The sequence below is a fragment of the Janthinobacterium sp. GW821-FHT03A03 genome (assembly GCF_059421435.1).
The window spans coordinates 56,584-281,651 of the sequence record NZ_JBWKUZ010000002.1; the positions used below are offsets into that span (position 1 = coordinate 56,584).

Genomic DNA, 225,068 nt, shown 5'->3' on the forward strand with positions numbered 1-225,068 from the left:
CCATCGCCTGGCCGCCTTCGGCGTCCAGGTCCGCTATTTCCAGCCGCGCGCCGTTGCGGCGAGCGCCGTGCCGCGTGCGGACTCGCTGCTGGCCCTGGCCCAGGAAAGCGACTACCTGTTCGTCTGCGCGCCGGGCACGCCGGCCACGCGCCAGATCATCGGCCGCGCGGTGCTCGACGCGCTCGGGCCGCAAGGCACGCTGGTCAATATCGCCCGCGGCGCCCTGATCGACGAGGAAGCCTTGATCGCCGCCTTGCGCGATGGCCGCCTGGGCGCGGCCGGCCTCGACGTCTTCGCCGATGAACCGCGCGTACCAAACGCCCTGCGCGCCTTGCCCAACGTGGTGCTCACGCCCCACGTGGGCAGCCTGACCGTGGAAACGCGCCACGCCATGGGGCAGCTGGTGGTGGATAATCTGCAGGCGCACTTCGCCGGCCTGCCGCTGTTGACACCGGTAAAGTTGTAAACGGCCGGCCGGGCCGGCCTTGCCGCCCGCTCTCATGGCGGCGCGTCGCGGCGCCGCATACATCGCCCGGGCGTCCGCATCCTGCCAGCACGCCCGGGTTTCAATGTTTTACCAGTATGAATGAAAGATATTTATGGAATTGACAAAATCGCTGCTGCGCAAGCGCGGCGGGCAGGACAGCGGCAAGGTGGGCATGATCGAGCTGTTCTTCGACCTCGTGTTCGTGTTTGCGGTAACGCAACTGTCGCACGGCCTGCTGGCGCACCTGAGCGCCATGGGCTGGCTGCAGACGGGCTTGCTCCTGATGGCCGTCTGGTGGGTGTGGATTTTCACGTCGTGGATCACCAACTGGCTCGATCCCGAGCGCATTCCCGTGCGTATCAGCCTGTTTGCGCTGATGTTGGGCGGCCTCATCATGTCGGCCTCGATACCCGAAGCGTTCGGCACGCGGGGCCTGGCGTTCGCGCTCGCCTACGTGGCCATGCAGGTGGGGCGTCCCCTGTTTGCCTGGTGGGCCGTGCGCCATGACGCCGTGTCGCGTCGCCGCAATTTCCAGCGCATCAGCCTGTGGGCCGTGTTTTCCGGCCTGTTCTGGATCGCCGGCGGCGCTGCGTCGCCCGAGCAGCGCATCTTCTGGTGGGGCCTGGCCCTGGCCATCGACCTGGCCGGCCCGTGGCTGCGCTTCGGCGTGCCGGGCCTGGGCAGCTCGTCGACGGCCGACTGGGACGTCGATGGCGGCCACATGGCCGAACGCTGCGCGCTGTTCGTCATCATCGCCCTCGGCGAATCCCTGCTGGTGACGGGCGCCACGTTCGCCGGCCTGGAGTGGACGGCCGGCAACTGGCTCGGTTTCCTGTCGGCATTGGTTGGCAGCATCGCCATGTGGTGGATTTATTTTGATACGGGCGCCGAGGCGGGCCACCACCGCATCGCCCACGCGAAAGACCCGGGCAGCATCGCGCGCAAGGCTTACACGTATATCCACGTGCTGATCGTGGGCGGCGTGATCGTGTCCGCCGTGGCCGACGAGCTGGCCCTCGTGCATCCCGATGAAGCGAGCTTTGCCGGCATCAGCGCCTTGCTGGGCGGGCCAATCCTGTATCTGCTGGGCAATGCGCTGTTCAAATGGGTCAGCAGCGACCGCGCCGCGCCGCCGCTGTCGCACCTGCTGGGCATATTGATCATCCTGGCGCTGATCCCGATGGCGTACGGCCGCCTGTATTCGCCGCTGACCCTGGCCTGCATCACCAGCTGCGTGCTGGTACTGGTGGCCGTGTGGGAACACCTGGCCCTGCGCCGTCCGCCGCCGGAACTGGACCCTTGAATGACAGCTGGACCAACCTGCCGGGCTACGGTTTGTCCCGGCCTCGAACTAGCGGTTCAAGGACAGCGCTGTTATTTTTAGTTGGGCAATAAACGCGCGCGCGGCGGGCGCCGCTTCGTGGCGGCGAAACGCTGCCGCGATTTCCGAGCTGATCTGCGGCCCCGCCAGCTCGCGAAACACCACGCCGGGCAGGCTGACGCTGGCCATCACGGAATGGGGCACGATGGCGCATCCCGCGCCCAGCGACACTTCCGTCAGCACGGCCACCAGGCTGCCCGGCCGCGACACGACCTGCGCCGCAAAGCCGCCGCGCCGGCTCACTTCCAATGTTCCCAGTTCCTGTTCCGGCACGATGAACGCCTGCTGCGCCATGGCCGCCGGCGCGACCTGCGCATGCCGCGCCAGCGCGCTGTCGGCCTGCACGGCCAGCACGAAGCGGTCGCGCAGCAGCACCACGCTGTCGAGTCCGTCTGGCAGGTGCAGGGGCGGGCGCACGAAGGCCAGGTCCAGCCGGCCCTGGTCCAGCAAGCCGGGCAGGGCATCCATCGCATACTCGCGCGCGCCGATATGGATGCCGGGGTGGCTGGCGCGAAAGCGGGCAAACTGGCCCTGCAGCACGCCGGCATAGGCGGCCGAGGCCACGTAGCCGATTTCCAGCCGTCCCAGCTCGCCCCGTCCGGCGCGCCGCGCCGTTTCCTGCGCCTGCGCCAGCTGCTCTAGCGCCCGCCGCGCCTCAATGACGAACAGTTCGCCGGCCGCCGTCAGGGCCACGGCGCGCTTGCTGCGCTGGAACAGCCGCGTGCCCAGCAGGCTTTCCGTTTCCTGCACCTGCTTGGTCAGCGCGGGAGGGGAAATGCCCAGTTCGGCCGCCGCCCGCGCGAAGTGCAGGCTGTGCGCGACGGCCAGCACGCAGCGAAAGTGCCGCAATTCCATGTCTTTTTCTGTATTCACCATGGGTAAATTATAAGGCGCTTGTCTTATAACAGGAAATAATACGGAACTGCTTACAATCGGGGCATGAAGAATACCAACTGGACCCTCTATACGTGCTCGGGCGTGTGCGCGCTGATCATGCTCGACACCAACGTCGTCGCCGTCTCGCTGCCGTCGATCGCGCGCAGCCTGAACGCCAGCTTCGTCGACGTGGAATGGGTGGTCAGCGCCTACATGCTGGCGTTCGCCTCGTTTTTGTTGCCGGCTGGCAGCATCGCCGACCGCCTGGGCCGCCGCAGGGTCATGCTCTATGGCCTGGCCGTGTTCGCGCTGGCCTCGCTGCTGTGCGGGCTGGCGTGGACGCCGTTCGTGCTCAACGTGGCGCGCGCCGTCAAGGGCCTGGGTGCCGCGCTGCTGCTCACGTCCGCGCTGGCCGTCATCGGCCACACCTTTCACGCGGAAAAGGAGCGGGCGCGGGCCTGGTCCGTGTGGGGCGCGGCCATGGGCGTGGCCATGACGGTGGCGCCGTTGCTGGGCGGCCTCGTCACGAGCGCCATCAACTGGCGCTGGATTTTCTACCTGAACCTGCCCGTCGTCGCCATCCTGATGTGGCTGGTAGGCAAGCACGTGGACGAGTCGAAGGACGCGTCGAACGCCAGCTTCGACCCGCTGGGGGCGGCGCTGTTCTCCGCCGGCCTGTTCTGCATCATCTGGGGCCTGATCGACGCCAGCGTGGCGGGCTGGTCCAGCCGCGCCACCATGCTGCGCTTTGCGGCCGGCGCGGCGCTGCTGCTGGTGTTCGTGCTGGCGGAACGGCGCCAGCGCGCGCCGATGGTCGATTTATCGCTGTTTGGCCGGCGCGTGTTCGTCGGCGCCGTGCTGGGCATGTTCGGCTACGCCATCGCGGCGCAGGTAATGATGACGTTCTTGCCGCTGTACCTGCAGAACGGCTTCGGCTTTTCCGCCGTGCTGGCCGGCTGCGCCATGCTGCCGTTTGCCGTCGCCATGGTGACGCTGTCGCGGCTGGCGCCCCGTGCCATGCGCGTGCTGGACGACCGCGGCATATTGGTGACAGGCTTGCTGATCGTCGCCGTGGGCAATATCGCCACGGCCCTTGCCGCCGGCAGCCTGTCGTATGGCCTGGTGGCGGCCGGCATGGTCGTCACGGGCGCGGGGGCGGGATTGCTGAACGGCACGACGCAAAAAGCCATTCTCGCCTGCATTCCGCGCGAGCGCACGGGCATGGGTTCCGGCATCAGCACCACCACGCGCTTCGTCGGCATCGTGCTGGCCGTGGGCGCGCTGGGCGCCGTGCTGGCCATGCGCACGGCCGCGTCGTTCGAGCAACTGGCGTGGCTGCACGGCTTGAAGGCCTCGCCCGAGATGATAGGGCGCATCGTGGCCGGCAACGCGGCCGAGGCCTTCGGCCAGCTGCCGCCCGCGCTGCAGGCCGTGGCGCAGGAAGCGGCCCGGCACGCCTTCATCGACGGCTTTGCCAGCGTGCTGTACCTGGCGGGCGGGCTGGCGGCCGTGGTGGCGGCGCTGGTGTTCGTGCTGGCCAGGCCGCTGGAAAAAGTGTAACTGTTCAGCAATATTCAAGTAAACGGACTCTGCTTGTAATATGATGCCATCGAGCAATACATGGCAATCATATAACACGACCAATCAAGAGCGCCGAACAGAACCGTAGCGAGCGGCAGTGAGTTGTGGCTGAGAAGCGGAGCTGTGCGAAGCACGGGGCCGCCGGGGCAGCGAGCATCGCAAGCCGCAAAACGCGACGCGCAGCAGTTTATGTTCGGTGCGGAGAATCGCATGCGCAGAAAACGTATTATCGTGACCAGCGTGCTGGTGGCCGTCATCGGCGTGGCCGCTCCCCTGAGCCTGGCCTTCTACCTGTCGTCCGTGCGGGCCCTGCAGGGCGAGCAGGATCGCCTGCGCCTGCTGGCCGGCTATGCGCTGGAACGGGCGCACCGCTCGATCGCCTCGGCCGGCGTCGCCCTGCGCAGCGCCGACGCGCTGGAGCTGGCGCCGTGTTCGGAAGCGCATATCCAGCAGCTGCGCCGCATCACAATCACCACGCGCAGCATCGACGATATCGGCTACCTGGAAAATGGCGTGCTCAAGTGCACGTCCACGGGCGTCGAAGAGACGCGCATCGCCGTCGCGCCCGCCGATTTCACCCTGGCCAACGGCATGGGCATCGATTTCAACCTGCGTCCCGTCGTCAGCGGCGGCAAGCGCATGGTGGGGCTGACCTACCGCGCGCACAAGGTGCTGATCGATCCCGTGCGCTTTTCCGACGTCATCGTCGACAGCGACATCCAGATGGCCGTGGCCATCGGCAAGCGGGGCGTGCTCGACACCCTCCATCATCCCGACCCGGCCATGGTGCAGGCCCTGCTCGACGGCAAACCGGCGGCGGGCGGCGCCGCCCACGACGGCAGCATCCATGCGATGCTGTACCGCGACGGCCTGACGGCCGTCATGATCGAGCCGCGCAGCAAGCTCCACGACAGGCTGCGCCGCGAACAGCTGCTGCTCCTGCCCATGGGCATGTTGATGGCCGCCTTCATCGTCGGCATCGTCGTGTGGCTGTCGCGCCGGCGCTTGTCGCTGCGCGGCGAACTGGAAACGGCCGTCGAGCGGCGCGAATTCTTTGTCCATTATCAACCCATCATCGCGCTCGACACGGGCGTGTGCGTGGGCGCCGAGGCGCTGATACGCTGGCGCCGTCCCGACGGCAGCATGATACGGCCCGACCTGTTCATCCCCGTGGCCGAGGAAAGCGAGTTGATCCTGCCCATCACGGACCAGGTCATCGCCTGCGTCATCGCCGACATGCGCGCCGCGCTGGTGGCCGACCGCGCGCTGCACATCGCCATCAACCTGTGCGCCAGCGACATCGAGACGGGCAGGGCGCTCGACGTGCTCGAACGCTTGCTGGACGGCACTGGCATCGAAGCGCAGCAGATCTGGCTGGAAGCGACGGAGCGGGGCTTCATCAACGTGGAAGCGGCCCGCGCCACCATCGAAAAAGCCCGTGCCCGGGGCCATGCGGTGGCCATCGACGACTTCGGCACGGGCTATTCCAGCCTGTCCAGCCTGCAAAACCTGCCGCTCGACGCCCTGAAAATCGACAAATCCTTCGTCGACACCATCGGCACGGACGCGGCCACGAGCAGCGTCACGCCGCACATCATCGACATGGCGCGCACCCTGAACATGCTGATCGTGGCCGAAGGCATCGAAACGCAGGGCCAGGCCGATTACTTGCGCCAACGCAAGGTCGAATTCGGCCAGGGCTGGCTGTTTGCCAAGGCGCTGCCGGCCTTGGACTTCCTGGCCTTTTACGCAGGCCGCCGCCTGCCGTCGTCCACATGAAACAGCCACGCTTTCCCTATCCTTTGCAGCCGCTGCGCGTGCCGGGCGGCTGGCACATCACCGTCAACACCCTGTTCGAGGTGGAACCGGGCCCCGATACCATGCAATGGTTCAGCAGCGCATTGCTGCTGTGGGGCCATAGCCGCGACAGCGGTCACGCCTTCAATTCCCACTTCGCGCCGGAAGACGATCCGCAGGGCGAATTCGTGCTGGAAATGTCAAAAGTGCAATATGACCGCCACGGCAAGGCGCTCAAGGGCAGCGAGACCTTCCTGGGCGAATTTCGCACGCGCAGCAAGGCCGCGTTTGTCGAGCGGGTGGAGCAGTTCATGCGCGAGTCCTGAAGCGTCACTTTACTGCTTGCGCGGCAGGATCACGTCCTGCCCGCCCTGGCTGAGCACGGCGCCGGCGATCTTGCCCGCCGCGTCGCGCGTCAACGCCAGTTCGGCCTCGATGGCGCGGAAAAAGAACCGGTCCCTGGCGCTGGCGAACAGGGGCGCCGAGCCGACGCCCGTGCCGGCCGCTTCCAGGCCATGCTTGCCCAGACTCAGCGTCAACGTGAAATCCTTGTCCAGCGCATACTCGCCCACGTACTCGGTCAGCGCGCTGCGCGGCATGGCGATGGCGACCGGCGGCTTTTTCAGCGGCGGCAAGGGCGTGCCGGGCAGCAGGGCGGCCAAACCGAGGGCGTCGACGGTGCGCGCCGTGTTCGTCAGCACCACCACGCCCCGCTTGCTGTCCGTCGTGAACGCCGCATAGCTGGCGTAGCCGCCCGTCTGGCCGCTGTGCCAGGCGTAGCTGTGTCCCTGTTGCTGCTGCAGCAGCCAGGCCAGGCCGATTTTCGCTGCGCTGTCCGCCGCCAGGGCCCGCTGCGGCTGGAGCGCCAGCGCATACGGCCGCAGCGGGCGCAGCATGTAGGCTTGCAAATAGGCAACCATGTCGCGCGCGCTCGAATACACGCCGCCGGCCGGCGCCACCACGTTCAGCTCCCAGGCCGGCGTTGCCTCGCCCGACAGCAGATGGCCGGGCGCCAGGCGTGCCAGCATGCCGTGCGAGGGCGTGTTCGACGTCGAGCGCATGCCCAGCGGCGCGGCGATGCGCTTTTGCAGCAGTGCTTCATAGCTGGTGCCGGCCTGCGCGGCCAGGGCCGTGCCCAGCACGGCGTAGCCGATGTTCGAGTAGTCAAATGCCGTGCCCGGCGCGTGCGGCAGGCGATACGCGGCGAGAAATTGCCGTTGCTTCGCTTCCGTGTAGTCGGCGTAGGGGTTGGCCGGCTCTTTCGGCGTGAAGTTGTCGGGCAGGCGCGGCAGCGCAGAATAATGCGTGGCCAGATCGAGCAGGCTGATCTGCTTGCCGTCAAAGGCGGGCACGGCATACCCCGGCAATAGCTGCGCCACCGGCCCGTCGAGCGTGACCTTGCCTTCGACGACGGCGTCGGCCAGCAGCAGGGCCGTCATGGTCTTGGTGACGGAACCGATCTGGTAGACCGTGTCGGCGCCCGGTTTGGCGTTCTTGCCGGCATGCACGCTGCCAAAGCCGTAGACGGCGCTGTCCTTGCCGTCGATCACGGCGATGACGATGCTGGCGTGCATGCCGGCGCGCGTCAGCTCTTCCGCGCGTTGGCGCACGGCGTCGTCGAGGGCGGGCGCGGCCAGGGCGGCGCTGCCGATGAGGCACAGGGGGAGGAGGGTGAGGCGTGCAGTCATGGGAACCTGTCAAGTGATCGATGGAAAAGGCAAGTTCACGCCAGCCCCCCGGATAAAGTGGCTGGGATGAATGCCGAGCATAGGCCGCTTACATGAAGGTTGCCTGAGGTTTATGTCATTATTGCCATATCATAAAGTTCCCGGCCGCAGCCGTGTCCAGCAAAGCGGCCAGCTGCGCGCGCATGTCGGCGGCCATGCCTTGCAGCAATTCGCCGCGCCGGCGCGCATCGGCGCGCTTCTTGGACGGCACCGCAGCCAGGTCCGGCACCCGGTAGGGCGCGCAGGGCAGGTGGTAATTACCGTCGCGCATGCGCAAGGCATGCAATTGCTGCCACGCCAGGTCGTAATCGGCGGCAATATGGCGCCGGCGCCGGGCATTGAGGGCGATGCGGTTGTCATTGCTGATCAAGAACAGGCTGTTGCAGGCAAAAAAATCGCCGAAATCGCGCAGGGCCGTGACCATCAGGTTTTTCGGGCGGCAGCCGTGCAGGGCCCGCGTGGCTTCCTTGACGGCCAGCTTGCCCGCCTCGGAACGCAAGCCTTGCAGCGCGCCCAGCTGCAAGGACACGCCATCGGCGCGCGGCAGGAACAGAAAGCTGGCCAGGTACAGGGGCAGGCCGTTGCGCGTCAGGCGCAGGCACAATTCGCCTTCGCGGTAGCTGTCATGGATGGCCGTCAGCTGCAGGCGGTACAGCGCCCCATCCTTGCCGTCGAAGGCGGCCAGCAGCACGGGCTGGCGCGCCGCCCGTTCGACCAGCGGGCGCGCGCCGGCTTGCCACAGGAAGCGGTAATGGCCTTCCAGCAAGGCCAGGCGCGCCGCGCAGCCGAGCTGGCGCGAAGCGTAAGGGCGGTAGATCTTGAAGCGCAGGCAGGGATGCAGCCGCGCCAGCTCGCCCAAGCCGGGCAGGCTGCCAAGAAAGGCCAGCCAGCGCGTGCGCTGGCGCGGGAAGAAGATGGCGCCCAGCGCCGCTTTCAGCCGGTGTCCACTGGCGGGAGGCGGCAGGGCGGCGTTATTGCTCCAGGTTAAAGCGATGTCGTTCATGATTGGGCCGGTAAGGGCAGGCGCTGCACGATGAGAGCCTTGCCTGGATGAATGCTACGCGGGCAAGGTGAATTTCATATTAAGAAGCTATCTTCACGCGCATTTAGAGGATGACAACTAAACATTTGCTTTGTGGCAATGTAGACGGGTATGCTCGCTGCACCCTGACCCGATGAAATGACCACGCCCCATGAAACACCGCCATTTGCTTGCCCTTCCCATGCTCGTTGCCGCACTGGCTGTCCAGGCGCAGGACCGCACGGCCGATCCCCTGGGGCCGTTGGCGCAATGCATCAACCGCAGCCAGTTCCAGTTCAAAACGCAGGACCGCTTGCCGGCCAGCGCGACGACGCGCATCGTCAAGATGAAGGCGGAAGAGCGCCGGGTATCGACGGCCGACGGCTATCGGCTGATGTTGTTCCGCAAGAGCAGCTTGCCCTTCGTGAATCTGAAGATCGAACGCAGCGCCGACGGCCGGTTTGCCGCCGACCGCGACACCATCGTGGCGCAGATGCAGGAGATGTCGGCCGGCAGCAGGCTGCCGCATCAGGTGCCGCTGGAAACGGACGCGCGCCAGGGCGTGGAAGTGCTAGGATCGAACAACGCCAGCATCGCGCAGGCGCAAGGCATCATCAGCCTGTACACGCTGCTGCACGCCGCCAGCGGCACGGTGGCCACCGCCTACCTGCTGAACCAGCCGGCCGACCCGCGCGACTTTGCGACGGATGCCCAATACCAGGCCTTGCGCGACCAGTTCCTTGCCTCGCTGGTCAGCTGCATGGCCGATCCCGCGCAGTAAGGCAAGCGCACAGGAAGGAGACGTGAACCATGGAAAAACCAGCAGCGGGCACGCCGCCCGGGGATGACGGGGCAGGCACCGCATCGGCCGCCAGCCTGATCGACGCGAAAATCGCCGCGCTGGCCGACTGGCGCGGCAAAACCCTGGCCGCCGTGCGGGCGCTGATCCACGCGGCGGACCCGGACGTGGTCGAGGAAGTCAAATGGCGCGGCGTGCCCGTCTGGTCGCACGCGGGCATGATATGCACGGGTGAAACGTATAAGTTGGCTGTAAAACTCACCTTCGCCAAGGGCGCCGCCTTGCCCGACCCGGCCGGCCTGTTCAATGCCAGCCTGGACGGCAACACGCGCCGGGCCATCGACCTGCACGAAGGCGCGCACCTCGATGCCGCGGCGTTCAAGGCGCTGATACGCGCCGCCGTGGCCGCAAATACGGCGCCCAAACCGAAACGGACGAATACTTGAGACATTATCTGTATATCTGGCACGACCCGGCCGAGCGCATGATGGTTGCTTCCGGCATCGAATTCAAGGATGTGATTCCCGCGCTGCTGGACGCGGACGGCATCGTGCTGCGCAAGGGCGGCGCCGGGACGGCCAGGAAACCGGCCGCCTGGCAGTCGGTGACGCGGCAGCAGCTGCCGGCCCTGGCCCCGGAAGGCCTGTACGCCTGCGGCAGCCATGCCTGGGCCGATTACCATGGCGCGCCGCCGGCCTCGGGCGACGCGGACGTGGCCGCGATGCTCGGCCACCGTGGCCCGCCCGGGCCGTTACCCGCCTTGCGCGGCCGCTTTCTCGCCTTTGCCCACGACGACGGCTGGTATCTGAAACTGTTTTATGCCGACTGGGGCGACGTGGCGGCCCTGCTCGCCGCCGCCGTCGCGCCGGCGCTGGGCGCGCTCGACATGGACGCGCTGCAGCGGGGAGGCGACGGCTACTGGCTGCAGGACGGCGCGGTCCAGGCCGAGCTGAAAACCCACGATATCGACAGCGTGCTGAACCGGCGCCTGTGAACCATGAAAACGCCACAAGAAAAGAAGCGCCTCAGTTACGCCAAAGACCGCCGCAACACTTATGGCGAAAACAGTAAATCCTCGCGCAAGGCGATTCACGCGGCCAAGGCACGGGCGAATCGCATGGAGAGACATACGCAAGAGCAACTATTGGCGTCTACTCTGAAAGCGGACGACACCGAGCAGTTGGCAGCGGTCGAGAACCGCGTGCGTGCCACGCCGCCCAGGCGATGGCGCAAATTTCCCGATACGGCACTCGGCCTGGTGCTGGCGCGCCGCCGGCCTGCTTGACACTGCCGGCTCGGTTTGGTCTCGGCGGCATCCAGGAAAAGCTGTAAAAAGTGGCGCGCAGCGCGGCTTTGCCGCAGCAGCGGCTCCAGGGCCGCCTGGATGGCGTCCTCGAGCGCATCCTGGCGGACGTCGATGCACGGAGTCCGCGACGGCTGTCCAGTGCGACGGTGCCCGTTTGGCATTGCAGCTCCCGGCGGCGGAAGATGTCTCACTGCCCAGTTGCCAGCGCCAGCAGCGTCACCTTGATTGGCGTCAAGGTGAAATGCTGTGCATACTCGTCCCCGCCGGCCGTCATCTGGCAGGCGAAATAACGGGGCAAGCCTTGAACGCCGGCCAGGCCCGTCCCGCGACCGTCATAGAGATCCCAGGCCATGTAGACCGGTTCAAACAGCGCGTTTCTCCTGGCTGTCCATGAGCAGGGCCAGCCTGGCCGCCATGCCGGCACTGTCGCGCAACAAGCCGTCGCGTTCCTGCGCCAATGCTTCCATTTTCTGCTGCGATATCTTCCCATTTTCCACCAGCATGTCGAGCTGGCGGTCTTGCGCGGCCAGCGCCACCCTGGCGTCGTTCAGCGCCAGCAAGGCCGTATCGAGCTTGGCCAGCAGGGCGTCGGCGGACGCGGCCGCCTGCAGGTATTGAAACTCGAACTGGTCGCGCTCGGGACGCACGGCGGCCAGCGCTTCGCGGTCGGCGGCCGCTTCGCTGGCCAGGCGCGTTTGCTCCGCCTGCAGCTGCGCCAGCCGCATGTCCTGCTGCACCAGGGTCGCCTGCTGGCCTTGCAGGCGCTGCAACTGCTGGGCGTTATCCTGTTCCAGCCGGCTGATCCGTTGCTGCGCCTGCGCCCGTTCCTCGCTGCGCTGCGCGGCTGATGCCTCCTGGTAATGGTCGAACTGCGAGCGCACCTGCGCCAGCTGGCGGTTCAGGGCTGCGATTTCCTCGCCCCGGTCGGCCAGGCGCTGCGTCAGGCCCGCGTTGTCGCTGTGCAGGGTTGCCAGCGTGACGGCGCGGAAATGGTGTTCTTCCTTCAATTGCGCCAGCGCATGCTGGGTGGCGCGCAATTCCTGGGTGAGGGCGGCGCGCGCCTCCGTCAGCTTCAGGCGCTCGCTTTCCGTCTTCTTGAGTTTTTCCAGCGCGGCGTCGCGTTCGGCGCGGTGTTGCTGCATGCCCGTTTCCAGCTGCTGCGCCACGTCGCGCTGCTGCTTTTCATAGACGCCGCGCATCGCTTCCATGAGTTCGGCCGGCAAGCCTGCCTCCGTTTTGACGGCGCCCGCGCCCTGGAACTCTTCCTTCCAGCGCTTGAGCAGGGGCGCGATGGTGCTCTTGCTGCCCGTGCTGCCCAGCGCTTCGCGCACGCTGTCGACCGTGGGATTGCGTCCATCGGCAGCGACGATTTGGGCTGCTTTCATAACATCAGAGTACAGAATGCCGGTGCGGGCCATGAAATCACCTATGAGCGAAATTTAGTAACGTATTACATGATACGTAATATGGCATAATATTACGATAAAATTTTCATCTTTTTTGAAAAATATAGACCGCGATAAGATCGCTTATCGCGTGTTATGGGGGCGCTTGGCGTGCTATTCTGTGTGTCTCCCAGTACAACACCCCGATTTCGCCGCCGCCATGCCCGATTTGCCCCTGACTAAACGCCGTGTCGCCGCGCCAAAAAGCGCCGCCCTGGTTCCTGCGCCGTTACATGGCGCCCTGGTCGACGCCGAGCTGGCAGCGCGCCACCAGGCGTTTCTCGCCGCCGCCACATCCGACAACACGCGCCGCGCCTACCGCTGCGCCATCCGCCACTTCCAGGCCTGGGGCGGGGCGCTGCCTGCCGACGAGTCCTGCGTCATCCGCTATCTGCTGGCGTATGCGGACAGCCTGAACGCGCGCACCCTGGCCCTGCGCCTGACGGCCATGTCGCAATGGCATGTGTACCAGGGCTTTGCCGACCCCGCGTCCACGCCCACCGTGCGCAAGACCCTGGCCGGCATCGCGCGCCTGCACGGCAAGCCGAAAAAGAAGGCGAGGGCGCTGCCGCTGGAAGACCTGGAACTGATCGTCGCCAGGCTGGCCGCCCTGGGCACCAACAAGGCCTTGCGCGACAGCGCCTTGCTGCAGCTGGGGTTTTTCGGCGGCTTCCGCCGCAGCGAACTGGTGGGATTGAAGCTGGAAGACATCCGCTGGGAGCCGCAGGGCCTGGTGATCACCTTGCCCCGCTCGAAAACGGATCAACTGGGGGAGGGCATCGTCAAGGCGATCCCGTTCGGCGACGGCGTCTGCTGCCCGGCCACGGCCCTGCGCGCCTGGCTGGGCGTGGCGGGCATCGCCGCCGGACCGCTCTTGCGCACCGTCAACCAGTGGGGCCATGTGGGCGGAAAGGGATTGCACGCGAGCAGCATCAACACGATACTGGAAGGCTGCGCCAGGCTGGCCGGGCTCGATTACGTGCCGGAACTGTCGAGCCACAGCCTGCGCCGCGGCATGGCCACCAGCGCCCACCGCGCCGGCGCCGATTTCCAGGCCATCAAGCGCCAGGGCGGCTGGCGCCACGACGGCACCGTGCATGGTTATATAGAAGAGGCGGGCCGCTTCGAGGAAAATGCGGCGGGGAGTTTGTTAAAGGGGAAGAAGAAGGCGGCGGGCTGAGGGTGCAATAACACCTTGCTCGCATCGGCCTGGCAGCGAACAGGACGCCGAGCCTAACGCCCGCAGCATGGCTTAATATGCCTGCCCCTCCAAAAAAAATTAACCTGAAGTCGCCCTGCTATCCAAGGCCATGCGTGATGGTCATCTATTGACACCCTATGAATTCGGCTCGGACGGCTGCTTTTGGCCACCTTCAGCCTGCCAGGCGCCCATATGCGTCGCCCGAACCATTCCAGTCAATCTTACTCCATCCCTTCGAAGGGACAAATATCTCCACGCCACCTGCAGCGAGGGCTTCTGCCAAAATGGAAATGTCTACCGGTATGCTTACCTGGCTGCTACCCTCAAGTACACGCGGTCCCAGAATTACCCAATATGGGTGAGGAAAGCGATCGTCATCAGAACAACAGACTTTGACGGAGGCATTTGCCGCGTAGCCAATGAAATAGCGATTCTCAGGTGGATAATTGGAACTTTCTCGTTCTTCAAATACGTCAAGTCTCAGAATCTGAAAAATTGCTAACGCAGCTACTTGAAGCGCAGGCAGCGGACTGAGGACAAACACAACTTCGTGCATGGATTGTTTCCGTTAATGCTGCATCAAATCGAATGTCAGCGGCCGCTTGCCGTCGTTGCCAGGTTCTGTCTCTCAGGAGACAGCCGGGGAACTGATGCGTTTGTCCAGCGGCCTCGCGTTGAGCGCATCGGCGGCCCGGTCCACGAACTGCCTGACGTCTCCCACCTCGGCAAACAAGCCGTCATAGGCCGCCCGTATCAGCACCGTGCACTGCTCGAATTTCGCCAGTTGTGACAAGCCTTCATCGGTGGGCATAAATAGTCGTCGCCGGGCATCATGGTCGTCGTCCCGATACCGTATGAGGCCCAGGCGGAGCAGCTTTGGTATCTTTTGCATGACCAGTTGGTGCGAATGTCCGAGTTCGCGCGCCAGATCCGAGGCGCAGGCCGAACCGAGCGTTGCCAGAACAGTCATCAGCGAACACGAACGGACCGGGATGACGATCCCCATCGTATCGAAGACCGTCTTGGATTGCTCGGCGATCAGGACGCTCAGCCGCTCGACGGCGCGGCCTAGAAACACGGCGTCATCGATCGCGGCCGGGTGAAGTGTCTCTTTAGTCAAGGCGCTTGTACCTCTGGATGCTGCCATCCTTGTTCACGCGCTCCAGCTCAGTCACTTTCCCGTGTGAAACATTCAAGCGGTATCGAAAATCCGACACGCCTTCCACCGCGAACAGGTCGGGACCGATCGGCTCAAGCGCGACCCGAAACCGTTCGCGCCAGAGATAATAGAGCGTGCCATTGTCCAGGATGATCTGGCGGCCTTCATATTTTCCGGCCGCTTTCGCCAGCATCCGGGCATCGGCGTGCGGGCGTTCGATCGCTGCCGTCAGGCTGGGGAGCAGCCAGGCCAATTCGGTTCGCCTGGCTGCATCGGTCTTGGCCAGATTTTCAAGCGCCAGCTTGTGCGCCAGCGGCAGCGCGCGAATCGAGGGGCTGGCGATATCGGGTTGCACGCCGGCTCCTTCGAAATCGCCATGGTCCACGGGATCCTGGATCTGGCCGATCGGCACTTGCACGAAAAAATCGTCGTTGAGCGGCTTGCGCGCAACCGGATGCGCACCGCCGGCGGTCCGCTCGCCGATCAGCGTTGCGCGCCCGAGCTTCTTCATCGCATAGGAAAACCATTCTGCGGAGGAAAACGACGTGGAGCCGGTCAGGATATAGACGGGCTTGTCCAGCATACGCTTGCCCGGCAAGCCCGGCAGTACCCATTGCCCGCGCTGGATACGCTTGCCATCCTCATTATAATAATAGTCAAAGAGCAGCTGGTCTTTCTCGCTGGAGAAGAAATAGCTCGCCAAAAATTGCGCCATTTCCAGATGTCCGCCATTGTTATAGCGCAAATCAATGATAACGGCATCCGTATTGCCGACGAAGCGCATGACGGAGGCGGCCGTATCATAGGCAAGCTCGGGATCGGCAAAATAGCTGAACCGTATATAGCCGACATTTCCCTTCAGGCGGGCGACCTCGTCGAAACCGAAATTGGTTTCCTCCAGCCGGCTCGATTCTTCTTTTCGTATACTGGCCTTGAGCGCCGGATCGGCCTTCGCCTTGAATTCGGCGATCCACTTCGCGTCGGCACCCACGAAAAAATGCAGGTCGCCGCTGACTTTGAGGAGATCGTCGGTCAGCTTGCTCGCAAACTCAGCCTTCGTGGTCGCCGCGTCATACGCTCCCTTTTTCAGACGCTCCTGAAGCACCGGCGCAATTTTTCTTGCGATGTCCGGAAACGGGTAGTTCGCATTCAAGGCGCTATCGAGGGAGGCGATGACCGCGCCCTTTTCGTCTCGCGAGATGCCCGGTGCCTCGGCAAAAGCGCCCGATGCGCAAACGATGGACAGTGCCGACAGCGTTTGAAGCAGACATAGGTGATAGCGCATTCTAATATTCCCCCACGGTGAGAGCCGATCATACAATATATTGCGCAATATGTTGTACAAACTATGCGAGGTTCGCCCGGAGGAGGCTGGCGTTCGTCAAGCTCTGCTTTTGGCGGCTTGTGCCCATTGCTGCCGCCCGCAGTTAAATTGACAGTGAAATTTGCTTCAACTTTGCTTCGATCTGATTCAACGCATTGAGCCTTTCTTCGCGATGAGACCAGTTCCCAGCGGCCAGCGCCCGGGCTCTTTGCTGCCCAATACAGTCCAATGCCAGTTGTCGCGCCTGCTGGTCGCATGCCGCTCTTAGCTTGATATCGGCAAATGCGAGCGCAATCGCCGCTTCGCAGCGAACATCCTCGTCCATGGCGTTGATGCCGGAGTATCCCCACTGTCTTGCCAGTTTCTCAAGGAATCGAATTGGCATGACGGTCTTGTGCGTCTTGTGCCAATCGCGATAGCTCTCCAGAAGATCGGCTCCAGTATCATTGCCGTTCGGCGAGAAATCATCCGCGCAGCTCCAAAAAAATGGATCATCCAGAATTTCGCGTGCTTTGGGATGAAAGTCCTCCCAATCAATTCCCAACTTCTCCCAGGGTGACATTCCATCACGCTTGGCTCGTGCTGCTGCCTCCAGCCCGGACGCAAGGAGTTGCAGAGCTTCCCCCGAATGGGGGATGCGTTTCTTGGCAGCTTCACAGTGGTCTAGAAATCTCTCCAGGCTGAAATCATCCGTGCGCTTCAATCGCGTTCGCAATAGCCCGAGTGCATTGATGACTTCATCAACGCCTGCCTTAAAAAGTGGCAAAGACAATGTTGCAGAGCGCGTCCAGTCCCGACCTTCCATCAATTCGCTGGCGATATCGATCTCGACCTTGCCCTTTGCTCTGCGATAAGTGATCTTAGGTAGCGTTGAGCGGAAATTATTGTGCTTCTCCAGCAGAGCTTCCAACGTCTTCTTTGCCGGACCAGCGTCTCTAAAGTGAAGCGTGACTGCAATTTCCTTGATCGCGTCTCCAAAGCTGCCGCCTCCCGCCAGAAGAAAATCCCCAATCGGAGATAACGTCGTGTGACCGCCGTAGCAATTATAGGATTTAGCGCTTACATGGAAATCCATTAGATGCTGCCTTTCATGCAAAATTCCAGTCTTTCTGAATGTCGATACAGCCAAAAACTGCACAGACTAGTGCCGGGCCATATCACGCGGCCGCTTGTTCCCGGGGGCGGATGATCATGCAGGTGGCCGTCGCGTGCGCGTAGACTTTACCGGCTTCGTCGCGGATCGTGCCTTCGGAAATGACCAGGTTGCGGCCCGCATTGATGACTTTGCCTTCCGCAAAGACCGTCACGTTGAAGGGCAGGGGGCGGCACATTTTGATGTTCAGGTCCGTCGTGCCGTAGCTTTCGCCGGCCGGCAAGACCGTGTGCGTAGCGCAACCCGTGACCGTGTCGAGCACGGTGGCGGCGAAACCGCCGTGCACGCCGCCCATGGGATTCGTGTGGTTTTCATTCGCCGTGGCCGTGAAGATGACTCTGCCATGCTCGATCGTGTGCGCATCCATGGGCATGGTCTTGGAAATGCCGGGCCGGGGAAACAGGCCTTGCGCGAACGCTTGCATCAGTTGCAAGCCGGTCATGTCTTTCGGGTGCATGGGTAACTCCTGTGGTGGTGATGTGGGGATGAATCAGACGTCCTGCGTAAAACGCAGGCGCGAGGCGTGCAGCAGGAAGCGGGCGACGACGGCCAGTTCTTCCTCGCTGAAACCGGCTTTCAGTTGTTCATTCAGGCTGTCGAGCAGGGGCAGGGCGTGGGCCAGTACCTCGCCCCCCTTGGCCGACATGTGCAGGGCGCCGGCGCGCGCGTCGAGCGCCGACTGGCCGCGCACGATCAGGCCGTTTTCTTCCATGCGCGCCACCAGGCCCGTCACGGCCGAGTTTTTCAGCTGCAGCGCCCGCCCCAGATCCTTCAATTGGCAGCCTTCCTCGCCCTTCAGGGCAAACAGGGCGACCACTTGCGTGCCGGAAAAGCCCAGTTCGCTGGTGAAAACGGCATCGGCCGAGCGGAACAGATTCTGGCGCGCCAGGTTGAGCAGGTTGAACAGGCGCGGCGAACGCTCGCCCAGCGGGCAGGCGGGAGCATCGGCGAGGTCGGATTGGGGCGAGGTATTGGTACGCATGCGAAGTATACTACTACGTATGCGTAATAAATCAAGCGACTATTGCCAGTCGCGCCGGTGGCGTCCGATGTAGCGGGCACGGGGCCGTATCAGGGCCGCGCTGGCGGCTTGCTCGGCGGCATGCGCGATCCAGCCGGCCGAGCGGGCCAGCGCAAACACGCTCCATCCCGCGCCCTCGGGCCAGCCGAACGCCAGTTCCATCGCGGCCAGCGCCAGGTCGGCGTTTGGGCGGACATCGAGCAGCTCGCTTGCCGTGGCGCAGACGGCCAGGATGGCGGCCAGATGGGGGTGCCCGCGCGACAGCGCCGACAGGCGTTCCAGCAGATACGCGGCGCGCGGGTCGCCGTCTGGATACAGCGGGTGGCCAAAACCGGCGAATTCCGGCGCGACGGTCTTGTAATAGGCGACGATGGCGGCCCCGGCGTCCGGCGCGGCCAGCGCCTGCGTCAACATGCGCCGGGCCGCCGCGCCGCCGCCGCCATGCTTGTCGCCGGACAAGGCCGCCAGCCCGGCCATCAGCGCGGCGGGCAGGCTGGCGCCCGTCGAAGCGACGCAGCGCACGGCAAACGTCGAGGCATTCAATTCATGGTCGGCCAGCAATACGAGCGCGGCGCGGATCAATTCAGCCTGCTCCGCACCGGCTTGCCACGCCCGGGCCAGTTGCCGGTGCAGCGGCAAGGCGGACGGCGCCGTCTGCAGCAAGGCGGCGGCCAGCAGGCGCATCAGGGCGGGGCCGGACTGCAGCATGCTTGCAGGCATCGTCGCGGGAACGGACGCCAGGCTGGCCATGGCGAACATGGCGCGCGCCAGCGGCGGCCCGTCCGGCGCGCCGGCCAGCGCCTGCGGCACGGCAGGCGCGTCCTGCGGAAAATGATCGATGGCGCCATCGTCCCACAGCAGGCCGGCGATTGCTTCCAGCGTCGCGGACTCGGCCAATGCCGTCGCATCGCAGCCGCGGTACAGCAATCGTCCATCGACAATATGGGAAATCCGCGTTTCCAGCACCGGCAAGCCCCAGTGCATGGCGGCCACGGCCGTCTGGCCGCCCCGTTTGGCGTCGTTCTTGCGCGCCGCCAGGCGCAGCACGTCTTCCTGCGGATAGCGCTTGCGGCGCGATGTGCCGTTGCTGACGGAGGTCAGCAAGCCCCGGCTGACATAGGCATACAGGGTAGGCAGGCTGACGCCCAGCAGGCGTGCCGCGTCAGGAGCGGACAGATGGTTGTTCATGGCGGCCATTGTAGCGGCTGCCACTTTATATTGATTGATGGAATCAAGATTGACGGGCCGGGCGGCGCGTCACTAGACTCATGCCTTTCCAGGAGTCTCCATGAGCACACACACGATTCGCACCCTGCGCGCCGGCGACGCCGCGCCCTTGCTGGCTTTCGAACAAGCCAACCGGGCCTGGTTCGAGCGCCATATCGACCGGCGTCCCGACGATTTTTACAGCCACGACGGCGTGCAGGCGCACGTCGCGCAATTCCTGGACCAGCACGCACAGGGACGCCTGCACCCCTGCGTCATCGTTGACGAACACGGGCAACTGATCGGGCGCGCCAACCTCAAGGACATCGACCAGCAACTGGGAACGGCTGAAGTCGGCTACCGCATCGGCCAGCAGCAGGCGGGCAGGGGCCTGGCCACGGCCGCGCTGCGTCACCTGATTGATCTGGCGCAAAACGAATGGCAGCTGGCCAGCCTGTGCGCCTACGCCATCGACGGCAATGCGGCGTCGATCCGCGTGCTGGTGCGCTGCGGCTTCGTGCAGGGCGTGGCCGTGCCCGCTATCGCCATCGTGGAAGGCAAGGTTGTCGACGGCCATGCTTATGCGCTGGATTTGCGCTCGGCTGGGATAGACCCTGCCAGGTGATAGATAAGCAACGTTGGCAGATATGAATCATGATGAGCCAGAACGCGCAGAACGCATTGGCATCGTCGGCGCAACTCACGCCTTGCGGCCGCGGCCCGGGCGCTCGGCGCCACGGTCCGCACGCATACCGTTAATGCGACAGCACCGAATCGCGCGCCCTGTGCCCGAGGTAAGGCAGCAAGCTGATTAATCCAAGCAGTGCCAGCGCGACGCCGACCCACAGCGGGGAGCGCAGGCCGTAGCCGGCGGCAATGCCGAGGCCGCCGAGCCATGAGCCGGCGCCCAGGCCGATATTGATGACGGAGGTATGGACGGTGTTGACCAGCGGCCCGGGATGGGCGGTTTTCATCACGCGGGCGATGATGGCGGGATTCATCGACATGCCCACCAGGCCTGTGACGACCAGCAAGGCGACGCTGATGGCCTTGTCCTGCGCAAAGACCGCGAACAGCGCCAGGCTGATGCTCAGGATGACCATGCCCCAGACCATGATGGGCGTGGTGTAGCGGTCCGCATAACGGCCGACCACGCCATTGCCCACCACGTTGGCGACGCCATAGACGCCCAGCAGCCAGGGGATAGCGGATGCGGGAAAGCCGGTAATTTCCGTCAGGATGGCCGCGAAATAGCTGAACGCCGCGAAAATCGCACCGATGATGAGGCCGCTGCTGGCATACGCTGCCCACAGATGGCGGTTGCGGAACTCCCCCAGTTCCTTGCCGAGGCTGACGACTTCGGACGGCTTGACGCGCGGCACCAGCACAGTAATGAGCGCCAGACACAAGAGCGCCAGCAGTACCACCAGCCAGAAGCTGGCGCGCCATCCCAGGTGCTGGTCGATGAGCGTGGCGACCGGCACGCCGACCACCGAAGCGAGCATGAGGCCGCCGATCACGACGGCGGCGGCGCGTCCGCGCGCGTCGGGAGCGACGATGTCGGCACAAATGGCCAGCGACAAGCCAAAGCAGGTGGAGGCCGCCACGCCCGTGACCACGCGTGCGATGGCCAGGATGTCATAGCTGGTGGCCGACGCGGCGACGGATTGGGCAAGGATATAAAAGCCCAGCAGCCACAGCAATCCCTGCTTGTTCGGCACGCGCAGTTTGAGCAAGGCAATGGTACTCAGCGGCCCGCCGATGACCATGCCCATGGCATAGAGCGAAATCAGGTAGCCGATCCGCGTGACCGGTTCGTCCATGGCCAGGGCCAGCGACGGCATCATGCCCGCCACCATGAATTCGGATGTCGTTAACGAAAAGATCGTCAACCCCAGAATGTAAACAAGCAGCGGCATAGCAATATCCTTCGAGATTAGTAGCTAAAACACTAGCCGGGGGTGGCGCGCGCCCGGGCCGCATGCGGCTCTTGCGCGCGCCACGGCCTGGTCACATGTTGCAAGACGTAAAGACGCTGTCCGGAATGCCGCCGACTTGCAGGTTGGGGAAGTCGCGTACCGAAAGGTGCTGCGGGTCGTTGCCCGTGACCATGCGCAGCAGGCGGTTGCCGCCGGCCTCCAGGTAAAAGACCGATGGCGGCTTGCCCATCCGCTCGACTATCCACGCGTCGGCCTCCTGGCCCAGCACGGTGTGGCGGCCGTCGTGACGCGCGCCGGCGTCCGGCAGCACGGCTTGCGGCAGGAACAGGTCATGGAACGGCGTCACCTCATCGGCCAGCGCCATGCCCTGCAGCTGCGCGCCAGTTGCCTGCGCTTGCCTTGCGTAGGCAACTTTCTGCTTGCGGCTTTGTTTGCGCCTGGCATCGCCGATTTCCGACATCCACAGCAGGTGCCCGTGTTCCTTTTCCGACCAGGGATTGAACAGGCCATCGATGCGGCAGATGTTGCGCGCATAGTCGAACCAGCAATAACCGGACGTGACCTGATCGTCCTCCTGCATCGGTGTCCAGTAGGAGATATAGGCGCTGCTCCATTGCAGCGGCAGCAGCGGCGGGGCGAGGTGTGCCGGCATGGCAGCTCCCTAGCGGCCCAGCGCGTAGCCAAGGCTGGCCATCAGCGCTTCCTGCAGCGACGGCAAGTCCTTGCGGCGCGCGTCGAAGCTGGCGGTCAGCTCTTCATTGCTCAGTCCGATACGCTCGCCCACGCTTTCAAACCACAGGCGGCTGCTGTTGGCGTGGTCCTTGAACAATTGCATCAGGGGCACGGCGCGGGCATTGAAGCTGTCCAGGGCGGCCACCGCGCCGGCTTCGGTATTGAGAACCTTGACCAGCAGCAGGGCAGCCACCACGGCCATGGTGGTGCCATGGCCGATGGAAAAATGCCCCGATTGCAGCGCATCGCCGAGCAGCACGAACTTGCCGTCGCAGGCCCGGTCGTGGCTGAGCGTCATGAAGTTGCGCCAGCCCTGGCCCGGTTGGCTGAGGAGACCATGCTCACCGAGTTCGGCCTTGAATGTTTTGGCGATGTACGCGGCGGCGTCGCGCTCGGACAGCGCCTCCAGCCCCGCCTTGGCGTAGGTCTCTTCGCTGCATTCGACGATGAAGGTGCTCATCGTGTCGGAGTATTTATAGGCATGGCCGATGAAAATGCCTTGCTCATTGCTGCGGAACACCAGATTCATCTGGTCGAACAGCTGGGTGGTGCCGTACCAGATGTATTTGTTGCGGCCGAAATCGATGTGCGGCGCCAGCGCGGGCGGCAAGTCCAGCGATTTGTAATTGACGCCGTTCGACACCACCACCAGGTCGTGCTCGGCTTCCAGCTGCGCCTGGTCCGCCGGCGGCGTTTCATAGCGGATGGCGATGCCGGCCGCCACGCACTTGGCGCGCAGGGCCTGCACCAGGGCCTGGCGTCCGACGCCGCACAGGGTGACGCCGGTGCTCATCAGCTTGGGCTGGTCGTGATGCACGAGCTTGAATTCTTCCAGGAACTGCGGATTGAGCCGTTCCGGCTGCTCCAGATAGGAGAGCGGGTTGGCGGGATGGCGCGGCGGCCGCCCCGGCAGCACCACGCCCCAGCCCAGCACTTCTTCCGGGGTATTTTTTTCCGTAATGCTGATCTTCCAGCCGGGCTGGGCCTGTTTCATCTGACTGGCGAAGAGCAGGCCTGCGGGGCCGGCGCCGATGACGAGAATGTTCATTAATTTACCCTTCCAAGTTTGTACCAAACGTTTTGTTTCTTCTGGATCTGCTGCAGTTCATCGTAAGGAACCGATGTGAAGTACAGTTTCTCCGCCATGTCGGGCGGATAAACACGGGGGAATTTCTTGTGCATGTAGCGCGTGTAGCGCGTCTGCAGGAAGAAAATCAGATTCGGATTGCTCAGCGCTTCATAGTTGGCGATCGCCATGTCCTGCATGGCGTCTGCCTGCACCTTGCGCTGCTGCGTGAACTCGGACAGGGCGGGCCCCAGGGCATTGCCATGTTTTTCCAGCAGGGAAACGAAGACGTGGACGTCTTCCAGCGCCATGTTCATGCCTTGTCCGAGGAAGGGGGCGGTGGCATGCGCCGCATCGCCGATCAGCAGGATATTGGCCTTGTAATGGAAGGTGCTGGAGCGGACATTGATGAGGTCGTTGCTGGGCAGCGCCATGAACTGGTCCAGCATCTCCTGGCGGCGCTCCGGCGGCAGGGTGCCGAAGTAGCGGCTGAAGAAATCGGCCATGGCTTCGCGGTTCAGCGTGCCCAGGCTGGGCGTGCCGGTGTAGGGCAGGCACAGGGCGAAGCTGATGCTGCCGTCCGGAATGGTGGCCGCGCGGCCGGCAAACAGTCCCTTGGAATCCATGCCGAAGAAGTACAGCAAATCCTTCCTGAAACCCAGGTCCGCCGCGTTCGGCAACACCAGCGTCTTGTAGCCATGGCGGAAGTAACTCTGCCTGAACTCGAAGCGGCGCACGCCGCTTTGCATGGCGCGCCGCACGGCGGAGTGGGCGCCGTCGGCGCCAATGACCAGGTCGCCATACAACTGCTGCACGGTGCCGTCCGGACCCTGGATCAGCACGATCTTTCTTTCCAGGTCGACATCCAGGCATTTATGCTCAAAGTAATATTTCACCTCGTGCTTGACGGCATGCCGGTTCAGCAGGCGCTGGAAGGCCGTGCGGTCCAGCGACAGGGGAAACAGGCCTTCGAGCGGGGTCAGTTCGCGTATCCGGTGCCGGCCGCCCACGCAAAATGCCATGCCGACGATGGGCTCGCCGCACTGGTCGAGCTCCTGTTTGCTGATGCCGGCACCGAGGACGGCCTTGATGCCGCGCACCGTCATGCTTACGCCGATGGCGCGCGCGTTGACCGGGTCGGCGTTGGCGGCATTTTCCAGCAGCGGATCGCCGCGTTTTTCGACGACGTGGACATCGTGTCCCCGTTGCGCCAGATAAATGGCGCTGAGGCTACCTGCCAGGCCCCCGCCGACGATAATGATTTTATGCATTTCAGGCCTCTCTTGACATCTTTCCCCGAGATAAATCGGTAAGTTGCTGATTAAAAAACTCCAACATTTCGATCGGCGCCATGCCGATGACATCGCTCTCAAGGCCGCGCGCATACTGCGCCAGCGCCAGGCATTTCTGCGCCAGCATGTCGCAGCCCAGGCTGTAGTCGCTGCTGACCCGGTTGCCGACCGGCTCGGGCACGGGCGGTCCCGCATGGCGGCCGGGCACGCCGGACGGCATGTTCATCAGGGCGGCCGACAGGGGGCGCAACAGGCCGGTCATGATGTCGATCGAGGCGTTCATCAGGCGCGAACGGCGCAGGCTGCCCAGCGGCTGCTGCGCGAAATGGTGCGCCATCAGCAGGAAGGTCAGTTCGTAGCAGCCCTGATACAGCTGCATCAGCGCGCGCGCCTGCTGGTCAGTCACCACGCTGCAGTCCGCGCGCGCTTCGAGCACGGGATTCTTCAGCGCCGGCAGGGCCGGCTCGAACGGCTTGTCGCAGCCTGAAAACCTGCCGGCGACGGCTCGCAGGCGCTGGAAGTGCGAGGAAGCGAAATGCGGCGAATCGACGGCCACGCCTTCCCCCTGCTCGGTGACGAAGTCGATGGCGAACAGCGCGCTGTCGCGGTCGGACACTTCCAGCTGGTAGCCGGGATAGGCGCGGTTGGTCAGTTCCTTCAGGAACAGATGGTGTTCGCCGCCGCGCTTGCCGCCGTTCTCGAACAGGCCAGGCAAACCGGCCAGGGCCTGGCGGATCGCCGTATAGAAGGTGGCAATCGATTTGCCCGGCGTGGGAATATAGTCGGGCCATTCGAAACGCACGAAGCGGGCCAGCACGTGTTCGGAAAATGGCTCAAGTGCGAATTCCGTGTCCAGGCCGAAACGCTGGCGCGCCTGCTGGCCCAGCACGGGGGCGCCGCCATAAAACGGTTCGCCAAGCGCCATCAACACATTGTTGACTAATAAGTAGTGAATCATTTCTTCGTGGGCGATTTCCAGCAACATGCCGCGCGTCCCGCTGTTGCGGCGCCGGTCTTCGCCGCCGCAGGCCAGTTCCAGCTCGGCCGGCAGCCAGCGGCCGGCCCGCACCAGCGCCGCCCCTTGCGCATAATTGGGAATCGAATACGCGGCATACAGGTATTGCAGCATGAGCGACAGTTCCAGGTCGATGGCTTTTTTCAGTTCCTCGATCAGCTCCGCCTTGCTGCCGATGGCATGCGGCGCAGCCGGTGCCGGCACCGCCGCCCTGGCCTTTGCCTCGACCTGCGTCAGGTATTTCAGGAACAGGCGCGACTTTGGCAGCGACAGTTCGCGGGTGCTGGGCATGTAGTAGCTCTTGTCGCGGTTTTGCGGATCGCACATCTGCCACATCAGGCGCGAATACGTTTCGCACTTGCACTGGTCCGCCAGGCTGAAGACCTTGTCCGACATGAAGGGGTACACGAGCTCGTAGTAGCTCATCACATGCCGGTAGAGGAAGGCGTAGTCGACCTGTTCGGCCGGCACGTCGTCGAGATCCCAGTCGTCGGGCAGCACGCGCACGCCGAGGTACTGTTTATCCTTGCCGGTCCCCAGCACGATCCTGGTCGCGCCCGGCTGGCGGCCCGTCAGGGCCAGCGCCGTGTAGCCGGTCCCAAGCGGCGAGGGCTGCCGCGCCACAGCCAGCAGCGCGCCGTCCTCGGCCTGCGCCGGCAGGGACGCGGGCGCCGCCAGCTCGCCGCGGAAGCGGCTTTGTATGGTGATGCTCTGCGGAAATGTTTCATGCTTTTTCCCGTTCGGCGCTTCCAGGTACAGCTGGTTGCTGTCCGATTGCAGCACCCAGTCGGCTTCTTCCCACTGCGCCTGCGCGCCGCCCAGGCTGAGCGAACCCGAGGCGGGGATTTGTTGCAGCGGCACGTCGAAGACGCCGTGATGGCGCCAGTGGTCACGGTACAGCTGCTCGGGAATCCGCGCCAGCAAGGTGCCGGCGCCGTCATGCAGCAGCAGGTCGCCCAGCGCCTGCTTGCCGCCCAGGGCATGCGTGGGATGCTGTTCCGAGACGGCGCCCGTGCCGCGCGTGGTGAAAGGAATGGCGGTCGGCATGTTGAACGCGACGCGGTCCGCGTGCACTTTGACCAGCACCGGCCCCAGGCTGCCCTGGCGCGGCTGCAGCAGGCGGCCGGCCGGATAGGTGGCCAGCTCGTCGCGCCGCCACAGGCCGATGCTGCCGGCCAGGTCGTAGAACACGGGCGAGTCGGGTTTTTGCGGCGTCGACATATTGAACAGGCAATACTGCACCGTCAGGCCCAGCACCGCGTCGTCGGCCAGTGCCTGCTGCAAGGCATGCATGCTGGCCGGCAGCGCGAGGTCCGCGTTGAACAGGAAATGCGGGTCGTGCTTGGACACGGAAAACTGGAACAGCCTGGAGCGGCCGAATTCCTCGTCCAGGAAATGCCCGCTGCGCTCGGTGATATGGCCGCTGCCGAGCCAGCGCACCGAATGCGCCTGCGCGATGTCGGCGGTGAACAAGGTGGGCGTGCTGGGCGTGGCCTGCTTGTCGCTGACGGTGAACTGGCCGGCGTAGATCAGCGTCGTGTCCGGCTTGGCAGGGTTGTTGTCGACCCACCTGGCGCGGTTGAACGTGGTGCGCAGGTACTCGTTGTAGTGGCCCCACAGGGCCAGCTTGGCGCCCACCAGCGCGTCTTGCGTATCGACCTCGCCATCGCGCAGCTGGACGCCCGTGATCCTCGCGTTTTCCCACGAGAAATGATTGTTGCCGCAAAAATTGTAGCCTGCCGCCTGGCTGAAGATACCGTCCGGATCCGGCTTGCCCGCCGCATTGAAACGGGGGGCAAGCTGTTTCAGGTGCGCATGGAATTCGGCCGGCGGCCGGCTCAGGTCGACAGCTTCTCCCGCCATCGATACCGTATTCGTGGCGATATCGATGTTGCCGTGCGTATTGCGATTTCCGGTCGGCACATTGGCGCGGGCAAAACCCCGAAAATGCAGGCGGGGGAAGTCAAGTAGGCTCATGCGCGCTCAGTCGAGGAAGTGATGAAGGTATCGTTGGCGGCGTCCTCCAGTTGATCGAGCCGTTGCAGCAACAGGCCGCTGGCTTGCTTGGCGCTGATCAGGCTGCCTTCCATCCAGCCGCAATGCGCGGTATAGGCATCCGAGCAGGAAATGATGCCGTCCCGGTGCAGCAGGACGGCCGGGTGCTCGGCTTCCGGCTCCACGCAAAACTCGACGCCATGCGGCCAGAACTTGTGGAAGTGCGCCTTGATCTGCGGCAGCGGCTGGCCATCGAGCGGCAGAACTTCTTCCAGATGGCTGCGGACACGCTCCAGGTACACGTCTTCACCGAGCTCCAGGCTGTCCCGCCAGTAGGTGGCGCTTTTGCTGTCGGTATAGAACAGCACATACTTGTCGCTCTTGAAGTAAATTTTGCGCAGGGGATTTGCCGCCATCAGCACCTTGTCGGTCAGCCCGAGCGCGTCCCACCAGGCCGTGTCGAACGTGAAGAAACCCTTGAACAGGGGCAGCGAGTCATACTGGAACGGACTCCAGGCGTGCGGGAAATCCAGGTTCAGGCGCGGCATGGCGGATGGCGGGATGGCCATCACCAGATGGCGCGCGCGGTGCATCTGCGTGTCGCCCTGGTGGCTGAAGGCGAGCACATGCTCGGCGCCGGATTTCTCTACGGACAGCAAACGGTGTTCGAGCCGGAATTCCACCCCGGCGGCCTGGGCCTGGTGCTGCAACTGGCACAGCAGCGCGTGGTAGCCGTCGGTGGCATAGCGCCACTGGTTGGCGGCGTTTTCCGTAAAGTGCTGCGTTTCCGGGTGCTTCTTGATGATGTCGTAGGCCATGACCGCCGACACCATCGGCAGCAGCAGGGCGTCATAGCCGGTCGCCTTGATGATGTGGCTGGCCTTGTCGGCGCCCAGGTAATGGCTGACGAACTCGAGGAAGGAGTCGTTCGGATGCTCGTTCAGCATCGGGCTCAGGCCATCGAGCGTTGCCTTCAGCTCTTCCAGCACGCTGTCGTGGGAAATGACCTCGGTGAACGGGTAGACCGCATGCGGCAGTCCGCTGCCCTGCATCAATTGCTGGAAATGCGGATGCAGTTGAGGCGAGTAGCGGGCGGCGCCGAGTTCGGCGATTTCCTTGCCGTCGATTTTCCGCGACTGGATGCGGCCGCCCACCGTGGCGTTCAGGTCGAATACCCGGATGTGCAGCTTCCTTTTGGCGGCGGCGTCGATCAGGCGGTTGGCGCAAGTCAAGCCGCCTATGCCGGCGCCGACGATGCAAATGTCAGAATACGTGCTCATACGAAATTCCTTTTTAACGTTCATTAATCGAAAAGCTGCAAAATCGCCGGCAAAAGTGTCCCCGGCACATGCAGGCAAGGGAGGGGGCGCAGCGTGTTACCGCACTTGGCAAGCGTTTTCGGCTGGGGAATGAAGAGCCTGGCGAGAACTGGCGTTGTGTCTGGAATGGTCGATTCTTGGCAGCAGAGTTTCTGTTTCAAATCAAAGATGGCACCGACGATAGCTCGGGTATCGGGCTGTCAGTTTGATAAATATCAATGTAGTTGCCCTTTGCGTGGCGCGCGCTGATCAAGCGGTAATGTCGCTACGCTCGTCAAAAACGGGAGGCGCCATGTCCGAATTCATGGACTGATTGCAATGCTCCGCCATGGCCACTACGCTGCTGATGGCGTGGCTGGTGGGTTCGCGCACGGTTGCGCGGCGCCTTGCCGGGTTCTAGATATCGTCATCGTGGAAGGCAAGGTTGTCGATGGCCATGCCTATGCGCTGGAGTTGCGGCGCCTGTGGTAGACTCGGTATTGTGATAAATAAGCAAAGTTGTCAACTATGAATCAAAGTGTTCCAGAACGCGTCGTCGTCATCGGCGCCGGCATCGTCGGCGCGTCGCTCGCCTACCACCTGGCCAGCAAGGGCGCACAAGTCACCGTGGTCGAGGCGGGCGCCGTCGCGTCCGGCGTGACGGGCACTTCGTTTGCGTGGATTAACGCCTCCTGCGCGGGGATTGATCCCATCGCGGCCCTGCGCGGCGGCGCCATCGCAGCCTACCGGAAGCTGGAATCGCAGGTGCCGGGCTTGACGGTGCGCTGGCACGGCGCCTTGTCGTATGGCACGCAGGATGGGCGTGTGTCGCCCGAATCCATCTTGATTGACCGCTCGCGCATCGCCCAGCTTGAACCTCAGCTGCGGCAGCCGCCGCAACAGGCCGTCCACGAGCCGGAGCAGGGCGCGCTCGACGCCGTTGCCGCCACGCATGCCTTGCTGGCGGCGGCCCAGGCGCTCGGTGTAACGGTCCGCACGCACACGCCCGTGCTGGGTTTTACCGTCCGGGACGCGCAGGTGACGGGCGTGGAGACGGCCGCGGGCCTCATCGGGGCCGATATTGTCGTGCTGGCGGCGGGCACGGGCACGGCCAGCCTGGCCGCGCAGCTGGGAGTTGACTTGCCGATTCACGCCTCGCCCGCCATCTTCCTGCGCTACCAGGCGCCGCGCGGCCTCGTGCGCGGCATCATTTCCAATCATGCAATGGAAGTGCGGCAAGCCGAGGACGGGACCATGCTGGCAGCGGAAGACTATCTGGACGACGCGCCGGAAAACCAGCCCGCCGCCATCGCGCTGCGCACGGCCAGCGCGATCCGGGACGAACTGGAGGGGGCGGAGGCCATCGCGCCGGCATTCGCCGGCATCGGCCTGCGCCCCATGCCGCTTGACGGCGTGCCCGTCATCGGCTATCTGCCAAATATCAAAGGGGTGTATGTCTGCGCCATGCATTCGGGCGTCGTGCTGGCGGCCATCGTGGGGCAGCTGGCCAGCGGGGAAATCGTCGATGGCCAGCCGGCTGCGGCCCTGGAGGCTTGCCGGCCCGCGCGTTTTCAGGCGCGCTGACTCCTAGGGCACAGGCGCCACGAACACGGGCAGCACGAACGGCGCCGGCTCCTGCTCATCGCCGTCCTCCGACGGGGCCTGCATGAAATCCTCGTTGCGCCAGTCGCCGTTCACCACGCGCTCGGCGATCAGCGCCGGATCCCGCGTTTCGCGCAGCGCGCAGCGAAACGGCAGCCGCCCATGCGAGCGCGACACCAGGCTGAAACGCAACTGGCGGCATTGCGCGTCGTGCCAGCAATAGAACAGCATGTCCTCGCCCTTGACCGCGCTGCGGCGCGCCGCGATCACCTCGCCGATGAAGGCGACGATATCGGCCGCATGGATCTGCGGCGTCTCCTCGTCCGTGGGCGAAAAGCGCCACATATTGGTTCGGGCTTCGTGGTTGATGTCGTCGGGATCGATTTCCACGGCATCGTCTTTGGCCATGGCGAACCAGTTGCTTACGACGGTTGAGTGAATCATGTAAAGCTTTCAATGCTTATCAATATTTGTTTATTTACGCATCACCGGCTTGATTATGTCGGCGCATCCATTCATCTGCGACATCGCCCATGTTTTTGACGGCGCCATCGCCGATCCAGGCCATGAATTCACGGTCAAGCTTGAACTTTGGCCCGCACTGGGCAAGCAGGAAGCGCCTGACGTTCTGGGTGTTCCTGTAGTTGGCGTCAATGACCGTGTGCCGGGTGATGGTATCGCCATGCCAATCGAAATCCATGCTGCATCCTTCCTGACATATTAAGGCTGGGTAGAGAACGACCTGTAGGTGAGCTTGCTCGTGAACTCAGGCCTTGGAAATACATCAATGCTCAGCTCAGCCTCATCCGACAGCAGATTCCGCATATACTATGCTAAAACCATGATGCTGAGATTGCAGTTTAATACATAATCCTTGATGAAAATTCTCCTGAGTCAAGTCATTCACAATGCAATATAAGTTAAATCCTGGTGGCCGAACGATCAATGTCAGTTGATAACTTAGAATTTCTTCATTTTTCTCGGAATAATATGTTTTCATCGCTTGTTTTTTTACATATACTCCGGATTTTCTCAAGGCCTCATTAGTCAGATATATTATATTATCATCGAGCGTCACATCTAAATTGTCATGGCCATTATATTCGCATAGTATTGAAATCGGAAATTCCACCGCAATTTCAACTTCTCTTGCATAGTCGCAGGTTATTTTCATAATTTCAGGCTCTGCTGGTAATTTTATTTAAAATGAATTGGGCTGATATCAATCGTTCGAATGAAGTTCTACAATTCAAAGGCTGGCGCCGACTCAAGATGCTGTGCCGCAGGGAATGCATGTACCCGGCATGTACCCGGTAACGCACTGGATAGCAATCGACTTTCTGCATCAAACTATCGCTGATGGCCAGTGCATCATTCCATGCCAGCATCTTGGTGGGGCTTTCGCCACCGGCGTCGTCAAGCTCCACCATGGCCACTTTTCAGCCCCGCGGCCCATCCGCCAGCAACTCCGCCAGCCTGGTCGTCAGCCACAAGCTCGTCTCGCTGAGTTTCTTGCCGTGAATCGACAAGCGCCGCACCGGCAGCCTGGATAAAGCCAGCGCAGGGCAGGGTACTTCCTGCAAATAGCCCTTGTAGTTGTCGTAATTGGCGATGTTCAGGGGCAGAATCGCCCAGCCCAGCCCGTCGGCGACCATTTCCGCGATGCTGTAAAAACTGTCGGAAAACCAGACGGCGGGGCTGAACGCGTGTTCGCGGTTCAGTTCGGAATCCATGATCAGCTGGCGGTAGCGGGTCAGCTCGTTGCGGCTTACTTCCTGGCCATGGGCCATGGGGTGGCCTTTGGCCACGAACACGCCTTGGGCCACGCTGCCGATGTGCTGCTGTTCCAGCACGGGCGAGATCGGGCCGCGGTCAAAATGAAAAGCCACGTCGGCTTGCTGCTGCTCGACGTATTGCGCCACCTCGGACGCGGTGGCGTTGAGCATCACCAGTTCCAGCGCCGGGTAGCGCGCCGCCAGCTCTTTCACCAAAGTGCCGATGGCCAGGTAGGGCAGGGCTTCGTCCAGGGCCAGGGTCAGCTGCGCCTCGGGTGCCTCGCTCAGCAGCTGGGCGCGCAGCTGCAAGCGCTCGGCCTGGCGCAGCAGTTCGCACGCTTCCAGGTGCATCACCTTGCCCGCTTCCGTCAGCACGGCGCTGCGGCGCGAACGGTCGAACAGTTCCACGCCGAACTCCGCTTCCAGCAGCCCGATCGAGGTGCTGACCACCGATTGCGCGCGGCCCAGCCGGCGCGCCGCGCCCGAGAAAGAACCGGCCGCGACAGCCGCTTCAAAGTAACGCATTTGTTCCAAAGTCCATTGCATGGCATCAACCTATCTGTTTTACAGATGGATTTTAACTTGAATGCCATTCCAGGGCGACATAAAATGCTTTTACATTTTCAATAACACGAGATCCGCCATGAAAAACGCCCAAGCCAATTCCCCCGCCATCAGCTTTGCCTGGTGTCACGACGCCAGCGCCGAAGATACCTTGTGCAAGTTATATCTTGACAACGTCAGCGCCGACTACATCTCCCATTCGGAGCTGCAGGGCGAACGGGCCGATGCGCCCGGCAACTGGCGCGCGGACTTGCCTGAAGTGATACGCGGCGAAATCCGCGCCGCCCTGTCGCACGACTGGGCGCATGGCGATTCGACCCTGCTGGCCGTCGCCACGTCCGGCGACGCCATCGTCGGCATGGCTTTGGTTTCCATCGATACGCGCCAGCGCGCCTCGAAATCGTTCGCCGCGCTGGACGACCTGGTCTTGCTGCCTGCCGTGCGCGGCAGCGGCATCGGCAGCTTGCTGGTGGAGTGGCTGGCCGGCGAGCTGCGCAGCCACGGCATCGCCCGTCTGTTCCTCGAATGCGGCGCGCACAACCTGACGGCGCAACAATTCTTCCGGGGCCGCGGCTTCAAGCAGGTGTCCGTCGTCATGCTGCGCGAACTCGACGCAGCCACAGCGAGCGCCGCCGTGGATGACCAGGATGGCGACCGTGGCTGACGCCCGCCGCCCCCGACAAGGCCAGGCCCGTGGCAGCCTGGAACGTAAATATTTGCGCAGCACCCGTTTCATCCACACCGATAGTTGTTAAAAGTTACACTAAAATCCATGAGTTGTTTATGCATCCAATGAAAAAATGGCTGACGCTGGCCATCGTCTCCAGCGCCCTGTTCCTGATCGTGGTCGACATGACCGTGCTCTACACCGCCTTGCCCGCGCTGACGCGCGACTTGCAGGCCACTTCCTCGCAAAAACTGTGGATCATCAACGTCTACGCGCTGGTCGTCTCGGGCCTGTTGCCCGGCCTCGGCACCCTCGGCGACCGTCTGAGCCACAAACCCGTTTTCCTCGCCGGCCTGGCCGTGTTTGGCGTCGCCTCGCTGTGCGCCGCGTTTTCGCCCGCGCCGGAACTGTTGATTCTTTCGCGCATCCTGCTGGCCATCGGCGCCGCCTTGATGATGCCGGCCACCCTGTCCATCATCCGCCTGACGTTTACCGATAACCGCGAGCGCTCGTTCGCCATCGGTGTGTGGGCGGCAATTGCCTCCGGCGGCGCCGCCTTCGGCCCCGTGCTCGGTGGTTTCCTGATGGAACATTACTGGTGGGGTTCCGTGTTCCTGATCAACGTGCCCATCGTGCTGCTGACCCTGGTATTGGCCACCGTCGTCCTGCCGAAACGGGCCGGTAACCGCGACAAGCCGTGGGACTTGAAAGGTTCGCTGCAAATCATGATGGGCCTGCTTGGCGGCGTGTATGCGATCAAGGAGCTGGGCAAGCCGCAGCCTTCGTATGCGCTGGCCGCTGCCGCATTCGCCGTGGGCGCCTTCTTCATGCTCAAATTCGTGCGCCGCCAGAAGCGCCAGTCCAAGCCGCTGATCGACTTCGCGCTGTTCCGCGAACTGCCGTTTTCCAGCGCCGTGGCCGCCGCCATGGTGGCGTCCGCCGCCCTGATCGGCATGGAACTGGCGCTGAGCCAGCACATGCAGCTGGTGCGGGAATTGTCGCCGCTGGAAGCGGGCTTGCTGCTGCTGCCGCTGCCGCTGGCGTCCGTGTTTGCCGGTCCGCTGACGGGTTTCATGCTGCCGCGCGCCGACAAGGCCAAGGTCCTGTGGGGCTCGCTGCTGCTGTCCGGTATCGGCATGGCAGCGTACTTGCTGCTGCATGACGCCGCCGTCTCGGCGCAAGTGGCCAGCCTGGTGATACTGGGCCTGGGCCTGGGCGCCGTCATGACGGCCGCATCGAGCGCCGTGATGCTCAACGTGGCTCCCCAGCAAGCCGGCATGGCTGCCTCGATCGAGGAAGTGTCATACGAGCTGGGCGCCGTGATCGGCGTGACGGTGCTGGGCACCATCATGTCAGCCGTCTACAGCGCCACCCTGGTGATTCCGGAAAGCGCGGGCCTGCTGCCGAACGCCCATGACACCCTCGATGCGGCGCTGCTGGCCGCAGAACAGTTGCCGGTCGAACTGGGCCTGCAAGTGTCGGAACTGGCCCGCTCGGCCTTCGACAAGGCATTTATTGTCGTTCTGGCAACGGCTTCCGCCATCCTGATGGCGGCGGCCGCCACCATCCGCCACCTGCATCTGCGGGCCCGCCGCGCGGTGTGATGGACGGGGCCTTGCGCCCCGACAATATTGAACTGGATACTGGCTCGCCGCGCAAACGGCGGGCCAGTTGCATTTTCCTTCCTTGGGTCCGCATCGCGGCATCCCCCGTGGCACGCGGGGATGCCATTTTCCAGTATTCACTTCTCGGTGGCCGGGGGGCAAGACATGCCGGGTCGCCGCCAGGACGACCTCCGGCGACGTCAGCGCTACTTGGCGGCTGCCGCTACATGGCCCGGAACAGGTGGACAAAGGCGCGGCTCACGGGCAGCTCACCCGCATGGCCGCGCATGCGCAGGAACAAACGGCTCGCTTCGTCGCGGCGCGTGCCATCCAGCCAGGCCAGGTTGATCAGGGTGGAGCGGTGTACTTGCCAGAATTGTTCCGGATCCAGCTGGGCGGCCAGTTCCGTGATGGGTGCGCGGATCAGGAACTCGCCATCCACGCTGGCGACCACCGTGTACTTGTCGTCGGCATGAAAAAAGCGCACCTTGGCCACGTCGAGGTGGTGCGCGCGCTCGCCCTGGGACGCGAGGATGTAGCGCAGCCGGGGGCGGGCCGGACCGGGCGCGGCCGCCAGTTGCCGCAGGGCCTGCGCCATGGCCGCGCTGGCGGCCGGCAGGGGCGGCACCGACCGCAGGCGCGCCACGGTACGGGCCAGCCTTTCGGTGGTGACAGGCTTCAACACGTAATCGAGCGCCGCATGCTCGAATGCCTGCAAGGCAAATTCGTCGTAGGCCGTGACGAATACCACGCGGGTAGGGCCTTCGATGCCTTGCGCGACCTCCAGTCCGGTCAGGCCAGGCATCTGGATGTCGAGAAAGGCGATATCGGGTTCCAGCTCGGCGATGCGGGCGGCGGCCTCGACGCCGTTGCGCGCCATCTGGATGATCTGCAAGTCTGGCCACAGGGCCAGCAGCTGGTCGCGCAGGTAGCGCGCCACTTGCGGTTCGTCGTCCGCGATCAGGGCGCGCGTCATGCGGCCGCCTGCACTGCGGGGGCGGCGCCGCGCCGGTACGGCAGATCCAGCACGGCTTCCGCGCCAGGCTCGCGTTCGTGCAGGCGCAGGCTGGCGGCGTCACCGAACTCGGCTCGCAGGCGCGAACGCAGGTTGGCCAGCGCCATGCCGCTGCCCGGGCGTGCCGGCTTGCCGGGCGCCGCCAGGCCCGCGCCATCGTCCAGCACGCGGATTTCCAGGCGGCCCGCGCGCACCGCGGCATGCACGACGATGCTGCCGCCGTCCAGCCTGGGCGCCAGTCCGTGCAGGACGGCATTCTCGACCAGCGGCTGCAGCATCAGCGCGGGCATGCGGGCCAGGCGCGCTTGTGCGCTGGCGTCGATGCGGAAACGCAGGCGCTCCTCCATGCGTATTTGCAACAGAGAAAGATATTGGCTGGCCATGTCGAGTTCCGCGTCGACGGTGCTGTCGCCCTGGCGCAGCTGGGCCAGGCTGGCGCGCAGGTAGCCGGAAAATGTTTCCAGCATGCGTTTCGCGCGCGGCGGATCGTAGTCCATCAGGCTCTGGATATTCGCCAGGGTGTTGAACAGCAGGTGCGGCTCGATCTGGCCCTGCAGCAGGCGCAGGCGCGCATCCGTCACCTCGGTTTGCAGCTGTTGCTGGCGCAGGCGCGAACGCCACCACGCGCGGTTGGCCGCCATCACAAACAGGATGAACACGGCAAACTTGGTCAGCGCGGCAGGCAGGGAGACGAACATGCCCCATACGTTGAAACCCACCAGTACGGGGACGATGGTAAAGCCGATGGTCATGCCGACGATGATGCCGCCCAGCGCCAGCGCGCCCAGGCCCAGGCCGGCGCGCAGGTCGCGCACGTCCGACATGCGCTCGACGAGCGGCGCCGGCAGCCAGCGTTCGGCCAGACGCAGCACGCCAAACAGGGCATGCACGATGCACAGGCAGATGCCGATGTTCGGCAGCAGCGACGCCCACCACCAGTGCGGCCGGTCGACCCGGCCGAAGATGGCGACGATGGCCATCAGGACCAATGCCAGGGCGACACCGATCAGGGAAACGGCCAGCAGGCGGATCACGGGGGATACATCGTGCCGGGGGCGCAGTTCCCACAGGGAGCGCCAGCCCTGCAGCAAGCTTGTTTTTTGGATCATGGGCATAGTGTAGCGGCCCCTTGCCTGATTGACCAGAACACGGCTTGCCATTCGTCGGCTGTACTGTCGATTCGTCGCATGGACAGGGCGAGGGGCCGGCCCCGCTGTCAATCTGTATTCTCATCCACACATCACCAGGAACCACATGAAGCACAGCATGCTTATCCTTGCCTGCGCCGTCTTTTGCAGCGCCCAGGCCGCTAGCGCCCCCATCCTCCCGCCCATGGCCAGCATTCCCGCCGGCGTATTTACCATGGGCAGCACGGAGCCGCCCATCGGCGACGGCAGCCACAATCCGGCCGAGGGGCCACCCCGCGAGGTGCGCGTGGCCCCATTCCGCCTGGCAAAATACGAGACGACGGTGGCGCAGTTCCGGCAATTCGTCGCCGCCACCGGCTATCGGGCGGCAAGCGAATGCTGGGAATTCGACCGCAGCGACGGCATCGCGCTCACGAAATCGGGCTGGAACGCCCCCGCGCATGCGCCAACGGACTACCACCCCGTCATGTGCGTCAGCTGGGACGACGCGACGGCCTATGTACAATGGCTGGCGCGGGAAACGGGCCGCTCCTTCCGCCTGCCCAGCGAGGCGGAGTGGGAATACGCAGCGCGCGCCGGCACGGCCACGAAATACGCGTCCGGCGATACTCCTGAGCAATTGTGTAACTACGCCAACATGAAAGACCGGCGTTTCATGGCTGCGGCCCGGCGCGACTTCGGCCTCGAGATGCTCGTCACCGATTGCGACGACGGCGCCGAGTACACGGCCGTCGTGGGCATGTATGCACCCAACGGCTACGGCTTGCACGACATGATGGGCAACGTGGCCGAGTGGGTGGCCGATTGCCAGCACTCCGATTACCGGGGCGCGCCCGCCGATGGCGCGGCCTGGAGCCAGGGCTGCGAGGCGGAGGGCGACTATTTCATCACGCGGGGCGGCAGCTATTCTGCCTCGCGCCAGGTGCTGCGCAGCGCCGCGCGCGGGCATGGCGGGCGCGGCAATGCAAGCAGCCTGGGCGAAGGCTTCCGGATCGCCGAGGACACGGGCGGCTGCACGGCCAGCGCCTGCACTGCGGGCGACGCCGCCTTTGCCGGCGCGCTGGCGGCGGCGCGGCAGGCGCAACGCGATGCCGGGGCGCGCCCGCCTGAATGATGATTCGAACAATCATCGCCCGCCGCATTCCTTACGCCGTGACGATGATTTTCCCGTTCATCTCCTCGTGGCCGCTGCCGCAAAAATTGTCGCATAAAAAGGCGTATTCACCGGCCTTGCCCGGCGTCAGCCGCACTTCGGTGACCTGGCCCGGCTTCAGGTCGGCGCGGATGTGCATGTCCGGGATGAAAAAACCATGGATGAAATCGACGGCCGTGAACGCCAGCACGACGGTTTCATCCTTTTTCAAAGTGATTTCATGCGGCGTGTAGACGAATTTCCTGGCCTCGATGGCGATAACCCTTTCCTTTGTGGCAATTTTCCTGAGCCCCTGGGCGTCGATGGCGGCTATCGTCAGCAGCGCACCGAAGCCGCAGGCCAGCCTGGTACAAAGGTGTCTTCTGGCGCGGTCCATGGCTTACGTCCTCGTGACGGGAAATTCCGTGAGCGCGTATGCCTTGTTCGCGGATTCCGCTTCCACCTCGCGGAAACCGAGGCCCTTGTACGGCGCGGCCGGGTCCCACGGCAGGGGCGTGCGCTTTTCCTGCGAACCGGGCGCCGGCAGGGGGAAAATCAGCGACTTGGCGGCATGGTGCGCGATTTGCCCCGTCATGTGGTGATGTTCCTGGTGAATATGGCCATAGAACACAGTCACATTGCTGTAAGGCATTAACAGCGCGATCGCCTTGTCGCCGTCGCGCGTGGCCCAGTCCCACTTCGGGACCAGGTCGAACAGGGGCCGGTGCGTGAAGACGACGATGCGCGCGTCCTTTGCCTGCTGGTCGAGGTCGTTCTTGAGCCATTCCAGCTGGGCGTCGCCGATGCGCGCGCCGGGGTCGGAGACGTTATCGAGGGCGATGAAGTGCACGCCCTTGTGCTCGAACGCGTAATTGGACGGGCCGAAGTTCTCCTGGAAGGCGGCGCCGCTGTCGAGCGAGGCGTCATGCTCGCCGGGGATGAAGCGCACGCTTTTCACCTTCAATCCCGCCGCGATCTCCTTGAATTCGGCCATGCGCTGGCGGCGCTCCTTCGGGTCGTCCGTCGTGTGGGTCAGGTCGCCCGTGAAGACGATGAAGTCGGGCTGCACCTCCAGCGCATTCACCGTGGCGACGGCCTTGCGGAAGGTATTGATAGCGTCGGGATTGGCGGCGCCGCTGTAGCCCCAGTGTATGTCGGACAGCTGGACGAAGTAAAAATCGTCGTAGGCGGCGGCCATCTTGCCGGCCGCCGCTGCCGGCGCGTGTCCGTAGAGTCCGGACATGAACACGGCGCCGCCGCCGATGGCGGTCAGTTTCATGAAACTTCTGCGGTCCATCATGATATCTCTCCTTGTTTCCTTGACATGCATGGCCTGGCTGGCAGGCGGTATTAAAGCAAGCGCTATTTGGCGGCCGTGGCCGGGCTGGCCCGCGCGCCTTCCTGCTGCAGATACGCGATCAGGTCGGCGCGGTCTTGCGCGGACGGCACCATATAGCCCATTTTCTGACCGGGAATCAGTTTTTCCGGGTTCGTCAGCCATAGATCGAGGGTTTTCTCGCTCCATACGATGGCGGACGATTTCACGGCAGGCGAATAGCCGTAGCCGGCGGCGCTGCCGGCTTTCCTGCCGAACACGCCCTTGTGCGCTGGCCCCACGCCGTTGTAGTCGATCGAGTGGCAGGACATGCACATGGTTTTGTACAGCGCCTGGCCGTGGATGGCGTCGCCGGCGCTGGCCGCGCCGCTGGCAGCCATCAGCACGGCCGCAGCCGGGCCAGCGATAAAGTACGGGTATGTCATGGCGGACTCCCTTCAATTTGCAGCTATCTGGCATGGACCCCACGCAATCGGGGCCTGCAAATGCTATAACTCCAAAGGCGGAGAAAATATTCCCGTCCATGCCGTCTATTTTTGTCGCTGCATCGGGAATAAACGGCAGGCAAAGCGAGTCTTATGCAATGAGACGGTCGACAGGCCTACGGGTGTTGATTTGAATGACATCGATAAAACCAGGTTGTTTGAAAAAATTGCCATGCCTCATCTGGACTCTGCCTACAACCTGGCCCGATGGCTCACGCGCAATGACCAGGATGCCCAGGACCTGGTGCAGACGGCGCTCCTGCGCGCCTACCGCTTCATGGACGGCTACCATGGTGATGCCGGCGGCGCGCGCGCCTGGCTGCTGACCATCGTGCGCAACACCTATTACACGTCGCTGCGCGACAGGCGGGCGCAGCGCGACGACATCGGCTTTGACGAAGAGCTGCACGGCCAGGATGAGGACGGATGCGGCATCGCGCCGGATGCGGCAGGCGGCAACCCGGAAGACATATTGGCCCGGTCCGACGTGAAGGAAGGCGTCAACCGCGCCCTGGAAACGCTGCCGCGGCCTTACAGGGAAGTGCTGGTGCTGAAGGAGCTCGACGATTTGTCCTACAAGGAGATTGCGGACATCGTCGGCATCCCGATCGGCACGGTGATGTCGCGCCTGGCGCGGGGGCGCAAGCTGCTGTTGATATACCTGAAACAACATACTGATGAGAAATGAAATGGAGTGCACCGAATCACGCGACAGGATGTCCGCTTTTGCCGATGGCGAACTCGACGCATTGGCGGCGCGGCAATTGACGCGGCACCTGGCCCATTGCCCCGACTGCGCGCAGGCTTGCGCACAGCTGCTGGCCTTGCGCGCGGCGGTGCGCCAGCATGGCACCCGCCATGCGGCGCCGGCGTCCCTGCACCAGCAAATACGCCAGGCGCTGCTGGGAGAGGGGAGCGCGGCGAAGGAAGTTCCGCGTCGCCGCAAATGGGCGCAACTGCCGTGGGCATGGATCAATCTTGGCGTGGCCGGCGCCAGCACGGCGGCGTTTGCCGTCACCCTGGCGCTGTATCTGTCCGTGCCGTCGGACGCGGAACGGCTGGACCAGGAGATCGTGGCCAGCCATTTCCGTTCGCTGATGCCCGAACACCTGGCCGACGTGGCCTCGTCCGACCAGCACACGGTCAAACCCTGGTTCAGCGGCAGGCTGGACTTTTCACCGCCCGTGGTTGACCTGGCGCAGGCGGGCTTTCCCCTGATCGGCGGGCGCCTCGACTATATCAAACAGCGCCCCGTGGCCGCGCTCGCGTACCGGCGGCACCAGCATGTGCTGAACCTGTATGTGTGGCCCGACCAGGCGCAGCGCGATGCGTCGCCGCGCCTGACCGTCAGGCAGGGCTATCACTTGATACGCTGGAGCCGCTCCGGCATGCAGTATCGGCTCATTTCCGACCTCAATGTGCCGGAACTGATGGACTTCGAGCGCCGGCTGACGGCGCAAATCGACCAGGACGGCTTGCCGTGAATGCGCCGGCAATATGTTGCGGAAACTACAGCGTGCAATCCTGCGCCGCCTTGCCGGCAATAAAGCGGGTAGTGGCTTGCTCGAAACAGGCGGGCGCCGTCCACAGGATGAAATGCGGGGCGTTGTGCACGCTGGACAGCGACACCTTGCCGGCCTTGCGCTGCGTCAAGGCCTGCACTTGCGCCTGCGCGCCAGCGTACGGCGTCTTCGGATCCAGGGTTCCCTGCAGCACCAGGGTCGGCGGCACTTTTGCCGGCAAGGCGCCGAAATAGGCGTCGCGCGGGTAGGTGGGCAAGCCGCCGCCCAGCAGGATGCGGGGCAGGGGACTGGTCAACAGCAAGTCCGCCTCTTCGCGGTCGAGGTCGGCGGCCGTCCAGTTGGGGCGCAAGGAGGGCTGCAGATTGTTTTCCGAGTTGCTGATGATGCTGACCAGCGGAATCGACAACGGCGACTGGGGATAGCTGCCCAACCCGGCCGCCGCATCCGTCAACGTGGCGCGCACGGCAGCCAGTTCCGCCTCGCCGCCCCGGTCCAGGTCGTGCAGCAGATAGGGGATGCGGGCCCGGGCGGCCGGCACGTCGAGCATGCCGCCGAGGAAGTTTTTCAGGTTCTTGCCGGGGATCTTCGCCAGCAGGGCGGGATCCGCCTGCGCCTTGTCCAGCACGCGGCGGTACAAGGCTTCGGCCGGCTCGCCCAATGCCGCATGGCAAGCCGCATCCGCGTCGCAGCGGGCCAGCACCTGCATGCCGACCTGGTTGACCACGTGCGAGCGCTGGCTCAAGTCCCAGCGCGCATCCGTTTGCGGCGGCACCAGCGAATCAAAAATGACGCCCTGGACGGGCAGCGGCCCCAGCTGCAAGGTGCGCAAGACCAGCTGCGTGCCGTACGATACACTGTATACATACACGGGCGGCTGCTTGCGCTTGCTCCGCTCGCCCTCGATCAAGGCTTTCAAGTCGCGCGCGGCCGTGGTGATGGAAAATTGCGCCGCGTATTCCGGCGTCAAGTTGATGCCCTTGAAGCAGCTGGCCCATTCGGCGCCAGCCAAGGCGCGGCCGCCGGGACTTTGCTCCGATTCTTCCACCTTGCACAGGCGCGAGGAATGGCCCGTGCCGCGATGGTCGGGGATCAGGAATTCAAAGCTGGGAAAGCTGCGGCGCAGGGTGGGCAGCAGGCTGTAGAACGAAGCGCCCGATTCGCCGGGGCCGCCCGCCACCAGCCACACGGTGCCCTTGGCGGGCTTGCCGGCAGGCACGTCGGCGGCAATCTTGCGCACGAAGACGTGCATGGCGTCCGCCTCGCCGACGGCGCGTCCCTGGACATCGTAGCTTTCCGGTACGTTCAAGCCCGAACACAGGCTGCCGGGCACGGCCATGTCGGAGCAGGGGGTGAAGAACATCGGTTCGGCGTGCAGGGAGGCGCCAGCCAGCAGGGTGGCCAGCAGGGTCAAACGGGGCAGTAAGGTCATCGGCTACTTTGGCGGTGGTGGGGAACAGCCGCCAAAGTAGCGTTTTTCACAGCAATTGTCCAGATTGAAATATTTCTGACAGGATTTAGTTGCTCTTGCTGCCACGCAGCAAGCGGAGACCGTTCGCCACCACCAGCAGGCTGGCGCCCACGTCGGCGAACACGGCCATCCACAGGGTCGCCATGCCGGCCAGCGCCAGGCCGAAGAACACGGCCTTGATGCCGATGGCAAAGCTGATGTTTTGCACGAGGATGCTGCGCGTGCGCTGGCTCAGGCTGATGAATTCAGGCAACTTGCCCAATTCATCGTCCATCAGGGCCACGTCCGCCGTTTCGATGGCCGTATCGCTGCCGGCCGCGCCCATGGCGAAGCCGATATCGGCCTGCGCCAGGGCCGGGGCGTCGTTGACGCCGTCGCCGAGCATGGCGACCACGCCGAACTGCTGCTGCAAGGCCTTGATTTCATCCAGTTTATTCTCCGGCAGCAATTCCGCCTTGACCAGGCTGACACCGACTTCATCGCCGATGCGCTGGGCCGTCAGCAAATTGTCTCCCGTCAGCATCACGGTGGTCACGCCCAGCGCATTCAATCTGGCAATGGCGGACGCCGCCGTCGGGCGCAGCACGTCGGCCACGGCGATCACGCCCAGCGCGCCGGACGGGCTGGCCAGCACCATGGCCGTGTAGGCTTGCTGTTCCAGCCGCAACAGGACGGCTTGCAGTGCCGGCGTCAAGAGCTTCAATTCCGTCATCAGGCGCGCATTGCCCAAGTAATATGTCTGGCCATCGATATTGCCTTGCACGCCGCGTCCATGCAGGGCGGCGAACTGGGTGACGGGCAGGTGGCTGCCGGCGGGCGGCCCCGCCTTGACGATGGCGGCGGCCAGCGGGTGGGCCGAATTGGCGTCCAGGCTGGCGGCCAGCAGCAGGATGGCGTCGCGGTCGCTGCCGTCGAGCGCCACGACATCGGTCACGGCCGGCTTGCCCATGGTCAGGGTGCCCGTCTTGTCGACGGCGATAGCCTTGATGCGGTAGCCCGTTTCCAGGAATTGCCCGCCCTTCACCAGAATGCCGCGCCGCGCGGCCGCCGTCAGGCCGCTGACGACCGTGACCGGCGTGGAAATGACGAGCGCGCACGGGCAGGCGATCACCAGCATCACCAGCGCCTTATACACCCAGGCCATGAAAGGCTGGCCCAGCAGCAAGGGCGGCAGCACGGCCACGAGGATGGCGAACACGACGACGGCCGGCGTGTAATAGCGGGCGAACTGGTCGACGAAGCGCTGCGTGGGCGCCTGCTTGCCCTGCGTATCCTCGATCACCTTGACGATCCTGGCCAGGGTGCTGTTGCCGCTGTTGGCTGTGACTGTGACGTCGAGCAAGCCCCGTTCATTGATGGTGCCCGCATACACGACATCGCCCACGGTCTTGTCCACCGGCATGCTCTCGCCCGTGATCGGCGCCTGGTTGACGGACGACTCGCCGCTGGCCACCACGCCGTCGAGGGCGATGCGCTCGCCCGGTTTCACGCGCATGAGCGTGCCGATGGCCACCGTGGCCACGTTCTCCTGGCTCCAGGCGCCGCCCGCGCCAGCGACGGTGGCCGTGTCGGGCGCCAGCTGCATCAGGCTGTGCACGGCGTTGCGCGCGCGGTTCAGCGACAAGCCTTCGATCAGCTCGGCGATGGCGAACAGGAAGATGACCATGGCCGCTTCCGGCCACTGGCCGATGGCGACGGCGCCGAAAACAGCCAGGCTCATCAGGAAATTGATGTTCAGGGTGAAAGTTTTCAGGGCGATCCAGCCCTTTTTCAGGGTCGGCCAGCCGCCCGTGGCGATCGACAGCAGGGCCAGGGCGATGACGAGGGGTGAACCGTCTTCATGCGTGGTCCACGCCAGCGCTTCGGCAGCAAACGCGGCCAGGCCGGAAACGACCAGCAAGCCCTTTTGCATGCCGGACAGCTTGCCTTCGTTCGGGTCGCGCGCGACAGCAGCGTCCGCCTGCATGGGAATCGCCTGCATGCCGATGCCGTGCAGGGCCGCTTCCACCGTGGCCAGCGAGGCCAGGGTATGGTGCACGTCGAGCACGCGGTTCATCAAGTTGAAATCGAGGCCCACGACGCCCGCCATATTGGCCAGCTTGTTGCGGATCAGGCGTTCCTCCGTGGGGCAATCCATGTTGGCGATGCGGTATTTGGCCGTGTGGGCGCCGGCGATGGGGGCGCTGGGCAGGGCTGGCGCAGCAATGGCCGCAGGCGTGGACGAGCACGCATGCTGGCTGGAGCAGCAGCTGGTCGCCTTGGGCGCATGCTCATGGTCTTGCTTGTGCTCGTGGGTATGATCGTGGCTATCGTGCGGCATCGCATTCATCCTTCCGGTTTCGTGTATGCTTTCATTAGAAACCCTGTAGCCGCTACAGGGTCAAGAGAATTTGCACGAAAGAATGAAAAGGGGATGCCATGCGTATCGGAGAACTGGCCAAACGGACAGATTGTGACGTGGAAACCGTGCGTTACTATGAAAAGGCGGGCTTGCTGCAGGAACCGGGCCGCAACAGCGCCGGCTACCGCGAATACCGGGAAGAACACCAGGAGCGGCTGCAATTCATCCGCCATTGCCGCTCCTTGCAGATCGGCCTGACCGATATCCGCGCCTTGCTGGAATTTAAGAACAATCCGGCCGAGGGTTGCCAGAGAGTCAATGAATTGCTTGATCACCATATCCTGCGCATCGCCGGGCAGATGGCGAATCTGCAAACCCTGCAGCAGCAGCTGGTGACCCTGCGCCACCAGTGCGACCAGCCGCAGCCGTCGCAAGACTGCGCCATCCTGCAAAACCTGTCCGAGGCGGCCAGCGGCCACGACTGCGCCTGCCATACCGAACTTCATTGATACGATTGCTACATGCTGAAACTGTTGCCTGCAAGAACTTTATTCACCTTGTCCCTGCTGTCGCCGCTGTGCCATGCGGCCGATGCGCCGGCCGCCGCCGGCCATTACCTGACCCTGTACGCCGCCCCCGGCGTGCCGCAAGACGATGACCCGTACACCTGGAGCACGGCGGGCGGCAAGCAGCTGACAAAGGGCGTGACCAAGGCGGACGGCCGCGCCTATGTCAAAGGGGAAGAGGGCGAGGAAAACTATATGTTGAAAACCGTCAGCATGCGCTGGCAGCTGAAGGTGCCGGCCCGGTGCTGGCAGGGCGCGCCGGAGGCTTTCCTGGACTGCGTCAAGCTGGCCAAGACCAGCAGCCGCTACGACGAGGAGCAAGAGGCGCTCAAGCTGGCGGAGCAGCAGAAAGAAGTGAAAATGCAGGCCAGAATCGCCGCCTATGCGGTGGAAGCCCGGGCCAACGACGATGCGCTGGCCTGGCTGGGCCGCCTGCCTTCGAGCTGGACCCTGGACGGCTATGGCAAGCGCCTGCTGGGCATCGGCGACAAGGTCACCAGGTACATCGCCGACGAGTTCAGTGAGGACGGGCCAGACGCGCGCCAGTTCGTCTGCCGCGCGCCCGCCTACTATGGCTCCGTGCCGGACCAGGCTGCCGTCGAGGCCTGGCTGGGATCGCCTGACGAGGTACGCAAGCTACGCGCCGGCCCCGCCTGGAATGCGCTGGTGGCGGCAGGCGAAAAGGGCAACTGGATGGCCAGGCTGGAACTGTATTACGCCTTGTCCGGCGCCAATGTCAGCGAACTGAGCCTGCTGGAACAGTACCGCATCGTGCAATTGATGGAATGGCTGCACAAGAAGAAGATTAGCGGCCTGTACAGTTATTTCATCGGCGCCATGCCCGTCGCTCCCGGCAGCAACTACAGTGCCGTCTGGCGCCGGCGGGATCAGGTTTTCCTGTATGCCGCCATGCTCGGCGATTACCATCAACAATTCCGCATGGGCAATGTCTTGCGGCGGGAAACCGACCCCGCGCTGGTCGAGACAGGCAAGGCCATGCAAGCCTGTTCCCGGGCCGCCATGCCGCAGCGGTACTAGCGCGACTAACGGGGCAGCAGCGGCGGGCCGCCGTCGCCCAGGCGGAAAGCATCGACGACGCGCAATAAATCATGCGCCTGGTCCTGCATGCTTTGCGCGGCGGCGGCCGATTGCTCGACGAGGGCGGCATTGCGCTGGGTCAATTCGTCCATTTCCGTGATGGCATTGTTGACTTCCTCGATGCCCTTGCTCTGGCGCTGGCTGGCCGCCGTGATGTCGTTCATGATTTCCGTCACCTGCTGCACGGAGGCGACGATGTCGCCCATGGTGCGCCCGGCGCTGTCGGCCAGTTCGCTGCCCGTTTCTATGCGGGCCACGGAATCCTCGATCAGTTGCTTGATTTCGCGCGCCGCCGTGGCCGAGCGCTGCGCCAGGCCCCGCACTTCCGTGGCGACGACGGCAAAGCCGCGTCCCTGTTCGCCCGCGCGCGCCGCTTCCACGGCCGCGTTCAGGGCGAGGATATTGGTCTGGAAGGCAATGCCGTCGATGACGGCGATGATGTCGACGATGCGCCCGGAACTGGCCTTGATCGAGCCCATCGTCTCGACCACCTGGCCCACGACGCGGCCGCCCTCCAGCGCCACGTTCGACGTCGACAGCACCATCTGGTTGGCCTGGTGCGCATGGCTGGCGTTTTCGCGCACGGTGTCCGTCAGGGCGTGCATGGACGACGCCGTTTCCTGAAGGGAGTGGGCTTGCGCCTCCGTGCGGGCCGACAAGTCCGCATTGCCGAGCGCGATTTCGCTCGCCTCCACCGTGATGGTGGAACCGGCCTGGCGTATGTCGCCCAAGACGGTGTTCCAGTTCTTCAGCACGGTGGCCAGGGCGCGCGACAGCTTGCCCACCTCGTCCTCGCCCCGGGCGTCGATGCGCGTGGTCAGGTCGCCGGCGGCCAGCGACTCGGCGGCGCGGCAGGCGTCGTCGATGGGGCGCACGACGGAACGCGCCACCCAGGTGGCGATCAGGGCCAGCAAGGCAAAACCGATGGCCATGGTGCCCAGCGACAGCCAGCCGGCGCGCTGGCCCGCATTTTTTGTTTCCTGCAGCGCGTCGACGGTGCGGCGATCGAGGTTGAGCAGGACCTGGCGCAGCTGGACGCGCACTTGCTGATAGTGCGTGGCGGCATTTTGCATTGCGGCCACGCCCGTATTCGGGTCCATCGAGGCCAGGTCCAGCGCCTGCGCCACGCTGGCCCGGTAGCGCTCGATGGCCGGCAATGCCTGGGCCGCCTCCGTGGCGGCGCCGGAAAACTTCTTGAGTTCCGTCAAGCCTTGCGCAATGGCGTTCAGCTGGCCATCCGTCTGCGCGCCGAATTGCTTGAATTGCTCATCCGACAGGCTGGCGGCGATGGCGATCTTCGCAAACGCATCGGCATGCACCTGGCCCAGGGCGATGGCTTGCTGGTTGGCCAGCCGCTCCGCCGCCAGGGTGACGTCTTTCAGGTCGCGCATGCGGCTTTCGTTTTGCTGCATGGCGAAATAGGACAAGGCTCCCATGGCCAGCAGGCAAGCCAGCGCGACCACCGGAACGATCAACATCTTGTGTGCGATTTTCATCGTAGCCCATATCGTCAAAAGAGCGGAAAACCATCCCGGTGCTGGCGGCGCGGCGGCAGGCTACAGGTAGATGCCGCCGCAGACGACGGTGTCGGCCAGTTTTTCGCAGTACATGGCCTTCGGTTCGATCTTCTTGTTTTCGGGATTCGTGAATTTGTATTCCTGCCAGAAGGTGCCCTTGCTCTTGGCCAGCTCGACTCTCTCCTTGACGAAGGCCTTGCCGTCGATATCCTTGAGTTCAATCAAATTCTTGCCCACCATTTTCTGGTTGGCGCCATGGGCAACCACCGTGCCGTCGAGCTTGTAGACGACCAGGTACAAATCATGCAGGATGAATTGCGGCGACTTGGCCGTGATTTCGCCATACGCCTTGGCGTCGCCGGCGCTCTTGATGTAGGCCACGCCTTTCTTGACCATGGCTTCGGCGTCGGCGCGCGTGGCGCCGCCTTCGGCAGCGCCGGCGGCACAGGGCAGCGCAGCTGCGGCAACGATGAGCGACAGGCAAAGGGCGGGGGCGAACTTGGGCATGACAGTCTCCTTCAAATTGCGGCATGGGAAGCCGGTGGTGAACCGGTGCGGCGAGACGGCGTCTGGCGCAGTGCCGTCGGTGCATGGTAGCGCGATGCCAGCGAGCATGCGCTGGTGCAACAGATTTTTTTTGAGTGGGGCGTTTTTGCAACGCTGCGTGCGCATGGCCGCAATCGCGTTTACAGAGTGAAAAGCAGGGGCCAGGCTATCGTGGCGATAGTGTGGCGCGCGCGCCGCGCTACCAGTCGGACGGGTCTTCCGCCGCCGCGCGCGCCAGGTCCTCGCGCCAGTCCTGCTGCACCAGCCGGTAGATATCGGCGAAAAAGGCGCGCGGGTCGTCCATTTCATCCCATCGGGCGGGCAGGGCGTGCGTACTCTCGGGGTCATGTTCGAGGATGGCCTGGAAGTCATAGTGAGGGTCTAGCAGCGCCTGCGCCAGCACGGCCACCAGCGCATGGCGATGGCGGTAGCTGAGCTCCTTGTACTGCGAGCTGATGTCGCGCCGTATCAGCGCAGCGCGCTGGAGCGGGTCGTTCATGTCCCAGCTATCCAGTTCCACGCCCAGGGTTTCTTCGCGGTCATACACGTCGAACGGGCCGAGGAAATAGTGGAGCGTGGGCAGATAGGGAGCGTCGCTCCAGGGGCCTCGCAGCATGGGAATCTTTCGTTTGATTGCTAAATATTTACGCACATGCGGGCAAGGTCCAGCCTTCGTCGCCCATGTCCGTCGGGTAAATGGCGCGGGTCTGGTTCTGGCCCCAGCGGGCATGGTCGAGGATGCCGTCCTCATGCATGTCCAGCACCCATTCAGTGCTTTCCAGCAAGGTGCCATCCTTGTGGTAAACACGGAAAAAGGTGGACGTGCTGAGCGCGCGCACGATGTTCTGCGGCACGCCGTCGCCGTAGTGGGGCACGTAGGTCTTGATCACGCACGTGCCTTGTTCGTTCCATTGCTGGGCGTACACGGTGGCGTTGCGGGCCGCCGCCACCTTGATGAACAGCCAGCCTGCCAGCATGATGGCGAACAGGAGGGCGGCGGCGATCAGGCTGGTTTTCTTGAGTAGCTGCATGAGGTCATGGCGGAGCCGGAAACGGAGTGAGCCGCATTGTATGTCAAGATCGGAAACACTTGCCGTACAGCACGTACAGCATGCATTGCCCCTTTTATTGCTGCGTATGGCCGTTTATTTCGCCAGTGCCGCCTGCAAGGCCTGGGCCATTTCCAGGTGGTGTTGCAGCGCTGGCAAGGTCTTCGCGGCAAAAGCCTTGATGTCGGGATCGCTGGCCTTCTGGCTGGCGTCGGTAAACAGTTTGACGGCATCCTTGTGCGCGGCCACGCCGATGCTTGCCGCGTATTCCTTGTCGAAGAGCTGGCCTTCCAGGCGGCCCAGCTTGTCGATCTGCGCCTGGTGCTTCTTGCCGGGCTGGTCGCTGACCTCGATGTGCTTGCTGCTGGCCAGCTGTTTCAGCTCGTCTGCCACTGCCGTGTGGTCCCTGACCATGGCATCGGCGAACTTCTTCACGTCCCCATTGCTGCTTTTGCTTTGCGCCAATTTACTGGCGGCAATTTCCGTGCTGCCCGCATCGGCCGCCTTGCCGAGGAATTGCTTGTCGTATGCGCCGGGCGCGGCGGCGGCGATGCTGTTGATGGCGATGCCGCTCAGCAAGGCCACGGCGGCGGCTATGGCCACGCTTTTCAGGGAGGATGTGTGGGAACTCGTGGTGGAAATACGCATGGGAATTCCTTTCATGTCATGAGTGAATTTTTATGCAAGCTGATGACAATATTAAGCCGGCAGCCCGCGCACACCCATAGGACACTTTCGATTCCGCCAGTAGGACTAGTCCTGTTCCTTGGCGCACAGTTCGACTTGTTTGAGCGCAAATAAGGCGGCGATGCCGGCATCGCGGCGCCAGGCGGGCATGCCGATGTCGAGCCATTCCGCCATCGCGTCGAGGTGCGAGGGTTCCGAGACGCTGTGTTCGAGTTCATCGAGCACCGTGTCGCGGTCGATGTACAGGCTGTCCAGCCAGGCGTCGAACGAGGGCGCCAGCGCCATCAAGCCGTGGGCGCGCTTGCCGGTCCAGCCCGGCAACTCCTGCACATAGGCCAGCACGCGGCCGCCGCCTTCCTCCGTCAGGTCCAGATAGACCATGGAATTGCCGCCATCGCGGGCGAAGGGCAGGATTTTCACGGGCATGCCCGCATGCTGGCGCGCGGCGCGGATTTCGCCGACGAAAGTTTCATCGCAAAAATCGCCTTCGTCGGCGCTGAAAAAGGTATTGAAACCCATTTTTTCCACGCCGCCGTTGCCGTCCGGTACATCCGTCGTGTAGTCGAACCAGGCGCCGTTGGCCACTTGCAGGAAAGCCAGGAAAGCGGGCGGCAACGGTGCTTCCAGCAGAGTTTCGATGGCGGCGATCTGCTGCGCCGTGGGGGCAGGCTTGGCGCCCTCGAGCGCCAGGTGGCGGTACTGCGTGTAATAAGTCATGGATTATCCTTGTAGTGTCTTGCGGCCGCGACGCCATCGTCGCAGCCCGTCTCCACCTTGGCCAGCGCATCGACGAGTCCGGCGCGCAGCACGGCCATCGAGCGGGCCTTGTCGTCGATCTGGGCGATTTTCGTTTCCAGCATGGCCCGCTTGGTGGCCGCATCGAGCGCATTTTCCTGCCAGACGGCAATGACTTCGGCGATTTCCTTCAAGGTAAAGCCCAGGGCCTTGGCGTGGCCGATCAGCTCGATCCGGCGCAAGGCCTGCGCCGAGTATTCCTTGTAGTTGTTCGTCATGCCCGGCTGCGGCGCTTCATCCAGCAGCCCCTGGCGCTCGTAGAAGCGCACCGTGTCCTTGCTGACGCCCGTCAGGCGGGTGATTTCTCCGATGCGCATGATTTTTCTGTTGACCGTGGACTAAAGACCACAGTTTACAGTGAAAACCTCATTCACTCCACACCGCTGCCATGACCGCTTTCAATTACACCAACCAGACCGTGCTGATCACGGGCGCCTCGTCCGGCATCGGCCGCGTCTTTGCGGAAACCCTGGCCGCGCGCGGCGCGCATTTGCTGCTGCTGGCCCGCTCCGGCGCCGTGCTCGAGACGCTGGCCGCCGACCTTGCCAAGCGCCACGGCATCCGCGCCCACGCGCTGGTGGCCGACCTGAGCCTGCCCGGCGCGGCCCAGAACGCCCATGCGCAGGCGTGCGCGCTGGGCATGCCGCCCGACGTACTGATCAATAATGCGGGTTTCGCCACGCATGGCAGGTTCGAGACCATCCCTCTCGCGCGCCAGGCGGCCGAAGTGACCGTCAATTGCACGGCCCTGATGGAACTGACGCACTGCGCCTTGCCGCACATGCTGGCGCTGGGGCGCGGCGCCATCATCAACGTGGCGTCCACGGCGGCCCTGCAGCCCGATCCCTACATGGCCGTCTACGGCGCCAGCAAGGCTTTCGTGCTGTCGTTTTCGGAAGCGCTGTGGGCGGAAAACCGCCAGCGCGGCGTGCGCGTGCTGGCGCTGTGCCCGGGCGCCACGGAGACGGCCTTCTTCGACGTCGTGGCCGCGCCCGAGGCGGCCGTGGGCAAGCGCATGGCGCCGCAAGCCGTCGTCGACGAAGCGCTGCGCGCGCTGGACCGGGGCCGCAGCAGCCATGTGGCGGGCCGGCCCAACCGGCTGCTGGCCTGGCTGCCGCGCTTGCTGCCCCGTCAGGCCGTGCTGGGCATCGTGCAAGCCATGCTCAAGCCGAAGGGGCAGGGCGGCGTAACGCTCGCTCGCTGAAACAGGGGAGAACAGGGAGGTGCAAGGCGGGCGTGACTGTTTGCCCCCCGGAATTGCTTCTGCGCTTCCGTCTGATGCGCCGCAAGACAGTATGGTTTATTGAAAGAGACACTGGAAGCCCGCTGGCCAAGGACATTGATGTCAGAACCGCGGCAGTCGACACGGCGCCAGCTGAAAAATTGCGCCGGGCGACCTCACAAGAAAGGTCTCGGACATGGCATACAGCCGACCAGCCCGCATGCGCATGGGGCTCTGCTGCTGCCTGCTGCTCGCGGGCTGCTCTTCGCCCATGCAGCGGTATGGCGGACACGACCCGGCCATGGCCTATGTCCCTGTCGCGCGTGCCGGCATCAGCGATGCCAGGGCGCCGTTCCGGGCGCTGTTTTGCGCAGTGCTGGCAGGTTCGTCGCCAGCATCCCGACAGCCGTGCGACTTCTGGCTGCGCCGCCTCGACGACGAATTGCCCGCGCCCGCCAGCGTCTTGCTGCAAGCGGAAAAAGGTCCGCAACAAGGTCCGCGGCCATTCGATCTGCTGATCGTGAGCGGCGTCTTTTCCGAATGCCTGCCCCGCGTGCGCGCATTTGCGGACGCAGTCGGGCGCTTCCGCCAATTGGGGTATGCGGTGGATTATGTTCCCGTGAAGGGACGCGCGAGCGCTATATTCAATGCGGACATCATCTACACAACCGTCAATGCACTTCGTAGCAGCCAAAAAAACAGGAAATTCGTGGTGCTGGCCTACTCCAAAGGGGCGATCGACACGCTCACCGCGTTGGAGCGTCACCCGGAACTGGCGGCGGACATCGCTGCCGTCATCAGTTTTGCCGGTGCCGTGAACGGATCGCCGCTGGCTGATCAATATCGCGGCCTGTATGAACGTCTGTTCGCCGCCATTCCCGATCAGGCATGTCCAGTGACTGATGGCGGCGAGATCGCAGACCTCACCCGTGAGTACCGGCTCAACTGGCTGGTTTCACATCCGGTGCCGCGCCAACCCGCGCTGTTTTCCATCGTCGCGACACCGACGCCGGATCGGGTTTCCAGGGTGCTGCTGCCGATGCATGCACCCCTGTCGCGTATCGATCCACGCAACGATGGCCAGATTCTGCACTTTGATGCGCTACTGCCCGGCGCCACGCTGCTCGGCTATGTGAACGCCGACCACTTCGCCATCGCCTTGCCGTTTGTGCAACACATGCCGCTACTGGCTCATACCTTGATCGACATGAATGATTTTCCGCGCGGGCCGCTGGCCGAAGCGGCCGTTTTATACGTTGAAGAAACACTGCTGCCACCGGCAAAGAGTCCGGCAAACGGTCAATAAGCATGGCAGAGGAACTCATTTAATATTCCGGCATCAAACCTGGCATGGCGTCAGCCATGGATCTGTGCATTTCCCATGCGATTTCCCACCTGTAGACACACTTTCTCACCTGGCATTGCCTGGCTATCCATGCGCGACCCTGCCAGATGACTTTAATGATGCGTTCTGTCAAAAAGGGATGTCATGAAAATCTTAACAGTAATCGCTCTCTTTTTCTCAATGGCAAACGCCGGGGCTTTCGAACAGTGGGAGCACAAGAGAATGGGCGACCTGGCCTACTATCTGGCCATGGAGATTCATTGTTTTGCAAAAAACTCTCCGCCGCTGGAGTGTCGGACCATCAACCGTGAAACCCCCGACGAAAACATGCGCGAAAAAGAACTGGGGAGGCAATGTGCGACACAGGAATTAAAAAGAACATGCGAACTGTTCGATGACATAGCCGCCGAGATAGAGAAAAATGACACAGACAAGGAAAATTTGAATCGATTGCATGAAGCGCTGCGTAAGGAGTGCGCGAAAGAAAAAAAGGCGAATTATTGCAAGAAGAGGAATGAATTGCAGATCGTTCGCTGGAAAAGTACTTTCTTCTTTGATCCAATTTATTCCGGCGACCAGGATGACCGCAAAAAAAAGTATACTGACGAGAAAATCAGCTACGGGGATGTTGTCGGTTGCGTCGACTATTTCCTGACGCCGGAAAAAATGATGGCGGGCAGTGAAAGCAGCTTGTTCAAGTCGCTGAACAAATTGAAGAAGTATCCGGAGCCGAAGCGTGCAATTCACCTTTATCCACAACAAAGAGTCGATCTGGACTTGTCGGTGGCCAATCGTTGCTTCAAAGCGCTGTGGAACTTCGAAGGTAACCGTGCCGCGCATATGAACCATACGCATTTCCAGTCTGAACTGATTTTATCTCAACGCAATATGCATCTTCTGGCCCTGAGTTTACGGGTTTCTGAAAAAAATATCTTTGGCGCGCTGACTGCGAACGCCATATCCGATCACTATCTTCACGACAGCTTCGCTCCGGGCCACATTACCGCATGGCGCAGCAGGCTGACCGATGTCGCGGCAAATGCTTTTCACGACAAGAGAAATAGATTGGGCGCGCGGGCATCGATCGATGAAAAATTCTTCGCGAAGATGAACGCCATCACAATAGACGGGTTGGCAACGACAATTACAGATAAGCTGCTGGAAAGAGCGGATGAAAAAAACAATCCATATCTGGCGCGGAGCGTCAGGAATTACTTCCTGCTGGCCGAGCAAAAAGATCGGCAGGAGACTTGCTGTACGTCGATGTCTCCAGCCGAGCAGCTGCTGTATCTGCGAAATATCGCGGAATCCCTGGTCCAGGCGAAGGAGATAACACTCAAGGGAGATGATTTTTTATGGGATGACATGCAAAAAGAACAGCGGCTGCTGCTGCTGGTTACCGAAGTACGCTCCATATTGGATATCCTTGAAAGCAGCATGCTGCAGGAGCCTGATAAAAATGGCGAAGCCAGGGTGAAAATCGTGGACTCCTTTAAAAACAACAACTGGTTCTGGTTTGAAAAGGATAAGACAGCGGGGCAGGTGGTCGCTTTCATCGGACCGTCACAATTAACCGCGACGATCGGCCCTGTAAAATATGAAGTGGAAAATATTCCAAAAATATACGGTTATGAAAGAAATGATCCCATTTACGGGGTCAGTATCGGCTTTGATGACATGCTGTTCGGCGACCAGCACAACAGATCCACGATCCTGTTCGAGCGTCTTATTTTTGGGAATGCGAACGAGAAACGGGATTCATTGAATCTGGCCCTGCTTGGCGGTGTTCACGCTTCCCACTCCCCGTTTGGCAACGATGCAGGTTTTTCGCTGCGCGGCGCCGTCATCCTGCCTCAGACGGAAACCATCCTCAGCATTCCTTTCCGCTATGTCCGGATGCATGAAGCTTCACATAAGACATGGAAGCCGACTATCGGCCTGCGCTTAGATCAAGGTTTCAGCAGTTTTGCAACGTTTTATCTTGAAATTACCCATGACAGCGCCACGCAAAGAGATGGCGGCATCCAGTCGGGATTATCGATCGGCGCTGGGCTGGGGTTCGCTGCTCCTCAGTGCCGAACTCCCGGCATCAGCTCGCTGATGGCTTGCCGGTGACATGTCGTCAGCAAGGCAGGAAGTCAAAACGCCATGGTGGCGAACATGGCCAGCACGGCCGTCGCCATGACGATGGTAGCCAGCCAGCCCAGCGCCCGCAGGCGGCGCGAAATGGTCAAGGTGCCCATGATGGCGGGGCGCGAGGCCATCACCATCATCAGGGCCATGATGGGCACGGAAATGACGCCGTTGATGACGGCGCTCCAGTACAGGGCCTTGATGGGGTCGAGCGGCGAAAAGCACAGGGCGGCGCCGATTACGGTGGCCGTGACGATGATGCCGTAAAACTTCTTGGCGGCCCGGGGCGCCAGTTCCAGGCTGTTTTTCCAGTGAAAGGCGCCCGCCATGGCGTAGGCGGCCGAACCGGCCAGCACGGGAATGGCCAGCAAGCCCGTGCCGATGATGCCCAGGCTGAACAGGGCGAAGGCGAATTCGCCGGCAATCGGGCGCAGGGCGGACGCGGCCTGGGCCGACGTGTCGATATGCGTGATGCCTTGCGCGCCCAGGGTCACGGCCGTCGTCAGCATGATGAAGAAGGCCACCAGGTTGGAAAAGCCCATGCCGATGGCCGTATCCATCTTGATGCGCTGGAATTGCCGTGGCGCCTGTTCCGGGGCGCGGCGCAAGGCTTGCGCGCTGGAATCGGCCTGCAGGTCTTCCACCTCCTGCGAGGCTTGCCAAAAGAATAAATAGGGGCTGATCGTCGTGCCGAACACGGCCACGATCATGGTCACCGAGGCGGCCGACCAGGCGAACTGGGGCCAGACGGTGCGCAGCGCCACGTCGCCCCACGGAATATGCACGGTGAGCACGGTGGCCACATAGGCCAGCAAGCCCAGGGTCAGCCATTTCAGGATGCGCACGTACTGCTGATAGGGAATGAACACTTGCAGCAGCAGCGAGAGCAAGCCGAAGCCCGCGGCGTACAGATGCGTGGGGCCGCCGATGATCAGCGTCAGGGCGTCGCCCATGGCGGCCACGTCGGCGGCAATATTGATGACATTGGCCAGCAGCAACAAGCCGACGATGGCGTACAGCAGGGAGCGGGGATAGTGGCGGCGGATATTCGTCGCCAGCCCATGGCCGCTGACCCGGCCGATCTTGGCGCTGATGACCTGGATGCCCAACATCAAAGGAAACGTCAGGCAGACGGTCCACAGCATGCCGAAGCCGAACTGGGCGCCGGCCTGCGAATACGTGGCGATGCCGCTGGGGTCGTCGTCGGCCGCGCCCGTGATCAGGCCCGGCCCCAGCTTGCCCAGCCAGGTGTCGGAAGGGGCTGCCTGCTTGCGGACGGCGTCCGCGTGGCCGCTGTCGCTGTGCATGCGTCACTCCTGTGTAATGTAGGCAGCAGCGTACCACAGGCGGGCGGCGTCCAGAAGGGGCGCCGCCCGGCAAATTCACGCCTCAGTAGCGCGCATCGCTGGGCTTGCCGCCCTTGGGCCAGTCCTTGACCTTGTCGGGGAAGTCGGGACGGGGCATGTGGGTAAAATATTCGGCCACGTCGACGGCGTCCTGGTCGGACAGGTTGCCCTGTCCCAGCGGGAATTTCTGGCCGTGGCCCATCACCATGTTCGCCTTGACGAAACCGGCCGCCGTGTAGGTGCGGGCCATGCCGGCGCCGATATTGAAGGAACGCTCGCCCCACAGCGGCGGGAAGGCCGCGACGCCGTTGGCGCCACGGATGCCTTCGCCATTCGCGCCATGGCAGACGGCGCATTGCTCGGCATACACTTTTTTGCCGTGCACGGGATCGGGCAGCAGAGCGCGGTCGATCTTCGCCACGCCCCGTCCCGCCACCTTGTCGCCCGCCTGCGTGGCGCCCTTCATCCAGTCGATGTAGGCGACCATGGCCTGCAGGTCGGGGCCGTCCACGGGCAGCGGCTTGCCGTGCATGGAGCGGCGGAAGCAGCCGTTGATGCGCTCACCCAGGCTGATGACCTTGCCGGCGCGCGGCGCTTCGGACGGGAAGAAGGCGGAAATGCCGAGGAAGGGCGAACCGCCGGCCACCGTGCCGCCATTCAGGTGGCAGCTGCTGCAATTGAGGTCGTTGCCCACGTTTTGCGGCAGCCGGGCGCGCGTTTCCGTCATCAGCTGCATGCCGTGGATCAATTGATTGGCGTTCGGATCGGCCGTCAGGGCGGCGAAGCGGGGCGTGACGAAGCCGCCCGCGTCCGGCGCCTTGAGCTTGAGCTCCTTGCGCACCCTGGCGATCTGCGTCGGGGTCACTGGTGCGCCCTGGTTGCCCCACTTGCCGCGCACAAAGGTGAGGATTTCCGCCAGCTCCGTGTCCGACAGGCGGTCATACGCGGGCATGCCGAAGGAGCGGGGCGAGTGCTGCGTGACGGCCGACTGCCAGCCCGTCAGCGCGATATGGATGACGGAAGTGGCGTCCTTCGACTGCACCGAGTCGTTCTGCGCCAGCGGCGGGAAGATGTTGTCCACCCCGCGTCCGTCGCGGCGGTGGCAGGTGGCGCAGAATTGCAGGTAGCCCAGGCCGCCGCGCGTGTTGTACAGCGCATCGCTGCTGGCAGCCGCGAGGGCCGCCGTCTTTTTGGGTGGCGCGGCCGCCCCGTCCCGGGCGGGCAAGCCGTGCAGATAGTGCGCCAGCGCGTCGAGGTCGCCGTCCGTGAAGTACTGCGTGCTGTGGGTGATGACTTCCGTCATGCTGCCGGCCGCCGTGCCGAAGCTGTTGCGGCCGGTTTTCAGCAATTGCACGATGTCGCCCGGCGTCCACAGATGGCGCAGGTTCACCGCATGCCAGCCGTCAAAGGTAAATCCGGACAGGTAGAGCTTGCCATTGCCGCCGTCCTGGCCCATGGTCTTTTCCTGGAACGCCAGGCCGCGCGGCGTATGGCAGGAGCCGCAATGGCCGAGGCCCTGGGCCAGGTAGCTGCCCCGGTTCCACTGGGCCGACTTGGCGCTGTCGGGCTTGAACGGCGCGTCATCGAGGAAGACGGCATTCCACAGCGACAAGCCCCAGCGCATGCTGAACGGCCATTTCATGTCCGTTTCGCGGTTTTGCTGGGCCACGGGCGCCACGCCCCGCTGCAGATAGGCGTACAGGGCCTGCATGTCCTCGGGCGTGATCTTCGCGTAGGAAGGGTAGGGCATGGCCGGATACAGGTTGTGGCCGTCCGCCGCCACGCCCTTGCGCATGGCGCGGTCGAACTGGGCAAACGTGTACGTGCCCAGGCCGGTCTTCGCGTCCGGCGTGATATTCGTGCTGTAGATGGTGCCGAACGGCGTTTTCAGTTCCAGGCCGCCGGCCATGGCGGCGCCGTTCGGACGCGTGTGGCAGGCCACGCAGTCGCCGAGGCGGGCGACATACTCGCCGCGCTTGATCAGCCCGGCCGCCGCCGCGGGCATGCTGGCGGACGCGGCGGCGGTTGCCGCCGTTGCGCTGGCGCAGAAGGCCAGCATGGCCAGCAGCAGCATTGCCGCCAGCCAGGAAGTCATCGAAAAGGAAAATACGGGAGAGCGGCGCGGGCCGCGGCGGGGGATGGAATTGGCGTTCATGGTGACCCTTTATTATTACGCGCAAGCTTACGCATTCGTCACCACGGCGAAAATTGGGAGTTTCTTTCGATTAACTAGGTAATCTTCCCTAGTGTTTTAGGCCGGAAAATCATGTAGCCATGTAACTCACAGCGAAGCCATGATGCGATCGCGCAGCCAGCGGTGCGCCGGGTCCAGGTGCATGCGCTCGTGCCAGACCATGGCCATCTCGTAGTCGGGCAGGGTCACGGGCGGTTCCCATGTGCGCAGGCCGCCCAGCGCGTTCTTGAGCAGGCGCGACGGCAGCAGGGCGACCATGTCGGACTCTGCCAGCAAGGGCGGCACGATCAGGAAATGCGGCACGGACAGCACCACCTTGCGCGTGCGCCCCAGCTTTTCCAGTGCCGTATCGACGTTGCTGCGGAAACCGCCGCCGTTGGGCGAGACGACGATGAATTCCAGCGCGCAGAACTGGTCGAGGTCGGGCGGCGATTGCAGCAGCGGGTGGTCGTGGCGGCCCGCCAGCACGTAGTGCTCGGTAAACAAGGTACGGTGGCGCAAGCCGGGCGGCGCTTCTTCCTGCGCCAGGAAACCCAGGTCGACCTGGCCCGTTTCCAGCTCGTGCGCCATGCGCGCCGGCACGGCTTCGAACACGGCCATGCGCGACAGGGGCGCCTGCGCGCGCAGGCCGGGCAGCATGGGCAGCAGGATCGCATATTCGGCGGCGTCGGCCGCCGCCAGGTTCCAGCGCACCTGGGCCGTGGCCGGATCGAAGGCCGCTTCGGGCTGCAAGACTTGCTCGAGCTGGCCGAGCACGGCTTGCAAGGGCGCCAGCAGGGCCAGCGCCCGCGCCGTGGGCAGCATGCCGCGCGGACCAGGCAAGAGCAGCGGATCGTCGAAGGCCGCGCGCAGCTTGCCCAGTTGCACGCTGACGGAAGGCTGGCTCAGGTGCAGCCGCGCCGCCGCCCGCGTGACGTTGCGCTCGATCAGCAGGGCGTTCAGGGTCAGCAGCAGGTTCAGGTCAAGCTTGCGTAAATTGTCCATGACTATACCTTGTATATCAAGTATTCATTTCCGCTATGATAGCGCAAGCCCTACAGTTGTTCCTGTGACTTTCACTCTTCATCTTTTACAGGAGCTAACTGATGCAACTCCATGAATATACTGGCTTTGATGGTCTGGGACTGGCCCAGCTGCTGCGCCAGGGCGCCGTTTCCGCCGCCGAATTGCACGACGCCGCCATGCGCGCCTGCGCCGCCGTCAATCCGCAGATCAATGCCGTCGTCGAGCTGTGGCCGGCCGATCTGACTGCCAGCGACAGCGCAGAGAACACTGCGCCGTTCGCCGGCGTACCGTTTCTGATCAAGGACGTGGCCGTCAGCATGGCGGGCCAGCGCAGCGAAGCGGGCAGCCGCCTGGGCGCCGGCCATGTCGCGTCCGTCGACTCCCACCTGATGATGCAGTTTCGCCAGGCAGGCCTGGTCACCTTTGGGCGCACCAGCACGCCGGAAATGGCGTTTGCCACCACCACGGAACCCGTTTTATACGGCGCGACGCGCAATCCCTGGAACGTCAGCTTGAGCGCGGGCGGCTCCAGCGGCGGTGCGGCGGCGGCCGTGGCGGCCGGCATCGTGCCGCTGGCCCATGCGACGGACGCGGCCGGTTCCATCCGCGTGCCGGCCGCCTCGACAGGCTTGTTCGGCTTCAAGCCCAGCCGTGGACGCGTGTCGAACGGCCCCGCCATGGACGAAATCTTCAGCGGCCTGGGCGTGCAGCTGGGCGTGAGCCGCACCGTGCGCGACAGCGCCGCCTTGCTCGACTGCGTGCAGGGAATCATGCCGGGCGAGCCGTACCTGACGAATGCACCCGACTACTCCTGGCTGTCGCAGGTGAGCGTGGCGCCGGGCAAGCTGCGCATCGCCGTGCAGCGCGTGGCCAGCAATGGCGCCCGTCCCGCGCCGGCCGTAGCTGCCGCGCTGGACGCCGCCGTGCGCCTGCTGGCTAGCCTGGACCACCATGTGGAAGAAGTGCAACCGGCGCTGGGCGTGTCGTGGCAAGCCTTCGTGCACGCCAATGCCGGCATCTGGTGCGCCAACCTGGTGCCGTGGATAGACGGCCTGGCGCAGGAAAGCGCTCGTGCTGTCTCGCTCGATACGCTGGAACCGGCAACGCTGGCCTGCTACCGGTACGGGCAGACGGTGTCGGCCGTCGATGTCGTCGCGGCCCTCGACGTGCGCAATACCGTCACGCGCCAGGCCGGCGCCCTGTTTGGCCAGTACGACGTGCTGCTCACGCCCACCATGCCGGACCTGCCGTGGCCGCTGGGGCGCTACGGAGAAAGGGAAGAACAGCTCGATGGGCTGGGCTGGACGGCGCGCCTGTTTGAACATTCGCCGTACACGCCGCTGGCCAACGTGGCGGGCTTGCCGGCCATGTCCGTGCCGCTGGCCATGTCGGATGACGGTTTGCCGATCGGCATGCAGTTCATGGCGGGATATGGAAAAGACGGTACCTTGCTGCGCCTGGCCGGCCAGCTGGAACAGGCGGCGCCGTGGGGGCAGCGGCGGCCGCCCGTGTGGGCGGGCAAGGTGTAGCATGCCTTGCAGACGGCTGAAGCCGGCCGCCATAGCGGCTTTGGCCAGCGACAAGAAGCCGGGGTCGTGCCCGGCGGGTCCGACCCCAGTCCTTGTTTCTGCGGGAAACTTTTACAGGGCGGCGAGACGCGCCGCGCCGCGGCTTTCCATGCGCGACCGAACGCGCTCCCACAGCCGGTCGTGGAAGGGCAGCACGATCACGTTGCAGATCGGTTCCACCACGGCCAGCAAGCCGCCGAAGGCCATGGAACCAGTGGCCCAGTACATGACGCCGAAAGCGACACCCATGTGCAAGGCCGTCTGGCTCAGCTTTTCGCCGGCCAGGGCGGCAAAGCCCAGGCGGCTTGCGGCGTGGCGGCGGCGGATCGCGTGCCAGGCTTTTTCATGCCAGGGCAGCAGGCCCACGTTGATGACGGGTTCGATGATTGCGGCCAAGCCACCGAGCGCCAGCGAGCCTGTCAGCAAATACGCGAGGCCGAAGGCGATCGACATGTGCGTGCACACCTGGCTGAATGTTTTGATGGCTGTGAACAAGGGACGCTCCTTTCTGTTGAATTCGCTTATCCTTGATTTGGATAGTAACGATTCTCATTTACAAAAGGAAGTAAAATATTTCAACCGAATCAATAGATGCAGACTATTAATAGCCTGCATTCCATTGCCCTATCCTCGATGATGCGCACCTCAGCCGTGCGCCGGCCGCGGCGCCAGCCCGCGCAGCAAGAGCCACAGGCCGGTCAGCGGGTACACCAGGCCCAGCGGAACCAGCAAGGCGTGCATGACATCCAGGCCAAACAGTTCGCGCGCGACGGCGGTCCACTGCAGCACGCCGGCCAGCATGCCGGCCAGGGCCAGCAGGGGCGGGATTGCCCGGGCGCGGTACAGCAGCAGATACATGAGGGTCACGCCGATTCCGCCCAACAGCTTGTCCGGAAAGTGCAGGCCGTTGCGCAGTCCCGCCAGCAGCGCGCGCGCCGGCTCATAGGCATTGCCGTCGGCGCCGGAGGCGAGGAAGGCGACGCTCAGGCTGCGCATGGCCAGCACCAGCGCGCCCTCGAACAGGCTGGTCGCCAGCGCCGCCGCCACCAGCGCCACGTAGCAGCGGCTCAGCAGGGGCTGCTGTTCGCCGTACAGGCCGCGCAGGGCGGCCGCGACGGCCAGCCCGGTCAAGGCCGTGAGCAGACCGAGCATGACGATCAGCCCCACCTGCAGCGGCATGCCGCCCGCCCGCGACAGAAAGCCCGGCGCGGCAAATACTTGCTCCTGCAGCCAGAAATTCGACCAGATGCCCAGGCTGAAAATGCACAGCAGGCCCAGTCCCAGCCAGCGTCCCTGCAGGACGGCGCGGCCAGCCTGCAGCGGCGAGGCGAACAGGGGAGGGGGTTGCCGCGTGGTGGCGCAGATAGTCTGCTTCATCGATATACCTTTGTCGGAGTGGGTTCAAGCCTGTCCAGGCAGGACCGGCCAGCGCAGTGTCGGCACAGGGACGCGCCGCGGCAAGGCCGATCCGACGCGTCACGCGCCCGGGGGGCCGAAGTACGCCAGTACCCGATGAGTGACGCGGGCCTGCCGCGCCCGGCGGCTATTCCGCCTTGAACAGGTGGAGGAAGGTGCGGCTGACCGGCAGCACGTCGGGCCGGTGCTTCAAGCTCACTTCGGCCGTCTCGTGCGCGCCGCGCACGACCTGTCGGACGGCATGCAGATTGACGACCACGGCGCGGTGGATTTGCTGGAACTGTTCCGGATCAAGCTGCACCAGCAATTCCTTGAGGGATTGGCGCAGCAGCGCTTCGGCGGGCTTGCCCCCGTCGCGCCAGGCCACCAGCGTGTACTTGTCGTCGGACTTCAGATAATCGACGTCATCGACGGGGATCAGCCGCACGGCCGCCCCCACGCTGGCGCGCAGCCAGCGCAGCGGCGCCTGGACCGGGACCGGCGCCGCTGCGGGGCCGGTCTGCAGATAGGCCGCCAGTTGCCGCAACAGCGGCTCGCTGGCCGCGCCGGGCTCGATGGCCGCCAGGCGTTCGCGCAAGCGCGTCACCGTGCCGGCCAGGCGGGCCAGCTGCACCGGCTTGACGAGGTAGTCGAGCACGCCGTGCTCGAAGGCGCGCAGCGCATACTGGTCGTAGGCGGTGACAAAGACCAGGTGGGCGCGGCGGCCGATCTGGCTGGCCACGTCGACGCCGGACAGGCCCGGCATGTGCACGTCGAGGAAGCAGACCGCGGGCCGGTGCCGCTCGAACAGCTCGAGCGCCTCCGGCCCGTTGCGCGCTTCGGCCACGACATGCAGCTCCGGCCAGCACTCGGCCAGCTGGCGCCGCAGGCTGGCCCGCAGCAAGGGTTCATCGTCGGCAATCAGGGCGGTCGGGTTCATGGCCATGCGGGACAGTCTATGGAAACACGGAAACCGTGGGGTGCCAGTTCGCTGATGCGCAAGGCCGCCGCGCCGCCAAACATCAGCGCCAGGCGCTCGCGCAGGCTGCCCAGCCCCGTGCCGAGGCCGGGGCTGCCCGCTTGCAGGCCCACGCCCGTATCGCTGACCTCGATATGGCAACGGCCATGCGCCTCGGTGATGAACACGTCGATGCGCCCGCCATCGAGGCAGGGATCGATGCCATGGCGCACGGCGTTTTCGACCAGCGTCATCAGGGTCATGGGCGGGCACTGCAGTTTTTCGCAGCCGGGCGCGACCTCCATGCCGAACTGCAGGCGGTCGGGCATGCGCAGCTGCATCAGCACCAGGTAGGCGCGCACCATCTCCAGTTCCTGTTCCAGGCGGGTGGCCGCTTCGCTCAGGCGCGGCACGGCGGCCCGCAGATACGTGACCAGGTGCGCCAGGACGGGCGCAGCATGGCTGGAGCCCGTATCGAGCAGGGCTTGCAGGCTGGCCAGCGTATTGAACAGGAAATGCGGCTGGACCTGGGCCTGCAGCAGCCGCACGCGCGCATCCTGCGCCAGGCGTTCCAGCTCGCCGCGCCTGCGCTCGGCCTCGCGCACGCGGGCATCGCGCTGGCGCAGCAGGGCCGCCATCGCCGTCCATGGCCCCAGCAGCAGGCCGAGGAAGCTGAGCGCCACATAACTCTGCAACCGTTCCGGCACCTGCCAGAACGGCGGCGCACCGGCCCCGGTATTGAGCAGATACAGGCTGGCCAGAGTCAGCACGATCGCCAGTGCCACGCCCAGCACCTGCAACACCCAGTGGGGCAGCCAGCCCGGCAACCGGCGCGGCCAGCGCTCGAACACGCCATACGCCAGCAAGGCCGCCAGCGCCGGCAGGAAAACCGCCATGGCCAGATACGATAGCGGATCTTCCCAGGACAGTGCAAACAGGCTGAATTCGCATAGCGCAGCCAGCCCGGCAGCGCACAATCGTCGCGCGGACAGGCAGGTTCGCAGGCCATCGATGGCACAGCGCAGTGTAAGCATGAAGATGACGGCCCCAGGAATTGCCAGAAGAGCAGCAGAATAGGGCAAAGCCTCGCGGGCCGCAATAGCGGCCGGTGCGAAGCACGCTTTCCCGGGCGCCAGCGACGCCCTGCGGGGCCGGGCCACGATGGCCCGGACCACCGATCGTTGCCGCGGCCATCGCCGTCGCCCGGCCACGGCATCGCGGCGCGCTAGTCCGGCCAGGCCCGCGGCGTCTTGCCGCAGTTCAACAAGTCAGCGTATAGCCGTCGCCTGCGACCAGACGGCTTGCCAGCGTCCATCGCGCCACTCATAGCTATCCATATGCCAGTAGCGGGCGCGCGGCACGGCGTGGCCGCCGAAGACGATTTCCAGTTGCGCCGAGTAGCGCAGGATGGCGGCCGTGCCGTACAGGCGCACGCTGATCGCGTCCGGCTCCCAGCTCAGGTAGCGCATGTGGCCGGAGGCGATGGCCCCCAGGTAGTGTTCCCGTGACAGCATGCTGCCGATGGGCGTGATCAGCTGGAAGTCGTCGGCGTGCAGGGCGCGCGCCGCCTGCGTATCGGCGGCCACGAGGGCGCGCAAACGGCGGCGTTCCGTATGGCGCAGCAGGTCCATCTGCTGTTCTTCAGTCAGTGCGGCATTGAAATCGTGCATGGCAGTCCTGTTCGGGTGGTTGACACTTTGACGGTTTTTGTCCAGAAGTCATGTTGACACTATATACTCAAAGTGTCAATATGACCGCATGACGACCGATACCCTGAAAAGCCAGCACATCCTCGATGCGGCGCTGGCCGTGTTTTGCCGCTACGGCTACCGCAAGACGTCGATGCTCGACATCGCGCAGGCGGCCGGCATGTCGCGCGCGGCGCTGTATTTGCACTTCAAGAACAAGGAAGACGTGTTCCGCGCCGGCTCCGAACGGGCCCATGCCACCGTCATGGCGCAGGTAACTGCGGCGCTCGCCGTATCCGGCCCCGTCTTTGCGCGCATCGAAACGGCGCTGCTGGCGTTCCAGCAAGGCTTGATGGCGGAAATCTCCGCCAGCGCCCACGGGCAGGAGTTGTTCGACGCTAACATGACCCTGGCGGCCGACGCCACCTTGACGGCGCGGGCGACCTTGGCGGCGTCGCTGGCCGGCGCGCTGGAACAGGCCGAAGCGGCAGGCGATATCGCGCTGCGCCGGGTAGACGCGGATGCCGCGCAAGTGGCCGCCTTGCTGGTGGCCACCATGGATGGCATCAAGCACACGCAGGGGGGAGGGGAAGCGTTGCGCCACGGCATTGCGCTGCAGATGCGCGTGCTGGGCGCGGCGCTGCTGCGCATGTGAGCTTGTTGCCCCCATGCGCAGTCGGCCAAGGCGCTTACGGCAAGGTCTTGAGCACGGCTTTCGTCGGCGCGGAGAAGTTATAGCCGTCGTGGCGGTCCCAGTTGATCGACCAGGTCATCACGCCGCGGAAGTCCGGATACGCCTGCAGCGGCTTGATGGTGCCGCAGTTGAGCAGGCGCGTCAGGCAATTGAGGGCGTTGCTGACGTCGGCATTCGTCGTGAAGCCTGATCCGGCCGAGCTGCGGCCCGACGGCACGCCGAAGCCCACCTGGTCCGGACGCAGGCCGGCGAAGGTGTTGCCGCCATAATTAAAACCCTCGATCAGCATGCGCGCCGTGGCCACCAGCTGGTCGGCCGAACCGGCCTTGATGGCGCCCGTGGCGTAGGGCGTGTAGATGTCGCCATTGTTGTAGTACTGCGGGTGCAGCACCGTCAGCTCGCTGCGCAGGGCGTTGATGATGGGAATGTAGGCGCCCCAGATGCTGCCGTAGCTCGTATATCCCCCTTCCACGTACACCCATTCGGGCGCCATCGACAGGTAGAAGCTGCTGCCGACCCTGGCTTTCAGGTTTTTCACGGCGATCGGCAGATAAGTCTGGATGGCCGCGCCTTGCGCCACGCCGTTTTCCAGGTCCAGGTCGATGCCGTCGAAGCCATATTTGGTGATGATGGCGTACAGGCTGTTGGTGAAATTCGTCGCTTCGGCCGTGTTGCCGACGGAAACGGAACCGTTTTGCCCGCCCAGCGACAGGATGACTTTCTTGCCTTTCGCCCGCTTGGCGGCCACGTCGGCGATGAATTGCGCTTCCGTGCCCGCGCCCGGATCGATGGTCAGGCTGACATTGCCGCCGCCCGCGTTGTCGCCGAACGAGACGACGATCACATCCCAGTCGTCGCTGACCTGGCTGATCGGATACGTGGCGCCGCTGGGGTTGGTGAAGTTGTGCCAGTAGCCGATCAGCGCATGTTTCGCCAGGCCGGTCGGCGTCGGTGTCGGCGTCGGTGTCGGCGTTGGTGTCGGTGTCGGGGTAGGCGTCGGGGTGGGTGTTGGCGTAGGAGTTGGAGTCGGCGTCGGCGTGCCGCAGTCTCCCGCCGCCGTCCATGGCTGGCCGCTGCCGGCGCCGCCGCTGCTGGTCGAGGGGTTATTCCCCTGTGTCCACCAGTTGGCCGTGTAATTGATGTTGTTATAACTGGCCTTGCCGCCGCCGTTGTAGGCCGTGCCGCTGTTCCACGGCGCGTAGCAGGCGGCCGCTTCGGTGGCGCCGGCCAGCAGCACGCTGGCGCCTGCGCCGGCTCCATCGCCGCCACCGCCGCAGGCGGCCAGCGTGCCGCCGAAAAGGGTAATGATGAGGCTATTCATGACTGTCCGGTTCATTGCATCTCCTTGTGTGTTTTTATCATGGCCGGGCGGCTGGACACCGTCCGCTGTTTCAGGGTGCAAGCAATGCAGGTGGTAGTCAACTGGTTTTGTTCTTTGCGCCAGATCACAAGACCAGTTGCAGCCTTGCCCCAGACAATGGGCGATGCGGGCCATACCAGTGCCTGTTTTCCGGTGCGCTGGTATGGTCTGCGCAATGGCGTCCGGGGCGCTGTTGTCCTGTCCCGTGGAGACGCGCAGGGCAAAACCGGCGCCGGGAGCAGGGCGGGGAAGGGAGGCGGATGCCGGGCAAGGTCTTGCGGCGGCTACGGCGCGGTTTCCTTGCGCAAATCGGCGTACGGCACGCGCGACAGGTCCAGCAGCATCTGCGTCAAGGCCACGGTTTCGCGCTGCATCAGCCGGTAATCCACCCGGGTCACGGTGCCGATGCCATAGTTGAACTGGCAGGCCGGCGCCTTGATGTAATGCATCGTGGGAATCGGCTGCACGCCAGGGAAAGTCTGTCCGGCATCAGGCCAGGCGGCATTCCTGGCACGGCCGCCGCCAGAATTATTGTGTGGCAATACGAACCCGGGCGCCGCTCCGGCTTGCCTGAGCATGGCGTAGGACGCCTCCATCAGGGCCGGCGTGCGCGGCGTAAACAGCACGGCCGGCTCGAAGCTGCCCGTGGGCCGCAGATAACCGTTGGTGAAAGCAGGCTCTTCCAGCGCGCCCAGGTGCCCGATGGTGAGCATCGCCGCCATGCGCTGCGTCAAGCCGTCGTCCTTGTGCCGATCCATAAACTGCTCGACGCCCGCGCCGCCCGCGAAATGGCCGCCCGTCAGCAGCAGCATGACGCTGCGCGGCAAGCTGTCCTGCGGCAGGCGCGCCAGGTATCGGGCCATGTCGACGATGGCGTTCGGCCCATTGTCTTCCAGCCCGTTCGCGCCATCCGTGTGACTAGCCAGCACCATCAATTCCCCGGACTTGCCGGGGATGATGCCGACCAGGTTGCGCGTCTGCACCTGCCGCACGGTGGCCGCCATGGTCAGCCGCAGGACGGGCGCCGTGCCCGCCAACACGCGGTCACGCAGGCGCTGGCCCCGGTCATGGTCGATAAACACGCCGGGCAGCTGGCGCACCACGCCATCGAGGGGCGCATACAGGCCGTCCGACGACAAGGCCGGCGTATCCAGGATGACGATCACGCCCGCCGCACCGGCCGCCTGCAGGCTGTCCAGCAGGGCGATGAACGGCCCCAGCATCTGGAACGGGCGCGCATACGGCGTATCCGGCCCCATGGCCTTCCGCGGGTCGTGGACGTGCACGGCCGCCTGGTGGAACACCTCGCCCGTCCACGCCACCGTCGGCATCTCGACAAGCACCAGTTTGCCCGCCAGGCTGGCGTCGGGCCGGCTGCCGGGCGCCAGGTAGACGATGCGTCCCGCAATGCCGGACGGCGGCGTGACGCCCGAATACGCAATGTAGCCGGCCGAACGCAGCACGCCAGGCCGCTCGCCATCAAGCACTTCCAGGCCCCAGTTTTCCGGGGCCACCGACCATTGCCGCAAGCTGACCGGTTCAAAGCGCAGTTGTTTGACACCGGCGCGCGCCAGGCGTTCATGCAATGCGTCGATATATCCCTCGTGCCGGGGCGAGCCCGTGGCGCGCAAAAGGCGCTCGTCCAGGTCGTATTGCCAGTCCACCAGCTGTTTTCTGGACAGGAATTGCGTGGCGTCTACCGTCACGGCAGCCGCGGGCGGCAGGGCGCGTGCCGGCCAGGGACCGGGCTTGCTGGCACAGGCGGACAGAGCTGCCACAACGGCCAGCGCGGCGCCCGCGTGCAGCAGACAGCGCGAACGGTGACGGGACGACAGCAAGGCAGCGCGCGCCGGCGCCACGCAAGCACCTTGAGACTTTGCCTGCACAATCGCCTGTAAATTATTGATTCTATTGTTATGTTTCGCTGCAAATGTCATCGAGGAAGTCAAGCATGTCCGGCAAAACAGAAAGGCGGGCAATCTTACACGAGCAAATCCCGGTCCTTATGGATTTGCAATCCTATCGTGCGCGGCATGCCAACGGGCCATTCCGCGCGCGTCAGGCATGGCAAGGGCCAGCAGATCGACAACCTTTGCTATAAAACAACAACACAAAACGATTTACTTGATAAAATAAGTTTTCTTTTCTGCATGGTTAGGAATGAAATGACTCCATACCAAACTGACGTCGCTATTTGTGTCGCTCTGATAGTCATCGGTGTCGCGCTGTCTGCCTGGTGCTTCCGGGCTGAAATTATCAATAATAAGCGTGAGCGCTGCAAGTGTTGCGGGCGCCCCCTGTAAAACCCGTTACAGCGCAATCTGCACGTAGTCGTCGAGCCGCGAATCTCTGATTTTGCGGCTTTTTTTTGCCCGCGCGCTGCCGCGCATGACGCCCAGGCACGGCCCGAGCGCCGCCATATCCATCGGACGGCCGCCGTCAGCTTGCGCCATCTGTGGCGCAGGGGCACGGCTTCCGAAGCCCGGCAGGCAGGCCCGATTACCGTACCGCCGAGCCAGCCATGCACGGCGCGCGCTTCGCGGCGCAGGACTCGGGCCAGATAGGCCCGGGAGTGTGCGTGGCGTGGTGAAAAACAAGCTTGCCGCATCGCAGGCTTGGGCATCGCATTGCTTATCTGAGACTGTGAAGGAGCGAAGGCCGTAAATCGGTATTGCGATTCCATATCGGGCAGTACGGGGATTTTTTCAGATCCACCTAATTCTTCGCATAATTTATATTATGTCAAATTGAAGATGGAGGGTACCAGGCAGATCCTCCTGCCCGCCGTACTTTGAAGTAAATGTGCTACTGCTTCTGAAGTGAATTTGCTACTAGTACGCCGACAGCATTGTGAGTACTCCCGCGACAGCATTCTGAGTACTTTGGGGTTTCAGACCGAAAAAGATCAACTTAGTGTCGTGGAGATCTGAGGATGAAAAAGATCAACTTGCTGTCGCACAGTGTCTCGAACAATCACCTATCCCACTCGTCAATTGTTGACGTGCCGCGAGCCTGCACAGATCGCATCGGTCTAAAACGCACTCCGCTCGCCAGAAAAAAGGATGTAGAATATTTTGTACACCACAAGAACGGTAACTCATGCACCTCTACGAAGTCGGCAAAGCAGTCCGCGTCCGTCGCTTGGACCTTGGGTTGACGCAGCTTCGCCTGGCGCGGTTGGCAGGTCTGTCGCGCCAGACGGTGCAGCAATTGGAAGTTGGAACCATCACCGACTTGAGTTTTGGACGCGTGGTGAAACTGCTGGGTGTACTTGGACTCAGTTTTGCCCTGCCGACGGTCAAGGCCAGGGAGAAAAAGCGCGGTTTGTGGATGGCGGCAAAAAACGCGAGTGTCAGCTACAAGGGCGAAATTAGCAGCGAGCAACTGCGGCAGGCCTTGACTACCGGTCAAGTGCCGAGTAACAATCAATCGCAATTGCTACACTTTCTAGACGAAACGCCCCTGCAGATAGTCGTGATGGCGGTCGAGGAAACTGCGCATCTGGGAGCTGTCCCACCAGCGCACATTTGGGCATGCGTTGGCCAATTGGCCCGGCAACTAGGTAGTGTACGCAGTAATCTCTGGCTATAATCGTTATATTCGTAAGGTACGGCAGATGCTGCAGATTCAGCATGTCATCCGAGGTGACGATGACTTCGTCACCTCGTCGTCAGCTAGCCTGTCTCAAGTTTTATTCGCCGCTTCGAGCGAGCCAACGCCATCCCACACTGGGTAAGGCAAAATATTTGCTAACTTGTCCTCAACTACAAACGCTAGGCTGTAGCGAGCCCTGGTAACCGCGACATAAAACTTGTTCCGCGACTCTTCCGTTTTATCCTTTTCGAAAACTGTAAGATCGCCGCCAAGAAATTTCAGGTGCTTATCCGGTGGAATTACCAGTACGCGGTCAAAGCCGAGACCTTTGCAAGACCCGAACGTATAACATAGGAGGTTATCTGGCAGATATTTACGGCCAGTTGTCGACGACCAGCGGAGTACTTGGGGTTGAAAGGCAGTCAGATACCCAGTTACTTGGGACTGCTTTACTATAAACGCACCACAGTGATGGGCGATATCTTCAGGAATTTTCTCAACTCCGGATATCGTCTTGTCATACAGTCCAGCATGTATCGTATCGGATAGGTCACAGATTTCCTGGACGCATCTACGATTTTTAGGCATCGATTTTTTTTCAAACTTCAGCTTGACGACAAGGTAATCAACCTTCTCCTGAAGCGTCTGCGGAGCCTTATGGCCAAACGTTGTAGTGTAAATCGTCTGCCGAAAGTCCCCGACACAACAGATCGAGTTGGGCATCACCTTGTTGATAGATTTGATCACATCGTAATCCCAACCGACCAAATCCTGCACTTCATCAAAAAAAATCCTCTCATAAACTTCATTCAGCCGCCTAGCTGCTGCATCTTTGGATTGCTTCGCAATATGAGTCGCAAGCTTTGCTAACAATCCAGAGTAGGCCTTGGTTTTGCAAGGTGTAAGGTAATGCAGTGGATTGATCGTTCCGTCAGCCCTCTTTTCACCTCTTCCTTTAATATGAAAAGTTGTACCCGGCATCAAGTGAGGATTGGATTCAGTGAATGAGATGGTCGTGATTCGATCGGGAAATACCACGCGTTGATAGGGGCGCACCATATCTTCGAGATAAAACGTGAAAAGCCCTTTGACAATAAAGTGTTCGCTACTGGCGCCGTACAGTTCGACAAAGCGTGCACGCAGTTCTGCTTGGTTGTTGGTGGTATAGGTGATTACCAATACCCTCCCCCCACCATTGATGACTTCAATCGCGTCAGTGATGATTTTATGCGTTTTACCCGATCCGGCGCCCGCGATCCAAAGTTCATTAGGCAAAATTAAGTACCTCATCCAAGAATTCTGGGTATTTGAAATTTAACTCACCATCAAAGAGCCTGATGGCTGAATCGACCTTGCGAGCACCTTTGCCATTGCCTTTTATGCTCTTAAACCATTGAATCAAATTCTCCCTTCTGTCTTGTAAAGTGAGATTCGCATCATAGAGTTTGTAGGTCGGAGCCGATAGCACCTCTTTTGCAAACGCATCAAGTGTTTCGATATCGATCGCATTGGCATAGATCATCGCTGGCTCAAGCGAAAATTCATTGTCGTTAATTGATGAAAACAGTTTGACATTGGGAAATTTAGCGTATTCCAGACGTCCTTGCACAACGTTACCTTGATAGTCTCCGTCATTATCCCTTAGTACATGGATTTTGGTACCAATCTGTTTTCCCACCTCAATGAACGTCTTGAAGCCAACCCCGCGCACTACAATGATATCAATCCCATCCTGCTCAGGCAGTCGATTATGTTTTCGCTGGTAGATCTTCTTGAGCACCAGTTCATCCGACGGTCCCTCAACCAAAATCACCTTGCTCGATAGTGCTACTCGTAGGGTATCGTAGCCAGGAAGACGCTTAAGTGTCTTCACAACTTGAGCGTCAAGTGTATGCAACCTTTTGTACCCTGACTGTACTAAGCAAATCTTGTCGATGCTGAGCTTGTTCAGCACATAAGAGCTATGGGTAGTCAGGAAAAGTTGCTTGTCTGCCCTCTGGTTCTCAACGTAGTGCACAAGCTTGTTTAAATTAGTGTGGGATAAATGGTTTTCGGGCTCTTCCATCATCACTAAATCGATATCGTGGGATTTGTTCTGTATAGCAAGCTTGATTTGCACATTGCTTTGCTCCCCCTTGCCGATGAAATGAAATGGCACATCATCCACCTTTAGTTGCAGGCCCGTCTGGATGGCCCCCGCTGGTAAGGTACTTGCTGCAATGGTGAGCCTGCGATCCGTGATGAGGTGAGCCGTGTCAAGGTTGGCATTAACCGTCATGACCTCTCCGGAGTTGTTAAATACCTGTAGGTTTTCACGATAATTGAGGGTTAGTTTTACCAGTTCTTCTTTCTCGAGCGCAGTGTTGAGAATGCTAGAGATATACTGATTCTTCCCTATGGTGGGGTGGATTCGTGTCGGATCAATGTAAAGAGCTTTGAACTTCTTTGCTATCGGCCTAATCGGGTTCCAGCCAAAATCGAGCCATTCCAACTTATAAAACTCGATCGGAATACTAGTGATACTAGGATTGGTCAGCAGGTATTTCTCATACACGTCCTCTAATAACACATCGAAACAGGCTTGTACTACGACTCCTTGGGCATCTGCCTTGAGGCTATTATTCGTGCCACGGTACTCAGGCACACCTTCAATATAGGCTTCGATGGTCAGAACGGGTAGGTACTTCGACGTCTTGTCGGAGGCGAGGAAGAGGTTGACCGCATCTTGATTGAAAAGATCGGGCGAAAATTCGCCATTGAAGGGCCGTCCACGATGGTTGTAATTTAGCACAATTTCTAATGCTTCTAAAATCGTACTTTTTCCGGCATTGTTATCGCCTACGAAAATATTGACATCGTCATTGAACTCAAGAAGCTCGTCACGAAATTTTTTGAAGTTGATCAGCTTAATCGATTTAACGTGCACTTTAAACCCTTCTAAATATTACTCCATGATGGTGCATTGCCATGAAAACAAACGATACCTCTGAAGTGACGTTTTGTCTACATGGCAATGAGCTAGGAACGCAAAGGGCTAGACTAGGTTTAAATCGCCCTTTCTGTCGTTGAACTCAGTTCAATCAAGTTTGGGATTGCGGCCACGCAGATCACTAATGATTTCCTGTTGTGAAGCGAGCGTAATTTGCGCTGCAATTAATGCAGATTCCAGCGTTTTTGCTTGGGTTGATAGCATCTCTGTTTGCGCCGCTGTCTGGACCAACTGTTCTCCGAGTGTCTCTATCAAACGCTCGTTGCCGGCAACTTGCGCCAACATCACTTCGACCTGTCGTGCCGTACTTTGGCTGGTCGCAAGCTGTTCGCTGAGTTGGCGCCCTCGAGCCTGCTCGTCATAAAGGGACTTCTCAGCGTGCGAAAGTGCAGCAACGAGCCGAGCACCTTCCTGGTTTAAACGTGTCGATTCTTCCTGCTTTTTCACTACAGCCTGCTGTTGCTGCCGTAACTCCGCCTGTAGTTGTTGAAGCTGTTGCTCGTGGCGACGCAGCTCCTGCTCACGCTGCTCTTTGACGGATTGCCTATAGTGTTCTAGCGAGTTATGCGCATGGGTATGTTTTTCTTCCAGCGATCGTCGGTATGCCTCGTTTTCATCTAGGCGCTCCTGAAGATCAACCACCTGCTGTTGGGCAGTGTGACGGGAGATGCATTCTTCTTGCAGGCGCATACTTGTGTCGTTATGTGCCCGCCCTATTTCTTCGACGTAAGCCTTGGCTTGACGTAGTTGCTCTTGCAACGAAGCCATCTCCTGTTGCAAGCCAGTTACGATCCCGGAATGGTCGCGTTCCCGCTTAGCAAGGTCTACCTCGATCAAGGCAATACGTTCACTCGCTTCCTCGTGCAACCGCGTCGCCAACCGCGCCACGATATCCTGCAACGCATCGCTGATCGGCGCCTTGCGGCCGTCGTGGCTGCCCTCCTCCGCTTCCAGTTCTTTCAGATATTTATGGATGGTGGTTTTGGAGCCTGTGTTGCCCAGGGCAACGCGCACTGCGTCGACAGATGGGTGCCGGCCTTGCGCAAGCAACGCATCACGTGCTTTTTTGACATCGGAATAATAGAGTCCAGCACGTGCCATGGTGCGTCCACGAAATAAGATAAGATATTACATACCATGTAATTACATACCATTTTTGGCGAAAATCAAGGCGAGATTCTGCTTGAAATTGAGGCCGGATAATGTATTCTTATCCTGTGTCAGGCTAGGTTTTATTAAGTTTTGACAGTGCACCTGCACATTTAGCCTGAACGTCAGACAAACGCGGCACCCCTCCTTTTGCCAACGACCACATCACTGCCCTTGCCCACCTTCCTTCAGCGTTGCTTGCCATGTCTGATATCGATCGCTTCCTGCAGGCCGCCACACGCGAAAATACCCGGCAGAGTTATCAAAGCGCTATCCGCGACTTCGAGGTGGAATGGGGCGGTTTTTTGCCGGCCACCCCAGACAGCATTGCGCGCTACCTGGCCAATCGCGCCGACAAACATTCCGTCAATACCCTTCGTCAGCGGTTGGCTGCATTGGCCAAGTGGCATCTCGATCAAGGCTTTCCAGATCCGACCAAAGAACCAGTGGTACGCCAGGTCTTGCGTGGCATCCAGACCTTATACCCAGTCCAGGAAAAGCGGGCAAAACCCTTTCAGATCGATCAACTCAAACTAGTCGATCATTGGTTGACGGCCGGCGCTGACGCGGCACAAGCGCAGGGAGCACTGGGGGACGAGTTGCGCTACCGTCGCAACAAGGCACTGTTTCTGCTCGGATTCTGGCGCGGGTTTCGCGGCGATGAGATAACCCACCTGCAAATAGAGCACGTTCACATCACTCCAGGCGAAGGGATGACATGCTTCCTGCCGCGAACAAAAGGGGACCGCCAGTTTAAAGGCAGCAGCTTCAAGGTGCCACTTCTATCGCGCCTGTGCCCGGTCACCGCTTACGAGAAGTGGGTCACTGCAGCGGCATTGCCGGACGGTCCAGTGTTCCGCGCAATTGATCGCTGGGGTAACATCCGCCCTACCGGTCTCAATATCGACAGCTTGGTACCACTCCTGCGCACTATCCTGCACGACGCCGGCGTGGACGCGCCTGATCTGTACAGCGCGCACTCATTGCGGCGCGGCTTTGCCAGCTGGGCGACAGCCAATGGATGGGATTTAAGCACCCTCATGGCACACGTTGGGTGGAAAAACGTGCAGTCCGCCATGCGTTACATTGACAGGGAAGATTCCTTTAACCGTCGCCGCATCGAACATGCCCTGCGCCCTACTGATTGCAAGTGATAATGCACAATGACATTGCCTTAATTCATGCAAAAAGTGAAACGCATTGCGTTATAGCACCACGTATAGCTACGCGTATCCGATACAATGAACTGGTCGTCATATTCGTAAGACGGAATCATGGGGTTAAAATGAGATGATGGGATTTCCCCTCCTCTTCTTCTAACAATTCGACAGGTATTGCGATATAGCGATCACAGCAAAGCATGACTTCATGACCGCTGGCTGCTGCATCGACGAGGTTGTCTTCCTGATAATCACTGCCATCCAAATAATCCTGAAGTTTAATTTTTTCTTTAACGGTATCATAAAATAATAAATCTTTTCGCTGAGGAGACCAGCAATAAGTATATTCGCCGATTGGAATTATTCGGACCACATTAGAAGGATCAGACGCATAACCTTGAGCAATAAACCTTGAGCCGGTTAGAAAGAGTGCTTGGCTCCTATATTTTATGCCAAATTTTTTTAAAAACCAAGCATCAGCCTCATTATGAAGTGGCAATGAGAAGTTGCGAGGTTTTCGATCTTTGCGTACGGCCTTTATGAAAGGCTCGACTAATTTATTAGATCCGCTCAGACCTCGATAAAAGGCCAAGTTTTCAAATGATTTGATCATTATTCAATATATTTCTTTCGTGCACGTTTTGGTGACTTGCTCTCATCACTGTAACTCGCGGATTGCATCGATTTGGAGATTTCAGTTAGTGAATCAATTACTCCTAGCAAGCGCTCATACTCGGACATCGGTTTTGTTGCGGTGCTGTCTTGGAAAAGACCTGATTGTTTGTTATTTGAATGGGAGAAACGAAAACTCGCCGGAACGCAAGGAGCAATCTCAACTTCAATTTCATTTGAATGGCTCAATTTTCGAACTAAATTCTCTACACCGAACTTTGCTACGATTCTGAGCTCTGGCAGAGAAATATCTGAAGTTGGCCGATCCTTGAGTTCCTCACGTCTCGCAATATCCCTTGCAACGCGACTTCCCAATCCACCGCTAAAGCCTAACTCCCCCCTTGCACGTTGAAGTGCCGCCATGAATGTGTACCACAACGCCAATCTCCTATCTTGAAATGGAAGCAAGAGCTGAAGATGGTCGAACGTGCGAGGCGAAATTTGTGTGGCTAGGAAAGCACATGCGGCACGTAAGTCTTCTGACTCTACGCGCGTTGCAACGTTCAGTAGTGATTGGAAATAACTTCCTCGCTCTTCCCTGGTTGATTCCGCTATTTGACGAATGGATGGCTGACCAGGAACATCACGAACCATGTTTTTCCAAGCTTTTTCAAGTGCAGAGTGGTCCTCTTCGACCAAAGCTTTGCAAAGCAACATAACGTCATTCTTGCTGTCGATATCGAGGTAGAGCTGAGCAGCAAGATGGAGAATTGGCAAGCAATCCGAAATTGTGGATTGCATCATATCAATACGTTCATTGTTCCCTGAAAGGCTTAAGGCCTCCAACCATAGATCAGGTAAGAAATCTAGATAGTCAACGTTGGTGTTGTTGGTCAGAGCTCTCGCCCAAGTATAAGAAAACGTTCGTTTGCATATCGCTGGTGATAGGTCAGACACAATTAATTTACCTGACGCATGGTAAATCGATTCAATAAATGAAAGTGAAAGTACGGCTTCAATTATTGGAGTTTTTTTATAATGATCTACGGAATCAAAATGATTAAAACTCATTGCATCCTCCAATGAAAGCACCCGAGAGAATGCTGAGAATGGAGTTGGAGTTGAACTAGAGGAGTTTACTGCCGCAAAGAACTCATTAATCTCTGCACTGCGCATAATTACCAGCGAGGGCAAAGTTGCGCGGTTAACACGCGCCGGGTCTTCATCCCAGAATGCCAGCAATGTTTTTGGTGCCGCCGGAAAATTATAAATTGCCTGAGAGATACTGCCTTCCATGGAAAAAGTGCGCTGCACGAATTGACTCATTTCAAGGAGTTCACGCCGCTTAATAATTGTATGCCACATTATTTATCCTTGCCGAATATGTTTGCCCTTGTGATTGCCTTTTTTTCTGGATTTAGCAATCTAATCGCCGATTCTAAATATCCTGGAACCGATTTCTCATAATAAAGGCTAAGTGCCGTCTTGGCCCGCGTAACACCGGTAAAAGCAAGCCGACGCTGCACCCCTCGCATACGACTCAAGAAATCCAGTCCGGCTAAATGAACGGCTCGGAATTCGAGTCCCTTTGCCGAGGCGATCGTGCTAACCCATATCCTCCGCTCCGCATCAAATCCCTTACTGCCACACAGTGTAACTTGATCCGCGAGCAAAGTCGAACTCAGATGTTTGTGAATAAAATTAACTTCCTCTTTTCTTGGACACAAAACGCCAATCAATTCATCTGGATATGCAAGACGTTGGTCCCGAATCTGCTCGGCTATTGCGATGGCCTGATCCTCAATAGCTAAACCGAATTTTGGTGTTACACGTGATGGATAGTTTAATTCATCATATCGAGAATGGGTTACCATCGGAATATGTTCTGCTTTTCCCTTCATGATTCCATCAGCGAGCTTGCAAATGGCAGTGCCATTCCTATAATGATGTTTTAATTCATAGAGTTCACCAATTTCCATAAGTTCCGCATTTGAATCTTCAGCAATTTCGTAAACCCGTTGCCTCGAGTCAGCGGTTGCGACGACAATATCAGCGATAGCACGGAAAATTCGAATCTCGTCGATCAGATAGTCCTGCGCTTCATCAAGTAAAAGTGCGTTATAGACCTTACCAAGTTGCCTATCTTTAATCAATTGCAAAAGCGCTGAGGCTTTGACTTTCCGGGCGTCCATGAGGTCCATCCCGTCAGTGTCGAGCTTAACCCCATGCTCATTCAATATCTGATTGAATAGCGCAGCATGGGTCACCACCTTATCCTGAGGAAATTTATATTGGCCGCCACCGGTTTTGATAAAATTCCTCAATACCGAACCAAAAACAACAATATATAGATGCGAATAGTCGCCCAGAAAAAGATGATTTGCCCGTAAAAGAAGCAGGTTCGTTTTCCCGCTTCCGGGTGGACCCTTAATTACGAGATTATCTTCCAAAGGAAGGTCAAGAATATCATTCTGTTCCTCAAGTAAATCACTCGGGTCTTTCCACCACAAGCTAGACATAGCTAGTTCTCCTACCTATTTGAGTTCAGCGTAATCGACGGGATTTTCGCCGTATGTTTCAAAAAACTCATACATCTTTTCCAGTTTATCTAAGAAGTAATCATTAATTATCGTAGAGCAAGAAAAATCTTCAAGCGTACCTACAAAAAGCTTTTCTGCACAGTTAATATGTTCTACCGACAGTTCATCATCTGAAATAGCGGCACCGGTTAAGATACAATAGATAGGCCTTCCGTTATTTTCATCATGATGGGCGATACTTAGTTGTACCAAAAGATGTGTGTGAATTCCCAGATTCTCATTTTTCTCAAAAACAATTGTTAATTTTGACGAAAGCTCGGTATTTTCTGGCTCGGATATCGTTTTTCTTAGTGGAAAGTAAGGCGACGAGTTTAAAATGTTTCCAGTTTCTGCTGTTACCGTGTTGCAGAAATCCGAGAAAACACGTTTTCTTATTCTAGCTATCTCACTATTAAATACCTTTTCGCTATTGGCTTGCCTGAAATATTTTTGTCGCGACGCTATTTTTGACTTCAAATCTTCGACTAGTTGCAGCTTATCGGTCTTCTCGAAGAAGCGCGACCAACTAACCAATTCAAGCCGTGTTTCAGGGTTCTTTATAAGGCAATGCATAGCCAGTCTTACAAGCTCGACATCCTCACCGTGAATCTCCGGATCCTTCTCGAGAACCGCTTTTACGAGGACCGCAAATGGGTTAGAATCGTCCGAAAATATTTCTTTCCGCATAATCAAATCATGAAGCACTGCGCCAATTTGATATATTGTCACCGCACGCCAACCGTCTTCAGAGTCTACCTCGTTTCGCTGCAAAAACTCGGGTGAGCTATATCTCAAGGTTCCAATAAATGCCCGCTGATCGATATCGGTTAGATCGCCGTCGGCGAATGGCCTTAGGACACCTAGATCAAAAAGAACTATCTCTTGGAAGTTGTCGCTAATGCCAATATTCTCCGGTTTTATATCCCTGTGCGCCAAGCCGCGTTCCTCTAAGAAGATCGCGGCATTGGCAATTTGCGCAATAATTGGTCGCATATTTTCTTTGGGGATATTCTCGAGTACTTGACGCAGATTTTTGAATGCCAAGTATTCCATGACGACATACAGACAACCTGAATTGGAGCATTTCCCTCCGTCGAGTATCTCAACAATGTTGGGATGTTGAACGCCAATTAGGCTCTTCTCGCGATCAATTCGTGCAAGCTGGATGGCCTCGCCATATCGTTCAACCAATTCCGGATGAAACACTTTAAGTGCGCCGATTCTGCCACTTTTCGTCGCATGTAGAACGACGGCTGACTTACCAGCGCCTAGTTTTTTACCAGCAAGCCATCCACCAATAGTCTGACCTTTCAGACTGGCCGCGAAAATTTCTGCCTGCGCAGAATCCATACGATCCCCTTCATGATCACTGACAGTTCCCACCGAAATAGTTATTCACAAACACATTCTTTGTGAATTAGGCAATTTACACTGTTTTATGAATCGTGAGAAATTTTTTTCTAATTTTGGTGAACCAGCCCTGAAGATGAGCTTCACCAGTTGATTGAAAAGTAAGCGCCCGCCCAGCGACGTCTTGAGTGCGGTGGTGATTTGATCGATGATGACGTCACACCGCTGGGAAGCGGTTTAATCGCGGAGAGCCACTGGTAAGTTGCAGGTTCAAGGCAAGAATTCATCAATCTGGTTGACGGGATTATCGGCGATATGCGTCAGCACATGACGTAACCAAGCTTGCGAGTCGACAGCGGCGTCGCTCGCGAGGCATGTAGATTGTGGAATTTGCGCCGCGCTTGCGCCCAGCATGCCGCTTCGTGGATCATGCCGTCTTCGAGCAAGGCGTTGAAGCCGGCGTATGCACCGGCTTGGCGAACATCCGCTACTCTCACAGGCGTCTACTTTGCGCCCGCCACCATACCGGCTATAGGGGCGCGAGTCTGCTTTGGGGTGCAAGCGGAGCTTCGCATCGCTTACGCCCTGATACTATTAGATGTCCGGGTAGAAGAGTAAGTATCCGGTTTGACCGGCCATTGGGTGTCCGGCTTGACGTAAGAATCGCTGTCCGGATTGATAAGAATACTCACAGACCGAGAAGTATCTTTTTCACCTTTCCAAATGGGACATCCAAGTTAAAAAAACACTCAACACGCCGTATGCCGCCAAACTGCCGACTGCGTTGAATATCCGCATCGCCAACCCGAAAGCAATCATCATCGTTGGCCGCGATCAAATTGGTGGGGAAAGGTGACTGGCAGCCGCCTGGTGGATTTTGAGGTTATCAAGAGGAAATACGCGAACATGATGGACATTATTACCTACGACGACTTGCAGCGACGTCTCAACCACTCAATTAAGACCCTTGGTCGATGATTAACTTGCCATGAGATTTCAGCGGCAAATTTGACTCAGTTGAGCGGCATGCCACTGACGATGTGCTTTACTGACATGTTCGGGTGAATATCCTCGAAGTAAACCATGAGAAGGTGTAAATATGATTGGGGTACCACCCCTAGAATCGGCACGCGCAAGAACCCAGTGGGTGACGGCCTGTACCGCGGACGACTGCGCTTCCCATACCATTGGTGTGCCTTCCGCTACAGTTACTTCGCTTTCGAGTGCGCTGTAGCTCGCTAAGCAAACGCTAGCAAAGATATGCGCAAGCATCCATTCCTTTCGCGCAATTGGCCATTCGTCCGGATATGGTGCAGGGCGAGCCTGCAGCCATCCCAATATCCCGTAGTATTCCTTACGCTTTGTAGCGTCGAGATATCTCGGCGTGCCGCATCCTTCCCAAAGCATGCGCCAACGAATGTACGCTGCCGCGCTCGGGCAAAAACTTGCCGTAGTAGCACCTCGCATGTCCCACCAGATATGCCGGCATGCAGCAACAACGCAATGACGATGGCCGCCGAGTTTGTGTTTCATTCGCCGTTTTACGGCCTGATAGACTTGCAGAACAACGCGCATCTCTTCGCTAGTCTGAAACCTATCCGGCGTTGTATTCCGCCCAAATCGCTCAAACAGCCGGTCCTCGCTGGCAGAACCATACCCACAACCGGCCTTTGATAAAGGAGTCAGGGGCAGACAGTACTGGCCGTGATTGCTCGCCATCTCGTCGAGAACCTGCCCAACAAAAGTGATGTATCCAGTCGATTGGTGTTCGCGTTTGCCATGCAGGCCTAGGTCACCGCATTGGCCCGTGACCATCGGCACGGTCCCCGAAACAGCCTGAAGGTGGTCTATTTCGGTCACATACTTGTGCATCAAGCTAATTCTAGCGATGTGTTCCGACCGCACTTCCGGAACCCAACTGCGCGCCGCCATGATCCTGGGTCCCAGTTCCTCTGAACACCGTGGGCATTTGAAAGGGTTGTCAAAAACAGCAGCACAGAGTTTATAGGGAATGGTTTCATTACATCGCCTGCAGCGGGAAATGAGAGGCTGGTTGTGGATTGGACATTGACTGACAGCGTTCATTTGAGTAAGGGGTAGATGCAAACCCCAAGCCATGCACTGCTCGCACCATTTTAAATTTTCGGAAGACGCACTATGGCCAGGGAACTGGCTGAAGAGAAATGCGTCGGCGAGTTTGGCCGGGCTGGCACTCATCGCAGCACCAATGGCGGATAAGTCGAAAACAGCGTCGTCACGTAGATCGATATTAACAGTTCGTAGCAGCACAGTTCGGCGCTTGCACGTCCTGCTCACGAATACGGTCGCAATCTCCTTTGCTGTTAGCGCATTAAGATATGCAAATTTCATGAGCAGGCCAAACGCTGAATCGTATCCAGTAGACCATTCAGGCCTCCAACACCACTGCGGGGTCTTGCGTGCGAATGTATCCAGAAGAATCTTCACCGCTACACCCATTTGGGCAGCGGGAGACCAAGCCTGATCTCTTCGCAAGCAAGCACATAGGTAGAGTCCAGCACTGCCGAATCCCAAATTACTGACGAGAAGCTGAAGTCGTCGCTATCATATTCATGATACTCCGAGAGAGCACATTCAACGGCCCTCGCAAAGTAGGCCATTGGAATTTCGATTGGCCCACTAAAACCAGCTCCTAGATGAGCTCGCTCGAACGCGGACCAAACCGCATCGGCCTGATCCGCGAGCCGCAACCCAGCCGCGTAGGCTCGCGGGTAAAAGAAGCGGGTAAATTGCCAGGCACTATCGGCTGGGAAGCAGGACTGATCATACGCGAGAAGACATGTGGCTACTTCCTCTGCCGATCTTATACCGCCGAATCTCATCTCGGTGACCATGAACCGCAAGACAATCTGGGTGTCAAGTGATTGGCGTAACGCTGATTTTTGATCGAGAATCTGCGGTTGACCGACCAAGATTGTGATCATCCGAATACCTTTGAGTTCAAGCTGATCGTGCACATCTCGCAACCACTCGTATTCCAATACTTGCAGCTTCTGCGCTTCATCGGCAAAAAACACGATCCAGTCCTTACCCGCGCGGTCTGCGAGCTCGCAGATTTGTTCGATCAAACGCATGCGCTTACGTGAGACGCGGCCGGCTAAGGGTTCAGTATGTCCGGCAGCAGCCAGCAGCGCAGAGAGAAACGCATCTTCCGAACCTGATTTGTGTGTTTCACACCGGAAATTGATACAAACTGCATCCGGAAAAATTTCCATCAAATAACGAATGATGTATCTGATGGCTGAGGTTTTCCCAAACCGGGGATAACCGTACAGGATCGCACCAGGACTGCGAAGGCGGATTTGCTTGACAACGCGCTTTGTGACTTCGTCAATGGTCGGTGTCGGTACGAGGTAGCGTTTGCCGATAATCGGGTGATCATCAATACTGATAGGCCGCTGATATGTCATATCCATACTGCCTCCTAGAATGTGAACGTCTTGCGCAGCGTAAGACTGAGAGGCACCGCTTTGTCCTTAGGCAATGCTTCGCCAGTCTTCGCCGCTTTTCTCGTACTGTCGGTGGGCGGACGTTCGCCAAGCGGCGCCGGTCGCAAGGATATGTAGGGTTCCGTTTGATCGGCATCGGCAGGACTCAACTTTTCATTAGCATCCTCAAGTCTTTGTTGTTTAGCTAGTTGGCCGGCAACCAGCTTACGATCGCGCTGCCCCATTCGGAGGCGAACCCACGCTTCGACGGGGTTGTCGCCTTCGCGGATTTCAAGTTTGCGTTCGGCGAGCAGGCGGAAAATTTCCTGTCGCACTTTAAGCGAGTGTGGTGGGATGCCCCACGGCCGCGCGGCAGTAAGAATGCCAAGTTCGGTACCGTCCTCGAAAAACACTTTCACTGTACGGATATCGCGAGGATCGAAGTACATTCGCAACTTTTTCCCGATCAATGCCGGACTACTCGCTAAAATAGGATTGGTATAGCGAACATTGCAAAAATTTATATGTGGCCGTAAGCCTTTGAGAGGCGTGCCTTTCACCGTGACCAGCTTTGCTTCTTGTAACAAGCATAGGTTTGTACGTGCGACGTTTGGCATCACACGTATTCGGTCTTTGTTTCGTGCCACCGAGATAGCCATGGCCTCAAGCGGTGTGTGTCCGTCTAGGCCGGGATGGGGCTCGCCGTTATAGTCGGCTAAAAGCACCTCGATCATGTCTTCGAGTTCGTCGAGCGTAACTAGCAAGCGAGTATTGCCTTTCGGGTCACTGAGCTCTCGTTCAATAGCTTGGGGATTGCTACCTAGATTGCCTGGCAACTTGTGCGCGAAATGGCGCGAAACCAAATGAAAGAAACGTTCGATATGGGGACGGTCATTCGGCTGGCCTGGTGGGCCAAAGTGAGGCCAGCAGCCAATAGTACGAGTTAATCGACTGATGGTGTCGGCCGCAAGATGCGACTTCGCATTATCGCATCTGAACCAGTCCCAGCAAGCAAATTGCGCTTCTTCGATCACTGCAGACGGGAATCCGCCGCCCTCGCGTATCGCAAGCGTTGGGATGCCATATTGCCGCGGCCTAAAAGGTGTGAGGGCCGCTTGAAGTGCGCAAGCAACATCATGCTTGGAGTATTCTCGACTGAGCGCCAGGTGGTAGCCGACGACGCACCGTGTCGCGATGTCAAGAATTACCAGGATCCAAATCCGGTGCATTTCCACAAGCTGCTCGATTCCCGTACTGCCACGCAGCTTCACAGTCAGGCGGAGATCGATCTTGTGGCCATCGAATTCCACAACCTCAAACGCACGAGTCGCTGCCGGCACATGCGGCGTGAGGGTGGGAACAGCGCGAGCGGACGAACCGCCAGAGTGTTTAACTGACATCTCAAATGACTCCTTTGCGAGGGAATCAAAGTAGGCGTACAAGGATCGAATGCCCAGCCTTGCCTCGGTAAACGGGTATTCGTTCGCTTTAACCCCCGCCTCTCGACAGTGCTTCCGGAATGCCATGTGGATTGACCTCATGGACTTACGTATCTCACGTTCCGTGGTAATCTGACGACCTCGCTCCAGGAACGCACGCTTGAGCGAGGCTTCGATACTAGGGTAACGCTGCAGCAACTGCCTGAACGCGCCTGCCTTGCCCCGGCCGTTAAAGCTAACCGGAGCGTACCGCTCGTATTCCTTTATTCGCGCGTAGCGCAATGCGCCGCGGTATCCATATATTCTGCCGTCCTCGTGCATGGACGTGCAACGACGAAAGATGCGGAGCAGCGTTGCACGGTCTATGCCTGTTTCCGAGCTGATCGCTGCGACCGACTTTTCGGGCACAGTAAGGTAGAGAGTGAGCGCTTTTACCCGCCGATCGAACACCTGGCGCTGGTCTTCGGAGAGCGCGGAGACGTCAACGCTCGGCCATGCCTCCATAAGGCGAAAAGTATCTGGGATCGAAGCTCGATCAAATCGGTTACAACCGAATTCCAGTTCAATCTTCATATCACCACAAATGGCAAGGCCGATGAAAAGGGCTGTGAGGCCAAGCTTGGACACGTGGCCACCCCCTTATGGAGCAAGCTGAACAACGCGACTTTCAACAATAGCGGGTCGACTGACGGGAACAGCAGTTCAAGTTGCGTTAGGGTGTGAGGTACGGTGAGCTCGTGGCGGATCGCATCGACCAGTTGGGCAGGAACATATCTGCCGAAAGCTGCCAAGTCACGTAGAAGCTGAGCCCAATTTTCAGTGGCCCAAGGATCGCCAAAAGTCGCTTGGGGGCTGACGGTTTTGATCGCTATTTCGCTCTGCCGGCACCAGTTCACAAAGCCTGGCCCGAAAGCGTCATCGACAGGCATATCTTGCGTCTCCGCTTCGGTGAGGACAAACAGTACTTCCTCCTCTCCATTTCGGATTGCATAAAAGTCGATGAGCCGCTTGAATGGTGCATCGTTGATTTGTAGAGGCCGTTCGCAATAATAGGTAACGGCCGGATCACACTCCAACCCGATCCACGCGTTAACAGTGTTACGGTGAAACAGGGTCAGGGGACGGCCGATCTTGAGACCGAAAACGTCGAAGCGCTGTGACTTGCCAGTGGGGCGACGAGTTTCCATCGGGAGGTCGAACCGGATTTGCATTCCGTACCGCCTTTCGTTTTCACAATCTAACCAATAGAAAATAGTTCAAGTTATCGTGATGTCAAGGAGGAAATGTCCGATCAGTGCATCCCAGGTTTTTTTAGGACAAAGGGAATGGTTGGAGTACCTACGGGAAGTTCTAGATTTATTGCAAATCTTCGGCATGTATCACTTTTACTTCAAGAATTTATGAACTAAAAATGCAGCTCTCCGCGCTCAACACGGTGATTTTGGCAGGAAAATCGTATGAAAGGGAAGTTGCAGATTTACTTCAACGGACGCCCGCCCACAGCCGACTGCCAGCCTGAGAAAAGTCCCCTGACTCAGGCACGATATCTATTCTGATACGTCTTCAGTAAAGTCGTTAGCTTGTCGCGTCAGACGCGGTCGGCCAATCGGCGCCCGGCATGGTGCCACTGTCGGCCGCCGTGGATTTCTGACGCGGCGGCAGTCAGGCGCCGCCCGGGCCGGGCCGCGCTCGCCCTTTGCGGCGGCCCGGCCCGGCGGGCATGCGCCGGCTTCGGCGCGCGTCTTTACTTCTTGGCTACCATGCCCATGCTTTCCATCACCCTCGCCGCATTGTCCTTGCAATCCACATCCTCGGGTTTGGCGTTGATCAGTTGAATCAAGGACAGCAGATGCGCCTTGTTCTGGGCCAGTCGCACTTCCAGCGATTCGATATCGGCAATCTTCTTCCTGAGCGCCACCATCAGCTCCTCATGTTTCCAGGATGAGCTATCCTCCGGCAAGACTTGCTTGATTTCGTCCAGGGAAAAGCCCGCCTGCTGGGCGTCGCTGATAATGGACAGGACCGCCACCGCTTCCAGCGGATAGTCGCGGTAGCCGTTCGATTGCCTGTCCACGGCTTTCAACAGGCCCTTGGCTTCGTAAAAGCGTATCGTGGACGCCGCCAGGCCGCTGCGCTTGGCCAGTTCACCAATTTTCATCGTTCTGTTATTTTCATCGTTCTATTGCTGCTCAATTGTCGTGGCTTGCCGTTGCGGCGTGAGCGCGGGGCCGTGCGTCACTATAAGCTTGAAGCCGGCTTGAGTGTCAAGCGGGGCTGGCCGGCATTTACGCGACGCCGTGGCGCGAACGGCACACATGCAAAAAAATCTCCTTCAGGGCTTGACCTTCAAGTTAGCTTAAAGCTTATCGTGAGCCCATCGCAACCCTGGAGATCTCCATGCAACCCTTTACCGCACTGACGCTGCCCAATGGGGCCGTCATCCCGAACCGCCTCGCCAAAGCCGCCATGGAAGAGAACATGGCTGACAAGGACCACGCGCCCTCAAAGGAGCTGATCCGCCTGTACCAGTCCTGGGCCGACGGCGGCGTTGGCCTGATGATCACAGGAAATGTGATGATCGACCGCCGCGCCATGACAGGACCGGGCGGCGTCGTGCTCGATTCTGAGCAATTTGGCGCCCGCTTCGAGCAGTGGTCGCGGACCGCCCGTTCCCGCGGGGCGCACATCTGGATGCAGATCAACCATCCGGGACGCCAGATGCCGGCCGCCATGGGGCAGGAAACCATGGCGCCATCGGCCGTGCCCATGGACCTGGGCAACTTTTCCAAGCAGTTTTCCGCGCCGCGGCAGATGACGGAAGCCGACATTGCCGACGTGCAGCAGCGCTTTGTCAACAGCGCCCGGCTGGCGGAACGCTTCGGCTTTACGGGCGTGCAAATCCATGCGGCGCACGGCTACCTGCTGAGCCAGTTCCTCTCCCCTGTCACGAACCAGCGCACGGACCGCTGGGGCGGCTCGCTCGAGAACCGGGCGCGGCTGCTGGTCGACGTCGTCAAGGCGGTGCGGCAAGCCGTGGGGCAAGACTTTGCCGTCGCGGTGAAACTCAATTCGGCCGATTTCCAGAAAGGCGGATTCACTCCGGAGGACGCCAGGCAAGTCGTTTCCATGCTCAACACCCTGGGCGTGGACCTGATTGAGTTGTCCGGCGGCAGCTATGAAGCCCCTGCCATGCATGGCCAGACCCGCGACGGCCGCACCCTGGCCCGCGAGGCATATTTCCTGGAATTTGCCAGGGATATCGCCACGGCGGCAAGCATGCCCATCATGGTGACGGGAGGCATACGCCGCTATCCGGTGGTCGAGCAGGTGCTGGACAGCGGCATCGCCATGGCGGGCATGGGCACGGCGCTGGCCATCGATCCGCAGCTGCCCAGGGCCTGGCTGGCGGACCGGTCGGCAAGCCCCGCGCTGCGGGCCATCACCTGGAAAAACAAGGTGCTGTCGTCCATCGCCTATATGGCAATGGTGAAGTACCAGCTGCGCCGCCTGAGCCAGGGCAGAAAAACCAGGCCCGATGTGGCGCCCGCCCTGGCGCTGCTGCTGCAGCAACTGGAAACCAAAGTCAGGAATTGGCAGTACCGCCGCATGATGCGTGGCGGCGTATGAATCACATTGTTCCCGATCAAACGTGGAAGGGGCTCGACATGCATAGGAAAATCGCCGCGGCAGCAGTGTCCGGATGCATTCTCGGTACGACAGCCGCACCGTCCCGGGCTGACGCGGCGGCCGCCAGCACGCCGCTGATCATCGATATCGCCGGCCATGAGGTGCCGGTGGCCGCCGGCGGCCTGTATGCGCGCTTTCGCTCGAATCCGCCTTTATCGGTGATTGCGGCGGAAGCGCCGGAACTGGACCTGAGCTGGTTCAAGGGCATCAGGAAGGACAAGGTCGACATCGGCTTTGCGTCGTATTCGCCGAATTTTTATTACAAGAACAGCAAAATAACGGCAGTATTCACGGCCGACCTGGCGCGGCTGAAGGAACTGATGCCGGCCGACATACTGCAGCAGGTCCAGCCGCTGCAAGTGTGGCCGGGCCGGGGCGCCGTGGCGTTGACGGCCTACGCCTATGCATACTGCGACAACGACAGCTATAACGAGATCTCCCTGGCGATCGTGACCAGCAAGCCCGGCACGGCCAGTCTTGGTCCTTTCACCTTGCTGGGCCAATCGCTGTCACGGGACTTCTGGGGCTATGTGCTCAAGCTTCCCGTCAACGCGGAACTGGCCCGGGTGCGCGGCGTGGTCGGCTACAATCTGCCGAAATGGCTGACCGGCATCGAGCACAAGGAAACGGAAGGCAGCGTGGCCTTCGAGGTCATGGACAGCGAAACGGGCAAGCTGGACTTTGTTTTTACAGGCAAACGACTGGGCCAGCTGTCGCACGAGGCCGAACTGGTGCGCAACAGCTTCACCAACCGCGATGGCGCCGGAGCGCTCACGTATGGCTATGCCGTCTCCCGCCAGCTCAGCCACGCGTCGAGCACGAGCGCCGATGCCGTCGACCTGCAGCTGGGCGACGGCAGCTTTTCCCGCTATATCAAGTCCTTGAAGCTGGGGAAGATGATGAAATATGAGTACGTACCGGAATTCCAGAACGCCCTGTACGCGCCGAAGCCGTTAAACAGCCTCGATGCCGAAAAGTGATCGGGGCATGGCGGCGTCATCGGGGGTGGCGGCCCGTGCAGGCAGGAGCGGCACCCGCCGTCAAGGCCGCCAGTTGCGCTGCAACGCCTGGCGCTCGGCGGCCGCATCGAGGGGCTGGCCGGCGATGCGTTCGTCTATCGCCTGCAAAATGGCCGGCTCGGCGCTGCCCGCCATGCGGTAAGTCGCCGGTGCCGCCGTGTCCGCGCGTGTTTCCACCAGCACGGGTATGAGCCAGCCGTCGCCGCCCGCCGGCGCCCGGCATGCAAGGCCGGCCAGGGCCGACGCTTCGGGCGGCCCGTCGCGCAGCGTGAAGCTGCGGCAGAACTGACCGTCGGCCGTGCGGAACGTGATGCCGATGCTGACAGCCTGCCCCCGGCGTGGCGCGCTGGCCAGCTGCTGCGACAGCGCGCGCGCCAGTGCGCCGCCAGCCGCGAGGCGGCCGTCGACGGTGGCGACGGTGGCGGCGGCAGCGCTCTTGCCGCCGGCCGCTGCAAACAGGGGCACGGCCATTTTGCCGATGAGCACGCCGACGACCAGGGTCGCGGCCAAGGCGCCCCACACGGGCAGCGACCAGCGGCTGTGGTTGGCCGCCGGCCCGCGCGCGTATGCGGGCGCCGGGCTGGCGGGCGCCGCTTGCGCCTGGCGCAGCGCGTCGCGCAAGCGCTGCGGCACGGCCTCGTCGAGGACGGGGGCGAAGCTGGCGTGGACGTCGTCGCGCATGGCGCGGTGCCGGGCCACGCGCCCCGCCATCGCGGCGTCGCCCGCCATTGCGGCCCGGACCTGCGCGCTGGTGGCCGGGTCGAGCTCGCCATCGGCATAGGCCATCAAGGTTTCATCATCGAAATGCATCATCGTATCCTCGCCGTATCGGACAACTGCGCCTGCAGCGCCTCGCGCGCGCGCGCCAGGCGGCTCGTCAGCGTGCCGACCGGAATGTCCAGCACGTGCGCCGCCTCTTTATAGGGCAAGCCATCGACCAGCACCAGGGCCACCACCATGCGCTGGTCCTCGCTCAGCCGGCTGATCGCTTGCTGTACCGCAAGGCGATGCACCTGCCGCTCGGATGCATCGTCGCCGACGTATTGCCCTTCCTCCTCGGCCGCGAACAGCCGGTCGCGCCGTACCCTTACCCTCACCTCGTCTATCCACGCATTCTTCATGATCCGGAACAGCCAGCTGTCGAGGCGGGAACCCGCTTCCCACTGGCCGGCATGCCGGAGCGCCCGTTCGATGGCGACCTGCACGAGATCGTCGGCATCCTCGTGGTTGCGCGTCACGGCCCGGCCAAAGCGCCGCAGCCGCGGCAGCAAGGCGGCAATGTCGGCGTGCAGGGATGCGGCAGGTGGCGTCATTGCTATCTGGTAAACGATGGAGTGAGGGATTTTAGTCCATCCCTCGGCCATTTAGGCTTAATATGATGAAACATCCTGTATCACTGAACGGCCCGGATACCACGCCATGCCCGCCTGCCCGCCCTTGTCGCTCCCTCCCGCCCGGCGCTTGCTGGCGCTGCTGCCCCTGCTGTTCGCCTGCGCCGCCGTGCAGGCCCAGGGCCACCGTCCCGCAATGCAAAGCCCGATGAATCCGTCCATGCAGCGCGGCATAGGCATCGGGAACGGCAACGGCCTGGGCTTGCAGCGGGACCCGCCGGGCTTGCTCAAACAGCAAAACTGGCTCGAACCCGGCAATGCCGCCCGGGCCGCCGGCGCGGACCATCCCGGCGATCCGGGCGACGTGGCCGGCTTGCAGCAGTCGCGCGCGCGCATGGTCAAAAACCTGCTGCGCCAGTATCGCGACGTGATCGAAGCCGATCCCCGCGGCGAACCGGTGTTGCGGCGGCAACTGCTGGCATGGTCGCCGCCGCCCGCCGTGCTGGACGCGGCGCGCGCCGATGGCTTTATCGTGCTCGGCCGACGCGTGCTGGACGGGCTGGGCGAGACGCTGGTGATGCTCGGCGTGCCGGAGCGCTACAGCACGCCAGAGGCGCTGGACCGGCTGCAGGCGCTCGATCCCGAGGGCAGCCACGATTTCAACCATCTTTATATGCGCGGCGGCCAGGCCGGCGCGCCGCCGGCGCCCGCCCACAAACAGGGCGCCGACGGGGCCGCACGCCCCGCCGCCCCCGGCCAGGTGCGCGTGGGACTGGTCGACGGCGGCGTCGACGGCGCGCACCCGGCGTTGCAGGACGCGGCCATCCGGCGCTGGGGCTGCGACGGCCGCGTCATCGCCAGTGCGCACGGCACGGCGGTGGCCTCGCTGCTGGTGGGCAGCGCCGAACGCTTCCACGGCGTGTCGCCGGGCGCCCGCCTGTATGCGGCCGACGCCTATTGCGGCAGCGAAACGGGCGGCGCCGTCGACCAGATCATCGGGGCACTGGCCTGGCTGGCGCAGGAACAAGTTCCGGTGGTCAACGTCAGTCTCGTGGGACCGCCCAATCAGATGCTGGAGCGGGCCGTGCAAGCCATGCTCAGGCGCGGCCACCTGCTGATCGCCGCCGTGGGCAATGACGGCCCGGCCGCGCCGCCCCTGTATCCTGCCAGTTATCCCGGCGTGATCGGCGTGAGCGGCGCCGACGCGCAGCGGCGCATCCTGCCGGAAGCGGCGCGCGGCCCGCAGGTGATGTTCGCCGCGCCCGGCAGCCAGATGCTGGCCGCCGCCATCGGCCCGGCGCCGTATGGCGTGGTGCGCGGCACGTCGTTTGCCGCGCCTATCGTGGCGGCCCTGCTGGCGCAAGGAATGCGCCGGCCCGATCCTGCCGCGGGCCGCGCCGCCGTCGCCGATCTGGCCGCGCATGCGCAGCGCCTGGGCAGCGGGGAACGCTCGCCGGAAGCCGGGTACGGCCTGGTGGGCGAATCGTTCCGCATCGCGCCCGACGCCGGGCCCTGAGCCGGGCGGCAAAAAAATTGCCGGCGACGGAAGAAAACGGCTGCGCCCGTCGTTCTACCTTTACCTGCCGCATTTTTCCGCGGCCATTTCAAGGAGACCGAACATGAAATCCCAGCAACTTGCCATCCAGGCCGCCCTTCGGGGTGAGCACACCATGACCCGGATTGCGCGCCACTGCGGCATGGCCGGCGCCGTCGCCGTCGCCGCCCTGCTGTCGGCCTGCGGCGGCGGCGGTGGCTCCGCCGGCGAGGCGAGCGTGAACGGCACGCTGGGCGTCGCCATCACCGATGCGCCGGCGTGCGGCTTTGACGCCGTCAACGTGACGGTAAACAAGGTCCGCGTGCACCAGAGCGCCACGGCGAGCGACACCGATGCGGGCTGGACCGATATTACGCTCAGCCCGGCGCGCAAGATCAATCTCTTGAACCTGACCAATGGCGCGCTGGAAAACCTGGGACAGACGCCGCTGGCGCCGGGCCACTACACACAGCTGCGCCTGGTCCTCGATGCGAATGCCGGCTCGGCCATGGCCAATTCGGTGATTCCGAGCGGCAGCGTCAACGAAATTTCCCTCGATACGCCCAGCGCGGTACAGAGCGGTATCAAGCTGATCAGCCAGTTCGACGTGGCTGCGGGGCAAAGAGTCGACCTCGTGCTCGACTTCGACGCCTGCAAATCGGTCGTCAGGAAAGGCAATGCCGGCTATGCGCTCAAGCCTGTCGTCAAAGTGGTGCCGACGGTACTGAACGGCATCGACGGCTTCATCGCCCCTGCCCTGCTGTCGCAACACGTGATGGTAACGGCCCAGCAGGGCGGCGCCATCGTGGCCGCCACCGCGCCGAACGCCACGACGGGCGAATTTTTCCTCGCGCGCCTGGTTCCCGGCAACTACGATGTCGTCATTACGGCCGACAACAGCGCCACTGCCGTCATCGCCGCCGTGCCGGTGGCCAGCACGACCAGCACCACAGTACTGAGCAGCAGCAGCGCGCCGCTCGCCCTGGCGGCCGCGGCCACCGCTCCGGGCGTCATCAGCGGCGCCGTCGTCCTGGCCCCGGCTAGCAGCACCGAAGCCGCGACCGTCAGCGCAAAGCAGAGTTTCGCGGCCGGCCCAAGCGTGACCGTCAAGTATCAGGGCGTCGATATCGCCACGGGCGCCTATGCGCTGACCTTGCCCACGGTTGCGCCCCAGCTGGCGGCGTATAGCGCCACCCTGCCCCTGGTGTTCGCGGCGCAGGCCAACACGCTGCCGGGCACCGGCAAGTACAAGGTGGAAGCGGCGGCCACCGGGTATGCGACCCAGTCCCTGCCATCGGTGGATATTTCCACGGCAAACCAGTCTGGCGTCAACTTTACCCTGACGCCTTGATACGCGGGCCGTTCCTGCCCGCGCTGCACGGCGATGCGTCCACGGACGCGTCACCGTGCAGGCCGCCAATGCCGCTTCCTCCCCCGCTTCTTCCCCGCATCCGGCAACTGCCTGCGCAGGGCTAGGCTCTCAGCCCGTATACATTGATGTAGATCAATCAATTTTCCTGTCGTGTGCAGCAGAATATGATCATTCGCAAGGCTCTGTCGAACAGACCATGGCAGAGCGCTTGCGCCACTGCACTACGCATGACCAACTACATAAGGAATGACATGATCCCCACTACCATGAAAGCCGCCGTTGTCGAGCAACTGGGCCAGCCGCTGGTGCTGCGCGAGGTTCCCGTGCCGGTTGCCGGCCCCGGCCAGATCCTCGTCAGGACGGAAGCGTGCGGCGTCTGCCACACCGACCTGCATGCGGCGCGCGGCGACTGGCCCGTCAAGCCGACGCCGCCGTTCATTCCCGGCCACGAAGGCATCGGCCTGGTGGTGGCCGTGGGCGCGGGCGTGACCGAGGTGCAGCTGGGCGACCGGGTCGGCGTGCCCTGGCTGTACTCGGCTTGCGGCCATTGCGAGCATTGCCTGGCAGCCTGGGAAACCGTGTGCGCCGAGGCGCAGTTCGGCGGCTACACGAAGAATGGCGGCTTTGCCGAATACATCCTGGCCGACCCCCGCTATGTCGCGCACATTCCGGCAGGTCTTTCCGCTGTGCAAGCGGCGCCCATCATCTGCGCCGGCGTCACCAGCTACAAGGGCATCAAGGAAACGGGCGCGCGTCCGGGCGAATGGCTGGCCGTGTCCGGCATCGGCGGCCTCGGCCACCTGGCCATCGAATATGCGCTGGCCATGGGCTTGCGCGTGGCGGCCGTCGACATCGATGAAGGCAAGCTCGAGCACGCCCGCGCCCTCGGCGCCGAAGTGACGATCAACGCCCGCCAGGGCGACCCCGTGGCCGCGCTGCGCGAAGCGACGGGCGGCGGCGCGCACGGCGTGCTGATCACGGCGCCGTCGCTCGACGCCTTCCAGCAAGGCGTGGCCATGACGCGCAAGCGCGGCACCTGCGTGCTGGTGGGTTTGCCGCCGGGCGACTTCCCCACGCCGCTGTTCGACGTCGTCGCCAACTGCGTGACGATACGCGGCTCTTTCGTGGGCACGCGCCAGGACATGGCCGAGGCGCTCGCGTTCGCCGCGAATGGCAAGGTCAAGGCCGACGTGGAATTGCAGCCGCTGTCGGCCATCAACGAGGTCTTCAGCCGCCTCGAGCATGGCAAGGTCGCCGCCCGCGTCGTGCTCGATTTCAGCGGCAATTGAGTCGCGGCTGAGCCGCGCGCCTGGCGCGAAGGGGGTGTCCTATTGTGCGACAGCAATGAAATTTCCGTTGCTATAATTGCATATCATAAAGGACACCCCCATGAAAACTGCGCGCTTTTCCTTCCGCTCCGGCATGCTGGCCGCCGCCCTCCTCTTCTGCGCTTCCGCCGGCGCGGCCGACCAGGCCGCGTCCTCCCTGCCCGGGCATTACTACCTGCAAGGCGTCATGGAAGTGGGTTCCGAACTGCTGCTGAAAAAGGATGGCAAGTTCGAATGGATGCTCAGTTACGGCAATACCGACGAGCAAGCCAGCGGCGAGTGGCGCGTTGCCGGCGACCTGGTGACCCTGGTGGCGGGCAACGGCGGCCAGGAGCCGCAGTTCCGCCTGTTCGAGGAAGACGAAATGCGCATCCAGAAACCCGCCGAAGCGGGCGTGTGGGTGGCCATCGTCGGCTTCCCCCAGCTGGGCCCGATGGCCGGCGTGGAAGTGAAGTTCGAGGCGCACAGCGGCAAGACGGCCACGGCCGTCAGCGTGGCGAACGGCGACGCCATCGTGCAGATGCCGGCGTCGGAGCGCTGGGTGCGCGCCGGCCTGCGCCGCCAGGGCTCGAAGGCCGACTATCAATGGCTGGCCGTACCGCCCGAGCGCGCGCAGCAACGCCTCGCCGCCTTCGCCGTTACCGATGCCAGGTGGCTCCAGGGCCAGGCTTTCGAGAAGCTGGCCTTGCGCGTCGTCAAGGGCGGCCTGAAAGTGGACGGCGTGGACAGCGCCGTGGCCAGGGGCCTGTACACCAAGCAGTAGCCTGAACCGGCAATCCCGGCCAGTCCGCCACGGCAACGGGCCGCACCCCTTCCACGACGACACTCGTCCTCCCCTCCCCGCCGCCGGCACCCGGCCGGCGCGCCGCAAGGCCTGAATCAAGCATTTCCGCTCGCAATACGGTCCGCGCGCTGCCGTGCTGCCGTTGACACCCCGCACGGTCTGTCCTATAGTCGCCGGGTTAACAAGAAATGAGAATGAGAATCATGTTCATTAAAATACGGAAATGGCTCGCGTGCTATCCCCTGCTGGCCGCAGCCCTGCTGCTGGGCGCAAACGCACAGGCGCAGGCGACGGACCCCGGCGCCGGCGCCAAGCAATTGTGGCAATTGATTGATTATGTGGCCGTCGATTACAGCGGCGCCGTCGAGCACGGCAAAGTGGTCAGCGAGGCGGAATACGCGGAAATGCTCGATTTTACCGACAACGCGACGACGCAGATCGCCGCCCTGCCCGCCCACGCTTCGCAGGCGGCCATCGCCGCCGCCATCGCCGACCTGCGCAAAGCCGTCGTCGCCAAGGCCGACGGCGCAGAAGTCAAGCGCCTGGCGCACCACGCGAACGGCTTGCTGATCGCCGCCTACCCGATCCCCGTGGCGCCGAAAGTGCTGCCGGACCTGGCGCGCGGCGCGGCCCTGTATGCGGCCCAGTGCGCCTCCTGCCACGGCGCGGCCGGCGGCGGCGACGGTCCGCTGGCGGCCAGCCTGGAACCGAAGCCGATCGCCTTCACGGATGGCGAACGCGCGCAGTCGCGCAGCGTGATGGCGCTGTACCAGGTCATCTCGCAGGGCGTGGCCGGCACTTCGATGGCCAGTTTCGGCCAGCTGTCCGAGAACGAGCGCTGGGACCTGGCCTTCTTTGTCGGCGGCATGTCGCACGACGCGGCGGCGTGCAGCCACGGCGAAAAGCTGTGGCAGGATGATCCGCGCAGTAAAAAGCTGTACGCGGACCTGGCCGCCGTGACGACCGTGACGCAGGAAGCGGCGGCCGCCACACTGGGCGCGGACGAGGCGCTGGCCCTGACGGCGTACCTGCGCAGCCATCCGGACAAGGCCGAGGCGCACAAACCCGCGGGCCTGGCCTTGTCGCGCCTGCGCCTGGCCGAAAGCCTGGCCGCCATGCACGCGGGCGACCGCGCCGGCGCCACGCGCCTGGGCCTGTCTGCTTACCTGGACGGCTTCGAGCCGATCGAACCGATGGTCGGCGCGCGCAACAAGTCGCTGCTGCTGGCCGTGGAAAACGCCATGCTGGCCTACCGTTCCGCCGTTGCCAAGGGCACGGTGGCCGACGCCGAGGCGGCGGGCGACAAGCTGCAGCAGCTGTTCAGCCATGTGGAAGCGGAGCTGGGCGACGCCAAGGCCGAGCCGATGACGACCTTTATCGGCGCGCTGACGATTTTGCTGCGCGAAGGCGTGGAAGCGCTGCTGATCGTCATCGGCATCATCGCCTTCCTGCGCAAGGCCAAGCGCAATGACGTGCTGCCCTACGTGCATGCGGGCTGGGCCAGCGCGCTGGTGGCCGGCGGCCTGACGTGGGTGGCGGCGACGTACCTGGTGACCATCAGCGGCGCCAGCCGCGAGGTGAGCGAAGGCCTCGGTTCCGTCTTCGCCGCGCTGGTCCTGCTCAGCGTGGGCCTGTGGATGCACCAGAAGAGCAGCGCCGGACGCTGGCAGGAATATCTGCACGAGAAACTCACGGCGGCCATGACGCGGCGCTCCGCCTGGGGCCTGTTCGCCCTGGCCTTCATCGCCGTCTACCGCGAAGTGTTTGAAACCGTGCTGTTCTATTCCGCCCTGGCGGCGGACGGCAACGGCGGCGCCCTGCTGGGCGGCTTCCTGGTGGCCATCGTGCTGCTGGTCGTGATCGCCTGGGCCTTGCTGCGCACCAGCGCGCGCATGCCGATCGGCAAGTTCTTCTCGTGGACGTCCGCCTTCGTGGCCGTACTGGCCGTGATATTGATGGGCAAAGGCGTGGCCGCGCTGCAGGAAGCGGGCTGGGTCGGCGTGACCCCCGTCGACTTCCCGCGCATAGACCTGCTGGGCATCCTGCCCACGGCGGAGACCCTGCTGGCGCAGGCGGCCATCCTGGCCATCATCGTTGGCGGCTACGGCTGGAACCGTTACTCGGCAGGCAGGCTCAAGGCGGCCTGAGCTTGAAATTCCATCCCTGAAACGCGCCGGCAAGGGCGTTTCCGCCAGCCCCCGATCGCAGCAGGCAGCGATCGGGGGCTGTTGCATTGCGGCAGCTTGCCGCGTCAGCCGGAAGCGCCAGCCTTACTTTTTCGAACTCAGGCGGCTCCAGGAGAACGCACCCTGTCCCTTGAAATGCCGGCGTATCTGATTGGATATCTTGCTGCGCCTGTTGACCGGACTTGACCGCATGTCCGAAAAATGTGCCTGGATCTGCTGCAATTTCTCGCCATCACCCTTGTAGGCCCAATGGACCAGTCCGTGCGGATTGACATTCAAGCCCTGTTCTTGTTGTTTTAGCCCCGAAACCAGCGTAATGAGCAACTGCGCCGCGGCGTTCTTTTTCCAGCTGCCATATACCTCGCTTTGCTCTTCCTGTGTCGAGGAAGTCATGTCGACCATCCATACCTTGGCGTTGGATTCATTCAAAGTCCGCACGACGCCCTCGACCTTCGAACCTTGCCCCTGCGCATCCGTGCCGGGCTGCGCCCTGTTCGGATTCAAGTCCGCGACGATCAGATCCGCCGTCGTATAGCCGGCCAGTGAGAAATTCTTCTTTGCATGGTCAAAGTCTTCGTAATACAGGCCAGGCTGCATCCGGCTTTTTACCCGCTCGGTCTTCGTCACGGCTTCATCACCCAGCATTTGGCTCAGCGAGGCCATGCCCGATGGCACCACTGCCTTGCCTCCCGAAACTGTCTGCCCGGATTCGCCGTCGCTGTCCTCTAACTCGCTGTCGCTGGCCTCTTCATCCCATCTGTCCAAGCCGGCATCTTCTTCCATGCGTTCATCGCTGCATTTCATGGCCCGTGCGACCGATTGGAACAAGGCCAGGCGCTGGCCGGCCACCTCATCGCCCGCCACATTCGTCTCGATGGCATTCAATGCATCCGCCGGCAACAGGTCGGGGGCGCCTAGCGTCAGCTTTTTGCCCTTGAGCGCTGCGTTTAACTTATCCGGCCGATGCAATGTCAATATCTCGGTCGCCCATTCCAGCAGGGATTTCTCCTGGCCAGCCAGGGCGAGTATATTCTTATGGTTTCTCTCGAACATGCGTCCGATGAGCGTGTTTCCCTTGGTCCCGCGTTCGACCTGGGTAAATAACAGGTGGTTTAACTTCGTTTTTTTTGTGTTATAGGATTCCAGCAGCACATCCTGCGTGGGTCCCTTTTTTCCAGGCTTCCAATACTCATAGATTTTGCTATGCTCATTCAGCGTGTCGAGGCTATGTACCGACTTGTCATTCATTAAGTCACTCAACTCTTCATGCAATTTCTGTAATCCGAGTTTCACCGGATCGACGATGCTGCGATCGATTCCAGGACTCAGGCGTATCGTCATATTCGTTCCCAGATCCCCCAGGGTCGGCGTCTGGAAACCAAAACTGCTTTTTTCCACAAGTTTCAGGCTGGCGTCCGCAATACCTGAATTACACAGGAACATCAACCGTCCCATCAGGAATTTCGTCATGCCTTTTCCCTGCCCCGCCCCGACGACCGCTTTTTTCTTGCTGCTGATTTCCTGCTTATTCCTGATATACGATTCGAGTGCCGGAAAATGAATATTCAGCGCAGGGTAATTACCATCGAAAATCAAGGTCATCAGCGGCGGTTCATTTTCTTGCGGTTCGGGAAACGTTGTCATGTGAATTTCCCCGGAAATCGACCTTTGCTTCCGTATATGCTCGTCGATATCTTTACTTTTTCCTATCGACAATTGCGCATCTGGATTCAGTGCCTCCATGACTGCCAGCCACTCATTCGGCGTGATATTCTGATAGACATCGGGAATCTCTCCCCTCTTGTTTTTTTCCTGCGGCAGTTTCTGGACCGTCATTTTAATCACGGCATTCCTGTCGCTGCGAATATAGCGCGGGTTGGCGCCGCGGCCCATCGCATTAAATATCCCATGGCGTGACAGCATTAATATCAATGCAATTTTTTTCACCGCTATTTTTTTCAGGGTTGCATGCGTCGTGACCAGTATTTTCGCTTCCTTCTCCCACAATGCGTTCGCCCTGGCCGCGCGCACTTTCACCGGCCGTAGCGGCGCCTCCTGCCTCTTCTGCTCGTCCTCTTCGTCCTCGTCTTCGTCGTCTTCGTCTTCTTCGTCGTCATCGTCTTCGTCGTCTTCCTCTTCGTCTTCTTCCTCCTCTTCGTCATCCTCGTCGGCCGCGTACTCCTCGTCGTCTTCCTCTTCTGCCTCGGCTTCCTCCACGTAATCCTCGTCGGCCGCGTCGTCGTCTTCTTCCTCCTCCTCTTCATACTCCTCTTCGTACTCCTCTTCCTCTTCGTGAGTCGCGTCCCCTTCCATGCCCTCCTCGTCGTCCTGCATCCCGTCGCTGTCTTCCTGCCCTTTTTCCTCTTCCCGCACCACTTCGCCACGCTGCGGGCGCAGGTGTTCATTGATCAGCGCCATCCACTGTGACAGCTCGCTGCTTTCCGGATTGCCATTTGTTTTCAGCCATGCCGTTGCGATTTCACCAGCTTCTTCATGCGGACCGGGATGGCGCATGCGCGCAAGTACATTCTGGCGGGAAAGCGCCTGGATGGCCGCCCGCTCCCCGGCCTTGATGACGCGCTGGACGGCGGGCAACGATCCCGGCGGCTGGAGGCTGCCCGCTTCATTGCCATGGGCCTGCCCGCCATGCAGCAAGGCACGCGCCCCCATCACGTCCGCTTCGCTTTCGAGGCCCGCATCGTCATTCACGGGCGTGCGCCCGTGCAACTGCCTGGTCGGCGCGACCCGGCCCTGCATTTGTTGCACGATATGCCAGGCTTCGTGCGGCAAATGCCTTTCCTGTCCCGGCCCCACATGAATGTCACTGCCTTGCGCATAGGCATGCGCCTGCAACTGCGCCGGCTGCTGCGAGTTGTAATGCACCCGCACATGGTCCATGCTCATGCCGGACAGGGCCTCTATGCCTGACTTCAAGCGCTCGGGCAGTCCGGCCCTGTCGGCTTCCCCCCCGCGCTGCACGTTGTCCACGGCCTGCTTCAATTGCAGCGTCCGTGGCGCCAGGTTCGCCATCTGCTGGAAATGCCGCAGCTTCGATGCCGCCGGGCCGCCCGCCAGTTCCTCCGCCTGCCGCTTCAGTTGCAGCGCCCGCGGCGCAGTGTTCGCCATCTGCCGGAGGCCCTGCGACGCCAGGGCGGCGGCGCCCCCTGCCGTCGCGGGGACGGGGTCCTGCTGCCGCTGCGCCGGGCATCCGGCCTCCACACGCTGGCGTTGCACGCTCGCCGTGCCGTCCATAAGCTTGGTATAGGTTTTCATCGTCCCGTTCTGTACTTTCCTGCGCCAGATGGCATCCGGCGCGACGGTCGCGGCTGTATTGCCCATCTGCATGCCGGGCCATGTTAACGGGATTGGCAGCGTAAAAATACGCGGATTATCACAAGATCCTCAGCGTACGGCGCGGCGCGCGGCCCTCACGGCGGCGCGGCGCGCGCATCCACGTAGGCCCAGGCCTGCATGCCCGACGCGAGCGTCACCCGCTCGCGCCGGTAGTCGGCCACCTCGTAGCCGTCCGCCTGGAGCAACTCCCCGGGCGAGACGGCCAGCACGGCGCCCGGCACGCCATCCGTCGCTGCGCCGCGCGTGGCGATCGGGTGATGCGTCTTGCCGCTGGTCGCCACCACCTGCGCGTCGTCGATGGCGAGCAGCCCCAGGCGATAGCCGGGCAAGCGGTCGGGCCGGCTGTCGAGCAGGCGCCCGAAGGTGGCCAGCTGCACCTCGGGCTGCTGCAAGGTGCCGTAGGAAAACAGGTGTTCCGTCATTTCTGCTGAAAAAGCTGCCATTGCCGCTCCCTGTCGAGGTAATGAACCGCACGCGCCTAGTGTAGATCACGTTGGCCACATCCGGTGAAGCCGGCGGTGGCTCGCTCCGCGCCGCCGCAGGACAGGCTTTGCCACGCCGTGATTATGTGTGAGTTTTTGGTAGGCAATTTCGGCCATACTCGATTGCATCGATATTCCTATTGATATTAATCAACCTCCATAAAGGTAGCTGATGCGCGTTTTTCCGGAATGCTGCTGGCTGGCGCTTACCTTGTGGGCGGGCATCGCTCATGCCGCCGAGCCGGGCGTGAGCGATACGCAAGTCCGGCTGGGCATGGTCAATGCCCAGACCGGCGCGGCCTCGGGGCTGGGCCGGGCCATGCTCGATGGCGCGACGGCCGTGTTCCAGGAAGCGAACCGGGGCGGCGGCATCCACGGCCGCAGCATCGAGCTGGTGGTGGCCGACGACGGCTACGATCCGGACCGCGCCATCAGCGAAACGCTCAGGCTGGTCGAGGAAAAACCGGTGTTCGCCCTGTTCGGCAACGTGGGCACGCCCACCACCAACGCCGTCATCCCGATTGTCCAGGAAATGAAAGTGCCGCTGGTGGGGGCGTTTACGGGCGCCATGACCTTGCGCCGCCCCGTGGTGCATGAAATCATCAACTTCCGCGCCAGTTATGACGATGAGTCCGATGCCCTGGTGCAGTATTTCACCAGCCGGGGCGTCAAGCGCTTCGGCGTGCTGTACCAGGACGACGGTTTCGGCAATGCCGTGCTCGACGGCACGGTGCGGGCGCTGCAGCGGCGCGGCATGGCGCTCGTCGCCAAGGGCTCGTTCCAGCGCGGCACGACGGCCGTCAAGGCGGGGCTGGCGGCCCTCATCGGCCACGACCTGCAGGCCGTGGTCATGGCCGGCCCCTACACGCCGGTGGCCGCGTTCGTGCGCGAAGCGGGCCAGGCCGGGCTGAAGGCGGACCTGGCCACCGTGTCCTTCGTCGGCACGGACAGCCTGCTGCAGCTGCTGGGCAAGGACGGCAACAACATTGTGATTTCGCAAGTGGTGCCGCTGCCGGAAGACCGCGCGCTGCCGATCGCCGCCGACTGCGCCGCGCTGCTGGCCCGGCACGTGCCGGCGGCCAGGCTGTCTTTCGTCAGTTTCGAGGGCTGCATTTCGGCCACGCTGATGGTGGCGGCCCTGCGCCGCGCGGGCGCCGACCTCACGCGCGAGCGCCTGATCCAGAGCTTTGAAACGTTCGACCGGCTCGATCTCGGCGGCTTGCAGGTGACGCTGGGACCAGGCAACCACCAGGCGTCGACGGCCGTCTTCCTGACCCGCATCGTCGACGGCAGGATCGTCCCGCTGGACCCGGGGCCTGGCGCCAAGTGATGCGCGCCCCGTCTTGCCTGCCAGCCGTTTTCCGTTGGAGCGTAGCGTGAAAATCAGGACCAAGCTCATCATCAGTACCACCGTCCTGCTGGCCGGCGTGGCGGCCATGGCGGCGGCCAGCCTGCTGCTGGTGAAAGGCATCGAAACCCATGTGCACGGCCTGACCGACCAGACGGTGCCGCTGTACGCGGACGTGCTGCGCCTGCGCTATACGGTGCAGGACATGGCGTCGGACTTTTTCGAGCTGGGCAAGGCGGAAGACCTGGCGCAGCTGGAACAGGTGTCGGGCAAGATCATCGCCAGTATCCGGACCGCCGAGGGCATCAGCAATGACCTGCGGCGCCATGGCGCACTGCAGGCGCCCCGCTACCACGCGGCCTTCGAGCGGGAATTCGAGCGCATGCGCGTGGCCGTGCGCAAGCGCCTGGAAAACGAGGCCTATTACAAGGCGCAGGCAACGGAGATACGCCAAGTGCTGGCGCAGATCAAGGCCGCCGCCAAGGGCGCGCGGAGCAAGATCCGCCTGGTCGACAGCCAGGCCCAGGCGACGGCCGCCGAAGTGCAGCAGCAAAGCCAGCGCCTGAACGAGAACGCCCGCTACCTGACGGATTTGCGCAAGAGCATACACGACATGCAGATCGCGCTGGCCGAAACGGAGGCCGTGAAGAGCCGTTTCCGCATCGCCCCCCTGCGCGAGCGCCTGGCGGCGGCGATGGCGCACCTGGCGGGAACCAGCGAACGCGACATCAGCCCGTCCCAGCTGGCCCTGCGGGCGAAACTGCTGGCCACGGCGCGCCAGCTGCTCGATCCCGCCGCCGGACTGCTGGCCCTGCGCGCCGGCCTGCTGGCCGAGGGCGGCGCCGGCGCGGCGCAGCAAAGCGCATATCTTGCGCTGAAGGAACAAATCAGCGCCGCGCTGGCCACCGCCCACCTGCGCCTGGCCGAGGAACTCGATCCCATCGAACTGCAACTGGCCATCGGGCGCGACCGGCTGGCCGAAGCGGGCCGCTACATGCACACCTCGGCCCGCATCGAGGACGCCAGCGGCGAAATCAACCTGGCCGTCGACGCCATCAGCATCGACGTGGGCGAAGTCATGCTCGCCACGGCCGCCGCCGACGTCACGCGCCTGGGCCGCGACATCACGCAGCGCATCGGCGCCCTGCACCGCGACATGGCGACCATGCAGACCTTGCTGCAAGGCATAGGCCAGCTGGGCCTGCTGGCCGAGACGCGCACCGTCAACACCTACCTGGACGCGGTGGAGCGCTCGGGACAGCGGCTGGTGCAGGCCAAGGGCAGCGTGCTGGAAAGCCAGGCGGCGCTGGGCGAGGTGATCGCCCACGTGCGCGCCTTCGAGCGCGAACAGGCCGCGTATTCCGCGCAGCAGGTGGCGCGCATCACCGAGCAGCAGCAGGATGCGGTGGACAAGGTGCGCTATGGCGTGCGCCATGCGTTCGTGCTGATCCTCGGCATCGCGCTGGTGCTGCTGCTGGCCTGCGTGGCGATTACCGGATTGATCAGCGCTTCCATCGCCAGGCCGCTGGCGCGCCTGTCCTACGCCATCGCGCATATCCGCGACGGCAAGGCGCTGTCCGTGCGCGTGCCCCAGCACGGCAGCGATGAGCTGGGGCAACTGATCACGGGCTTTAACGGCATGCTCGAACACGTCGAACAGCGCGACCTGGCGCTCAAGCAGGCCAAGGCCGAGGCCGACGCCGCCAACCGGGCGAAATCGGAATTCCTGGCCAAGATGAGCCATGAGATCCGCACGCCGATGAATGGCGTGCTGGGCATGACGGAATTGCTGCAGCGCACGGAACTGAGCCCCAAACAGCAGCGTTTCGTGCACACGGTCCACCGCTCGGGCGAAAGCCTGCTGAGCATCATCGACGACATCCTGGACTTTTCCAAGATCGAGGCAGGCAAGCTGGTGCTCGAACACATCCCTTTCGACCTGCGCCAGATGATAGACGACGTGGTGGCGCTGTTTGCCAACGGCATCCAGCGCAAGGCCATCGAATTTACCTGCCGCATCGCGCCCGACGTGCCGCAGCATGTGCGCGGCGACCCCGTGCGCCTGCGCCAGATCCTCACCAACCTGCTCAACAACGCCACCAAGTTCACGGAACGGGGCGAGATTTCCGTCGACGTCAGCTGCCCCGCCACCGGCCGGCTCCGGCTGGAAGTGAGCGACACGGGCATCGGCATGGCGCCGGCAGCGGCGGCGGCCGTCTTCCAGCCGTTCCGCCAGGCCGACAGCACCACCTCGCGCAAATACGGCGGCACGGGACTGGGCCTGGCCATCATCAAGCAGCTGGCGGAGATGATGGGCGGCAACATCGTGCTCAAATCCGTGGCGGGCCAGGGTTCCAGCTTTGCCGTGACTGTCGGCGTGGGCGAAGTGGCGCAGGCGGAAGCGCCGCCGGCGCCCCCGCCGCGCGCCGCGCTCGACGCCTTGAGCGTGCTGATCGTCGACGACAACGCCACCAACCGCAATATCCTGCTGCAGCACGCGATCGAATGGCGGATGGCCGCCGCCAGCGCCGCCGACGGCGCGGAAGCGCTGCGCCTGCTGCAAGCGGCGCTGCGCGGCGCGCACCCGTTCGACCTGGCCATCATCGACCTGCGCATGCCGGTCATGGACGGCCTCGAACTGCTGCGCGCGATCAAGGCAGACGCCGCCATGGCGGCGCTGAAAATCATCATGCTCAGCTCACTGGACGCCTCGGCCGACCTGCGCCAGGTGACGGCGCTGGGGGTCGAATACTGCCTGACCAAGCCCGTGCGGGCGCTGGAGTTGCGCCACTGCATAGAAGCGGTCGGCGGCGTCGGCACGCCGCCGGCGCCTGCCGCAGGCGTGCCGCCCGGCCTGCCACCGGCGCCGGAGGCGGTTGCCGCTGGCCAGGCGCCGCTGCGCATGCTGCTGGTGGAAGACAATGCGATCAACCAGGAAATCGCCCTGGCCATGCTGGAAGAAACCGGCTATCTGGCCACGCCGGCCGACAACGGGCGGCGCGCGCTGGCCCTGTGGCAGCATCAGCCCTTCGACGTGATCCTGATGGATTGCCAGATGCCGGAAATGGATGGCTTCGAGGCAACCCGGCGCTTGCGCCGCATGGAAAGCGAGCAAGGCCGCAGCCGCACGCCCATCATCGCCCTGACGGCCAATGCCATCCTGGGCGACCGCGAACTGTGCCTGGACGCGGGCATGGACGACTACCTTGCCAAACCGTACACGCGCGCCGCCCTGCTGGCCGTGCTGGCGCGCTGGCGCCCGGCGTCCGCCGCGCCGCCGGCCGTGACGGCGCAGGCGACCCCGCCCGCGGCGCCCGGCGCCATCCTCGACGCCGGCGCCCTGCAAAACCTGCGCGCCATGCGCCGTCCCGGCCGTCCCGACGTGCTGGGCCGCATCATCGACCTGTTCCACAGCGATGCCCCGCGCCTGCTGGGCCAGCTGGAAGTGGCGGCCGGGGCCAGCGACGCCGGGGCGCTGCAGCTGGCCGCGCACACCTTCAAGTCCAGCTGCGCCAACGTGGGCGCGCTGGGCCTGTCGGCCACCTGCCGTGAAATCGAAGAATATGCGCGCGCCAATGACGTCGGCAGCGCGCTGCGCCATATCCGCGGCATCCAGCAAGAACTCGACCGTGTCCTCGCCGCCCTGGCCATTGAAAAGGAAGCCATATGAATCCCGCCCTCCCCCCGCAAGCAATGATCCTGGTGGTCGATGACGACACCATGACGCGCATCCTGGTGACCGAAGCGCTGGAGCCGGAAGGCTTCCGCATCGAGGAGGCGGCCAGCGGCCAGGAAGCGCTGGCCGCCTTCCAGCGCGTGGTGCCGGACCTGGTCCTGCTCGACGTGGCCATGCCCGGCATGAGCGGCTTCGAGTGCTGCGCACAGCTGCGCCGCCTGCCCGGCGGCGCGCACGTGCCCATCGTCGTGCTTACCGGCAACGACGACGACGCCTCCATCAAGCAGGCGCTGGAAGCGGGCGCCAGCGACTTTATCTCCAAGCCGATGCAGTGGCGGCTGCTGGCGCACCGGCTGCGCTACCTGCTGCGGGCCAGCCGCGCCTTGAGCGACTTGAGCCGTATCCAGGAAAGCCTCAGCCACGCGCAAGCGCTGGCCCGCCTCGGCAACTGGGAGTACCGGGTCGCCGACGGCGACGGCTACTGGTCGCCCGAGCTGCTGCGCATCCTGGGCCTGGAAAGCGACACGGGCCCCACCAGCTTCGAGCGCCTGCTGCAGTGCCTGCCGGAAGACCAGCGCCCCCTGCTGCTCGACGCCTTCATGGCGCTGCACGCCAGCGGCGCCGGCTACAGCCTGGAGCACAAGGTGCGGCAGCCGGGCGGCGCCGAGCGCATCGTCTTCCACCAGGCCGAGGCCGTGCGCGAAGGCCGCCAGGTGCTGCTGATGCGCGGCACCGTGCAGGACATCACCGATCGCAAGCTGCAGGAAATGCGCATCGAATACCTGGCCAACCACGATGCGCTGACGGACTTGCCCAACCGCCAGCTGCTCAACGATCGCACCGGCCAGGCCATCGCCCACGCCCGCCGCACGCGCCTGCACCTGGCCACCCTGATGCTGGACCTCGACCGTTTCAAGTTTGTCAACGACAGCTATGGCCACCCGGTGGGCGACGCCCTGCTGCAGGAAGTGGCGCGGCGTCTGCAGCACGCGGTGCGCGAGGGCGACACCGTGGCCCGCCAGGGCGGCGATGAATTCGTCATCCTGCTGACGGACTTGCCCGACAGCGGCACGGCCGAGGAGATCGCCAAAAAGGTGCTGGCCGTGTTCGCCGAGCCCTTTGTGCTGGGCGAACACACCCTGCACGTGAGCACCAGTATCGGCGCCAGCCTGTATCCGTCCGACGGCGACAGCGCCGACATGCTGCTCAAGACGGCAGACGCGGCCCTCTACAGCGCCAAGGACAAGGGCCGCAACGGCTACCAGTTCTACAACCACAAGATGGGCGTGCTGGTGGAAGAGCGGGCCGAGATCGAGCACGCCTTGCACCAGGCGCTGGCGCAAGGCGAGCTGGAATTGCATTATCAGCCCAAGGTCGATCTCACCAGCGGCAAGGTGTACGGCATGGAAGCGCTGCTGCGCTGGCGCCGGCCCGGCATCGGCCTGGTGCCGCCGGAGCGCTTCATTGCCCTGGCCGAGGAAACGGGCATGATCGTGCCCATCGGCGAATGGGTGCTGCGCACGGCCTGCGCGCAGCTGGGCGTCTGGCACGCCTACGGCTTTGCGCACCTGACGATGGCCGTCAACGTGTCGGCGCGCCAGTTCCGCCAGGTCGACATCCCGCAACTGGTGCGCGAAGTGCTGGCCGACAGCGGCCTGGCGGGCGGCAGCCTGGAACTGGAGCTGACGGAAAGCGTGCTGATGCAAAACCGCGACCTGGTGGTGCTGGCGCTGGAGCAGCTGAAGGAACTGGGCGTCACCCTGTCGCTGGACGACTTCGGCACCGGCTATTCCAGCCTGTCCTACCTCAAGCAGTTCCCCATCGACGTGGTGAAGATCGACCAGTCCTTCATCCGCGACGTGACCGACAGCGTGGACGGCGCTTCGCTGACCCGCTCCATCATCGCCATGGCCAAGTCGCTGCACCTGACCACGGTGGCCGAGGGCGTGGAAACGGAGGGGCAATTGGAATTTCTCAATACCAACCGCTGCGACGCCATGCAAGGCTATTATTTCAGCCGCCCGCTGCCGGGCGCCGAGATGGACAAGCTGCTGTATGCGGGCACCCATTTGCCGCCAGAAAGTTGCCACCCAGAGACTGCGCAGCGCGTGCTGCTGCTGGTCGACGACGAGGAGCATATCCTGTCCGCCCTGCGCCGCTCGCTGCGCAAGGAAGGCTACCAGATCCTCAGCACCACCAAGCCGCAGGAAGCGCTGGAACTGGTGGCCGCGCATGCGGTCGGCGTGATCCTCACGGATGCGCGCATGCCGGGCATGTCCGGCAACGAACTCTTGCGCCGCATCAAGGGCGTCTACCCGGAAATGGTGCGCGTGATGCTGTCCGGCTATCCGGAACTGCATTCCGTCACGGCGGCCATCAACGAAGGTTCCGTGTACAAGTTCATCACCAAGCCCTGGGATGAAACCCTGCTGCGCGACCATTTGCGCGAGGCCTTCCTGCGCTTCGAATCGGGCGTGCAGCGCCCGCCGCTCGGCCCCCATGGCATCGAGGCCGGCAACCGCGCCGCCTGACCGGGGCCGGGCCAAGCCGTGGGCGTAAGCGCGGCGGCGACGCCTGGCGTGCGCGCGGTAGTATATGATGGCGCCTGGAGCAGAGACGATGGAAAGGTTGGCGGCGCACCATGACAACAATAGGCGGGCGATTGCGGCAATGCGGGATCGATGGGGCGCAGGCGGATGCCCTGGAGCACGATAGTGCGAACAAGAAATACGACCGCTTGCTGCGGCAGTTGCTGCTGCGGGGCCTGTGGGCCGACGTCGTCGATGAAGACTTGCCGCAGCCCCGGTGGATCGCACGCTGGCGTGAACTGGGCGGGTCCGACTTTCCCTTCATCAACTCGCCTGCCCTGCAGCGCCTGCTGGACGCGGGCGTCGACGTGCACGACCTGACGGACGTCGTGCGTTCCGCGCAAGTGTTGACGATCTACAATATCGCCCAGCTGATCGACGAGCCCTGCCGCGACCTCGGCTACGACCTGGAGGCGACGCCGGACGTGCAACTGGCGTACATGGCGGACGCCGGCGCGCCGCACCGGCCCGGCAGCCTGCACGACGGGCTGGAGGAAGCGGACCCGGCGGGCCGCCACGGCCAGCCCCGCACGCTGGAACTGCGCCAGTTCGGCGGCTTGCCGGACGACCTGCGGGCGCAGCTCAGCGACTTGCTGGCAAAACAGGCGTGGTCGCAGGCGGCCGTGCTGTGGAAGCGCGCCGTGGGCGGCGAGCTGGCGCACTGCCTGGCGGCCATGCGGCAGCTGGCGCGCCAGCTGTAGCGCATAGTATTACCAGTAGCCGAGCACCTTCCACCACGCGGTGCCGACGACGGCAAAGATCAGCAGTTCCACCACGCACATGATGAAGCCGACCCGCCACCAATTGCCCATCGTCACGAAGCCGCTGCCGAAGATGATGGGCGAGGTGCCCGTCGCATAGTGGGTCAGGGTCATCATGATGGCCGAGCCGGCCGTCATCATCAGCATGAAGGGCACGTGGTACTCGGCCGGGATCAGGTGCAGGCCCACCGTCAGGAAGGCCAGCAGCATGGCGCTGATGTGGGCCGTCGTGCTGGCAAAGAAATAATGCGAAAAGACAAACACCAGCACGAGCACGCCGGCGATCGGCAGCCAGTCCATGCCGCTGGCGACGATGGCGCCCTTCATGCCGGCCGAGAACCAGGCGATCACGCCCGTTTTATTGAGCTGTTCAGCCATCATGACGAGGGCGCCGAACCACACGAGGGTATCCCAGGCGCTCTTTTCCGACAGCACGTCGTCCCAGTCGATGGTGCCGGTGATGATCAGCACGAACAGGCCGACGAAGGCGACCACGGTCGCGTCGAGCGAAAACGCGGGGCCGAACAGCATGGCGGGTACGTTAGCCCACAGCAAGAGCAGCAGGCCGAAGGTGCCCAGCATGACTTTTTCCGGCGGCGACAGCGGGCCCATGCTTTTCAGCTGGGCCTTGGCGTAGGTGACGGCGTCCGGCGTGGCCTTCAGCTGCGGCGGCGACAGCCAATAGATAATCAAAGGCATCAGCAGCAGGCAGACCAGGCCCGGCAGCAGCATGCACAGGGCCCAGGTGGTCCACGTCAGGTGGAAACTCTGGCCGCTGGCCTTGGCCACGAAGTCGACCACCAGCGGGTTGGGCGCCGTGGCCGTCAGGAACATCGCCGAGGTGATCGGATTGGCGTGGTAGTTGACGAGAGCCAGATAGGTGCCCACCTTGCCTTCCGTGCCCTTGGCCGGGTCCGAATCGAAGGCGTTGGCAATCGATTTCATGACGGGATGGACGATGCCGCCGCCGCGTGCGGTGTTACTGGGCGTAAATGGCGCCAGCACCAGTTCGCAGATGGCCAGGCCATAGCCGATGCCCATGGTGCGCTTGCCCAGCAGCGAGATGAACAGCAGGCCGATGCGGCTGCCCAGCCCCGTTTTCTTGAGGCCGCGCGATATCAAAATTGCCACGACGATCAGCCAGATCAGGGGATTGGCAAAGCTGCTCAGGGCATCCGTGATGGCGCCCTTGGACGAGCTTGCCGTCACTTGCGACAAGGAAACAATCACGATGGCCATCATGGCCATCACGCCGATGGGCATCACTTTTAATATGATCGCCAGTATCGTGGTGAGGAAAATCGCCAGCAAGCCCCAGGCCTTGGGCGTCAGGCCGTCCGGCGCCGGCAGCAATAGCATGCTCACCAGCAAGACCGTGCAGATCAGGGCCGGCACGAGCCGGAATGGCACGGCTTCCTTGAAATGCAGGAACATTTCGCGCACTGTTTTATACATCTTCATTACCTTTCGCTGTGGGTCGGGCATCGCGGCGGCCGGAATCGTGCACGCAGATTCATGGGCTGCGGGCACGACAAACCGCGCCCGCAAGATGACAGATGCCCAACAATTCTGTTCGGCAATATCATACACGGCGGGCGGCCCCGCCCCCCGCCCCATTCGGCGCGTCCGTGCCGCCGATTGCAAAATCGTTGACCTGCGCGCGGCATCGCTCACATAATCGCCCTCATGCCGCCTTACCAAAGAGGAAACCATTGCAAGCACGCAACCATCATATCGACGCCCTGCGCGGCGCCGCCATCCTGTGCGTGCTGCTGCTGCACTTCGCGCTGGCCTATGGCTTGAAGAACAGCCCGCTGTCGGCCTTGCCGGGCTGGCTGTTGAAAGCCGCCTACCAGGGCAATTACGGCGTCACCATGTTCTTCGTCATTTCCGGCTACCTGATCACCGCGACCTCGCTGCGCCGCTGGGGCGACCTGGCGCGCATCGACCTGGCCGCGTTCTATGCCTACCGTATCGCCCGCCTGGTGCCCGCGCTGCTGCTGGCCCTGTCCCTGATCGTGCTGCTCGGCGTGCTGGACGTGCCCTTCTTTGCCAATTCGGACGGCGGCAAGGACTTGCCAGCCAGCTATTTCGTCATCGCCGTCGCTTCCGTGCTGACCTTCTGGCACAACGTGCTGATGCAAAGCGCCGGCTATTTCAATTACTGCCTGAACGTCTACTGGTCGCTGTCCGTCGAGGAAATGTTTTATCTGCTGCTGCCCCTGTCGTGCCGCCTGCTGCGCCGACGCCTGGCGATCATGCTGCTGTGCGGCGCCGCCATCGTCGCCGGCCCCGTCTACCGCAGCCTGCACGCGGACAACGAGATTTACTTCATGTACGGCTACCTTGCCTGTTTCGACGCCATCGCCATCGGCTGCCTGACAGCCCTGCTGACCCAGCACCGTCAGCCCGGTGCGCGGGCCGGGAAAATCCTGCGCCGGGCGGCCGGCCTGGCCCTGGCGGCCGTGTACGCGCGCGGCATCGGCGGCCATGAAGTCTTTGGCTTTTGCGCCATCGCGCTGGCCAGCGCCGCCTTCATCGCGGGCGCCACGGCGGTCCCGGCGGCCGCCCAGGGCCGTCCCGGGCCGCTGCAATGGCTGGGACGCCACAGCTATGAACTGTACCTGTTCCATATCATCGTGCTGGCCGGCATGCGCAACGTTATCGACAAGGCGGGCCTGGGCTACGCGGAACGGCTGCCGTGGCTGGCGCTCTTCCTGGCGGCGACGGCGCTGGCGGCCGCCCTCGTGGCCCGCTACGTGTCCGAGCCCGCGAATGCCGCCCTGCGCCGGCGCTGGCGCGGCGGCGCCACGGCCGCGCCGGCACGCGCCGGCGGCAGCCATGGCGCGGCGCCCTGAAAAAGTGAGCCAGGTCAAGAGTCCGCATGCCGGCCGTGCGTTTCAGGGGGAATTCCAGCCCGATCTTGCCAACCGCACTATAATGTCGGCACCGCGTGCGGCAGCAATGGCGGCGATAGACGGTAACAATTTCGTGTGGACGCCAGTACAATAGCGGCTGGGCCTACACAGGGTTTCACTTTTGCCAGCAGTTGCCAGCAACTAACCATTTTTTTGACCAGCCAACAAATACTATGAGTTCGATGAATGAAGAGCGCGTTTTAAGCGTGCACCACTGGACGGATACCCTGTTCTCCTTTACCACCACGCGCGACCCGTCGCTGCGTTTCTCGAATGGCCATTTCACGATGATCGGCCTGCGCGTGGACGGCAAGCCCCTGCTGCGCGCCTACAGCATCGCCAGCGCCAACTATGAAGACCACCTGGAATTTTTCAGCATCAAGGTGCCGGGCGGCCCCCTGACGTCGCGCTTGCAGCACTTGCAGGTGGGCGACACCGTCATCGTCGGCCGCAAGCCGACGGGCACCCTGGTATCCGATTACTTGCTGCCAGGCAAACGCCTGTACATGCTGTCGACGGGCACGGGCCTGGCGCCCTTCCTCAGCATCGTGCGCGATCCGGACATCTACGAGCGCTTCGACCAGCTGATCCTCGTGCACGGCGTGCGCCAGGTCGATGAACTGGCCTACCGCGAGCTGCTGGAAGAGCACCTGCCGCAGCATGAGTTCCTGGGCGAGATGGTCAGCGACAAGCTGCGCTACTACCCGACCGTGACGCGCGAGGATTTCCGCAACATGGGCCGCATCACGCAACTGATCGAGAACGGCAAGCTGGCCGAAGACCTGGGCTTGCCGGCGCTGAACCCGGCTGAAGACCGCGTCATGATCTGCGGCAGCTCGGACATGCTGCGCGACCTGAAGGACATGCTGGAAGAGCGTGGCTTCAAGGAAGGCAACACCTCGACGCCAGGCGACTTCGTCGTCGAGCGCGCGTTCGCCGAGAAGTAATCCGCACCGCTCCGGGGGCCCGGTCCCGCCGCACCTTGCGGCGGCGCCGGGCCCTCTGCGTTTCAGCGCGCCAGCGCCGGCGCGCCGCGCTGGTACTGCAAGCCGTTCATGAAGCGCTGCACGGGCGCAAAAGTGCTGCTGAGGATATCGTCATGCGGCGCGTAGTAGCGCGTCTCGATCTTCAGCAGGCCCAGCACGGTCGCGTCGAGCTTGTCCGTCTGGTAGGGCCGGCTTTCCAGCGCCGCGCGCGCCGCCTGCGAGGCGCCCAGCGGCCGGTTACTCCAGATCAACATCGGAATTTCATAGCCGCTCTTGTCGGAAGCGGAATGGCCGGCGTGGTTGCGGCTGTAGCCCACCTCCTGGCCATGGTCGGAAACGAACAGCAGCGAGGCGGCGCGGTCCGTCTTGGCTTGCTCGGCCAGGCTGATCAGCTTGCCCAGCACATAGTCGCCGTAGCGGATGGCGTTGTCGTACGCGTCGCGCTGGCGGCGTATCCACGCGGACCTGCCCTGGCTGGCCATCTGCGCGCTGACGGCGTCGCGCGCCTGGCCGAAATGGGCAAAGCGGCTCGGGTAGCGCATGCCATAGCTGGGATGGGCGCCCAGCAGGTGCACGACGATCAGCTTTTTGGGCGCCGCATCGCACAGCGCCTGCTCAAACGGCTGGAACAGGTTGCCGTCAAAATTGTTTTCGCCGCGCCCAGTGCCGTAGTTGATGAAATCGCTTTCATCGGCCTCGCCCGCCAGCAAGCCGATCCAGCCGTCGTTGCGCGCCTGGTTCGACACCCAGAAGGTCTTGTAGCCGGCCGCCTCGGCCAGCATCAGCAGGTTCGGCTTGGCCATCCACGCGTGGGGATTGCCGAGATCGGCCGGCGTGAGCATCGTCATCATCGATTCCACCGTGCTGGACGCCGGTGAAATCACGTCATTAAAGACCAGCAGCTTCGAACGCATGGCGTCGAGCCGGGGCGTGGTCGCGCGCGCATAGCCGTACAGCGACATCGAGGCGCGGTTGGTGCTCTCGCCGATCACCAGGATCACCGTGCGCGCCCGCTCGCCCGCATAGCGCACCTGCCAGTCCAGCGGTGAGCTCATCTTTGTTGCCAGTGCCTGCTGCATCGCTTGCATGGCGGCCAGCTGTTCGCTGTACTGCTGGTAGCGCAGCGGCCAGAACAGGAGCGGATTCTCGCGCCGCATGGTGGTATTGACATGCAGCATCAGCAGGAACGCGGCCATGAAGGCGGCGGCGCCCTTCTGCCAGCGGCCCGGCGCGGCATGCGACGGCGCCAGCCGGCGCCGCAGCAGGCGGTCGGCCAGCAGCACGGCCGCCGTCACTCCCACGAACCAGCACGCCGCCTGCGCCAGGGCTGCGCCGTTATGCACGAAAAACTCGGCCGTCTCCGCTTGATCTGTCGCAAACATCGCCTGTAAAACGGCAGCGGCATTGGGCCGCATGCCAAAATAGGCGCGCAAGAAGCCCTTTACGGCGGCGTCCAGGTAAAACACGGGCGCGACGATGCGCAGCAGCCAGGCGGCCGCGCCGTCCGGCAAGCGCCACGCGTGCAGCACGCCGCCTATGCCCAGAAGGAAGGCGGCCAGCAGCACGCCCAGCTTGAGCAGTTCGTTGGCGCTCAACTGGCCGGAACAGTAGAAAACCAGCAGGCCGGCAATGCTGGTCAGGACGCGGTAAAACAGGATCGGCATGGAGGCGGCAGAGAATCTGGTGGGCGTTGTAGGGGATGGCATGGCGTGGCCCGCGCGGACGCGGCCCGCGATTGTAGCCCAAGTCCCTGGCCACTTGCATCATCATTTCATGCTGGCAAAATGCATTTGCAGGCGCCGGGCCTGCATGCTCCTGACAGAAACTGTCAGTGCCTTTTATTATAATTTCGCCATGCGGAGGCAGCCGGCCCCCGCCACACCGACCAACCCGAGACAGGACTTGCCATGACACGTGCCATCACCATACTTACCGAGAACTTCGCCGACTGGGAAACCGCCCTGTTCAACTCCACCGCCCGCCTGTACTACGGCTTCTACACGCAGTTCGCCACGCCGGGCGGCCAGCCCGTGACCTCGTCCGGCGGCATGCTGGTGACGCCGCAGCTGGCGCTGGAAGAGATTGCGCTCGATGAACTCGACTTGCTCATGGTGTGCGGCGGCAGCAGCTGGCAAAGCGGCAAGGCGCCCGATGTGAGCGCCCTGCTGCGCGCCGCGCGTGCGCGCAATATCGTGCTGGCCGGCATTTGCGACGGCACCCGCGTGCTGGCGCAGGCGGGCGTGCTCGACACTGTCCGCCACACCTCGAACGGCGCCGCCAACCTGGCCGATACCGGCTATGCGGGCGCCGCCCTGTACCAGGACGTGCCCTGGGCCGTGGCCGACCAGGGCGTCATCACGGCGCCCGGCACGGCCCCCGTCAGCTTTACGCGCGAAGTGCTGCGCAGCCTGGGCATCACCGACGACAACCTGCACGCCTACCTGGCCATGCACGGCGCCGAGCACGGCCAGCCCGGCTAAGGGAGTCCGCCCGGCACGCCAGCGTCGATTTCCAGGACGTCGAACGGCCGATGGTATGAACGATGGGCCGCCGGATCGATGAAGCGGCCCGCAAAGCCGCCGGCGCCGGCGGCGTCGCAGTCGAAGCGCCTGTCCGCCGTATCGAGCATGCGTTGCCAGAAGGCATTCCTGCGCGCGATATTCGGCACGGACGCGGGATAGAAAGCGCCGTGCGCCATCTGCCTGACCTGCCGTCCCGCCGCATCGACCTGGCGCACCGTCGCGTCCTTGCTGCTCAAGCCGCCCGTCAGCCGCATGGGCAGCAGGCCGGCGGCGTCCAGCGCCCGGTGGATGCGCGACCAGATCATGGTGCCGATGCCGCACTGCGTCAAGGCTGGCGGCAGCTGGAAGTCGATGATGCGCAAGACCATGCCCTGACTCTGCGTATGGCCGAAGCTGTCACTGTAGTCATGGCTGGCGCGCGCCTGCGACGGCTGCGCCGCGTCCGGGTCCGTATACGCGACAGTCACGCCGACCTTGCCGCACGTAGTCGTGCGGTTCCCGCCCACGCATTCCCAGTCGAGCCTGACGCGGATCTCCACGGGCGCCCGGCCCTGCGCAAACACCAGCCGGCAGGCGGACACGCTGGACGACCTGACGAAAGCGCTCATCGTGCATTGCCCCTCATGCTTACTTCTGCAAGGTTTGCAGGCGCGCCACGGCATGCGCATTGCCGGGGTCCAGTTCCAGCGCACGGCGGTAGTGCGCGATGGCCGGCGCCGTGGCGCCGTCGGCTTCATACGCTTCGGCCAGACTGTCGTGGCCGTTCGCGCTGTCCGGATACAGCTGCACGGCCAGTCCGAGCACGGCGACGGCCTGCCGCGCCTGCTGGCGCGCCAGCAGGCGGTAGCCCCAGGCATTCAAGTCGTTTTCGGATGGAGACGGCAAGCCGTGCTGGCGCCGGATGGCGGCCAGTTTCGGCGCCAGGTCCGCATACGGGCCGTCGCCGAGGGCGTGGCGCAGCAGCTGCACCGCATGCGCGCCGCCATGCCGCAGGCGCAGCGCGGGGATATAAAAGCCGGCCACCGCGTCGATCAGCTGTTCCGGCTGGCCCCCGGCCAGGTTGCTCAGGATAATGACGGCCAGATCGTCGTCCGGATACACGTAGAAGGCGGAACGGCCGCCGCCGATGCCGGCCACGGCGCGGTGGCCGTCGCGGCGGATGGCGGGCCAGCCCAGCGCCCACGGCGCCGGCTTGCCGTCATTCAGGCGGGTCGTTTGCCACAGCCGCGCCACGCCGGCGGGCGCCAGCAAGCGTCCCGCTTGCAGCGCGGCAAGCCAGCTGGCCAGCTCGCCCGTATTGCTGTTGATGCCGGCCCCGGCGCGCATGAAGACGGGAAAATCCTCGATGACGTTGCGGTAGCCCTTGCCGCCGGCGCCCAGCACATAGGAGCTGGCCTTGTTGGCGACCACGTCCTTCGCGTCGCCGAAGCCGCTGTGCCGCATGCCGGCCGGGTCGAATTGCCCGCGCTGGATGAAATCGACGTAGGACTGGCCGCTCTGGCGCTCGATCAATTGCGCCAGCAGCACATAATTGCTCTGGTTGTAGCGGTAGCGCTGGCCTGGCGGGGCTTCCACCGGCAGCGCCTGCACGGCCGTCCAGGCCGCCTGGCCGTCGTCCGGGTCCGGCCCCACCAGCTTGCCGCGGCGCTGGTCCAGCACGTCGGGCAAGCCGGACGTGTGGTTGAGCAGCTGCGTCACCGTCACGGCTTGCCACGCCGGCGGCAAGTCCGGCAGGTAGGCGGCAATCGGCGCGCCCAGGTCGACCTTGCCCTGCTGCACCAGCTGCATCACGGCCACGCCCGTAAACGCCTTGGTGGCCGAATTGATGGAAAACAGGCTCGCATCCGTCACCGGCACGCCGTACTGCAGGCTGGCCACGCCGAAATTGCGCGACAGCACCACCTTGCCATGCCGGATGACGGCGATTTGCAGGCCCGGTATCCGGCGTTCGCGCATTTCATCGTGGACGAAGGCGGCGATGTCGCGCTCCACGCGGCCGGCCTGCTGTCCACTGGCGGGCGCGGCAGTGGCGGCCAGGGCCTGCGGCGCAAGGACCGCGCCAAGCGCCAGGATGAGCAAGGCCGACGGGAAACGGGTGTGCAAGATGACTCTCTCTGATGGACCGGGTGGGACTGCAGCATCCCATATCTTTTTACCAAGGTCAACGAGAATCTTGCCAATTAGAAACTTATTCCTGCAGCCACACATCCTCGTAGCCTTCGCGGTCGACGATGAACCTGGCGCCGCTGGGCAAGGCCAGGTAGTCGAGCACTTGCGGCAGCATCTCGCGCAGGTGCGCCGCATGCAGGGGCTGGTAAAAGTCCAGGGCGTCGCTGTGCTCGCCGCAATGGATGAACCAGCTGATGGTGCCGTTTTCCGGCAGCGCGATGCGCGTGCCGTAGATGGGCGACTGTTCGAGGCTGCCGATGGCCAGGGCCACCATGGCTTCCGGCGCCTGCGCAGGCAAGCCGTATTTGTCGCAGATGCGCCGCTGGTTTTCGTTGATCTGTTTGTTCATCCGCTCGTGCATGGCGTCCTCAGGATCCGATGTATTTGTAAGTCAGCCGCAGCGCGCCGTCGTGGCTGGCCACTTCCAGGTGCACGATCGCTTCGTCCGGCCTGCCGTCGGCCAGCAGCACGCATTCCATGCCCAGCGGGCCGGCGTCGGTGGCGTACACGTCGACGGGTGGACGGCCGCCCTTGCCCGGCGCGAAGGCGTGCGCCAGCGGCGCCAGCGACAGGCGCTGCTGCGGGGCAAAATAACTGTCCACCATGTCGCAGATTTCGCCGGCCAGCGCCGGCGACATGGCCCACTCGCGTTGCAGCGCAACAGGATCGCGCAGGTCGAGCGTGTGTACGAAGGCCGCGGCCAGCGCATGCGCCTGCCGCCGCAGGCTGTCGCTAACGGCTGTCTCCATGGAATGTTTCCTTGCTGAAAAAGCGCCATTATAGTGCGCCGCCTGCCGCATGCGCGTCCTTCTTGCCGATAATATGCGTCCAGATCTATCGTCATACTGCGGCGCAATAATTACGCGCCGCCAGCCATTCAAATACACGCCGCCATTATTAATCAAATATTAATAATAATCACAAGCCGTTATATTTGGTGAGAATTGCGCAAATGCCGGCATACCTGCGCTGCATTTTCAAGTTGACGCCTATTTATTCCGGCGCTAATATCGAATGGCCATATACCATGGCATACAGCGCAAGCAGTACTTAACCATCACAAGAGGATAGTACAATGCAAAAACAGAACCAACCCAAATTGTTCGCGTTTAAACTGGCTGAAAAACAGGTAGAAAAACCAGCGGCGCCCGCCAGCGCCTGGAAAGTGCGCGACGGCGTCGCCGTGGCCGGCTGCACGGCGGTCGGCACCCATGACCAGTACCGCGATTCCTCGCGCTTCCAGCCGAACGACGGCGGCCAGTACTGCTGACCTTCCCGGCGCCATCATCCCCGCCCGGCGCGGGGTTTTCATTCAATTCCGCATATTCAAACCGGCGCCAATTGCGGCGCGGCTTTTCCGCGCGCCCGCAATAACGTCATCATTGCCATTCAAGCGGATATATATTTTTTAAAATACGTGTTTATTCGCAAAACCCGGTGCATAACGATTACTGAAGGATATTCCCATGGATAATCAAAAAGAAACAAAACTGTTCGCATTCAAGCTGGCGGAAAAGAAGGAACAGGAAAAACCTGTCCATCCCGCGCCCTGGAAGGTGCGCGACGGTGTCGCCGTGGCCGGCTGCACAGCCGTCGACAGCGAAGAACAATACCGCTATTCGCGTATCGGTTCGAGTGACGGCGGAGAGTTCTGCTGATACTTGAGCCAGCTGAAAGCCTTGCCGTGGCAAGGCTTTTCATTTTCTTTCGCCGCAGGGCCCAGCATGCATAAACAGATTTTAATTGTCAGCCATAGCGGCGATCTGCACGCCGACCTGGTGGCAGCCATCCTCGCCGCCCGCGGCCATGCGCCATGGCGCATCGATCTCGACGCCTTTCCCCGCGATTACCAGCTGAGCCAGAGCCTGCAACACGGCCAGGCCGGCGCGCGCCTGCGCCGCCTGCCCGACGGCGCCTGGCTGGACCTGCGGCAAGTGGGCGCCGTCTGGCTGCGCAAGCGGGCCGACTACGCCTATGCCAGCGCCGACCTGACGCCGCAGGAGCGCGCCTATGCCCAGCTGGAAACGGAACAGGCCATCTTCAGCGTGCTGTACGCGCTCGATTGCTACTGGCTCAGCCATCCGCTGGCCCTGCGCGGCGCCCAATGGAAGGGCGAACAGCTGGAACGGGCGGCGCGCATGGGCTTTCGCGTGCCCGCCACGCTGATCAGCAACGTGCCCGACGACGTGCGCGCCTTCCGCGCCGCCGTTGGCGGAGCCATCATTTTCAAGAGCATGTCCACGCCCAGCCTGGCCGCCGAAGCCGTCGGGGACGGGGACAGGGTCAGCGCCGGCATCGGCACCACCGTCGTCGACGACGCCATGCTCGACAGCCTGGACGCCGTCAGCGAGCTGAGCTGCCAGTTCCAGGAATATATTGCCAAGCAATACGAACTGCGCGTCACCATCATCGGCCAGCACCTGTTTGCCGCGCGCCTGTATACGCAGGACGATGCCCGCACGGCCGTCGATTCGCGCGACATGTCCGCGCCCATCCGCTACGAGGCGGCAACCTTGCCGGACGACATACACCGGCGCTGCCTCGACTTCGTGCACAGCTACGGCCTCGCATATGGGGCGCTGGACCTGATCGTCACGCCCGAGGGCGAATATGTTTTCCTGGAAAACAATCCAGTCGGGCAATTTTTATATGTGCAGCAACTGGTACCCACCCTGCCCCTGCTCGACAGCGTGGCCGACACCCTGATCAAAGGAGCGCTATGCCACAGCCAGACCTGAACGCGATTGCGCTCCAGCTGCGCCAGCTGGAACAGGCGCGCGACAGCCGGGCCATCGTCCTGGCCGCCTCACACCTGGACATGGAACTGCTGCCCGCCCTCTACGAACTGTGCCAGGGCATCGGCCGCGTGGCGCGGCTCGACGTGGTGCTGCACGGACGGGGCGGCATCGTCAACGCGGCGCGCCGCATTGCCCTGCTGCTGCGCCAGCATGCGCGCCACCTGAGCTTTATCGTGCCCTTCCACTGCCAGTCGGCCGCCACCTTGCTGGCCCTGGGCGCCGACGAGATCATCGCGGGCGACCTGGCCCTGTTCTCGCCGATCGACCCGCAGCTCGACGGCGTGGACGGCGGCGCCTTTTCCAGCCTCGACATCAAGGTCTTCGGCGACATGGCGCAGCAATGGTTCGGCGTCGACGCGGGCGAAGCGCGCCAGCAATCCTTGTCCCTGCTGTGCGGCAGCGTCTTCCCGCCTTCCCTGACGGCCTTCTACCGCACCACCCTGGAACTGGCGCAGATCGGCGAGGAATTGCTGGCCTGGCAATTGCCCGACGCCACACAAGAGGCGCGGCGCGCCATCGTCGCGCGGCTGGTGACCGGTTATCACTCGCACAACTATGCGCTGACGCGCGAAGAGCTGGCCGGCCTGGGCCTGAACATGGCGCGCGATGCCCAGGCTGAACGGCTGGGCTGGGCCATCTCGACGCAGTTGCAGGCCAGCATAGGCGGCGCCCTGCGCAGCGCCCCCGACGAAGCGTGGCAGGACGCGCTGCTGGCCACGCGCGACGGCGTGCAGCTGCGGCGCCAGCGTCCGGGCGGCTTCGCGCCGCAGTGGAGCACGCCAGCGGGGCCGGCATGCTGACGGCACTGCTATCTGATACTGCGCGCTGCTGCATCGCCTTTGTGCTGCTGGCCGCCGCCGTGGGCAAGCTGCGCGGCTACACGGCCTTCCGCGACAACCTGGCGACCTCGTTCGGCCTGCCGCTCCGGGCCGCCGCCTGGGCCGCGCCAGGCCTGCTGGCGGCCGAACTGCTGCTGGCCGGCTGGATACTGGCCGGCGGCACGCATCTGCCGATGCGGCTGTCGCTATTGCTGCTCGGCACGCTCACCGCCGTCCTCGTGCACCGCTACTTCACGCGCAGCGTCGTGCGCTGCAACTGCTTCGGCGAAGCGGCGCGGCCCGTGTCGCCCTACGACCTGTTGCGCAACGCCCTGCTGGTCGGCATCAATGGCGCGTACTTTGCGCTGGCGCAAGACGCGGCCTTGCCCTTCGCCGCCACTGTATTGGCAGGCGGCCTGGCGGCTATCGTCTGCGTGGCCATCCTTTCCCTGCACGACATCGCCACTCTGGCAAGGGCGCACTGATGGATGACACGACCTTGCAACTGGTGCTGGCGGCGCTGGCGTTTGCCATCGCGGGCAATATCTGGCTGAGCCTGGCCGTGCTGCGCGCCGGCCGCCGCGAAAGGCTGGCGCCCGCGGCCCTCGAAGCGGGCCAGCCCCTGCCCGCCGTGCAAGCGCGCGCGCTGGCGGGCGGCGCCCGTTTCCAGCCGGGCGCCCCCGGCCAGGCCACCGTGCTGCTGTTCCTCGCCAGCCGCTGCCCGAAATGCGCGGAAAAGCTGGCCGGCGTCGAACGGCTGCTGCCGCTGGCGCGGGATGCGGGCCTGGCCCTGTGGCTGCTCAGCGAGGAAGCACCGCGCCGGCTGCGCGCCTTCCTGCCCGGCGACGCCTTGCGGGCTGTCACGGCACGGCTGGCGCTGCGCGACTACCGGCGCGTCAATCCCCTAATGAGCTCGCCATCCTATGTGTTTGTCAATGACCAGGGACTGGTGGAAGCGGCCGGCCTGATCGGCGACGAAGACTGGCTGGCCCTGGTCGGACAATTGAACGCCGAACCGTCGCAGGAGCGCGCCGCATGAGCAATATCAACTTCGGTCCGCATTTTGAACGCCTGCGCCTGCTGTACCCCGTGCGCTGGCGCATCGCCGCCGGCCTGCTGTGCATGGCCCTCACCGTGGGCGCGCAGCTGGCCTTTCCGCAAGCCATCGCGTATTTCATCGACAACGTCGCCGCCCTCACCCGGCGCGGCGTCACGCCGGGCATGGCCGCCGCCATGCTGGCCTTGAGCCTGCTGTATGCGCTGACCTCGGCCGCCCGCTTCTACCTGCTGCAGTCGGGCGGCCACATGATCGTCATGGGCGTGCGCCGGCGCCTGTTCGACGTGGTGATCAACCAGCCCATCGCCTTCTTCGACAAGCACCATGGCGGCGAGCTGAACAGCCGGCTCACGTCCGACGTGTCGGCCCTGCATGAAAGCCTGACCATCGGCGCGGCCCATGCCCTGCGCTCGCTGTGCGTGTTTTTGGGCGGCATCGCCATGCTGCTGCAATTGTCACCGATTCTGAGCCTGCCTTTGGCCCTGTTCATCCCCATCAGCCTGTATCTCGGAAAGTTATCTGGCAGCAATTACCGGCTGCGCGCGCGGGCCATTTCCGCCAGCCTGGCCGCCAGCGGCAAGGTGGCGCAGGAATATTTCGCCCATGCACGGCTGGTGCAGGCCTTCAACCAGCAAGGCGGCGCCATGGCCCGCTATGCGCAAGCGATGCGGCACTTGCTGGACGTGTCGCTGGCCGGCACGCGGCTGCTGGCCGTGTTCCAGGGCGCGCAGGGGCTGCTCGCTTTTGTTGCCCTGCTGACCACCCTGTGCTTCGGCGCCCACCTGATCGGCCAGGGGCAGCTGACGGTGGGCCAGCTGACGGCCTTCGTCATCTATGCCAGCATGGTGACGGACACGGCCGGCTCCATCAGCGAGTTCTGGAACACCTGGATGCGCACCATGGGCTCGACGGACCGCATCTTCGAACTGCTGCGCAGCCACCGTGCCGTGCCCGAAGCGCCGCCGCAGCCGCCGCTGGCCGGCCACATCGCCCTGCGCGGCGTGCGCTTTTCCTACCCGGAACGGATGCAGGCGACGGCCCTCGACGGCGTCAGCCTGTCGATACGGGCCGGGGAAAAGATCGCGCTGGTGGGCGCCTCGGGCGCGGGCAAGTCCACCATCGCCAGCCTGGTCCTCGGCCATTACCAGCCCGGCGCGGGCAGCCTGCTGTTCGACGGCGTCGACGCGCGCGTCTATGGCGTGGCGCAGCTGCGCAGGCAGATGGCCGTGGTGGAACAGGAACCGGCACTGTTTTCCGGCAGCATCGCCGACAATATCGGCTTTGCCGTGCCGGACCGCCAGGTAACGCGCGACGAAATGCTGGCGGCGGCGCGCCTGGCGCACGCCCACGATTTCATTGCGGCGTTTCCCGACGGCTACGATACCGTGGTGGGCGAACGGGGCGTGCAACTGTCCGGCGGACAGAAGCAGCGCATCGCGATCGCCCGCGCCATCCTGCGCGCGCCGAAGATCCTGATTCTCGACGAAGCGACGAGCGCCCTCGACGCGGCCAGCGAACAGCTGGTGCAGCGCGCCCTCGACACCCTGATGCAGGGGCGCACCACCATCATCATCGCGCACCGCTTTTCCACCATCGTCAAGGCCGACCGCATCATCGTCATGGAAGACGGCCGGATCGGCCAGCAAGGCACGCATGCCGAGCTGCTGCGCGCCGGCGGCCAGTATGCGCGGCTGATGCAGCAGCAGCTGTCGCAGTTCCAGCAGTTGCATGACAGTACGGCAACCCTGTAGAGTGGGCCACGATGAAAAAAACCTACCATGGCAGCTGCCACTGCGGCGCCGTCCGTTTCGCGGCCAGGATCGACCTGGCCGTCCCCGGCCTGCGCTGCAACTGTTCCTATTGCCTGAAAATCCGCTGCTGGGCCTGCCAAGTGCCGCCCGCCGACTTCCAGCTGCTGGCCGGCGCGGACGCGCTGAGCGAATACCGCTTCGGCGCGCGGCGGGAACAGCATTATTTCTGCCGCCACTGCGGCGTGCGCCCGTTCGGCCGCGGCGATTCCACGCGCAGCGGCCCCTTCGTCGGCATCGGCGTCAACTGCCTCGATGATGCCTCCACGGCCGAACTGGCCGCCGCGCCCGTCCGTTACGTCGATGGCCGGCATGATGAATGGGCAGCGCCGCCCTCGCAGACGCGGCACCTATAGGCAGCCGCACGCAGTTGCAAGATTGCTATCGAGAAATGGTTGCCTGCCGCGCCGGAGTTTTCCTACGCGCAGGCAAGTAGTGTCCCTATGGCTAGGTCCGACTTGCCCAAGCAGAATGGCGTCAACGGTGCGGTGCGCGCGGTACCGGAGATCCCATTCATGGCAAGTCTTCAGACAGAGGAGAACATCATGGCTTCAAGCAGCAACGACAAATCCGGCAGCCAGTCGGGCAAGCAGCAATCGGGCAGCCAGCAGTCGGACAAGCAGTCGGGCAGCCGCCAGTCGTCGGGCGGCACCCAGGGCGGCACGCATGAGCAGCACGTGGAAGCGGGCCGGCAAAGCCACAAGAATGACGACAAATCCTGATTCCCGGCGGCGTTCCGCCGCCACGGCCCCGTAAGTCCGGGGCTGGGCGGGCCGGCACGGCATTGCCCTGCCGGCCCGCCCGTGCCGCCGTTGCGCGGCCGGGCAGATATCCGTCCGTCCCCGTTGTCTGGATCGGCATTCTGGGCGATAATGTCGCCCATGAACGATACCACTACCTTACCCCCATTGCCCGATCGCCTGTCGATCGACCCGAGCAGCCCTTACCACGTTGCCGCCGTGTTCGAAAACGACGTCGGCATCCGCTTCAACGACAAGGAACGCCTTGACGTGGAAGAATATTGCATCAGCGAACGCTGGATCAAGGTCGCTTCCACCAAGTCCCTGGACCGCCGCGGCCGTCCGCTGCAGATCAAGCTGAAGGGCAAAGTCGAAGCGTTTTACCGCTAAGCAACACCTGCAGTTATCCCTGCAGTTGTCATCGAGGCCGATTTGCATCGGCCTTTTTTGCGTCCGCAGCTTTCCGCTCAGTCATCGCTGCAGAGCAGCCCCGCCGCGGCCGCCAACGGCAGCCACAGCATGGCGTCGGCCAGCACCTCGTCCGGCGTCCGGCCGCTCGATAGCGCCGCCTGCTGCGCGCATTGCGCCAGCGGCGCGCCGTCGGCCAGCGCCTGCAGCCAGCAGAACTGCCATGGCTGCAGTTCGTGCATGGCAATGCGGTAATGCATGCGCGAAATGGCGACAAAGGCGGGACTGGCATCCGGCTGGGCCGGCACGGCGGCGTCCGGCGCGGCCTGCACCTGTTGCCAAAATACACACAAGGGAAAGGACAGGGCCAGCAGCCGCACGCACGGCGCCAGGCGCCAGGCCGGTGCATTTCCCAACAACAAGTCCAGGCCGGAAGGCAGGATGGGCGGCGCCCGCTTTTCCAGGCCCGGCGCCCTGCCCGCCTCGCTGCGCGCCCGCTCCAGCCGCGCCAGTTCGACGGGAAAGCGCAAGGCTGCCCCCTGCGCTCCCGCGGCGCCCTGGCTGGCGGCGAGAAAATCGGCAAAGCCGCCGCCCAGGTCGTACAGGGTGGGCGAAGCGGACGGGTGGCGCCAGACATAGGCGCGGGCAAAGAACGCGAACAGCGCGTCGCCCATGACCTTGCGCAAGACGGGATAATCGGCCTGCAGGCATTCGAGCAGGCGCTGCATGTAGCCGTCCGCATGGATGTGCAGCGGCGCCGGCCCGCCCCGCGCCCGCTTCAACACCTGTTCCTGCCTCAGGCCATGGCGCTCGCTGGCCAGCTGCACGCCCCGCGCCGCGCCGCCCGGCGCCGTCATGGCCGTCAAAAACCACGCCTGCAGCTGCGCCAGCGGGGCGTCCGCGGCCTCGTCTCCGCCGGCGCTACGGCGCATGGGCGGCCTCCGGGTGCAGGTCCGCCGTCCCGGCATCCGCCTGCGCGTCGGCGAATTCCCCCCGTTCGGCTGCGCGCGCCTTGTCCAGTTCAAGCAGCAGCTGCGGGTACGGCGGGATGTCCGCATCCCATTCCAGCAGGGCCGACACGCCGCCCGTCAGCCGCTGCGCCAGCGCGTACAGGCGCCAGACGGCGGCCGGCACGGGTGCGTCGTGCGTGTCGATCAGCACGTCGCCGCTGACGGTGGGCCCGGCCACGTGGAGCTGCACGATGTGGTCGTGCGGCAACTGGCGGATGTAGGCGGCCGCGTCATAGCCGTGGTTATGCGCGGAAACGTGGACATTGTTGACGTCAAGCAAGAGCCCGCAGCCCGTGTCCTCGGCCAGGCGGCCCAGGAATTCCCATTCCGGCATGCTGGACCGGGCAAACTCCACATAGGTGCTGGGGTTTTCCAGGATCAGCGGCCGGCCCAGGAATTCCTGCACCTGGCGCACGCGCGCGCCCACGTGGCGCAGGCTGGCCTCGTCCAGCGGCAAGGGCAGCAGGTCGTGGCTGTTGAGCGAGGCGGTGCCCGTCCAGCACAGGTGGTCGGAAATCCATGCGGGGCGGATCTCGGCGGCCAGCTGACGCAGCTTGCGCAGGTAGGCCAGGCTCAGGGGAGCGCTGCTGCCGATCGACAGCGACACGCCGTGCATGACGATGGGCAGCTGCGCCGCCACCTGCTCGAGCACATGGCGCGCATAGCCGTGGTTATCGATGAAATTCTCGCTGATGATCTCGAACCAGTCGACCTGCGGCCCGTGTTCCAGGATGTGCGCATAGTGCGGCGGGCGCAGCCCCACGCCCAGGCCCAGGTGCGGCAGCCCCAGGCGCGGCCGCGCCTCGCGCAGGATGCCACGCATCAGGTCGACGGCGGCAAGGCCAGGCGCAGGTCGGTGGGCGCCGGCGGCGCTCCCACCGGCGTGCCGCGCGCCGCCATCACCTTGCCGTAGGCTTCCCACGCCTTGTCGTAGACATTGTCGCCGAGCGCAAAATGCATGGTCTGACCCAGCGGTATGCTGCGGTGGTCGGGCGCGGGACCGAAATCGTACAGGGCCATGGTGGCGGGCTCGGGCGGTTCCTTGCCCGTGGTGTTCGGATACAGCTGCGAGGCCGAAATCGGCACGGCGCAGCCGCCGAAGCTCGCGCATTTGTTGTCGCCGGGCGCGCTGTAGATTTTATCTTGCTGCGGCACGGGCGGCACGTGGCATGGCGTGCCCGGCGCCGCGGGGGCTTTCGCCGAGTGGCCGCAGGACGAGCCGCCCGTGTCCGGCTGGGCAAAGCCGCAGCCGCCCTGGGCGTGGCAGCCGTTGGAGCCGCGGCAGGTGTGGTAGACGGCCAGCGCGGCGCAGGTGGACGACGCCTCGCCCTCCAGATGCATGCCCTGGCAGGCGTGGTACAGCACATTCTTCTCGGCCAGCGGCACGCCCGTCGCCAGGTTCGGCGCCTGGCCCAGCACGGCCCAGCAGATGGCCATGCGGTCGCCCGCGCCCACCATCGACGGATACGGAAAGTCCAGGTCCTGGTCCAGCCAGTACTGGTCCAGCACGGAAGTGATGCCGTAGATGGCGCCCGTGGCCACCGTACTGAGCATTTCCAGGCTGCCGCTGCTGTCCTTCAGGCGGTTCAGGGCGCCCGCCACGGCAGCGGGCGCGGGGATGTTCTTCGGCGCGGTGGCCGGGTTGTAGCGCTCGTTGACCAGCATGGCCTCGCTCCAGCGCCCGCCGTCCCTGTGCCAGCCGGCCCAGGTCTGCACGGGCAGCATGGCCTTGACCTGGCCAAAACGCTCGTAGTGGTCGAACGGGGCGCTGTCGTGGCGCGCTTGCGCATCGCGCGATTCGGCTGCCTTGCCATTGTTCGCGTAGGACGGATAATCGCACTTCAGGGCGTCCAGGTCTTCGCGGTAGTCTGGCTGCACGGCCATCAGGCGCATGGCCGCGTCGCGCCGGTAGCGCCGGATGGCCGTGTCGCTGCCCTCGCCCTGGTCCGTGATGGCCGCCATCATGTCGATGGCCTTGTTGAACGAGCCCGTCTGGCCGCCATCCTGGTCCTGCGGCCCGAAACAGGTATCGAAACGGGGAAATTCCGCCCGTGCATGGCCCTGGACCTGGCTGTTGAACATGTCCTGCTGCACCGAGTTGTTGACGAACAGCTTGTGCCACAGGGTCTGGCCGTCCGTGTATTCGATGCTGATATAGCGCGCATAGCATTCATACATGTAGCCGATGGTGCCGAACAGGGGCAGGTCGTGCACATGCTTGCCCGGCGTCCAGCCCGCCAGCGGCACTTCCGGGAAGTATTTCGTGTGGTCCCGGCTGTCGAAGGCGGCCAGCTGCGCCCGGGCCTGCTGCTCCGGCTGCTCAATGGCGAGGAACAGGTCGCACTGGTTGGCGTTCAATGCCTCCAGGTTGACGCGCACGTGGCGGTAGTCGGCCGTGTCCTGCAGGTCGACGATGTGCGGGATCAGCGTGCAGTGCTTGCCATAGCAGGTCCAGCCGTGGTCCTGCGACTGCAGTTCCGAGCCCGTGAAGCATGGCGCCGTGCCGATGGCCGTGGCCAGGTTGGCCGCCATCTGCAGGTGCAGCATTTCCTGGATGAAGACGCTGAAGATGACATTGAAGGCCTTCTGCTCCGCCAGGTCGGGGCGGGCCGTGGTGCCCATGCCCGGCCACTGGCGGCCTTCGTAATAGCTGATGCCTTGCGAGTTGATCTGGTGCGTGCCCTGGATCGAATACATGGTGGCCATGTACAGGGGGATGGTGAACAGTTCCACGCTGACGGCCGCCTGGGCGATGGCGCGCACGGCGGCCGTGTCGGTGGCCAGCATGTCGAGCGGACGGTTGCTGATGGCCGGCTGGGTGCTTCCTAAAACGGGCATTTTCATTCTGTCTCTCCACAGGAAGGATGCGTTTCGGATCTCGGGCCGGCCCGCGCCATCTGCGTGCGCCGATCACGGCACAAGAATCATACCCCTGAGAAAGATATTTTTGCGGCAAGATTTACATGCTTGAGCAGGAATTGATCTGCCTCAATCCACATGGGCTTTCACCGCGCAAATCAGCGTTTTACCCCGCCATTCGATGACAATTGAATAGAATCGGCAAAACGCGCGCGTGTATAAGGGATGCGCCGTCCAACGCCGGCGCGCGGCTTGCATGATGCAAGTCAGGCGGCGGGCGGCGGCTGGAAGGCGCAAAAACCGGGCCACTGCTCGCGGCTGTCGCACACTTTCAGGCAGCCCTGATTGTCCTTGAAGGTGGCGACGACCTTGATGGGAAAGCCATATTTTGGCGTGGCGGCCAGGAAGGCGGACGGGCAGCTTTGCTCATTGCTGAAGCGGAAAGTGATTTCTTCGCGGCGGCCCTTGCGCGCAAAGCTCAGCATGAAGGTTTCATTGCTGTTCCATTGCGCCTTGCCCGGCACGCGGAAGCGGTAGCGCGGGCTGCCCGGCTGCTGGCCGTCAAGTTTCTGGCCAAAGACGCGGCTGCTGGCCGTGGCCGTCTCGACCTTGGCGACCGGATACACGACGGCAAACATATACGTGCCCGCAAAACCCTGGTCGAAGCCCAGGCCCTTCTGGTAGAACGGCACGACGATATGCGGCGCGCCCGCGTATTCCACGCTGTTGCGGGACGTGGTGCGCGACGTCAGCTTGTCGTCGGGCGCTTGCCCGAAGACCACGTCCACTTCCACCAAGGCCTGGTTCTTGTCGATATCTTGCGCCAGATAATCCCTGGGGGCGATTTCGCTGTGCACGCAGCCGGCCAGCAGGACCGCGGCGAGGCAGCCGGCGATGAGTCGAGGGTAGCTCATGGCTGTTTTCCTTCCGGCGGCGCGGAAGCAAGGCCCAGGCCCGTCACTTGCCAGCCGCCCTTGCCTTGTTTCCATTGAAATTGCTGGCCGAACCAGGCCAGTTCCAGCTCGCGCCGGATGCGGTTTGAATCCGTGCGGCCCTGGCGCGCCTTGATGGCGGCGCCCGCCTGCGCGGAAGCGGCCTGCGACAAGGGCTTCAGCCACCGTTGATACGTGTCTGGCGGCAAGGCCAGCACGCCGGCCACGCCGTCGTCGCGCGTGGCGACGATGATTCCCACCTTCGTCAGCGCATTTGTCAGATAGGCGCCGCGCCGCCCGTCGGGCGAGACGGACACCAGCATGGCGGGCGCGTAATCGCCCGTGACGCCGCCAGCGACGTCAAACCACAGCAATTCGCCCGTGCGCGTGTCGAGCGCGCGGCCGTCGCGGGCAAACAGCAGCACCTCGGGACGGTCCGGCTGCGGCACGCCCCATTCGGGATCGCGTTCCGTGCGCACCATGTCGTCGCGCCGCAAAGGACTGACGGGGCGCATCAGCGGCTCGCCATTCTGCACGCCAATAAGAATGGTTCCCTGGCCTGTGTAACCCTTGGTAAACGCCAGCAGCATGGGCTGGCCCTCGCGCGTGGCCGCCAGGGGCCGCACTTCCACCACTTCGCGCGCGCCGCCGGGCCAGTAGCCGTGCTGGCGGAAAGTCAAGGTGACGAGGGCGTCGTGACGATTGTTGGTGACGACGAAGTCGCCGTACTGCTTGGTCACAGGCACATACGGCGCTTGCGCCTGCGCGGCGGGCACGATGGCGGCGGCCAGGGCGGCGGCGGCCGCCAGGCGGTGTAAAGGAAAGAACAGCATGGCATCCTGTCAAGGTCGCACCGGGCGAAGGAACGCCATCATAAACGATTCATCGCCAGCAACACTGTCCGATAGCCAACATCAGCGGCGCTGGATCTCGATCAGCTCGATCTCGAACAGCTTGGGCCACAGTTTGCCCGTGACAAACAGGCGCTTGCCCCGTGCGTCCCAGGCGATGCCGTTGAGCACGGCGTCGGGGTTGGCCGTGCCCCGCTGTTCGGGCGGCAGCAAGCCCGCCAGGTCGATCCAGCCGACGACCTTGCCGCTGGCCGGATCGATGCGGGCGATCACGTCGGCGCCCCACACATTGGCGAACAGTTGCCCGTCGACCATTTCCAGCTCGTTCAGGCGGTCGATGGGCCGCCCTTCGGCTTTCACTTCGAAGCGGCGCACTTCCTTCAGGGTTTTCGGATTGAGCACGCGGATGGCGGAGGTGCCGTCGCTCATGTAGACAAACTGGCTGTCGCTGGCCAGGCCCCAGCCTTCGCCCTGGTAGCTGAACGTGCGTTTCAGTTTGAAGGTCTTCCGGTCGAAGACATAGCCGGTCTGCGAAATCCACGTCAGGCCGAGGATTTCGTCGCCCACGTCCGTGATGCCTTCGCCAAACACATTCTTGTCCAGCATACTTTTCTGCAAGACCTTGCCCGTTGTCAACTCCACCTTGCGCAGCGAGGACTGGCCGTTCTGGCCCGTGCTTTCATACAGATGGCCATCCTTGAACAGCAAGCCCTGGGTAAAGGCCTGGGGGTCGTGCGGATAGGTGTTCTTGACGAAATAGCCATACACGGGCAAGGCGGCCTGGGCGTAGCCCATTTCGCTCATCAGGCCTACCGTGCATAACAATCCCAGCAGCAATGAGCCGGCCGTGCGTTTGAGTCTGGTCTTGACGTTGATGTTCATCGGGTCGGGCGGAAGTTGGGATTCGCCTATTGTAAACGTGCCGCGTCCGCCATGTGCGCCCTGACGAGCTCCAGCCAGGCGCGCGCCGCAAACGACAGCCGTCCGCCCCGGCGCCAGGCCAGCATCAGATTCCATTCCACGGGCGGGCCGTCCAGGGGAATCACGTCAAACTGCGCCGGCTCCAAGGTGTCGCAATACATCTTCGGCAGCAGGCAGATGCCCACGCCCAGCCGTACCAGCGAGGCAATGAAGTCCCACTGGCCGCTGCGGCCCGTGATGCGCGGTGCAAAACCGGCGCGCTGGCAGGCGTCCAGCACGATGTCGTTCAGGGCGAACGCGGCGCCGTAGAAGATGAAGGGGCTGTCGGCCAGCTCGGCCAGGGCAACCGAGGCGCGTCCCTGCCACGGCGAACCGGGCGCGGCCAGCAGGCACAGCGGCGAGCGCACGAGGGGCAAGGCTTCGAAATCCTGCCAGGTGGCGGCATTGCCCGGATAGTCGAGCATGGTGCCCAGTTCCACCGTGCCGGTGCGCAAGTCGCGCTCGATCGCCTGCGTGCCGCTTTCGTACATTTTGAGTTCGATGCCCGGATAGCGCTGGTGGTATTCGGCCAGCCACGGCGCCAGGGTCGAGTGCGTCTGCGGCGACACGCCGACCCGCAGTTCTCCACGCTCCAGCTGCTGCAGGTCGCGCAATTCCACCTTCAGTTCCGCGTGCAGGGCCAGCAGTTCATGCGCGCGCGACAACACCACCTTGCCCGCGTCCGTCAGGGTGAAACGCTTGCCCGCGCGGTCCAGCAGGGCCAGGTCCAGCGACTGTTCCAGCTGGGCAATCATCTTGCTGACGGTGGGCTGCGTCACATGCAGCCTGGCGGCCGCCCGCGTAAAACTGTTCTGTTCGACCACTTCGACGAAGTAGCGCAGGGAGCGGATATCCATGATGCATTCCAAATTCGAATGATGATCATGAGTTTAAGTCATTTTATCTTTTGATGTGGGCTCACTACAATGAAACCTTCCTCCTGCCGCTTGAAAGCCCGCCGTGAAAGCCTTGCCCTGTTCCACCGCCGCCCTGCCCTCCGCCCCAGTCTGGCGCCAGCCCGCGCAGACCGCGTGGCAAGTGGGCATCCTGATTGCCGCCTGGTGGCTGGCCGACTCGGCCGCGTCCGCCCTGCATTTGCCGTTTTCCGGCGGCGTCGTGGGCCTGTTCGCGCTGGTGGCCCTGTTGCTGGCGGGCTGGGTGCGGCCCGTCGCCATCGAACTGGGCGCGAACTGGCTGCTGGCCAACATGCTGCTGTTTTTTATTCCGCTGGTCGTGTCCGTGGTGCAATTTACGCAACTGTTGAAATCGCAGGGCCTGATGCTGTTCGTAAATATCGGCCTGGGCTTTGCCAGCGTGATGCTGGCCACGGCCTTCACCGTGGAAGGTGTGTGCCGCTATGAACGCAAGTTGCGTCTAAATAAGCTGCTGCGCCAGCGCAGAGCGAGGGCGGCGGCATGAGCACCGTGCTGCTGTCGCTGCTGTTTTTGCTGCTGACCCTGGTGCTGTTCTATGCCAACCAGGCCGTGCACCGCCGCCATCCGCATTTTCTGCTGACGCCGGCCATCTGCACCTCGGCCATACTGATCGTCATCGTGCAAGCCACGTCCACCCCGTTCGCCACGTATTTCGGCGAGACGCGCTGGCTGCCGTGGCTGCTGGGGCCAGCGACGGTGGCGTTTGCGCTGCCCATCTTCCAGGAGCGCAAGCTGATCCGCAAGCACTGGCTGGCCCTGTCGCTGGGCAGCTGCGCCGGCATCGTGGCATCGGTCGCCGCCACCCTGCTGCTGGACCGGGTATTTGGCGTGCACGGCGACATGGCGCGCAGCCTGCTGGCGCGCTCCGTGTCCACGCCGTTCGCGCTGGAAGCGTCGCGCCACATGGGCGGCTCGGCCCAGCTGACGGGCATTTTCGTGGTGATGACGGGCTTGTTCGGCCTGATGCTGGGCAAGCCGCTGCTGAAACTGCTGCCCCTGCGCATGCGCATCGCCCGCGGCGCCCCGTATGGCGCGGCCGCGCACGGTTTTGGCCTGTCCGTGGCGCGCAGGGTCGGCACGGAAGAAGGCGCCGTGGCCAGCCTGACGATGATCTTCTCGGGCGTCGTGACGGTGCTGCTGGCGCCGCTGCTGGGCAGATTATTGGCTTAACGGTCCATTAAGGGGCCATTAAGGGTCGATTAAGGGTCGATTAAGGGGCCACGGCGCAGGCGTTTATCGGGGATAATACGCCTTTCCCCATTCCCGACAGCCGCGCCACGATGAAATACCCCGCAGTCCTGCCCTTCAGCGACATCCTGCCACGCCTGCAGGAATTCGACGCCATCATCGACGTGCGCAGCCCGTCCGAGTTCGCGGAAGACCACTTGCCGGGCGCCATCAACCTGCCCGTGCTCGACGACGAGCAGCGCGTGCGCATCGGCACCTTGTATAAACAGACGAGCGCCTTCGAGGCGAAGAAGCTGGGCGCGGCGCTGGTGGCGAAGAATATCGCGCGGCATATCGAAGACGGTTTCCTCGGCCACGCGCACGAATGGAAGCCGCTCGTCTACTGCTGGCGCGGCGGCAACCGCAGCGGCGCCATGGCGCACATCCTGGCGCGCATCGGCTGGCCCGTCACCCAGCTCGACGGCGGCTACAAGGATTACCGCCGCCACGTAAACGCCGAGCTGGCCACCCTGCCCCAGCGTTTCGACTTCATCAACGTGCTGTGCGGCCCCACGGGCAGCGGCAAGAGCCGTTTGCTGCAGGTGCTGGACCGCCAGGGCGCGCAGGTGATCGACCTGGAAGACCTGGCGGCGCACCGCGGCTCCGTGCTGGGCGGCCTGCCCGAGGAAGAGCAGCCGTCGCAAAAGGCGTTTGAAAGCCGCTTGTGGCAGCAGCTGCGCCAGTTTGACCCGGCATTGCCCGTCTTCATCGAATCGGAAAGCAAGAAAGTAGGCCGGCTGCGCGTGCCCGACGCCCTGATGGACAAGATGCGCGCTTCCGACTGCACCGACGTGCGGCTCGATACGGCCCAGCGCGTGCAATTGCTGATGGAAGATTATGCCCACTTTGTCGGCGCCCCCGCGCAGCTGAACGTGCAGCTGGCCCTGTTGACGCAGCTGCATGGCAAGGAGAAAATTGCACATTGGCAGCAACTGGCCACGGCGGGCCGCATGGCCGAGCTGGTGGAAGAGTTGCTGGTCCAGCATTACGACCCCGTCTACCTGCAATCGATACGGCGCAACTTCAGCCGCTACGGGCAGGCGACGCCGCTGGTCTTGCCCGATATTTCAGAACATGCCTTTGAGCAAGCCGCGCGCGCCTTGTGTGGTATTGTCGGCACTGAATCCCCCTGAAGACGCAAGGTCTGGGGTAAAAATGATCATCGTTGTACACAACATCAGCAGGAATTTCCATGTCAGATAGCGCAGCAACATCCCATACACCCATCCGATTGACCGAATTTGCCCATGGCGGCGGCTGCGGCTGCAAAATCGCGCCCGGCGTGCTGGCCGACATCTTAAAAGGCAGCGGCGGCTTTCCCCTGCCGAAGGAATTGCTGGTCGGCATAGAAACTTCCGATGACGCGGCCGTCTACCAGCTCAACGACGAGCAGGCGCTGATCGCCACGACGGATTTCTTCATGCCCATCGTCGACGACCCGTTCGACTTCGGCCGCATCGCCGCCACCAACGCCATTTCCGACGTGTACGCCATGGGCGGCACGCCCATCATGGCCCTGGCCCTGGTCGGCATGCCGATCAACAAGCTGCCGGTGGAAACTATCGGCCTCATCTTGAAAGGCGGCGAAACCGTCTGCGCCCAGGCCGGCATCCCCATCGCGGGCGGCCACACCATCGATTCCGTCGAGCCGATCTATGGCCTCGTCGTGCTGGGCCTCGTGCACCCGTCGCAGGTGAAACGCAATGCGGGCGCGCGCGCCGGCGACAAACTGGTGCTGGGCAAGCCGATCGGCGTGGGCATCCTGTCGGCCGCGCTGAAAAAGAATGCGCTGGACGGCGACGGCTACGCCTCGCTGATCGCCAACACCACCAAATTGAATACCCCGGGCAAGAAACTGGCCCTGCTCGACGGCGTGCATGCGCTGACGGACGTGACGGGCTTCGGCCTGCTGGGCCACACGCTGGAACTGGCGCGCGGCGCCAAGTTGCAGGCGCGCATAGCCATGGCCGACGTGCCGCTGCTGCCGCAAGTGCAGCAGCTGGCGCAAAATGGCAACATCACGGGCGCATCCAACCGCAACTGGCAGGGCTATGGCGCGCAAGTGGCGCTGGCCGACAGCCTCAGCGCCATCGACAAGGCGATCCTGACGGACCCGCAGACGGCAGGCCCCCTGCTGGTGGCCTGCGCGCCGGAAGCCGTCGAGCAAGTGCTGGCGATTTTCCGCGCCGAAGGCTTTGCCGACGCGACGGTAATAGGCGAGATGCAGGATGGCAGTACCGGGGTTTCCGTATATTAATGAACATTTTTTCAAAGGCAGTCCCATGACCACGTTCTCCAACAAGTTCCCCGCCATCCTGGCCACCGTCGCCGCCACCCTGGCCATCCACAGCGGCCTGGCGCAGGCGCAGCAAGTGCTGCGCGTGTCCGCCATTCCCGACGAAGCGCCGACGGAGTTGCAGCGCAAGTTCAAGCCGCTGGGCAGTTACCTGGAGAAAAAGCTGGGCATGAAGGTGGAATTTACGCCCGTTACCGATTACGCGGCGTCCGTGGAAGGCTTGATCAATCACAAGCTGGACATGGTCTGGTTCGGCGGTTTTACGTTTGTGCAAGCGAACGTGCGCAGCGGCGGCAAGATCGTGCCGCTGGTGCAGCGCGAAGAAGACACGAAATTCCGCTCCGTGTTCGTGACCACCAGCAAGGACATCAATCAGTTGTCCGACCTGAAAGGCAAGAACTTCACGTTCGGCTCGGAATCGTCGACCTCGGGCCACTTGATGCCCCGTTACTACTTGCTGGCCGCCAAGATCAATCCGGACACGGACATGAAGCGCATCGCGTTCTCGGGCGCGCATGACGCCACCGTGGCCGCTGTCGCCGGCGGCAAGGTCGATGCGGGCACCTTGAACATTTCCGTGTGGGAAAAGCTGGTCGAAGCGAAAAAGGTCGATCCAGCCAAGGTGCGCGTGTTCTATACGACACCGGGCTACTACGACTACAACTGGAGCGTGCGCGCCGACATGAATCCCGTCGTGCGCAAGAAGCTGACGGACGCCTTCCTGGCGCTCGATGCTTCCACGCCGGAAGGCAAGGAAATCCTCGAGCTGCAGCGCGCCACGAAGTTCATCCCGACCAAGGCCGAGAACTACAAGGATATCGAAGCGGCCGCGCGCGATGCCAAGTTGTTGAAGTAATTGCTGAAACCTGCCGGATGACGTCCTGCGGACGCATCCGGCACACTCCCTCCCACACCGAACATCGCATGACATTCCAACTTCACCAGGTCTGCGTCCACCACGCGGGCGCCGCCGGCAATGCGCTGGCCCTGCGCGAGCTGGACCTGGACGTGGCCCAGGGCGAACAGATCGCCCTGATCGGCCCTTCCGGCGCCGGCAAGACCAGTCTGCTGCACACCTTGGCCTGCGCGCTGCGCCCCGAATCCGGCAGCTTGCGCATACTCGGCAGTTCTCCCTGGCAACTTGCCAGCGGCGAACGCCACGCCTTGCGCGCTCGATTATTCCTCGCGCCGCAGACGCCGCCCTTGCCGCCGCGCCAGCGCGTCGTCAACGCCGTGCTGGCCGGCCGCTTGCCGCAATGGAGCTTGTGGACGGCGATGCGTTCGCTGCTCGCGCCCGTCGACCCGCGCGCCGCGTGGGAAGCGCTCGGCAAATTCAATCTGCAGGATAAACTGTATGCGCGCGTCGACCGCCTGTCCGGCGGCGAACGCCAGCGCTGCGGCATGGCGCGCGCGCTCGTGTCGGATGCACAAGTTTTCCTCGTCGACGAACCGCTGTCCGCGCTCGACCCCACGCTGGCCTTGCAGACCATCGCTGTGCTGCAGGCCGAAGCGACGGCGCGCAAGGCCACGCTGATCTGCAGCCTGCACCAGGTGGAGATCGCGCGCGCCTGCTTTGCGCGCATCGTCGCCCTGCGCGACGGCCGGATCGTCTTCGACTTGCCTGCCAGCGAGGTCAGCGACGCCATGATCGCCGCGCTGTACCGCAACAAGGCCGATCCGGCGCCCCGGTTCGAATCGGTGGCGGCGAACCTGGACGCCGCGAGGCCCCTTTGCTGAAGAGTACCGCCCTGCCGCGCGACCCCGCCTGGCGCGGCCGCCTGAGCGGGGCTGCCATCGTGCTGCTCGTGCTGTGGCCGATGCTGGTGCAGGCCGAATTCAAGCCGTGGCTACTGTGGGATGCGCAAAGCCTGGCCGCCACCTGGCAGTTCATCGCCAGCTTCGTGCCGCCCGCCCACTCGCCGGAATTTTTGCAGCTGGTGGCCACGTCCGCCTGGGAAACCATCGCCATGGCCACGGCCGGCATGGCGCTGGCCATGCTCGGCGCCATCCCCTTGACTTTGCTGGTGACGGAGCGCTTGTCGATCTCGCGCATCGGCAGTGGCCAGGTGTCGCCGCTGGCCGCCAGCGTGCGCCACGCAGTCCGCGCGCTGCTGGTGCTGCTGCGCAGTGTGCCGGAACTGGTGTGGGCATTGCTATTGGTGCGCATCGTGGGCCTGGGGCCGACTGCCGGCGTGATCGCCATCGCCCTCACGTATTGCGGCATGCTGGGCAAGGTGTATGCGGAAATCCTCGAATCGTCGGATGCGTCCGCCTGCAACGCCTTATTGCACAACGGCAGCGGCAGATTAAAGGCCTTGCTGTACGGCGCCCTGCCCGAATCGGCCGCCGAACTCGTGTCGTACACGATCTACCGCTGGGAATGCGCGATCCGCGGCTCCGTCGTCATGGGTTTTGTCGGTGCGGGCGGCCTGGGCCAGCGCATGGATGAATCGATGAAGATGATGGCAGGCAATGAACTGGCCACCATGCTGATGGTGTTCGTGCTGCTGGTGGCGGGCGCCGACGCCGTCTCCGCCATGCTGCGCCGGAGGCTGGCATGAAGACGGAACCGATGTTGCCCGCTCCAGCGCCCGTGCGCTGGTCGACCTGGGCCTTGCTGGCCGGTTTATTGATGCTGGTCATCGCCAGCTTCGCCACCCTGCCCCTGAAATGGGGAGAATTCTTCAGCGCCGACGCCGTGCGCACCACGGCCGACTTCCTGCACGGCTTCGCCCCGCCCGAACTGGCTCCCCCCTTCCTCATGAAGGTAGGCGTGGCCACGTTCGAGACCCTGGCCATGTCGGCCATCGGCACGGTCATCGCCGCCCTCCTGGGCGCCCTGCTGGCCCTGCCCGCCAGCGGCCGTTTCGGCGGCCTGGCGCGCAACGCGACGCGTGGCGTGTTGAATGTGCTGCGCTCGATCCCCGAACTCGTGTGGGCCTCGATCCTGCTGATCGCCGCCGGCCTCGGTCCGTTCGCGGGCACCCTGGCGCTGGCCCTGCACACGGTGGGCGTGCTGGGCCGCTTGTTTGCCGACGCGTTTGAAAATTGCCCGCCCTTGCCGGCCGCCACCTTGCGCATCAACGGCGCGCGGCCCGCCGTGGCCTTTTTGTATGCCACCTTGCCGCAGTGCGGCCCGCAGATGATGTCCTACACCCTATACCGCTGGGAAAACAATATCCGCGCCGCCGCCATCCTCGGCGTCGTCGGCGCGGGCGGCCTGGGACAGATGCTGAAATACCATCTGTCGCTGTTCCAGATGCCCAGCGCCGCCACCGTCATCGTCGCCATGCTGCTGATGGTGGCGGCCGTCGATGGCCTCAGCTATGTGCTGCGCCGCGCCATGACCCGTTAATTGTCACTTTTCACAAGGAATGCCCATGTCAGGCTGGTGGACGATTATCTCGACGGAAACCCCGGAACAACTGGCCGACATGACGCAAGTCAGCAAGCAAGCGTTTCTCGCCAGCTGGGAAGCGGGCCTGTCCGGCGCCGGCTGGATCGCGCAACTGTGTACGCAAGGCAAGGCGACCCAGCTGACGTTCAACGGCTTTCCCAACCGCTACACGGCCCCGGCCGACGTCATCGTGCCCCTGCTGCTGGCGGGCATCGCCGAGGCGCAGGACGGTGAGTTTCCCCAAGACCAGCTCACGGGCTGGCCCGGCAGCATCACCGTCCATGCGGAACGCATCGCCGCCTGTGAGCCGGGGCAGCTGCTGACCGTCGAAGTGTGGGACCAGTCCTGACGCGGCAGGCTGGCTGGACAGCGGTCCAGCCGGCCAGTTCCAGGCATGGGCATGCAATAGTTTGTTGCCAATAGGAAATATGGCTTATCATGCAGGTTTTCATGCAAAGAATAAAGTCATGCGTTTGATACCAAGGCACTTGATCGCCATTGCTTCACTGCTCACCTTGCCATTGCACGGCGTGGCCGCCAAGGAGCCGCTGCCATTTGAAGAATTCCGGGCCGGCCTCATCGAAACGGTCATGAACAGCTGCATGCGCTCCCAGACGGAACCGGCGATCCAGGTCTACATGGACAAGGCCAATACCCAGGGCGCCAATTTCGCCGACCATGCGCAAACCCTCGCGCATCTGGAAAAGATGCCGGAATGGACCCAGGGCATAATCCCCAAGATGAAAAACCTGTGCGCCTGCGCCTTGGGACCGAGCATCGAGGAAATGCGCGCTACCACGTCGCTGGACGACCTCGAAGCCGTGCTGCGTGCCACCAAGGCCGCAGGCAACAAGCGCGGCGCCGATAGCGCGTACATGAGCAGCTGCCTGCAGGCACAAAAGTCCTTGCGGGACGCGGGCTAGACCCGCCCCCCGCCGGCGCCATCCCGACACCCATTCCCGCACAAACGGCCATGCACATCCGCCCCACCAACGCCAGCGACTGGCCCGCGCTGAAAGCCACCCGCCTGGCCGCCCTGCTCGACGCCCCTGCCGCCTTCGGCGCCAGCCACGCCAGCGCCGCCCGTTTTTCCGACGCCGACTGGCAAGAGCGCGCCGTCAGCACGCCGCAGCGCACTTTTTTCCTTGCCTTTGACGCAGAACAAGCCATCGGCCTGGCCGCGCAAGTGGTGGCCGGCAATGGCGAGTGCCACCTGATCGCCATGTGGGTGCAAGCCGAATATCGCGGCCTTGCCGTGGCGCAAGGCCTGGTCGAGGCCGTGAAACAGTGCGCGGTGAACAATGGCCACGCGCGACTGGTGCTCGACGTGGCGCCGGAAAATGCGCGCGCGGCCGCGTTTTACCAGAAACAGGGCTTTGTTTTTTTACCGGAATGGGAAGCGCTGGAAAGCCATCCGCATATCCAGGTGCAGAAGATGGAGTGGCGGGCGCCGGCGTGAAGGCTTTTCCGGAAATGCTCGCACATGGCGGCTTTTCGGCGAAACGGTGCTTGTTCAAGAACTGCAGCGCATTGGCTTTGAGCGGCCGCTTCGTGGGCTGCGCGCACCTGCAGTAATCGGCCAGAAGCGGCCCTGCCTGGTTTTTCATTATCATTAGGAATCGAATTACTATGCCGAAACACAAAGCACTTTCTGATGGGCTTGCACTGATTTTTCAAGGTATCGCCCATCTCAATTCAACATTTCCAAACCGGAAATTTACTGTTGATGGCCGGCTTGTAGGTGATATCGGGGAAATCATTGCAGAGCTTGAATATGACATCATTCTGGATGAAGTATCCCAACCCGCCTACGACGGCGTTACCAGCGACGGGAAGAAGCGCGTGCAAATCAAGGCGACTTTCAAGGATAGCTTGACCTTCAAGGGCACACCCGATTACTTTCTCGGCTTTAAGCTCTTCCCCGATGGGCGTCACGAGGAAATCTATAATGGTCCGGGCAGCATCATTTATGACCGATACGCGCATCGGCGCGGCATAGGCAGCACCTTGCTTTCTTTCCCCAATGCAGTTTTAAAAGAACTTTCAAGTGCCGTGGCGCCCGATTCAAAAGTCCAAAAACGCGGCATATGAACAAATGGACAGCATCATGACTATCTGCGCATACCCGGTCGCGCAATACCACAGGAAATTTGTAATTCCTGCAGCGTCCGAATGGTATTTAGTCACGCAATTCCGACAAGAGTGCAGTCCACCTTGAAGCACTTCATGCTGGAAAACAGCATTTTCCAGCATTCCATTCATCCCAATTGACATTCTGTCTTAAAAACCTGCCCCTGGCTGTCTCTTTTTCTATACTCGCGTTTTCATTGACGAGTAGAAAGATCAGGTATGCGTGCCATTAAAAAAGCGGGGCTTTTGCTGTGTTTATGCGGCGCCGCGGCCCAGGCTTGCGCTGATACGGAGCAAGCCGTGGAACAGGCCGGCCAGGATGCGGCCGCGTCCGTCAATGTCAAAGGCATCCGCGACCCGGACTGGAAGCCCTACAGCGCCATGCTCAAGGGCGCCCTACGCTTCGAGGAAAAGCATGCGCTGGCACCCGGCGCGGAGTTGAAATTCATCCTGGAACCGCGCCGCGCCGACGTCGACATGCATGGCATCGCGCTGCGGCTGGAAAGCGACGAGGCGGGCATGGCCATCCCGTTGGCAGAGCGCAATATCTTCAGTTTGCCCGCCGGGCAGGGGCCGCTGTACGAGAAGGCCGAGCTGACAGTGAACCGCAAGGCGGGCTCGGTCCGGTGGATACCCTACGTCAGGAGCGCGGCGACCAGCGACACGCTGCGCCGCTTGGGCGACCTGCGGCTGGCGTGCGAAGTCCACTGGGCCATCGACAAGGAAACCTTGCCTTTCGCCATGCGCACGGCGATGGGCGCACTGGGCGGCCCGTGCAATTTCGTGTCGCAAAAAGGCACCTACAGCTTTACGGAAGCACGGCGCATCACGGCCGCGACGATCAGCTACAACGGCAAAAGCGCGCCCGTGCCCTTCAGCGGCACATCGTTCACGCCGCCGTTGCGGGAGCAGGACTGGAGCGATGACAGCGTGCTCGAATTGACGTTCGACAATGATTAGCCTGCCCTGTGCCGGAAAACCGCAGATCACGAAAAAATAGGGGCATCATATTGAAAATGAGAAGCATCATATTCTTTGCAATCGTGATCGGTATCATGTCGCCTTCATTCGCCCGGACTGGCAAGACGGCCAATTGCGGTATCGATGATATCGAACAATGCATGGCATCGGACGGCGCATCGTTAGTTCGCGCCATTCAAAAAAAGTTGCCTGATGTATTGCAAATGCCATCCGACGGCAAAGTTCCGGCATTCACGACAGTTGAAGTCAATTCAGCTGCATCCGAAACAGCGCTGTCCATGGCATTGACGCGCGCCTGGAAACGAAGCTTTATAGAAAAAGGGGTGGATAACGCAAAGGGCGCACTACTGGCCTGTCAGCGCGAGACTTCGCTGCTGCTGACCGTGCCATTCATGCGCAGCGAAGGCCAGCAGGCACACTGCTACAGATTTTAAGACTGTGTACCTTGAATCCACTGTCCTGGCAGCATAGCGCGGCGACGGCGCTTTCACATTCGTTCGCCACCAGCCAGGTCAATAATTTCAGCAGTTATTTCACCCGCTGCTTTTCCAGCTTGCGCGCCAGCGTGCGCCGGTGCATGCCAAGGCGGCGGGCCGTTTCCGAGATATTAAAATCCGTCTCGGCCAGCATTTCGTGGATGCGTTCCCATTCCAGGGTCTTGATGTTGGTGGCGCGATTCGTCAGTTCGATGTCGGCGTTGCCGGCCACGTGGCCGAAGGCCGCTTCGATGTCGTCCGTGTTCGACGGCTTCGCCAGGTACTGGCAGGCGCCCAGCTTGATGGCTTCGACGGCCGTGCCGATGCTGGCGTAGCCCGTCAGCACGACGATCAGCATCTCCGGGTCGTGCTGGTGCAGCATCTGCACGCAGGCCAGGCCCGAGGTATTGCCATTGAGCTTTAAATCGACGACGGCGTAGTCGGGGCAATGCTGCTCCAGCAAGGCGCTCGCCTCGTCGAAATTGGTGGCCAGGATGACCTGGTAGCCGCGCCGCTCGAACGAGCGGCCCAGGGTGCGGGCAAACGCGGCATCGTCTTCCACGATCAGTAACAGACGGTCATCCTGCATGGTGGTCGCTTTCTCTTTCCAGTTTGATGGCCGCCAGCGGCAAGGCCAGGTGCACCACCGCCCCGCCCTGTACCCGGTTGCGCGCCGTCACCGTACCACCTAAAGTACGAGCGACATTCACCACCAGGAACAGCCCCAGGCCGCCGCCGGGCTTGCCCTTGCTGCTTTGATACGGCTTGCCCAGGTGCGTCAGCATCGACGGCTCGAAGCCGGGGCCCGCATCGGTGATCACCAGGTGCAGGGCGTCCGCTTCGCGCGTCGCCTCGAAGCGCAGCCATTCGGGCGACGCTTCCAGCGCATTGTCGAGCACATTGCAGATGGTTTGCTTCAGGGTCGAATCGAAGACGACGGGAATATCGTGCTCGATGCGGTTATCGTACTCGAAACCCTGGATGGGGCGGCTGCTGCGCCACTCGTCGACGAGATCGTTGAGGAAGGTGTTGATCGTCGTTTTCACGGACGATTCGCCGCGCGCCTCGCCCGCCGACAACAGAATGCCGCTGACGATGCTCTTGCAGCGCTGCAACTGCGCCTGCATTTCCGTGATTTCTTCCAGCATCTCGCTGTTCTTGCTCAGTTCCGGCATGCGGCGCCAGTCGCCGAGGATGACGGACAAGGTCGCCAGCGGCGTGCCCAGCTCGTGCGCGGCGCCCGAGGCCAGCAAGCCCATGCGGATGATGTGCTCTTCTTCCGCCGCGCGCTGGCGCAAGTCAGCCACCTTGGCGTCGCCGGCGCGCTGGTTGCGGTTGATGCGCGTGATGAACAGCACCAGCAAGGCGGCGTTCAGCGCAAAGCAGATCAGCAAGCCCTGCACGTACAGGCTGGAAAAGCCCCGCTCCGGGTCGATGGGCAGGAACAGCGGACCGGGCAGCAAGGCCAGGCCGGCCAGGCACAGGCTCGTAATGGCCACCATGATCCACGTCGACCACACTTCCAACAGCACGGCGCTGAGGATGACTTGCAACAGATACAGGAAGGCAAACGGGTTGCTGATGCCGCCGCTCAGGTAGAGCTGGGCCGTCAGCACGGTGACGTCGACCAGCAGGGCGAGAAACAGCGCCGTGTTCGAGACGGGCTGGCGTTCGTGCCAGCGCAGCAGGCTGGCCAGGTTGAAGGCGATGAGGCAGGACAGCACTTCGAGCATGTAGGGCACGGGCAAGGCGATGCCCAGTCCCACGCCCACGCCGAAGATGGTGCTGATCTGGCCGATCACGGCCAGCCAGCGCAGCTGGATCAGCAGCTTCATGTTCTGGTGGCCGGCCGGATGCTCCATCTCGGCCGCCACGGCGCCGCGCTCTAATACCTCGCGGTTGGGCAGGATCTCAATCCTGCCCGGCATGGTCGCTTTCTTGCGATGGATCAAGCTTCTTGCCGCGCGCGCGACGGCGCTTGTCCTCGCGCACGATCCACCACGTAATTCCGGCTACCATCAAGGCCAGGGCGAACCACGTCAGGGCGTACACGAGGTGGCTGTTGTGGAACGAGATCACGGTCAGGCCGCCGACGGGGGCGTCAACGGCCGTTTCCGACTTTGCTTTCGCGTCGACAAAATATGGCGCCACGTTGGTGAGCATGTGCGAGGCGGCGATGGCGGCGACGTCGCGCGAATACCAGTGCTGCGTGGCGGGACTGTTTTCGCGCAGGAAGCCGCCGCCCGTCTCGCTGACGCGCAGCAGGCCGTCGACCTCGACGATGCCGGGCGGCGTGCCGGCGGCGATGCCGGCGCGCTTGGCCACGAAGCCGCGGTTGACGAGCACGGTGCTGCCGTCGGCCAGGCGCAAGGGCGTCACCAGCCAATAGCCGCTGCCCAGTGCCGTCGTTGCCTGCACCAGGGTATTGAATAGGGGGAGATACGTACCGGAGAGCCGCACATGGCGGTATTCATCCGTTTGCTGCGTGATGCTGGCCCAGGCTGCGGGTCCAGGTGCGTCCGTTGCGGGCGCATGTACGCGTTGTTCGACGCGCTCGATCAGGTCAAGCTTCCAGAACAGGCGCTTGACTTGCCAGGTGCCCAGGGCACAGAAACCGGCAAACAAGATCCCCGCCAGCAAGGCCAGTGCAACTTTTGAATAATGCACAGCCATGCCGCGTGGGCCTGGCGCGGCATCTTGCGATGCGGCGCCAGGGGCGCGCCCGGTGCTGTCTGGGCGCGTTTGACTCATCATGGAGCCGTTTTCGTATGCATGTACTCAGGCATCAGATCCGGCATCATGTTGTGGTTCATGTGGTACATGACCCACAGGGAACCGGCCATGGCGATGCCCACGATCATGATCGTGAAGATCAGCGCCATCATGTTCCAGCCGCCTTCGGACTTGGTGTTCATGTGCAGGAAGTACACCATGTGCACGACCACCTGAACGGCCGCGAAGGCCAGCAGGACCAGGCCCATGGTGCCCGAGTCGGTGATGGCTTTCGTCATCACCAGCCAGAACGGAATGGCCGTCAGGATCACCGACAGGATGAAGCCGATGGTGTAGCTTTTCAGGCTGCCATGATCGTGATGGTCGTGGTGGTGGCTATCGCCGTGTGTGTGGTGGTCGCTCATGGCAGCACTCCCATCAGGTAGACAAAGGTGAAGACGCCAATCCAGATGACGTCCAGGAAGTGCCAGAACAGCGACAGGCACATCATGCGGCGGCCGTTTTCCGGGGTCAGGCCATGCTTGTTCAACTGGAACATCAGGGTCACGAGCCAGATCACGCCGAACGTCACGTGCAGGCCGTGGGTGCCGACCAGGGCGAAGAACGACGACAGGAACGCGCTGCGCTGCGGACCGGCGCCTTCGTGGATCAGATGAATGAATTCATACATTTCCAGCGACAGGAAGGCCAGGCCGAACAGGCCCGTGATGCCCAGCCAGACCAGGGTGCTGCGCAATTGCTTGCGCTGCATGGTCAGCATGGCGAAGCCGTAGGTGATCGACGACAGCAGCAGCATGGCCGTGTTGACGGCCACCAGCGGCAGGTCGAACAGCGCGGCGCCCGTGGGGCCGTCCGCGTAGCTGCGGCCGACCACGGCGTAGGTGGCGAACAGACAGGCGAAGATCAGGCAATCGCTCATCAGGTAAAGCCAGAAACCGAGCAGGCTGCCGTTTTCCGGGTGGTGCTCGCGCACAAAGTAGCTGCGCGTGCTTGGTGCGGCGCCAGCGGCGCCGGTGTTATGGGCGATGGTATCAGACATGGCTGCTCAGCAATTTAGTATAAGCGTCTTCGGTACGGACCACTTCTTCCGCAGGAATGTAGTAATCGCGCTTGTAGTTAAAGGTATGGACGATGATGGTGACCATCATGATCACGAAGCCAATGCTGGCGACGAGCCACATTTGCCAGATCAGGCCAAAACCGACCAGGGCGGACAGTGCGGCGATCACGAAACCAGCCCAGGTGTTCTTCGGCATGTGGATCTTCGAGAAACCGGACGTCGGACGCTGGTAACCGTGTTTCTTCATGTCAGTCCATGCATCGAGTTCGTGCACTTGTGGCGTGAAGGCGAAATTATAGTCTGGCGGTGGCGACGACGTCGACCATTCCAGCGTGCGGCCGCCCCATGGGTCGCCGGTCACGTCGCGCAGGGCGTGGCGGTTGCGGTAGCTGACATAGAACTGGATCAGCATGGATGCGATGCCCAGGGCGATCGAGACGGCGCCAAACCAGGCGATGATGGTCCAGATTTGCAGCGATGGATCTTCAAAGTGGTTGACACGGCGGGTCACGCCCATCAGGCCCAGCACGTACAGCGGCATGAAGGCCAGGTAGAAGCCGACGAACCAGAACCAGAACGAGCACTTGCCCCAGAACGCGTCAAGCTTGTAGCCGAAGGCTTTCGGGTACCAGTAGTTAATCGCGGCGAACACGCCGAAGACCACGCCGCCGATAATCACGTTATGGAAGTGGGCGATCAGGAACAGGCTGTTGTGCAGCACGAAGTCAGCCGGTGGTACGGCCAGCAGCACGCCGGTCATGCCGCCGATGGTGAAGGTGACCATGAAGCCGATCGTCCACAGCATCGGCAGTTCAAAGCGGATACGGCCGCGGTACATGGTAAACAGCCAGTTGAAGATCTTCGCGCCCGTCGGGATCGAGATGATCATCGTCGTGATGCCGAAGAAGGAGTTGACGCTGGCGCCCGAACCCATGGTGAAGAAGTGATGCAGCCATACCAGGTAGGACAGGATCATGATGACGCAGGTGGCATACACCATCGAGGCGTAGCCGAACAAGCGCTTGCTGCTGAACGTGGCGACCACTTCCGAGAACACGCCGAACAGCGGCAGGATCAGGATGTAGACTTCCGGGTGGCCCCAGATCCAGATCAGGTTGACGTACATCATGGCGTTGCCGCCCAGTTCCGTCGTGAAGAAGTTAAAGCCGGCAACGCGGTCCAGCGACAGCATGGCCAGTACCGCCGTCAGCACCGGGAAGGCGGCGACGATCAGGATGTTGGTGCACAGTGCGGTCCAGGTGAAGACAGGCATTTTCATCCAGGTCATGCCGGGCGCGCGCATCTTGACGATGGTGGCGATCAGGTTGACACCGGACAATAGCGTCCCGACCCCGGCAATCTGCAGGGACCAGATGTAATAGTCTACCCCCACGTCCGGACTGCCGACGATGCCCGACAGCGGCGGATACGCCAGCCAGCCCGTGCGGGCGAATTCGCCGACGAACAGCGACGCCATGACCAGGGCGGCGCCCATGGTGGTCATCCAGAAGCTGAAGTTGTTGAGGAATGGGAAAGCCACGTCGCGCGCGCCGATCTGCAGCGGCACCACGTAGTTCATCAGACCCGTCACGAAAGGCATCGCGACGAAGAAGATCATGATCACGCCGTGGGCGGTGAAGATCTGGTCGTAGTGATGCGGCGGCAGGAAGCCGGCATTGTCGCCGAAGGCGACCGCCTGCTGGGTACGCATCATGAGCGCGTCGGCAAAGCCGCGCAGCAGCATGACCAGGCCCAGGATCATGTACATGATACCGATTTTTTTATGGTCGATACTGGTGATCCAGTCGCGCCACAGGGTACCCCAGACGCGGAAATACGTCAGTGCCGCAACGAGTGCGATACCGCCCAGGGCAACCATGGCAAAGGTCACCAGCAGGATAGGTTCATGAAATGGAATTGCATCCCAAGTCAGACGGCCGAATATAAGCTTCGTCAGATCAATATGGTCTAGCATTGTTACTCTCAGAGAAAAAAGGGAGGCGCCAGGCAAGCGGCGCCAGTATCTGCAGCGCAATGCGCTGCGGGATTCATGCAGTCGTTACTTGGCTTGAACGCCCTTTTCAAGTACTGCATCGCTAGCGACTACTGCCGTTACGGCCGCTACCGGGCTTTTTGCCATCGTCAATTTGTATGGCTCGACCGGCGTCACGCACAGCGCGTCGGAAACGATGGTGCGGTTCAGGATTGCCTTGTACAGATCGTTTGGCACGGCGCTGTAGCGGCGCACCGGATCGCGTTCGCTAGGCTGGGCCAGCGACAGGTAGTCGTCGCGGTTCAGCGCGCCGCCGCCGGCACGTGCCGACGCCACCCACTGATCGAAGTCCGCATCATTGACGCCGTGGAACTTGAAGCGCATGCCCGAAAAACCGGCGCCGCTGTAGTTCGCGGAGAAGCCCTTGTAGACACCAGGCTTGTTGATGACGGCATTCAACTGCGTTTCCATGCCTGGCATGGCGTAGATCTGACCTGCCAGTGCGGGGATGAAGAACGAGTTCATGACGGACGAGGCGGTGATCTTGAAGCGGATCGGACGGTCGACGGGCGCATACAGTTCATTGACGGAAGCGATGCCTTGCTCCGGGTAGATGAACAGCCATTTCCAGTCCAGCGCCACGACTTCGACGATCATCGGCTTGTGGCTGGCAGGAATCGGGCGGTTGGCGTCGATACGGCTCAATGGGCGATACGGATCGAGGGTATGGGTGCTGATCCAGGTCAGCAGGCCCAGCACGATGATGATCAGCAGGGGCGCGCCCCAGATGATCAGCTCGAGGCGAGTCGAGTGGTCCCAGTCCGGCTCATATTTGGCCGCGGTATTGTTTTTTCTATAGCGCCATGCGAAAAGCAGGGTCAGGGCGATTACCGGAACGATAATCAACAGCATCAGCAATGTCGAAACGACAATCAGATTGCCTTGCTGGACTGCGATGTCACCGGACGGATTCAGTACCACCGTATTGCAACCAGCCAACAATGCGAGAGGTAAAAGAAGCAGTCCGCGACGAACTTTTAATGAAAACATACAGGAAAGTCCAGTACAGGGGATGAAGATATGGTACTGTATTCTCACTGGAGCGCGTTGGCAATTGGACGTTTTGTCCTACCCCTTGCTCGGATTTTCACTCGGTAGTTGAGGAGTTTTCCTACAGCTATCTATTGAATAGTCCTACTCCGGGCGTGAGACACCCGGGGTATGTTACGCGTTGGCCGAACTCGAAACTATATTGGAGACGATCATCATGTCCAGCACGCGCACACACGGCGGGGATGTACCCGCCGACTTTGCCCCCCATTCCCTGCGCGACGCAAGCGGGGCCGGCACGGTCGAATCGCATATCGACCCCGGTGAGATCGCCGTCGGCGTGATCATCGGCCGCGCATCCGAATACTTTGACTTCTTTGTCTACGCCATCGCCTCGGTGCTGGTGTTTCCGCGCGTCTTCTTCCCGTTTGAAGAGCGCCTGGAAGGCACTTTATATGCGTTCCTGATCTTCTCGTTCGCCTTCATCGCCCGCCCGTTCGGCACCGTGATCTTCATGGAGATCCAGCGCCGCATGGGACGCAGCGCCAAGCTGACGTTCGCCCTCTTCCTCCTGGGCGTGTCGACGGCCGGCATCGCCTTCCTGCCGACCTACGCGCACCTGGGCTTTGCCGCCATCATCTGGCTGTCCGTGCTGCGCATCGGCCAGGGCGTGGCGCTGGGCGGTTCGTGGGACGGCCTGCCGTCGCTGCTGGCCCTGAACGCGCCGGAAAACAAGCGCGGCTGGTACGCCATGCTGGGCCAGCTGGGCGCGCCCGCCGGCTTCCTCATCGCCGCCGGCCTGTTCTGGTTCATGCTGACCAACCTGACGGATGAGGAATTCCTCGACTGGGGCTGGCGCTATCCTTTCTATGTCGCCTTCGCCATCAACGTCGTGGCCCTGTTTGCCCGTTTGCGCCTGGTGTCGACGAATGAATATGCGCGCCTGCTCGACGAACGCGAACTGCAGCCCGTGAGCGTGTTTGAAATGAGCCGCGGCCAGGGCCGCAACGTGCTGATCGGCGCCCTCGCCGCGCTGGCCAGCTATGCCCTGTTCCACCTCGTCACCGTGTTCCCGCTGTCGTGGATTTCCGTCTACCAGACGCGTTCCGCCTCGGATTTCCTGCAAATCCAGATGGTCGGCGCCGTGCTGGCCGCTGTCGGCGTGGTGATTTCCGGCTTGCTGGCCGATAAAGTGGGCCGCCGCACCACCCTGGGCGTGCTGGCCGTGCTGATCGCCATCTTCAGCGCCTTCGTGCCGACCCTGATGGGCGGCGGCAATACGGGCCAGGACGTGTTCATCCTCGTGGGCTTCAGCCTGCTGGGCCTGTCCTACGGCCAGGCAGCCGGTGCCGTCACGGCCAACTTCCCTGCCCGCTTCCGCTACACGGGCGCGGCCCTGACGTCCGACCTGGCCTGGCTGGTGGGCGCCGGCTTCGCCCCGCTGGTGGCGCTGGGCCTGTCGGCCAACTTCGGCCTGGCCTACGTCAGCTTCTACCTGCTGTCGGGCGCCGTCGCCTCGCTGGCCGCGCTGAGCCTGAACCGGGCGCTGGAAATCCGCGACTGACATATAGTATTCGTATCGGTCAGCCGCAGGCCAGGAGCGCCGGATTCGTCCGGCGCTTTTTTATTGCAAATTAGGAATGATTCGTTTTGGGCAGCGTTGATTTTTTTGGCAGCCATTAAGATCAAGATGCATGCGGATTAAGCAAGCTAGATGATTCGTGCGCTTCCATGCCCTTGCCGGCATCGCGCTGGCCCTGCTGCTCTAGCGATGCCATGCCGGTGCGCCACCGGCGCAACACGCACCCATCCGGCACGCGCCGCGGAGTGCGAACAACATCCGCTAGCGCTGTTTATGAGGTACTGCAGGTACTGCACAAGCAGCTGCGCACCTTCTCCTGATATCGCCCCCCCTGCGAGCAGCAGATATCACCCAGCAGCAATGCGCCGGATTCGTCCGGCGCATTTTTCATGCCAGCCGTCGCATTCCTGTCTGCCTGCCGGACCTACTGGATCTCCAGCTGCTTGCCGCCCGTGCCCGCCCGTTTCGGCAAGTCCAGCAGCAAGACCCCGTTTTCATAGCGCGCCTGCGCCCCCGCCTCGTCCACCTCATGCGGCAGCACGAAGCTGCGGTATTGCTGGCCGTACTCGCGTTCGCTGCGCACGGCCTTGCCGCCGCCGTCGCGCGTCACTCGTTCTTCCTTGAGCTCGGCGCTGATGGAGACGCGGTCGCCGTCGATGGAGACCTTGATGTCGTCCTTGTTGACGCCAGGAATTTCCGCCTGCACCTGGTAGGCTTGCTCGGTTTCGGAAATATCGACGCGCATGCGCGAGGTGCCCCCTTCGCGCAGGCGCAGGGCGGGGGCAAAAAAGTCATGCATGAATTCTTCCATGTCGCTGAACGGGTCGAAGCGCGCCAGCGAACGCTGTGGATCGCGGTGTATCAGTTGATTAGCCATGATGTCCTCCTTGCCTGGGATGGCCTGCATGTCAATGCAAAAAACTAAGCACGGTGGCAACCTTGCGGCAGTCCGCAAGCATGCCACCACCACAGCCATACTAGGACGGCACCTGGTGGTGGCATTGAGCTGCCTCAATCAGGCAAGCATTGTATTGCCGGTCATTTCGGCATATCAGGGCATCAGACGCTGCGTGTCGATGAACTGGCGCACGCCATCGGGCTGCGCCGCCTTCCACGCTTCCAGCTCGGGCCGGTAAGATTCGCGAAACTGCAGCAGCAGCAAGGCGGGCTCCAGCTGCCCTGCCGCATGCAGTTTCCGCATGCGCAGCAGTGCCGGATCGGTCAGCACCGCGCCGCGGCGGGCGGCCAGGTCGTCGAAGGCACGCATGGCTTGCTGCCAGGCCGTCAGTTCGATCTGGAATGGCGACAGTGTATTTTCCTTCTTGAAGGCCGCCGTCTTCAGGCTGGCCTGCCCCATGGCCAGCAACTGCCACATGGCCGTGTCGGCCGACATCGTGGCGCCGGGCGCGGGCGCCGCGGCAAACACTTGTATGCGCGGCGCGCCATCGGGGCGGTCCACCGAACCCTCGGCGCCGCGCCGCAGCTTGAGCGCCGTCAAGGGCTGTCCCGCCGTCGCGTCTTTCAGCGCCGACAGTTTTTGCCAGGCCAGCGGCTGGTCGGGCCGCGCGCCGATGCTGCTGGCCAGCGCGGCGACGGCCGCATCCGTCTTTTTCTGCTGCAGCAAGGAATCGGACAGGAAACGCCATGCTTGCGCATGCGTCGGATCGATCTCCAGTGCCTTGCGGAAACGCTCTTCCGCCTGCGGCCACTGCTGCTGAGCCATGAAACAATCGCCCGCATACACCCAGGCGCTTGCAAAGCGGGGATCGGCCTGCTGGGCTTTTTCATACTGTTCCAGCGCCGCTCCGTACTGCCGCGCCTGGAACAGGCGCTCGCCCTGCGCCATGAAGGCGGCGGCCTGCGGCAGCGGCGCATGGGGCCGTAAAGCCTGGTCGGTGCTCATGGTGCGCAGCAATTCTTCCGCGACGGGGTCGTTCGCGTCGACCTTCAAGGCCTGGCGCGCCGCCGTCTCGGCCATGGAGCGCAGCTTCAAGCGCGCCGCCTCCACCCGTTCCGTGTCGCCGGACAAGCCGTAATGCATCACCGCCATGGCCGCAAACGCGCTCGAGGCGGCCGGGTCGGCCTGTGCCGCCTGCATGAATTTCTTGGCGGCCGCTTCATGCTCGCCCTCCTGCGCGAGTAACTGGCCTTGGTGCAATAATTGCACACTTGCATTATTGCCAATGACGGCAGCCTGGGCGGACAGGGAAAAAGCCGTACTTAACATGGTGACACAAGCAAGTTGACGTAACATTTGTTCGATGCCTCTCATTATGAAGTTTTACACATCTGCATTGCGCGACAAGGCTGCTATGCTAGCGCACGCTATACATGCACACCAGCAATACTTGCATTTCAATTAAAATTGTTTTTTTGCGATACTTTCGACCACGGACACAATGAATACCAAGACCCCGATCGACTCCTTCAGCTTTCGCCGCATTCTGGCCCGCAACGTCACCTTGCCGCTGGTCATCGGCGTCGTCACGGCCCTCGTCTTTGTCGGCCTGATCGCCTACCTGCTGTCCGCGCTGCGCTCGGTCGAGCACTCGGAACGGGTCATCGGCAACGCCAACGAGGTCATGAAGCTGTCCGTCGACCTGGAAACGGGCATGCGCGGCTATCTGCTGACGGGCGACGAAACCTTTCTGGCGCCGTATAAATCGGGCAAGGCGAAGATCGCCGTCGAGATGACCACCTTGCTTGAGCTCGTGTCCGACAGCCCCATCCAGGTGGACCGTCTGCGCCGCATCCGCGCGCTGCAGAACCAGTGGATGGCGTACGCCGAGAGCGTCATTGCCCAGCGCCGCAGCAACCAGGAATTCCTCGCGCGCGTGCGCCAGGGCGAAGGCAAGCTGGAGTTTGACGAAATCCGCCGCGAGTTCCTCACTTTCCTGTCCATGGAACAGCGTTTGCGCCAGGAACGGGCCGATACGGCCGAGGGCCGCACCATGCTGGCCGTGGCGATCTTCCTGATCCTCAGCCTGGGCCTGTCCGGCATGCTGGCCTACCTGGGCCGGCGCGAACTGCTGCGCCTGTCCGACATCTACAATGAAGCGCTGGAACAGCGCGGCAAGGATAACGAAGTGCTGCAGGAGCAGGCATGGCTGCGCACGGGCCAGACGGAGCTGGCGGCGCACACGAGCGGCCAGCTGGCCTTGCCGCAACTGGGCCGGCAAGTGCTCGATTTCCTCGCCAACCGCCTGGACGTGGCCGTGGCCACGCTGTATGTGGTGGACGAGGACGGCAGCCTGCGCCGCACGGCCGTGTACGGATTCAACGACCAGGGCATCAAGGACAAGCAGGTCTTCAGGCTGGGCGAAGGCCTGGTGGGCGAGACGGCGCGCGAAAAGCGCCTCAAGCACATCAGGCAGGTGCCCGACAACTACCTGACCGTGACGTCGAGCCTGGGCCGCGGCGCGCCGCTGGAACTGATCTTGACGCCCGTCAACAACGAAGGCGCCGTCAACGGCGTGATCGAACTGGGCTTCACGCATCCCGTCAGCGGCCGCGCCAAGGAGCTGCTGAACCTGATCGCGGCCAATGTCGGCACCTCGCTGGAAGCGGCCCTGTACCGCCAGCGCCTGCAAAACGTGCTCGAAGAAACCCAGCAATTGAACGAGGAGCTGGAAGTGCAGCAGGAAGAGCTGCGCACGGCCAATGAGGAACTGGGCGAGCAGTCGCGCGTGCTGGAACAGTCGCAAGCCCACCTGGAAGAGCAAAAGGCGGCGCTGGAACAGTCGAACGAGCAGCTGGCCGTGCAGGCGCTGTCGCTGGACCAGAAAAACATGGCGATCGTCCAGGCGCACGCCCAGCTGGAAGCGCGCGCGGAAGAGTTGCAGCGCGCCAGCCGCTACAAATCCGAATTCCTGGCCAATATGTCGCACGAACTGCGCACGCCGCTGAACAGCTCGCTCATCCTGTCCAAGCTGCTGTCGGACAATAGCGGCGGCAACCTGACGCCCGAACAGGTGACGTTTGCGCAAACCATTTATTCAGCCGGCAACGACCTGCTGACCCTGATCAACGATATCCTCGACATTTCCAAGGTCGAGGCGGGCAAGCTGGAACTGACGCCGGAAGCCGTGCCCTTCGAGGAACTGCTCAGCAGCATGAAGATGCTGTTCGGTCCGCAGGCGCAGCAAAAGAAACTGGTGTTTGACGTCAAGGTGGCGCCGGACGCGCCGCCGTCGCTCGTCAGCGACCGCCAGCGCCTCGAACAAATCCTGAAAAACCTGCTGTCGAACGCCATCAAGTTCACGGATGCGGGCACGGTGGCCCTGCACGTGAGCACGGATGCGGCCGGCAACGTGCGCTTCCAGGTGCAGGATTCGGGCATCGGCATCGCCGACGACCAGCAGCACAAGATTTTCGACGCCTTCCACCAGGCCGACGGCACGACCAGCCGCCGCTATGGCGGCACGGGCCTGGGCCTGTCGATCTCGCGCGACCTGGCCGCCTTGCTGGGCGGCGGCATCGAGCTGGCCAGCACGCCGGGCCAGGGCAGCACGTTTACACTGGTGCTGCCGGCCCGCATGCCGGAACGCCCCACGGAAGCGGCGCCGTCCGCGCCGTCCGCAGCGCCGCAGCCGCCCTCGCGCGCAGCCGCCGCCGCGCCCAAGGCCGCGCCCGCCGCCAAGCCCCTGCCGCTGCCCACCTTCCAGGACGACCGCGATAACGCGCCAGCCGGCAAGACGGGCCAGCGCTCCGTGCTCGTCATCGAGGATGAACCGTCGTTTGCCGGCATCCTGTTCGACCTCGCGCATGAAATGCAATACCGCTGCCTGGTGGCCCATGGCGCCGACGAAGGCTTGCGCCTGGCCGAAGAATTCCTGCCCGACGCCATCCTGCTCGACATGGGCCTGCCGGACCGTCCCGGCCTGCTGGTGCTGCAGCAACTGAAGGAAAACCCGCTGACGCGCCACATTCCCGTGCACATCGTCTCCGGCAACGACCAGGTACAGGAAGCCATGCAGCTGGGCGCCATCGGCTACGCCACCAAGCCGCGCACGCGCGAGCAGTTGAAGGAAGTGTTCCGCAAGCTCGAATCGAAGTTCACGCAGCAGATGAAGCGCATCCTGCTGGTCGAGGACGATGAACGCCAGCGCGAAAGCGTGGTCCACCTGATCAGCGACGACGACGTGGAAATCACGGCCGTGGCGCTGGGCGAACAGGCGCTGGAGCTGCTCAAGACACAGATTTTCGACTGCATGATCATCGACCTGAAATTGCCCGACATCCAGGGCAACGAATTGCTCGAACGCATGGAACACGAGGAGCTGTGCTCGTTCCCGCCCGTCATCGTCTACACGGGCCGCAACCTGAGCCGCGAGGAAGAGGCGGACCTGATGAAGTATTCGCGCTCCATCATCATCAAGGGCGCCCGCTCGCCCGAGCGCCTGCTCGACGAAGTGACCTTGTTCCTGCACAAGGTGGAATCTGAACTGTCGAGCGAACGCCAGGGCATGCTGCAGCAGGTGCGCAGCCGCGAACGCGTGTTTGAAGGGCGCAAGATTTTGCTGGTGGACGACGACGTGCGCAACATCTTCGCCCTGACGAATGCGCTGGAACAGAAAGGCGTGGTGGTGGAAATCGGCCGCAACGGCTTCGAAGCCATCAGCAAGCTCAACAGCGTGGACGATATCGACCTGGTATTGATGGATGTCATGATGCCGGGCATGGATGGCCTGGAAGCGACGCGCTTGATCCGTGCCGACGGCCGCTACGCCAAGCTGCCCATCATCGCCATTACGGCCAAGGCCATGAAGAATGACCAGGAAGAATGCCTGCAGGCGGGCGCGTCCGACTACCTGGCCAAGCCGATCGACCTGGACCGCCTGTATTCGCTGCTGCGCGTGTGGATGCCGAAGATGGAGCGCATCTGATGGCGCGCCACCTGCCGGAGCGGCGCTGATGTCCGTGCGCCATACCGACGCGCAACTGCAGGCGCTGATGGACGCCATCTATCAGCGCTACAGCTACGACTTCCGCGACTACGCGCTCGCCTCGCAACGGCGGCGTTTGAATCACGCGCTCGACCGCTTCCACTGCGCCGACTTGCCTGCCCTGCAGCAACTGGTGCTGGACTCGCCGGCCGCGTTCGGCGACCTGCTGCAGATTCTGACCGTGCCCGTCACGCAAATGTTCCGCGACCCGGCGTTTTTCCTCGCCCTGCGCGAACAGGTCGTGCCCGTGCTGAAAACCTATCCCTCGCCGACCATCTGGGTGGCCGGCTGCTGCACGGGCGAAGAGGCGCTGTCGCTGGCCATCGTGCTGCACGAGGAAGGCTTGCTCGAGCGCAGCCGCATTTACGCCACCGACATCAACCCGCAGGCGCTGGCCGCGGCCGCGCGCGGCGTGTACCCGCTGCACCGCATGGCCGATTACGGCGCCAATTACGCGGCAGCGGGCGGCCTGGACCGGCTGGATGCGTATTACACGGTCGAGCACGCCACTGCGCGCTTCGACGCGCGCCTGCTCGACAAGATCAATTTTGCCGACCACAGCCTGGCGACGGACAGCGTTTTCGTGGAGACGCAATTGATTTGCTGCCGCAATGTCTTGATCTACTTCAATAAAACCTTGCAGGAGCGGGCACTGGGCCTGTTCCACGACTCGCTGTGCCACCGGGGCTACCTGGGACTGGGCAGCAAGGAAAGCGCGCATTTCACGCGCTTTGCCGCCGACTTCGAGCCATTGCCGGGTCCCGAAAAGCTCTACCGCAAGCGTGCGCCGTCGCTCGCCGCTTCCCATTACGCTGGGCGGCACATGCCAGGAATGAAACATGATGAATGAAACAAGCACCAAACTGCTGATCGTCGACGACTTGCCGGAAAACTTGCGCGCGCTCAATGCGCTGATCCGCGAGAGCGACCGCAGCGTCTACCAGGCGTCCTCGGGCGAGGAAGCGCTGGCCCTGCTGCTCGAACACGATTTCGCGCTGGCCATCCTCGACGTGCAAATGCCGGAAATGGACGGCTTTGAGCTGGCGCAACTGATGCGCGGCACGGAAAAGACGCGCCACATCCCCATCGTCTTCGTCACGGCGGCCGGCAAGGAAATGAATTTCGCCTTCCAGGGCTATGAAAGCGGCGCCGTCGATTTCCTGCACAAGCCGCTCGACATCAATGCCGTGCAAAGCAAGGTCAACGTCTTTGTCGCCCTGCACCAGCAGCGCAGCGAGACGCGGCGCCAGGTGCAGGCGCTCGAACACAGCCGCCAGCAGCAGGAAGCGCTGCTGAAGGAATTGCGCGCCACCCAGGCCGAGCTGCAGCGCTCGCTGCGCCTGCGCGACGAATTCATGTCCATGGTGGCGCACGAGCTGCGCACGCCGCTCAATACGCTGTTCCTGGAAACGCAGATGCGCACCGTCAACCTCGAACGGGGCAACCTGGCCGCCTTCGAGCCCGAGAAGCTGGGCAAGATGGTGGCGCGCGACGGACGGCAAATCCGCAGCATGGTGCGCCTGATCGACGACATGCTCGACGTGTCGCGCATCACCAGCGGCAAGCTGTCGATCCGCCGCGAAGCCGTCGACCTGACGAGCCTGGTGCGCCGCGTGGCCGACGACCTGGCGCCGTATGCGGCCACGACGGGCAGCGTGCTCGAAGTGCTGGCCTTCGAGCCCATCGAGGGCTATTGGGACGCCTTCCGCGTCGAGCAGATCGTTGTCAACCTGATCAGCAACGCCGTGCGCTACGGCCAGGGCCAGCCCGTGGAAATCAGCCTGGCGCACACGCAGAACAGCGCCGTCATCGAAGTGCGCGACCATGGCATCGGCATCAATGCGCGCGACCAGGAACGCATCTTCGACGCCTTCGAGCGCGTCATGCACCAGGACCGCACGGGCGGCCTGGGCCTGGGCCTGTTCATCACCAAGCAGCTGGTGGACGCGCACGGCGGCGCCATCACCCTGCAAAGCCAGCCCGGCAGCGGCGCCCTGTTCAGCGTCACCCTGCCGCTGGCCGGAAGCTGAGGCCGGCATGAGCAAGCACGGCACCAGCGCGGGCGGCGTGGCTTTTTTGCTGCAACTGGAACGGCGGCTGCGGCTGCTGCACGACACGGGCGAGATCCTCAGCCTGTCGGCGCAGCTGCTGGGCCAGCGCCTGGGCGCGCAGCAGGTGGCCTGCTTCGACATCGGCCAGACCCTGCAATGCCCTACCCTGCGGCATGCGTGGAGCGATGGCCTGGCGCCGGGCGCGGCCGGCGAGTATTTCCTTGGCGACTATGCCGCCGGCCTGGCCGATGCGCTGGCCGCCGGACTGGCCATCGCCGTCAGCGACGTCGCCAGCGACCCGCGCACGGCCCTGCCGGCCGCCCTGCCGACGTTTACGCGGCTGGGCATCCGCGCCTTCCTGAACATTCCCATCGCCAAGGACGGCCAGCTGGCCGCCCTGTTCGTCGTGCACAGCCGCGCGGCGCGCCTGTGGCATGCGGACGAGATCGAACTGGCCGTGCAAGTGTCGGAACGGGTCTGGTCGACCATCCTGCGGGCCCAGGCGCAAGAACAGCTGCGCCTGCTCAGTGCCAGCGTGGAACACCAGGTGGCCGAGCGCACGCGCGAATTCGGCCGCACCTGGAACGTCAGCCCCGATTTGCTGGGCGTGCTCAAGCTGGACGGCTATTTCGAACACACGAATCCCGCCTGGCAAGCAACCCTGGGCTGGTCGGCGGAGGAAATCCGCAGCACCAAATTCCTCGACCTGATCCACCCGGACGACTTGCCGCGCACGTATGCGGCCTGGGAAGCGGCCAGCCAGGGCCAGCCGGCCCTGCGCTTCGAGAACCGCTACCGCCACAAGCTGGGCGGCTGGCACTGGCTGTCGTGGGTGGCCGTGCCCGAAGGCGACAAGGTGTATTGCAGCGCCCGCGACATCACCGTGGAAAAGAAGCTGGAAGCGGACCTGGCCGCGCGCAACAGCGAGCGCGAGCGGCTGTGGCGCAGCGCGCAAGACCTGATGGTGGCCGTCGACGCCGATTACTGCTTTGCCGCCGTCAACCCGGCCTCGGCCGCCATCCTCGGCTGGCTGCCCGAGGAAATGCTGGGCCGCAGCGTGTTCGACTTCGTGCTGCCCGAGGATGCTCCCGCCACGCGCCAGGCCCTGTTGCAGGTGAGCAAGGAATCCATGCCCAGCTTTGAAAACCGCTACCGCCACCGCGACGGCGGCCACCGCTGGCTGTCGTGGGTGGCGGCCATCGAAGGCGACCTGGTGTTCGCCACGGGCCGCCACATCACGCTGGAAAAGGAAGCGGAAAGCAGCTTGCGCCGCATGCAGGAATCGTTGCGCCACAGCGAAATGGCCCTGCTGCAATCGCAAAAGCTCGAAGCGCTGGGCAAGCTGACGGGCGGCGTGGCCCATGATTTCAACAACGTGCTGCAAATTATCTCGGGCAATTTGCAGCTGCTGCAAATGACGCTGGACGGCGACCCGCTGGCCGCCAGGCGCATCGCCAGCGCCACGGCCGCCGTGGAACGGGGCGCCAAGCTGTCGGCCCAGCTGCTGGCGTTTGCGCGGCGTCAGCCGTTAAAACCGCTGGTGACGGACCTGGCGCAGCTGCTGCGCGCCACGGAAGACCTGCTGCGGCGCGCCACGGGCGAAAGCATCGACACGCGTATGCTGCTGGCCGACGACTGCTGGCGCGCCCTGGTCGACCCGCACCAGCTGGAAAACGTCATCCTCAACCTGGCCATCAATGCGCGCGACGCCATGGCCGGCCAGGGCCAGCTGACCATCGAACTGGGCAACATTGTGCTGGACGACGGCTACGCCGCGCGCCATGCGGACGTGGCGCCCGGCGACTACGTGCAGCTGGCCATCTCGGACACGGGCACGGGCATCGCGCCCGAGCTGCTGGACAAGATCTTCGAACCGTTCTTCACCACCAAGCGCGAAGGCGAAGGCACGGGCCTGGGTTTGAGCATGGCGTACGGCTTCCTGCGCCAGAGCGGCGGCCACCTGACCGTGGACAGCGTGCCCGGCCATGGCAGCACCTTCCGCATCTACCTGCCGCGCTCGCTCGAGGCGGAAACGGAGCTGCCGCTGCAGCTCGATGGTCCCGTGCTGGGCGGCAAGGAAACCATCCTCGTCGTGGAAGACGACCTGCAGGTGCAGACGACGGTGGTCGACATGCTGCGCGGCCTTGGCTACTTCGTGCTGCGGGCCGGCGATGGCGAAAGCGCGCTGAACATCATCGCCAGCGGGGTGCCCATCGACCTGCTATTTACGGACGTGGTGATGCCGGGCAAGGTGGCCAGCACGGAACTGGCGCGCCAGGCCAGGCTGCTGCTGCCGGGACTGGCGGTGCTGTTTACCTCGGGCTACACGCAGGACGCCATCATGCAGGGCGGGCGGCTGGAGCCGGGCGTCGAGCTGCTCAGCAAGCCGTACCGGCGCGAAGACCTGGCGCGGCGCATCCGCCATTTGCTGGCCAACAGGCGGCACGTGACGGCCCTGCACCAGTACCGCGCCCAGCTGGCGCCGCAGGCGAGCGCGTCCGCGCAGCCCGGGGGACGGCCGGGCGGACGCCATATCCTGCTGGTGGAAGACAACGACGACGCGCGCGCCATGACGGCCGAACTGCTGGCCATGCTGGGACACGCCGTGCAAGCCGTCGGCACGGCCGAGGCAGCCTTGCCCCTGCTGGGCGCGCCGGGGCTGCAGCTGCTATTGACCGATATCAGCCTGCCACGGATGTCGGGCGTCGAGCTGGCCGCCGTGGCGGCGCGCGACCATCCGCAGCTGGAAGTGGTGTTTTCCACGGGCCACGCGCCCGCCAATTCCGGCGTCAGCGACCCGCGCGCGCGCTTTCTCGTCAAGCCCTTTACAATTGAACAATTGCAGCAAGCCTTGCTGCCGCCTGCCTAGTACACTTCCAGCCCGCGCGCCTTGAGCGCCGTCGCCAGCTCTTCCAGGCTGAACGGCTTGCGCAGGAAGCGCGCGCTGGCGTCCTGCATCAGGCTGGCGCCCCAGTCATGCCCGGAAGCAAACACCACATCCAGCCGCGGCCAGTGCGCGCGCGCATGGCGCGCCAGTTCCAGGCCGGACATGGTGGGCAGGCTGATATCCGTCACCAGCACGTCCAGGCCCGGCATGGCCAGCAGCGGCATGGCCGCCTCCGCGCTGGCCACGCCATGCACGGTGTGGCCCAGCATGTTGAGCATCTCGGTGGTCATTTCGCGCGCGTCGTCGTTGTCTTCCACCAGCAGGATGCGCCGGCCGGACGGGTCGGGCGCGCCCACCAGGCGGCGGTCGGCCAGCAGGTAGCGGATGCGCCGCGCCAGGTCTTCGCGCCGGTACGGCTTGCTCAGCAGCTCGACGCCCGGGTCCAGCCGCCCGCCCTGCATGATGGCGTTGTGCGTGTAGCCCGAGGTAAACAGCACGGCCAGCTCCGGCAGCAGCAGCCGCGCCTGCTGCGCCAGTTCCTTGCTGCTGACGGGGCCGGGCATGACCACGTCCGTAAACAGCAGGTCGACGGCCACGCCCGTGCCCAGCAGGGCCAGGGCCGCGGCGCCGTCATCCGCATGCAGCACCTCGTAGCCGAGGCCGCGCAGCATGTCGACCACCGTATGTTGCACGGGAGCATCATCTTCCACCACGAGGATGGTTTCGCCGCCGCCCAGCACGGGCCCGCTCAGGCCAGGCGGCGGCTCGGCCAGTTTTTCCAGCGAACGGGGCAGGTAAATCTTGAAGGTCGTGCCGGCGCCCGGCGCGCTGTGCACCCTGATGTGGCCCGCGCTCTGGCGGATGAAGCCGTAGGCCATGGACAGGCCCAGGCCCGTGCCCTCGCCTTCGCGCTTGGTCGTGAAGAACGGTTCGAAGATCTGCTCGATCACGTCGCGCTCCATGCCGTGGCCCGTGTCCGTGATGGTCAGCAGCACGTACTGGCCCTCGAGCACGTCGGCGTGCCGGCTCGCGTAGTCGGCGTCGAGCGTGACATTGCTCAATGTAAAGGTCAGTCGGCCGCCCTTGTCCATCGCGTCGCGCGCATTGATGGCCATGTTCAGCAAGACGTTCTCCATCTGGTTCGGGTCGACCAGGGTATGCCACAGGCCGTCGCTGATGAAGGTTTCCTCGGAGATATCTTCGCCCAGCGCGCGGCGGATCAGTTCATGCATGCGGCGCAGCAAATGGCCCAGGTCCGTCACCAGCGGCTTCAACGGTTGACGCCGCGCAAACGCCAGCAGCTGCGACGACAGCTTGGCGCCCCGTTCCACGGCCGAGGCGGCCGAATCGAGGCGCTGCGCCGCCTGCGGGTTGTCGGCCACCGTCAGTTTCAGCAGCTGCAGGTTGCCCGAGATAATCTGCAGCACGTTGTTGAAATCGTGGGCCACGCCGCCCGTCAGCTTGCCGATCGATTCGAGCTTTTGCGCCTGCAACAAGGCCTGCTCGCTGCGCACCAGCGCCAATCGCGCCTCTTTTTCATCGGTAACGTCGCGGCCGATGGCGTGGATCAGCTTTTGCGCCGGCACGGCCGTCCAGGAAATCCAGCGGTAGCCGCCGTCGCGGCGCCGGTAGCGGTTTTCCATGCGCAAGGTGGGCGCGCCGTGGGCCAGGCGCGACAGGTCCTGCAGGGCCGCCATGCGGTCTTCGTGATGCACGAGGCTGATGAAGTCCATGCCCAGCGATTCGACTTCCGGGCGGTCGAGGATCTTGCTCCAGGCGGGATTGACGGCGATGATCATGCCGGCCAGGTCCGCCACCAGCATGATGTCGGTGGACAGCCGCCACATGCGGTCGCGGTCGGCCGTGCGGTTGGCCATTTCCAGTTCCAGCGAGGAATTCAGGTAAGCCATCCGCTCCAGCACGTTCTTCTGTTCCTGCACGTCCGTGTTCGTGCCGACCCAGCGCAGCACCTTGCCCGCCTCGTCGAACAGGGGCAAGGCGCGCGCCAGGAACCAGCGGTAGGCGCCGTCGCTGGCGCGGCGCATGCGAAATTCGTGTTCGTAGGCGCTGGCGCTGGCGACGGCCTGTTCCCAGCTTTTCTGCGTGGCCAGCAAGTCGTCCGGATGTACGCACTGGCGAAAGCCGCTGGAGACGAGCGACTTCATGGTCTGGCCCGTGTAGGCGCAAACCTGTTCGTTGACCCAGTAGGTAGCGCCGTTGCCATGCGCCAGCCAGGCCTGGTTGGGCATGGTCGAGGCCAGCGAACGGAACTGCGCTTCGCTGTCGAGCAAGGCATTGCGCGCCTGCCAGTGTTCGTCGATATCCTCGCAGGAACCGTACCATTTCACGGGCTGGCCCGATTCATCCTTCCGGCAATAGGCGCGCGAATGCACCCAGCGGTAGCGGCCGTCCTGCCGGCGCACGCGCATTTCCTGGTCCAGGGGCTGGCCGCTGCCCACCGCTTCGCTCCACGCCGCCAATGCGCGGGGCACGTCCTCGGCATGGATGGCTTCCAGCCAGCTGCTGCCCAGGCCGCTGCAGCCCGTCCAGTCGCGCCAGCGCTGCGCCACATAGTCGAGCTTGCCGTCGAGGTCGGCCGTCCACAGCACCTGCGTGTTCAGCTCGATGGCGTAATGAAAGTGTTCGCGGCTGTCGTGCAGGGCTTTTTCCAGCTGGCCCCGCTCGATGACATGGGCGGCCACGCGCGCGGCCAGCGCCAGCAGTTCGATTTCGGGCTGGGTGGGATGGCAAGTCGCCTGGAACAGCAGGCCCAGCACGCCCAGGACATGCCCCCTGGCGCCGAACACGGGCGCAACCCAGCAGGCGCGGTAGCCGTGCAGCAGGGCTTCCTTGCGCCCCGCGCTCCAGTGCACGTCGCGCGTGATGTCGCCGCAATACACGGGGGCGCCGGAAAAGGCCGCCGTACTGAACGGTGACGGCTGCTCGCCGCCGTGACGCAGGGCCAGGCACAGGTCTTGCGGCAGGCCGGGCGCGGACAAGCCGCAAAAGCGGTCGGCCTCGTCAATGAGCACCAGGCAGGCCTGCGCGCCGCCCTCGGCCAGTTCTTGCAGCGCCAGCAACAGGTGTTCCAGTGCATGGGCCAGGTCGACGCCTGCCGCAATGCTCCCCAGCGCGCTATGCTCGGCGTCCAGCAATGTGATGATGTTGTTTGCGTGCACCGTGTCGATAAGCGGATAACTGATGCCCCGGAATATACCATGGGGCAACACTTTTTTGAGAGGCAGATGGCACAGCGTTTTATATTATTGCGCGCCCCGCCGCCGCGCCCTGTTCCAGAGCGATATGCCTATGCTAGAGTGTTGCCATCCTCTCAAGCACCAGCCTCCATGACCATGTCCCCCTCCCTGATCGCCACCGCCCTGCTCGCCTCCGTCCAAGGCACCGTCGCCGCCCCCATGAGCCTCGACGACTACCTAGCCCTGGACGGCCCCGCCCCCACGGCGCAGTTCGCCTATGGCCCCGCGCCGTCGCAATACGCGCAGCTGTTCCGGCCCGCAGGCACGGGACCGTTCCCCGTCGTCGTGCTCGTGCATGGCGGCTGCTGGACGGTGGCCTTCGGCGGCATCGGGCAGATGCGCAGCGTGGCCGGCGCCCTCGCCGCGCAAGGCATCGCCGTGTGGAACGTGGAGTACCGCCGGGTGGACGAAGAAGGGGGCGGCTATCCGGGCACCTACGAAGACATGCACGCGGCGCTCGACAGCCTGCAGCAGCATGCGCCCCAGTACCAGCTGGACGTAAACCGCATCGTCGCCATGGGCCACTCGGCCGGCGGCCAGCTGGTGCAATGGATCGCCGGCAGGGAAAAGCTGCCAAAGACCAGCCCCCTGTACCGCGACAAGTACTTGCCAGTAAAAAATATCCTGAGCCTGGGCGGCCTGGCCGACCTGCGCCACGAGAAAGACTTGATCAAGAGCAGCTGCGAGCGCGACATCGCGCAACTGGCAGGCAGCGCCAGCACCGAGCGCCCCGACATCTACAGCGACACCAACGCCGCCGACCTGATCCCCAACGGCAGCCGCACCGTGCTGGCCACGGGCGAGCTCGACACGATCTCCCCTCCCCGCGTGGCGCACGACTACGCGGCCAGGGCCAAGCTGGCCGGCGACCATGCGGAGGTGCTGATCTTGCCTGGGGCAAGCCATTATGACGAGATTGCGGCGACGTCGAATGCCTGGGGGATGATTTTGCCGGTGATTCGGCAGATGCTGGGGATGGCGGGCGGAAAGGTGCAGTAAATGGGGCAGCATCCACCTCAAACCTCACCCCGCATGTGCTGTGGGATCAGTTACAATCAGAAGGAATAGCGTATAGCGTCAGAACGAAAGTTTTACAACATGAGAGTAGTGAAAATTTGGGACGCGGATATTTATCGGGACGGTGGATCATATGGCTTTTGCTTTGATGCTGATGATGGCCACTGGTACGAGTTGTTCATGCAAACCACTGCGTTCGATGACGATAAGAGCGGCACGCACCGTCCTCCCGTCATTTACTTTGAAGGTTGCAATAGTGGACATGTCGTTCAAAACCTTTCATGGGATGAAGCAAAGGTTTTTATCAAACATCTGTCCTACAACAATCATCGCTTCAACGAATTAACGCTCATCGTTGCAAATGAAGGCCGCGCACTTACCGGCTGAGATTGTCCGCCACCCATTTCGATCGCCACTCGTGGCCTGGAATTCAATTCAACTATAAATTTTTCAACAAGACCGCGATCCCTTTCCGTTTTAATACTATGCCTTAAAACTGGCGTCACATAATAAACGAGCAAATCAGAATCATTGGGCTTCTTTGTTACAACTTCCTTCACGACGGAAATTAAATTTGGCAAAGACATGAATGAAGCAAATACTTCATATGGTTTCGAGTTGGCGAACGGGATCTTCTTGAGGTAAAAACGAGCCAAGCGCAATTGATCATTTTTCTTCCATGAACGATGGCCCATAACTTTAAAAGCTTCACCGTAGTTCTCAGCTTCTATTGGTAAAGTCTCCATAAGATAGCTTGCAGCATCCTCCGATGCTAAACTCTTGAGCTTGGCTTCAAGTTTAGTTTGGTTATTCATGCAAACCTCCGGCCTTCAATATTTCAGAAATAGCCCTAGTGGCAATTTGGCATAACATGCCATTGTCTCCGATGGTTGATAATGACCAGAGTCATTCTTCCAGTGAACAATAGTGCCGCGGTTTGGGCAGGCCGCGCCTTTGCGAGCAGACAACGACAGCAAGAACCCGCCCGCGCCTCAAACCAAGGCTCCCCGGGCCCAGCGGGCCTGAAAAATGGCCAGGGCAAGGCGCGCGGGCGAAGACAGTACGCATGTACGGCGAGCCCAAGCAACGCAGCCATGGGCATTTTCTCAGGCCCGCGGCTCTGGCCCGCCGTTCAAAACAATACGCTCACTGAACACGCGCCAGGTACTGGGCCAGCTGGGCGAAAGTAGCCTTGAACCCCTGCGTCATCGACTCATGTCCTTCCACAAAAGTCTCATGCTGCTCCTCGGTAGCCTTGTGCGGCGTGGACCGCAAAGTCATCGTCGTCTTGCCGTTTTCTTCCGTCAGGGTCATGACATTGAACGATTCCAATGGCCACGTCGCGCTGACCGGGTGCTGCACGGCATTGCCCTGCTTGTCGGCGAATGACAAGATCGAGACGATCCTTTCCGGCGCTTCAATGGCCTGATAGGTGAACTTGCCCCACATCTCATAGCCATTGTCGGCGCGCATGCCGTAGTGGAAGACGCCGCCGGGCCGCAAGTCCAGCGCCAGCACGCTCAATTCGAAGCCGACGGGGCCCCACCATTGGGCCAGGCGCTCGGGCTCCACCCACGACTGGAACACCAGTTCGCGCGGCGCGTCGAAGGTTTGCGTGATGACAAAGTCGCTGCTGTCGCGGTGCTGGCCGTCCTGCTTCTGCTTTTCCGTCGTCATGCTGTCTCCTGATGGTAGTGGGCTGACTGTTAATGTACCAGCGGCGCCAGCAAACGGAAAGGCCTGTACGCCTGCCAAACCAGCATGCTAAAATATTAGTTAGATACCTAACCATTAGACGACTCACCTTATGATTTCTATCGAAGAGCGCTTTTCCGCCGCGCTCCACAAGACGGCGCGCGGCTGGCGCCATGCCATCGACCGGCGCCTGAAAGACCTGGACCTGGGGCAAGCGAGCTGGATGTGCATCGCCATGATCGCCAAGTCGCCGCAGCCGCCCTCGCAAAGCGAACTGGCGCACCAGCTGGGCGTGGAAAACCCCACCATGGTGTCGATGCTGGACCGGCTCGCGAAATCGGGCTTCGTGCAGCGCCAGCCGTCGGAAACGGACCGCCGCGTCAAACTGGTGATACTGACGCAAGCGGGGCTGCAGGTGTATGAGACCGTGCGCAAGGAAGCGGACGGCTTCCGCAAGGAACTGCTGCAGGGCATTGATCCCGATCAACTGCGCGCCGCCACCGAACTGCTGGAAGCGCTGCAGGCGGCGACGGAGAAGTTTGCGTGACGACCATGACGGCCGCATCCTTGCCTGCTTCGCAAGACCCCAGCCTGAACCGGCGCATGATCACCATTTCGATCATGCTCGCCACCATCATCCAGGCGCTCGACGGCACCATCGCCAACGTCGCCCTGCCCCACATGCAGGGCAGCCTTTCCGCCTCGCAGGACCAGATCACCTGGGTCCTGACCTCGTTCATCGTCGCCGCCGCCATCGCCACGCCCCTGACGGGCTGGCTGTGCGACCATTTCGGCCAGAAAAACACCTTTCTTGTTTCCGTGGCCGGCTTCACGCTCGCCTCCGTGCTGTGCGGCCTGTCCGGCACGCTGTCCGAGATCGTCGCCGCCCGTTTGCTGCAAGGCGTGTTCGGCGCGGCCCTGGTGCCGCTGTCGCAGGCCGTCTTGCTCGATATCAATCCGCGCGAAAAGCACGGCTCGGCCATGGCCATCTGGGGCATGGGCGTGATGATAGGCCCCATCCTGGGACCGACCTTGGGCGGCTGGCTGACGGACAGCTACAGCTGGCGCTGGGTCTTCTTCATCAACATCCCCATCGGCGCCATGGCCTTCTATGGCATCTGGCGCTACATCCGCAAGGACCTGCCCAACCGCCGCATGCACTTCGACCTGTTCGGCTTTGCGACGCTGAGCCTGTCCATCGGCGCGCTGCAGATGCTGCTGGACCGGGGCGAGCAGAACGACTGGTTTTCTTCCACGGAAACATGGATCGAAGCCATCGTGCTGGCCATGAGCCTGTGTTACTTCATCGCCCACACGGCCCTGCGCCCGGCCGGCAAGTCCTTCCTCGACTACCGCCTGCTGAAAAACTCGAACTATGTGAGCGGCTTGCTGTTCATCTTCATCGTCGGCATGGTGCTGTTCGCCACCCGCGCGCTGACGCCGTCCATGCTGCAAGGCTTGATGCATTACCCGGCGGCCATTGCCGGCCTGGTGACTGCGCCCAGCGGCCTGGGCACGATGCTGGCCATGCTGATCGTCGGCAAGCTCACGGGCAAGATCGATATGCGCATCCTGCTGGCCACGGGCTTTTCGATTACCGCGTTCTCGCTGTGGCAGATGGCCAATTTCACCTTGGACCTGGTGCCGAAGACGGTCGTGTGGAACGGCATCATCCAGGGCATCGGCCTGGGCCTCGTCTTCGTGCCGCTGAGCGCGGCCACGTTCGCCACCCTGTCGCCGCAGATGCGGGCCGAAGGCACGGCCATCTACAGCCTGGTGCGCAATATCGGCAGCAGCATCGGCATCGCCCTCGTGCAAACCTTGTTGGTGCGCAATACGCAGATCGCCCATGCCTCCCTGACTGAACACATCAATATTGCCAACCCGGCCCTGCATGACCCCGCCATCGCCCAGGTGTTCAACCTGGGCACGAGCACGGGCGTGGCGGCCCTGAATGGCGAAATCACGCGCCAGGCGTCGATGATCGCCTACCTCGACGACTTCTGGCTGATGATGTGGCTGACCATCCTCGTGCTGCCGCTTTTGCTCCTGATCAAACCACCAAAGAAGAATGCGCCCGTCGTCGTCGACCACGCGGCCATGGAATAACCCTCATGCACACACCGATGAAACTCTCCCTCAGCGTCCTGGCGCTAAGTCTGTCCCTGGCCGGCTGCGCCAGCATGGCGCCCGACACGCAACAGTTGCCGCAGCAAGACCTGGCCACCGTGCAATTGGCGGCCGACATCCGCCTGGCCAGCGAAGGCTGGCCCGCCGCCCGGTGGTGGCGCCAGTTCCACGACGATCAGCTCAATCAATTGATCGAACAGGCGCTGTCCGCCAGCCCGAACCTGGCGGTGGCGAACGCCCGCATCGGCTCGGCCCTGTCCGCGTTTGACGCCCAGCACGCGCAGCGCGGCCCCAGGGTAGATGCCAGCGCGAATACCAGCCGCCAGCGCTATTCGGGCAACGGCCTGATGCCCGCCCCCATCGGCGGCAATTATTACAATGAAATCACGGTGGGCGTGCAAGCCCATTACGACCTGGACTGGTGGGGCAGGCACAAGGCGCAGATCGCCGCCAGCCTCGGTGAAGTCAATGCGCGGCGCGCCGAATACGCGATGGCGGAACAGATGCTGGCGGCCGAGATCGCCCGCCGCTACTTCAGCATGCAAAACGGCTGGGCGCGCATGGACAACCTGCATGCGCTGGTGCAACTGCAGCAGCAACTGGTGCGGGACAAGGAAAAGCGCATCGCCAACGGCCTGGGCGTCAGCGACGACCATCTGTCCGCGCAAACACGCCTGAGCCTGCTGCAGCAGCAGATCGCCCTGCTGGAGACGCAGGTCGTCACGGAACGCGAAGCCTTGCGCGCCCTCGTCGGCGGCGACAGTTCGGCGCTGGCCAGCCTGCAGCCAAAGGTTGGCCAGGCGCTGCCGCATGCGCTGCCCGGCAAGCTGGGCATGGAATTGCTGGCGCGCCGGCCCGACTTGCAGGCGGCCCGCTGGCGAGTGCAGGCAGCCATGAGCAAGATCGAGGCGGCGCAGGCGGCGTTCTACCCCGATATCGACCTGGGCGCTTCGTTCGGCCTCGATGCGATCACGCTGGGCAAGCTGCTTGAGTCCGGCAGCCGCACCCTGTTCATCGGCCCGGCGCTCTCGCTCCCCCTGTTCGACAGCGGCCGCCTGCAGGCGCAGCTTGCCGGCGCGCGCAGCGAACGCAACGAGCTGATCGCCGACTACAACCAGAACGTCTACAACGTCGTGCGCGACGTGGCCCAGGCGGGCGCCAGGGTGCAGGGCGTGGAAAACCAGCTGCGGCTGCAGCAGGAAAACCTGCGCGCCAGCGAAGCGCAGCTGCGCAACGCCAATGCCCGCCTGAAACAAGGTCTGGCCGACCGCGCCACGCAGATCAATGCGGAAATGACCGTGCGCGGCCAGGTGGACCTGGGCATGCAGCTGCAAAACCAGCGCCAGGACGCGGAAATCAACCTGACCGTGGCACTGGGTGGCGGCTACCGGGGCAGCAGCGACTTTGCCGCCACGACGACGAAACAATAACAAACGATTACGGAACACATCATGAGCAGCGATACCACAGCAACGACCACCCAAAACGAACAGCCGGGCAGGCGCAAGGCCGTCCTGATCGCCATCACGGCCGCCTTTCTCGTGGCCGGCGCCGCCTGGACGGCCTACTATCAACTGGTGCTGTCCAGGGAGGAAGTGACGGACAACGCCTACGTGGGCGGCAACCTGGTCACCCTGTCCGCCCAAGTGACGGGCAATGTCGACGCCATCCGCGCCGACGAGACGCAGATGGTCAAGGCGGGCGCACCGCTGATCACCCTGAACGCCATCGATGCGGACCTGGCCCTGAGCCAGGCGCAGGCACGCCTGGGCAACGTCGTGCGCCAGGAGCGCGAACGCTATGCCAGCGTGGCGCAGTACGACGCCGTCATCGAGCAGCGCCGCCTGGCGCTGGCCACGGCGCAGGGTAACCTGGCCCGCCGCGCGCCGCTGGCGCTGGACCACACGATCTCGGGCGAAGATCTTGTTCATGCGAAACAGGCCGTCGACGACGCCAAGGCGGCCCTGGCCGTGGCCCAGCGCCAGGCCGAATCGGCCAAATCGGGCGTGGCGGGCGTGAGCCTGGCCAGCCATCCGGCCGTGCTGTCGGCCAGGGGCGACGTGCTGCAGGCCTGGCTGGCCGTGCGCCGCAACGCCGTCGTCGCGCCCGTCTCGGGCTATGTGGCCAAGCGCAGCGTGCAGCTGGGGTCGCACGTGACGCCGGGCACGCCGCTGATGTCCATCGTGCCGCTCGATCAATTATGGGTCGATGCGAACTTCAAGGAGTCCGAATTGCGCAATATCCGTGTCGGCCAGGCGGCAACGATCGAAACGGACTTGTATGGCAGCAAGGTGGTCTACCACGGCAAGGTGCTGGGCATGTCGGCCGGCACGGGCAGCGCGTTTTCGCTGCTGCCGGCGCAAAACGCCACGGGCAACTGGATCAAGGTGGTGCAGCGCGTGCCCGTGCGCATCACGCTGGACCCGAAGGAACTGGCCGCCCACCCGCTGCGCATCGGCCTGTCGACCACGGTGACGGTCGATACCAGCCATGGCGAAGGGGCGACCCTGGACCAGCCGATGGCGGCGTCCGCCGTCTACACGACCAGCGCGCTGCGCCAGCCCGTGGATGAGGCGGAGAAGATGGCCGATGCGATTATTGCGCAAAACCTCGCACACTAAACCCAACTGCGACGACTGGGGCCGTACCCTGCAGGGTACGCCCCCCGCATTTGCCATTCGGGTTTGATTACGTTTACTTCGCCTTCCCCGCCGCCGCCACCTGGTCCAATATATGCTTGGGCACGGCCGCATAGTGCTTGAACTCCATCGTGTAGGTGGCGCGGCCCTGGGTCAGCGAACGCAAGGTGGTGGAATAGCCGAACATTTCGGCCAGCGGCACCAGGGCCTTGACGATGCGCCCCGCGCCGCCGGGGATGTCGTCGACGCCCTGCACCATGCCGCGCCGGGCCGTCAGGTCGCCCATGACGTTGCCCATGAATTCTTCCGGCGTTTCCGCCTCCACCTGCATCATCGGTTCCAGCAGCACGGGATGGGCCTTGCGCATGCCGTCCTTGAAGGCGATGGAGCCGGCCATGCGGAAGGCGTTTTCATTCGAATCGACGTCGTGGTAGGAGCCGAACGTCAAGGTCGCCTTGACGTCGACGACCGGGTAGCCGGCCAGCACGCCCGATTTGAGGGTTTCGATGATGCCCTTGTCGACGGCGGGAATGAATTCGCGCGGCACGACGCCGCCCTTGATCGCGTCGACGAACTGGTAGCCCGTGCCCGGCTCCAGCGGTTCGAGTTTCAGCACCACGTGGCCGTACTGGCCCCGTCCGCCAGACTGCTTGACGAACTTGCCCTCGATATCTTCCACCGCGCGCGTGATGGTTTCGCGGTAGGCCACCTGGGGCTTGCCGACATTGGCTTCCACGCCGAATTCGCGCCGCATGCGGTCGACTAAAATTTCCAGGTGCAGTTCTCCCATGCCCGACATGATGGTCTGGCCCGATTCCTCGTCCGTATGCACCCTGAACGACGGGTCTTCCTGCGCCAGGCGGTTCAGGGCGATGCCCATCTTTTCCTGGTCCGGCTTGGTTTTCGGTTCCACGGCCTGGGAAATCACGGGTTCCGGGAAGATCATCTTTTCCAGCACGATGATGTGGTCGATGGCGCACAGGGTATCTCCCGTGGTGACGGCTTTCAGGCCCACGGCGGCGGCGATGTCGCCCGCATACACTTCCTTGATTTCCTTGCGCTCGTTCGCATGCATCTGCAGGATGCGCCCCAGGCGCTCGCGCGCGCTCTTGGTGGGGTTGTAGACCATGTCGCCCGAATTGACCACGCCCGAATACACGCGGAAGAACGTCAGCTGCCCCACAAAGGGGTCCGTCATGATCTTGAAGGCCAGGGCCGAAAAGTGCTCGTCGTCGGCCGGATGGCGCTCCACCTCGTTGTCGTGCTCGTCATGGCCCATGATGGGCGGCACTTCCATGGGCGACGGCAGGTATTCGATGACGGCGTCCAGCATCGCCTGCACGCCCTTGTTTTTAAAGGCGCTGCCGCACAGCATGGGCACGATCTCATTGCGGATGGTGCGCGCGCGCAAGGCCTGTTTCAGTTCCGCTTCCGTGAAGGTGTCGCCGTTCAGGTAGCGCTCCGTCATCTCCGTCGTGGCCTCGGCCGCGTGCTCGACCAGGTGCTCATGCCATTCCTGCGCCTGCGCCAGCAAGGCGGCGGGAATCTCGCCATAGCTGAACTGCACGCCCTGGCTGGCGTCGTCCCAGGTGATGGCGCGCATTTTCAGCAGGTCGATGACGCCCGTGAAGTGCTCTTCGGCACCGATGGGCAGCTGGATGGGCACGGCCACGCCCTTCAGGCGCTCGGCAATCTGCTTGCGCACGCGCAGGAAATCGGCGCCCACCCGGTCCATCTTGTTGATGAAGGCGATGCGCGGCACATGGTATTTGTTGGCCTGGCGCCAGACGGTTTCCGATTGCGGCTGCACGCCGCCGACGGCGTCGTAGACCATCACGGCGCCGTCGAGCACGCGCATCGAGCGCTCCACCTCGATCGTGAAGTCCACGTGGCCGGGCGTGTCGATGATGTTGATGCGGTGTTCGGGGAAGTTGCCGGCCATGCCTTTCCAGAACGCCGTGGTGGCGGCCGAGGTGATGGTGATGCCCCGTTCCTGCTCCTGCTCCATCCAGTCCATGGTGGCGGCGCCGTTGTGCACTTCGCCGATCTTGTGGTTGACCCCCGTGTAGAAAAGGATGCGCTCGGTGGTGGTGGTCTTGCCGGCGTCGATATGGGCGCTGATGCCGATGTTGCGGTAGCGCTCGATAGGTGTTTTGCGGGTCATCACAATCTCCATGGCTAGCCCCGGTACCCGGTTTTCCAGTGTAGCAGACATCGATTTGGACGGCACGGGTGAACGGTTTTTACCATGCGTACAACAGGGAAACGCGCGCGCACGCCAGGCGCACGGAGGCTAATTGCGGATTCGGCTATACTTCCCGAGCTTGAATTTTTTGAACGTTAATTCAACAAAGATTAATAAAAATCAAGACGCACGGTGAATTATCGTGCAAGGCGACGCCGCCGGCATGCCAGCCCAGGTGCGCACCGAATGACATGCCCTACTCAGCCTATGACTATCCACCTAAGAAAAATAATCCTCTCCTCCCTGCTGGCCTCGCCAGCGCTGGCCATGGCCGGCGAACTGGAACAGCAAATGCAGCGTTGCGCCGTGCTCGGCGACGCCAGTGCCCGTCTGGGCTGCTTCGACACCCTGGCCAAGGCGGCGGAAAAAGCCACCATCGCCGCCGGCGGCGACCCCGCCACCGCAGCCGTCACCCTGGCGGCAGCGGCCGAGGTCGCGCCCCTCACGTTTGTCAGCCCGCCGGGCGTGGCCACGCCGGACGCCGTCAACGCCGCCATTCCCGCCATCGCCCAGGCCGGCGCGGCGCCGCCGGAAGCGCCGATTTCGCGCACCCAGCAATCGTGGGAGCTGAACGACGCCTCGAAGCGGGGCCTGTTCAACTTCCGTCCCCACCGCGACACGTATCTGCTGCTGGCCAATTACAGCGACGCCTCGAACGATGAACCGTTCCAGGATTTCACGCCGGCCGGCATCAAGAGCCAGCATGTGGAATTGACCTTCCAGCTGAGTTTCAAGATGAAGCTGCTGGAAGACATCGCCGGCACGCCCATCGACATGTGGTTCGGCTACACGCAGCAAAGTTTTTGGCAGGCATATAATCGCAAGGCATCGAGTCCCTTCCGCGAGACCAATTACCAGCCGGAACTGATGCTGATCTTGCCGATCAACAAGAATTTCGCGGGCCTGGAGTTCAATTACCTGAACCTGGGCCTGGTGCACCAGTCGAATGGCCAGACGTCGACCCTGTCGCGCAGCTGGAACCGCGTGTATGCCGAGCTGGGCATGGAGAAAGATAACCTGGCCGTCACGGCCCGCGTCTGGCACCGTCTCGACAACAGCGCGACGGACAATGACAATATCGACATCACCGATTACATGGGACATGGCGATCTGCGCTTGAGCTACCGCAACAAGGGCCATGAATACGCCGTCACGGCGCGCCGCAATTTCAGCAAGAAGCATGGCGCCATGCAGGCCAGCTGGGCTTTCCCGCTGAAGGCCAACCTGAAGGGCTATCTGCAACTGTTCTCCGGCTATGGCCAGAGCTTGATCGACTACAACTATTCGCAAAAGTCGATCGGCGCCGGTTTCATGGTCGACCTGTAAGCGGCACGGCAAACAAAAATGGCGCCGAGGGCGCCATTTTTTATGGGAAATCCAGTTCAGTGCCGCCCGCCGCCCAGCACGCGGGCCGGCAGCATGACGATGGCGCGCAGCAATTCAAAGACGCCGTCCACGCCGATGCCGATCAGCCGGAACGGCAACAGCAGCAGCCAGGCCAGCGGATACAGCACGAGCGCCAGCAGGGCCAGGGGCCAGCACACCAGCAAAAGCAGCAGCCACAGCACGAATCCCAGCATCGCCTTCCCCCTAGAATGAAATGTGCGGAGCAAGCCGCGCTTGCCCCGCTACCGTGACCGCACTATAGTCAAGCGCGGCAAGGCCGGCAACGGCCATGCGATGAACGGCACAATGGGAGGATGGACGGAGGAAAAGCGGGGATGGACGGCAGCCGGCGAAGCGCTTACTGGCCGACGCAAATCACTTTCGTGATGTATTCATGCGCGTTCGGCTTCTTGCTGGCAGCCCATTTGATGGCCTGGTTGGCTTCTTCGATGGTCAGGATCGAGGCCTTGTCCTTCGACTTGATGAAGGATACGCCTTCAAACACGCCTTCCTTGCTGCGCATTACCTTGGCAAACACGGGCGGCCTGGTCTCGCCGTCGCTGATTTTATTCTGTTGCACGAGGTAACGCTGATCGATCTGTTCCATGATAGTAAAGCTGTCCGGTGGTAAAAGACGAAATATACCCTGAATGGACGAACGCCGCAGGATGAAATCGCTGCGACGTTATCTTTAAATCAATGATACTCAGGCGTAGACAGGGTTCTGCGTCACTGGCTGCAAGTTGACATCGTAGATGACCTGCGCGCGGATCGACGCTTCCAGCGAAGGAATCGCGCCGCCGGCGCGGTACTGGAAGCTCACTTGCAGCACGTCGCCCGCCTTCACGGCCAGCGGCGCGGCCAGCGGCAGGCACATGTAGTGATTCAGCCAGTCGATGGTGGTCGAACGCTCGGGCACGACGGCCAGGATGTTCTTGGTGACGAAACGCAAGGCGTTCAGGGTGCCGCTGCGCTCGACGACGAACTTGCCGTCGAAGCCGAACACGCTGTCCGTCGGCTGGCTGAAGTCGATGATGCTGTAGACGGTCGGCGGCGCCAGTTCCTGCACGCCAGGATGGATGGCCGTGGTTTCCTGGAATTGCACGATGGGCGCATAAAAGCCCTCGAAATCGTATTCCTGCTGCATCGGCTGCACGGCCATGATGACGGCCTCGGGCAGGAAGATGGGCAGCGGGCCGCCGAAGCGGGCCAGATAGCGGCGCTTGAACGATTCGATCACTTCCACCTGCTTCTCACGCAGCATGCCCACGTGAATCATTTCGCAGATAACCACGTCGACAGGCTCGGGCGGCAGGTATTCGAAGGCGTCCGCGTGAACGACTTCCACTTTTTCACCGTTCGGGTTGAGCGCCAGCATCTTGCGCGCCTCCTTCACCATGTCGGGATTGAACTCCACGCACCACACCTTGTCGGCGCGCGCGGCCGCAAACCACGACAGCACGCCCGTGCCGCCGCCCAGCTCCAGCACCTTCATGCCGGGTTTCACCGCGTAATCGATCGCCGACTTGAAGCCGTGCATGCGGTTCTGGTCCATCAGCATATTGTGGTGGTAATGGACGGGGATAAATTGCCCCAGGTAACAACTCTCGATTTCTCGTTCATTCAGCATGTCTGTCCTCTTGGAGTCTGGCTCCGATGGCCGATCGGTTTTGTCATTCCAGAAAGCAGTGATATCGCACGGGCTGCGCGAGGGGCGGCGACAGTACAGCCGGCGCCTGGCGGTGGTGGGATGGCCCATGCGAAAAATCTCCTGATTAATGCGACACGATCATTATCGTTAATCGCCAGGGAGAACAAAGGGCTGAGGTGAGAGGCAATTCCATGCCAGTTTTGCCGCTGGCATGGAAAATATTAATACAAAGGCTATTTTCTGGCGGCGCGCGCCTTTTGCGCCGCCTCGATGATGGCCACCACGCCCGGCTTGTCGCCGGCCTGGGCGAACTGCACGGCCGTCCAGCCGTGGTCGCTCTTCAGGCTGGCGTCCGCGCCCCAGGACAGCAGCAGCCTGACGGCGCCCTCCTGCCCTTCGCGGGCGGCGAACATCAGCGGCGTGATGTTGGCCGGCGCGCGCGCGTCGACGGCCGCGTCGCGGTCGAGCAGGATCTTCATGATGGGCAGGTCGCCCGCCGAGGCCGCATAATGGAGCGCCGTCCAGCCGCTCTGGTTGACCTTGGCGCCCCTGGCCAGCAAGGCGTTCACCGCGTCCAGCTTGTGTTTATATGCGGCCATCATCAGCGCCGTGTTGCCGTTGGCCGACCGGGCCTCGATATCGATGCCGGGAGCGTCCAGCAGCAGCTTGAACACTTTATCGGCATCGTCGCGCAAGGCCAGCACCAGCGGTATGTCGCCGCGCTGCGCGTCGGGCTGGTTCGGATTCATGCCGTCGGCCAGCATGCCGCGCACGCCGCTGTCGTTGTTGACGGAGACGGCGCGGAAGAAGGCCTCCGGTTCCGGCGCCGCCTGGCTGGCGGCGGCCCAGCACAAGAGCATCGCCGCAGCGAGTTTTTTCATCATGGCTGACCTTAAGAGATTACGGCAACTGATTGAATAATTTGAAGAAATTATCCGTCGTCTGCTGCGCCACCTGGGCCAAAGGGATGCCTTTCAGGGTCGACAGATACTCGGCCACGTGGGCCACGTAGCCGGGCTCGTTCATACGGCCGCGGAAGGGCACGGGCGCCAGATACGGCGAATCCGTCTCGATGAGGATGCGCTCGAGCGGCACTTCCAGGGCCACGGCCTGCAAATCCCTGGCGCTCTTGAAGGTGACGATGCCGGAAAACGAAATATAGAAACCCATGTCGATGGCGGCGCGCGCCACTTCCAGCGATTCAGTAAAGCAATGCATGACGCCGGCCACGCCGCCGTCGGCCACGCCCGCGCCCTCTTCGCGCATGATGCGGATGGTGTCTTCACTGGCCGCTCTTGTGTGGATAATCAAGGGTTTACGGGCGATTCTTGAAGCTTTGATGTGCGTTCTGAAACGCTCGCGCTGCCACTCGAGGTCGCCCGTCAGGCGGAAATAGTCAAGACCCGTCTCGCCGATGGCGATGATTTTCGGATGGTCGGCCAGACGCACCAGGTCTTCCACCGACGGTTCAGGCGTGTCCTCGTAGTCGGGATGCACGCCGACGGAAGCGAAAATATGCGGATACTGCTCGGCCAGGGCCAGCACCTGCGGGAAGTCCGGCAGGTCGACGGACACGCACAGCGCGTGCGTCACCTTGTTCTCAGCCATCTTGGCGAGGATCTCGGGCATGCGAGCAGCCAGCTCGGGGAAATTGATATGGCAATGGGAATCGATATACATAAGGCGCGATTGTACCGGAGCGGGCGGAATCTGGCAGGCAGAACGCACTATGTCGGCTGCGGCATGTCGGCAATGGCCCGTGCCAGCGGCGACGCCATCGGGGCCATGGGCTGCATCAGAGGATCTGCGTAAAGCGCTGCCGGACGGAATCGGCGACAAAGCCCACGTCGCATCCGCCGCAATAATAGCCATCCAGGAATTGTTCCAAAGGCGCTTTTCCCAAGGCTGCTGCCGTGCATTCGTCGATTGCAAGCTGGTCGGCACGTCGATAGCCCGCCCGCTCTTCGCCCTCGTCGCAAAAAAGCGCGCGCGGACTGGCCTTGCCGATTAGTATCTTCTTGTGCCGCACCTGCGCGCTGGCATGGCACTTCGGGCATGTCGCGTGGCTCCCGTTTGACATGACTTCCTTCAACATGGCCACCTACTGCCCCTCGGGCGGCTGCCACAGCTCCACCTTGTTGCCCTCGGGGTCGATGACCCAGCCGAACTGGCCATATTCCGAGTCGGGCGCCTTGTCCAGCACGGTGCAGCCCTCGTCGCGCAGGGCTTGCAGCAGCGCGTCGAGGTTGTCGACGCGGTAGTTGATCATGAAGGAAGCCTTGCCGGGCGCAAATTGCTCGCTGTCGTCGGCCGCCACGGACCAGATGGTGGTGCCGCCAGCGGGCTGGCCGTCGGCGTCCGTCCAGCTGAAGGCGGCGCCGCCCCAGGGCTGCACATCGAGGCCCAGGTGGCGCTGGTACCAGGCGCGCAGCGCGGCCGGATCTCGCGCGTGGAAAAAGATGCCGCCGATGCCAGTGACCCGTTTCATTGACGCCTCCGTTGCGGGGTGCGCCCGCGTGCTTTGCAAAGTGACATGACTGTACCACCGCACCCCGGGCATGGCAAACGGGCCAGCGCCGCAGGGCCGCGCGCCCGGACTTGCCTGCCTAGGCAGAAACGTTATCAAGATGTATAGTGGCTGGCTGACGCGCAGCCATGGGGCGGCGTGCGGCTACGTGGAGTGTTTCATGCTGAAAATTGCCTGTCCCCTGATGTTGACACTGCTGGCCGGCCTGGCGCAGCCGGCGCATGCCCAGGACAGGCGCGACGCGCCCAGGCCTGCCGCCGAGGCGGGCCTGTGCCAGCCCGTCTGCGCCTCGGCGCGCCAGGATTGCCGCGCGCAGGCGCAAGGCGCCACGGAAAACGATGGCAGCCCCGTCCTGTCGATGAAACCGAGCAGCAATCCTTACGTCGCGGCCGGCAGGAATGTCGACACGCAAGCGGAGCAGCTGCGCCCCACCGAAGCCCAGGCCTTCCGCGCCCGGCGCGCCGAGCGCCTGCAGGCCTGCGAAGTGCGCTACCGCAGCTGCACGCGCACCTGCGGCTGAGGCCTATCCCTATCAGCCGACGCGCTTGCCCAGGATAATCAGATCGCGTTCCACGCCATCGAGGTTCGCCACTTTCGGCAGGTTCGCCCACGTCTCGAAGCCGAATTTCTTGAACAGGCCCAGGCTGGGCGCGTTGTGGCCGAAGATGAAGCCGAGCACCGTGTGCACGCCGACGGCAGGCGCGTGGGCGATGGCCTGCGTCAGGCCGTAGGCGCCTATGCCCTTGCCGCGCGCGCTTTCCGCGATGTAGACGGACAGCTCCGCCGTGCCCGAGTAAGCGGGACGGCCATAAAAGTTCGAGTACGACAGCCAGCCCAAAGGCTCGGGCTGCCCGGAGCCGTCATCGGCCGCCTCGATGATCCACAGGGGGCGGCGCTCGGGCGTGTGTTCGTGGAACCAGGCCAGGCGCGACTCGACTGTCACGGGTTCCGTGTCGGCCGTCACTTCGCGCGAAGCGATCGTCGTGTTGTAGATGGCGACGATGGCAGGCAGGTCGGCAAGCGTGGCAATGCGGTGGCGATAGTTCATATTCTTATTTAAATAGTGGCGACAAGCGATTGATTATATGGACTCTTTACTGGCAGCTTGACGCGTAGTCGAGCAGCATGTCTTCGAGGAACAGCTTCGGCGACAGCGGGTGCTCGGCAATCGCCCGGCGTTCGTTGGCGGCCTTGATGGCGGCCATCAGACGGCTGACGTTGATGCGCGCGGCCAGCGCTTCGAGTTCGCGCCGGTGGCGCGGGTAGTAGCGGATGGTGCCGGACAGCTTGACGGAAAACACGTCGTACAGCCAGCGCTGCAAGGACGCCACCAGCGGCGCCAGCGGCGCCTTCTGCAATTTGTCAGCCGCTTTCAGGGCCGCTTCCACGCCCGGGTTGGCCAGCACCTGCAGCAGCTGTTCCGTTTCCTCGCGGCCGCCCGATTCGGACTGGGCCAGCGCCGCCAGCGGCGCGCCGCCCTGCTCGCGCAGCCAGCTGTCCGCGTCGTTCAAGCCCTGGGCCTTGAGCCAGGTCAAAGCCTGCTCGTGGCTGGGCATGGGCAGGGCAAATTTCCTGCAGCGCGACAAGATCGTCGGCAGCAATCGGTCCAGGCTGTTCGAGGCCAGCAGGAACAGCGTGCCCGGCGGCGGCTCTTCCAGGGTTTTCAGCAGGGCGTTCGAGGCGGGCGTGTTGAGCGCCTCGGCCGGATACAGCACCACCACGCGCAAGCCCTGGCGGTGCGTGGAAATGTTCATGAAGTCGGCCAGGTTGCGGATCTGCTCGATCTTGATATCCTTCGACGGCGTCTTGCTCTTGGCGCTTTTCTTCGCGCCCTCGCCCTCTTCGCCGTCGTCGGCCACCTCGTCTTCCAGCGCTTCCGGGCGAACCCTGCGGTAATCGGGATGGTTGCCCTGGCTAAACCAGCCGCACGAGACGCAGGCGCCGCAGGCATGGCCGTCGGCGCGCACGTCTTCGCACAGCAGCGCTTGCGCAAAGTGCTCGATGAAGTCGGCCTTGCCGATGCCCTGCGCGCCATGGAAGAGGATGGCGTGCGGCATGCGCGGGCGCAAGGCTTGCAACTGCTGCCAGGCGTCCTGCTGCCACGGATAGAGAGAACTGGTCATATCTTCTTCTTTTAAATCAGCGCATTACAGTGCTTTGTTCGAGCAATACATCAAGCAGTTTCGCCAGCTGCACCTGGATATCGGCGATGCTGTGCGTGGCATCGATGATGCGGAAGCGCTCGGGAAACTGGGTCGCGCGGCGCAGGTACTCGTTACGCGTGGCGGCAAAGAAGTCCGCGCGCTCCTGCTCGAACTTGTCGAGTTCGCGCGTGGCGTCCAGGCGGGCCCGGGCAACGTCCAGGGGCACGTCGAACAGGAAAGTGATGTCGGGCTGCAAATGCGGGTGCACCCACGCTTCGAGCTGCTCCATCTTGCGCAAGTCCATGCCGCGCCCGCCGCCCTGGTAGGCGAAGCTGGCATCGCTGAAGCGGTCGGAAATGACCCACTCGCCCCGCGCCAGGGCGGGGGCGATGACTTGCGCGATGTGTTCGCGGCGGCTGGCGAACATCAGCAAGGCTTCCGTTTCCAGGTGCATCTTTTCATGCAGCAGCAGTTCGCGCAGCTTTTCGCCGAGACTGGTGCCGCCCGGTTCGCGCGACGAGACGAGCATCACGCCCCGCTGCCGCAGGTAGTCGGCGACAAAGCCGATATGCGTGGACTTGCCCGCGCCATCGATGCCTTCGAAGGTGATGAAGCGCGGTTGATAGTGTTGTGTCATGAAACTCTTGATCTGATAATAATATTAGCGCTGATACTGGTTCACGGCGCGGTTATGGTCGGGCAGGTTGGCCGAAAACTGGCTGGTGCCGTCGCCGCGCGCGACGAAATACAGGGCCTGGGTGCGGGCCGGCGCCAGCGCCGCCGTCAGCGATTGCGCGCCCGGCAAGGCGATCGGCGTGGGCGGCAAGCCGCCGCGCGTGTAGGTATTGTACGGGGTGTCCGCTTCCAGGTCGCGTTTGCGGATCTTGCCCTGGTAGCTGTCGCCCATGCCGTAGATGACGGTGGGGTCCGTCTGCAGCAGCATGCCCGTCTTCAGGCGGTTGACGAACACGCCGGCGATCATGGCGCGCTCGGATTTCTGCCCCGTTTCCTTTTCCACGATGGACGCCATCACCAGCGCCTGGTATGGGGTCTTATATGGCAGGGCCGGATCGCGCTTGTCCCAGGCCTCGGACAGGCGGCCTATCATGGCCGCGTGCGCCTGCCTGAAGATCTGCATCTCGCTGGCGCCCTTGGCGAACAGATAGGTATCCGGGAAGAACAGGCCTTCCGGCAAGGGATACTCGGGGCTGATCTTCGCCATCAGTTCCTTGTCGGACAGGCCCACGGTATCGTGCTTGAGGCCGGGATGGCTGGCCATGGCCATGCGCATCTGCCTGAAGGTCCAGCCTTCGATGATGGTCAAGGACTCTTGCGCGAACTCGCCGCGCGCCAGCTGCGTGATCAGCCGCTGCGGCGTCGTGCCCGGTTTCAGCTCGTAGGAGCCGGCCTTGATCTTCGAGGTCTTGCCTTCGATGCGCGCCAGCATGTTGAACAGGATGGGCACGATGGGCACGCCCGCGTCCGCGATCTGCTGGCCGGCCGCATGCGCGCCGCTGCCGGGCGCGATGGCAAACGGAATCGCCTCGCCTTCCGTCGTGATGGGCTGCTGCGCCCAGTACACAAAAGTACCGCCCACGCCGATGGCGGCGATGACCGAACTGACTACAAGTTTTTTAAAGAAAGCCATTGTTCCGATTCTTGTGATGCGTGCGCTGGAGAGCAACGCGCGCTTGTTGTGATCGTTCATTACTGAATGAAACTCGCGCAAACCTGCACGAATGCATGGATTCTTGCCGCTGCCGACGCGATCCGCGCGACATCACTATAATGAACCCGTAATGATAATGCTTAATCGCTGATCTAATGGAAATTATGAATAACTGGAATCAATTTTTAGCTGCGCAAGGCGCCCGTCCCGTCCCTCCCGAAGGCGCGCCAGACAGTACCCTCCCCGCCACCGTTGCCCCCATCGCCGATTTTGGCCAGTCCCTGACAGTGCCCCAGCTGCAAAACGGCTTTGTCGCGGCCATCACGGACCAGGGCTTGATCGGCATCAATGGCGACGAGGCGGCCAGTTTCCTGCATGGCCAGCTGACCAACGACGTGGAACGCCTGAACCAGGAGCAAGTGCGCCTGGCCGGCTACTGCACGCCAAAAGGCCGCCTGCTGGCCAGTTTCCTGATGTGGCGCAATGCCACCACCATTTACCTGCAATTGCCGCGCGCCATACAGCCGGCCATCCAGAAGCGCCTGCAGATGTTCGTGCTGCGCGCCAAGGCCAAGCTGCACGATGCCTCCTTGGATGCAGGCAATCAAGTCGTCCTAGGCCTCGGCGGCAAGCAAGCCGGCGCGGCCCTGTCCGCCATCTTCCCCGTGCTGCCCGCCACGCCGTTCAGCAAGGTCGAACAGGCGTCCGGCACCCTGCTGCGCGTGGCCGATGCCTTCGGCAGCGCCCGCTACCAATGGCTGACGTCGGCCGCCACGGCGCGCGACGCCTGGCCGCAGCTGGCTGAAAGACTGGCCAAGGGCGGCTATGATTGCTGGCAACTGTCCGACATCCACGCGGGCATTCCGCAGATCACGGCCGCCACGCAAGAGCAATTCGTGCCGCAGATGGTCAATTTCGAGCTGCTGGGCGGCGTCAATTTCAAGAAAGGCTGCTACCCGGGCCAGGAAATCGTTGCGCGCAGCCAGTACCTGGGCAAGCTCAAGCGCCGCACCACCCTCGTCAGCATCGCCGATGCGTCCGCCGTGGCCGGCGGCGAACTGTTTGCCGTCAGCGACCCGGACCAGCCTTGCGGCATGGTCGTCAACGCCGCGCCGAACGGTGACGGCGGCGTCGACGCCCTCGTTGAAATGAAACTGGGGGCGATAGCGGAAGGTTCAAGCGCCACCGGCGCCGTGCGCTACGGCACGGCCCAGGGTGCTCACGTGCAATTCCTGTCCATGCCTTACGTGCTCGACGCACTCGACCTGTGAGAATGCCATGAAAGATTTGTACATTTACTATCAGGTCAAGGAAGAGCACGCCCAGGCGCTGGAAGCCCGCGTGCGCGCCCTGCAGGCCAAGCTGGCAGCCGCCTGCGGCGTGGCGCCGCAGCTGAAGCGCCGTCCGGAAGCCAAGGATGGCTTGCAGACGTGGATGGAAATCTACCCCGTCGTCGGCGAAGGTTTTACGGACTTGCTGGCCGCTGCGGCCGACGAGGCTGGCCTGCTGTCGCTGACGGCCGGCGCGCGCCATACGGAAGTGTTCATGGACTTGCCCCCATGTGCCTGATCGTTTTTGCCTGGAAAGTCAATCCGCACGTCCCGCTGATTGCCGCCGCCAACCGTGACGAATTCTATGAACGCGCCAGCGCCCCGGCCGGGGCCTGGCCCGAGCACCCGCAAGTGTATGCGGGCCGCGACCTGCAGGCGGGCGGCAGCTGGATGGGCATCACCCAGGCCGGCAGCGGCAGCTCGCGCTTTGCCGCCATCACGAATATCCGCAGCCCGCAAGACCGCAATCCGGACGCCCCCTCGCGCGGCGCCCTGGTGGCCGACTACCTGGCCGGCACGATGTCGCCGCAGGACTATATCGCGCAAATCCGCGCGGGCTGCAAAGCCTACAACGGCTTTAATCTGGTGCTGGGCGACGCGCATACGCTGATCTGGTTTTCCAACCGGGGCGACGGCGATGCGCGCAATGGCCATCCATTGGAACCGGGCATCTACGGCCTGTCGAACGCCCTGCTCGACGCGCCATGGCCCAAGGTCCTGAAAACCAAGGCCCAGTTCGCCAGCCTGCTGTGCCAGGGCGCGCCCGACGACGCCTATTTCGACATGCTGGCCGACACCACGCGCGCGCCCGACTTCCGCCTGCCCGACACGGGCGTGCCGCTCGACCTCGAGCGCGTGCTGTCCGCCGTCTGCATCGACACGCCGGGCTACGGCACGCGCACCTCCACCGTCGTCAAACTGTTCCCGGACTCGCCCGGCGAACTGCATGAGCTGGTGATCCAATAAACCGCTCCGGGGTCTGACCCGCCGGGTCAGACCCCGGACACCGCCACTGCTGCCTCCGCATGACCATCCCATGATGCTTTAAAACGTTTGCGCGCAAAAAAAGAAAGCGCTTGCGCAAGCGCTTTCTTTTGTTTACGATGGAATCCAACGCGGCGACACAGCCGCACCCCATCGCAGCACACAATAAGAATAAAACCATCAGGAGACACCATGGCCACCATGGAAGATGTAGCGCGGGCGGCGGACGTATCGCTGTCGACCGTCTCGCACGTACTCAACGGCACCCGCAAGGTCAGCCCGAAAACCGTCGCCGCCGTCAACGCGGCCATGCAGCAGATCGGCTACGTGCCGAACATGCTGGCGCGCGCGCTGGCCGGCTCCTCGTCGGGCACCATCGGCGTGGCCATTTCCGCGTTCACCAATCATTACTTCAGCGAAACCGTGCGCGCCATCGAGGCCGCCTGCACGCGCCACGGCCTGATGATGCTGTTTTCCGATACGCATGACGATCCGGAACAGGAACTCAAGGTAGTGCAGAACCTGCACCAGCGCCGGGTCGACGGCATCGTGCTGGCGCCGTCCGGCGATGCGCACAACCGCGCCCTCGACTATTTAAACAGCAACAAGATCGCTTCCGTGCTGGTTGACCGCATGTCGCCCCAGCCATTCGACCAGGTGGGCGTGGAAAACAGCGAGGCGACGGCCGAACTGGTCAGCCATCTGATCGCGGCCCACGGCCACCGCCGCATCGGTTTCATCAGCGGCGCACCGGGCCTGTCGACGACGGACGAGCGCATCGACGGCTACCGCCTGGCCCTGCAGCGCGCCGATATCGTCTTTGACCCGGACCTGCTGCGCTCGGGCGACTCGAACCTCGAGCGCAGCGGCGCGGCCACGCGCGAGCTGCTGGCCCTGCCCGCCGGACAGCGCCCGACGGCCATCGTGGCCGGCAATAACCTGATGACCATCGGCACCATGCACGCCTTGCGCGACGCGCACATTGCGGTACCGCAAGACGTCGCGCTGGCCGGCTTCGATGATTTCGACTGGGCCGATTACTTCAGCCCCCGCCTGACCGTGATGGCCCAGCCGCTCGAAGAGCTGGGCGCCAGGGCCGTCGACCTGCTGATCGAACGCATCGCCAACCCGGGCCGCGCCCGGCACGTGCAGCGTTTGTCGCCGACCTTGCGCGTGCGCAATTCCTGCGGCTGCCCCTGACCTTTTACCGTAAATACACATGCATCCAGCCATTTCCCTCGGTATCGACCTCGGTACCTCCGAACTGAAAACCGTGCTGATGGACGGCAGCGGCGCCGTGCGCGGCCAGGCTTCCGTGCGCATCGACACCAGCCGCCCGCGGCCGGGCTGGTCCGAACAGTCGCCGCAGGACTGGTGGGCCGCCTGCGTCCAGGCGCTGGGCCAGCTGCGCGCCGCCTGGCCGCAGGACTACGCGCACGTCGCCTGCATCGGCCTGTCGGGCCAGATGCACGGCGCCGTGCTGCTTGACAGCAATGACAAGGTGATCCGCCCCGCCATCCTGTGGAACGACGCGCGCGCCGATGCCGAAGCGGCCGCCCTGGCGCGCGACTATCGCGCCTACGCGGACGTGACGGGCAGCCTGCCGATGGCGGGCCTGACGGCGCCGAAACTGCTGTGGCTGCAAAAGCATGAACCGGCCGCGTTTGCCGCCATCGCCTGCCTGCTGTCGCCAAAGGATTATCTGCGCCTGCAGTTGACGGGGATCAAGCTGACGGACATGTCCGACGCGGCCGGCACCCTGTGGCTGGACGAGGCCGCCCGCGCCTGGTTCCCGCCCATGGTGGCCGCCTGCGGCTTGCGGCTCGACCAGCTGCCGGCGCTGGCCGAAGGCGACGCGGCCACGGGCACCGTGCGGGCCGCCGTCGCCGATCAGCTGGGCCTGCCCATGGACGTGGTGGTGGCCGCCGGCGGCGGCGATAACCCGGTCTCGGCCGTGGGCATCGGCGCCGTCAACGGCGGCGACAGCTTTATTTCGCTGGGCACCAGCGCCGCCATCGTTTCCGTGACGGAAACGCCGCTGGGCAATCCGGCCGGCGGCGTGCACAGCTTTTGCCACGCCCTGCCCGGCCGCTGGTATGCGATGGGCGCGATTCTCTCCGGCGCCAGCTGTCTGCGCTGGGCCACTGGCGTGCTGGGCCAGCCCGACGAGGCGGCCCTGCTGGCGCTGGTGGAAAACGCCCTGCCGCTCGACACTGTCATCGCGCCATCGGCGCCGCTGTTCCTGCCCTACCTGTCGGGCGAGCGCACGCCGCACAACGACCCGCAGGTGCGCGGCGCCTTTTTGCAGCTGGGCCACGACAGCACGCCGGCGCAGCTCGGCTACGCCGTGCTCGAAGGCGTGGCCTTCGCCTTGCGCGACGCCATGGCCGCCGTCACATCGACGGGCGCGCTGATTCCCCACTGCATGCTGGTGGGCGGCGGCGCGCGCAGCCAGTACTGGGCGCAGCTGCTGGCCAATGTGCTGGGACGCGAGATGCGCACCCTGCACAACAGCGAACTGTCGGCCAGCCTCGGTGCGGCCAAGCTGGGCTTTGCCGCCATCGGCGACGCCAGCCTGCTGACGCAGGGATTGCTCATCAACAACGTTTTCCAGCCCGACGCCGCGCACGGCGCAGCCTTGGGCATCCGTTACGGCCGCTACCGTAGCCTGTTTCCCGCCGTGCAAGCCCTGCACCAACTCAGTGAGAAGGAATAGTAATGAATCAGCTGCAACAACTGAAGCAAACCAGCACCGTCGTCGCCGACACGGGCGACTTTTTGCAACTGGCCCGCTTCGCGCCGCAGGACGCCACCACCAATCCGTCGCTGATTTTAAAGGCCGTGCTGCAGCCCGATTACGCGCCCTTGCTGGAAAGCACGGTCGCCGCCCACAAGAATGCCGCGCTCGACGATATCGTCGACCAGGTGCTGGTGCGCTTCGGCCTGGAGATATTAAAAGTCGTGCCGGGGCGCGTCTCGACGGAAGTCGATGCCCGTTTGAGCTTTGACCGCGACGCCACCGTGGCCCGCGGACGCCGTCTGATCGCCCTGTACGAGCAGGCTGGAGTAAAACGCGAGCGCGTGCTGATCAAGGTCGCCGCCACCTGGGAAGGCATCGAGGCCGCGCGCGAACTGGAAAAAGATGGCATTTTTTGCAACCTTACCCTGCTGTTCGCGTTTTGCCAGGCCGTCGCCTGCGCCGACGCGAAGGTGCGGCTGATTTCGCCGTTCGTGGGCCGCATCTACGACTGGCATAAAAAATCGCTGGGCGCGGCATGGGACGAAGCGGCGCGCAGCCTGTCCAACGATCCAGGCGTGCAGTCCGTCACGCGCATCTTTAATTACTACAAGCAACATGGCATCGCCACGCAAGTGATGGGCGCCAGCTTCCGCAACGTGGGGCAGATCACGGCCTTGTCCGGCTGCGACTTGCTGACCATCAGCCCGGACTTGCTGGCCAAGCTCGAAGCGCTGGATGCGCCGTTCGAGCGCGCGCTGGGCGCTGACCTGGGCGCGGCGCAGCCGGCCGTCAGCTATGACGAAGCGGCCTTCCGCTACGCCCTGAACGACGATGCGATGGCCACCGAAAAGCTGGCCGAAGGCATACGCGGCTTTGCCGTCGATGCGGGCAAGCTCGATGCCATGATCGAGAAATTGCGTAATCATTAACGAATAACAAAGTTTTTACCCGTAGCACAGTCGTTTTTACAATAAAAACCCTTGGAGATCCTCATGAAAAAAGTCATTACCGCCACCCTGCTGCTGTCCGCCGCCTGCGGCGCCTTTGCCGCCGATAAACCGCTCAAATCGATCGGCGTGAGCGTGGGCGACCTGGCCAACCCGTTTTTCGTGGCGATTGGCCGCGGCGCGGAAGAAAGCGCGAAAAAGCTCGGTGGCCCCGGCGTGAAAGTCACGACGGTGTCCAGCAAGTATGACCTGAACACCCAGGTGGACCAGATCGAGAATTTCATCGCCAACAAGACCGACATCATCATCCTGAACGCCGTCGACTCCAAGGGCATCGCCCCGGCCATCAAGAAGGCGCGCAATGCGGGCGTGGTCGTGATCGCCGTTGACGTGGGCGCCGTGGGCGCTTCGGCCACCGTGATGTCCGACAACACCATGGCCGGCGACGTCTCGTGCGCCTACCTGGCCAAGCAGATCGGCGGCAAGGGCAATGTGGTGATCCTCAACGGGCCGCCCGTCACCTCCGTGATCGACCGCGTCAACGGCTGCAAGAAGACCCTGGCCGCCTTCAAGGACATAAAAATCCTGTCCGACAACCAGAACGCGGGCGGCAGCCGCGACGGCGGCATGACCGTGATGTCGAATTTGCTGACGGCCCATCCGAAGATCGACGCCGTGTTCGCCATCAACGATCCGACCGGCATCGGCGCCGAACTGGCGATCAAGCAATCGAAGCGCACGGACGTCAAACTGATCACGGCCGTCGATGGCGCGCCGGACGGCCAGAACGCCCTGAAGAACAAGGCCGGCCTGTTTGCCGCCACCTCGGCGCAAAACCCTTACCGCATGGCAACGGACGCCGTGCAGATGGGCTACGACATCATGAACGGCCGCACGCCGAAACAGACCATGGTGCTGTTGCCGACCCCGGCCATCACCAAGGAAAACGTCGCCACCTACACGGGCTGGGTGAAGAACTGATCTGCCTGACCTGAACCACGCGGCGCCGCCAGCCAGTTGGCAGGCGGCGCCAGTTTCACCAGCAAGGAAGGACAGTCATGAGCGACGATATTATTTTTGAAATGCGCGGCATCGAGAAGCGCTTCGGCGCCACGCGCGCGCTGCGCGGCGTGCACCTGACGGTGCGCAGCGGCGAAATCCATGCCGTGATGGGCGAAAACGGCGCCGGCAAGAGCACCCTGATGAAGATCCTGTCGGGCGTGTACACGCCGGACGCCGGTGAAATCATTCTCGACGGCAAGCCAATCCGCATCCGCAACCCGGGCGAGGCCCGCGCCCTGGGCATCAACCTGATCTACCAGGAACTGAGCGTGGCCAAGAACATGACGGTGGCGCAGAACGTCTTCATGGGCAGCGAGCCGCAAGGACCGTTCTGGACCGTCAAGGGCGGCGAAATGCGCGCGCGCACGAACGCCATCCTGGCCGACCTCGGTTCCCGCTTCGACGCCGACACCATGGTGGCTACCCTGTCGATCGCCGAGCAGCAGCAGGTGGAAATCGCCCGCGCCCTCGTGCACGAAAGCCGCATCCTGATCATGGACGAGCCCACTGCCGCCCTGTCCGACCGGGAAACCGAACAATTGTTCCGCATCATCGAAGAACAGCGCGACAAGGGCCTGGCCGTGCTCTACATCAGCCACCGCATGGCCGAGGTGGAACGCCTGGCGCGCCGCATCACGGTGCTGCGCGACGGCGCCTATGTGGGCGAACTGGGCAAGGATGAGCTGGATCAAAAGAAAGTCGTGCAAATGATGGTGGGCCGTCCCGCCGACGACTTCTATTCGCACCAGCGCCGCAGCACGCGGGGCGCCGAGCGCCTGCGCGTGGAAAACGTGGGCGGCGGCAAGGTCAAACCCGCCTCGTTCGCCCTGCATGCGGGCGAAGTGACGGGCCTGGCGGGACTCGTGGGCGCGGGCCGCACGGAACTGGCGCGGCTGATCTTTGGCGCCGACAAGAAAGCATCGGGACAAGTGTGGCTCGACGGCCAGGAAGTGCACATCCAGCGGCCGCTGGCGGCGATACGCCACGGCATCGGCTATCTGCCGGAAGACCGCAAGAGCCTGGGCTTGTTCATGCAGTTGTCGGCCATGGAAAACATGTCGATGAACATACTTTCAAAGCATTCCACGGCGGGCGTGGTCAACCGTGGCGCCCTGACGCAGCTCACGCGCGAGGCGATTGCCAACCTCAACGTCAAGGTCTCGGGGCCGGACGGCATCGTGGGGGGATTGTCTGGCGGCAACCAGCAGAAAGTCCTGCTGGCGCGCTGGCTGGCCATCGCCCCCAAGGTCCTCATCCTCGACGAACCGACGCGGGGCGTGGACGTGGGCGCGAAAAGCGAAATCTACAAGATCATCCACCAGCTGGCGGACGCGGGCACGGCCGTACTGTGCATTTCCAGCGAACTGGCCGAGCTGGTCGGCATCTGCGACCGCGTGATGGTGATGTGCGAAGGACGGCTGACGGGCGAAGTGACGGGCGACGATATCACGCAGGAAAACATCCTCGCCTACGCCACCCAGCTGGAAGCGGCCTAAAAACACCTATCAAAACCTACTGCGCGTCGCGGGTTGCGGTTTCCGATGCTCACTGACTCGGCGTCCCCGTGCTTCGCACAGTTCCGCGTCTCAACCACAACCCACATCCGCTCGCTGCGGTTTTGTTAGGCGTTTTAAGAATACGCCTTAAATAATCATTCAGGAGACTCATGATGACAACTAGTACCACCCGCGGCGCCCCGCGCGCCGGCGAACCTTTCAATGCCTCGAACCTGATGCGCCGCCTGGGCATGCTGCCCGTGCTGGTCGTGCTGTACCTGGCCATGTACGGCCTGACCGTGTATTTCTCGGCCGACGGCACGTCCACGTTCATGACGAGCAACAACACCATGAACATCTTCCGCCAGGTGTCGATCAATATCGTGCTGGCCTCGGGCATGACCTTCGTCATTCTGACCAGCGGCATCGATTTATCGGTCGGCTCCGTGCTGGCCGTCTCGGCCGTGGCAGGCATGCTGATGTCCTTGTCGGCCCAGTTCGCCGGCTTTTCAATCCCTGCCTTCCTCATCGTCGGCCTGCTGCTGGGCGCGCTCAATGGCGTGCTCGTCGCCCTCGTCGGCCTGAACCCCTTCGTCGTGACCCTGGGCACCATGACGGCCCTGCGCGGCGCGGCCTATTTGCTGGCCGACGGCACCAGCGTGCTGAACACGGAAATCCCCAGCTTCGAATGGATGGGCAACGGCAGCTTCCTGGCCGTGCCCTGGCTGATCTGGCTGGCGGCCGCCGTCGTGCTGCTGACCTGGTTTATCTTGCGCAAGACGACCCTGGGCCTGCATATCTACGCCGTGGGCGGCAATATCCAGGCGGCGCGTTTGACGGGGATCAAGGTCGGCCTCGTGCTGATGTTTGTCTACACCATCAGCGGCCTGTTCGCGGGCCTGGGCGGCGCCATGTCGGCCAGCCGTTTGTATGCCGCCAACGGCAACTGGGGTACCGGTTATGAACTCGACGCCATCGCGGCCGTCGTGCTCGGCGGCACGAGCCTGATGGGCGGCGTCGGTTCCGTCTGGGGCACCGTCATCGGCGCCCTGATCATCGGCGTGATGAACAATGGCTTGACGATTTTGGGGCTGTCGTCGTTCTGGCAGTATGTGGCGAAAGGTGTCGTGATCGTGCTGGCCGTGATCCTGGATAAATGGCGCCAGTCGCACGCGCAGAATTAAACCCTAAACCCATGAACTGCCGGGGGCGGACCCTGTAGGGTCCGACCCCAGTCCTTGCTCCTGGGTTAACGCTTAAAACTGCAGCCGCATCTCCACATGCGCAATCCCCGCCTCTTCAAATTGTTCCCCCTGCTGCACGAAACCGTGGCGCGCATAGAATGGCGCGGCCACGGTTTGCGCGTTCAGCATCACCGCCAGGTCACCACGTTCGCGCGCCTTGTCCATCAGCAAGGTCAAAATGGCGCCGCCCACGCCCGTGCCGCGGCCCGGCTGGCGCACGGCCATGCGGCCGATGTGTCCGTCCGGCAATAGCCGGCCCGTGCCGATGGCTTGGCCGGCGTCGTCATAGGCGACGGCGTGCAGGCAGACGGCATCCATATCGTCGAGTTCGATCTCGGCCGGCACTTTCTGTTCATCGACGAAAACTTCAAAGCGGATGGCGGTGGCGTCAGGGCCCAGGGTGGCCCAGTCGCCGAGACGGATGGTGTGCTTGGTCATGGTGTAATGTAAAAGGAGACAGGCCGCAATTGTCGCACGGCCCGCCTTTCCTCGGCGAGATCAGCCGAGCTTGACCAGTTGCTTGCCGAAATTACGGCCCTTCAACAGGCCGATGAAGGCGTCGGGCGCGCTGGCCAGGCCCTCGGCCACGGATTCGCGGAACTTCAGCTTGCCCGTCGCCACCAGGGTGCCCAGCTCGGCCAGTCCTTGCGGCCAGAATTCCGGCTGTTCGGACACGATGAAGCCGCGCACCGTGAGGCGGTTGGTGAGGATCAGGCGGGCATTGTCGAGCGGCGTCGGTTCGCCGTTGTAGCCGGCGATCCAGCCGCACACGGCCACGCGGCCGAACGCGTTGGTGCGGGCCAGGGCCGCATCGAACACGGCGCCGCCCACGTTTTCAAAGATGGCGTCGATACCGTCCGGCGTGGCCGCTTCCAGGTCGGCCGCCAGCTTGCCCGCCTTGTAGTCGACGCAGGCGTCAAAACCCAGTTCCTCGACGACATAGCGGCATTTTTCCGCCCCGCCCGCGATGCCGACGACCCTGCAACCCTTGAGTTTGGCCAGCTGGCCGACGACGCTGCCGACGGCGCCGCTGGCGGCCGACACGACGACCATTTCGCCCGCCTTCGGCGCCATGATCTGGTTCAGGCCATACCAGGCCGTCATGCCCGGCATGCCGACGGCGCCCAGGTAGGCGGACGCGGGGATATGCGTCGTGTCGACCTTGCGCAGCATGGTGCCGTCCGACACGGCCACTTCCGTCCAGCCCAGGGTCCCCACCACCGTGTCGCCCGCGGCGAACTTCGGATGCTTCGATTCCAGCACCACGCCCACCGTGCCGCCTATCATGGTTTCATCGAGCGCCTGCGGCGCCGCATAGCTCTTATTGGCGCTCATGCGCCCGCGCATATAGGGGTCGAGCGACAGGTACTGGTTGCGTACCAGCAATTGCCCATCCGTGATGGCGGGAATGTCTTTCGTTTCCAGACGAAAATGTGCCGGCTGCACTTCCTCGTTGGAAGCGGGGCGCGCGGCGAGGACGATGCGTTGGTAGGTGGTCATGAATGCTCCTTATTGGATGAACAAGCTGAACCCTAAAGCGAAGGGCTGGGGTAATTCAATCATTAAATCTCATAGTCCATACACTGCCGCGCTTCGCGCACGGCGCCAAAAAACGGCTTGATTTTCACGTGCTCGGGATGGTTCTGGTAGGCGTCGAGCGCTGCGCGGCTGGCGAACTCGCTGTAGAGCACGATGTCGTAGCTCGCTTCCAGGCCCGGCTGGGCCACGGCCGCCTCGAATTTCAATATGCCGGGCACCAGGTCCGAACAGGCATCGAGCAGGGCTTTCAGTTTCAGGGCGTTGGTGGCGCGGTCGGCGCCTTCGGCGTGGTCTTTGAGTTTCCAAAAAACAATGTGCTTGATCATGGTGGCAGGCTGCTTGTTTATTAATGAAGCATTACTGTAACCGCTATCGGCGCACTCTGCAGGAAGTGGCCGCACAAGGAAAACGGGCGGCCCTGGAAGCCGCCCGCAGACTGGGTTCACGCAAACATTACAGCACTTCAAACAGGCCGGCCGCGCCCTGTCCGCCGCCGATGCACATGGTCACGACCACGTATTTGACGCCGCGGCGCTTGCCTTCGATCAAGGCGTGGCCCGTCAGGCGCGCGCCCGACACGCCGTAGGGGTGGCCGACGGCAATGGCGCCGCCGTTGACGTTCAGGCGGTCCATGGGAATGCCCAGGGTGTCGGCGCAATACAGCACCTGCACGGCGAACGCTTCATTGAGTTCCCACAGGCCGATGTCAGCCACCGTCAAGCCCGCCTTTTTCAGCAGCTTGGGAATGGCGTACACGGGGCCGATGCCCATTTCATCGGGTTCGCAGCCGGCCACGGCAAAGCCGCGGAAGACGCCCAGCGGCTGCAAGCCTTTCGCTTCGGCCACTTTCGCGTTCATGACGATGGCCATCGCCGCGCCGTCGGAAAACTGGCTGGCGTTGCCGGCGCTGATGACGCCGCCGGGAATGGCCGGGCGGATCTTCGCCACGCCGTCATACGTCGTGTCGGCACGGATGCCTTCGTCGGCGGCAATCGTCACTTCGCGCGACACCAGCATGCCGCTGGCCTTGTCGGCCACGCCCATGATGGTGGTCATGGGCACGATTTCCGCGTCGAACAGGCCGGCCGCCTGGGCGCTTGCTGCGCGCTGCTGGCTTTGCGCGCCGTACACGTCCTGGCGCTCGCGCGAAATCTGGTAGCGTTTTGCCACCGTTTCGGCCGTCTGCAGCATGGGCCAGTACACTTCCGGCTTGTGCTGCTGCAGCCAGACGTCGCGATACATATGCGTATTCATTTCATTTTGCACGCAGGAAATTGATTCCACGCCGCCCGCCGCATAGATATCGCCTTCGCCGGCGATGATGCGCTGCGCCGCCAGGGCGATGGCCTGCAAGCCCGAGGAACAGAAGCGGTTGACGGTCATGCCGGCCGTGGTCACGGGGCAGCCGCCGCGCAGGGCCACCTGGCGCGCGATATTGCCGCCCGTGGCGCCTTCGGGAAAGGCGCAGCCGACCAGCACGTCTTCCACTTCCTCCGCCTCGATGCGCGCGCGCTCGACGGCGGCCGCCAGCACGTGGCCGCCCAAGGTGGCGCCGTGCGTCATGTTGAACGCGCCCTTCCAGGACTTGGCCAGGCCCGTGCGGGCGGTCGATACGATGACGGCTTCATTCATGCTGTGTCTCCTTGTGGGAATGTTATGTGGTCAATGATGTTAAGTAAGCCCAATAAATTCTTGTGATTTCTGACTTCCATCAGCGGCGCCCTACCGCGTTGCCAACTGCTAGCAGTCGGCGCCTTGTATTGCATCCGGTTCTGTTTGTCATAAATCCACAAGAATTTCCTGACGATTACCTAGCTCGCAAGCAGAATAGCACATTTAAGTACGGTCGTTCGCAAAGTTGCGGCAAGCCTCACTTTGTAAGCTTCGCGTAAGTTTCAAGCAAGCATGACGTAAGGTTTCGAGAACACACTCGCCTCCAAGCTGTTGCAAGAATGGTCAATAAAGACCTCGGCAACGGTTCACTATAAAACATAGGGAGACAAACCATGGCATCATCATCCGGCCCGGCCGACGTGCGGAAAATTTCCACCAAAGGAACGCCGATTACGCCAGAAGAACGCAAGGTCATCTTTGCATCTTCGCTCGGCACCGTGTTTGAATGGTACGATTTTTACCTGTACGGCTCGCTCGCTTCCATCATCGCCAAGCAATTCTTCATCGGCGACCCCACGACCACCTTCATTTTCGCCCTGCTGGCCTTTGCCGCCGGCTTCATCGTGCGCCCGTTCGGCGCGCTGGTCTTCGGCCGCCTGGGCGACATGATCGGCCGCAAATACACCTTCCTGATCACGATCCTGATCATGGGCGGCTCCACCTTCATCGTCGGCCTGCTGCCGGGCCACGCCTCCATCGGCATCGCCGCACCGATCATCCTCGTCATCCTGCGCATCCTGCAAGGCCTGGCGCTGGGCGGCGAATACGGCGGCGCAGCCACCTACGTGGCCGAGCACGCCCCTGAAGGCAAGCGCGGCGCATTCACGGCGTGGATACAGACAACGGCAACGCTGGGCTTTTTCCTGTCGCTGATCGTCATCCTGGGCACCCGCCTGGCCACGGGCGAGAAAGAGTTTGAAGCCTGGGGCTGGCGCGTGCCCTTCCTCGTCTCCGTCCTGCTGCTGGCCATCTCCGTCTGGATCCGCCTGGCCATGAACGAATCGCCGGCGTTTGCCAAGATGAAAGCCGAAGGCAAGACCTCGAAAGCGCCGCTGACGGAAGCGTTCGGCAAATGGAAAAACCTGAAGATCGTCATCCTGGCCCTGATCGGCCTGACGGCCGGCCAGGCCGTCGTCTGGTACACGGGCCAGTTCTACGCCCTGTTCTTCATGACCCAGACCCTGAAAGTGGACCTGGCCACGGCCACCATCCTGGTCGCCATCGCCCTGCTGCTGGCCACGCCGTTCTTCCTGTTCTTCGGCAGCCTGTCCGACCGCCTGGGCCGCAAATACATCATCCTCGGCGGCTGCCTGATCGCCGCGGCCACCTACTTCCCCATCTTCAACGGCCTGACCCACTTCGCCAATCCGCAGCTGGAAGCGGCACTGAAGAACTCGCCAGTGGTGGTGGTGGCCGATCCCGCCTCCTGCCACTTCCAGTTCAATATGACGGGTACCAAGAAGTTCCCATCGTCGTGCGACATCGCCGCCGGCTTCCTGTCGAACAGCTCGGTCAACTACACGAAGGAAGCGGCACCGGCCGGCAGCATCGCCAAGGTACGCATCGGCACAAAGGAATTTACGTCGTTTAATGCCGTCATGACGCCCGATGGTCTGAACTTCGATGCGGAAAGCAAGGCCCATGAAGCAGCGTTCAAGAAAGAAATCGGCGCCGGCATCAAGGAAGCGGGCTATCCGGCCAAGGCCGATCCGGAGCAGATCAACAAGCCGATGGTCGTGCTGCTGCTGTTTATCCTGGTGCTGTACGTGACCATGGTGTACGGCCCGATCGCCGCCATGCTGGTGGAAATGTTCCCGACGCGCATACGCTACACCTCGATGTCCCTGCCCTACCATATCGGCAACGGCTGGTTCGGCGGCCTGCTGCCGACCACGGCCTTCGCGCTGGTGGCCTTCAAGGGCGACATCTATTACGGCCTGTGGTACCCGATCGTCGTGGCCCTGGCGACGGTGGTCATCGGCACCCTGTTCGTCAAGGAAACCAAGGACAACAACATCTACGCCGATGATTGATACGGCGCAAACCCCGGCCGCAAGGCCGGGCGCCGCCATGCAAAACGCCGCTGACTTGTCAGCGGCGTTTTTTTTACCGGCGGCGCCAGCGGCGGCCGCTTACTTGGCGTTCTTGCCGTTTTTCAGCTGGTCGCGCTGCTGCACGTATTCCTGGTAGCTGGTCTGGTTGCGCTTGCGGCAGGCATTGCGGTCGTCGAAATTGTTCAGGCTGTTGCAGTACTCGCCGATCTTGTCCCGGTTCGCGTCATACAGCACCTCGCAGCCGGTCATGGCCAACAGGCAGGGAACGATCAGATATTTCATTGCATCTCTCATGTGGATGGACGGGATGGCACGACAAACAACACCGATTGCCAGCTTGGTAAGCGGGGCCGCTTTATCTTAACGCGTTCCCAGCAAGAAGTACAAGCGCTCGGTAATTACTTACGGGAATGGACTGCGGCCGGCATGGGCGTCAACGGCATGCCGCTCGTCCAAGTCCTCGTTCAACAGCGGATTGTTTTCCGCGAACGCGGCCAGGTGTTCGAGCAGCACGCGCACGCGGGCCGGCAGGTAGCGCCGCTGCGTCCACACGGCGTAGACGTGGCGCGGCTGCGGCATCCAGTCGGGCAGCACGCGCACGAGGCTGCCCCGGGCCACCTCGTCGCGGCATTGCAGTAACGGACACAGCAGGATGCCGATGCCGGCGTCGGCCATCTCCACGGCCAGGCGCATCTCGTTGACGCGCAGGCGCGCCTGCGGCGCGATCACCATCTCGGCGCCGTCGCCGGGCCGGCGCAAGCGCCAGCTGCGCAGCGGCTCGGCCACGATCAGCTCGTGCTGTTCCAGTGCCTGCAAGTCCTGCGGCACGCCGGCGCGGGCCAGGTAAGCGGGCGCGGCCACCATCACCAGCGAGGCGCTGCCCAGGCGGCGCTGCATCAGCGAGGAATCGTCGAGCGCGCCCACGCGGATGGCCAGGTCGGCGCCGCTGCCCACCAGGTCTTGCAGCAGGTTCGACAGTTCCAGCTCCAGGCGGATGGCCGGATACTGCTGCATGAAGCTGACCCAGGCGGGCGTCAGCAGGCCGCTGGCGAAGTTGACGGGCGCCAGCACGCGGATGGTGCCGGAGACGGCCGCCAGGCTGGCGTCGAGCTGCTGCGTGGCTTGCCGCAGGGCGTGGACCAGGGGCCGGCACTGTTCATAGTATTGCCAGCCTTCCGCCGTCGGCTGCAGGCGGCGCGCGCTGCGGTTGAGCAAGCGGTAGCCAAGCTGGCCTTCCAGCTTTTGCAGCCGGCGCGTGACGGTGGCGGCCGGCAAATCTTCCTTGACGGCGGCCGCGTGCAGGCTGCCCGCCTCGACGATGGAGACAAACAGGGCTAGGTCATCGAGCATGATTCCTCAAGCATGGTTTCATTTATGGAATTTGAAATTAAAAATATGGCTCTAGTATAGATTGCTGCAAGTCGTTACGCTGGCATCTCTTCCATTTTCATGAAAAATACACCATGTCCGATGCCCTGCGCCTGCGTTTCGTGTTTGCCCTGCTGATGTCGTTCGTCATGACCTTGCTGATGAGCGCCTGGGTCACCTGGCTCAATATCGGCCTGCAGGCCGACTTCCTGCCCCGCTGGCGCCATGCGTTTTTCGCCGCCTGGCCCGTGGCCTTCTGCGCCGTGATGCTGTTCGCGCCCCGCGTGCAGCAGCTGAGCCGGCATATCGCGGCCCGCCTGGCGCGCCAGGCGGCGAGTTGACCGGCAGTTTCCCGCCCGCAGCGCCACTCGGTCACTGCCGCCCACGGCGACCCCGATCCGGGCTATGCTATGGCCGTCCCTGTTTTCTGCGGAGTGCCCATGCTCGATCACGTTTCCCTCACCGTCAGCGACCTGGAACGCGCCGAGCGCTTCTATGACGCCGTCTTTGCCGCGCTGGACGTGCCCAAGGCGGGCAGCGACCATGCCAACGCCTGGATAGGCTACGGCGAGCGCAGCGATGCGGACCACCCCGGACGCAGCTATTTTTCCGTGCGCCTGGGCCCGCAGCCCGACGATGCGCCGCGCCGCCATTGCTGCTTCAAGGCGTCCACGCGGGCCGCCGTGGACGCCTTCTGGCAGGCGGGCCTGGCCCACGGCGGCTTCGACCTGGGCGCGCCCGGGCTGCGCCACTATCACGCCAGCTACTACGCGGCCTTCCTGTTCGATCCCGACGGCAACCGCATCGAAGCCGTCTGCCATCGTGCCGACGCCGGCTGACAGGACGGGAAATGCGCTTCTGTTCGGCATTTCCACTTCCAGACGATTTGCCTATAATGGCTGGCACGCCATACCGGGCAGTGAACCAAGAAGGAGATTCATGCATCATCTATTCGTCGGCCGCCGCGCGCGCACCATGCTCCTCTCCGGCGCCGGCCTGCTGCTGTCCGGCTGCTCCCTGCTGCCGTCCACCCCGGCCGCGCCGGGCGTGCCCGCCACGGCCGCCCTGCCCGACGCGAGCATCGCCTATACCCTGAGCGGCCAGGACGGCTTGCCCGTCATCTTCCAGTCGGCCATGGGCGACGGCAAGGAGGTGTGGGCCAAGGTGGTGCCCGAAGTGGCAAAGCGGCACCGCGTGCTCGTCTACGACCGCCCCGGCTACGGCGACAGCAAGAAGACCGCCACGCCGCGCGACCCCTGCACCATCGCCGCCCAGCAGCGCGCCCTGCTGGCGCAGGCAGGCCTGAAGCCGCCATATGTGCTCGTCGGCCATGGCCTGGGCGGGCTGTACCAGTACGTGTACGCCAGGCTGTACCCGCAGGACGTGGCCGGCCTGGTCCTGCTCGACCCCACGCATCCGCAGCAATGGAGCCGCCTGCAGACGGAGGCGCTCACCTACGCCATGCTCGTGAAGACGCGGCGCAAGCTCATGTTCAACAGTACGGAATCGGCCGAATTCGATGCACAGACGCAATGCCTGCAGCACGTCGACATGAGCAGCCCGCTGCGCCTGCCCGCCATGCTGCTGGTGCGCGACAAGTTCGGCATCGAGGAAACGGGCTCGTTTGAAGACGTCGTGCGGGCCCAGGAAAAGGATTGGCAGCGCCTTTCCGGCGCGCCGGCCATCGAGCGCATCACGGGCGCCGGCTCCTACATCCAGAAGGACAACCCCGTCATCGTCAACGAGGCGGTCAAGATGCTGACGAAGAAGAAATAAAAAAAGGGCAGAGAAATCTGCCCTTTTTGCATTCAGCATCTGAATCAGCTATTGAATCCCTTGCCCTCGCCCGCCAGTTTCACCAGCAGGGGCGCCGGCGTCCACGCTTCGCCGTGGCGGCCTTTCGCGTAGCCATTGATGGTGTCGAGTACGTTCGGCAAGCCGACCGTATCGGCATAGAACATGGGGCCGCCGCGGAACAGGGGGAAGCCGTAGCCCGTCAGATACACCATGTCGATGTCCGAGGCGCGCAGGGCGATGCCCTCTTCCAGGATGCGCGCACCCTCGTTGACGAGCGCGTACACGAGGCGTTCGACGATTTCCTGGTCGCCGATCTTGCGCCGCGCCACGCCGATGTCGGCCGAGTGCCGGACTATCATGGCGTTGACCTGTTCCGAGGCATACGCCTTGCGGTCGCCCGCCTTGTAGTCATACCAGCCGGCGCCCGTCTTCTGGCCAAAGCGCCCCAGTTCGCACAGCAGGTCGGCCGTCTGCGAATACGTGACGTCCGGCTTTTCCACATAGCGGCGCTTGCGGATGGCCCAGCCGATGTCGTTGCCGGCCAGGTCGGCCATGCGGAACGGGCCCATGGCGAAGCCGAATTTCTCGACCGCCTTGTCGACCTGCTCCGGCAGGCAGCCCTCTTCCAGCAGGAAGCCGGCCTGGCGGCTGTATTGCTCGATCATGCGGTTGCCGATGAAGCCGTCGCATACGCCCGAGACGACGCCCGTCTTCTTGAGCTTTTTCGACAACGCCAGCGCCGTGGCCAGCACGTCCTTGCCCGTTGCCTTGCCACGCACGATTTCCAGCAGCTTCATCACGTTTGCCGGGCTGAAGAAATGCGTGCCGACCACGTCCTGCGGGCGCTCGGTGAACGCGGCGATCTTGTCCAGGTCTAAAGTGGAGGTGTTCGAGGCGAGAATGGCGCCCGGCTTCATGACGGCGTCGAGCTGTCTGAACACGGTTTCCTTGACGCCCAGCTCTTCGAAGACGGCTTCGATGACGATGTCGGCTTGCGCGATGTCGGCATAGGCCAGCGTGCCGGAGACGAGCGCGATGCGCTGTTCGGCCTTGTCCTGCGTCAACTTGCCCTTCCTGACCGTGTTTTCATAATTCCTGCGGATGGTGGCCAGGCCCTTGTCCAGCGCTTCCTGCTTCGTTTCCAGCAGCATCACGGGGATGCCCGCGTTGGCGAAATTCATGGCGATGCCGCCGCCCATGGTACCGGCGCCGACGATCGCCGCCTTGGCGATGGCGCGCACGGGCGTGTCGGACGGCACGTCGGGCACCTTGCTGGCGACACGCTCGGCGAAGAAGGCGTGGCGCAAGGCTTTCGATTCAGGCGACTGCACCAGCTGCATGAACAGTTCGCGCTCGTACTTGAGGCCATCGTCGAATTTCATCGTCACGGCGGCCGCCACGGCGTCCACGCATTTGAGCGGCGCGGGGAACGGACCGGACATGGCTTTGACGGTATTGCGCGAAAACTGCAGGAACGCTTCGTGGTTCGGGTAGTCAACCTTGCGCTCGCGCACTTTCGGCAGCGGGCGCACATCGGCCACTTTCGTGGCGAAGGCCACGGCGGCGGCCAGCAAGTCCGCGCCGGGCGCGATGACTTCGTCGAACAGGGCCGTGCCGGCCAGCTTGTCGGACGCCACGGGCGTGCCCGAGACGATCATGTTGAGGGCCATTTCCAGGCCCAGCACGCGCGGCAGGCGCTGCGTGCCGCCCGCGCCCGGCAAGATGCCGAGCTTGACTTCAGGCAAGGCCATCTGTGCGCCGGGCGCGGCCACGCGGTAATTGCAGCCCAGCGCCAGCTCCAGGCCGCCACCCATGCAGACGCTGTGGATGGCCGCCACCACCGGCTTCGTGGATTGCTCGACGACATTGATCAGGGTATGCAGGGTCGGTTCCGTGAGGGCCTTGGGCGAATTGAATTCCTTGATGTCGGCGCCGCCGGAGAATGCCTTGCCGGCGCCCGTGATGACGATGGCTTTGACGGTCTCGTCGGCCAGCGCCTGGCGGATGCCGGCCACGGCGGCCGTGCGCGTGGCCAGTCCCAGGCCGTTGACGGGAGGGTTGGCCAGGGTAATGACGGCAACGGCGCCGTTCACTTGATATTCAGCACTCATGTCTCTTCCTTATTGGTTTTGCTCAAGTATGAGGTGGTTGCAAGGGATGAAGCTTCACTATACCGTATAAAAGAACGCTCGTATTATTTTTATCGTTTTCCGCTACGGCATGCATTGTTTGCCATGGTACCGCAACGTTTGCGGAAAGATTCTGCTGCAAGCAGCAAGTTCCAGTAGAAGCTATCGCTTGAATATTCATTTAAATAATAAAAACACAATAATAATAACGACGTTTTATATTACGAAAGAATGCGTCTGGTATATGCCGGCCTGGGTCAATTACGACAGTTTTTACATTATTTATTCCCGCCCCTTGTTTTTCGCCAAACGCTGGGGAATAATAAAATTATTGATTCAAATCAATAATCTACAATTTATTTATGTTAATGCAAACCGCGGGACCGGCACTGGCTGCCGTTCATCGCGCACATTCTCACCGATTATCACCAGGCGCGAACCGATGCAATAACATCGCTGCCTTATATGGATAGCAGAAAAATAATAAGCGCAGCCTGATCGCCCCCATTCCTCTTCTCACACCGAAGGAAACATTATGGACGCAGCCAGCCATGTCAGCCACTCCCAGGATCTGGACTTACAAGCGATAAATACGGCACTGAACCGCGTCCAGGCCGTCATCGAATTCGAACTCGACGGCACCATCCTGCATGCGAATGACAATTTCCTGCGCGTGCTCGGCTATACCTTGGCCGAAGTGCAAGGCAAGCACCATGCCATCCTCTGCGACCCCGAGTATGTGAAAACGGATGAATACAGCAACTTCTGGGCCAAGCTGGGACGGGGCGAATTCGACCAGGGCGAATACAAGCGCCGCGCCAGGGATGGGCGCGAAGTGTGGATCAACGCGTCGTACAACCCCATCCTCGACGCGAACGGCAAGCCGTATAAAGTCATCAAGTTCGCTACCGACGTCACGGCCATGAAGACGCGCAACGCCGAATACGAGGGCAAGGTCAGCGCCATCGGCAAGGCGCAGGCCGTGATCGAGTTCGACATGCACGGCAACGTGCTCGACGCGAACGACAATTTCCTCGCCGTCATGGGCTACGACTTGAGCGATATCAAGGGCGAACATCACCGCCTGTTCTGCGAGCCCGAGTACGCGGGCAGCACCGACTACAAGAAATTCTGGCAAAAGCTCAACCGCGGCGAGTTCGACAGCGGCCGCTACAAGCGCCTGGGCAACCACGGCAAGGTGGTGTGGATACAGGCCACCTACAATCCCATCCTCGACCTGAACGGCAAGCCCTATAAAGTGGTCAAGTTCGCCATCGACATCACGGACCAGGTAAACCTGGAAAACAGCATCCAGGCCAGGTCCGCCAGCGACAGCCGCAAGGTCAACGCCCTGCTCGAATCGGTGGCGCGCGCGGCCCAGGGCGACCTGACGTGCCATATCGTGCCCGAAGGCGAGGAACCGATCGACCTGCTGGCCGGCGGCATCAGCAAGATGATTACCGACCTGCGCGGCGTGATCGGCAACGTGGTGTCGGCGGCGAACGGCTTTGCCGACGCCTCGCACACGATCGCCGAGCGGGCCACGGGCGTGGCCGTGGGCACGCAGGCGCTGGGCGCGACGGTGGAGGAAATGAACGCCTCCATCGACGGCCTGACGTTTTCCATCAATTCCATCGCCGAAAACACCTCGAGCGCCGACTCGCTGGCCAAAGCCACGCAGCAGGAGGCGGAAGCGGGCGCGCGCGCCGTCGCCAAGTCCATCGAGGCGATGGACCTGATCAACCGCTCGTCGGAAGACATCGGCGAAATCGTCAAGGTCATCAGCGAGATCGCCAGCCAGACGAATATGCTGGCCTTCAACGCGGCCATCGAGGCGGCGCGCGCGGGCGAGCACGGCCTGGGCTTTTCCGTCGTCGCCGACGAGGTGCGCAAGCTGGCCGAGCGTTCCTCGCAGGCAACAAAAGAGATTTCCAAGCTGATCAACGAATCCGTCAAGCGCGTCTCCACCGGCAGCGAGATTTCGCGCCAGGCCAGCGACGCCTTCGACAAGATCGTCTCGGGCGTGGCCAAGACCACGCTGGCCATCTCGGACATCTCGAAGGCGGCCAACGAGCAGCTGCTGACGGCGCGCGAAGTGTCGACAGCGATCCAGTACATCGCCGAGGAAACGGAAAAGTCGGCCGCCAACTGCGACAGCATCGCCCGCTCCACGGATGGCCTGAACGAGCGCGCGGGCAGCCTGAACCAGACCGTTTCCGGCTTCGTGGTGTAGACGATGAGCCACGCGGCCACCTTGACGCCCGAAGTCCTGACGACCCTGATCGCCCTGGTGCGCCAGCATACGGGCATCGCCATGACGGCGCGCAAGAGCGTGCTGCTGGAACGGCGCTTGCAGCCCCGGCTGCAGGCGCTGGCCCTGCACAGCTACCAGGCGTACCTGGAGCGCGTGGCCAGCGACGGCGACGAGGTAGCCCATTTCATCGACCTGGTGACCACCAACGACACCCTGTTCTTCCGCACGCCGCACATCTGGGACTACTTCCGCGACCGCTACCTGCCCGCCTGGGCGCGCGCCCATCCGGACGGCTGCCTGAACGTGTGGTCGGCGGCCGCGGCCAGCGGCGAGGAACTGTATTCGATCGCCATGCTGTGCGAGCAATTCCGGCTGCAAGCGCCCGCCTTCCGCTACCAGATCCTGGCCAGCGACATTTCACGGCACATCCTCGCCGCAGCGAAGGCGGGCCAGTACAGCGGGCGCTCCGTCGAGCGCATCCGCCTGTCGCACCCGGAATTGCTGCGCAAATACTTCACGCCGTCGCCGCATGGCGTGCAGGTCAACGAGGAACTGCGGCGGCACGTCAGCTTTGCGCAGCACAATCTGCTCGATGTGCTGCGCCCCGCGCGGCGGTTCGACCTCGTATTCCTGCGCAATGTGCTGATTTATTTCGATGCCGGGCACCAGGAAACCGTGCTGCGCCAGGCGCGCGCCAGCCTCAGGGACGATGGCCGGCTGATCCTGGGCGAGTCGGAAAGCATCGCCCGCCTGGGCACCGGCTACCAGTTCGAGTTCCCCATGATTTACAAGGCGGGCAGCGCATGAGCACCATCGTCGACCCCGGCCTGCCGCTGCAGCTTGTCGGCATGGGGCAGCTGAGCGTGGGCACGCGCGACGAGCAGCTGCAGGCGCTGCTCGGATCCTGCATCGGCATCGGTTTGCTCTGGAAGAAGGGCCATTGCTGCGGCCTGGCCCACTGCCTGCTGCCCGAAGCGCCGCACGCCGGCAGTGCCGCGGGCGCGCCGGATGCATGCGCCCTGACTGCACGCTATGTGAGCCAGGCCGTGCCTGCGCTGCTGCGCCTGATGGGCGCGCGCCAGGCCGATTACGCCGATATCGAGGTGGTGCTGGCGGGCGGCGCCAGCATGTTCGGCCCCGCCCACGTCCATGGCCGCCTGCAGGTGGGCCGGCAAAATGCGCAGGCGGCGCAGAAATACCTGGCCCAATGCGGCTTGCGCGTGAGTTTCTGCGCGCTGGGCGGGAACCACGGGCGCCAGTTGCTGATCGATTGCGCCCGCCACAGCTATGCCGTCGTCGACGTCGTGGCGCCAGCCGGTTTGACTCAACGCAAGGAAAGCGCGTATGGACATGCATGAAGGACGCGAGGGCGGCGGCGCCACGGAACTGTTCGGCTCCTTCTTTCTCGGCGGCGATGAATTCGCCCTGCCCGCCAGCTGCATCCGCGAAGTGGTCAACTACCCGGCCAGGGTCACCGCCCTGCCCCTGTCGCCGCCCTATCTGGAAGGCATGTTTACCTTGCGCGGCAGCGTCATTCCGGTGGTCAACCTGGGCCGGCTGTTCCGCGCCGATGCGCCGCGCGCCGTGGCCACGGACAAGATCGCCATCCTCGACTTCCAGCAGGTGCTCGTCGGCATCGTCTTCCAGGAGACGGGCGAAATCCTGCGCGTGCCCGCCAGCGACCGCAGCGCCCTGCACTATGCGAGCGGCGACGCCCACGCCGTCATTGCCGGCACGATCTTGCTCGGCGGCGGCGCGCGCCTGCTGCAAATCCTCGACCCGCACGCCCTGCTGCACATCGAAAACGTGCCCCACGTGCTGGCCCTGCAGGCGACGGGCGCCAGGCCCGGCACGGCCCGCCGCCATGCGCAGGGCGAACGCCGCCGGTGCGTCAGCTTCCGTGCGGCCGGCGCCACGTTTGCCTTTGAAATGCTGGCCATCCAGGAAATCATCAAGGTGCCGGAGCTGCACAGCTCCCTGCTGAACAGCGCGCTGTGCCTGGGCCGCATGCATTTTCGCGGCAGCCAGGTGGCCGTCGTCGATTTCGGCGCCCTGCTGCAGGCGGCAGAACCGGCCGCGGCGGCCAAGGCGGCCACCCTGGACCAGCGCGTCATCGTCGTGCGGCTGGGCGACACGAGCGTGGGCTTCCTTGTCGATTCCATCGACAGCATCGTGCATTTCTTTGGCGACGAAGTACTGCCGATTCCCCTGCTGAGCAAGGCGCGCGCCGCCATGTTCGCCGGCTGCATCACGCAAGAAGGCCTGGGCGACATCATTTTCCTGGACCACAAAGAAATCCTGTCGCAAACGGAAATCGTCGAGATGCGCGACGGCCACGCGCGCCTGTATCCGGCCGATGCGGAAACGAGCGCCGCCACGCACCAGGCGCGGCGCCGCGTCTACATCACGTTTACCGTGGAAACGCCGTTCGCCGTGGAGATCGGGCAAGTGCGCGAAATCATCGACTTCAGCGGCGCCATCACGACGCCGCCGGGCATGCCGGCCTGCATGCGCGGCATGCTCAAGCTGCGCCAGCAAATGATCAGCATCATCGACCTGCGCCAGCTGTATGCGATGCCGCCCCTGCCGGACGCCAGCAGCGGCAAGATTTTGATCGTGGAACGGGGCGACGAACGCTATGGCTTCCTCGTCGACCACGTCGATAACATCATGACCATTTCCGACAGCCAGCGCTTTGCGGCGCCGCAAATCATCCGCACCGGCACGCACGACGACCTGCGCAGCGAGATGGATGAAATGCTTGATATCGGCACGGAGGCGCAGCGCCAGACCCTGTCCGTCTTCCAGTGCGACCACCTGCTGGAAAAGCTGGGGGCGGCGCTGCCGCAGGCGGCCTAGGCGGCTTTACATGCCGGGCAGCCGGTGCCCCTTGAACTGCTCGCGCAGCTTGTTCTTCTGGATCTTGCCCGTGGCGCCCATGGGCAAGGCGTCGATGAACAGCACGTCGTCGGGCGTCCACCACTTGGCGATCTTGCCGTCGAAAAACTGCAATAACGCTTCGCGCGTGACCGTCATGCCGGGGCGCAATACCACCACAAGCACGGGGCGCTCATCCCATTTCGGGTGGAACACGCCGATGCAGGCCGCCTGCAGCACGGCCGGGTGGGCCATGGCCAGGTTTTCCAGGTCGATCGTGCCGATCCACTCGCCGCCCGACTTGATCACGTCCTTGCTGCGGTCCGTGATCTGCATGTAGCCGTCCGCGTCGATGGTGGCCACGTCGCCCGTGGGGAACCAGCCGTCCTGCAGCGCGTCGCCGCCCTCGTTCTTGTAGTACGAGGCGATGATCCACGGCCCTTTCACGAGCAGATGGCCGTAGGCCACGCCATCCCACGGCAACTCCTTGCCGTCGTCGTCGACGATCTTCATGTCCACGCCGTAGATCGCATGGCCCTGCTTTTGCAGGATCTTGCGCTGTTCGGCTTTCGGCAAGTCCAGGTGCTTGGTCTGCAAGCCCCCTGCCGTGCCCAGCGGCGACATTTCCGTCATGCCCCAGGCGTGGATGACCTCGATGTCGAACTTGTCGATCAGGGTATCCATCATGGCCGGCGGGCACGCCGCGCCGCCGATCACCGTGCGGCGGAAGGAGGAGAATTTCAAGTCATTCTGCAAGGCATGGTTCAGCAAGCCCAGCCAGACGGTGGGCACGCCGGCCGAGAACGTCACTTTTTCCGCCTCGAACAATTCATACAGCGACTTGCCGTCCAGCGCCGCGCCGGGGAACACCATGCGCGCGCCGGACAGGGGCACGGAATACGGCAAGCCCCAGGCATTCACGTGGAACATGGGCACGACGGGCAGCACGGTATCGGAGGCGCGCACGTTCAGGGCGCTGGGCATGGCCGAGGCATAGGCGTGCAGCACGGTCGAGCGGTGCGAATACAGGGCGCCCTTGGGATTGCCCGTCGTGCCCGACGTATAGCACAGGGTGGCGGCCGCGTTTTCATCGAACAAGGGCCACGCGTAATCGTCGGAATGCGTGGCGATCAGGTCTTCATAGCACAGCAGGTCGGGGATGCTGCTGCTGGCGGGCATGCGGTCGCGGTCGCACATCAGCACGAAATGGCGGACAAAGGTGCAGTCGGCGGCGATTTTCTCCACCACGGGCAGGAAAGTCAGGTCGAACAGCAAGACCTGGTCTTCGGCGTGGTTCGAGATATAGGCGATCTGGTCGGGAAACAGGCGCGGATTGATCGTGTGCAAGACCGCGCCCGAGCCGGACACGGCATAGTAGGCTTCCAGGTGGCGGTAGCCGTTCCAGGCCAGGGTGGCGACCCGGTCGCCCATGCCGACGCCGAGGCCATGCAGGGCATTGGCCAGCCGGCGCGCGCGCTGGTGGCAATCGCGGTAGGTGTAGCGGTGCATATCGCCTTCGACCCGCCGCGAAATGATTTCGCTGCCGCCATAATGACGCGCTGCAAACTCGATAATGCTGGAAATCAGCAGGGGCTGGCTCATCATCTGGCCCATCACTGGACTCAAGGGGAATGCCGACATCGTGTCTCCTGGGGTGGCTACTCGGTTATTGTTGGAATTGACAGATTTTTCCTAGTTTCGTACGGTCGTGCGGAAATCGTCAACGCATTTCGATATTGCATTGCAGCATGGAATTTTTGATTCCGTTTTTCACCCTGCCCAAGCCCGCCACGGCAGGCCAGAAGGCGTCCGCCGCACGCTGCGGCGCCGTGCGGTAAAATCGCATTCCAGGCTGGCGCCGTCTGCCAGCGCACCTACCTTGAATGGAATTGCCATCAGCGCTACTACCTTACCACTGGATAACGCCTTTGCGGCCCTGCCGCCCGCGTTCTATACGCGGCTGATGCCCACGCCCCTGCCCGCGCCCTACTTCGTCGCCGCCAGCGCGCCGGCTGCCAGCCTGATCGGCCTCGATGCGGCCCGCCTGGCCGAACCCGACTATGTGGAGTTGCTGATCGGCAATGCCGTGGCCGAGCGTTCGCAGCCCCTGTCGGCCGTGTATTCGGGCCACCAGTTCGGCGTCTGGGCCGGCCAGTTGGGCGACGGCCGCGCCATCCTGCTGGGCGACATCGCCACGCAAGGCGGTCCGCTGGAGCTGCAGCTGAAAGGCGCCGGCGCCACGCCGTATTCGCGCATGGGCGACGGACGCGCCGTGCTGCGCTCGTCCATCCGCGAATTCCTCTGCTCGGAAGCCATGGCGGCGCTGGGCATCCCCACCTCGCGCGCGCTGTCCATCATGGGCTCGCAGCAAGGCGTGATGCGCGAAACAGTCGAGACGGCGGCCGTCGTCACGCGCATGGCGCCCACGTTCGTGCGCTTCGGCTCGTTCGAGCACTGGTTTTACCGCAAGCAGCCGGACGAACTGAAAATCCTCGCCGATTACGTGATCGACGCTTTTTATCCCGCTTTGCGCGCCGCAGCAAATCCATACCAGGCCTTGCTGGCCGAAGTGTGCGTGCGCACGGCGCACATGATCGCGCAATGGCAAGCCGTCGGCTTCATGCATGGCGTCATGAATACGGACAATATGTCCATCCTCGGCCTGACCCTCGATTACGGCCCCTTCGGCTTCATGGAAGCGTTTGACGCCGAACACATCTGCAACCATACGGACCAGCAGGGCCGCTATTCCTACGCCAACCAGCCGCAGGTGGGCCACTGGAACTGCTATGCGCTGGGCCAGGCTTTGCTGCCCTTGATCGGCGAAGTGGAACTGGCGCAGGCGGCGCTGGACAGCTACCAACCCGCCTTTGCGGAGAAGATGAATGCCTTGCTGCGCGCCAAGCTGGGCTTGCAGGCGAGCCGGGACGGCGATACGGCCCTGTTCGACAGCATGTTTGCGCTGATGCAAGCCAATCACGTGGATTTCACGAATTTCTTCCGCGCCTTGTCTACACTGCAGCTAGCGGCGCCCGAACATGACACCATGCTGCGCGACATGTTCATCGACCGCCCCGCCTTCGATGCGTGGGCAGCGCAATACCGCGCGCGCCTGGCGCAGGAGCACAGCGTTGACGCCGGGCGCCGGGCGGCCATGGACCGGGTCAACCCGAAATACGTGCTGCGCAACTACCTGGCGCAGGTGGCCATCGAGAAAGCCCTGCAGCAGGACTACACGGAAGTGGCGAAATTGCTGGAAATACTGCAAAAGCCATTTGACGAACAGCCGGAACACCAGCACTATGCGGCCCTGCCGCCCGACTGGGCCAGCCACCTTGAAGTCAGCTGCTCATCCTAAGGAGTCATTATGACCACGAATAAAGTCAGAAAAACCGACGCCGAATGGCGCGCCATGCTCGACTCGATGCAATACGAAGTGACGCGCCACGCGGCCACGGAACGCGCGTTCACGGGCCAGTTCTGGGACCACCATGAACACGGCGTCTACACCTGCGTCTGCTGCAACACGCCCTTGTTCGCCTCGGACACGAAATTCGACTCGGGCTGCGGCTGGCCCAGCTATTTCCAGGCGCTGGACCCGGCGAATGTCACGGAAATCGTCGACCGCAGCCACGGCATGGTGCGCACGGAAATCGTCTGCGCCGTCTGTGACGCCCACCTGGGCCACGTCTTCCCGGACGGCCCGCCGCCGACCGGCTTGCGCTATTGCATCAATTCGGCCTCCTTGCGCTTCGATCCGCAGCCTTGATGCCACAGGAATGACCGGGAGCGCGAATATTGCTCCTAAGTCATTCCTAAGATGTTTACACCACGCTCATAGTAAAGTCTCGCCATGAAATTTCTATTCGACCTCTTCCCCCTGATCGCCTTCTTCGCCGCCTTCAAGCTGGGCGGCATGTATGAAGCGGCCACGCACGATTTCGTGCAGCACTATTTGTCCGGCTTCGTGTCAGGCGGCCTGATCAAGGCCGACCAGGCGCCGTGGATACTCGCCACCCTCGTCGGCATCGTCGCCACGGCCTGCCAGGTCAGCTATCTGTTGTTGCGCGGGCGCAAGGTGGACGGCATGCTGTGGCTGTCGCTGTTCATCTTCGTCGTGTTCGGCGGCGCCAGCATCTATCTGCATGACGATTTCTTCCTGAAATGGAAGCCGACCCTGATCTACTGGCTGTCCGGCCTGGCCCTCTTGATCGCCCATGTGGGCTTCAAGAAAAACCTGATCCGCAAGACCATGGAAGCGCAGGTGCAGTTGCCCGAGGCCGTATGGAACCAGTTGCTGGCCGCCTGGATCATCTTCTTCGGCGCCATCGGCGCGCTCAATTTGTTCGTTGCCTTCGTGCTGTACAAGGGCGACATGGCCGCCTGGGTCAGTTTCAAGGCGTTTGGCGCGACGGGCATCTTCTTTGCCTTCATCGTGGCGCAAACCCTGTTCCTCGCCAAACATATCAAGGAAGACGCATGATCGATACCACCACCGGGAATACCTCGCCGGCAACGCGCATGCAGCGCATTCTTACCCGCCTGGAAACGGCACTTTCCCCTCTGGAATGCGTGCTGGAAGACGACTCGGCGCGCCACCGGGGCCATGCGGGCGCCGCCTCGGGCGGAGGCCATTACAATCTGCGCATTATTTCTAGCCAATTTGAAGGCCTCAGACTCGTCATGCGCCATCGACTGGTGTATGATTCCGTGCACGATATGATGCATAATGAGATACATGCATTGGCGATTGTGGCATTGGCGCCGTCCGAGGTAGCATAAGGATGGCGTTTTTGGCGTACCCGGACGGCTTGGGTGCGCCTTTGCTTCCGGCGCCATGTCATGGATTTCTTTCCATGCGTTTTTTACGAAACTTTCCCTAACAGGATTTAATAATGACTTTTAAGCCAGCCCGCTTGCTGATCGCACTACTCGCCGTTGTCGCGGTACCTGTTTTTGCGCAAAATGTTGCCGTCGTTAATGGCAAGCCTATCCCATCGTCGCGCGTTGATGCAGTCGTCAAGCAAGTCGTCGCCCAAGGCCAGCAACCGGATTCGCCGCAACTGCGCGAAATGATCAAGAAGGACTTGATCGGCCGTGAAGTGCTGATGCAAGAAGCGGAAAACAAAGGTTTCGGTAAAGATGCAGCCGTCAAGCAGCAAATCGAGAACGCGCGCCAGGCCATCGTCATCAACGCCCTGGTCGGCGACTACCTGAAAAAGAATCCCGTCACGGACGCTGAAGTCAAGGCCGAATACGACCGCTTCGTGGCCCAGACGGGCGACAAGGAATACCATGTGCGCCATATCCTGGTGGGCACCGAAGCCGAAGCGAAAGACATCATCGCCAAGCTGAAAGGCGGCGCCAAGTTCGAAGACCTGGCCAAGCAATCGAAAGATGCGGGTTCGGCCGACAATGGCGGCGACCTGGACTGGGCAGCCCCGTCGTCGTTCCCGAAAGTGTTCTCCGACGCCTTCGTGAAACTGCAAAAAGGCCAGGTTACGGACACCCCGGTGCAAACGCCTAACGGTTTCCACGTAATCAAGCTGGACGACACCCGCGCGGCAAAACTGCCGACCCTGGAAGAAGTCAAGCCACAGATCGCCGAAGCGCTGCAACAAAAGAAACTGCAAGCGTATCAGGAAGAAATGATCAAAAAAGCGAAAGTTCAGTAAGAACTGACCTCCCCGGCGCCCTTTTCGGCGCCGGTCGTGTATTCTGCGCCTGAATGCGCACTGCCCCGCAGGCGCACTCTCCGTATCAGTTTTTGTATATCTATTAGGAATGAACATGATTTTGAAGCCAGCCCGCCTGATCCTAGCCCTGGTCGCCGTTGTGGCGATCCCGGCTTTTGCACAAAACGTCGCCACCGTGAACGGCAAGGCCATCCCGTCGTCGCGCGTCGACCAGGTCGTCAAGCAAGTCGTCGCCCAAGGCAAGCAAGCTGATTCGCCGCAATTGCGCGAAGCCATCAAGAAAGACCTGATCGGCCGCGAAGTGCTGATCCAGGAAGCCGACAAGCAAGGCTACGGCACCCGTCCTGAAGTCAAGTCGCAGATCGAAAATGCCCGTCAAAGCATCATCATCAACGCCCTGCTGGCCGACTACGTCAAGAAGAACCCCGTCAAGGACGCTGAAATCAAGGCCGAGTACGACAAGTTCAAGGCCCAGGCCGGCGACAAGGAATACCATGCGCGCCACATCCTGGTGGCCACCGAAGCGGAAGCGAAAGACATCATCGCCAAGCTGAAAGGCGGCGCCAAGTTCGAAGAACTGGCGAAAGTATCGAAAGACGGTTCCGCAGCCAATGGCGGCGACCTGGACTGGGCCAGCCCTGCTTCCTACGTCAAGCCGTTCTCCGACGCCATGGTCGCCCTGAAACCAGGCCAGGTCACGCAAACGCCGGTGCAGTCGCAATTCGGCTTCCACGTGATCAAGCTGGAAGAAACCCGTCCGACGAAGCTGCCGGCGCTGGAAGAAGTCAAGGGCCAGGTGGCCGAATCGCTGCAGCAGAAGAAACTGGCCGCTTTCCGTGATGAATTGATGAAAAAAGCCAAAATCCAGTAAAAACGCCTGATAGAAGCTACTGCGCGTCGCGCTTTGCGGCCTGCGATGCTCACCGTACCAAGGTACGGTTGCGCGTCTCGGCCACAATTGACTTCCGCCCGCTACGCTTCTATCGGCCGTTTGGCTGGAATACCCGGTCCAACCTGCTGCGCGTCGTGACTTGCGGCCTGCGATGCTCACCGTACCAGAGTACGTTTGCGCTTCTCGGCCACAATTGACTTCCGCTCGCTCCGGTTTTATCGGGCGTTCTGCCCGGATATAAAGCGCTCCACGGAGCGCTTTTTTTACGCCTGGAGATGTGATGAATCTACATGCAGAATTGAAAGCCGCGCTGGAAGCGGCCGCCGAACCGGGCCGCGCGGCGCCCATGCAGGCGTATATGCGCGACCAGTTCGTGTTCCTCGGCGTGGCGGCGCCGCAGCGGCGGCTGGCTGTCAAAGCCCTGCTGGCGGGGTTGAAGGGCATCGATGCCGATACGCTGCTGGGACACGCGCAGCGGCTGTGGCAGCGGCCCGAGCGCGAATACCAGCACGTGGCGCTCGACATGCTGGCCATGCACCAGCGGCAACTGGGCGTCGAACATATCCCCGCCTTGCTTGGCCTGGCGCGCCAGCGCGCCTGGTGGGACAGCGTCGACGGCATGGCCGGCATTGTCGGCGACGTGCTGCAGGCGCAGCTGCGGCGCGGCGGCGACGGCCATGCGCACATGGACGACGCCTTGCGCCACGCAGACTTCTGGCTGCGCCGCATCGCCATGCTGCACCAGCTGGGCTGGCGCGGCGACACGGACGCCCGCTGGCTGTTCGCCGCGGCCCTGGCGCTGGGCCAGGAAGACGAGTTTTTCATCCGCAAGGCCATCGGCTGGGCCCTGCGCGACCATGCGCACCATGCGCCCGAGGCCGTGACGGCATTTGTCAACGCGCACCGCCAGCAACTATCGCCGCTCAGCCGCCGCGAAGCGCTGAAGCACCAGCCACGCTGAAGGCCTGCCCGCCCAGCAGGCGCAGCGCGGCGTCGATGCGGGGGCCGGCATCCCAGGCCGGCACGGGTTGCAGCAGCCCCAGCGCCATTTGCCGCAGCGGCTCGGCGATCACCATGGCCAGCAGCAAGCCGGCCATTTCGTGCCCATCGTGCCCATCCTGCAGCAGCAAATGGCCGCGCGCGCCCTGGCGGCCCAGCCAGTCGGCCAGCAGGGCCGTGCCGCGCTCGATGCCGTTGCGCTGATACACGGCCAGCAAGTCGGCGCGCGCGGGAAACTCCGTGCACAGCAGGCGGAACAGGCCCACGGCGTCCGCCGTCAGCACGCGCGCGACCATCGCCTGCAGGATCTCCTTCAATAGCGGCAAGACCTCGCCTGGCGCGGCCGCATCGTGCGCCATGGCCGGCAAGAAGGCGTCCGTCCAGCCGCGCACCACGAGGGCCACGAGCTCTTCGCGGTTGGCCGCATATTGATACAGCGACTTTTTCGCCATGCCCGCGTGACGCGCCACCGCTTCCATGGTCGTGGCCGCATAGCCCTCGTTGAGCAGCAGCCACATGGCCGCCTGCACGGCCGCCTCGCGCGCTTCCCCGGGCGGGCGCGCCGGACGGCCCCGTCCGCGCAACGGTGTCTGTTCTGCTTCCTGCATGCCTGCTCCTGCGCTTAAAGATGAGCAATTTTACACTGAAAAACATTTCGGAAACGCCAAACGTTTCTTTAATATATAATGGGCTCACCCAAACAAAGGAGAACGACATGACGGACACGCACCACCATGAACACCCCTGGACCATCGCCCGCACGGGCGACTTGCTCGACCCGTTTCCGCTGCATCTGGAAACGGGAATCACGCGCCTCGACGATGGCTGCCTGCTGGTGGCGGCGCGCACGGAACTGCACGGCTGCAGCGGACGCATGCTGGACTGGTGGTTCACTTTCTTCGAAACGACGCAGCACATCAAATGGTGGCATCCGCACGATCACGTGGCGCACCATGGCTGGAACAAGGCGTGGCGAAAGGGAGAGAGTTACTATGGCGCTTCGATCGAGGCCGTGGAATCGCTGGGCGACATTGCGCCCGTGAAAGCCAAGCTGAAGTTCCATGACCCGAAAGACGTGTTTGATCCGGCGCAACTGCAACAGGCCCAGGACAGCGGCGCCCTGTCGGCCGCCGTCTGCGCGCGCATCGGCTTTGGCGACTACGTCGTGCTCGACCCGTACGGCGATCCGCTCGATGGCGAGATGCTGCACCTCGCGCGCGACACGCCCACGGGCTGCGTGCTGCGCAGCCGCTTCTTGTTGGGTCGCAACAGCCTCAATCCCGTGCGCGACGTGCCCGACGTGCTGGGCCTGAACCTGCTGCGCCATTGCTACAGCGAATTTACCTATCTGTCGCGCTTTTTGCCGTCGCTGTACTACGGCGAGCACGCCAACGGGGAAAAAGCGCCGCTGCCCTGGTAGGCTGCCCTACAGGCCCTTGTGCATGCGCGCCAGCGGCAATTTGATGTCACCTGGCAAGTCGAGATGAAACTCTTCGGTGACGGCAAAGCCGCGTGCCAGGTACAGGGGCACGCCGGGCAAGGTGGCAGCCAGTTCCAGGGCCGCAAAGCCCGCCGCCCGCGCCTGGCGTTCACAATGGCGCATCAGCATGCTGCCCAGGCCCTGGCGCGCCGCGGCCGGTTCCACGAAGAACGCGCGGATGCGGCCCGCCTGGCTGGCCGGGTCGAGCAAGGCGTCCGGCCCGCTCTTGGCGCGGTCGGCGCCATACAGGGTGGCGCGCCGGCTCCAGCCGCCGCAGGCCAGCATGGCGCCATCCCTTTCGATCACAAAATAGGTCTGATCGGCAACGAGCTGCGTATCGACGCCGAATACGTGGCGCGTCACGGCCTCGGCCTGCTCTTCACTATAAAATCCCGCGCTCAGCGCCACGCCGGAACGGGCGATCAGCGCATTCATCTGCGGCACGTCGGCCGGCAGCGCCACGCGCAGGCGCGTCAGGGCGCCAAAGCTGAACCAGGCGCGCGCGATGCGCCCCCGCTCCACTTCATACGTGGCCACCAGTTCCTGCGCCGACACGCCATCGTCCGTGTCGCCGTGGACGATTTCATGGTCGATCACGAGCTTGCCGCAGGCTATGCGGTTGAGCAGCTGCGCCTGCGGGCGGCTGGCGGCGAAGCGGGCCGTGAAACGGGGGCCGATCTGCGCGCTGCCCGTGGCCAGCAAGGTGTCCGGGTGCTGGAATTGCTGTGCGTCATCGGCATAGAGGGCCAGCAAGGCTGCCACGTCGTGGGCATTGTAGGCGTCCAGCTGGGCCTGGACCACCGCGACGGGGGAAATGCGTGTATCGTTGACTAGCGCCATGATGTACCTGTTGTGAAGTGCCTGGAAAGTTGCAAAGGGTAACATTGTCGCCCCTGTCGCGGTGCGGTTTGCTGCGATAATCACACGATTCGCCGCAAGACCATTCTTGCGCCGTCATCAATCACAATCGCAGCAGGAGTAAAGATCATGAAATGGGAAGGCAATCGCGAAAGCGACAATGTGGAAGACCACCGCGGCGAAGGTGACGGCGGGGGCGGCGGGGGCGGCTTCGGCTTTGGCGGACGCTCGATCGGCATCGGCACCATCGTCATCGCCCTCGTCGGCTCCTACATCTTTGGCGTCAGCCCCCTGACCCTGCTCAATTTGCTCAGCGGCGGCGGGGGCGGCCAGGTCAGCACCCAGCAAAGCCAGTCGCCGGCGCGCCAGCCGCCCGAATCGGACGAGATGGCCCGCTTCGTGCGCACCGTGCTGGCCGATACGGAAGACACCTGGGGCGCCCTGTTCAAGGCCGAAGGCGGCACTTACGTCCGCCCCAAGCTGTCGCTGTTTTCGGGCAGCATCCCGACAGCCTGCGGCACGGGCCAGAGCGCCAGCGGCCCCTTCTATTGCCCCGGCGACCAGAAAGTCTACCTGGACCTCGATTTCTTCAAGCTGATGCAGCAGCGCTTCAAGGTGTCGGGCGAATTTGCCGAGGCGTACGTGATCGCCCATGAAGTGGGCCACCACGTGCAGAACCTGATGGGCCTGTCCGAAAAGGTCGACCAGGCGCGCCGCACGCAGTCGGAGCGCCAGGCCAACGCCATGTCCGTGCGCCTGGAATTGCAGGCCGACTGCTTTGCCGGCGTGTGGGCCTACCACGCGAACCAGGATCGCAAGATCCTGGAACAGGGCGACGTGGAAGCGGCCCTCAAGGCGGCCACGGCCATCGGCGACGACGCGCTGCAACGCCAGGCGCAAGGCCATGTCGTGCCCGATTCCTTTACCCACGGCACCTCGGAACAGCGCGTGCGCTGGTTCAGCAAGGGTATCGAAAGCGGCCAGATTTCACAGTGCAATACCTTCGAGGCGCGCCAGCTGTAAGCCTGTGACAGGCCCGCTGCAAAGCGCGCCTGCCCGTGCCGCCCCCGGGGCCGCACGGCACTGCCTGGCGCCGCACTGCCCTTACTTCTGGTCGATGCGCCCGTACTGCCCATGCGTCTCGTCGCCGGGCCCGGCCGCAAAGAACAGGGTATTGACGGGCTGGCTATTGAGGCCGTTACCGAAGGCGATGCCCCACAGGCCGTCGATCACCAGCGGCGTGCCGTCAGCCTTGAGCAGCGGTCCGCCGG

Annotated in this window: 215 protein-coding genes and 3 pseudogenes (2 of these 218 only partly in view); 104 read left to right on the forward strand and 114 right to left on the reverse strand. The window is 63.0% G+C overall.

Translation table 11 applies throughout. From position 1 onward, the window contains the following. A protein-coding gene (locus tag AC07VI_RS06760; RefSeq protein WP_099374500.1) for a 2-hydroxyacid dehydrogenase crosses the window boundary here: on the forward strand, positions 1-466 show its end. Its footprint begins 488 nt before the window's first position; only the last 466 of its 954 coding nucleotides appear in the window; its start codon lies beyond the left edge, outside the window; it ends in the stop codon at positions 464-466. A gap of 139 nt (positions 467-605) precedes the next feature. Then, positions 606-1,790 carry a low temperature requirement protein A gene (locus AC07VI_RS06765; RefSeq protein WP_413465884.1) on the forward strand — a complete coding sequence of 395 codons (1,185 nt, stop codon included), beginning with the start codon at positions 606-608 and terminating at the stop codon, positions 1,788-1,790. 48 nt (positions 1,791-1,838) lie between these two features. Here the strand turns inward: AC07VI_RS06765 and AC07VI_RS06770 are convergent, their stop codons facing one another. Further along, positions 1,839-2,723 (reverse strand): LysR family transcriptional regulator, encoded by an 885-nt coding sequence (locus AC07VI_RS06770; RefSeq protein ID WP_492994118.1) that lies wholly within the window; start codon positions 2,721-2,723, stop codon positions 1,839-1,841. Positions 2,724-2,804: 81 nt separating this feature from the next. Between AC07VI_RS06770 and AC07VI_RS06775 the strand changes: the two are divergent. The 3 genes and pseudogenes from AC07VI_RS06775 to AC07VI_RS06785 all read left to right on the forward strand — a co-directional run. After that, positions 2,805-4,304, forward strand: a pseudogene (locus AC07VI_RS06775) (MFS transporter); the annotation flags it as partial. A 231-nt stretch (positions 4,305-4,535) separates the two neighbouring features. Further along, complete coding sequence (locus tag AC07VI_RS06780; protein WP_086146274.1) at positions 4,536-6,104, forward strand: EAL domain-containing protein; 1,569 nt, start codon at positions 4,536-4,538, stop codon at positions 6,102-6,104. Then, positions 6,101-6,448 (forward strand): hypothetical protein, encoded by a 348-nt coding sequence (locus AC07VI_RS06785; protein ID WP_086146242.1) that lies wholly within the window; start codon positions 6,101-6,103, stop codon positions 6,446-6,448. The genes AC07VI_RS06780 and AC07VI_RS06785 overlap by 4 nt, the downstream gene beginning before the upstream one ends. A gap of 9 nt (positions 6,449-6,457) precedes the next feature. On the opposite strand, the gene AC07VI_RS06790 is transcribed toward AC07VI_RS06785, so the two are convergent. Next, a complete protein-coding gene (locus AC07VI_RS06790; RefSeq protein ID WP_086146243.1) occupies positions 6,458-7,810 on the reverse strand; it encodes a serine hydrolase domain-containing protein in 1,353 nt (450 codons plus the stop codon). Between the two features lie 118 nt (positions 7,811-7,928). Beyond that, entirely contained in the window at positions 7,929-8,852 is a 924-nt protein-coding gene (locus tag AC07VI_RS06795) for a VirK/YbjX family protein (RefSeq protein ID WP_492994121.1), read from the reverse strand. 190 nt (positions 8,853-9,042) lie between these two features. Between AC07VI_RS06795 and AC07VI_RS06800 the strand changes: the two genes are divergently transcribed. From AC07VI_RS06800 to AC07VI_RS06815, 4 genes are read left to right on the forward strand one after another with little or no spacing between them, the layout of a single operon-like run. Further along, positions 9,043-9,651 carry a hypothetical protein gene (locus tag AC07VI_RS06800; protein ID WP_139842520.1) on the forward strand — a complete coding sequence of 203 codons (609 nt, stop codon included), beginning with the start codon at positions 9,043-9,045 and terminating at the stop codon, positions 9,649-9,651. A 29-nt stretch (positions 9,652-9,680) separates the two neighbouring features. Continuing rightward, positions 9,681-10,115: a DUF1801 domain-containing protein gene (locus AC07VI_RS06805; protein WP_086146246.1), complete on the forward strand. Its 435-nt coding sequence runs from the start codon at positions 9,681-9,683 to the stop codon at positions 10,113-10,115. Continuing rightward, positions 10,112-10,663 carry a hypothetical protein gene (locus AC07VI_RS06810; RefSeq protein WP_086146247.1) on the forward strand — a complete coding sequence of 184 codons (552 nt, stop codon included), beginning with the start codon at positions 10,112-10,114 and terminating at the stop codon, positions 10,661-10,663. The genes AC07VI_RS06805 and AC07VI_RS06810 overlap by 4 nt, the downstream gene beginning before the upstream one ends. 3 nt (positions 10,664-10,666) lie before the next feature. Continuing rightward, a complete protein-coding gene (locus AC07VI_RS06815) occupies positions 10,667-10,954 on the forward strand; it encodes a hypothetical protein (protein ID WP_139842521.1) in 288 nt (95 codons plus the stop codon). Between the two features lie 208 nt (positions 10,955-11,162). Here the strand turns inward: AC07VI_RS06815 and AC07VI_RS06820 are convergent, their stop codons facing one another. Next, positions 11,163-11,327, reverse strand: coding sequence for a hypothetical protein (locus tag AC07VI_RS06820; protein ID WP_157792336.1), 165 nt, complete (start codon positions 11,325-11,327; stop codon positions 11,163-11,165). Between the two features lie 10 nt (positions 11,328-11,337). Continuing rightward, on the reverse strand, positions 11,338-12,360 hold the full coding sequence (locus AC07VI_RS06825; protein WP_253251942.1) for a DNA-binding protein: 1,023 nt from the start codon (positions 12,358-12,360) through the stop codon (positions 11,338-11,340). Positions 12,361-12,580: 220 nt separating this feature from the next. On the opposite strand from AC07VI_RS06825, the gene AC07VI_RS06830 reads away from it, so the two are divergent. Continuing rightward, entirely contained in the window at positions 12,581-13,600 is a 1,020-nt protein-coding gene (locus AC07VI_RS06830; RefSeq protein WP_086146249.1) for a site-specific integrase, read from the forward strand. 193 nt (positions 13,601-13,793) lie between these two features. Here AC07VI_RS06830 and AC07VI_RS06835 read toward each other — a convergent pair whose 3' ends face one another. The 7 genes from AC07VI_RS06835 to AC07VI_RS06865 form a co-directional block, all read right to left on the reverse strand. Then, entirely contained in the window at positions 13,794-14,177 is a 384-nt protein-coding gene (locus AC07VI_RS06835) for a hypothetical protein (protein WP_492994125.1), read from the reverse strand. Between the two features lie 72 nt (positions 14,178-14,249). Then, positions 14,250-14,741: a MarR family transcriptional regulator gene (locus AC07VI_RS06840; RefSeq protein WP_086146250.1), complete on the reverse strand. Its 492-nt coding sequence runs from the start codon at positions 14,739-14,741 to the stop codon at positions 14,250-14,252. Continuing rightward, on the reverse strand, positions 14,734-16,065 hold the full coding sequence (locus AC07VI_RS06845; RefSeq protein ID WP_099374493.1) for a S41 family peptidase: 1,332 nt from the start codon (positions 16,063-16,065) through the stop codon (positions 14,734-14,736). Before AC07VI_RS06845 ends, AC07VI_RS06840 begins: the two co-directional genes overlap by 8 nt. A gap of 142 nt (positions 16,066-16,207) precedes the next feature. Next, the gene (locus tag AC07VI_RS06850) at positions 16,208-17,179 is read right to left on the reverse strand and encodes a hypothetical protein (RefSeq protein WP_492994128.1); all 972 of its coding nucleotides are present in this window, start codon (positions 17,177-17,179) and stop codon (positions 16,208-16,210) included. Positions 17,180-17,261: 82 nt separating this feature from the next. After that, positions 17,262-17,714 (reverse strand): PaaI family thioesterase, encoded by a 453-nt coding sequence (locus AC07VI_RS06855; protein WP_070310764.1) that lies wholly within the window; start codon positions 17,712-17,714, stop codon positions 17,262-17,264. A gap of 33 nt (positions 17,715-17,747) precedes the next feature. Next, positions 17,748-18,239: a MarR family winged helix-turn-helix transcriptional regulator gene (locus tag AC07VI_RS06860; RefSeq protein ID WP_492994130.1), complete on the reverse strand. Its 492-nt coding sequence runs from the start codon at positions 18,237-18,239 to the stop codon at positions 17,748-17,750. Positions 18,240-18,278: 39 nt separating this feature from the next. Then, complete coding sequence (locus tag AC07VI_RS06865; RefSeq protein WP_253251943.1) at positions 18,279-19,490, reverse strand: citrate synthase family protein; 1,212 nt, start codon at positions 19,488-19,490, stop codon at positions 18,279-18,281. Positions 19,491-19,566: 76 nt separating this feature from the next. Between AC07VI_RS06865 and AC07VI_RS06870 the strand changes: the two genes are divergently transcribed. Further along, positions 19,567-20,109 (forward strand): GNAT family N-acetyltransferase, encoded by a 543-nt coding sequence (locus AC07VI_RS06870; RefSeq protein WP_099374491.1) that lies wholly within the window; start codon positions 19,567-19,569, stop codon positions 20,107-20,109. Between the two features lie 130 nt (positions 20,110-20,239). Here AC07VI_RS06870 and AC07VI_RS06875 read toward each other — a convergent pair whose 3' ends face one another. The 6 genes from AC07VI_RS06875 to vioA all read right to left on the reverse strand — a co-directional run bounded on the left by AC07VI_RS06875 (position 20,240) and on the right by vioA (position 28,804). After that, a complete protein-coding gene (locus tag AC07VI_RS06875) occupies positions 20,240-21,403 on the reverse strand; it encodes an MFS transporter (protein WP_492994133.1) in 1,164 nt (387 codons plus the stop codon). 91 nt (positions 21,404-21,494) lie between these two features. Then, positions 21,495-22,076 (reverse strand): violacein biosynthesis enzyme VioE, encoded by a 582-nt coding sequence (gene vioE / locus AC07VI_RS06880; RefSeq protein WP_492994135.1) that lies wholly within the window; start codon positions 22,074-22,076, stop codon positions 21,495-21,497. 9 nt (positions 22,077-22,085) lie between these two features. Continuing rightward, the gene (gene vioD, locus AC07VI_RS06885; RefSeq protein WP_492994137.1) at positions 22,086-23,204 is read right to left on the reverse strand and encodes a flavin-dependent violacein biosynthesis monooxygenase VioD; all 1,119 of its coding nucleotides are present in this window, start codon (positions 23,202-23,204) and stop codon (positions 22,086-22,088) included. Continuing rightward, positions 23,204-24,493, reverse strand: coding sequence for an NADP-dependent violacein biosynthesis oxygenase VioC (gene vioC / locus AC07VI_RS06890; RefSeq protein ID WP_492994139.1), 1,290 nt, complete (start codon positions 24,491-24,493; stop codon positions 23,204-23,206). Before vioC ends, vioD begins: the two co-directional genes overlap by 1 nt. Position 24,494: 1 nt before the next feature. Next, complete coding sequence (gene vioB, locus AC07VI_RS06895) at positions 24,495-27,506, reverse strand: iminophenyl-pyruvate dimer synthase VioB (RefSeq protein ID WP_492994141.1); 3,012 nt, start codon at positions 27,504-27,506, stop codon at positions 24,495-24,497. Beyond that, positions 27,503-28,804, reverse strand: coding sequence for a flavin-dependent violacein biosynthesis tryptophan-2 monooxygenase VioA (vioA, locus tag AC07VI_RS06900; protein WP_492994143.1), 1,302 nt, complete (start codon positions 28,802-28,804; stop codon positions 27,503-27,505). Before vioA ends, vioB begins: the two co-directional genes overlap by 4 nt. A gap of 357 nt (positions 28,805-29,161) precedes the next feature. On the opposite strand from vioA, the gene AC07VI_RS06905 reads away from it, so the two are divergent. Together AC07VI_RS06905 and AC07VI_RS06910 are read left to right on the forward strand one after the other, a co-directional pair. After that, complete coding sequence (locus AC07VI_RS06905) at positions 29,162-29,314, forward strand: hypothetical protein (RefSeq protein ID WP_172404769.1); 153 nt, start codon at positions 29,162-29,164, stop codon at positions 29,312-29,314. Positions 29,315-29,350: 36 nt separating this feature from the next. Further along, positions 29,351-30,406: an NAD(P)/FAD-dependent oxidoreductase gene (locus AC07VI_RS06910; RefSeq protein WP_492994145.1), complete on the forward strand. Its 1,056-nt coding sequence runs from the start codon at positions 29,351-29,353 to the stop codon at positions 30,404-30,406. 3 nt (positions 30,407-30,409) lie between these two features. Here AC07VI_RS06910 and AC07VI_RS06915 read toward each other — a convergent pair whose 3' ends face one another. From AC07VI_RS06915 to AC07VI_RS06930, 4 genes are all read right to left on the reverse strand, one after another. Further along, complete coding sequence (locus AC07VI_RS06915) at positions 30,410-30,868, reverse strand: hypothetical protein (protein WP_492994147.1); 459 nt, start codon at positions 30,866-30,868, stop codon at positions 30,410-30,412. 34 nt (positions 30,869-30,902) lie between these two features. Continuing rightward, complete coding sequence (locus AC07VI_RS06920; protein WP_086146263.1) at positions 30,903-31,124, reverse strand: DUF6434 domain-containing protein; 222 nt, start codon at positions 31,122-31,124, stop codon at positions 30,903-30,905. A 102-nt stretch (positions 31,125-31,226) separates the two neighbouring features. After that, positions 31,227-31,598: a hypothetical protein gene (locus AC07VI_RS06925; RefSeq protein ID WP_139842523.1), complete on the reverse strand. Its 372-nt coding sequence runs from the start codon at positions 31,596-31,598 to the stop codon at positions 31,227-31,229. 265 nt (positions 31,599-31,863) lie between these two features. Further along, positions 31,864-32,745 carry a LysR family transcriptional regulator gene (locus tag AC07VI_RS06930; RefSeq protein WP_086146264.1) on the reverse strand — a complete coding sequence of 294 codons (882 nt, stop codon included), beginning with the start codon at positions 32,743-32,745 and terminating at the stop codon, positions 31,864-31,866. 97 nt (positions 32,746-32,842) lie between these two features. Between AC07VI_RS06930 and AC07VI_RS06935 the strand changes: the two genes are divergently transcribed. Both AC07VI_RS06935 and AC07VI_RS06940 read left to right on the forward strand, forming a co-directional pair. Continuing rightward, positions 32,843-33,427, forward strand: coding sequence for a GNAT family N-acetyltransferase (locus AC07VI_RS06935; protein WP_492994150.1), 585 nt, complete (start codon positions 32,843-32,845; stop codon positions 33,425-33,427). A gap of 128 nt (positions 33,428-33,555) precedes the next feature. Then, on the forward strand, positions 33,556-35,034 hold the full coding sequence (locus AC07VI_RS06940; RefSeq protein ID WP_492996316.1) for an MFS transporter: 1,479 nt from the start codon (positions 33,556-33,558) through the stop codon (positions 35,032-35,034). Positions 35,035-35,257: 223 nt separating this feature from the next. On the opposite strand, the gene AC07VI_RS06945 is transcribed toward AC07VI_RS06940, so the two are convergent. Then, a complete protein-coding gene (locus tag AC07VI_RS06945; RefSeq protein WP_086146267.1) occupies positions 35,258-36,010 on the reverse strand; it encodes a LytR/AlgR family response regulator transcription factor in 753 nt (250 codons plus the stop codon). Continuing rightward, positions 36,007-37,158 (reverse strand): sensor histidine kinase, encoded by a 1,152-nt coding sequence (locus tag AC07VI_RS06950; protein ID WP_157792333.1) that lies wholly within the window; start codon positions 37,156-37,158, stop codon positions 36,007-36,009. The genes AC07VI_RS06945 and AC07VI_RS06950 overlap by 4 nt, the downstream gene beginning before the upstream one ends. 157 nt (positions 37,159-37,315) lie before the next feature. On the opposite strand from AC07VI_RS06950, the gene AC07VI_RS06955 reads away from it, so the two are divergent. Beyond that, on the forward strand, positions 37,316-38,311 hold the full coding sequence (locus tag AC07VI_RS06955; RefSeq protein ID WP_492994153.1) for a formylglycine-generating enzyme family protein: 996 nt from the start codon (positions 37,316-37,318) through the stop codon (positions 38,309-38,311). A gap of 31 nt (positions 38,312-38,342) precedes the next feature. Here the strand turns inward: AC07VI_RS06955 and AC07VI_RS06960 are convergent, their stop codons facing one another. From AC07VI_RS06960 to AC07VI_RS06970, 3 genes are all read right to left on the reverse strand, one after another. Beyond that, positions 38,343-38,726, reverse strand: coding sequence for a cupredoxin domain-containing protein (locus tag AC07VI_RS06960; protein ID WP_099420032.1), 384 nt, complete (start codon positions 38,724-38,726; stop codon positions 38,343-38,345). A gap of 3 nt (positions 38,727-38,729) precedes the next feature. Continuing rightward, positions 38,730-39,626: a metallophosphoesterase family protein gene (locus AC07VI_RS06965; protein WP_086147810.1), complete on the reverse strand. Its 897-nt coding sequence runs from the start codon at positions 39,624-39,626 to the stop codon at positions 38,730-38,732. A 65-nt stretch (positions 39,627-39,691) separates the two neighbouring features. Then, a complete protein-coding gene (locus tag AC07VI_RS06970; protein WP_086147801.1) occupies positions 39,692-40,090 on the reverse strand; it encodes a c-type cytochrome in 399 nt (132 codons plus the stop codon). A gap of 214 nt (positions 40,091-40,304) precedes the next feature. Between AC07VI_RS06970 and AC07VI_RS06975 the strand changes: the two genes are divergently transcribed. Together AC07VI_RS06975 and AC07VI_RS06980 are read left to right on the forward strand one after the other, a co-directional pair. Continuing rightward, positions 40,305-40,838, forward strand: coding sequence for a sigma-70 family RNA polymerase sigma factor (locus tag AC07VI_RS06975; RefSeq protein ID WP_492996318.1), 534 nt, complete (start codon positions 40,305-40,307; stop codon positions 40,836-40,838). A gap of 1 nt (position 40,839) precedes the next feature. Next, on the forward strand, positions 40,840-41,634 hold the full coding sequence (locus tag AC07VI_RS06980; protein ID WP_086147800.1) for an anti-sigma factor family protein: 795 nt from the start codon (positions 40,840-40,842) through the stop codon (positions 41,632-41,634). Between the two features lie 25 nt (positions 41,635-41,659). Here the strand turns inward: AC07VI_RS06980 and AC07VI_RS06985 are convergent, their stop codons facing one another. Next, positions 41,660-43,102 (reverse strand): alpha/beta fold hydrolase, encoded by a 1,443-nt coding sequence (locus tag AC07VI_RS06985; RefSeq protein WP_492994156.1) that lies wholly within the window; start codon positions 43,100-43,102, stop codon positions 41,660-41,662. Positions 43,103-43,187: 85 nt separating this feature from the next. After that, positions 43,188-45,461, reverse strand: a complete 2,274-nt coding sequence (locus AC07VI_RS06990) for a heavy metal translocating P-type ATPase (RefSeq protein ID WP_492994158.1) — start codon at positions 45,459-45,461, stop codon at positions 43,188-43,190. A 98-nt stretch (positions 45,462-45,559) separates the two neighbouring features. Between AC07VI_RS06990 and cadR the strand changes: the two genes are divergently transcribed. Together cadR and AC07VI_RS07000 are read left to right on the forward strand one after the other, a co-directional pair. After that, positions 45,560-45,991, forward strand: a complete 432-nt coding sequence (gene cadR, locus AC07VI_RS06995; protein ID WP_086147798.1) for a Cd(II)/Pb(II)-responsive transcriptional regulator — start codon at positions 45,560-45,562, stop codon at positions 45,989-45,991. Positions 45,992-46,003: 12 nt separating this feature from the next. Beyond that, positions 46,004-47,086 carry a hypothetical protein gene (locus tag AC07VI_RS07000; protein ID WP_139842614.1) on the forward strand — a complete coding sequence of 361 codons (1,083 nt, stop codon included), beginning with the start codon at positions 46,004-46,006 and terminating at the stop codon, positions 47,084-47,086. Between the two features lie 5 nt (positions 47,087-47,091). Here the strand turns inward: AC07VI_RS07000 and AC07VI_RS07005 are convergent, their stop codons facing one another. The 7 genes from AC07VI_RS07005 to AC07VI_RS07035 all read right to left on the reverse strand — a co-directional run bounded on the left by AC07VI_RS07005 (position 47,092) and on the right by AC07VI_RS07035 (position 52,057). Further along, positions 47,092-48,642 carry a methyl-accepting chemotaxis protein gene (locus AC07VI_RS07005; RefSeq protein ID WP_253251982.1) on the reverse strand — a complete coding sequence of 517 codons (1,551 nt, stop codon included), beginning with the start codon at positions 48,640-48,642 and terminating at the stop codon, positions 47,092-47,094. A 60-nt stretch (positions 48,643-48,702) separates the two neighbouring features. Continuing rightward, the gene (locus AC07VI_RS07010) at positions 48,703-49,170 is read right to left on the reverse strand and encodes a cache domain-containing protein (RefSeq protein ID WP_086147806.1); all 468 of its coding nucleotides are present in this window, start codon (positions 49,168-49,170) and stop codon (positions 48,703-48,705) included. A gap of 238 nt (positions 49,171-49,408) precedes the next feature. Continuing rightward, the gene (locus tag AC07VI_RS07015) at positions 49,409-49,825 is read right to left on the reverse strand and encodes a hypothetical protein (protein WP_086147796.1); all 417 of its coding nucleotides are present in this window, start codon (positions 49,823-49,825) and stop codon (positions 49,409-49,411) included. A gap of 28 nt (positions 49,826-49,853) precedes the next feature. Further along, positions 49,854-50,240 (reverse strand): hypothetical protein, encoded by a 387-nt coding sequence (locus AC07VI_RS07020; RefSeq protein WP_086147795.1) that lies wholly within the window; start codon positions 50,238-50,240, stop codon positions 49,854-49,856. Positions 50,241-50,354: 114 nt separating this feature from the next. Next, positions 50,355-50,906 carry a DUF4142 domain-containing protein gene (locus tag AC07VI_RS07025; protein ID WP_492994161.1) on the reverse strand — a complete coding sequence of 184 codons (552 nt, stop codon included), beginning with the start codon at positions 50,904-50,906 and terminating at the stop codon, positions 50,355-50,357. A gap of 105 nt (positions 50,907-51,011) precedes the next feature. After that, the gene (locus AC07VI_RS07030) at positions 51,012-51,662 is read right to left on the reverse strand and encodes an SMI1/KNR4 family protein (protein WP_086147793.1); all 651 of its coding nucleotides are present in this window, start codon (positions 51,660-51,662) and stop codon (positions 51,012-51,014) included. Next, positions 51,659-52,057: a MerR family transcriptional regulator gene (locus AC07VI_RS07035; RefSeq protein ID WP_086147792.1), complete on the reverse strand. Its 399-nt coding sequence runs from the start codon at positions 52,055-52,057 to the stop codon at positions 51,659-51,661. Before AC07VI_RS07035 ends, AC07VI_RS07030 begins: the two co-directional genes overlap by 4 nt. Before the next feature lie 71 nt (positions 52,058-52,128). On the opposite strand from AC07VI_RS07035, the gene AC07VI_RS07040 reads away from it, so the two are divergent. From AC07VI_RS07040 to AC07VI_RS07050, 3 genes are all read left to right on the forward strand, one after another. Next, entirely contained in the window at positions 52,129-52,944 is an 816-nt protein-coding gene (locus AC07VI_RS07040; RefSeq protein ID WP_086147791.1) for an SDR family NAD(P)-dependent oxidoreductase, read from the forward strand. 214 nt (positions 52,945-53,158) lie between these two features. Next, positions 53,159-54,268 (forward strand): hypothetical protein, encoded by a 1,110-nt coding sequence (locus AC07VI_RS07045; RefSeq protein WP_492994163.1) that lies wholly within the window; start codon positions 53,159-53,161, stop codon positions 54,266-54,268. 183 nt (positions 54,269-54,451) lie between these two features. Further along, entirely contained in the window at positions 54,452-56,422 is a 1,971-nt protein-coding gene (locus AC07VI_RS07050; protein WP_492994165.1) for a hypothetical protein, read from the forward strand. 23 nt (positions 56,423-56,445) lie between these two features. On the opposite strand, the gene AC07VI_RS07055 is transcribed toward AC07VI_RS07050, so the two are convergent. From AC07VI_RS07055 to AC07VI_RS07065, 3 genes are all read right to left on the reverse strand, one after another. Beyond that, entirely contained in the window at positions 56,446-57,747 is a 1,302-nt protein-coding gene (locus AC07VI_RS07055; protein ID WP_099374481.1) for an NRAMP family divalent metal transporter, read from the reverse strand. An 82-nt stretch (positions 57,748-57,829) separates the two neighbouring features. Continuing rightward, a complete protein-coding gene (locus tag AC07VI_RS07060) occupies positions 57,830-59,860 on the reverse strand; it encodes a c-type cytochrome (RefSeq protein ID WP_492996321.1) in 2,031 nt (676 codons plus the stop codon). Between the two features lie 207 nt (positions 59,861-60,067). Continuing rightward, positions 60,068-60,964 (reverse strand): LysR family transcriptional regulator, encoded by an 897-nt coding sequence (locus AC07VI_RS07065; RefSeq protein WP_086147787.1) that lies wholly within the window; start codon positions 60,962-60,964, stop codon positions 60,068-60,070. Positions 60,965-61,065: 101 nt separating this feature from the next. On the opposite strand from AC07VI_RS07065, the gene AC07VI_RS07070 reads away from it, so the two are divergent. Next, complete coding sequence (locus tag AC07VI_RS07070) at positions 61,066-62,514, forward strand: amidase (protein ID WP_492994168.1); 1,449 nt, start codon at positions 61,066-61,068, stop codon at positions 62,512-62,514. Positions 62,515-62,625: 111 nt separating this feature from the next. Here AC07VI_RS07070 and AC07VI_RS07075 read toward each other — a convergent pair whose 3' ends face one another. The 5 genes from AC07VI_RS07075 to AC07VI_RS07095 form a co-directional block, all read right to left on the reverse strand. Then, the gene (locus AC07VI_RS07075) at positions 62,626-63,048 is read right to left on the reverse strand and encodes a DUF2061 domain-containing protein (protein ID WP_086147785.1); all 423 of its coding nucleotides are present in this window, start codon (positions 63,046-63,048) and stop codon (positions 62,626-62,628) included. A gap of 150 nt (positions 63,049-63,198) precedes the next feature. Then, positions 63,199-63,930: a DUF4386 family protein gene (locus AC07VI_RS07080; protein WP_492994170.1), complete on the reverse strand. Its 732-nt coding sequence runs from the start codon at positions 63,928-63,930 to the stop codon at positions 63,199-63,201. Positions 63,931-64,096: 166 nt separating this feature from the next. Next, complete coding sequence (locus AC07VI_RS07085; protein WP_492994172.1) at positions 64,097-64,888, reverse strand: LytR/AlgR family response regulator transcription factor; 792 nt, start codon at positions 64,886-64,888, stop codon at positions 64,097-64,099. Beyond that, positions 64,885-65,802: a sensor histidine kinase gene (locus tag AC07VI_RS07090; RefSeq protein ID WP_157792330.1), complete on the reverse strand. Its 918-nt coding sequence runs from the start codon at positions 65,800-65,802 to the stop codon at positions 64,885-64,887. Before AC07VI_RS07090 ends, AC07VI_RS07085 begins: the two co-directional genes overlap by 4 nt. A 372-nt stretch (positions 65,803-66,174) precedes the next feature. Next, the gene (locus tag AC07VI_RS07095; RefSeq protein ID WP_086147781.1) at positions 66,175-66,576 is read right to left on the reverse strand and encodes a nuclear transport factor 2 family protein; all 402 of its coding nucleotides are present in this window, start codon (positions 66,574-66,576) and stop codon (positions 66,175-66,177) included. An 88-nt stretch (positions 66,577-66,664) separates the two neighbouring features. Between AC07VI_RS07095 and AC07VI_RS07100 the strand changes: the two genes are divergently transcribed. Then, positions 66,665-67,249 carry a TetR/AcrR family transcriptional regulator gene (locus tag AC07VI_RS07100; protein ID WP_086147780.1) on the forward strand — a complete coding sequence of 195 codons (585 nt, stop codon included), beginning with the start codon at positions 66,665-66,667 and terminating at the stop codon, positions 67,247-67,249. Positions 67,250-67,283: 34 nt separating this feature from the next. On the opposite strand, the gene AC07VI_RS07105 is transcribed toward AC07VI_RS07100, so the two are convergent. From AC07VI_RS07105 to AC07VI_RS07115, 3 genes are all read right to left on the reverse strand, one after another. Then, positions 67,284-68,609 carry a chitinase gene (locus tag AC07VI_RS07105; RefSeq protein ID WP_492994175.1) on the reverse strand — a complete coding sequence of 442 codons (1,326 nt, stop codon included), beginning with the start codon at positions 68,607-68,609 and terminating at the stop codon, positions 67,284-67,286. A 323-nt stretch (positions 68,610-68,932) separates the two neighbouring features. Further along, positions 68,933-70,507, reverse strand: a complete 1,575-nt coding sequence (locus AC07VI_RS07110; protein ID WP_492994177.1) for a PA domain protein — start codon at positions 70,505-70,507, stop codon at positions 68,933-68,935. A gap of 450 nt (positions 70,508-70,957) precedes the next feature. Next, a complete protein-coding gene (locus AC07VI_RS07115) occupies positions 70,958-71,101 on the reverse strand; it encodes a hypothetical protein (protein WP_492994179.1) in 144 nt (47 codons plus the stop codon). A gap of 646 nt (positions 71,102-71,747) precedes the next feature. On the opposite strand from AC07VI_RS07115, the gene AC07VI_RS07120 reads away from it, so the two are divergent. Continuing rightward, a complete protein-coding gene (locus AC07VI_RS07120) occupies positions 71,748-72,239 on the forward strand; it encodes a helix-turn-helix transcriptional regulator (protein ID WP_492994181.1) in 492 nt (163 codons plus the stop codon). A gap of 93 nt (positions 72,240-72,332) precedes the next feature. Here AC07VI_RS07120 and AC07VI_RS07125 read toward each other — a convergent pair whose 3' ends face one another. The 3 genes from AC07VI_RS07125 to AC07VI_RS07135 all read right to left on the reverse strand — a co-directional run bounded on the left by AC07VI_RS07125 (position 72,333) and on the right by AC07VI_RS07135 (position 76,332). Continuing rightward, the gene (locus AC07VI_RS07125; RefSeq protein ID WP_492994183.1) at positions 72,333-73,517 is read right to left on the reverse strand and encodes a UvrD-helicase domain-containing protein; all 1,185 of its coding nucleotides are present in this window, start codon (positions 73,515-73,517) and stop codon (positions 72,333-72,335) included. After that, positions 73,510-75,168: an ATP-dependent nuclease gene (locus AC07VI_RS07130; RefSeq protein WP_492994185.1), complete on the reverse strand. Its 1,659-nt coding sequence runs from the start codon at positions 75,166-75,168 to the stop codon at positions 73,510-73,512. Before AC07VI_RS07130 ends, AC07VI_RS07125 begins: the two co-directional genes overlap by 8 nt. A gap of 150 nt (positions 75,169-75,318) precedes the next feature. Further along, complete coding sequence (locus AC07VI_RS07135) at positions 75,319-76,332, reverse strand: DNA-binding protein (protein WP_492994187.1); 1,014 nt, start codon at positions 76,330-76,332, stop codon at positions 75,319-75,321. Positions 76,333-76,583: 251 nt separating this feature from the next. Between AC07VI_RS07135 and AC07VI_RS07140 the strand changes: the two genes are divergently transcribed. Next, positions 76,584-77,534: a site-specific integrase gene (locus AC07VI_RS07140; protein ID WP_492994189.1), complete on the forward strand. Its 951-nt coding sequence runs from the start codon at positions 76,584-76,586 to the stop codon at positions 77,532-77,534. Positions 77,535-77,652: 118 nt separating this feature from the next. Here the strand turns inward: AC07VI_RS07140 and AC07VI_RS07145 are convergent, their stop codons facing one another. From AC07VI_RS07145 to AC07VI_RS07170, 6 genes and pseudogenes are all read right to left on the reverse strand, one after another. Further along, complete coding sequence (locus tag AC07VI_RS07145; RefSeq protein ID WP_492994191.1) at positions 77,653-78,153, reverse strand: hypothetical protein; 501 nt, start codon at positions 78,151-78,153, stop codon at positions 77,653-77,655. Continuing rightward, complete coding sequence (locus AC07VI_RS07150; protein ID WP_492994193.1) at positions 78,153-79,517, reverse strand: hypothetical protein; 1,365 nt, start codon at positions 79,515-79,517, stop codon at positions 78,153-78,155. Before AC07VI_RS07150 ends, AC07VI_RS07145 begins: the two co-directional genes overlap by 1 nt. After that, a complete protein-coding gene (locus AC07VI_RS07155) occupies positions 79,517-80,671 on the reverse strand; it encodes an ATP-binding domain-containing protein (RefSeq protein WP_492994195.1) in 1,155 nt (384 codons plus the stop codon). Before AC07VI_RS07155 ends, AC07VI_RS07150 begins: the two co-directional genes overlap by 1 nt. A gap of 15 nt (positions 80,672-80,686) precedes the next feature. Continuing rightward, complete coding sequence (locus AC07VI_RS07160; protein ID WP_492994197.1) at positions 80,687-82,081, reverse strand: protein kinase domain-containing protein; 1,395 nt, start codon at positions 82,079-82,081, stop codon at positions 80,687-80,689. Between the two features lie 270 nt (positions 82,082-82,351). Further along, positions 82,352-82,495, reverse strand: coding sequence for a transposase domain-containing protein (locus tag AC07VI_RS07165; RefSeq protein ID WP_492994199.1), 144 nt, complete (start codon positions 82,493-82,495; stop codon positions 82,352-82,354). Then, positions 82,461-82,563, reverse strand: a pseudogene (locus AC07VI_RS07170) (IS66 family transposase); the annotation flags it as partial. The pseudogene AC07VI_RS07170 and the gene AC07VI_RS07165, both read right to left, overlap by 35 nt. A 215-nt stretch (positions 82,564-82,778) precedes the next feature. Here AC07VI_RS07170 and AC07VI_RS07175 point away from each other — a divergent pair. Beyond that, positions 82,779-82,937: pseudogene (locus AC07VI_RS07175) on the forward strand (hypothetical protein); the annotation flags it as partial. 140 nt (positions 82,938-83,077) lie between these two features. Here AC07VI_RS07175 and AC07VI_RS07180 read toward each other — a convergent pair. The 5 genes from AC07VI_RS07180 to AC07VI_RS07200 all read right to left on the reverse strand — a co-directional run bounded on the left by AC07VI_RS07180 (position 83,078) and on the right by AC07VI_RS07200 (position 89,145). Next, positions 83,078-84,451, reverse strand: coding sequence for a hypothetical protein (locus AC07VI_RS07180; protein WP_492994201.1), 1,374 nt, complete (start codon positions 84,449-84,451; stop codon positions 83,078-83,080). A gap of 98 nt (positions 84,452-84,549) precedes the next feature. Beyond that, positions 84,550-85,536, reverse strand: coding sequence for an ATP-binding protein (locus AC07VI_RS07185; protein WP_422729232.1), 987 nt, complete (start codon positions 85,534-85,536; stop codon positions 84,550-84,552). 8 nt (positions 85,537-85,544) lie between these two features. Further along, positions 85,545-87,614 (reverse strand): TnsB C-terminal domain-containing protein, encoded by a 2,070-nt coding sequence (locus AC07VI_RS07190; protein WP_492994203.1) that lies wholly within the window; start codon positions 87,612-87,614, stop codon positions 85,545-85,547. Further along, positions 87,557-88,198, reverse strand: coding sequence for a hypothetical protein (locus AC07VI_RS07195; protein ID WP_492994205.1), 642 nt, complete (start codon positions 88,196-88,198; stop codon positions 87,557-87,559). The genes AC07VI_RS07190 and AC07VI_RS07195 overlap by 58 nt, the downstream gene beginning before the upstream one ends. A 533-nt stretch (positions 88,199-88,731) precedes the next feature. Next, entirely contained in the window at positions 88,732-89,145 is a 414-nt protein-coding gene (locus AC07VI_RS07200; protein ID WP_086147778.1) for a MerR family transcriptional regulator, read from the reverse strand. A 239-nt stretch (positions 89,146-89,384) separates the two neighbouring features. Between AC07VI_RS07200 and AC07VI_RS07205 the strand changes: the two genes are divergently transcribed. Beyond that, positions 89,385-90,614 carry an NADH:flavin oxidoreductase/NADH oxidase family protein gene (locus AC07VI_RS07205; RefSeq protein WP_492994207.1) on the forward strand — a complete coding sequence of 410 codons (1,230 nt, stop codon included), beginning with the start codon at positions 89,385-89,387 and terminating at the stop codon, positions 90,612-90,614. A 38-nt stretch (positions 90,615-90,652) separates the two neighbouring features. Then, positions 90,653-91,654, forward strand: coding sequence for an acetoacetate decarboxylase (ADC) (locus AC07VI_RS07210; protein ID WP_492994209.1), 1,002 nt, complete (start codon positions 90,653-90,655; stop codon positions 91,652-91,654). Between the two features lie 60 nt (positions 91,655-91,714). Here AC07VI_RS07210 and AC07VI_RS07215 read toward each other — a convergent pair whose 3' ends face one another. Continuing rightward, entirely contained in the window at positions 91,715-92,506 is a 792-nt protein-coding gene (locus AC07VI_RS07215; protein ID WP_492994211.1) for an anti-sigma factor family protein, read from the reverse strand. Next, positions 92,503-93,006, reverse strand: a complete 504-nt coding sequence (locus tag AC07VI_RS07220) for an RNA polymerase sigma factor (protein WP_099374577.1) — start codon at positions 93,004-93,006, stop codon at positions 92,503-92,505. The genes AC07VI_RS07215 and AC07VI_RS07220 overlap by 4 nt, the downstream gene beginning before the upstream one ends. Positions 93,007-93,112: 106 nt before the next feature. On the opposite strand from AC07VI_RS07220, the gene AC07VI_RS07225 reads away from it, so the two are divergent. From AC07VI_RS07225 to AC07VI_RS07245, 5 genes are all read left to right on the forward strand, one after another. Beyond that, the gene (locus AC07VI_RS07225) at positions 93,113-94,540 is read left to right on the forward strand and encodes a S8 family serine peptidase (protein WP_492994213.1); all 1,428 of its coding nucleotides are present in this window, start codon (positions 93,113-93,115) and stop codon (positions 94,538-94,540) included. Positions 94,541-94,643: 103 nt separating this feature from the next. Then, positions 94,644-95,909, forward strand: a complete 1,266-nt coding sequence (locus AC07VI_RS07230; protein ID WP_319017149.1) for a DUF4382 domain-containing protein — start codon at positions 94,644-94,646, stop codon at positions 95,907-95,909. 272 nt (positions 95,910-96,181) lie between these two features. Continuing rightward, the gene (locus AC07VI_RS07235; RefSeq protein WP_226935656.1) at positions 96,182-97,219 is read left to right on the forward strand and encodes a zinc-dependent alcohol dehydrogenase; all 1,038 of its coding nucleotides are present in this window, start codon (positions 96,182-96,184) and stop codon (positions 97,217-97,219) included. Positions 97,220-97,319: 100 nt separating this feature from the next. Further along, complete coding sequence (locus AC07VI_RS07240; RefSeq protein WP_492994216.1) at positions 97,320-98,021, forward strand: hypothetical protein; 702 nt, start codon at positions 97,320-97,322, stop codon at positions 98,019-98,021. Between the two features lie 224 nt (positions 98,022-98,245). Continuing rightward, positions 98,246-100,189: an FTR1 family protein gene (locus AC07VI_RS07245; RefSeq protein ID WP_492994218.1), complete on the forward strand. Its 1,944-nt coding sequence runs from the start codon at positions 98,246-98,248 to the stop codon at positions 100,187-100,189. A 123-nt stretch (positions 100,190-100,312) separates the two neighbouring features. Here the strand turns inward: AC07VI_RS07245 and AC07VI_RS07250 are convergent, their stop codons facing one another. Then, entirely contained in the window at positions 100,313-103,567 is a 3,255-nt protein-coding gene (locus AC07VI_RS07250; protein WP_492994220.1) for an eCIS core domain-containing protein, read from the reverse strand. Positions 103,568-103,656: 89 nt separating this feature from the next. Further along, complete coding sequence (locus tag AC07VI_RS07255) at positions 103,657-104,025, reverse strand: gamma-glutamylcyclotransferase family protein (RefSeq protein WP_099374459.1); 369 nt, start codon at positions 104,023-104,025, stop codon at positions 103,657-103,659. 211 nt (positions 104,026-104,236) lie between these two features. Between AC07VI_RS07255 and AC07VI_RS07260 the strand changes: the two genes are divergently transcribed. The 4 genes from AC07VI_RS07260 to AC07VI_RS07275 all read left to right on the forward strand — a co-directional run bounded on the left by AC07VI_RS07260 (position 104,237) and on the right by AC07VI_RS07275 (position 112,377). Then, complete coding sequence (locus AC07VI_RS07260; protein WP_226935660.1) at positions 104,237-105,394, forward strand: ABC transporter substrate-binding protein; 1,158 nt, start codon at positions 104,237-104,239, stop codon at positions 105,392-105,394. A gap of 46 nt (positions 105,395-105,440) precedes the next feature. Then, positions 105,441-109,082 (forward strand): response regulator, encoded by a 3,642-nt coding sequence (locus AC07VI_RS07265; RefSeq protein WP_193068861.1) that lies wholly within the window; start codon positions 105,441-105,443, stop codon positions 109,080-109,082. Beyond that, positions 109,079-111,619, forward strand: coding sequence for an EAL domain-containing protein (locus AC07VI_RS07270; protein ID WP_086148494.1), 2,541 nt, complete (start codon positions 109,079-109,081; stop codon positions 111,617-111,619). The genes AC07VI_RS07265 and AC07VI_RS07270 overlap by 4 nt, the downstream gene beginning before the upstream one ends. 110 nt (positions 111,620-111,729) lie before the next feature. Beyond that, a complete protein-coding gene (locus AC07VI_RS07275; RefSeq protein ID WP_139842683.1) occupies positions 111,730-112,377 on the forward strand; it encodes a hypothetical protein in 648 nt (215 codons plus the stop codon). A 9-nt stretch (positions 112,378-112,386) separates the two neighbouring features. On the opposite strand, the gene AC07VI_RS07280 is transcribed toward AC07VI_RS07275, so the two are convergent. Beyond that, on the reverse strand, positions 112,387-113,892 hold the full coding sequence (locus AC07VI_RS07280; RefSeq protein ID WP_086148496.1) for a DASS family sodium-coupled anion symporter: 1,506 nt from the start codon (positions 113,890-113,892) through the stop codon (positions 112,387-112,389). Between the two features lie 257 nt (positions 113,893-114,149). On the opposite strand from AC07VI_RS07280, the gene AC07VI_RS07285 reads away from it, so the two are divergent. Continuing rightward, positions 114,150-115,295 (forward strand): acyltransferase family protein, encoded by a 1,146-nt coding sequence (locus AC07VI_RS07285; protein ID WP_492994225.1) that lies wholly within the window; start codon positions 114,150-114,152, stop codon positions 115,293-115,295. 233 nt (positions 115,296-115,528) lie between these two features. Continuing rightward, on the forward strand, positions 115,529-116,302 hold the full coding sequence (locus tag AC07VI_RS07290) for a ferredoxin--NADP reductase (RefSeq protein WP_086144606.1): 774 nt from the start codon (positions 115,529-115,531) through the stop codon (positions 116,300-116,302). A 62-nt stretch (positions 116,303-116,364) separates the two neighbouring features. Here AC07VI_RS07290 and AC07VI_RS07295 read toward each other — a convergent pair whose 3' ends face one another. Then, positions 116,365-118,047 (reverse strand): phosphoethanolamine transferase, encoded by a 1,683-nt coding sequence (locus AC07VI_RS07295; RefSeq protein ID WP_492994227.1) that lies wholly within the window; start codon positions 118,045-118,047, stop codon positions 116,365-116,367. A gap of 201 nt (positions 118,048-118,248) precedes the next feature. Here AC07VI_RS07295 and AC07VI_RS07300 point away from each other — a divergent pair, with 201 nt between their 5' ends. After that, on the forward strand, positions 118,249-118,821 hold the full coding sequence (locus AC07VI_RS07300) for a type 1 glutamine amidotransferase family protein (protein WP_492994229.1): 573 nt from the start codon (positions 118,249-118,251) through the stop codon (positions 118,819-118,821). Here the strand turns inward: AC07VI_RS07300 and AC07VI_RS07305 are convergent. From AC07VI_RS07305 to AC07VI_RS07320, 4 genes are all read right to left on the reverse strand, one after another. Continuing rightward, positions 118,818-119,471: a hypothetical protein gene (locus AC07VI_RS07305; RefSeq protein WP_086144603.1), complete on the reverse strand. Its 654-nt coding sequence runs from the start codon at positions 119,469-119,471 to the stop codon at positions 118,818-118,820. The two genes, AC07VI_RS07300 and AC07VI_RS07305, sit on opposite strands and share 4 nt — an antisense overlap. A gap of 19 nt (positions 119,472-119,490) precedes the next feature. Then, positions 119,491-120,966 carry a serine hydrolase domain-containing protein gene (locus tag AC07VI_RS07310; protein WP_492994231.1) on the reverse strand — a complete coding sequence of 492 codons (1,476 nt, stop codon included), beginning with the start codon at positions 120,964-120,966 and terminating at the stop codon, positions 119,491-119,493. An 85-nt stretch (positions 120,967-121,051) separates the two neighbouring features. Continuing rightward, positions 121,052-121,393, reverse strand: a complete 342-nt coding sequence (locus AC07VI_RS07315) for an immunity protein Imm33 domain-containing protein (RefSeq protein WP_492994233.1) — start codon at positions 121,391-121,393, stop codon at positions 121,052-121,054. A 7-nt stretch (positions 121,394-121,400) separates the two neighbouring features. Beyond that, entirely contained in the window at positions 121,401-121,781 is a 381-nt protein-coding gene (locus AC07VI_RS07320; protein WP_099374450.1) for a hypothetical protein, read from the reverse strand. A gap of 326 nt (positions 121,782-122,107) precedes the next feature. On the opposite strand from AC07VI_RS07320, the gene AC07VI_RS07325 reads away from it, so the two are divergent. From AC07VI_RS07325 to AC07VI_RS07370, 10 genes are all read left to right on the forward strand, one after another. Continuing rightward, on the forward strand, positions 122,108-122,302 hold the full coding sequence (locus AC07VI_RS07325) for a hypothetical protein (protein ID WP_086144599.1): 195 nt from the start codon (positions 122,108-122,110) through the stop codon (positions 122,300-122,302). A gap of 196 nt (positions 122,303-122,498) precedes the next feature. Continuing rightward, a complete protein-coding gene (locus AC07VI_RS07330) occupies positions 122,499-122,690 on the forward strand; it encodes a hypothetical protein (protein ID WP_086144598.1) in 192 nt (63 codons plus the stop codon). Positions 122,691-122,756: 66 nt separating this feature from the next. Continuing rightward, positions 122,757-123,770: an ATP-grasp domain-containing protein gene (locus tag AC07VI_RS07335; RefSeq protein WP_086144622.1), complete on the forward strand. Its 1,014-nt coding sequence runs from the start codon at positions 122,757-122,759 to the stop codon at positions 123,768-123,770. Beyond that, entirely contained in the window at positions 123,752-124,630 is an 879-nt protein-coding gene (locus AC07VI_RS07340; RefSeq protein ID WP_492994236.1) for an SDH family Clp fold serine proteinase, read from the forward strand. Before AC07VI_RS07335 ends, AC07VI_RS07340 begins: the two co-directional genes overlap by 19 nt. Next, positions 124,624-125,133: a MauE/DoxX family redox-associated membrane protein gene (locus tag AC07VI_RS07345; protein WP_492994238.1), complete on the forward strand. Its 510-nt coding sequence runs from the start codon at positions 124,624-124,626 to the stop codon at positions 125,131-125,133. The genes AC07VI_RS07340 and AC07VI_RS07345 overlap by 7 nt, the downstream gene beginning before the upstream one ends. After that, positions 125,133-125,687, forward strand: coding sequence for a thioredoxin domain-containing protein (locus tag AC07VI_RS07350; RefSeq protein WP_099374448.1), 555 nt, complete (start codon positions 125,133-125,135; stop codon positions 125,685-125,687). Before AC07VI_RS07345 ends, AC07VI_RS07350 begins: the two co-directional genes overlap by 1 nt. Continuing rightward, positions 125,684-127,456 carry an ABC transporter ATP-binding protein gene (locus tag AC07VI_RS07355; protein WP_492994240.1) on the forward strand — a complete coding sequence of 591 codons (1,773 nt, stop codon included), beginning with the start codon at positions 125,684-125,686 and terminating at the stop codon, positions 127,454-127,456. The genes AC07VI_RS07350 and AC07VI_RS07355 overlap by 4 nt, the downstream gene beginning before the upstream one ends. Before the next feature lie 11 nt (positions 127,457-127,467). Further along, entirely contained in the window at positions 127,468-127,869 is a 402-nt protein-coding gene (locus tag AC07VI_RS07360; protein WP_086144593.1) for a GFA family protein, read from the forward strand. Between the two features lie 189 nt (positions 127,870-128,058). Beyond that, entirely contained in the window at positions 128,059-128,235 is a 177-nt protein-coding gene (locus tag AC07VI_RS07365; protein WP_492994243.1) for a hypothetical protein, read from the forward strand. Between the two features lie 159 nt (positions 128,236-128,394). After that, complete coding sequence (locus AC07VI_RS07370; RefSeq protein WP_010398340.1) at positions 128,395-128,643, forward strand: DUF3297 family protein; 249 nt, start codon at positions 128,395-128,397, stop codon at positions 128,641-128,643. Between the two features lie 77 nt (positions 128,644-128,720). Here AC07VI_RS07370 and AC07VI_RS07375 read toward each other — a convergent pair whose 3' ends face one another. The 7 genes from AC07VI_RS07375 to AC07VI_RS07405 form a co-directional block, all read right to left on the reverse strand. Continuing rightward, positions 128,721-129,593, reverse strand: a complete 873-nt coding sequence (locus tag AC07VI_RS07375) for an HvfC/BufC family peptide modification chaperone (protein WP_492994245.1) — start codon at positions 129,591-129,593, stop codon at positions 128,721-128,723. Next, on the reverse strand, positions 129,583-130,494 hold the full coding sequence (gene bufB / locus AC07VI_RS07380; RefSeq protein WP_099419787.1) for an MNIO family bufferin maturase: 912 nt from the start codon (positions 130,492-130,494) through the stop codon (positions 129,583-129,585). Before bufB ends, AC07VI_RS07375 begins: the two co-directional genes overlap by 11 nt. Continuing rightward, a complete protein-coding gene (locus tag AC07VI_RS07385; RefSeq protein ID WP_492994247.1) occupies positions 130,494-132,515 on the reverse strand; it encodes a ferritin-like domain-containing protein in 2,022 nt (673 codons plus the stop codon). Before AC07VI_RS07385 ends, bufB begins: the two co-directional genes overlap by 1 nt. A gap of 281 nt (positions 132,516-132,796) precedes the next feature. Then, entirely contained in the window at positions 132,797-133,444 is a 648-nt protein-coding gene (locus tag AC07VI_RS07390) for a hypothetical protein (protein ID WP_086144588.1), read from the reverse strand. Beyond that, entirely contained in the window at positions 133,441-134,295 is an 855-nt protein-coding gene (locus AC07VI_RS07395; protein ID WP_216356314.1) for a hypothetical protein, read from the reverse strand. Before AC07VI_RS07395 ends, AC07VI_RS07390 begins: the two co-directional genes overlap by 4 nt. Positions 134,296-134,376: 81 nt before the next feature. After that, positions 134,377-135,195: a glutaminyl-peptide cyclotransferase gene (locus AC07VI_RS07400; protein WP_216356313.1), complete on the reverse strand. Its 819-nt coding sequence runs from the start codon at positions 135,193-135,195 to the stop codon at positions 134,377-134,379. Between the two features lie 26 nt (positions 135,196-135,221). Beyond that, a complete protein-coding gene (locus tag AC07VI_RS07405) occupies positions 135,222-136,130 on the reverse strand; it encodes a LysR family transcriptional regulator (RefSeq protein ID WP_086144587.1) in 909 nt (302 codons plus the stop codon). Positions 136,131-136,233: 103 nt separating this feature from the next. On the opposite strand from AC07VI_RS07405, the gene AC07VI_RS07410 reads away from it, so the two are divergent. From AC07VI_RS07410 to AC07VI_RS07475, 14 genes are all read left to right on the forward strand, one after another. Next, a complete protein-coding gene (locus AC07VI_RS07410; protein ID WP_086144586.1) occupies positions 136,234-136,692 on the forward strand; it encodes a CidA/LrgA family protein in 459 nt (152 codons plus the stop codon). Continuing rightward, entirely contained in the window at positions 136,689-137,378 is a 690-nt protein-coding gene (locus AC07VI_RS07415) for an LrgB family protein (protein ID WP_492994250.1), read from the forward strand. The genes AC07VI_RS07410 and AC07VI_RS07415 overlap by 4 nt, the downstream gene beginning before the upstream one ends. A 110-nt stretch (positions 137,379-137,488) precedes the next feature. Beyond that, positions 137,489-138,568, forward strand: a complete 1,080-nt coding sequence (gene mnmH, locus AC07VI_RS07420; protein ID WP_492994252.1) for a tRNA 2-selenouridine(34) synthase MnmH — start codon at positions 137,489-137,491, stop codon at positions 138,566-138,568. A 59-nt stretch (positions 138,569-138,627) separates the two neighbouring features. After that, positions 138,628-139,692, forward strand: coding sequence for a selenide, water dikinase SelD (gene selD, locus AC07VI_RS07425; RefSeq protein WP_086144583.1), 1,065 nt, complete (start codon positions 138,628-138,630; stop codon positions 139,690-139,692). 25 nt (positions 139,693-139,717) lie between these two features. Further along, entirely contained in the window at positions 139,718-140,587 is an 870-nt protein-coding gene (locus AC07VI_RS07430) for a putative selenate ABC transporter substrate-binding protein (protein WP_086144582.1), read from the forward strand. Positions 140,588-140,655: 68 nt separating this feature from the next. Further along, on the forward strand, positions 140,656-141,468 hold the full coding sequence (locus tag AC07VI_RS07435; RefSeq protein ID WP_099419790.1) for a phosphonate ABC transporter ATP-binding protein: 813 nt from the start codon (positions 140,656-140,658) through the stop codon (positions 141,466-141,468). After that, positions 141,462-142,292 (forward strand): PhnE/PtxC family ABC transporter permease, encoded by an 831-nt coding sequence (locus tag AC07VI_RS07440; RefSeq protein ID WP_086144580.1) that lies wholly within the window; start codon positions 141,462-141,464, stop codon positions 142,290-142,292. The genes AC07VI_RS07435 and AC07VI_RS07440 overlap by 7 nt, the downstream gene beginning before the upstream one ends. Then, positions 142,289-143,086 carry a phosphonate ABC transporter, permease protein PhnE gene (gene phnE / locus AC07VI_RS07445; RefSeq protein WP_086144579.1) on the forward strand — a complete coding sequence of 266 codons (798 nt, stop codon included), beginning with the start codon at positions 142,289-142,291 and terminating at the stop codon, positions 143,084-143,086. Before AC07VI_RS07440 ends, phnE begins: the two co-directional genes overlap by 4 nt. A gap of 25 nt (positions 143,087-143,111) precedes the next feature. Continuing rightward, positions 143,112-143,477, forward strand: coding sequence for a hypothetical protein (locus AC07VI_RS07450; RefSeq protein ID WP_492994256.1), 366 nt, complete (start codon positions 143,112-143,114; stop codon positions 143,475-143,477). A gap of 118 nt (positions 143,478-143,595) precedes the next feature. Further along, on the forward strand, positions 143,596-144,051 hold the full coding sequence (locus tag AC07VI_RS07455; protein WP_492994258.1) for a hypothetical protein: 456 nt from the start codon (positions 143,596-143,598) through the stop codon (positions 144,049-144,051). Positions 144,052-144,101: 50 nt separating this feature from the next. Beyond that, the gene (locus AC07VI_RS07460) at positions 144,102-144,587 is read left to right on the forward strand and encodes a GNAT family N-acetyltransferase (protein ID WP_086144576.1); all 486 of its coding nucleotides are present in this window, start codon (positions 144,102-144,104) and stop codon (positions 144,585-144,587) included. 170 nt (positions 144,588-144,757) lie between these two features. Then, positions 144,758-145,219, forward strand: a complete 462-nt coding sequence (locus AC07VI_RS07465) for a DUF6998 domain-containing protein (protein ID WP_099419793.1) — start codon at positions 144,758-144,760, stop codon at positions 145,217-145,219. Positions 145,220-145,477: 258 nt separating this feature from the next. After that, complete coding sequence (locus tag AC07VI_RS07470) at positions 145,478-146,218, forward strand: hypothetical protein (RefSeq protein ID WP_492994260.1); 741 nt, start codon at positions 145,478-145,480, stop codon at positions 146,216-146,218. Between the two features lie 56 nt (positions 146,219-146,274). Further along, positions 146,275-146,673, forward strand: coding sequence for a hypothetical protein (locus AC07VI_RS07475; protein WP_099419794.1), 399 nt, complete (start codon positions 146,275-146,277; stop codon positions 146,671-146,673). 94 nt (positions 146,674-146,767) lie between these two features. Here the strand turns inward: AC07VI_RS07475 and AC07VI_RS07480 are convergent, their stop codons facing one another. The 7 genes from AC07VI_RS07480 to cyoA all read right to left on the reverse strand — a co-directional run bounded on the left by AC07VI_RS07480 (position 146,768) and on the right by cyoA (position 153,551). Further along, positions 146,768-147,304, reverse strand: coding sequence for a response regulator transcription factor (locus AC07VI_RS07480; protein ID WP_034788474.1), 537 nt, complete (start codon positions 147,302-147,304; stop codon positions 146,768-146,770). Beyond that, positions 147,294-148,643 carry an ATP-binding protein gene (locus AC07VI_RS07485; RefSeq protein ID WP_086144573.1) on the reverse strand — a complete coding sequence of 450 codons (1,350 nt, stop codon included), beginning with the start codon at positions 148,641-148,643 and terminating at the stop codon, positions 147,294-147,296. Before AC07VI_RS07485 ends, AC07VI_RS07480 begins: the two co-directional genes overlap by 11 nt. After that, positions 148,627-149,469: an SURF1 family protein gene (locus AC07VI_RS07490; RefSeq protein WP_086144572.1), complete on the reverse strand. Its 843-nt coding sequence runs from the start codon at positions 149,467-149,469 to the stop codon at positions 148,627-148,629. Before AC07VI_RS07490 ends, AC07VI_RS07485 begins: the two co-directional genes overlap by 17 nt. Then, the gene (gene cyoD, locus AC07VI_RS07495; RefSeq protein ID WP_086144571.1) at positions 149,466-149,852 is read right to left on the reverse strand and encodes a cytochrome o ubiquinol oxidase subunit IV; all 387 of its coding nucleotides are present in this window, start codon (positions 149,850-149,852) and stop codon (positions 149,466-149,468) included. The genes AC07VI_RS07490 and cyoD overlap by 4 nt, the downstream gene beginning before the upstream one ends. Beyond that, entirely contained in the window at positions 149,849-150,487 is a 639-nt protein-coding gene (cyoC, locus tag AC07VI_RS07500) for a cytochrome o ubiquinol oxidase subunit III (RefSeq protein WP_086144570.1), read from the reverse strand. The genes cyoD and cyoC overlap by 4 nt, the downstream gene beginning before the upstream one ends. Beyond that, a complete protein-coding gene (gene cyoB / locus AC07VI_RS07505; RefSeq protein WP_086144569.1) occupies positions 150,480-152,483 on the reverse strand; it encodes a cytochrome o ubiquinol oxidase subunit I in 2,004 nt (667 codons plus the stop codon). The genes cyoC and cyoB overlap by 8 nt, the downstream gene beginning before the upstream one ends. 84 nt (positions 152,484-152,567) lie before the next feature. Further along, positions 152,568-153,551 carry a ubiquinol oxidase subunit II gene (cyoA, locus tag AC07VI_RS07510; protein ID WP_172404680.1) on the reverse strand — a complete coding sequence of 328 codons (984 nt, stop codon included), beginning with the start codon at positions 153,549-153,551 and terminating at the stop codon, positions 152,568-152,570. Between the two features lie 217 nt (positions 153,552-153,768). Between cyoA and AC07VI_RS07515 the strand changes: the two genes are divergently transcribed. Beyond that, positions 153,769-155,115 carry an MFS transporter gene (locus tag AC07VI_RS07515; protein ID WP_086144567.1) on the forward strand — a complete coding sequence of 449 codons (1,347 nt, stop codon included), beginning with the start codon at positions 153,769-153,771 and terminating at the stop codon, positions 155,113-155,115. 442 nt (positions 155,116-155,557) lie between these two features. Here the strand turns inward: AC07VI_RS07515 and AC07VI_RS07520 are convergent, their stop codons facing one another. After that, positions 155,558-156,010 (reverse strand): Hsp20/alpha crystallin family protein, encoded by a 453-nt coding sequence (locus AC07VI_RS07520; protein WP_086144619.1) that lies wholly within the window; start codon positions 156,008-156,010, stop codon positions 155,558-155,560. 174 nt (positions 156,011-156,184) lie between these two features. After that, a complete protein-coding gene (locus AC07VI_RS07525; protein ID WP_492994265.1) occupies positions 156,185-157,300 on the reverse strand; it encodes a tetratricopeptide repeat protein in 1,116 nt (371 codons plus the stop codon). Positions 157,301-157,532: 232 nt separating this feature from the next. On the opposite strand from AC07VI_RS07525, the gene AC07VI_RS07530 reads away from it, so the two are divergent. From AC07VI_RS07530 to AC07VI_RS07545, 4 genes are read left to right on the forward strand one after another with little or no spacing between them, the layout of a single operon-like run. Next, positions 157,533-161,018: a response regulator gene (locus tag AC07VI_RS07530; RefSeq protein WP_492994267.1), complete on the forward strand. Its 3,486-nt coding sequence runs from the start codon at positions 157,533-157,535 to the stop codon at positions 161,016-161,018. Between the two features lie 28 nt (positions 161,019-161,046). Further along, positions 161,047-161,928, forward strand: coding sequence for a CheR family methyltransferase (locus tag AC07VI_RS07535; RefSeq protein ID WP_492994269.1), 882 nt, complete (start codon positions 161,047-161,049; stop codon positions 161,926-161,928). Next, positions 161,918-163,108 (forward strand): hybrid sensor histidine kinase/response regulator, encoded by a 1,191-nt coding sequence (locus tag AC07VI_RS07540; RefSeq protein ID WP_086144563.1) that lies wholly within the window; start codon positions 161,918-161,920, stop codon positions 163,106-163,108. Before AC07VI_RS07535 ends, AC07VI_RS07540 begins: the two co-directional genes overlap by 11 nt. 7 nt (positions 163,109-163,115) lie before the next feature. Next, positions 163,116-165,998, forward strand: coding sequence for a PAS domain-containing protein (locus tag AC07VI_RS07545; protein ID WP_492994271.1), 2,883 nt, complete (start codon positions 163,116-163,118; stop codon positions 165,996-165,998). On the opposite strand, the gene AC07VI_RS07550 is transcribed toward AC07VI_RS07545, so the two are convergent. Next, on the reverse strand, positions 165,995-169,195 hold the full coding sequence (locus AC07VI_RS07550) for a PAS domain-containing protein (protein WP_253251904.1): 3,201 nt from the start codon (positions 169,193-169,195) through the stop codon (positions 165,995-165,997). The two genes, AC07VI_RS07545 and AC07VI_RS07550, sit on opposite strands and share 4 nt — an antisense overlap. A gap of 168 nt (positions 169,196-169,363) precedes the next feature. Here AC07VI_RS07550 and AC07VI_RS07555 point away from each other — a divergent pair, with 168 nt between their 5' ends. After that, positions 169,364-170,272 (forward strand): alpha/beta hydrolase, encoded by a 909-nt coding sequence (locus AC07VI_RS07555; protein WP_492994273.1) that lies wholly within the window; start codon positions 169,364-169,366, stop codon positions 170,270-170,272. 147 nt (positions 170,273-170,419) lie between these two features. Here the strand turns inward: AC07VI_RS07555 and AC07VI_RS07560 are convergent, their stop codons facing one another. The 3 genes from AC07VI_RS07560 to AC07VI_RS07570 form a co-directional block, all read right to left on the reverse strand. Beyond that, on the reverse strand, positions 170,420-170,563 hold the full coding sequence (locus tag AC07VI_RS07560; protein WP_157792312.1) for a hypothetical protein: 144 nt from the start codon (positions 170,561-170,563) through the stop codon (positions 170,420-170,422). Positions 170,564-170,616: 53 nt separating this feature from the next. Continuing rightward, the gene (locus AC07VI_RS07565; protein ID WP_492994275.1) at positions 170,617-171,105 is read right to left on the reverse strand and encodes a hypothetical protein; all 489 of its coding nucleotides are present in this window, start codon (positions 171,103-171,105) and stop codon (positions 170,617-170,619) included. Between the two features lie 331 nt (positions 171,106-171,436). Then, positions 171,437-171,967, reverse strand: a complete 531-nt coding sequence (locus tag AC07VI_RS07570; protein WP_099419800.1) for an SRPBCC family protein — start codon at positions 171,965-171,967, stop codon at positions 171,437-171,439. Between the two features lie 130 nt (positions 171,968-172,097). On the opposite strand from AC07VI_RS07570, the gene AC07VI_RS07575 reads away from it, so the two are divergent. The 4 genes from AC07VI_RS07575 to AC07VI_RS07590 are packed head-to-tail and all read left to right on the forward strand — an operon-like array spanning position 172,098 to position 176,736. Continuing rightward, the gene (locus AC07VI_RS07575; RefSeq protein ID WP_086144556.1) at positions 172,098-172,532 is read left to right on the forward strand and encodes a MarR family winged helix-turn-helix transcriptional regulator; all 435 of its coding nucleotides are present in this window, start codon (positions 172,098-172,100) and stop codon (positions 172,530-172,532) included. A gap of 5 nt (positions 172,533-172,537) precedes the next feature. Further along, positions 172,538-174,094, forward strand: coding sequence for a DHA2 family efflux MFS transporter permease subunit (locus AC07VI_RS07580; protein ID WP_492996323.1), 1,557 nt, complete (start codon positions 172,538-172,540; stop codon positions 174,092-174,094). A 17-nt stretch (positions 174,095-174,111) separates the two neighbouring features. After that, positions 174,112-175,545 carry an efflux transporter outer membrane subunit gene (locus tag AC07VI_RS07585; protein WP_086144554.1) on the forward strand — a complete coding sequence of 478 codons (1,434 nt, stop codon included), beginning with the start codon at positions 174,112-174,114 and terminating at the stop codon, positions 175,543-175,545. Positions 175,546-175,566: 21 nt separating this feature from the next. Next, complete coding sequence (locus AC07VI_RS07590) at positions 175,567-176,736, forward strand: HlyD family secretion protein (protein ID WP_492994278.1); 1,170 nt, start codon at positions 175,567-175,569, stop codon at positions 176,734-176,736. A gap of 73 nt (positions 176,737-176,809) precedes the next feature. Here the strand turns inward: AC07VI_RS07590 and fusA are convergent, their stop codons facing one another. Then, positions 176,810-178,918, reverse strand: coding sequence for an elongation factor G (gene fusA / locus AC07VI_RS07595; protein ID WP_086144616.1), 2,109 nt, complete (start codon positions 178,916-178,918; stop codon positions 176,810-176,812). A gap of 288 nt (positions 178,919-179,206) precedes the next feature. On the opposite strand from fusA, the gene AC07VI_RS07600 reads away from it, so the two are divergent. After that, the gene (locus tag AC07VI_RS07600) at positions 179,207-180,325 is read left to right on the forward strand and encodes a phospholipase A (protein WP_492994280.1); all 1,119 of its coding nucleotides are present in this window, start codon (positions 179,207-179,209) and stop codon (positions 180,323-180,325) included. A gap of 56 nt (positions 180,326-180,381) precedes the next feature. Here AC07VI_RS07600 and AC07VI_RS07605 read toward each other — a convergent pair whose 3' ends face one another. The 7 genes from AC07VI_RS07605 to AC07VI_RS07635 all read right to left on the reverse strand — a co-directional run bounded on the left by AC07VI_RS07605 (position 180,382) and on the right by AC07VI_RS07635 (position 184,524). Further along, positions 180,382-180,579 (reverse strand): hypothetical protein, encoded by a 198-nt coding sequence (locus AC07VI_RS07605; protein ID WP_086144551.1) that lies wholly within the window; start codon positions 180,577-180,579, stop codon positions 180,382-180,384. A gap of 164 nt (positions 180,580-180,743) precedes the next feature. Next, a complete protein-coding gene (locus tag AC07VI_RS07610) occupies positions 180,744-180,992 on the reverse strand; it encodes a hypothetical protein (RefSeq protein WP_086144550.1) in 249 nt (82 codons plus the stop codon). 99 nt (positions 180,993-181,091) lie between these two features. Beyond that, the gene (locus AC07VI_RS07615; protein ID WP_086144549.1) at positions 181,092-182,015 is read right to left on the reverse strand and encodes a class I SAM-dependent methyltransferase; all 924 of its coding nucleotides are present in this window, start codon (positions 182,013-182,015) and stop codon (positions 181,092-181,094) included. A 254-nt stretch (positions 182,016-182,269) separates the two neighbouring features. Then, the gene (locus AC07VI_RS07620) at positions 182,270-182,920 is read right to left on the reverse strand and encodes an ankyrin repeat domain-containing protein (RefSeq protein ID WP_086144548.1); all 651 of its coding nucleotides are present in this window, start codon (positions 182,918-182,920) and stop codon (positions 182,270-182,272) included. Between the two features lie 16 nt (positions 182,921-182,936). Continuing rightward, the gene (locus tag AC07VI_RS07625; RefSeq protein ID WP_492994283.1) at positions 182,937-183,716 is read right to left on the reverse strand and encodes a TatD family hydrolase; all 780 of its coding nucleotides are present in this window, start codon (positions 183,714-183,716) and stop codon (positions 182,937-182,939) included. Between the two features lie 115 nt (positions 183,717-183,831). Then, positions 183,832-184,131 (reverse strand): hypothetical protein, encoded by a 300-nt coding sequence (locus AC07VI_RS07630; protein WP_099419804.1) that lies wholly within the window; start codon positions 184,129-184,131, stop codon positions 183,832-183,834. A gap of 6 nt (positions 184,132-184,137) precedes the next feature. Then, a complete protein-coding gene (locus tag AC07VI_RS07635) occupies positions 184,138-184,524 on the reverse strand; it encodes a VOC family protein (RefSeq protein WP_099419805.1) in 387 nt (128 codons plus the stop codon). Positions 184,525-184,723: 199 nt separating this feature from the next. Here AC07VI_RS07635 and AC07VI_RS07640 point away from each other — a divergent pair, with 199 nt between their 5' ends. Beyond that, a complete protein-coding gene (locus tag AC07VI_RS07640) occupies positions 184,724-185,083 on the forward strand; it encodes a hypothetical protein (protein WP_143450632.1) in 360 nt (119 codons plus the stop codon). A gap of 12 nt (positions 185,084-185,095) precedes the next feature. Here the strand turns inward: AC07VI_RS07640 and AC07VI_RS07645 are convergent, their stop codons facing one another. Genes AC07VI_RS07645 through mltG form a run of 4 tightly spaced genes read right to left on the reverse strand, consistent with a single transcriptional unit; the run spans position 185,096 to position 188,355 of the window. After that, entirely contained in the window at positions 185,096-185,611 is a 516-nt protein-coding gene (locus AC07VI_RS07645) for a GNAT family N-acetyltransferase (protein ID WP_086144543.1), read from the reverse strand. A 46-nt stretch (positions 185,612-185,657) separates the two neighbouring features. Next, on the reverse strand, positions 185,658-186,686 hold the full coding sequence (locus AC07VI_RS07650) for a DNA polymerase III subunit delta' (RefSeq protein ID WP_086144542.1): 1,029 nt from the start codon (positions 186,684-186,686) through the stop codon (positions 185,658-185,660). 16 nt (positions 186,687-186,702) lie between these two features. After that, on the reverse strand, positions 186,703-187,344 hold the full coding sequence (tmk, locus tag AC07VI_RS07655; protein ID WP_099374426.1) for a dTMP kinase: 642 nt from the start codon (positions 187,342-187,344) through the stop codon (positions 186,703-186,705). Between the two features lie 24 nt (positions 187,345-187,368). Further along, positions 187,369-188,355: an endolytic transglycosylase MltG gene (gene mltG / locus AC07VI_RS07660; RefSeq protein WP_086144540.1), complete on the reverse strand. Its 987-nt coding sequence runs from the start codon at positions 188,353-188,355 to the stop codon at positions 187,369-187,371. 176 nt (positions 188,356-188,531) lie between these two features. On the opposite strand from mltG, the gene ygfZ reads away from it, so the two are divergent. The 9 genes from ygfZ (at position 188,532) to AC07VI_RS07705 (ending at position 198,120) form a co-directional block, all read left to right on the forward strand. After that, the gene (gene ygfZ / locus AC07VI_RS07665) at positions 188,532-189,647 is read left to right on the forward strand and encodes a CAF17-like 4Fe-4S cluster assembly/insertion protein YgfZ (protein WP_492994288.1); all 1,116 of its coding nucleotides are present in this window, start codon (positions 188,532-188,534) and stop codon (positions 189,645-189,647) included. Between the two features lie 7 nt (positions 189,648-189,654). Then, a complete protein-coding gene (locus AC07VI_RS07670; protein ID WP_086144538.1) occupies positions 189,655-189,945 on the forward strand; it encodes a DUF4936 family protein in 291 nt (96 codons plus the stop codon). Next, positions 189,936-190,673, forward strand: coding sequence for an NRDE family protein (locus AC07VI_RS07675; RefSeq protein WP_086144537.1), 738 nt, complete (start codon positions 189,936-189,938; stop codon positions 190,671-190,673). The genes AC07VI_RS07670 and AC07VI_RS07675 overlap by 10 nt, the downstream gene beginning before the upstream one ends. 210 nt (positions 190,674-190,883) lie before the next feature. Further along, positions 190,884-191,891, forward strand: coding sequence for a LacI family DNA-binding transcriptional regulator (locus AC07VI_RS07680; RefSeq protein ID WP_086144536.1), 1,008 nt, complete (start codon positions 190,884-190,886; stop codon positions 191,889-191,891). A gap of 31 nt (positions 191,892-191,922) precedes the next feature. Further along, a complete protein-coding gene (gene xylB / locus AC07VI_RS07685; protein WP_492996325.1) occupies positions 191,923-193,407 on the forward strand; it encodes a xylulokinase in 1,485 nt (494 codons plus the stop codon). Between the two features lie 2 nt (positions 193,408-193,409). Then, positions 193,410-194,360, forward strand: coding sequence for a transaldolase (gene tal, locus AC07VI_RS07690; RefSeq protein WP_086144534.1), 951 nt, complete (start codon positions 193,410-193,412; stop codon positions 194,358-194,360). 63 nt (positions 194,361-194,423) lie between these two features. Continuing rightward, a complete protein-coding gene (locus tag AC07VI_RS07695) occupies positions 194,424-195,359 on the forward strand; it encodes an ABC transporter substrate-binding protein (RefSeq protein ID WP_083708248.1) in 936 nt (311 codons plus the stop codon). A 77-nt stretch (positions 195,360-195,436) separates the two neighbouring features. After that, a complete protein-coding gene (locus tag AC07VI_RS07700) occupies positions 195,437-196,936 on the forward strand; it encodes a sugar ABC transporter ATP-binding protein (RefSeq protein WP_086144533.1) in 1,500 nt (499 codons plus the stop codon). Between the two features lie 173 nt (positions 196,937-197,109). Further along, positions 197,110-198,120: an ABC transporter permease subunit gene (locus tag AC07VI_RS07705; protein ID WP_070311868.1), complete on the forward strand. Its 1,011-nt coding sequence runs from the start codon at positions 197,110-197,112 to the stop codon at positions 198,118-198,120. 72 nt (positions 198,121-198,192) lie between these two features. On the opposite strand, the gene AC07VI_RS07710 is transcribed toward AC07VI_RS07705, so the two are convergent. From AC07VI_RS07710 to AC07VI_RS07725, 4 genes are all read right to left on the reverse strand, one after another. Then, entirely contained in the window at positions 198,193-198,618 is a 426-nt protein-coding gene (locus AC07VI_RS07710; protein ID WP_086144532.1) for a GNAT family N-acetyltransferase, read from the reverse strand. Positions 198,619-198,678: 60 nt separating this feature from the next. Continuing rightward, the gene (locus AC07VI_RS07715; RefSeq protein WP_099374423.1) at positions 198,679-199,680 is read right to left on the reverse strand and encodes an NADP-dependent oxidoreductase; all 1,002 of its coding nucleotides are present in this window, start codon (positions 199,678-199,680) and stop codon (positions 198,679-198,681) included. Between the two features lie 62 nt (positions 199,681-199,742). After that, complete coding sequence (locus AC07VI_RS07720) at positions 199,743-200,045, reverse strand: Dabb family protein (RefSeq protein ID WP_086144530.1); 303 nt, start codon at positions 200,043-200,045, stop codon at positions 199,743-199,745. Positions 200,046-200,172: 127 nt separating this feature from the next. Continuing rightward, a complete protein-coding gene (locus AC07VI_RS07725) occupies positions 200,173-201,351 on the reverse strand; it encodes an acetyl-CoA C-acyltransferase (protein WP_086144529.1) in 1,179 nt (392 codons plus the stop codon). A gap of 374 nt (positions 201,352-201,725) precedes the next feature. On the opposite strand from AC07VI_RS07725, the gene AC07VI_RS07730 reads away from it, so the two are divergent. Then, positions 201,726-203,426: an MFS transporter gene (locus tag AC07VI_RS07730; protein WP_086144528.1), complete on the forward strand. Its 1,701-nt coding sequence runs from the start codon at positions 201,726-201,728 to the stop codon at positions 203,424-203,426. Positions 203,427-203,525: 99 nt separating this feature from the next. Here AC07VI_RS07730 and AC07VI_RS07735 read toward each other — a convergent pair whose 3' ends face one another. Both AC07VI_RS07735 and AC07VI_RS07740 read right to left on the reverse strand, forming a co-directional pair. After that, complete coding sequence (locus AC07VI_RS07735) at positions 203,526-203,729, reverse strand: hypothetical protein (RefSeq protein ID WP_086144527.1); 204 nt, start codon at positions 203,727-203,729, stop codon at positions 203,526-203,528. Positions 203,730-203,849: 120 nt separating this feature from the next. Beyond that, positions 203,850-204,797 carry a LysR family transcriptional regulator gene (locus AC07VI_RS07740; protein WP_099374421.1) on the reverse strand — a complete coding sequence of 316 codons (948 nt, stop codon included), beginning with the start codon at positions 204,795-204,797 and terminating at the stop codon, positions 203,850-203,852. A 113-nt stretch (positions 204,798-204,910) separates the two neighbouring features. On the opposite strand from AC07VI_RS07740, the gene AC07VI_RS07745 reads away from it, so the two are divergent. The 3 genes from AC07VI_RS07745 to AC07VI_RS07755 all read left to right on the forward strand — a co-directional run bounded on the left by AC07VI_RS07745 (position 204,911) and on the right by AC07VI_RS07755 (position 206,591). Beyond that, positions 204,911-205,156: a DUF2798 domain-containing protein gene (locus tag AC07VI_RS07745; protein ID WP_086144525.1), complete on the forward strand. Its 246-nt coding sequence runs from the start codon at positions 204,911-204,913 to the stop codon at positions 205,154-205,156. A gap of 99 nt (positions 205,157-205,255) precedes the next feature. Further along, complete coding sequence (locus AC07VI_RS07750; protein WP_086144524.1) at positions 205,256-205,654, forward strand: VOC family protein; 399 nt, start codon at positions 205,256-205,258, stop codon at positions 205,652-205,654. 100 nt (positions 205,655-205,754) lie between these two features. Next, a complete protein-coding gene (locus AC07VI_RS07755) occupies positions 205,755-206,591 on the forward strand; it encodes an alpha/beta fold hydrolase (RefSeq protein WP_492994295.1) in 837 nt (278 codons plus the stop codon). A gap of 44 nt (positions 206,592-206,635) precedes the next feature. Here the strand turns inward: AC07VI_RS07755 and AC07VI_RS07760 are convergent, their stop codons facing one another. Continuing rightward, positions 206,636-208,723, reverse strand: a complete 2,088-nt coding sequence (locus AC07VI_RS07760; RefSeq protein WP_492994297.1) for a 3-hydroxyacyl-CoA dehydrogenase NAD-binding domain-containing protein — start codon at positions 208,721-208,723, stop codon at positions 206,636-206,638. A 553-nt stretch (positions 208,724-209,276) separates the two neighbouring features. On the opposite strand from AC07VI_RS07760, the gene AC07VI_RS07765 reads away from it, so the two are divergent. From AC07VI_RS07765 to AC07VI_RS07780, 4 genes are read left to right on the forward strand one after another with little or no spacing between them, the layout of a single operon-like run. Continuing rightward, positions 209,277-210,974 (forward strand): methyl-accepting chemotaxis protein, encoded by a 1,698-nt coding sequence (locus tag AC07VI_RS07765; RefSeq protein ID WP_099419809.1) that lies wholly within the window; start codon positions 209,277-209,279, stop codon positions 210,972-210,974. A 3-nt stretch (positions 210,975-210,977) separates the two neighbouring features. Further along, positions 210,978-211,802: a CheR family methyltransferase gene (locus AC07VI_RS07770; RefSeq protein WP_099374418.1), complete on the forward strand. Its 825-nt coding sequence runs from the start codon at positions 210,978-210,980 to the stop codon at positions 211,800-211,802. Then, positions 211,799-212,353 (forward strand): chemotaxis protein CheD, encoded by a 555-nt coding sequence (locus AC07VI_RS07775; protein ID WP_086144519.1) that lies wholly within the window; start codon positions 211,799-211,801, stop codon positions 212,351-212,353. The genes AC07VI_RS07770 and AC07VI_RS07775 overlap by 4 nt, the downstream gene beginning before the upstream one ends. After that, complete coding sequence (locus AC07VI_RS07780) at positions 212,340-213,854, forward strand: chemotaxis protein CheW (protein ID WP_492994300.1); 1,515 nt, start codon at positions 212,340-212,342, stop codon at positions 213,852-213,854. The genes AC07VI_RS07775 and AC07VI_RS07780 overlap by 14 nt, the downstream gene beginning before the upstream one ends. Before the next feature lie 6 nt (positions 213,855-213,860). Here the strand turns inward: AC07VI_RS07780 and AC07VI_RS07785 are convergent, their stop codons facing one another. Then, a complete protein-coding gene (locus AC07VI_RS07785) occupies positions 213,861-215,513 on the reverse strand; it encodes a 3-(methylthio)propionyl-CoA ligase (RefSeq protein ID WP_492994302.1) in 1,653 nt (550 codons plus the stop codon). Positions 215,514-215,751: 238 nt separating this feature from the next. Here AC07VI_RS07785 and AC07VI_RS07790 point away from each other — a divergent pair, with 238 nt between their 5' ends. From AC07VI_RS07790 to AC07VI_RS07820, 7 genes are all read left to right on the forward strand, one after another. Continuing rightward, entirely contained in the window at positions 215,752-217,230 is a 1,479-nt protein-coding gene (locus AC07VI_RS07790; RefSeq protein WP_086144517.1) for a protein adenylyltransferase SelO, read from the forward strand. A gap of 9 nt (positions 217,231-217,239) precedes the next feature. Next, positions 217,240-217,641: a peptide-methionine (R)-S-oxide reductase MsrB gene (gene msrB, locus AC07VI_RS07795; RefSeq protein WP_086144516.1), complete on the forward strand. Its 402-nt coding sequence runs from the start codon at positions 217,240-217,242 to the stop codon at positions 217,639-217,641. 84 nt (positions 217,642-217,725) lie between these two features. After that, on the forward strand, positions 217,726-218,355 hold the full coding sequence (locus AC07VI_RS07800; RefSeq protein WP_086144515.1) for a septation protein A: 630 nt from the start codon (positions 217,726-217,728) through the stop codon (positions 218,353-218,355). Next, positions 218,352-218,654 (forward strand): BolA family protein, encoded by a 303-nt coding sequence (locus AC07VI_RS07805; RefSeq protein WP_226935674.1) that lies wholly within the window; start codon positions 218,352-218,354, stop codon positions 218,652-218,654. Before AC07VI_RS07800 ends, AC07VI_RS07805 begins: the two co-directional genes overlap by 4 nt. A 113-nt stretch (positions 218,655-218,767) precedes the next feature. Then, entirely contained in the window at positions 218,768-219,547 is a 780-nt protein-coding gene (locus AC07VI_RS07810; RefSeq protein WP_086144514.1) for a peptidylprolyl isomerase, read from the forward strand. A gap of 115 nt (positions 219,548-219,662) precedes the next feature. Next, complete coding sequence (locus AC07VI_RS07815; RefSeq protein ID WP_086144513.1) at positions 219,663-220,439, forward strand: peptidylprolyl isomerase; 777 nt, start codon at positions 219,663-219,665, stop codon at positions 220,437-220,439. Between the two features lie 301 nt (positions 220,440-220,740). Beyond that, positions 220,741-221,421, forward strand: coding sequence for a DNA alkylation repair protein (locus AC07VI_RS07820; protein WP_099419811.1), 681 nt, complete (start codon positions 220,741-220,743; stop codon positions 221,419-221,421). On the opposite strand, the gene AC07VI_RS07825 is transcribed toward AC07VI_RS07820, so the two are convergent. Beyond that, positions 221,384-222,067: a TetR/AcrR family transcriptional regulator gene (locus tag AC07VI_RS07825; protein WP_099374414.1), complete on the reverse strand. Its 684-nt coding sequence runs from the start codon at positions 222,065-222,067 to the stop codon at positions 221,384-221,386. The two genes, AC07VI_RS07820 and AC07VI_RS07825, sit on opposite strands and share 38 nt — an antisense overlap. Positions 222,068-222,174: 107 nt before the next feature. Between AC07VI_RS07825 and AC07VI_RS07830 the strand changes: the two genes are divergently transcribed. Next, a complete protein-coding gene (locus AC07VI_RS07830) occupies positions 222,175-222,879 on the forward strand; it encodes a DAPG hydrolase family protein (protein WP_086144510.1) in 705 nt (234 codons plus the stop codon). Between the two features lie 6 nt (positions 222,880-222,885). Here AC07VI_RS07830 and AC07VI_RS07835 read toward each other — a convergent pair whose 3' ends face one another. After that, entirely contained in the window at positions 222,886-223,779 is an 894-nt protein-coding gene (locus AC07VI_RS07835; RefSeq protein WP_193068862.1) for a GNAT family N-acetyltransferase, read from the reverse strand. 147 nt (positions 223,780-223,926) lie between these two features. Between AC07VI_RS07835 and ypfJ the strand changes: the two genes are divergently transcribed. After that, the gene (gene ypfJ, locus AC07VI_RS07840) at positions 223,927-224,820 is read left to right on the forward strand and encodes a KPN_02809 family neutral zinc metallopeptidase (RefSeq protein WP_086144508.1); all 894 of its coding nucleotides are present in this window, start codon (positions 223,927-223,929) and stop codon (positions 224,818-224,820) included. Between the two features lie 81 nt (positions 224,821-224,901). Here ypfJ and AC07VI_RS07845 read toward each other — a convergent pair whose 3' ends face one another. Beyond that, a protein-coding gene (locus AC07VI_RS07845) for a TIGR03118 family protein (RefSeq protein ID WP_492994308.1) crosses the window boundary here: on the reverse strand, positions 224,902-225,068 show its 3' portion. The gene runs 913 nt beyond the window's last position; 167 of the gene's 1,080 nt are visible here — the last part of the coding sequence; the start codon falls outside the window, past its right edge; the stop codon is at positions 224,902-224,904.

Bases quoted from the DNA above. Each gene is read 5' to 3' on its own strand.
- AC07VI_RS06770 (WP_492994118.1), bottom strand. From the start codon at position 2,723: ATGGAATTGCGGCACTTTCGCTGCGTGCTGGCCGTCGCGCACAGCCTG.
- AC07VI_RS06780 (WP_086146274.1), top strand. From the start codon at position 4,536: ATGCGCAGAAAACGTATTATCGTGACCAGCGTGCTGGTGGCCGTCATC.
- AC07VI_RS06785 (WP_086146242.1), top strand. From the start codon at position 6,101: ATGAAACAGCCACGCTTTCCCTATCCTTTGCAGCCGCTGCGCGTGCCG.
- AC07VI_RS06790 (WP_086146243.1), bottom strand. From the start codon at position 7,810: ATGACTGCACGCCTCACCCTCCTCCCCCTGTGCCTCATCGGCAGCGCC.
- AC07VI_RS06795 (WP_492994121.1), bottom strand. From the start codon at position 8,852: ATGAACGACATCGCTTTAACCTGGAGCAATAACGCCGCCCTGCCGCCT.
- AC07VI_RS06800 (WP_139842520.1), top strand. From the start codon at position 9,043: ATGAAACACCGCCATTTGCTTGCCCTTCCCATGCTCGTTGCCGCACTG.
- AC07VI_RS06805 (WP_086146246.1), top strand. From the start codon at position 9,681: ATGGAAAAACCAGCAGCGGGCACGCCGCCCGGGGATGACGGGGCAGGC.
- AC07VI_RS06815 (WP_139842521.1), top strand. From the start codon at position 10,667: ATGAAAACGCCACAAGAAAAGAAGCGCCTCAGTTACGCCAAAGACCGC.
- AC07VI_RS06820 (WP_157792336.1), bottom strand. From the start codon at position 11,327: ATGGCCTGGGATCTCTATGACGGTCGCGGGACGGGCCTGGCCGGCGTT.
- AC07VI_RS06825 (WP_253251942.1), bottom strand. From the start codon at position 12,360: ATGAAAGCAGCCCAAATCGTCGCTGCCGATGGACGCAATCCCACGGTC.
- AC07VI_RS06830 (WP_086146249.1), top strand. From the start codon at position 12,581: ATGCCCGATTTGCCCCTGACTAAACGCCGTGTCGCCGCGCCAAAAAGC.
- AC07VI_RS06835 (WP_492994125.1), bottom strand. From the start codon at position 14,177: ATGCACGAAGTTGTGTTTGTCCTCAGTCCGCTGCCTGCGCTTCAAGTA.
- AC07VI_RS06845 (WP_099374493.1), bottom strand. From the start codon at position 16,065: ATGCGCTATCACCTATGTCTGCTTCAAACGCTGTCGGCACTGTCCATC.
- AC07VI_RS06850 (WP_492994128.1), bottom strand. From the start codon at position 17,179: ATGGATTTCCATGTAAGCGCTAAATCCTATAATTGCTACGGCGGTCAC.
- AC07VI_RS06855 (WP_070310764.1), bottom strand. From the start codon at position 17,714: ATGCACCCGAAAGACATGACCGGCTTGCAACTGATGCAAGCGTTCGCG.
- AC07VI_RS06860 (WP_492994130.1), bottom strand. From the start codon at position 18,239: ATGCGTACCAATACCTCGCCCCAATCCGACCTCGCCGATGCTCCCGCC.
- AC07VI_RS06870 (WP_099374491.1), top strand. From the start codon at position 19,567: ATGAGCACACACACGATTCGCACCCTGCGCGCCGGCGACGCCGCGCCC.
- AC07VI_RS06875 (WP_492994133.1), bottom strand. From the start codon at position 21,403: ATGCCGCTGCTTGTTTACATTCTGGGGTTGACGATCTTTTCGTTAACG.
- vioE (WP_492994135.1), bottom strand. From the start codon at position 22,076: ATGCCGGCACACCTCGCCCCGCCGCTGCTGCCGCTGCAATGGAGCAGC.
- vioD (WP_492994137.1), bottom strand. From the start codon at position 23,204: ATGAACATTCTCGTCATCGGCGCCGGCCCCGCAGGCCTGCTCTTCGCC.
- vioC (WP_492994139.1), bottom strand. From the start codon at position 24,493: ATGCATAAAATCATTATCGTCGGCGGGGGCCTGGCAGGTAGCCTCAGC.
- vioB (WP_492994141.1), bottom strand. From the start codon at position 27,506: ATGAGCCTACTTGACTTCCCCCGCCTGCATTTTCGGGGTTTTGCCCGC.
- vioA (WP_492994143.1), bottom strand. From the start codon at position 28,804: ATGAGCACGTATTCTGACATTTGCATCGTCGGCGCCGGCATAGGCGGC.
- AC07VI_RS06905 (WP_172404769.1), top strand. From the start codon at position 29,162: ATGCTCCGCCATGGCCACTACGCTGCTGATGGCGTGGCTGGTGGGTTC.
- AC07VI_RS06910 (WP_492994145.1), top strand. From the start codon at position 29,351: ATGAATCAAAGTGTTCCAGAACGCGTCGTCGTCATCGGCGCCGGCATC.
- AC07VI_RS06915 (WP_492994147.1), bottom strand. From the start codon at position 30,868: ATGATTCACTCAACCGTCGTAAGCAACTGGTTCGCCATGGCCAAAGAC.
- AC07VI_RS06920 (WP_086146263.1), bottom strand. From the start codon at position 31,124: ATGGATTTCGATTGGCATGGCGATACCATCACCCGGCACACGGTCATT.
- AC07VI_RS06925 (WP_139842523.1), bottom strand. From the start codon at position 31,598: ATGAAAATAACCTGCGACTATGCAAGAGAAGTTGAAATTGCGGTGGAA.
- AC07VI_RS06930 (WP_086146264.1), bottom strand. From the start codon at position 32,745: ATGCAATGGACTTTGGAACAAATGCGTTACTTTGAAGCGGCTGTCGCG.
- AC07VI_RS06935 (WP_492994150.1), top strand. From the start codon at position 32,843: ATGAAAAACGCCCAAGCCAATTCCCCCGCCATCAGCTTTGCCTGGTGT.
- AC07VI_RS06940 (WP_492996316.1), top strand. From the start codon at position 33,556: ATGAAAAAATGGCTGACGCTGGCCATCGTCTCCAGCGCCCTGTTCCTG.
- AC07VI_RS06945 (WP_086146267.1), bottom strand. From the start codon at position 36,010: ATGACGCGCGCCCTGATCGCGGACGACGAACCGCAAGTGGCGCGCTAC.
- AC07VI_RS06950 (WP_157792333.1), bottom strand. From the start codon at position 37,158: ATGATCCAAAAAACAAGCTTGCTGCAGGGCTGGCGCTCCCTGTGGGAA.
- AC07VI_RS06955 (WP_492994153.1), top strand. From the start codon at position 37,316: ATGCTTATCCTTGCCTGCGCCGTCTTTTGCAGCGCCCAGGCCGCTAGC.
- AC07VI_RS06960 (WP_099420032.1), bottom strand. From the start codon at position 38,726: ATGGACCGCGCCAGAAGACACCTTTGTACCAGGCTGGCCTGCGGCTTC.
- AC07VI_RS06965 (WP_086147810.1), bottom strand. From the start codon at position 39,626: ATGGACCGCAGAAGTTTCATGAAACTGACCGCCATCGGCGGCGGCGCC.
- AC07VI_RS06970 (WP_086147801.1), bottom strand. From the start codon at position 40,090: ATGACATACCCGTACTTTATCGCTGGCCCGGCTGCGGCCGTGCTGATG.
- AC07VI_RS06980 (WP_086147800.1), top strand. From the start codon at position 40,840: ATGGAGTGCACCGAATCACGCGACAGGATGTCCGCTTTTGCCGATGGC.
- AC07VI_RS06985 (WP_492994156.1), bottom strand. From the start codon at position 43,102: ATGACCTTACTGCCCCGTTTGACCCTGCTGGCCACCCTGCTGGCTGGC.
- AC07VI_RS06990 (WP_492994158.1), bottom strand. From the start codon at position 45,461: ATGCCGCACGATAGCCACGATCATACCCACGAGCACAAGCAAGACCAT.
- cadR (WP_086147798.1), top strand. From the start codon at position 45,560: ATGCGTATCGGAGAACTGGCCAAACGGACAGATTGTGACGTGGAAACC.
- AC07VI_RS07000 (WP_139842614.1), top strand. From the start codon at position 46,004: ATGCTGAAACTGTTGCCTGCAAGAACTTTATTCACCTTGTCCCTGCTG.
- AC07VI_RS07005 (WP_253251982.1), bottom strand. From the start codon at position 48,642: ATGAAAATCGCACACAAGATGTTGATCGTTCCGGTGGTCGCGCTGGCT.
- AC07VI_RS07010 (WP_086147806.1), bottom strand. From the start codon at position 49,170: ATGCCCAAGTTCGCCCCCGCCCTTTGCCTGTCGCTCATCGTTGCCGCA.
- AC07VI_RS07015 (WP_086147796.1), bottom strand. From the start codon at position 49,825: ATGCTGCGAGGCCCCTGGAGCGACGCTCCCTATCTGCCCACGCTCCAC.
- AC07VI_RS07020 (WP_086147795.1), bottom strand. From the start codon at position 50,240: ATGCAGCTACTCAAGAAAACCAGCCTGATCGCCGCCGCCCTCCTGTTC.
- AC07VI_RS07025 (WP_492994161.1), bottom strand. From the start codon at position 50,906: ATGCGTATTTCCACCACGAGTTCCCACACATCCTCCCTGAAAAGCGTG.
- AC07VI_RS07030 (WP_086147793.1), bottom strand. From the start codon at position 51,662: ATGACTTATTACACGCAGTACCGCCACCTGGCGCTCGAGGGCGCCAAG.
- AC07VI_RS07035 (WP_086147792.1), bottom strand. From the start codon at position 52,057: ATGCGCATCGGAGAAATCACCCGCCTGACGGGCGTCAGCAAGGACACG.
- AC07VI_RS07040 (WP_086147791.1), top strand. From the start codon at position 52,129: ATGACCGCTTTCAATTACACCAACCAGACCGTGCTGATCACGGGCGCC.
- AC07VI_RS07045 (WP_492994163.1), top strand. From the start codon at position 53,159: ATGGCATACAGCCGACCAGCCCGCATGCGCATGGGGCTCTGCTGCTGC.
- AC07VI_RS07050 (WP_492994165.1), top strand. From the start codon at position 54,452: ATGAAAATCTTAACAGTAATCGCTCTCTTTTTCTCAATGGCAAACGCC.
- AC07VI_RS07055 (WP_099374481.1), bottom strand. From the start codon at position 57,747: ATGCACAGCGACAGCGGCCACGCGGACGCCGTCCGCAAGCAGGCAGCC.
- AC07VI_RS07060 (WP_492996321.1), bottom strand. From the start codon at position 59,860: ATGCTGCTGCTGGCCATGCTGGCCTTCTGCGCCAGCGCAACGGCGGCA.
- AC07VI_RS07065 (WP_086147787.1), bottom strand. From the start codon at position 60,964: ATGGACAATTTACGCAAGCTTGACCTGAACCTGCTGCTGACCCTGAAC.
- AC07VI_RS07070 (WP_492994168.1), top strand. From the start codon at position 61,066: ATGCAACTCCATGAATATACTGGCTTTGATGGTCTGGGACTGGCCCAG.
- AC07VI_RS07080 (WP_492994170.1), bottom strand. From the start codon at position 63,930: ATGAAGCAGACTATCTGCGCCACCACGCGGCAACCCCCTCCCCTGTTC.
- AC07VI_RS07085 (WP_492994172.1), bottom strand. From the start codon at position 64,888: ATGAACCCGACCGCCCTGATTGCCGACGATGAACCCTTGCTGCGGGCC.
- AC07VI_RS07090 (WP_157792330.1), bottom strand. From the start codon at position 65,802: ATGGCGGTTTTCCTGCCGGCGCTGGCGGCCTTGCTGGCGTATGGCGTG.
- AC07VI_RS07095 (WP_086147781.1), bottom strand. From the start codon at position 66,576: ATGCACGATTTCAATGCCGCACTGACTGAAGAACAGCAGATGGACCTG.
- AC07VI_RS07100 (WP_086147780.1), top strand. From the start codon at position 66,665: ATGACGACCGATACCCTGAAAAGCCAGCACATCCTCGATGCGGCGCTG.
- AC07VI_RS07105 (WP_492994175.1), bottom strand. From the start codon at position 68,609: ATGAATAGCCTCATCATTACCCTTTTCGGCGGCACGCTGGCCGCCTGC.
- AC07VI_RS07115 (WP_492994179.1), bottom strand. From the start codon at position 71,101: ATGGCGCAAGCTGACGGCGGCCGTCCGATGGATATGGCGGCGCTCGGG.
- AC07VI_RS07120 (WP_492994181.1), top strand. From the start codon at position 71,748: ATGCACCTCTACGAAGTCGGCAAAGCAGTCCGCGTCCGTCGCTTGGAC.
- AC07VI_RS07135 (WP_492994187.1), bottom strand. From the start codon at position 76,332: ATGGCACGTGCTGGACTCTATTATTCCGATGTCAAAAAAGCACGTGAT.
- AC07VI_RS07140 (WP_492994189.1), top strand. From the start codon at position 76,584: ATGTCTGATATCGATCGCTTCCTGCAGGCCGCCACACGCGAAAATACC.
- AC07VI_RS07145 (WP_492994191.1), bottom strand. From the start codon at position 78,153: ATGATCAAATCATTTGAAAACTTGGCCTTTTATCGAGGTCTGAGCGGA.
- AC07VI_RS07150 (WP_492994193.1), bottom strand. From the start codon at position 79,517: ATGTGGCATACAATTATTAAGCGGCGTGAACTCCTTGAAATGAGTCAA.
- AC07VI_RS07155 (WP_492994195.1), bottom strand. From the start codon at position 80,671: ATGTCTAGCTTGTGGTGGAAAGACCCGAGTGATTTACTTGAGGAACAG.
- AC07VI_RS07160 (WP_492994197.1), bottom strand. From the start codon at position 82,081: ATGGATTCTGCGCAGGCAGAAATTTTCGCGGCCAGTCTGAAAGGTCAG.
- AC07VI_RS07165 (WP_492994199.1), bottom strand. From the start codon at position 82,495: ATGCTGGGCGCAAGCGCGGCGCAAATTCCACAATCTACATGCCTCGCG.
- AC07VI_RS07180 (WP_492994201.1), bottom strand. From the start codon at position 84,451: ATGAAATTTGCATATCTTAATGCGCTAACAGCAAAGGAGATTGCGACC.
- AC07VI_RS07185 (WP_422729232.1), bottom strand. From the start codon at position 85,536: ATGGATATGACATATCAGCGGCCTATCAGTATTGATGATCACCCGATT.
- AC07VI_RS07195 (WP_492994205.1), bottom strand. From the start codon at position 88,198: ATGCAAATCCGGTTCGACCTCCCGATGGAAACTCGTCGCCCCACTGGC.
- AC07VI_RS07200 (WP_086147778.1), bottom strand. From the start codon at position 89,145: ATGAAAATTGGTGAACTGGCCAAGCGCAGCGGCCTGGCGGCGTCCACG.
- AC07VI_RS07205 (WP_492994207.1), top strand. From the start codon at position 89,385: ATGCAACCCTTTACCGCACTGACGCTGCCCAATGGGGCCGTCATCCCG.
- AC07VI_RS07210 (WP_492994209.1), top strand. From the start codon at position 90,653: ATGCATAGGAAAATCGCCGCGGCAGCAGTGTCCGGATGCATTCTCGGT.
- AC07VI_RS07215 (WP_492994211.1), bottom strand. From the start codon at position 92,506: ATGATGCATTTCGATGATGAAACCTTGATGGCCTATGCCGATGGCGAG.
- AC07VI_RS07220 (WP_099374577.1), bottom strand. From the start codon at position 93,006: ATGACGCCACCTGCCGCATCCCTGCACGCCGACATTGCCGCCTTGCTG.
- AC07VI_RS07225 (WP_492994213.1), top strand. From the start codon at position 93,113: ATGCCCGCCTGCCCGCCCTTGTCGCTCCCTCCCGCCCGGCGCTTGCTG.
- AC07VI_RS07230 (WP_319017149.1), top strand. From the start codon at position 94,644: ATGAAATCCCAGCAACTTGCCATCCAGGCCGCCCTTCGGGGTGAGCAC.
- AC07VI_RS07235 (WP_226935656.1), top strand. From the start codon at position 96,182: ATGATCCCCACTACCATGAAAGCCGCCGTTGTCGAGCAACTGGGCCAG.
- AC07VI_RS07240 (WP_492994216.1), top strand. From the start codon at position 97,320: ATGAAAACTGCGCGCTTTTCCTTCCGCTCCGGCATGCTGGCCGCCGCC.
- AC07VI_RS07245 (WP_492994218.1), top strand. From the start codon at position 98,246: ATGTTCATTAAAATACGGAAATGGCTCGCGTGCTATCCCCTGCTGGCC.
- AC07VI_RS07250 (WP_492994220.1), bottom strand. From the start codon at position 103,567: ATGGGCAATACAGCCGCGACCGTCGCGCCGGATGCCATCTGGCGCAGG.
- AC07VI_RS07255 (WP_099374459.1), bottom strand. From the start codon at position 104,025: ATGGCAGCTTTTTCAGCAGAAATGACGGAACACCTGTTTTCCTACGGC.
- AC07VI_RS07260 (WP_226935660.1), top strand. From the start codon at position 104,237: ATGCGCGTTTTTCCGGAATGCTGCTGGCTGGCGCTTACCTTGTGGGCG.
- AC07VI_RS07270 (WP_086148494.1), top strand. From the start codon at position 109,079: ATGAATCCCGCCCTCCCCCCGCAAGCAATGATCCTGGTGGTCGATGAC.
- AC07VI_RS07275 (WP_139842683.1), top strand. From the start codon at position 111,730: ATGACAACAATAGGCGGGCGATTGCGGCAATGCGGGATCGATGGGGCG.
- AC07VI_RS07280 (WP_086148496.1), bottom strand. From the start codon at position 113,892: ATGTATAAAACAGTGCGCGAAATGTTCCTGCATTTCAAGGAAGCCGTG.
- AC07VI_RS07290 (WP_086144606.1), top strand. From the start codon at position 115,529: ATGAGTTCGATGAATGAAGAGCGCGTTTTAAGCGTGCACCACTGGACG.
- AC07VI_RS07295 (WP_492994227.1), bottom strand. From the start codon at position 118,047: ATGCCATCCCCTACAACGCCCACCAGATTCTCTGCCGCCTCCATGCCG.
- AC07VI_RS07300 (WP_492994229.1), top strand. From the start codon at position 118,249: ATGACACGTGCCATCACCATACTTACCGAGAACTTCGCCGACTGGGAA.
- AC07VI_RS07305 (WP_086144603.1), bottom strand. From the start codon at position 119,471: ATGAGCGCTTTCGTCAGGTCGTCCAGCGTGTCCGCCTGCCGGCTGGTG.
- AC07VI_RS07315 (WP_492994233.1), bottom strand. From the start codon at position 121,393: ATGCACGAGCGGATGAACAAACAGATCAACGAAAACCAGCGGCGCATC.
- AC07VI_RS07320 (WP_099374450.1), bottom strand. From the start codon at position 121,781: ATGGAGACAGCCGTTAGCGACAGCCTGCGGCGGCAGGCGCATGCGCTG.
- AC07VI_RS07325 (WP_086144599.1), top strand. From the start codon at position 122,108: ATGCAAAAACAGAACCAACCCAAATTGTTCGCGTTTAAACTGGCTGAA.
- AC07VI_RS07330 (WP_086144598.1), top strand. From the start codon at position 122,499: ATGGATAATCAAAAAGAAACAAAACTGTTCGCATTCAAGCTGGCGGAA.
- AC07VI_RS07335 (WP_086144622.1), top strand. From the start codon at position 122,757: ATGCATAAACAGATTTTAATTGTCAGCCATAGCGGCGATCTGCACGCC.
- AC07VI_RS07340 (WP_492994236.1), top strand. From the start codon at position 123,752: ATGCCACAGCCAGACCTGAACGCGATTGCGCTCCAGCTGCGCCAGCTG.
- AC07VI_RS07345 (WP_492994238.1), top strand. From the start codon at position 124,624: ATGCTGACGGCACTGCTATCTGATACTGCGCGCTGCTGCATCGCCTTT.
- AC07VI_RS07350 (WP_099374448.1), top strand. From the start codon at position 125,133: ATGGATGACACGACCTTGCAACTGGTGCTGGCGGCGCTGGCGTTTGCC.
- AC07VI_RS07355 (WP_492994240.1), top strand. From the start codon at position 125,684: ATGAGCAATATCAACTTCGGTCCGCATTTTGAACGCCTGCGCCTGCTG.
- AC07VI_RS07360 (WP_086144593.1), top strand. From the start codon at position 127,468: ATGAAAAAAACCTACCATGGCAGCTGCCACTGCGGCGCCGTCCGTTTC.
- AC07VI_RS07365 (WP_492994243.1), top strand. From the start codon at position 128,059: ATGGCTTCAAGCAGCAACGACAAATCCGGCAGCCAGTCGGGCAAGCAG.
- AC07VI_RS07370 (WP_010398340.1), top strand. From the start codon at position 128,395: ATGAACGATACCACTACCTTACCCCCATTGCCCGATCGCCTGTCGATC.
- AC07VI_RS07375 (WP_492994245.1), bottom strand. From the start codon at position 129,593: ATGCGCCGTAGCGCCGGCGGAGACGAGGCCGCGGACGCCCCGCTGGCG.
- bufB (WP_099419787.1), bottom strand. From the start codon at position 130,494: ATGCGTGGCATCCTGCGCGAGGCGCGGCCGCGCCTGGGGCTGCCGCAC.
- AC07VI_RS07385 (WP_492994247.1), bottom strand. From the start codon at position 132,515: ATGAAAATGCCCGTTTTAGGAAGCACCCAGCCGGCCATCAGCAACCGT.
- AC07VI_RS07390 (WP_086144588.1), bottom strand. From the start codon at position 133,444: ATGAGCTACCCTCGACTCATCGCCGGCTGCCTCGCCGCGGTCCTGCTG.
- AC07VI_RS07395 (WP_216356314.1), bottom strand. From the start codon at position 134,295: ATGCTGTTCTTTCCTTTACACCGCCTGGCGGCCGCCGCCGCCCTGGCC.
- AC07VI_RS07400 (WP_216356313.1), bottom strand. From the start codon at position 135,195: ATGAACATCAACGTCAAGACCAGACTCAAACGCACGGCCGGCTCATTG.
- AC07VI_RS07405 (WP_086144587.1), bottom strand. From the start codon at position 136,130: ATGGATATCCGCTCCCTGCGCTACTTCGTCGAAGTGGTCGAACAGAAC.
- AC07VI_RS07415 (WP_492994250.1), top strand. From the start codon at position 136,689: ATGAGCACCGTGCTGCTGTCGCTGCTGTTTTTGCTGCTGACCCTGGTG.
- mnmH (WP_492994252.1), top strand. From the start codon at position 137,489: ATGAAATACCCCGCAGTCCTGCCCTTCAGCGACATCCTGCCACGCCTG.
- selD (WP_086144583.1), top strand. From the start codon at position 138,628: ATGTCAGATAGCGCAGCAACATCCCATACACCCATCCGATTGACCGAA.
- AC07VI_RS07430 (WP_086144582.1), top strand. From the start codon at position 139,718: ATGACCACGTTCTCCAACAAGTTCCCCGCCATCCTGGCCACCGTCGCC.
- AC07VI_RS07435 (WP_099419790.1), top strand. From the start codon at position 140,656: ATGACATTCCAACTTCACCAGGTCTGCGTCCACCACGCGGGCGCCGCC.
- phnE (WP_086144579.1), top strand. From the start codon at position 142,289: ATGAAGACGGAACCGATGTTGCCCGCTCCAGCGCCCGTGCGCTGGTCG.
- AC07VI_RS07450 (WP_492994256.1), top strand. From the start codon at position 143,112: ATGTCAGGCTGGTGGACGATTATCTCGACGGAAACCCCGGAACAACTG.
- AC07VI_RS07455 (WP_492994258.1), top strand. From the start codon at position 143,596: ATGCGTTTGATACCAAGGCACTTGATCGCCATTGCTTCACTGCTCACC.
- AC07VI_RS07460 (WP_086144576.1), top strand. From the start codon at position 144,102: ATGCACATCCGCCCCACCAACGCCAGCGACTGGCCCGCGCTGAAAGCC.
- AC07VI_RS07465 (WP_099419793.1), top strand. From the start codon at position 144,758: ATGCCGAAACACAAAGCACTTTCTGATGGGCTTGCACTGATTTTTCAA.
- AC07VI_RS07470 (WP_492994260.1), top strand. From the start codon at position 145,478: ATGCGTGCCATTAAAAAAGCGGGGCTTTTGCTGTGTTTATGCGGCGCC.
- AC07VI_RS07475 (WP_099419794.1), top strand. From the start codon at position 146,275: ATGAGAAGCATCATATTCTTTGCAATCGTGATCGGTATCATGTCGCCT.
- AC07VI_RS07480 (WP_034788474.1), bottom strand. From the start codon at position 147,304: ATGCAGGATGACCGTCTGTTACTGATCGTGGAAGACGATGCCGCGTTT.
- AC07VI_RS07485 (WP_086144573.1), bottom strand. From the start codon at position 148,643: ATGCCGGGCAGGATTGAGATCCTGCCCAACCGCGAGGTATTAGAGCGC.
- AC07VI_RS07490 (WP_086144572.1), bottom strand. From the start codon at position 149,469: ATGATGAGTCAAACGCGCCCAGACAGCACCGGGCGCGCCCCTGGCGCC.
- cyoD (WP_086144571.1), bottom strand. From the start codon at position 149,852: ATGAGCGACCACCACACACACGGCGATAGCCACCACCACGACCATCAC.
- cyoC (WP_086144570.1), bottom strand. From the start codon at position 150,487: ATGTCTGATACCATCGCCCATAACACCGGCGCCGCTGGCGCCGCACCA.
- cyoB (WP_086144569.1), bottom strand. From the start codon at position 152,483: ATGCTAGACCATATTGATCTGACGAAGCTTATATTCGGCCGTCTGACT.
- cyoA (WP_172404680.1), bottom strand. From the start codon at position 153,551: ATGTTTTCATTAAAAGTTCGTCGCGGACTGCTTCTTTTACCTCTCGCA.
- AC07VI_RS07515 (WP_086144567.1), top strand. From the start codon at position 153,769: ATGTCCAGCACGCGCACACACGGCGGGGATGTACCCGCCGACTTTGCC.
- AC07VI_RS07520 (WP_086144619.1), bottom strand. From the start codon at position 156,010: ATGGCTAATCAACTGATACACCGCGATCCACAGCGTTCGCTGGCGCGC.
- AC07VI_RS07530 (WP_492994267.1), top strand. From the start codon at position 157,533: ATGAATACCAAGACCCCGATCGACTCCTTCAGCTTTCGCCGCATTCTG.
- AC07VI_RS07535 (WP_492994269.1), top strand. From the start codon at position 161,047: ATGTCCGTGCGCCATACCGACGCGCAACTGCAGGCGCTGATGGACGCC.
- AC07VI_RS07540 (WP_086144563.1), top strand. From the start codon at position 161,918: ATGATGAATGAAACAAGCACCAAACTGCTGATCGTCGACGACTTGCCG.
- AC07VI_RS07545 (WP_492994271.1), top strand. From the start codon at position 163,116: ATGAGCAAGCACGGCACCAGCGCGGGCGGCGTGGCTTTTTTGCTGCAA.
- AC07VI_RS07555 (WP_492994273.1), top strand. From the start codon at position 169,364: ATGACCATGTCCCCCTCCCTGATCGCCACCGCCCTGCTCGCCTCCGTC.
- AC07VI_RS07565 (WP_492994275.1), bottom strand. From the start codon at position 171,105: ATGAATAACCAAACTAAACTTGAAGCCAAGCTCAAGAGTTTAGCATCG.
- AC07VI_RS07570 (WP_099419800.1), bottom strand. From the start codon at position 171,967: ATGACGACGGAAAAGCAGAAGCAGGACGGCCAGCACCGCGACAGCAGC.
- AC07VI_RS07575 (WP_086144556.1), top strand. From the start codon at position 172,098: ATGATTTCTATCGAAGAGCGCTTTTCCGCCGCGCTCCACAAGACGGCG.
- AC07VI_RS07580 (WP_492996323.1), top strand. From the start codon at position 172,538: ATGACGGCCGCATCCTTGCCTGCTTCGCAAGACCCCAGCCTGAACCGG.
- AC07VI_RS07585 (WP_086144554.1), top strand. From the start codon at position 174,112: ATGAAACTCTCCCTCAGCGTCCTGGCGCTAAGTCTGTCCCTGGCCGGC.
- AC07VI_RS07590 (WP_492994278.1), top strand. From the start codon at position 175,567: ATGAGCAGCGATACCACAGCAACGACCACCCAAAACGAACAGCCGGGC.
- fusA (WP_086144616.1), bottom strand. From the start codon at position 178,918: ATGACCCGCAAAACACCTATCGAGCGCTACCGCAACATCGGCATCAGC.
- AC07VI_RS07600 (WP_492994280.1), top strand. From the start codon at position 179,207: ATGACTATCCACCTAAGAAAAATAATCCTCTCCTCCCTGCTGGCCTCG.
- AC07VI_RS07605 (WP_086144551.1), bottom strand. From the start codon at position 180,579: ATGCTGGGATTCGTGCTGTGGCTGCTGCTTTTGCTGGTGTGCTGGCCC.
- AC07VI_RS07610 (WP_086144550.1), bottom strand. From the start codon at position 180,992: ATGGAACAGATCGATCAGCGTTACCTCGTGCAACAGAATAAAATCAGC.
- AC07VI_RS07615 (WP_086144549.1), bottom strand. From the start codon at position 182,015: ATGCTGAATGAACGAGAAATCGAGAGTTGTTACCTGGGGCAATTTATC.
- AC07VI_RS07620 (WP_086144548.1), bottom strand. From the start codon at position 182,920: ATGATGAAAAAACTCGCTGCGGCGATGCTCTTGTGCTGGGCCGCCGCC.
- AC07VI_RS07625 (WP_492994283.1), bottom strand. From the start codon at position 183,716: ATGTATATCGATTCCCATTGCCATATCAATTTCCCCGAGCTGGCTGCT.
- AC07VI_RS07630 (WP_099419804.1), bottom strand. From the start codon at position 184,131: ATGTTGAAGGAAGTCATGTCAAACGGGAGCCACGCGACATGCCCGAAG.
- AC07VI_RS07635 (WP_099419805.1), bottom strand. From the start codon at position 184,524: ATGAAACGGGTCACTGGCATCGGCGGCATCTTTTTCCACGCGCGAGAT.
- AC07VI_RS07640 (WP_143450632.1), top strand. From the start codon at position 184,724: ATGCTGAAAATTGCCTGTCCCCTGATGTTGACACTGCTGGCCGGCCTG.
- AC07VI_RS07645 (WP_086144543.1), bottom strand. From the start codon at position 185,611: ATGAACTATCGCCACCGCATTGCCACGCTTGCCGACCTGCCTGCCATC.
- AC07VI_RS07650 (WP_086144542.1), bottom strand. From the start codon at position 186,686: ATGACCAGTTCTCTCTATCCGTGGCAGCAGGACGCCTGGCAGCAGTTG.
- tmk (WP_099374426.1), bottom strand. From the start codon at position 187,344: ATGACACAACACTATCAACCGCGCTTCATCACCTTCGAAGGCATCGAT.
- mltG (WP_086144540.1), bottom strand. From the start codon at position 188,355: ATGGCTTTCTTTAAAAAACTTGTAGTCAGTTCGGTCATCGCCGCCATC.
- ygfZ (WP_492994288.1), top strand. From the start codon at position 188,532: ATGGAAATTATGAATAACTGGAATCAATTTTTAGCTGCGCAAGGCGCC.
- AC07VI_RS07670 (WP_086144538.1), top strand. From the start codon at position 189,655: ATGAAAGATTTGTACATTTACTATCAGGTCAAGGAAGAGCACGCCCAG.
- AC07VI_RS07675 (WP_086144537.1), top strand. From the start codon at position 189,936: ATGTGCCTGATCGTTTTTGCCTGGAAAGTCAATCCGCACGTCCCGCTG.
- AC07VI_RS07680 (WP_086144536.1), top strand. From the start codon at position 190,884: ATGGCCACCATGGAAGATGTAGCGCGGGCGGCGGACGTATCGCTGTCG.
- tal (WP_086144534.1), top strand. From the start codon at position 193,410: ATGAATCAGCTGCAACAACTGAAGCAAACCAGCACCGTCGTCGCCGAC.
- AC07VI_RS07695 (WP_083708248.1), top strand. From the start codon at position 194,424: ATGAAAAAAGTCATTACCGCCACCCTGCTGCTGTCCGCCGCCTGCGGC.
- AC07VI_RS07700 (WP_086144533.1), top strand. From the start codon at position 195,437: ATGAGCGACGATATTATTTTTGAAATGCGCGGCATCGAGAAGCGCTTC.
- AC07VI_RS07705 (WP_070311868.1), top strand. From the start codon at position 197,110: ATGACAACTAGTACCACCCGCGGCGCCCCGCGCGCCGGCGAACCTTTC.
- AC07VI_RS07710 (WP_086144532.1), bottom strand. From the start codon at position 198,618: ATGACCAAGCACACCATCCGTCTCGGCGACTGGGCCACCCTGGGCCCT.
- AC07VI_RS07715 (WP_099374423.1), bottom strand. From the start codon at position 199,680: ATGACCACCTACCAACGCATCGTCCTCGCCGCGCGCCCCGCTTCCAAC.
- AC07VI_RS07720 (WP_086144530.1), bottom strand. From the start codon at position 200,045: ATGATCAAGCACATTGTTTTTTGGAAACTCAAAGACCACGCCGAAGGC.
- AC07VI_RS07725 (WP_086144529.1), bottom strand. From the start codon at position 201,351: ATGAATGAAGCCGTCATCGTATCGACCGCCCGCACGGGCCTGGCCAAG.
- AC07VI_RS07730 (WP_086144528.1), top strand. From the start codon at position 201,726: ATGGCATCATCATCCGGCCCGGCCGACGTGCGGAAAATTTCCACCAAA.
- AC07VI_RS07735 (WP_086144527.1), bottom strand. From the start codon at position 203,729: ATGAAATATCTGATCGTTCCCTGCCTGTTGGCCATGACCGGCTGCGAG.
- AC07VI_RS07740 (WP_099374421.1), bottom strand. From the start codon at position 204,797: ATGCTCGATGACCTAGCCCTGTTTGTCTCCATCGTCGAGGCGGGCAGC.
- AC07VI_RS07745 (WP_086144525.1), top strand. From the start codon at position 204,911: ATGTCCGATGCCCTGCGCCTGCGTTTCGTGTTTGCCCTGCTGATGTCG.
- AC07VI_RS07750 (WP_086144524.1), top strand. From the start codon at position 205,256: ATGCTCGATCACGTTTCCCTCACCGTCAGCGACCTGGAACGCGCCGAG.
- AC07VI_RS07755 (WP_492994295.1), top strand. From the start codon at position 205,755: ATGCATCATCTATTCGTCGGCCGCCGCGCGCGCACCATGCTCCTCTCC.
- AC07VI_RS07760 (WP_492994297.1), bottom strand. From the start codon at position 208,723: ATGAGTGCTGAATATCAAGTGAACGGCGCCGTTGCCGTCATTACCCTG.
- AC07VI_RS07765 (WP_099419809.1), top strand. From the start codon at position 209,277: ATGGACGCAGCCAGCCATGTCAGCCACTCCCAGGATCTGGACTTACAA.
- AC07VI_RS07770 (WP_099374418.1), top strand. From the start codon at position 210,978: ATGAGCCACGCGGCCACCTTGACGCCCGAAGTCCTGACGACCCTGATC.
- AC07VI_RS07775 (WP_086144519.1), top strand. From the start codon at position 211,799: ATGAGCACCATCGTCGACCCCGGCCTGCCGCTGCAGCTTGTCGGCATG.
- AC07VI_RS07780 (WP_492994300.1), top strand. From the start codon at position 212,340: ATGGACATGCATGAAGGACGCGAGGGCGGCGGCGCCACGGAACTGTTC.
- AC07VI_RS07785 (WP_492994302.1), bottom strand. From the start codon at position 215,513: ATGTCGGCATTCCCCTTGAGTCCAGTGATGGGCCAGATGATGAGCCAG.
- msrB (WP_086144516.1), top strand. From the start codon at position 217,240: ATGACCACGAATAAAGTCAGAAAAACCGACGCCGAATGGCGCGCCATG.
- AC07VI_RS07800 (WP_086144515.1), top strand. From the start codon at position 217,726: ATGAAATTTCTATTCGACCTCTTCCCCCTGATCGCCTTCTTCGCCGCC.
- AC07VI_RS07805 (WP_226935674.1), top strand. From the start codon at position 218,352: ATGATCGATACCACCACCGGGAATACCTCGCCGGCAACGCGCATGCAG.
- AC07VI_RS07810 (WP_086144514.1), top strand. From the start codon at position 218,768: ATGACTTTTAAGCCAGCCCGCTTGCTGATCGCACTACTCGCCGTTGTC.
- AC07VI_RS07815 (WP_086144513.1), top strand. From the start codon at position 219,663: ATGATTTTGAAGCCAGCCCGCCTGATCCTAGCCCTGGTCGCCGTTGTG.
- AC07VI_RS07820 (WP_099419811.1), top strand. From the start codon at position 220,741: ATGAATCTACATGCAGAATTGAAAGCCGCGCTGGAAGCGGCCGCCGAA.
- AC07VI_RS07825 (WP_099374414.1), bottom strand. From the start codon at position 222,067: ATGCAGGAAGCAGAACAGACACCGTTGCGCGGACGGGGCCGTCCGGCG.
- AC07VI_RS07830 (WP_086144510.1), top strand. From the start codon at position 222,175: ATGACGGACACGCACCACCATGAACACCCCTGGACCATCGCCCGCACG.
- AC07VI_RS07835 (WP_193068862.1), bottom strand. From the start codon at position 223,779: ATGGCGCTAGTCAACGATACACGCATTTCCCCCGTCGCGGTGGTCCAG.
- ypfJ (WP_086144508.1), top strand. From the start codon at position 223,927: ATGAAATGGGAAGGCAATCGCGAAAGCGACAATGTGGAAGACCACCGC.